Below are 204,546 nucleotides of genomic sequence, written 5' to 3'. Positions count from 1 at the left end.
TGCAGGAAAAGGATGTATCGGGTATTAGCTACCGTTTCCGGTAGTTATCCCTGTCTTGTGGGCAGGTTGCCTACGTGTTACTCACCCGTCCGCCGCTAGGTTATTTAGAAGCAAGCTTCTAAATAACCCCGCTCGACTTGCATGTATTAGGCACGCCGCCAGCGTTCGTCCTGAGCCAGGATCAAACTCTCCATTAAAGACCAACCGAAGCTGGTTTATAGAAAGAGCGATAAGCTCATGTTGAAACTGACGAGATAAAAATATCTCTTGTTTGATTTTGCAAGCAAAATCGTTTTACTCACTCGTTGTTCAGTTTTCAAAGATCAAACCTACATAACGTCTTACTTTGTTTCACCACCGCGTCTCAGCGGCGACTTAAATAATGTAACACATAACCTCATTTTTCGTCAAGCTTTTTTTTGAAAACTTATTTTTTCCGCTTGATGCAACACGTTTATCCTGCTTTAAACAGTTCAAAACTATTCATGCTGCTTAATGGGGCGAGTTATAACTTATCACATATTTTATATACTCGTCAACCTAAATTAATAATTTATATTTTTTAACTATTTATAAATACTAGATCATGTGCAAAAAAAGGAAGAAAAGTCGGTTTAACAACCTTTCTTCCTGACAAATCAACCCCTGTACATCAAATAAGAGAGTAACGCAGTTCACGATTTTGCCCGCGATCCCTAAAATCCCCGGCAGCTGTTTCTCTAATAAGTGATCGATATACCAGTTTACGGAGCACGACGGTAAGATCCAATTGGAGATTCTTTAGCTCAGGATGGTTAATAAGTTCATTTATAGACCAAGGTTCCCGTCTGCTGCCTAATATACGGAATAGCGGAGAGGAGCACTCCTCCATTTTTGACATAACTGAAAATTCACAAGCAAGCAGTACTAGTTCAACCCGTTGTTCCAAGGTTTCCGTACTTAATGTGAGTTCGTTATACAGTTTGTCAATTGTTCGATCCAGAGGCTGTACCTGAACCCATAAGTGAACCTTTGGATAAATCCCCCGTTCAATGAGTTCAATAGATGCCCAATGATCCAATGCTTTCAGAACACTTTGATAAGCGTCAATGATCCGCCCTTCTCGCACCGCTCTTTTACCATGAACGTAATTGACCAGAAAGCGGGAGAACTCATGAAATCGCTTCTGCTCCCGCAGTGGATCGTTAAACTCAACAATTTCCTGTCTTAAAAAACGAACCCTGTCATCCCTTTCCCAGACAATACGCCCTTCTAGCACATAATCTATAATGTTGGCTTGTTCACCAGCGATAATCCATTCCTTCAGACAACTGAGCGTTGCGTACAACACTTGGCATCTTAAACCATTCATAAATAAGTGTTGAATAGAACGGACTGGCTTGGTGCCTTCTCCAATAATTAGAATAAGTTCATCAAAGTCATACAACATTGAACCGTGAAAATACTCTCCCGGTTTTCTGTACGAAATAATACCTATCGAATCCTCCTGCAACAATTCATCATATATCAGGTTTAATTTGGTTAGCTGCACTTCTCCCTCCATACCTGCAAGGCGGCTATGACCGCAAATTGGATATTTGGATACATGTGATCATTTCTACATAAATAAGAAACTTCCTTCTTCAATTGTAATTTTTTTATCTTATTCACTTATTTTTTTCAGTGTTATCCAAGCGTCTTTATCTGCAAAGCTTCGATTCCACACACCAATTCCTCCGAGCTTCAGCGATTTGGCAAGTTCTACTCTTGCCTTCAGAGATACCTGATCCTCCAGCCAAATCTTTTTGACTACGCCGTCTTCTGTATACTCGACATAATTCTGGCCTTCGGAAGCTCTAAACTTGGGCTTCAACTTAAATTGGGCTATGATATTGGCTGCTGACTCCATACCAAGTGATTTGGAGGTGACCTTAATCTTCCCTTCTTTGGGAGTCTCGGACCACACGCGAGTATATAATGGAATACCTAAAACCACTTTTTGAGACGGCACTTCATCTTCCCGAATAATTCGCTTAATTGACGCTTCCGTCCATGGTAACGAGGCGACGGAACCAGCTTTTGGACTAGCCGCCCAATGCTCATCATACGCCATTACCATGAGATAATCTGTTATAGTCCCCAATGCTTTTCGATCCAAAAAAACAGACCACATCTCACTTTGAGATTTAGGCGTAACATCAATGGACAGTATCAAATCATGTTCCCGAGCCATCGGTTTAAGTTCACGCAAAAATTGGGTGACATTGGGGCCATCCTTTGTATGAACATTTTCAAAGTCGATATTAATACCGTCCAGATCATTTTGTTGAGCAAGTGAAATCATCTGATCTACAATCGACTTTCGACGTTCAAAGGTAGACAAAGCTTCTGTTGTTAGTTCGGGATTAAAACTGTTGCTCAACAACCCCCAAACCTCCATACCCTTGCGATGTGCCCAGCTGACATAAGAAGGATCCGCTTTGCTTTCTACAGTGCCCTCATGATCGACGACACTGAACCACGTAGGGCTCACCACATTTACTCCAGGCATAGGATCAAACTTGGAAGGATCGGGCTTGCGATTATAGACGGCTTCCCAAGCGAGATTCACTGGTCTACCCTCCCAATGCTTCTCCGATATGGACAAATCGTCCTTAACCGAAGGAATCACAAGCTCTTCTCCTTCAGCGATATGGTCTGATTTAATGTATCCTGCATAGCCATTGTCTAACTGCACAAAATACCAATCACCCTGTTGGGACCAGATACGTACTTTCGTCCGCTGAGGTACATCTGTCAAAATAAAAGATAGGCTAGAGGCTTCTTTACGTAAGGCAATTCTAGCATCCTGTTGCCCATCCTTCTTTTCTACATTACCCAGCCTGACCTTCTCGCCGGCCTTCATCAAGATAACGGCACCCGTTACAGAGTCTTCGTGTATAGAAACGCCGTATACTTCACGTACAGCCTCTATCGGGATATATACCTCTCCACTGATCACCTGGGGGGCTGCGCTCAGCGCATATGTTTTACCATTCAATTCCCCTTGTGCCTTCGAAACCTTCATATAGAGCAAGCTTTGTCTCGTCGCCATAATGACGGTTTGGCTGTCATCCTCATAGCGAACCGAAGGATCAATTTGACTTTGCACCAATTTAAGCGGCATCAGCATGTTCTTGCCGGAGCTTTGAGCTTCATACCCAGTCAACTTGCCCTGCATAAAAATAGGACGGACACTGCCCTGCCAATCGGGTTTCTCATGAAGGGGATTACCAAACCATACGACAGTAATTGCGCATATAATCGCTGCAAATAATAGCAGGCTTGCCGCTCCTTTGAATCGTGAACGTTTACGGCGGCGTCTGGAATGATTTCTGGCCAATATTGAACCTCCATTGTATGAACTTTGAATTCCGTATTTTGTAACCTCAACAGATTACTTGAAACAAAAGTAAAGTGATTTAAACAAAAAAACGCGGTAAATCCCCGCTTACGGAGAATTGCTCACGTTTCCAATCCATTACAATATATACATACCGCACAAAAAAACTCTATTCCTTGTTTCGTTACGTTTGTTTGTTACTACAAGTTTTGCATACTCCGTGTAACTCCATACGATGTCCATGCACTTCGAAGCCTGTTTCCAACGCAGCATGACGTTCCACATCAGCCAAATAGGGATAACTGAAATCTTCAATTTTTCCGCATTTTTCGCAAATGATGTGATAGTGCTCCGAAATATTGGCATCATAACGACTGGCGTTATCTCCATAGGTCAACTCATGTACCATACCCGCTTCTATAAACATCTTTAAGTTATTATAAACCGTAGCCACACTCATACTTGGAAACTTGGACTCAAGCGCTCGATATATTTCATCTGCAGTCGGATGCCCCATGGTTTCCATCAAATAGTTTAATATGGCATGACGCTGGGGTGTTATGCGTACACCTGTCTTCTTTAGAAGTTCCAAAGCATGCTGGACGCGTGCTGCCATATATGTCCACCGCCTTATCCCTTACTTACGATCCTATCAATTACCACGCATCTATTTACAACTTACTTCTAAACCTACTCACATTGTACGGTCTACTCAAGTTTCTTGTCAACGCGCCGTATTGTCGCCGGATGTTCCTATAGAGGTATCTGTCTCGGGAGCTCTAGGTTCAGCCGGAGAGATTTCAGATGTATCGGGCGCAGTCGTACCCCCGGAATCTTCCAAGTCGGGTAACGACGGCATCAGTAACTTTTTAATGGTTAAATTACTGTTGCCCTCCACGTTGATCGCATACTTGCCTGTCCCGTTTTGGCCTGAAATACTTTTACTGTCTATTTTAAATGGAAAATCGGATTGAAGATTACCATAACTGCTTGAACCCTCTAACTGAAAATCTCCATTCGACGGAAGATCCAATACGATATCACCGACAGCACTGTATATTTTCCAATCTCCGCCCACCTGTTCGCTATGCACTTTGATAGAGCCATTAAGCGAATTAGCATTCAGCTTGGCTGTAGAATTCAACACATTCATGTCCCCATTCTGAGTATCAACAGTGATATCTCCTTCCGAACGAGCAAGCTGAATGTCACCTACCATGGTATGTAGTGTGACAGCTCCCTCAATATCGCCTGCCTGCATGTCGCCTCGGTTCGTGCGCACATCCACATCTCCAGAAATCCGATGCAATTTAACCTGACCGTTCAGCGTGCCTCCCTTGACATTGCCGATAGCGTCATTAACGATGAGATTTCCATTACCGCTCTCGAGTCTAATGCTGTCAATAGCATCAACTCCATTCAAGGTAATATTCCCGTTGGAGGTTCTAATCTGCATATTGAACCGTCGGTCCTCAGGCACGGTGATCAGCATGTTCACACGGGGCTGACGTTTGCTTGATGCTCCGTATGACTGTGCCTCCGGACGAATCTGGATAGTCTTGCCGTCGGTAGAAGTCAGTGAAGAAGCTTGAGCAATCTTGTCCGCTTCGGCAGCAGGCGCTTGATCCACCCATAGAGTCCCTCGTACCTCTATATTGGACACAGGTCGTCTGATCAGTGTTACATCACCATTAACTGAATCAACTATTAAATCGGACGTCTGCATAGTTACAGGTACCAGCACACCACCCATATCATACCGATTCTCTTTAGCCTGGCTAAAATCCATAGAGGCTGACGTCAGATTGAGACTGACCCGATTCCACAGATACATATAATGATTTTGCTGGGTCACGATAAAAACCGAGGCTGCCACTACCAAAGCGGACAGAATCCCCTTTAGGTCAGGTCTGAATCGCCTTCCATTGTCAGACTTGCCTTCTTTCCGAAAGTACACAGCAAAAAAAATTAGATACTCCAGTCCCCAAAGCACGAAGATTACGGGCCACCAAACGAGGAGTTGAAGCATATATTCAGTATTTTGAAACACATCTACAATAAGCAAAATGCCTACAGCCATCAACAGAAGCGAAGAGGTGTAGCGCCCGACTCTTATTTTACGGTGCACGCCAGCTTCACCCTCTTTCTTTCAACTTTTTACGCTTAAAGGTCAGAAAGGCTTCCCTTAGAAAAAGGAATAAACCGATCATCATTAATAAAATAGCCAGCGTAAGGAATCCATAATCCTCAAAGAAATTGCTCAACCAGCGAGGTTTCATGCGAAACAAAATCATAAGCCCACCGCCTGCCACCATCAGCACAGCAAAAGCAAAGCCTCTCTCCCACGCATAAAAAGGACTACTTTGCTGGCCTCTAGCATCCATTCGTACATAACGATCAGGCTTACGTCGATAGCGAACCATATAATCTGCAGACTGTAAGACATCATATACATTATAAAAATATAAAACAGGTATGAACAATCCAAGCAAAATAAGTAATGGAATGTTGATCCTTAAGCCGTCAGAGGAAACATACAGCATCGCAAAAATATCTAGCAGGAGCAATACAATAAAACTAAGCCCCCTGATAAACAGTCCTAAAAAAAGATGTCCCAGTCCGGGTAACAATGCCGCCATGATAATGGCAATCACTTTGCGAAATTTAGCGTATTTTAGACGCTTCCCCTGTCTGGGTTGTTCCAGCTGTTCCGATGCTTGTAGCTGTCCAGCCTCTCCAGACGGTAACGGTTGTTCCGAGTTCATGCCATCCTCCCCTTTGAATCCCATGCGTGGTTCCGCTGAAAAACATTTCAATGCTTACATAGTACCCCAATCAGATTTAAGAGTAACTGTTAAAAAAAGGTACCCTATTACTCAACAGAGACTGCAGCTATATCTTCCCATTGTCGTAAATCTGCTGCAATACGTACAGGATTAAAATCATGACGGGCCAGCACCTCTAGGGAAACCTCCATACTCTGCCGATCTGGATGTAATTCGTGAAATGGGACATTTTCATGTTCTTTAATCATTATTTTACGTATTTCCACTTTTTCTTGCTCTAAATAAGTCGAAATCTGATCCAGCAATCCGTGAGAGGCCAATCCGTACAATGTAATAAGATGGCGCTTGCGTCCACGCATATACCGAAGTTCAACTTTGTTAAACACCCATAAATTTAAAAATACGAGCACTGTCGCCGCTATAGATGGGAAATAAAACCCTGCTCCAACCCCAAGGCCAATAGCAGCCACGACCCAAATGGAAGCCGCAGTCGTTAGTCCGGTAATGGATTTACCTGTGAACATAATCGTTCCTGCACCCAAAAAGCCTACGCCAGTGATCACAGCGGTAGCCAAACGAGCGGGATCTATGCGTACATTAGCTTCTTTAATAAAATCGGCAAAGCCGTAAATGGAGAGTAGCATAATCAGCGTCGAACCAAGGCTGACCATAATATGAGTCCTCAAACCAGCTGCGTGATTGGAACGCTCGCGTTCAAACCCAATGAATCCACCGAGAAGCATGGACAGTAAAAGCCGTAAAATGATATGTGAATCGTCTATAATCCACGGATTATTCATTCGAGTCTCTCCTCCCGGTTATGTCGTGCTTCCCACTCCGGGTGCGCGGTTTGTGGGCTTATGTGCATTTTTAATGTCAATTTGATACCTCAATGCTATTCCACCTTATGCAGATGGTAGGTAGTTAATTCCACGCCTGGAGCGACCTCAGCCGCAGATACGGGACGAAAGCCATGTTTTCGATATAACGCCACCGCAGGAGTATTTAGAGTTCCTGTAGAGACGATAAACAACGGGATATTTTGATATTCATTCAAAACATGCTTCATTAAAGAATCTGCAATGCCTTTACGAAAATGATCTGGGTGAACCATCATACGTGTAAGGGTAAGCGAATCGGGCGATTCGGACTGCACAGCCAGTGCTCCTAGCAATTCACCGTCCTCCAGCCACCCATAAAAAGACTCTCCACAGCTTCTCAGCGTATCCAATGTATCCATCAGTGGAGGAATTTCATCAAACCCAATCAGCTCAGCTTCCAGCCTATAGGCAACATGCTGTAGACGCCATATCTGACTGACGATATCATCATCTTCCAATGAACATAGGGTAACCATGCTGTTTTCCCTCCTAAGGAAACTCATAAAATGCCATCAGGTTCTAAAGCTTGTTCGCGCCAACCATTCTTAGCGGCTATGCAAAAGGGGCCTGTCCCTAAAAGACAAGCCCCTGTCAAATCTATGCCATTAGCGGTTCAGCACTTCCGTCAGCAACTTATTAGCAAGGCCAGGGTTTGCCTTCCCCTTGCTCTCCTTCATCACTTGACCGACTAGGAAGCCGATGGCCTTTTGCTTGCCAGCTTTGTAATCCTCGACCGATTGCGGGTTAGCTGCTACAACTTGTTCGACAATTGTAAGAATCGCACCCTCATCACTGATTTGTACAAGCCCTTTTTCTTCGACAATTTGCTGTGGCAGTTTATCACTTTCCAGCATTTCCTTGAAGACCGTTTTAGCGATTTTGCTATTGATCGTTCCCTTCTCCAGCAGTCCGATCATTTCACCCAAGCCCCGACCGGTCAATTTAACCTGCGACAGTTCAACACCGGCACTGTTCAAATAACCGAGTAGATCCCCCATAATCCAGTTGGATACTGCTTTGGCATCCTTGGTGAATTGAAGGCTATCCTCGAACAAATCGGCCAATGGCTTGGAGGACGTAATCACCTGGGCATCATACTCAGGTAATCCATATTCGGAAGTGTAGCGTGCTTTACGCTGGTCAGGCAATTCAGGAATCGAAGCACGGATGCGCTCTTTCCATTCCTCGTCTATATGAAGAGTAACGAGATCCGGGTCTGGGAAATAACGATAGTCATGGGCCTGTTCTTTACCACGCATGGATAAAGTTTTACCTTGTGCTTCATCCCAACGACGTGTCTCCTGTACAATTGTTCCGCCTTCGTCCAGCGTCTGCTCCTGCCTGAACTGCTCATATTCCAGTCCGCGCTGTACGCCACGGAAGGAGTTCATGTTTTTCAGTTCCGCTTTAGTTCCTAGCTCTTTTTGTCCATGCGGACGAAGACTGATATTCGCGTCGCAGCGAAGTGATCCTTCCTCCATCTTCACATCGGATACGTCACAATACTGCATAATGGCACGTATTTTTTCCAGATAGGCCTTGGCTTCTTCCGGCGAAGATATCTCCGGTTCCGAAACGATCTCGACCAATGGTGTGCCGACCCGATTAAAATCGACCAAAGATGCGTAGCCACCATCAACATGTGTTAATTTCCCTGCGTCCTCTTCCAGATGCAGTCGAGTAATACCGATACGCTTTGTCTCACCATTCACTTCAATATCAATCCAGCCATTTTCGCCAATGGGTTGATCGTATTGTGAGATTTGGTAGGCCTTAGGTGAATCGGGGTAAAAATAGTTCTTGCGGTCAAACTTGCTCACATCAGCAATGGTGCAATTCAGCGCCATTGCTGCTTTCATCGCATAATCAACGGCCTGACGGTTCAATACCGGCAATACCCCTGGATGACCGAGACAGACCGGACATGTATGAGAGTTGGGTGGTGCTCCGAAGGATGTCGAGCATCCACAGAATATTTTAGACTTCGTATGCAATTCCACGTGCACTTCAAGTCCGATGACCGTCTCATACTTGGATGTAGTTGTAGACATGAATAGGTTCCCTCCTTTTTGGCAAATTACAGCTGCGGACGCTGCTTGTGAAATTCGGTATTTTGTTCAAAAGCATGAGCTACGCGTAGCACGGAAGACTCGTCAAAGGCTTTTCCGATGATTTGTAGTCCGACTGGCATTCCATCCGCTAGACCACACGGAATGCTAATGGCTGGCACACCAGCCAAGCTCACCGGAATCGTCAAAATATCGTTCAAATACATTGTTAATGGATCGTCCACTTGCGAGCCGATTTTGAAAGCAGTTGTCGGTGCAGTAGGTCCGATAATCACATCATATTGTTCAAATACACGATCAAAATCCTGTTTAATCAGTGTGCGCACTTTTTGAGCTTTCAAATAATAAGCATCGTAGTACCCAGAGCTGAGCGCATAGGTACCTAGCATAATCCGACGCTTCACCTCAGGACCAAAACCCTGCGTACGGGACTGATGGTATAGATCAAGCAGGTTGTCTGGATTGTCAGAACGTACACCATAGCGCACGCCGTCAAAACGTGCCAGATTGGATGACGCTTCGGATGAAGCCAGCAGGTAGTATGTCGCAACCGCATATTCCGTGTGTGGAAGAGATACCTCTTCCCATACAGCGCCCAATCCTTCCAGCGTTTTCAGTGCATCCAGCACCTTCTCCTTGACCTGAGGATCGACGCCCTCACCAAGATACTCTTTAGGCACAGCGATACGTAGTCCTTTTACATCCCCGGTTAAAGCGTTCAAATAATCAGGAATGTCTACCTTTGCAGAAGTGGAGTCCTTCTGGTCATAACCTGCAATGGCTTGTAGGACATAGGCCGAATCCTGAACATTTTTAGTAATGGGTCCAATTTGGTCTAAAGAGGAGGCAAAAGCCACCAGTCCAAAGCGGGATACTAGACCATAGGTTGGTTTCAGGCCAACTACTCCGCAGTAAGAAGCGGGCTGGCGAATGGAACCCCCTGTATCCGAGCCGAGCGTGAAATAAGCCTCACCCGCTGCAACAGCCGCAGCCGAGCCGCCACTGGAACCACCGGGAACACGTTCTAAATCCCAAGGGTTACGTGCAGGGAAAAAGCTGGAGTTCTCGTTAGAGCCGCCCATGGCGAATTCGTCCATGTTCATTTTACCGAGTGTCACGGTTTGCGCTGCGCGTAACTTGCTAACAACTGTGGCATCGTAAACGGGATCAAAATTTTTCAAAAACTGACTGCCACATGTTGTACGCAGCCCTTCTGTCACAATATTATCCTTAATGCCAACTGGCAGGCCAAACAACAACCCTCTTTCCTCTCCGGAAATCAGTTGATCATCCAGCTGACGTGCGGATGCACGGGCCTGTTCCTCGTCAACGGTAATATAAGCTCTGATCTTGTCTTCCCGCGCACCAATTGTCTCCAGAGCGTGTCCTACCAGATCACTCACGGAAATTTCCTTTTGATGCAGCTTGTTATGTATCTCGGGCAATGTGTTATTGAACAAGCTCAATTTGCATCCTCCTTTCAAATATGAGATCTATTCCAGAACAGCAGGAACCTTAAACTGTCCGTCTTCTTCTTCAGGTGCATTGCGCATCACTTGCTCATGTGTCAAACTTTCGCGAACTTCGTCGTCTCGCATGACATTGCTGACGTGCAGCACATGAGTGGTCGGCTTTACCTGCTCCGTATCCAGCTCATTCAGCTTCTCCGCATAATGGAGAATGGCGTTTAATTGTCCTGTCATCGTTTCTTCCTCAGCCGCGGTCAGATTCAACCTGGACAGCTTGGCTACGTGACGGACATCTTCCGTGGAAATGTTCATACAAAACCCTCCTCATGTATATGAGGATTTTGCAAAAAATCCAATAAGCGACTGAAATCGAATTTTGCAAAATCCTGATATTAAAAAATGCTGCACCGAACTTTGAAATAACGTTTTTAATTATAGGATAGAACCCTTTACAATTCAATCTTTGACGCGGTACAGAAGCAAACTGCACTTCGATGAGGTAAATGTTGCTAAAAGAATATAAAAAAAGCACCTTTCGGTGCTCTTTCGTGAAAACTATAGGAGCTGAGATTGTGCCCTTTATATATTCTTAAAAAGAATCGACCGTAGCCGACTTCTATATCCAAGCACGCAAATTGACTTGTCTGATAAAATCAGCCTGTGACAACAACTCCGCCGCGGTTTCTTCTTCCTCAGTCTCTACCGAATCAATACCACCGTTCATCACATGCATGAACAGTTGCTCATTATGGGTAGCAAGGGCGTAATCTATCAGCGCTTCACGCTCAATCCGCTCGGCTTCCAGCTTGAGAATACTCTCTTCCAGCTCGATGTCTCCGGATGGTACAAAAAAATTGCGGTTCACCTTCGGTACGCGAATGACATAGTCAAAAGCATTGTCCGCATTACGGTCGTAAGCAATGATATAACCATGTTCGCCCACAGGAAGATTCTGCTCAAAAGCATCCGCGACGATCATAATTCTAGCTCCTAAATGATGCATCGTTAGCCCCCCCCGTTTGTCTGAACTTATCTGCTAAGTCTACTAAAAAAAAAAGTAGCTTGTCTATATCATCTATGTATCTTCATAATCGACCGTCTCCACGTCCCAACCTGTGTTCATTCAGCCTCACATGCCAGTTTTGTGTAGGGATTCCGCCCCGTCGTTTCACCTTTTTCCAAGTTATGATCTTCGGCTCGGAATCTGCCACAGAATCTTCAATATCTATTATATTGGGAACCCGGAAACTACCTCCAATCTCACGTTGTACCCCATATATATGTTTTCTTTTCATTCTTGCTCCCCCTTGTGATCTGACGGCCTCATGCCTCTTTATCCTCTTAATGGGCAAAAAAAAAGAACGCAAACCGGGATTCATCCACAGCTTGCGTGCTTCGCGAGTTTAGTATGTAACTTCAATAAATTTATGTTAACAAAAATAAAAACCTTTGTCTATACATAATTTATAATTTGTTGTCGAAATGGGGCAAAACCTGTCACACCTTTGATTTTGCCCCTACTGAACATTCATCACATTTACCGGATATACGGATTGTTAGCTTTCTCATAACCGATGGACGTTTTGGGACCGTGACCGGAATAGACTGTAACGTCATCTCCGAGTGGAAACAATTTGTTCTGAATAGAATCGTATAGATCCCGTTCGCGGCCGCCCGCCAGATCCGTGCGTCCAACGCCCTGACGAAATAGCACATCCCCGGAAAAAAGATCTTTGCCGCATAAAAAGCTGACACTTCCGGGTGAATGGCCCGGTGTATGGAAAACCCGGAACGTGTGACCGATCAGGTTCAATTGTTGACCTTCTGCCAAGTCATATTCGGCTGGTTCCGTCGAGATCGGAGGGGATGCCTCTGGCCACATCAAGGAGCCATTCAGCTTAGGAGATGTAAGCCAGTCTTGCTCCAAGGCGTGCAGATAAACCGGGCAGTCTTTGGCATTGCGAATCTCCTCTACTCCTCCGATATGGTCAAAATGGGCATGCGTCAGCAGGATAGCTTCAATCGTCAGTGGCTCAATGGCTCTCAGCAAAGGACCCGGATTCATCCCTGGATCAATAATAACAGCGCGCTTCGGATCATCTCCTTGAAGCAAATAAGCATTCGTCTGGAGCGGGCCGAGATTAAAACTGCGAATAGATAATGTCATAAGTTAAAATCCCGAGATCAGCTCGCGTAATTCCTGAACAATTACAGGATGGACCTCGGTTCCCTCCCCATATTTTCCAGCCATTTCTTTACGAGCAACTGCGATTTTTTCTTGATAATCATCGGCTTCCCGATCTGGATTTTCACGTTTGAATGCGATCATAATTTGTTGAACATGTGCAGGGCGTGGTCCCCAGTGGCCAAGTACATGACCTCCCGTATCCGCAAAAATCACAATCGGCACAGCACGTCCGCCCATTGTCAGGAAGTCGTCCATCAGCGCCTGATGATTTTCCAGAATCAATACTTCGGTTGGAATCCCGCTATTCTCCAACGCGCGGAACACAACTGGCACATTGCGTACTACATCCCCACACCAGTCGGCAGCCAATATAAGCACACGCAGATCATCACGATGGTTCAGGCTTTCAAAAAACTCCCGATCCTCTTCGCTGCTCCACACAAACTGATCGTATCCAGAGCGGAAGGCTTCTTTGTTCTTTTCCATGCCCTCCATAAATTGTTCAGGACTCAAGCCCTTTCCGAAATATTGCGATACGTTAGTACGGCTCATGTTATACACTTCCTTTTTTGTTTTTGGCTACAATCCATTTGATAACAAAATAAATGATCAAGAGCGCAAGAGCAACCAGCAAAATCGGTTTGATGTAAGGTGCTGCCACTTCGTCAATTTGTTCCCACTTGTCTCCCAACAGCATACCTAAATATATAAACAAAACAGACCAAGGTATAATCGCCAGCGTTGTCAAAATAATAAAGCGCCATACGTTCATTCGAGCCAACCCGGCAGGGATTGAGATCGCGTGACGAACAACAGGGATAAAGCGAGCTGTAAAAATGACCCCTGTGCCATATTTATTGAACCAGGCTTCAGCGTGGTCAACATGACTTTTTTTGATGAGTATGTATTTCCCATACTTATCTAAAACGGGTCTGCCGCCATAGCGTCCAATCCAGTAAATGAACAACTGGGCCAGCACCCCGCCAATCGTTCCAAACACGACTGCGCCAAAAAAATTAATATGACCCGAGGACACTAAAAAACCGCCATAAGCGAGGACTATTTCACTTGGAATGACCTCCACCATCAAGCCTAGCATAATACCAAAATACCCAAGACTACGAATGATCTCAAACAAATAATTAATGATACTAGATATTTGGTCCATCTCTCTTCCCACTCCCTGCCTGTTTCTCTATTTTCATTTAGTGTATCACAGCGGCAGAACAAGTCGCCACTTCGTCCAAAAAGGGAAGTCAGTGACCCCGGATCCTCTGCCCGCATAAGTTGTGAGAGAGAGGAGGGGGTACAATATGCCTCCCGGCAAATTCCCCAAACATGACAATTCACAATCCCGATTACCCACGGCTCGTGGTATCCGCCGCGCATGTACCAAAGAGTTGTATCGAACCTGCAAACGTCTGCCTGTTCACATTGCTCCTGATCTGGTCAAGCAGGGCGAAGAACTATACTGCCGCAAGGTCGTCGGACACCTTATCTGGATTGCGGAAAACCATAGTAATCGCAAACTACTGTGCGACTGGTGGGATGAAGATGTCAGCGAGGAGCTCGCGGCATTGTGGAAGGTGGATCGCGATGTCTTGTGCACCGCTTTTAGAAATGCCTATGGCGGATAGATGTTTGTGTACTGCAATCATGAACTGTGAACTACAAAAAAGTGGAGCCACCCCGCAGTGGCTCCACTTTTACTATATTCCTAGCTATGTGTCTGCTTTTTCCCCGCTCCTTCGGGAAGCAAGTCCGCACAAGCGCGTTCCAAATAAGGATCAGCATGAATAAAATCCCGAAATGCTGTGTATTCACGCCACAGAACGGATTGTTCTCCCGCTTGCCCTTTGACGGCACGAATCAGAATATTTTTAGGTGTATGCTCCATGTCGATAAATTCCAATAGCTGTGTCCGATATCCCATCATATCCAGCAGTTTGGCCCGGATTCCATCCGTTGCCAGTGCAGAAAAACGCTCCTTTAAAATGCCGTGGGAAAGCAACGGCTCCAATACCGGATTTTCCAGTTGGTTAAACAGCTCATGCTGGCAACACGGAACCGACAAAATGACGGAAGCACCCCAGCGAACAGCCTTTTCCAGCGCCGCATCTGTTGCAGTATCACAAGCGTGCAAGGTAACAACCATATCCACCTGTTCCAGTTCGTTATAGTCTGCGATATCACCGACCAGAAACTCCAACTGTCGATATTGCAGCTTTTGAGCCAGAACATTACAGGCTTCAATGACATCTGCCTTCAAGTCCAAACCAACGATCTGCAATGGTCGCTTTTGCTGTACAGCCAAATAGTGATACAACGCAAAGGTCAAATACGATTTGCCACAGCCAAAATCCACAATCGTCAATGGGCGGCCTACCGGAAGGCTAGGTAATACATCCTGCACCATTTCGAGAAACCGGTTAATTTGACGAAACTTATCATACTTGCGGGCCAGTACCTTACCATCCTCATTCATAATCCCCAGCTCAATCAGGAAAGGAATTCGTTCCCCTTCTTCGAGCACATATTGCTTTTTGCGATTATGAGACAGGTCGGCTTTACTTTTGCTCGGTGACTTTGTCAGAATGGATACTTTATATTTTTTACTGATCAGCACTTGGTAGTCTGCATCCTTGGCGCATAAAAGTCCTTGGCGGAACGTGTCCTCAAACAAGGCAGTCATACGCTCGTTAGCTTCGTCAGGGGTCAGATTTTCATGAATGACTTTGTTGCTGTAATGAAAAGCAAACTGGTAATGCAGTTTGTTTTTCAATTCTACAGGTTTAATTTGTACTTTAGTAAAAGAAGCATCCTCCCGTTTGCGAAGCTGACTCAGCGTCGCTGTTATGAGGGATCCTCCCGTGGTCAATTGGTATATAAGTTCGCGCAGTGAATCCAAAAGGTACATCTCACTTTCTTTCATGTAATTGGGTGATCTCGGTCAAACCCTCGGTGACTTCCTGGCGTGAAATTCCACCCAGCTCCAGCTCTGCATTGGTCTTATCCAGTAATTGACTATAAAACGTCTCCGCTTCCGCTAGCAGCTCTGGCTGCTCCCATGCCAATCCAAACCAGACATCGGCGGCTTCGTCCAACCTGTTTTCTCGCTCGTAATGAACAGCCAGCAGCTTGCTGGTTTCAGGGGGGGAGCTCATATTCGCGCACCAGCTTCACGATACACGCTATTCGTTCAGGCAGGACCTGCAGATCACGAGTCGCGCCATTCGTATCGCTGTACAAATATAAATGAAGAGATTTCATCAAGATTCGTATACCTTCGTCTGTTCTGCTGGTTTCCAGGTAAATCGCGGCTTCTTCCTCCAAAATGCGAGCCACCTGCTGAAGCTTATCCGCTTCAATTCCAGGGCCCAATCGGAAAAGCTCAATAATTTGTTCCGGCGGCAATCGTCTGAGCAGATCTGAACGAAGACGAAACTGCTTGTTGAGCAGGTCATCTAGCTGTTTCAGCGCTTCGATGTGTTTATTTTCGCGCCTAAGACCGAGCACCGATGCTACTGCGGATGTCAATTCTTCCATCATACTGAGCAAATAGTCTTTTCTAAGCAAGCCGTTCCCTTCCTTTCATCCCGATGCCTAGACAACCAGAAACTTCTGTCTTCTGATTGTATGACATCCTTGTCTAAAAGCCAAATGCCACCGCCATGCCGCAATTTCATTTAACACAATTACAAATACTTTATAGCATCAAAGATTCGACACTCAGAAATCACGTATGGCACGTAACATTCCGTTAGTACAGTGTTTTGTAGCCGATCATGGACTAACGAAATAGAGTATTTGAAAATTTGATATTGATTCTCCGTTAGTCTCGTGTTATTTTTGTTTCATTCGAAACAAAAATAATCTTTATTATTTATTGATTCATATAATAAAATAAAATATTTATTTTCATTCGAAACAAAATTATGCATTGATATTTTACAGGGGAGGACGTTTAAGTATGGGAAAAAAATTCAGTGCGATACTACCGGAATATAAAGAGTTCATACAGCGACAGCATATTTTCTTTGTAGGATCAGCACCGATATCCGAGACGGGGCATGTGAATATTTCCCCCAAGGGATATGATTCCTTTCGTATTTTGTCAGATCAGGAGGTAGCCTATCTCGACTTGTCGGGAAGTGGCAACGAAACAAGTGCGCACATTATAGAGAACGGACGGGTAACCATCATGTTCTGTGCATTTGAAGGCGAGCCCAGTGTATTAAGACTCTATGGTACTGGCACAGTCGTGTTGCCCAATACAAAGCGTTGGAATGAGCTGTATCCTCTCTTTAATCCACTTCCTGGAGCAAGACAAATCATAGTAGTTGATGTTCATATGGTGCAGGATTCATGTGGTTTTGCAGTTCCCTTCATGACTTACACGAGCGAACGGGAAAAGCTGAAGGACGTGGCGATTCAGATGGGCGAAGAAGTACTTAAAAAGTATGCATACGAGAAAAGTTTAGAGAGTATTGATGGTTTGCCGACGGCGTTTGCCTTGAACAAAAATAATATGACTTAGGTATTCTGCACATTAACCGATATGATACAACAAGTCAGCAAAATTCAAATAAACTGAATGTATAGTGACCACATCTAAAAACAATTTGCATACAAGAAACCGGAACCTTCTGACGATCACATCAAAGGGTTCCGGTTTTTGGGCTTACCTTAGTCTACTTTTTCAAGTTTTGCTCCAAAAACGCCAAGATAGCATTAGCTAATAGCTCCGGTGCCTCAAACAGGCTCATGTGACCTGCTTCCGGCAGGGTAACCTGAGTTACTCCGGCCCGATCTGTTGTAAACGTCCGCGCTGGAGGAACCGCCTGATCCTGCTCCCCCGCTACTAAAAGAGCTGGCAAGGCAGAAGCCGACAACACATCCCGTCGGTCAGGACGCTCGCGCATAGCCAATGATGCTCCTACAGCTCCTTGCGGAGGTGTTTTGTAGCCAATTTCTTTGACTTTAAGTAATTGGCTGGACATCGACTCCACATGATCAGGAGCAAACAGTCCCGGTACGAGTCCATCTACAAAGTTGGTAATCCCCTCCGTTTGGATGGTAGATACAGCCTTGTTACGCTTTTCTTTACCTTCGTCCGTATCTGCATAAGCTGTGGAATGAATCAGTCCAAAGGCTGTAAGGCGCTCTGCATGTCTTTGCACTGCCGAAAGGGCTAAATAGCCTCCTAGGGAGTGACCAAACCAGGCAGCCTGAGGGATGTCCAATTGTTCTTGAAGTTTAAGCACATCATCTGCCATTTGATCAATCGTATAGGCTCCTAGTGGAGCATCGCTGCGTCCGTGTCCACGCAAGTCTGGAACAATACAACGATAGCTTGGGGACAGCAAGGGAACAACCTCATCCCAATAGGAGGAGCTTCCGCAAAATCCGTGCAATAGAATGATCGGATCTCCTTTTCCCTGTTCGGCATAGCAGATCGTCGTTCCTTCGCATAATACCTTTTCCATGTGGAACCCTTCCTTCTCTGTATATAATCTATTGGATCTGAATATATTAGTGAGTAGAACATGCTGATGTATATTATTAAGCAGACGATCAATATCTGAAACGGTAACCCTCTGGAAAATCTTGCGAAGCTGTTTTTAAGCCAAATTCACAAGCCGCCGCATTAGCAATATGCGCAGCCATTGTCATGACCAAGTGAAGCGAAGTCATTTGGAGTGTCCAATAGGGTTTGGGACTGCGCTCATTCACAATCGCTGCAACACTATAATGACCCACAGACGGCAGAGACAGCCCTACCGATCGCGCAGGAGTTAGCGGTTCACACGCAATAAGAAACATTCCCGTTGAGCCGTGCTGTCCAAGACAAGCATCTATGGCGATCACATGATGATCTTGGGGAATGCACTCCAAGTATGGAACCAGATGATCCGCATCACAGGGCTCCGACATTGTCCCAATCACGTGCGGAAAACCTTGCTCCTTGAGCATGGTGCCTACCAGTGGCCCCAGTGAATCACCCGACGAGCGATCTGTACCGATACAAACAAAAGTCAACTTATCTATAGCATGCTGATGATGAATTTCTCGGAAAAACGGCGCGAGTCCATCTCGATCTGTTTTCTTTACATTATGTTCTAAGGACGAGCGTCCGGGTGCGGAAGCTCGATTATACAAAGACAACTTTGCCCATCCTCCTTGATTCGGTTGTATATTGGTAATCTGGCTTTCAGTACATTCTACAACAAAAACATGATACAATACAGGCAACTTCCCCTGTTATGAAAGGATGGAAAATTAACGATGGATTTGTCTGTACCGTCTCATGCCAACATTGAGTATATGATTGAGGGCATTAAAACCAAGCTCCGTATGGCGAGTGGTGCTGCTATGCAAGCTTCCGCTTTCTCGCTGGAGCAATACGAGGACATCCATGATGTCTATGATATGGTGATAAACAAGCCTAACCTGAGCATTTCCGAGGTTGAAGCTATTGTTTCTGAACTGGGTAGATTGCGTAAGTCCTCCTGAATCAGCCTATAGGAATACAGCTTAGCTGTATTACAACCTATCATCATGAGCAACAGCCTTCATGCCAGTGGCCCTGTCACCGTAAATAAAGCTCGTACCTCCGCTCGCTTCAACAGACGCGCAACGGGGATACGAGCTTTATTTTTCGATTGCATATACGCATTTTCATACACTTCTTCACTCAAGGATGCTTCAAGGTAAATCTGCTAACACCAGTTCAGATATATCCTCATTACCTGTAGCTAGTATCTTTAATGCACAACTTTTTTGAATTCGTGCAGCATCACCAGGCCCTAACTGAAAATCTCCATCCTGGCACGTAACTTCCACATGACCGCTAACTACATAAATGTGGGTGCGGCGCTCCTCTTGCTGCGGATATTCAAGCTGCTGGCCTTTTTCCAATCTGCTCAGATACAGATTTATATCCTGCGCGATGGATAACGTTCCCTCCACTTCTGAACCAGACACAACAGGCTGAAGCCGATTTAGGCGTTCACTGTGCTTGAATCTTTGCACCTGATAAGAAGGCTGAATGCCAGGGCTCTCGGGTAAAAACCACATTTGCAAAAAGCGAACCGATCTTTCATCCCCAGTATTTCGCTCTTCATGTTCAATCCCGATGCCTGCACTCAGAACCTGAATCGAGCCGCTTTTTAAATCCTGCTCATGTCCCAAGCTGTCGCTATGATGCAATTGGCCTTCAATTACATAAGTGACGATTTCCAAATCGTGATGCGGATGTCTTTTGAAGCCTTGCTGCGGTTCAAGTTTGTTATCATTATGGGCTAGCATACAACCAAAATGGGCATTGCTCGGATCTTCATAATCGGCAAATGAAAAGCTAAACTCACTATGAATCCATCCTTTATTTGAGGTATGTCTTTCTGCCGATGTCACTATTTTAATCATCCTTAACACCTCCATGGATTACAGTTCCGTAAAGCAGCCTTGCTTCGTGATGATTATTCCACTTTCGGCCCTGGCATTACAAACACTGTGATACGATCCCTTTACCCCGGGCTTAAATGCCTCAATCAGCCTGTCGTCTCCGTCGAGTTTTGCTCTTAAGTTCATTATTAGTTAAGTTAATAGTACGAAAAATTAAATCTATTACAGCCATAAGGAGGAGATTTATTACATATGCTATCCCATAAACCCCAACCATCCCGGTTCCTACCAAGCTATTTGCGTCGTAGTCTGTATGCATCTATTATCATGATCGCTGTGATGCTTCTCATCGCCTACTCTGTGCAATGGATTGGCACGGCTCCTTTTCTATATTGGGATGAGCGTATACAGGATGCTATTTTTCCAGACACAGCAGCTACTCATGACCAATTGCTAACCATCGCTATATTCATTACGTCTTTCGGTTCATTCAGCATGTCGTTAATTATCGCCCTCGGTGCTGCTACCTTATGCTGGGTCTTTCTTCGTTCAAAAGCTTATTCCTTTGCGATCCTAAGCAGCTTTACGGCGATGTGGGTGCTGAATACGCTCATTAAAGAAATTCTGCAACGGGAACGCCCGTCACTTCAACATTTGGTTGAAGCCGGGGGCTACAGTTTTCCCAGCGGTCATGCGATGATTTCCATGGGATTTTACGGCATGATATTTGCCATCTGGGCTATAGAACGAAAGATTCGTGAGCGTTCGCTCTTCCTCCCATGCGTTCTTGGTGCACTGCTCATTATATTGATTGGACTAAGCCGTATATATTTAGGAGTTCACTTTCCTACAGATATTGTGGGTGGTTATATTGCAGGCATCATTTGGCTGGCGTTTACCGTTCCTATGATCTATTGGCGAGCGAAAATGCAACTTTCTTCTCCCCCCCGCCCATAACGTCCGATTCGGCTTTTTGTTTCACTCCGGGTCATGACGTTTATATACGAAGTAAGCAAGGCACAGCAATATCGAAGCTCAGCATTTATCAAAAACGTTATCGTTTGTGAACTTAGGATAAGGGAGGCGATCCTTGTGTGGGGAATTGTACTAAGTATTGTAATGGCCATTATTATCGGATTGATTGGCGATGCACTAGCTGGACATGAAATGCCTGGCGGCATTGCAGGCTCTATGATTGCTGGATTTGTAGGAGCTTGGCTAGGTGTCATGCTGTTGGGAGACTGGGGCCCGGTCATCGGAGATTTTGCAGTCATTCCAGCCATACTTGGAACCGCATTGTTCGTATTCTTGCTCGGACTTGTGTCCAGGCTATTGAGAAGGGCTACCTAACATTTATATATATTTTTATTCTATAAAAGGAGTGATATATCATGAGTAACATTGACAATCAAAATATGGCAAGCACTTCAGGTTTTGCAAAGGGTTTATTCATTGGAGGTTTGATTGGTGCTGCGGCAGCCCTGCTGTTCGCTCCAAAGCCGGGTCGCGATTTACGTAGTGATCTGTCCGAAAAAATGACTGTTGTCTCCGATAAAACGAAGGATGTCGCATCTGTAGTTAGCAGCAAAGCGACAGATTTGGCCAAAACCGTTTCCACTAAAACAGCAGATGTAGCCAAAACGGTATCCGAGAGTAAAGACAACATCATATCCAGCGTAACCAAAGCTTCTGCCGATGTCGCTAATGAAGCGGCCAAAGCGGATAAAGAAGTTATGGATGCAACCGCTCAAGCAGCCAAGGACACTCAAAAACAATTAAATGCAAATTCCTAATAGGAACACATTCCGATTACAACCAAAATAATATCCAAACACTGAACAGCCAGCATGCAAGAAGCTGGCTGTTTTTAAATGATAGAAAGGCTGGGATGACAATGAACAAACTAAACTCCTATGGAGATGATCTTGCTCGGAACAACAAGAGAACCTTTCACCCCCTCCAGGCTCAAGATCAGCCAGATGAGATTTCATCCAAGCAGACCTCTTCTACTCATCATGTTAAAACACATGATCCGGAGAGAGACTTTGATGTAAATGAGCATCCTTTTGAACTTCGCCATGAGGTCAAGCGGCTTAACAAACGCCTAGATCAAATCGCAGATACATTGGAAAAAGCAGAATTCAAAGATATTATAGAGAACTACTCCAGCACGAAAAGAAGAATTATGAGCAATCTGACTGCAGGGATTGCACGTGGTCTCGGCCTTACGCTGGGTACAGTGGTCATACTCGCCTTGCTCGCTTGGTTGCTCAGTTTCCTGGTACAGTTAAATCTTCCGGTCATCGGAGATTTCATCGCCGAATTATTAGGATATATCAAAATGAGCCAAGGTACTAAGTAATTGTCCCTATCTCAATTAAAAACGATCCATCGTAACCGATATAGACTCCCCAAAGAGCTTCCTGTTACGATGGATCGTTTTTTATTTGTAAATTATAACAGCTGTAAGCAGCCGCTACAATTTGTTGCGCTTGTTAGTTTTCAATAAGTCTCCTGTCCACCCCTTCATCATCAGCCAGCCGTACATTCCCGCCATACTTAGCAATGTGGCAATAATCACGGCGGTAAAACCCCAGCCTGTTTTAATCCAAGGCAGATTTTCAAAGTTCATGCCCCAAATGGCCCCCACTACAGTGGCAGGTGTAAAAACGGCGGTCACAATGGTGAGCGTCTTCGTAATCTCATTGCCCCTAAAAGCGGAAATGGCCTCGTCAATAGAGATCAGGGTGTCGATTTCCTTTTCATAATACAGGAAAAGTCCTTCCATCCGAGTCACACGGTAAAGTAACTGCTTAAAAAAGCGATTCTCCTCCAGTTTATCCAAATATGCCTCCCGAGAAGCCGTTACCAGCTCTGAAAAAGGAATGAACATATTGCTCCAATACAACAGCTCGAAACGTGCATTCAATATAGAATCCATCAGTGTACGGGCATTTCTTTTCTCCATGTCCTCTTCCAGTCTTCTCAGGTTGATCTCGAACTTATCCATACCTGTATGAAAATAATGAAGCACGGCTCTCGCCAATACAAACATGCCGTCAGCTGCATCCTCACACTGTTCCAGCATTTTTTGGCGTTCCGCGGTGTGCATAATTTCACGGGTGTTTTGATCCAAATTTAACGTCACCAGCTTCTGGTTTAGAACCAGAAAATAAAACTTGTTGCAATTGCGTTGACTATCGATTTCCTCTTGAACGGAGTAGATCAGCGACCCGTACATTAAGGGCTGATTGCCATCTGGAAAGCGTACAGATATAAAGCTGGATGGAATGTCCTCTACCTTGTCCAGCCATTCTGCGGCTTCTGGGAGCTTCTCCTTCAAGTGCTGTATGACCGAATCTTGCCAATTCCCAGCACTGATGTCCCACCATTCCCATCCTCCACGAAAGGAAGAAATCTGTTCAAATGCTGTCATGGATTCCAACCTTCCTCCCAACCTTTTTCGCTTTATAAAAAGGACACGTTTCCCATATCGGAATAACGTGTCCTTACGATGTGACATCAAATATGTTAAACCAAGAATTCCGCGTTTTTCTCATGAAATAGAGGAATTAGACATAATCTGCTTCAGCTTTTCCGTAGCCCGCTTCTGAATACGGGAAACGCTCATCTGTGATACGCCCAACGTCTGGGCAATCGCACGTTGAGATTGACCGTCCTGAAATGCCAGAAGAAGCACCTTCTGTTCCTGCTCCTTCAGTTGGCTTAAAGCCTGCTGCAAATCCATTCGTTTTTCCACAGTGTCATAATCGTTAGCATCCGAGCTAATGAGCTCGCCTAACGTAGCTGCACTCTCTTCCTGGGATAAAGGCGAGTCCAGTGAAACATAGTGATAGCACTCACGACCAGCAAGCACCTCGATCGTTTCTTCCACGGTTAGATCCAAATAGGTCGCAATCTCGTCCACATTGGGTGAGCGTTCCAACTTAACGGTCAGTTCATCAATAGCATGTTGAACAAGCGCACCCTTTTCCTTAATGCGGCGAGGAACCTGGATGTACCAGGATTTGTCGCGCAAATAATTTTTCATATGTCCCAGCATACTTTTCATAGCGTACGGTTCAAATGGGATACCCAAGCTGATATCGTATTGCTGAAGCAGACGTATCAAAGCCATCTGACCGGTCTGATATAAATCCTCGTATAAGTCCGGACGGTTACGGGAGATTTTCCCGGCAGCCATCTTGACCATCGGCTCATACTTGCGGATCAGCACGGTAGCAATCTCGTTATCCTTGGTTTGCTGGTACTCCCAGATTAGACCAACGGCTTCATCCATCGACTCCGGGGGAGTTACCTTTTCATTCATACTCTTTCCTCACTTCTGGTCAAGCGCTTTACCAGCACCACTTCGGTGCCTTTTCCTGTCTCATTCAAGATATGGACATCGTCCATAAGCGCCTGCATGAGATAAAAGCCTAATCCGCCTATCTGTGCATCATTCAACTCCTTGTCATGCAAGGATGCGATACGGGACGGGTCCTCCACGCGTTCAAAGCTCTCCCCTTCATCTTTGACACGAATGGACAGCGAAACTTCATCAAATTCGAATGTCACTTCCACGACTCCCCCCTCATGACCATATGCATAAAGGACAGAGTTATTACAGGCTTCCGATACAGCCACTTTCATGTCTTCAATATCCTCATAAGAGAATCCCATTTTCGCGGCAATACCGTATAAATTTAATCTTACAATATCAACAAAGTCAGCAGTTGCCGGCAAATTAAGAACTACTTTTTGAATTTGAGCGTTCATTTCTTTTTCTTTCCTTTCCTATTGGGAATTCTCCTGGGGGACAAAGAATTTGGCAATACCAGTCATATCAAATAGCTTTTGAATTTGAGGCGGTACCTCTTGAACAGCAAAGCGAGACTCCATCCCATGCCTTGCTTTTAAAATGGATAACAAGATTCCAATACCTGTGCTGTCAATGTATTTAAGGTCTCTCAAGTTAATAATCAAATCTTGGCTGGATTCCCCCACCAAAGGCTCCATCACCAGACGAAAATCAGGTGCTACCGAAAGATCCAACTCTCCACTCAGATAAACGGTATTTACGCCATCGGTTGTTTCCGTAATTGCATTAAACTTCTCATTTTTATTTGTATTCATAGGCCTACTCTCCCAAAAAAAGATTTCCCTACATACTAACCCATTATACGAGCGTTTGAATCACGGTATAACTTTTTAAACACTACCAAATGCCACCATCTAAGCTTCATTGATCTGATCTTTACCCGGTTGCATTGGAAAATGGTCCGGAGAATGCCGTAGCAATGCCTGTTTTACACTGCTGATTTTAACGGGCTTACTAATATAATCGTTCATCCCCGCTTCAATACATCGAGACTGAATACCCTCCATCACATTAGCCGTCATGGCGATAATGGCAGGTTGCGATCTTCCCGCCAATTGTTCACGCACTCTCCCTGTGCACTCCAGACCGTCCATCACAGGCATCTGCAAGTCCATAAAGATATAGTCATAGTCCTGATTAGCCGTGACCATATCAAGCGCCTGCTGTCCATCTGCTGCCACATCTGAAGCCAGTCCGAGCTTATCCAGTATATTAACCATCAGCTTCTGGTTAATCGGATGATCATCAACGACCAGTACAGGTCTACGACTTGGAGATTCCTGATGTGGAATTTCCCAATCGTGGCTGGACTCTCCCTCCAGTTCATTTTCCTGAGCAAAGCCAAGCTTCATTGTGAAATGAAACGTCACGCCCTGTTCTCCGCTCGTATCTACACGGATATCTCCGCCCATCATATTCACTAAGGTTTTACAAATGGCGAGTCCTAACCCGGTTCCACCATATTTACGTGTCATTGAAGAATCCAGTTGGGAAAAGGGCTGAAACAACCTTCCAACCTTAGCCGGATCAATACCAATGCCTGTATCCTTCACAGAAAACTCAACGGTAAGTCCATTATCGCTTTGCTCTTTGACAGATGCGAAAACATACACCCCGCCCCGGTCTGTAAATTTGACAGCATTGGATATCAGGTTAATCAGTACTTGACGCAATCTTCCCATATCTCCATATAACACAGGAGGCATCTGTTCATCGAGAAAATAAACCAGTTCCAAGTTCTTTCGGTTCACTTCTACCGTAAATAGGCTGAAAACTTCCTTGATACAGGAAACCAGATCAAAAGGATATTCCTCTACCTCCATTTTGCCTGACTCCAGCTTAGTGAAGTCCAGAATATCATTAATGACTGCTACCAGTGCGTCTGCACTACGACGGATGATATCGGCATATTCCTGTTGGTCGCTTTGCAGCTCCGTCTCCATCAGCAAATCAATCATTCCAATGACGCCGTTCATAGGTGTGCGGATCTCATGGCTCATCATCGCCAGAAATTCCGTTTTGGCATTGGCAGCAATCTCCGCTGCCTCCTTGGCGGCAATCAGTTCGCTGTTCATCTTCTCCAGCTGCTGGGTCTTCTGATGAAGCAGATGGGACTGTGTCTTCAAACGCTTATTTGTCAGATACATTTGCACGAAACCTTCAATTTTGGACTTGAGAATTTGAGGGATGAACGGCTTAACCATATAATCAATACCGCCTGCTGAATATCCCGCAAATAAATGCTCCGCTTCCTTGCTGTTAGCTGAAATGAAGATAATCGGAATATCCTTCGTTTTCTCTCTGGCCTTGATTAGCTTTGCGGTCTCAATACCATCCATACCCGGCATCTGCACATCCAGGACTACGAGTGCAAATTCATCTTTTAATAGACATCGCAGCGCTTCTTCCCCGGATGTGGCCTTTACCAGATTATATTGTTCACTCTCCAGCACCGCCTCAAGAGCGAGCAGGTTCTCAGGTCTGTCATCTACCAGCAATATATGAATCGGTTCATGAAGCCCCATGGAATCCTCCTAAGCATCTCTATTTAATCTTCCGGTATATTTTTTCTATCCGGTCCAGCGGCTCGTAGGAATCACTATAATCGGTAAAATGTATGGATTCCTTGGCCCCAAGCACCAACACGCCAAAATGACTCAAGCTATCATAAAACAACCCATGTACATGGTTGCGAAGTTCGTCGTTAAAATAGATCATGACATTCCGGCAAAAAATAACATTGAACTCGTTAAAGGACCGGTCTGTCGCTAAGTTGTGCTCCGCAAAAATAATATTTTTCCGTAAAAAAGGATGAAACATCACTGAATCATACTTGGCTGTATAATATTCAGAGAACGATTGTGTGCCCCCGGACTCCAAATAATTTTTGGTATACAGCTTCATTCGGTCGATCCCGTATACGCCTTCCTTCGCCTGCTGTAAAGACAGGTTATTCATATCCGTCGCATAAATGCGGGCCTTATCATATAAGCCTTCCTCATGCAGCAAGATCGCCATAGAATATACTTCCTCACCCGTGGAGCAACCTGCATGCCATATTCGAATATACGGATACGTTCGCAAAATAGGAATGATTTTCTGTCTGAAATTCAGAAACAGCTCCGGGTCACGGAACATCTCGGTCACCGGAATGGAAAGGCTCTGTACCAGCCTATCGAAGGCGCTGCGATCATGCAGCACCTTCTCCTGAAGTCCTGATATCGTGCTTACATTCTCGGACTGCGCATGATAATAAACACGCCGCTTAATCGAAGGCAGAGCGTAGTTACGGAAATCGTAGCCGTACAGCCGATGTATACCTTCCAGCAACAGCTCAATCTCAATCAATTCCCGCTCGGCATCATTCGATTTCACTTCATTAGCAGCATTATCCGCCATATCCTTAGATGTCATAATCTCTCTCCAATTCCTAAATAGGTTTTGCCTGTGCCGCTCCCATCATGTGTCGATTTATATTACCCATTTTTTTGGGTTACGAATACAACCACACCCGCATTAATGATAAAAGTTGTTCGGTTTGAATCGGTTTTTTTACATAATCGGAAGCGCCTGCCTCAATACACTTGGAACGATCATCCTTCATGGCCTTGGCTGTCAGGGCAATAATAGGCATCTTCTCGAATTGTGGCATTAGCCGGATACGTCGCATCGCTTCATATCCATCCATTTCCGGCATCATCATATCCATCAGCACCAGATCAAAATCAGGTGTCTGTTCCAGCAGTTCCAGTGCTTCTCTTCCATTTTCGGCAAAGGTAACATCCATACGATAGCTTTCCAGCACACTGGACAGAGCAAATACATTGCGAATATCATCGTCTACCAACAATATTTTTTTACCTTCAAACAGCTCTTCCTTGTTGTATAGCTTTTGCAAAATTTTTCGTTTGTCCTCAGGAAGATTCGCCTCTACACGATGCAAGAACAGCGTTGTTTCGTCCAAAAGCCGTTCCGGCGATTTAACATCTTTAATAATAATAGACTCTGCATATTTGCGAAGTTGCGTTTCTTCTTTGTTATCCAGATCTTTGCCTGTATAAATAATGATCGGCAGATCAGCTAGCTGCTCGTTCTCTCGAATACGATCCAGCAGCTCAAAACCAGTCATGTCGCTCAGCATCAGATCCAGTACCATGCAGTCATACCGCTGAGTGGCCAGCTCATTCAGTGCTTCCTGACCTGTCGATACCGCCGTAATGGCAACATCATCATGATCGATCAGCTCAATAATGGATTTACGCTGATTATCGTCATCTTCAACCACAAGAAGACGTTTGACCATTTGGTCTGTATACGATTTTATATGTGAAAATGCCTTATCCAGACTTTCCTTCGAGGAAGGCTTTTTGAGATAGGCAATCGCGCCCATCATTAGGCCCTGCTTCACATCATCTATGACTGAAATAACATGCACTGGAATATGACGTGTCGATGAATTTCCTTTTAGCTCGCCTAAAATGGACCAGCCATCCATCACAGGTAATTGAATATCTAATATAATAGCGTCCGGCAAATAAGACTGAGCCATGTTGAGCCCATCGTCTCCTTGGAGAGCGATCAGTGCCTTAAAGCCCCGGCTACGGGCCATATCGTACAAAATATTAGCAAAGTTAATATCATCCTCAATAATCAGCAGCACTTTATCCTGCGAGGTAATCTCGTTTCGGTCGTCCCCTGGATGTATAATGTCCTCCGCTTTGTTTTTCGAAGGTATCTGATATAATGGCAACTGTTTAGCAGGCATAATCATGGGAAGGTCCGTTTCTGCCGAGGCTGCAACATTCTCAAAATTCGAATTCACATCCGTACCGTTAAATTCCTCTCTCGAATGAGAATCCATATCCTCAGCCGTAGGCGTTTGTTCCGGCAAATACAGTGTGAAGCAACTGCCCTGTCCCTGCTCGGATTCCACCGTAATCACACCGCCCAACAATCTGGAAAGCTCGCGGCTGATTGACAGACCTAGTCCTGTCCCCCCATATTTCCGGCTGGTTGTACCGTCTACCTGCTGGAAGGCTTCGAAGATCAGATCCGTTTTATCGGAAGCAATCCCAATGCCCGTATCATGCACAGATAGAGCCAGATAGGATCTTCGTGGATTTAGCAGACCCGGAAGCTGTTCTCCATTTGCCCGAGATACACTGAAACGAATAGATCCTTCCGTGGTGAACTTGAATGCATTGGACAACAAATTACGTAAAATTTGTTTGAGACGATAACCGTCACTGATAATGGCATCTGGCAAGTTCTCTTCGATCTCGGTATGCAGTTGAAGCCCACGTTGGGCTGCGACCGGAGCAAAATTCTGCTCCACAAACAGTTCCAGTTCCTTCAAGTGGACCGCTTCATGGTTAATATCCATTTTTCCAGCGTCCACTTTGGATAAATCCAGAATTTCATCAATCATTTTCAGCAAATCCGCGCCTGACATATAAATGGTTTGTGCATATTCCACCTGCTTCGGCTTGAGATTGCCTTCCTTGTTCTCAGACAAGAGCTGAGAAAGAATGAGCAAGCTATTTAGCGGAGTACGCAGCTCATGAGACATATTGGCCAAAAACTCAGATTTGTATTTGCTTGTGATTCCTAGCTGCATGGCCTGTTGTTCCAACTGAGCTCGTGCATGTTCAATCTCGTCGTTCTTTTCTTCCACTTCTCGTACCTGTTCTTCTAGCGCTCTGGTTTTGGCAATTAGTTCAGTATTAAAATGCTCCAATTCTTCTTGTTGACGCTGTAACAATTCCTCTGAACGCTTGAGTTCCTCTGTTTGCTCCTCCAAATTTTCGTTGGAGCGCTTGAGTTCCTCTTGCTGAGTTTGTAGCTCCTCGGACTGGCATTGCAATTCCTCAGTAAGTGCCTGGGACTCGCGCAGCAATTGCTCTACACGCATCCGTCCCTTGATATTGTTCAGAATGATCCCCATGCTCTCTACTAATTGAGCAAACAGCTTCGTTTCCAGATCACTGAAGCGATCCAGTGACGCTATTTCTATAGCACCGATGCACTCATCTTCGAACAAAATAGGGAAAATCATAATTCCCACTGGCTTACTTTCTCCTAAGGCAGAGCCTATGGACAAATATCCGTCAGGAGCCTCTGTAATCAAGATCGGCTTACGATCCAAAACACATTGTCCGAGCAACCCTTCGCCTACCTGGATAACGTCTCTAATCGAATTTTCGCCAGTCACCTTTGCATAGGAGCCGTATAACTTAAATCGGTTGTCTTCTACATCTTTTCCTTGCAAATAGATGGCTCCATAACTGCCTCCCAAGATGGGCGTAAACTCACTAATGAACATCTGAGCAACCTGCTCCAGTGAATTTACGCCACGGAACAACTCAGTCACTCGAGCAGTATTGGCATTAAGCCAAGTTTGGTCCTTCTGCGTTTGAAGGACGGAATGTTCAAATTTCCGCTTTTCTTCCAAGTCTCCGGCCATTTGTTGAAATACACGAGCGACCTCACCGATTTCATCTTTGGAGGCAACACTCATTCGGCTGATGGCCCTGTACTTTCCCTTGCCAAAACCATTAATCATGAGATTCACGACATTTAGACCTTTGGCAATACTTGGGAGCACCCACAAAATAACCAGTAAGCCCATGATCAGGCCGGCGGCCATCAGAATTGTGGTAATCTGCACAGATTCTTCATACGCCAAATTGGCTTGCTTCATGTCGCTATCAATTTCCCGATCCTGAAAAACGGCAAGGGCATTAATACTATCCATCGCCTCCTCTTGGGCAGGCAAACCAGTACTATTGCGGAAAGCGTTAGCCTCATCAATACGATCTTGCCCCAACAAAGAGACCAGTCTTTGTTCGTAACTTAAAAATTCATTCCACGCGACGGCTACCCGATCAACCTGCTGTTGCTCTTCACTGGTGCCGGAATTCGTTTGCAGACTAGCCAGCACTTTCGTTCCAGTAGCCGAAATATCGTCCAGCTCGCGTTTGGCCTCACTAACGGAGGAACCTGGATTCAAGATCAGATTGGCCATCACTTTGGCCATATCGTTCACCTGCCCGCGAATAGCTGTTGTTTTCCGGACTTTCATATATCGATCCTGATAAACCTGATTCAACTGCTCATTCAGGCTCCCCATCCGGTCATAGCTGATTAGTGTCAGCACAAGGAGGATCGCCATAAGCGATCCAAAGCCAATCAGCAGTTTATTTCTGATTTTCATGCAAGCTCTCTCCCTCTTTCAACGAAATCCAGATCAGGCATTTATCATCATCACGATCTTGTGGCGCCTCTTTACGAAAAAAAGCATCCAGCATCGCTTCTTCATTCCATTGCTCATATTTACGCAGACACTCAGTCAGATACTCCAACTGCTCCTCATATTCACCTTCCACCGCCTCCAGCAAGCCATCCGTATACAAAGCGATATGCCCTGTTCCTTCATAATGAATCGTGTGCATTTCTGCATCAATCTTATCAAATAAACCAACCGGGCTGCATGCACGGTCAAATTTGGTAATGCTACCATCCTGGTTGAACAGCAAACCGGGAGGATGTCCCGCATTTACATAGTCAATTCGCCGTGCACGGGTATCAATCACCATATAAATCGCCGTAAAATAATACTGTACCAGCTGTTTGCCCAGATCCAGTTGATTAAAACGACGATTCAGCTCTTGTATGACCTTCTCAGGCTCCACATACGTGGTCACCGTGTCCTTAAGTACAGATGCAATGAACATGCAGAACAGCGAAGAAGAAATGCCATGTCCCATCATATCCAGCAAAATGATGGCATATCGCCCCTCCCCTAACGGATACCAAGAATATAAATCCCCTGCCAGTTCAAAGGAAGGCTGATAGAGCGCATTTACTTGCAGCACCGGGTCCTGAATGGCAGGACTAAGTACCGCTTGCTGCACCATCGCGGCCAGCTTCAACTCATCCTGAATTCGCTGATCCCGATCCTTATGCCAGTCCTTCTCCAATTTGAGACGCAAGGCAGATCGGATTCGCGCCATTAGCTCTACCTTGTTGATCGGTTTCGTGACGTAATCGACGGCTCCCACATCCAGAGCTTCAGCCAATTTTTTAGAATCACCTACAGCCGTTACCATAATAATCGGGATATCTTTTAAATGCTCATATTCCTGCACAATACTGCAAGCTTCAATGCCGTCCATTTCAGGCATCATCATATCCAGCAGCACCAGATCAATATCTGAAGGACGGGGCCTGAGACTAATGGTACGATCGCCTATTCCCAGATGCTCTAACATTTCTGCGGCCGAGTTAGCAGAGATCACATCCCGATAATTTTCTTTTTTTAGTATCTCACGAATAATAATGATATTCGTCGGGTTATCGTCAACAATTAGAATTCTCATTGGCTTCTCCTTATCTGTAACTCATGTATTATACTATACCTACTTAAACGGCAACACCCTTGTTGATTAGTAGTAGTGTTTCCGTAAGAAGGCATTCCAAAAACATAGATAAGGAATGAGGCTGAACCCCATTCCTTATCTATGTTTTTGGAGGACCCGCGAAACACTTGTGCTGCGGTCAACTTCCTCTTTTTCGAATCTAATGTCACGCTGCTCTTATAGTGAACAGCGATATCACGCTTTTTTAGCAATGACCAGCACTTTCCCCTGATCCAGTTCTTTTTCATAAAAGTCAGCTTCCGTATCTGTAAATCCCAAGGAAGTAATTTTAGCGCGAAGCTCATCGCCGCGGGAACGGAACAAGTTGGCTAATGAATCGAAAACGCCCTCTTCCTTAATCCCGATTTCCTTGGCATCCACCGTATCGGCAATACGATCTGTCCGATCCTGATCATGAGCGAGCACGAACACATCCTCATAACGATAGCCTGTGTTACGCAACTCATTTACTGCTTCAACGGCTTGTACACCGTTATCTACCACTTTGGCATAAGATTTATGATTGGTCTGATTCATGTTTCTCACGCTCCTTTAAGGATTGACTTCTCTGACTATTACACTTCACATATCCATTTGAAACTTCCATGTTATGTCATGCCTTAAAAAAATCAATTACCATTCCGTTTCATCAAAAAACTCAACATACTTAGGTTTATCAGACGTCTCATCCATAAACACTTTGATTGCACGTTGTCCGCGTACATATACCTCTCCGTCTTCCGCCGTGAATTGCGAGCCACCCAGCGCCTGATCGAGCGTTTTCCGTTGCAGCGGCAGCCACTTATCATTCACCTTGATTCGACCGGCAGCAGGATCTACATGCACATAAGAAACGACGTCCTCACGCATACCTACCACAACATCTGGATATTGGTATTCTGTAGAAAGCAGCAACTTATCCTTTTTGACTCGCTGTGGCTTGCCCAGCTTTTTCAATACATCAGCACGTGTATCATCCAAAGATATGCCATTTAAGGTATGAAAATCTGCTGGTACAGCATGTGGAGCGGGTATCGTCTGCACAGTCCTAACCACATGTCCCGCTATTTGCGGGGAAACGGTTTGCTGAACCGTATCCTGTCCGGAAAAGGGAGTGAGCAAACCAGCAGCTAGTAATAACGTCTTCATCATAAATCTCACCCTTTCAATGAATTTCCTGTAGTTTACGGTTCAGCCACTATGCTACTGACGCATTTTCTGCCACACCCCAGCAGCGATGTCTACATAACCCAACCAGTTTTTACCTGGCTTGGCCGCAGGCTCCTCATAAGTCGCATTGTAGCTCTGAACCGTCCGCTCCGTTGCGGTCAAAGGTCTATTCGATGTCGTTGCCTTGATCGCGTTATCCGTTCTGGAAGTATTACTCGCAGCGCTATGCGATTTCTGAAACCGTGTCATTAACGCTGTTGAAGCCTGCTTGGCAGCCAACGTCACTTCGCTGAGTACCTCCCCCAAATTTCTAACCGATTCCATCACTGGCTCCACTTGCTTCAATTTATGATCAACATCTGCGGTGATGTCATTCGCATGTCGAACCGTTTGTTTTACTTCATAACTCAGTTCATCAATCGTTTTTTGTACATCCTGCAAGGTTTGAGTCACCTTATCCAAAGAGCCTTGTGCTGCTTTCAACGTTTTAATGAGGAAAATAACGAGAACTGCAAATGCGATAGCAATAATAAAAATGCTGACCTGTGTTAACATAGCGTAACCTCTCTTTCGTCTTTCACGATGATGTTTATGATTACTGCATAGTTACCCTTTAGATTCAGACACGAAACAACGTCCAGGCTGGCTTCTTCTCCGCTCCAAACGTTATGATTCACGGACTCTCACACCGTTTAAAACAACGTATAACGATGGCACAGACACGAATATTCTATAGAAGTCTCCATCATCTGCAACCATGCTCTATCGGGGCGTGAGTATGCCACATTATATACAATTAAAGGAGGATACAGAACATGCTAAAATGGTCCGCTTTATTCTTAATTTTTGCTGTGATCGCCGGTATCTTAGGTTTTTTTGGTATCGTCGTGTCCGTAGCTGCTACAATCGCTAAAATATTATTTGTGATATTTCTGGTGTTGTTCGTCATTTCACTCTTCACCAGAAGAAAACGGGTTTCATAGTTATCGGATGCTAGCTGCACAAAAGCAATATTCTAAATGTCTATAAAAAAAGGATGTTCCCACCCTGGTCAACAGGGCTGTGGAACATCCTTTTTTGATGCAGCTTTTTAACAGTTAGCGGCGCTTTTATTGAATCACGCTGCCCCCAAACAGGAAACGGTCCTGCCAAGGCTTGCTGAAATCCGTAACTTTTACACCGCCACCCGCTACAGAAAACGTATGGAGAAGCTTGTTGTCTCCCAAATATACAGCTACGTGTGTAATCGTTTGGGAGGAGTTATCCAAGGACGTGTACGCCCCGGAAGATGCATTATAATTTGTAAAGAAGAGCAAATCGCCACGCTTCAGCGTAGTCATGTCCGTATTCGGCTGACTGTTTTGCTTGATCCACTCACCCTGTGAACGAGAATCTGCCGGAAGCTGGATACCTACAGCCTGACGGAAAATTTGACGGGTAAATGCCGAGCAATCAAAAGTAGCCGTACTGCTACGATCCGAACCATATTCATATGGAGTTCCGAGATAAGTCATCCCCGTGTTAATAACCTGCTCTATTGCAGCCGCTGCATCACCGGAAAATATGTTCATAGTTGACGCAGGAGATGCTGTCACAGGTATTGCAGTAGTATCAGGAGTGGTTGTCACCGGAGCAGACACAGGCTGCTGCACAACAACGCCCTCACCAATACGAATATACTGTGGAGACGAGCTGACGTAACCCACCGTACCACCAGCATTGGTAACCTTGAACCAATAGGCATTACTTGGATCGGTAATCGTAACGACATCCCCTGCATTCAAATAACCCAAAACCTCGGAAGAAGTGGATGCCTCCGCCCGCAAACGAACGGACGTTTGAATCGTAGCTTTCGTTTGACCGGCAGAACTATTCACTGAGGCCACAGCCTCTTTAGCTGAAACATTTTTAACTGACTCTGTGGCTTCCGATTTACGAGTGGTAGACGGGGTGACAGCAGCAGCGACGCTGGTAGCGCCAACTTTTATGTACTTGTCGGAGCTGCTAGTGTATCCGGTTACTCCATCAGAAGTCTTGATCTTATACCAATAGCTGTTGGTTTTCTCCAATACCGTTACGGCCTCTCCCTGCTTCATAAAGCTGACTACATCCCCTGTAGTCGAAGGACCGGATCTAAGCTTTACAGCCGCCTGAATAACCGCCTTCTGTCCCGTGGATGCTGTTGATGCCGCTGCGTCAACCTGACCCGGCGCCACATGAATTGCTGTCAACAGCGCGGCTGACGTCATGAGCATTCCCATCACGCGTCTTCTCAATGTTGCACCTCCTGGCTGTTTTTACGAATTTGAAGAGCATATCCAATTCCGACGAATATAGCCGGACATGCCTTCATTATAGTAAAAGCAGCAGGAAGAGAGATATAATCCAAACGTCACAAAAGGAAGCGTATACGCCTTTTACATATAGGTCTAAAGTCACTTTTAATACTAACTATTTAATAATTAATCTATAATTTGGGTTCTACATGGACATGGACATGCATCGTATTATGAACCTCTTGTAGGCGCTCCTCAATCCGGTCGCTGATCCGATGCCCTTCAATCAGGCTGAGTTGCGGATTCACCTCAATGACCACATCCACTAGTGCATGATTGCCGTGTACACGTGCCTTAACGTCCCGAATCCCCTCTACTCCAGGTATACGGGCAATCGTACTTCGTAAGTCAGACAGTTCTTGCTCATCAAATCCATCGGTCAAGCTGTGTGTGGAATCCTTAAAAATATCCCACGCTGTTTTGCAAATGATACATCCTACCGCGATCGCAGCTACAGTATCCAGCCAGGGTAGCCCGAACTGTGCGCCGATAATGCCAACTGCTGCCCCAACACTGACAAGTGCATCCGATAGATTATCCTTGGCCGCTGCCAGCAAAGCCTTATTGTTAATTTGCCGTGCCAGCCTGTTATTGTACAAGTACACTCCCAGCATAATCACGGCACAAATCACAGCTACACCCGCGGAGGTGATATCCGGTATTTGCTTTCCGCCCTTGAAAATGCTGCCGATCCCATCAATAAGCACCTGCAAACCGACGACAGCCATAATAAAGGACGCCAGCAGCGCCGCGATCGTTTCTGCCCGAAAATGTCCATAGGCATGGTCAGAGTCCGGTGGCTTTTGGGAAATTCTCAGTCCAACCAGTACAGCAACCGACACTACAATATCGGTAACATTATTGAAGCCATCCGCCCGCAATGCGCTAGAAGCAAATATATACCCGCTAATCAGCTTAAAGGCGGACAGCAAGAGATAAGCAGCAATGCTTACCCACGCCCCACGCTCACCTTTTCGGATTTCATCATAGACATTTACCACAACGTAGGACACTCCTTCAAATATATAGTTCCCAGCAGAACGACCTCACCGGGCCCAAAAATAAAAATAGCAGCATCGCTGCCTTGAACCCTCAACATTAACTTTTCAAACAAGCAGCGTAGCTATCCTGAAAATAACAATTCACCTTTGGGTAACTGTTATTTTTAGGATAGCAGACGAACTTTGTGTGGGTCTAGAGAAACAGTCTTTCCGCTCTGCATCGCTGTAGGAACAACGAAAAAGTATTGCCAGGCCCCATTCCTGTAGGTTACACAAAACATTTTTTCCTTCACACAAAAAACAGACGTTTTCTCTCCCGCCCCACCCCAGATGGGTGTTATCATTGTTGCCCTTGTCCCTTCTTTTAAAAACGTATAAAATGAGGACACAGCCGCGTTTTTCTTCAATCCAACATGATTGACATGAATCTGGCGGCAACAGGAGGAATTTATTCATGAGCGATGCCAATGAACCACGTAAAGTTAATCTCGCAGATGCCATTCGGGAAAAGCTGGCACAAAAAAAACAGCAGTCCGGCGCTTCACAGCAGGGCGGCTTTCAAGGCGGTTCCACCAAAACACTTAAAAGCCAAAATACGAAGAAGCCGAACAACCAACGCCGTCGTACAGGCGGATCATAAGCCACCTCATAGCCTTTATAGGGTACCAAAGGTCTGGCGAGGTCTATCTTACCTCACGGCCAGAGCCAAGTAAGCTATGGGCATGGCACAAAAACGAAAAAGAGGAGTCTCCCTGCCATCTCAATGGCCTAAAGGAGCTCCTCTTTCGTTTATCTAGTTGTTGAAGATAGCCGGTTGGAATTTTAGCCGATTTCTACCGGATACATACGTTCACGCAATTTCGCGATTTCTTCATTTTCCAAGTATTCATCATAGCTCATCGTACGGTCGATTACGCCGTTTGGTGTAATTTCCACAATGCGGTTCGCAATCGTTTGAATAAACTGATGGTCATGAGATGTGAACAATATAGTACCGTCAAAATCAATCAGACCATTGTTCAGCGCTGTAATGGACTCCAAATCCAAGTGGTTGGTCGGTTCTTCCAGCAACAGCACATTGGCACCGTTCAGCATCATTTTCGCCAGCATACAGCGAACCTTTTCGCCCCCGGACAGTACACTTGCTTTCTTAAGTGCTTCTTCACCAGAGAAAAGCATACGTCCCAAGAAGCCACGCAGGAACGTTTCGTCCTGATCCTTGGAATATTGACGGAGCCATTCCACAAGATTCATGTCCACACCTTCAAAATAGGTGGAATTATCTTTCGGGAAATAAGCTTGGCTAGTTGTAATCCCCCAAGAAAATTCTCCGCTGTCTGCTTCGATCTCGTTCATCAATACTTGGAAGAGCGTCGATTTAGGCAAACCGTTCGGCCCAACAAACGCGATTTTATCGCCTTTGTTCACAACCAGACTGAACTCATTCAGCACTTGCTCGCCTTCAACGGTTTTACTGAGGCGGTCTACTGTCAAGAGTTGTTTGCCTGCTTCGCGTTCAGGTTTGAAGTTCAGGAAAGGATATTTACGGTTCGATGGACGGATGTCGTCCAGCGTAATTTTATCCAGTTGTTTTTTACGTGAAGTAGCTTGTTTGGACTTGGAAGCATTCGCGGAAAAGCGCTGAATAAAGGCTTGCAGTTCCTTGATCTTCTCTTCCTTTTTCTTGTTGGCATCACGCGTCAAGGCAAGCGCAAGCTGGCTGGACTCATACCAGAAGTCGTAGTTGCCGACGTACATCTGGATTTTGCCAAAATCGATATCCGCAATATGCGTACATACCTTGTTCAGGAAGTGACGATCATGGGATACGACGATGACGGTGCCTTCATAGTCCATCAAGAAATTTTCCAGCCATTGAATGGATTCGAGGTCCAAATGGTTGGTAGGCTCATCAAGCAGCAAATTGTTCGGACGACCAAACAACGCTTGAGCCAGGAGAACACGTACCTTGTCATTACCACTCAGCTCAGACATGTTCTTGTCATGCAGGTCGCGAGGAATACCAAGACCGATCAGCAAGGAAGCTGCATCCGGCTCAGCATCCCAACCGTTCAGCTCCGCAAATTCGCCTTCCAGTTCACCGGCACGCAGGCCGTCTGCTTCAGTAAATTCTGTTTTGGCATACAGCGCATCTTTTTCCTTCATGATTTCATACAGACGCGTATGACCCATAATAACGGTTTCCAGAACCGGGAATTCATCGTATTCATAATGGTTCTGCTTGAGCACTGCCATCCGTTCGCCCGGTGTCATGTGAACCTCGCCTGAATTGGCTTCGATTTCACCGGAAAGAATTTTCAAAAAAGTGGATTTGCCCGCGCCATTCGCCCCAATCAGGCCGTAGCAGTTCCCAGGAGTAAATTTGATATTTACGTCTTCAAAAAGTGGGCGTTTCCCATAACGAAGCGTTACGCCGCTTGTACTGATCATATAAGCATACCATCCTTATCATTAGTTAAGTGCTAAACACAAAATTACCGACGGCAATAGTATAACACACAAAAGATCGGATTCGAACCGTAGTATAAGCATAACCGTCCCTGAATCTCATCCAATATCTTATAAATAAAATAAAAAATGCTTCTGTCTCCACGGTTGTCACCTGACAAAACACATGGACCAGAGCCATTTTCATGTTTTAAATTCGTTGAAATGCCGTGAGGACAAACGCGTTATTCAGTCGCAGCAATAATGTTCCGTATGCTTGTAAATGTCAGGAAGCCCCGACTCCTATCGGAATGAGATACATGCCCGCTTCATCATCCTGTTTGATTACGACCTCCACATCATAAACTGCCTGGATCAGTTCAGATGTAACGACCTCTGTAGGTGGGCCGTTCGCTATAATACGCCCTTCCTTCATGGCAATCATTACATCGCTATACCGAATAGCCTGATTGATATCATGCAGCACCATCACGATTGTCAGTCCATGTTCCTGGTTTAACTGCCGAATGAGCTCTAAAATTTCAAGCTGGTAGTACATATCCAAATAGGTGGTCGGCTCATCCAAAAATAAAATGGGAGTCCGCTGTGCCAAGGCCATTGCAATCCATACACGCTGCCGTTCTCCTCCTGAGAGTTGATCCAACGTGCGAGTTCTACGTTCGTTCAGGTTAGTACAGGCTATCGCCCACTCAATCGCCTCCTCATCCTCGTCACGCCTCGCTGTGAACATGTTCTTATGCGGCAACCTGCCGAAGCTTACGAGCTTTTCTACAGTCAGGTCGGAAGGTGCCTCGTTCTGCTGATGGACTACCGCCAATTGACGGGCCAGCTCCTTGGGCTTGTAGTGGGCTATCTCCTTGCCGTCCAGAATCACCTGTCCCAAGCGAGGAACAGCATTGTTGGACATCACGCTGAGCAGCGTCGATTTGCCGCATCCGTTGGGACCAATAATGGTCGTAATCCGTCCTGACTCAATAACAGCATGAATAGCATGTAGACGATCTGTTTTCCGATCATAAGAGAAGGTTATATCCCTAATGTCCATAGGTGCGATCCGCCTTTCTGATCAGGAATATCAGGAACGGCCCGCCAATGACGGCCATAATAATAGAAGCCGGGATTTCATTGGGAGCAAGCACCGTCCGCCCCAGAGTATCCGCGAGCAGCAGCAACAAGCCACCGCATAAGGCTGAAAATGGAATCAACCACTTATGATCCGAGCCAACTAGGTAGCGGGCACAATGCGGAACGAGCAGGCCGATAAAGGCAATCACTCCTGCGATGGCTGTAGCCGTTGCTGCAAGCAGCACTGCAATCACAGAAATCAAAAGTCGTGCGCGTGTTACATTGAATCCCAGATTTTTAGCTGTTTTATCTTGAAGGGACAAGAAATTGCACCAAGAGAACACGAGCATGGCCAAAATTAGTCCAATCCCGCCATAGGTCACAATAACCTCGACATCTACCCATTTTTTCATAGACAAGGTTGAAGTAGTAACCTGGTTAATGCTGGTGACCGCATAACTGCCTCGATAATTAAATGACTGACCTAAACCAGAAAAAATGGCATTCACAGCTACCCCGATCAGAATGAGACGAATCGGATGCAAGCCGGATCTCCATGAAAATCCATAAACCATTAAACAAGCTATCGCACCGCCAATAAATGAAAAGAACGGCATCCAGAAATAAAGCATTGGAAAGACCGTCACCGCAATCAGCGAGATCAATGCTGCTCCCGAAGAAATGCCGATAACTCCGGCATCTGCCAGCGGGTTTTTCATAACAGCTTGCAGCAAGACACCCGCCACTGCAAGTGCTGCACCTGCCATCACGGCTACGATAATTCTCGGTAGTCTCAGGTCCTTGACCACATTCACCTGATCATCTGTACCTGTCCACAATCCGGTGACCAACTGACTCAAATCCACCTTGAGACTACCTGTCATCGCTGAATATAACATGACGCCGACGAGCAAGACCATTACAACAATAAGACTCCAACCTTTTTTGGACATGTCATCAGCTTCCTTTAATTCGAAGGATACAGCATTTTCATCAGCTCATCTAGCGCCGAGTTTGCCGCTAGATTCCCTGTTGTGCCAAACAACGGTTCAGGCAGATCATAGACATGCCCATTTTTCACAGCGTTGAAATGCTTCCAGATATCGTTGGTTTTGAACTCTTCATCGAACATTTTCACTACTTCATCCGGCATCCCGTGTGCAGCGCGCAAAATGATATCAGGGTTGGATTGCTGCAAGGCTTCGGTATTGTGGGCAATGAACTCCACCTTCTCGCCCTGAACCACATTTGTTCCGCCTGCAATTTTAACCAGATCCCCAATATAAGAATGCTCGGTAGCCACCAGATAGCTTCCCGGTACTCCCAGCAAAATCAATACTTTAGGAGATTTCTTCCCTTTGATCTTTTGTTGAATCTCAGTTACTTTGGCATCCAACACTCCATTAATCTCTTTGGCCTTATCGGCTTTGCCAAACGTGTCTCCCAGCTTTTGAATTTCTTTTTGCATATTCGCGAGACTTTCAAAATTTAAAAATTTGGCATTGATTTTCAAATCTTTAAATTTAGGCTCCAGATCATATTTCAGTGTCGTCACCGACAGTACATCCGTCGGCTTCAATGACATCACTTTTTCCATATCAGGGCTCATCGGATTACCCACATCAGGCACATCCTTGTAACGGTCAGGCAGCACTTTCGTGCTTGTCGGCTTACCTGCCAAATCCAGGCCCAGCGCATCCGTGATTTCCGCAATGGCTACCGTAGTCGCCACAATACGAGGAGCTTGAGCTTTACCGTCAGACGACTTTCCGGTTGCATCAGATGTTGCCGCTGATTTCGAACCATCGCTCTGATTCTGTCCAGCCTGTCCTCCTCCCGAACATCCGGCCAGCAACAAGATCACGATGCCGATTAACATATACAAACAAAACGATCTTCCTTGAGCCCATGCTATATATCGTTTCATGAAAATCCAGTCACCTCAATTCAAAATATAGAACTGCATTAGGAACCCTAACTTTTCGGGTATCAGGATTTAGCAAAATTCGACTCCAGTCGCTCCAAAGTGCAATATATAGACGAACTAGACTGTTTGATCTACATATTGTTCACTAGAAGTCGCTTATTGGATTTTTGCAAATTCCTCGGGTATGTAAATGCTGACAAGTCTTGACGCCGAGGCACCAAGACTTGCTTGCATACAAACTTTGCTGTTATTCGGGCTTCATTGAGGTCACAACCTGAGGCTACTTCGCTTTCAGGCTTGCTTCATCAAATTGGAACTGAACTGTATACCAGTGATCATACGGCACTCCGCCAAGAACCAAGCCAGGCACAATAACGTGTGTGTAAGCACTGATTTTCTGGGACAAGTCCCCTACCTCGAATTGAACGACACGTGTATCGCCGGATGTCGAGATCACTTCTACATCTTTCAGGGTACCGTTTTGCTCCACTTGTAAAGTTGGCATCCAAGAACTATTTTTCAATGTCACTTGGATATAGCGCTTGTCTCCCTTTTCAATCAGTGTGGCTGGCTTGTCGAGATAACCGTCCATAACGGAAGCTTCACTCGTTTTGTCTTTAAATACGTTGTAATTAATCGTGTATTGCTTCTCGGAAGCCATTTGAACCGGTTGCTCAACTACTGGTTTGGTTTCAGCTACAGATGCAGTTGTTTCTGCTGCCTTGTCCGTAGAAGCTACTATCGGTTCAGTAGGGGTTACGGTTGTAGCTGTATTGACCCCCTCACCTTTAAGCGATGCACGGTCAAATTGAATCTGTCCGCCGAATTTCTCATTTAGAATGTATTTCTCAGGCAGATATACCTGTGTGTACACACTTAACTTCTTATCCAGATCAGGTACTTCGAACGCAATCGTGTGCGTGTCACCTTTAGTGTCCGAACCCATAATCATCGGATTGGCATAACGGCCTTCAAAATCCGTTTGGAATAGCTTCAAAGCCTGGTTGTCCGTAACGGTTACATGAGCCTGAACCTTGCCATTTTTCACAATCAACTTCGCTAGACTCTGCACAAAAGGAGCCACTAGAGAATCCTTGTCTGTTCCGTTCGCCAGTACACGGAAGTTCGCAGTGTACTCTCCATCGGCCAAGTTATTTTTCCCCTGTTCTACTTCGTCTGCTTTGGTTTCGTTGTGATAAGATACATTGCTGGTATCGAATTTAAATTCAAAATCATATACCTTTTCTACTCGATCCTCCGCCTTGAAAACCATCTGAGCGCTACTTGCCACTTTAGGAGCTTCGTAGACAACCAGTTGGCCTTTTACATTGCTCTTAAAGTCACTTACGCTAAAACGAACATGCTTCGTATTGCTTGCTGCATCTTCCTGGGTCACTTCTGCATCTCGGTAGTCCCCGCTTGCGTTGTCCCAAATACGCAGCGCCTTCACTTCATTGCTGTTTTGCAGCTTCAGACCTACAAACCGTTTGTCGCCTTCCACGACCAATTGCGCCGGTTCGTCAGTGATGAAGCGTTGAGCCTGTGAATCTGCTGCTGTTGAGCCATCTGACAAAACAATACTGAATTTCAAAGCATATTTACCATTGGCAAGCTTGTCAAAATCCAGTTTAATCATGGGATCAGCCGCCCCTGAAGAGGTAGGCTCAACAAAGCTTCGAATGGTAGCAGGCTCGAATTGGAACTGCACATCATACACGTGATCATATGGGATACCACTCAAATCCAATCCAGGTACGATGACATGCGTATTCACTGTCACTTTATCCGACAGATTTGGCACTTCAAATTGTACTGTTCTTGTATTTGCGGAGCTTGATTGATCGACAACCTGAGCCTCTGCACCATTTACTTTGAACGTTTTGATCCAGCTGCTCTTGTCCATTTTGATCTGAATGATATTTTTACCAGACTGTTTTAACAGTGTGGCTGGCTTTTGCATATATCCATCCATCACAGATATTTCATTGCTTCCGTTTTTGAGTACGGAGAAATCAATGCTGTATCTGCCATTTTCAACTGGGGTTGTGGTTCCGTTATCCGGTCCTTTAGCTGTAATGCTGCTGCGGTCAAATTGCAGACGAAGCTTATGATCCATCTCATAAACCCCACCTGGATAGGTCGTGCTCACATGTACCTGTGCATTCAGAATAGCGTCCAAATCCGCCACTTTGAATTTCACAACACGTGTATTAGCATTCCTGTCCTCACTAACGATATCTGCATCCGTAAGTGTCCCGCTTTGTTCTGTTTTAAACTCTGTCACGGTGGTGCTGTCTTTGATGGTAAAGGAGGCTTCATACTTGCCTTTTGATACCGTCAGTGTGGCCGGAGACAATAAATATTGCGCCATGGCCGATTTTTGATCTTTGATTGCGTGCAGCGCATCGAAGTTGATTGAATACGTTCCATCAGCTAAATTCTTTCCGGGCGTGCCTGGTGTGCCTGGCGTCCCAGGATCAACCGGGGTTGTTGCCGCTCCTAATTGAAGATCGACATCATAGGTTTCTACATAGTTCAGCTCAGGCCAGTTGATGCTTACCCATGCATTCAGTTTGGCAGGCACTTCCTTAACCTCAAATTCGATAACACGTGTATTCGCCGTTTGATCTTCACTTACTACGGTCGTGTTGGTCAATACTCCATTTTGTTCTACTTTAAAGCCGTCAATTTGTTTGCTGTTTTTCAAAGTGAACTGTACATATTTCTTGCCTTTACGTTCAACCAGAGTACCCGGTTTTTCTGTATATCCATCCATCATAGACTTTTCACTTGAACCGTCTTTTAACAGCGTGAAGTCCAGATTTGACGTTACTGGAGTTGAACCGTTGTCCGTTCCCGAGATACTGTTTTTATCGAACTGAAGCCGAAGTTTATGGTCCATCTCATAAACCCCACCTGGATAGGTCGTGCTCACATGTACCTGCGCATTCAAAATCGCGTCCAAATCCGCTACTTTGAATTTCACAATACGTGTATTGGCGGTCTTGTCCACACTTACAATATCTGCATCCGTCAACGTTCCATTTTGTTCAGTTTTGAATTCCGTCACTGTAGTGCTGTCTTTAATGGTGAAGGAAACTTCTTTTTGTCCCTTCGCTACCGTCAAAGTTGCCGGAGACAACAGATACTGTGCCATGGCTGATGGCTGATCTTTTGTGGCGTGCAGGGTATTAAAATTAATAGAATACGTTCCATCCGCCAAATCTGATGGGGCGGGTGCAGAAGACATCTGAAGATCTACATTATAAGTATGCACGTAGCCCAGCTCAGGCCAGTTGATGCTCACCCATGCGTTGAGCTTGGCAGGCAGTTCTTTCACTTCAAACTCGATCACTCGTGTATTCGCAGTTTGATCTTCACTTACAACAGAAGTGTCGGTTAACACCCCATTTTGCTCTACCTTAAAACCATCAATCTGTTTGCTGTTCTTTAATGTGAACTGGGCATATTGTTTACCTCCACGCTCAATTAGTGAGCCTGGTTTCTCCGTATACCCATCCATCATAGACTTTTCATTGGTTCCATCTTTCAAAAGGGTAAAGTCCAAATCAGAAAGTTTTTCTCCTGCATTAGGAGGCGTCACCGGTGGTGTTACAGGTGGAACCGTTGGATTCTCCGTTGAGTTTTTAAGTCTCAAGCTGGAAGGATCAAACTCAATCCATTCCTTCACTGAACGATCTGGATCGGTATCTACATACCACGGAGAACTGCTATTAAATCCAAACTCCGTATTTACATTTTGATGAAAATCATAAACATCGAAGCTTACAGTCCCGGAAGCTTTCCCAGAATCCACCTCTATTTTTGCGGGAACTGTTTCCCCGTTTTGTTCTACTAAAAATTTCGATAGTCCTTGAGTTTCCGCAAACTTAAATGAAAAATGGTATTTTCCATCCTTAATGATCAAATCTCCAGGATAGGTATAGTTTGTTTTGAAACTCGAATCTCTGGTGCTACCGCTGACTGTCTTTCTTAAAGGTTTGTAATCAATCAGGTATTCTCCATCTGCATAGGTCGCATCTGTGGTAGTTACAGCATTGGTAGGCTCAGCATATGTGCTGGGTACTTCTACCGGCATCTCATAAGTAGCATAAGTAGCACTAGTGACTGTAGTGCTTGAATCAGTCAAATTTTGGGAAGTGGAATCAACTTCAGGGGTTGCTCCTACGTATGGTGAAAATAAAGAAAACAACATTAGAATAGCAGCGAATGTCGTAATGTATTTGTTAAATCGGCTTTTCAAGGTGATGTATCCCCCTACTTAAAATATACTCATTTGGAGCATTGAAAGTAAGCTCCAATGAGTATTCAATTCAAAATTATATTTTCAAAAAGAAGCCTTAGATATCGCTGTCGTCGAATTGGAATTGAACAACATAGTCGTGATCGTATGGAATACCACCAGTGTATTCTGCAGGCACACTTACATGCAGTTTAACGTTCAATTTTTGAGACGAGCTAGTTACAGGGAATTCGACTATTCTTGTATCCCCTGATGTGCTTACCACAGTCGCATTCACATACTGACCGTTTTGCTGAGTTTTGAATTCAGTAACCCATGCACTCTTGGTAATAGCTACTCGCACTTTATATTGACCATTCGTAACAATCAGTGTGGCTGGTTTTTTCACATAACCATTTGTATCCATGTAAGATGGCTGAGTGGTTCCATCTTTATAAACGGTATAAGGCAATTGATACGCCCCATTAGGCAAAGCCGCATTCGCCTTATTGGCAGAAAATGGAGCTAGTACCACAAAAACAAGCGCTGCCATCAGTACAGTAAGCATTACTTTTTTCAAAGACAATTTTTCCATACGATTCATAATCATGTTCATGTTCTTAATCTCCTTTACGTTATTTTGGATTAGATTTCGTCGAATTGCAGTTGTACATCATACTTGCCTGTGTAGCCGATTACTGGGATTGTGATTTCAGCGTAAGCATTCACTTTTGCATTCAGATCAGCAACCTCGAATTCCACTATACGAGTGTTGCTAGCAGTATCTGTGCTCACTACAGTCGCATCTTGCAGTACGCCATTTTGCTCTACTTTGAACGTTGTAATCAGATTGCTGCTTTTCACAGTCAGACGAACGACATTTTTGCCGTTAGCTACCGTAACCTGAGCAGGCTTCGTCAGGTAGCTATCCAATCGAGAAGTCTCATTGGTTTGATCCTTCAGAACGGTGTAGTCTACGTTGTACGTGCCGTCGGCTGCTGCCGCTTTAGCTGAGAATGGAGCAACGATTGCAAAAACAAGCGCTGTCATGATCAATGCTACGAATACCTTCTTAAAAGAAAATTGCTCAAAGCGACATTACCATATTCATATCTACACACACTCCTCCATTTTCTATGCTTGAATTTGTGTTGATTTTATGAACGATAGAGATGGCTTGAATTTACTTCTTGGAAGATTTAGTTGATTTTGCTGACTGGACGGCTGCTACTTTTTTGGCACTTTTGGAATCAAAAGCGAAGCGGATCGTATAGTCATGATCGTAGTTATACGCAGGGACAGTAACATGGATTTTAGAGATTAGCGGGCTGTTCACACTCGTAATTGGAAATTGTACGGTGCGGGTATCGGTTTTGGCATCCTTATGGATGACCTTGGTATCGATGATTTTGCCTTTGTAATCTACTTTAAACCCGGTTGTCCATTCGCTATGATTCAGCTTAATTTGCATGGTCATATGACCTTTTTTCACATACAACTTAGCTGGTTTCTCAAAATAATCATTAGCCATGGACACCGAGTCATTTTCTGCCTTGAGGATATTGTATTTGAGCGTGTATGTACCATCCGCCAATTTTGGAGAAGCCGTAGCGGCTCCTACAGATGACGAAGTTGGCCAAAAGCTCAGCACACTCACCAGCAGAAACACAGCAATAATTGCAGAATACCCCTTCTTCATTTTGACAGCAGTCCCTCCCCACGAGAATAAACTAATTGATTATCATTCTCAATTGGTAATTTAAAAAAAATAGCTCTTTTCGAGCTTGTCTCCCCACCTCTCTATTCCATAATTTCGCAAAATAAAGTAAACCCATCACCAATATATCTTACACTTTTCGAAAATGTCAATATGTATTTGCGTGTACGAAATCCCTTGATATATGCTATTTTTTAAGAAAAATTTGTAGTTCCTTCTTCTTTAATTCGAATATATCCCTTTTATTTTTAGTTCAAAATTTATTTAAAAATTTTGTTTTTTTAATTGACATTGCCCAGTGATATTCATTATCATTCTCTTATATATAATTGAAAATGATTATCATTATTGTTTAACTCGAAAATTGCAGGAGGAATAACATGAAATCTTATATGTTGTGGTCGTCCGCAGTGCTTTTATTGGCAGTTACCGGATGTAGTAATGGTGCCCCGACCACAGATCATAAACCAACCAGTGCCTCCGTATCTGCCACTTCTGGCACGACAAGCAGTGCAGCCATCCAAGTTACTGATTTTTCAAAACGGACGTTGGCGTTTCAAAAGGTTCCTCAACATATCGTTGCGCTCAGCAATGGCGATCTGGATATTATATACGCATTGGGCGGGACAGCCGTAGGAAGACCCAACTCCAATGGACCTGTCGTCGTACCTGCTGCTGAGAACGTTCAGCAAATAGGCTCCACTCATGAAGTAGATTTGGAGAAAATTACGATGCTCAAACCGGATGTCGTGCTAGGCAATTATCCTATGAATGAAAAAGACATTCCAGCCATTGAAGGAGTAGGTTCACAGCTGCTGCTGACTAGTGCCAATTCAGTTCAGGATATCCAGACACAAATTACACTGTTCGGACAATTACTACAAAAGCAAGCCGGGGCCGTAAAGCTGAACCAGCAAATTGACCAACAAGTAACCAAGCTACAAAAGGAAACCGCTTCTGCCTCCAAACCGAAGGTATTGCTCGTCTACGGAGCCCCGGCTACGTACATGGCGGCACTACCGAATTCACTGAGTGGAAACATTCTGGAAGCTGCGGGTGGCTCTAACATCGCCGCTGATTTTCCGGGCCTGCAAAATTTCCCACAATATGCGCAGCTGAACACAGAACGCATCATACAGGCTGACCCTGACTACATCTTCATCATGACTCATGGCAATACAGAAGATGTTAAAGCTGCATTTATAAAGGAAATGCAGGAAAATGCAGCTTGGAACGGAATCCGAGCAGTCAAAAACAATCAGGTCGAGGTTTTACCTTCAGATCTGTTCGGTACGAATCCGGGCACACGGGTCACTAAAGCGCTGGATTTGATGCATCAAAAGCTGTATCCGGCGAAATAGGCGATGGCAATGAACAAACTACAGCGCGCCAGAAGACGCACCATCGCCTGGATTACCCTTCCGATTCTACTGCTGGCCGTCTCTGTGTACGGTCTGGCCTACGGTTCGGTGTCGATTCCACTTCAAGAAATCAATCATGTTTTGCTACATAATGATGAATCTACATATCGCACGATCCTGATGGATCTCCGGCTACCCAGAGTATTAGTAGGTTTACTGGTAGGAGCTTGTCTTGCAGCTTCCGGAGCACTTCTTCAAGGTGTCATGAAAAATCCATTGGCTGACCCTGGCATTATTGGTGTATCGGCTGGAGGTGGACTTGCCGCCGTCATTACGATGGTGATGCTTCCCCAGCTCAGTTACCTTCTTCCGATAACCGCCTTTTTGGGAGCCTTTCTGAGCGCAATCGTCATTTATCTGCTGGCTTGGGACCGAGGGGCGTCGCCTGTCAAAATTGTGCTGGCTGGCGTTGCGATCAATGCGCTGCTGGGCGCACTCACCAACGGCGTAATGGTCATGTTCAGCGACCGCGTACAGGCCGTTCTTCCTTGGCTATCCGGCGGATTAAACGGAAGAAGCTGGCATCATCTGGAGTTCATGGCGCCTTACGCCATCATTGGATTAATCGCCTCTTTCTTTGCGATTAAACCTGCTAATTTACTGCTACTGGGCGACGATTCAGCACAGCTGCTGGGCCAGCGAGTAGAGCTTCAACGTATGCTCATTATCCTGCTTTCTGCCCTGCTGGCCGGTACAGCAGTCAGTGTAGCCGGGTTGATCGGCTTTGTAGGACTGGTCGTTCCCCATGTCATACGGCTGCTAATCGGGGAAGATTATCGTTTCCTCCTTCCCCTTTCCATTGTGGGCGGCGGAACGCTGGTTGTTCTCGCAGATACGGTGGCGCGATCCTGGTTTGACCCGATTGAACTGCCTGTAGGTATTTTGCTGGCCGTCATTGGGGCACCGTTCTTCTTAATCTTACTCAAGAAACGGGGGAATTTCGGATGACAGCCATTCAGGGTGAGCATATCTCCTTACAACGTGGGTATTTTAAGCTGGTCGATGTGAATATCACCTTGCCTGCTGGTCAGCTCACCGCGATCGTCGGGCCGAACGGTTCAGGCAAATCCACGCTTTTGCGGATTATGACCCGGTTGCTCAAGCAGGATCAGGGTCAGGTTTCCGTATTGGGCAAGCCCGTGCAGGAATACAAGCGGCGTGATTTTGCCCAGACGATTACAATGCTACCGCAAATGAAGGATATGCTGCCGTTATTGACGGTCCGCGAGCTGGTCGCTTACGGAAGATCTCCTCATGCCAAGGGCTTGAAGGTACGCTATACCGGACAGGACCAGCAAATCGTGGACCATGTCATGAAGATCACGGGTATCCAGCCCTATGCGGATCGGATGTTCCATACTCTATCGGGAGGTGAACAACAAAAAGCGCGAATTGCAATGGCCTTGGCCCAACAAACGGGTATTCTTTTGCTCGATGAACCGACCACTTTTCTGGATATCGCCCACCAATTTGAAGTTATGGATATGCTGCGGCGTATCAATCACGAGTCCGGCTTGACGATTGTTATGGTACTACATGATTTGCAGCAAGCTGCGGCCTATTGTCATCATATGATTGCGCTTAAAAAGGGACGAATCGCCGTTGTCGGCGAACCCCATGAGATTTTGACGTCTGCTTTTCTTCGCGACATTTATGAAATGAACGCTACCATCAAATTTGAGGATGGCTATCCGGTTATTATACCGACCATACCACATCATTCAGGAGGAATTTAATATGGTTATCGTAACAAATACATCTAAAATCACACCGGGCAATGCACATCTACTCATCGAAAGATTTAACAAAGAAGGAAAAGTTGAAAAAATGGAAGGCTTTCTCGGTCTGGAAGTGCTGCTGACTGAAAACACGGAGGATTATGAGGAAGTAACGATCAGTACACGATGGAAAGAAAAAGAGAACTTCCAAGGCTGGACGAAAAGCGAAGCTTTCCGCGAATCCCATAGCCATCGTCAAATTCCGGACTATATTATTGAAAATAAAATCACGTTCTATGAAGTTAAAATCGTTCGTCATCCCATCGCCAACAGCGATTCCTCTTTGGCAAGTGATTCCGAAGCCGTTTAACCCTGCATTATAGCTAAAAACCAAAAAAGGCGGCTCGGCAGGCAAAGTTAATTGTCCGCCGAGCCGCTTGGTTTATCAGGATTTTGCAAAATCCTCTTATATAAGGATGATGTCGAATCTCTCAGATTGTAGTTGAGCAGCGACGTCCAATTTTCAGCGTCTCTCCGTGCCCTAGAACATGAATGCGTTCCTTTGCAATACCCATACGCTCACGCTCCGCTTCGAGACGATCCAGCGCCTCTCTTGGCGTATCATCCGCTAGTTTGAAGGCTCCGTAGTGCATCGGAATCATCTGATCTGCGCCGCAATCTACAAACCCTTGCAATGCCTCCTCCGGTGTCACGTGCTGCGAGGTCATGAACCATTCCGGTTCATACGCGCCAATCGGCATAAAGGTCAGGTCAATGGCAAAGCGCTCGCCAATCTCCTTAAACCCACGAAAATATCCAGTGTCTCCCACAAAATACAACGTCGGTGTATGCTCTGAATCTGTATTCGAATGAGGATGAGATTCCGTGACGGACGTGGCAGAGCCAATCACCTGCTGTTCACTTTGCAGAACGTATCCACCCCAATGCGAAGTGTTCGTATCAAACGGCGTGCGTCGTGTCCAATGCTGGGCTGGAACAAATGTGAAGCGTATCCCTCCTACCGTAAAATGCTCCCACCATTGCAGCTCATGACAGTTACGAAAACCTTTGCGGATCATTTTTGCCTTTAACCCTGTGGGTACAAGCATCAGCGTATTTGCACGATATAATTTCCGTAAGGATTCTAAATGTAAATGATCATAGTGTGAATGAGACAGCAGAATGATGTCTAGTGGTGGTACATCCTGGATGCGAATGCCGGGCGGGGCCAACCTTTTATCAAAAGCCATACGCTCTGCCCACACCGGATCGGTGATGATATTCAGCCCAAGATACTGGATGAAAAAGGTGGAATGTCCCACCCAGGTGGCTGTCGCCATCTCCCGATTGCTATGCAGAAACTCCAGCTCCGGGGGATGGTTTGGCACAACGAACGTATAATCCTTTATTTTGCTGCGTCGCTCTTGCCGCCATTGTCTGAATTGCTTGATGGTTTTATCGGTATTTACATGATCCATATTGTTAAAGCGAACTTTGGGCATGATGCAGCTCCCTCCCTGATGAACCCGTTCTCCAAAAAACGCAGCGGTTCAATTTAACTATATATTGTCATTCGAGTGTGAACATAAAATGATGCAACATCCTGATCTATGTAAAGTATAATTCAATCACGTCTGTAAAGGAAATTCTGCGATAATACAGCAAAAACAGACCTCCCGGATCAATCAGGAAGGCCTGTTCCACCTGTTGTTGTCAATCTTGTGGATTTTTAAAGCGTGCCGAATAAATAAACAAAAACACAATCGCCACGACGATAATGATAGGTGACTCATACATAATCGTAAAATGCTCGAAAGCAGCCACTCTAACTCACCCTTTCTTCCCTTCATGTCCGCGCACATATTTTGCATCGAACAGAAACAATCTTAATATCAGGATCAGCGAAGGGATCAGCACCAGCAGACCCGCAACAAACGCCGTAATCAACGCATACGCCATCGTAGAATTTGTAAAGCTGTCGTAGACATTAATGTAGGGATACAGAACATACGGGAGATGCGAGCGGCCGTAGCCATACCAGGCAAATGCAAATTGCAGCATCACCAATATGAACGAAACCCCTAGATGCCGCCGCTGCCATACCAGATAAACTGCTCCCGCAAAGCATATGAAGGATGCGACAAACATCCAGGCTATGTTCAGCATATTGGTAAAATGATCTGGATTTTGTTTGTTAATCTGAAAAAATGCGAGCAGACTCGCAACAATCGTTGGACCGCTCCAAAGCAGTGCATATCCTCGTACGATTTCAAAAGCGACCTTGTCTCCTGCCCTTTTGGCATAATAGGCCAAAAACATCGCCGAGATATACAGTACGCTTACCAACGCCAGAAAAATAACCGCCCACGTGTAGGGATTGCTTAATAGCTGCCCCCATTGCAGGTGCACACCTGTACTGTTCTCCACAATAATGCCGCCTTCCGATATAGCGAGGACCGTCGACAGTGCCGCCGGAATCAGTAACCCTGTCGCACCGTACAACGCCATGTAGACGATATTATTGGTGCCGGAATGCCCATACGTATTGTATGCATAATACACTCCCCGGATGGCGAGAAGTACAATCGCAATACTGCCGGGAACGAGTAACGCCGTACCATAGTAATATGCCGCATCCGGGAAGAACCCGTTTAATCCCACCACAAAAAAGATGAGAAATACGTTTGTTACCTCCCACACCGGGGATAGATACCGTTGAATAATATTGTGGATTTTGTTCTGGTGGCCTGTTAACACACTGTAAAAGCTGAAAAACCCTGCACCAAAATCAATAGATGCTATAAGCAAATATCCGAACAAGAACGTCCACAAAATGGCGATGCCTACAATTTCATAGCTCACTTACCATCAGCCCCTTCCAGGCCGAGCTGTCTTATCTCTTCCACCGCATCCTTATTGCGAAATAGCTTGCTGAGTACCTTAATGGCCGAGAAGCACAACACCAGATACAAAATAACAAACAACACCAGCATCCACCCAACACTCGTAGAAGTGGTTGCTGCTTCGGACACCTTCATATATCCGCGTAAAATCCACGGCTGTCTACCGACCTCCGCGAACATCCATCCGAGCTCAATAGCTACCATCGCCATCGGCCCCACCAGAATGAGCGCCAACAGCAGCCATCTGGGGTATGGTTTGCGACCTGGCAAACGCTTGCGGATCAGATACAACAGCGGAATGACGAGAATCAGCACCCCTGTGGTGATTTTGAGGTCAAACATATAATGGATAGACAGGGGCGGACGCTCATCTACGGGATAATCATTTAATCCCTTGACCTCCGTACTGGGCAGGTTCCCGGCCAACACACTAAGTGCATAAGGCACTTTCAGGGCATATTTGATTTCACCGTTCTTATCCATGTATCCGCCATATACGAAGGGCGCGTGCGTCATCGTATCAAAATGCCATTCGGCGGCGGCCAGCTTCTCCGGCTGATATTTGGCCAGAAATTTACCGGATGCATCTCCAATCATCACTGTACTGATGGCAAACACAATGGTACAGGTGGCAGTGAGCTTCAGCGCCTTTTTAAAATAAGCGTGATTACGTCCCCGCAGCATACTGTAAGCAGCCAGTCCCATCAGCACCCCAGCGCTCAATGTATACGAGGAAGCCAGTACATGAGAAACTTTGGTCGGCGTAGCCGGATTTAGCATGGCCTCGATGGGATGAATATTTGTCATGACTCCATTTTTGAGTGTAAAGCCTTGAGGTTGGTTCATGAACGAGTTCACAGTCGTAATAAAAACCGCTGATGCAGATGAGGCAATCGCTACCGGGATGAGCAGCATCAGGTGAAAATATTTGCTTTTAAACCGATCCCAAGTATACAAATAGATGCCCAGGAATATAGCTTCGATGAAAAAAGCAAACGTCTCCAAAAACAGAGGCAGTGCAATCGCTTGTCCAGCCACCCGCATAAAGGTGGGCCAAAGCAAGCTGAGCTGCAAACCAATGGCGGTACCTGTAACGACACCCACGGCAACGGTAATGACAAACCCTCGCGCCCACCGTCGGGCCAGCAGGGTATAATGCGGATCACCAGTTCGCAGCCCGCGCCATTCTGCTAGTGCAATCATTAAGGGTACGCCGACGCCGATAGATGCAAATACGATATGAACAAACAGGGTAATTCCGGTCAGCATCCGGCTTAGTAATACAGGGTCCAGTGAAGACAAATGGGTTTCACTCCTTCATTTCACATTTTAAACATCGCGGATCACTCTGGATTACCAACTAAGGAGTCAAGCGAGCTATGCTTTTAATTACGGCATATAGCATAATGGCCGCAATTACTATACATACAATAATGAGCGTTCTTTCCTGCTTGCGGAACATAGGAACGCCTCCTTCACTTATCTATTGGCGCATTTTGGTAACCTATTCACAGTTTGGTTCATTCTGTCGAGTTTTAACCCTGCTTCTGCATTGAATGTAGCAGTATTTCTTTTTAGATATTGTTTTATGCATTTCAATACGCTATATTGATATATAGTTAGATAACCTAATTATATGAAAAGAGTGAATGTATGCCACCAAAACAAAGTATGCGGGACACCGTCCAGCAACCTCTTCCCCGTCTGGGTCCAGAACCTTATCTGGAGCTAATGGATCAAACTGCTCTTGCAGAAACGAATCGACAACTCGCCCGTATTGGTCTCTTCTTGCTATGGACGGGTGATAATACGCTCGACGCAATAGATTTGGATCTAGCTGCTTATGGCCTGACAGAGAGTAAGCTAGATTTATTGTTGCTGTTGACACTACACCAATCCCAGGCTCAGATGAGCCCTTCAATGATTGCCGACCGTCTGGGAATTCGTCGTGCATCTGTTACATCTCTCCTAGACTGGACAGAGCAACGAGGCTGGATTATCAGAGAACATAATTCCTCAGATCGACGCAAAATTCATGTGCGCATTACAGAAGGGGGATCTCATCTTGTACAGCAAGTGCTTCCTGTATTTTGGTCTTCCTGTGCTTCTCTAGCGAGTATTTTGGAGCCTGAGGAGCAGGTCGTTTTTTCGCGGATTATAGAAAAAATCCATCATCATATGGAAAACAGATTGGGGGTGGGCAGATAAATTTTTTTTAAACATATAATTAGGTTACCTAATATATTTAATTTCGTGTATTACCAAGCCACTTATTTTATGATCAAGGAGTGTTCAATTGATGAGTAAATTACGAACCAATCATACCGTTATACAGAAAGAAAATGTGGCTCTCCCTTATGCATGGATGACTGTAATCCTATGCTGGTCAGCGGTTGCCGTTATGTCCAGCCTGTATGTGACGATCCCTTTGGTCCCTCTTTTTGCTAAAGTGTTTGGAAAAACGCTTGCCGAAGCAGCCCTACCGGGCAGTATCTTTTCCTTAGGCTTTGCGGCGGGATGTCTTGTTTATGGTGGATTGTCTAACCGCTTTGGACGAAAGCAGGTTATCGTCATCGGACTGCTCGCATTAACGATTATTTCGTTATCCATCAGCTTAACCAGTCAATATTCTGTATTAGTTACACTGCGCTTGCTTCAAGGTTTGGCTGCAGCCACCTTTTCCCCCGTTGCTCTCGCATACGCCGTCGATATGTTTCCGGCCGAAAAACGGGTAACAGCTATCGGCTTTATCAGCACCGGTTTTCTAGTAGCGGGTATTGCTGGTCAGGTATTTAGTATTGTCATTAGCGAACAAATGGGGTGGAATACGGTATTTCGGATGCTAGGCATTTTGTATGCAATTACCTTCCTAATCGTCCTTTTTTTCCTACCTAAAACCCCCTCCCCTCAACGAGATGTTCGCATTTGGGCAGCTTTCGGTCAGTTGGAGACCGTTCTGCGCTCGTATCCTTTATGGTTAAGCTACACGGTTGCTTTTGTTCTCCTGATGTCCTTTGTGAGCATGTATACGGTTTTGGGTAACTATCTTGGCGGCCCTGAATTTGGCCTGAATAGCCGACAGATGCTTTATGTCAGATCCGCTGGTATCATCGGCATGCTCCTTTCACCATTCGCAGGAAAGCTAGCCCAGAAATACGGTGTGCACCTTATATTACGTACAGCTCTTATTCTTTCCATTCTGAGTTTGGCGCTGATGGGAATGACACACTCTCTTATGACTATCGTGGTGTTGAGTGTATGCTTTGTCAGCGGCATTGCCCTGAGTGTTCCTTCACTCATAGCAATCGTCGGCCAGCTCGGCGGTGCAGCGAGAGCTATAGCTGTCTCACTATATACCTTCATCCTGTTTGCCGGTACAAGTCTAGCTCCTATGCTCTCCATTCGTTTGATGGGGAATGGCGGCAATCAGATGACTACATTTATGCTGCTGGCGGCAGTTCTGTCTGTGGGATTTATCGCCTCCCTGCTCATTCGGATGGTGCTTCCCATCGCCCCCAGATTTCTAGAATAAAGCCTATGATTAGGGTAGAAATCCGGGGACAAAAGCGACCGCTACGCTTGTACAGCACCATTCCGCCTACTCCGTTTCATGTTAATTTTTCGAGTTCGGCTTATATAGCATCCTGTTTTTATTAAAAAAACCTCCATATTCATCAGCCATGTTTATATGAATCATCGTGATATATGTCATTGCATTTTCCTGTGAAACGCGAACTTCTCTTTGGAGACATTCGCAGAATGAGTTACAATACAGATAAGCTATATATGGAGAACTTTTGAACAGGAGGCTGTACTGAGCTATGAAAATAACATCTATCGAGCCAACTCCCAGTCCGAACACCATGATGCTGCATCTGGATGAGCGACTGGAAGCGGGTATCCGCAGAACATATACACGAGACAATGAGCGTTCCGCTCCCCCATTTATCCGGCGCATGCTGGGCATTGAAGGGGTCAAAAGCGTGTTTCACACGACCGATTTTGTAGCCCTTGACCGCAAAGGGAATGCAGATTGGTCTACCATTCTGGGTCAAGTCCGAGATCAGCTAGGCGAGGAAGGCGCTGACGCCAATTGGGATTTGCCAGAGGAAACCTCTGGAGAAGCGTTTGGCGAGGCACAGGTTTTTGTGCAATTTTTTCGCGGCCTTCCTATGCAAATTCGAGTCAAGGCAGGGCAGCAGGAGGAACGAATCTCCTTGTCCGACCGCTTTGTGCAAGCCGTTACCCGTGTAGCGAGCGCAACGCTAATTAAGGAACGCAAGCTGAGTGATTACGGCGTCCGCTATGGTGAACTGCCGGACATTGCACGTGAGGTTGAGCAGGAACTGGAGGCAGCCTTTCCACAAGAGCGGCTGGAGCAGATTATCCAACAAGCGATTGCCCACGGCGCAAACAACAGCGAATTCGTGGAGGAACGCCGCGAGTGGAGCGATGCCGAGCTGGAGCAGGCCCTGCAACACGAAGATTGGCGTACACGCTACGCTGCGCTGGATCGGCTGGACCCGACGCCCGAGCATTTGCCGCTTATTCGGCAAGCGCTGCATGACGACAAAATGCAGCTGCGGCGACTGGGCGTCGTCTATCTGGGCGATATTCGCTCACCGGAGGCGATGGAACTGCTAGCCGAGGCGCTGCGCGATCCTTCAGCGGCAGTACGCCGCACCGCAGGCGACACGTTGTCGGACATCGGCGATCCGGTCGCTACCAGTGCAATGATCGGAGCCCTGTCGGATAGCAGCAAGTTGGTGCGCTGGCGGGCGGCACGTTTTTTATACGAGGTGGGAACCGAGGATGCGCGTGATGCGTTGGAGAAGGCGGTCGATGATCCCGAATTCGAGGTCAGTCTACAGGCTAAAATGGCGCTGGAACGCATCGAATCAGGCGAACAAGCCGCGGGCACAGTTTGGCAGCAGATGGCCAAGCGGAACTCTTAATTTAAGATTCTACGAGTGATTTTCAAAAAATTGTCGATTGTCAGAAGATGTACAGGTACGATATACTGTAATTCGCTATACAATAAAATATCATGTCATACACCTCATCAACCCTGTTTTATGATGAGGTAGAGGTCGCGGATGTAATCGGTACACCGGAGGAGACGATAAGAGCCGTCTGAGATTCCAGTGGAAAGGTACACCCGCCGAAGTATGCGGAGCTGACTCTTTGTAAATACTCCGAATGCTGGGGCTGCTAACCGAAAGGAGCAGAACTGTCACACGCTGTCCTAACACAGACACGTGTGTTGAGCTATCTTGTTATAGAAGAAGGTATGGTGCGGAATGCATAGACAAAACCGCAGGCGTATTCCCTGCGGTTTTTTGATTTATATACTCCCCCTCCTTCTAGCTCTTGCCCTGACATGAAATACAATTTCATGAAGGAGTGTTTGAACGTGCAACACAGAGCAACATCTGACGGAACCTTGCGTAAAAGTCTCAAAGCCCGCCATATGACGATGATCGCCCTCGGCGGTTCTATCGGAACAGGTCTGTTCCTCGCCAGTGGAGGCGCAGTTGCCGAAGCTGGACCCGGTGGTGCCCTGCTGGCTTATGCAGCAGTTGGCCTCATGGTCTACTTCCTTATGACCAGCCTCGGTGAGTTGGCTACATTTATGCCTGAATCCGGCTCTTTTAACACCTATGCAGGTCGCTTCGTCGATCCGGCTTTTGGTTTCGCCATGGGCTGGAACTTCTGGTACAACTGGGCGGTGACGATTGCTGCCGAATTGGCAGCAGCGACCGTGCTGATCAAATACTGGTTCCCGGAAAGTCACTCTGCCTGGTGGAGTCTGTTATTCCTGGCCGTAATCTTCGCACTGAACGCGTTGACCGTCAAAGGCTACGGTGAGTCTGAATACTGGTTCGCCATGATTAAAATTGTGACTGTGGTCATCTTTTTGACTGTAGGTGTGCTGATGATCTTCGGCATTATGGGTGGTCCTGCGGTCGGCTTTGCCAACTTCACGGTAGGAGACGCCCCGTTCCATGGTGGATTCTTTGCTGTACTGGGCGTATTCATGGCAGCGGGCTTTTCCTTTCAGGGAACGGAGCTGATTGGGGTAGCCGCTGGAGAGAGCGAAAATCCGCGTGAAAATGTGCCGCGCGCCATCCGTCAAATCTTTTGGCGCATCTTGTTCTTTTATATTCTCGCAATTCTCGTGATTGGATTGATCATTCCGTACACCAATCCGAATCTGCTGCGGGGAGATATCAGTGATATCGGGGTCAGCCCGTTCACGCTCGTATTTGAAAAAGCAGGGCTTGCGATTGCTGCCTCTGTTATGAACGCCGTTATTTTGACTTCCGTATTGTCGGCAGGTAACTCGGGTATGTACGCGGCCACTCGGGTACTGTACGCTTTGGCACGAGAAGGTAAAGCCCCGCGTTTCCTCGGACGTATCAATAGACGCGGCATTCCTATGAACGCGCTGCTGATCACGACCGCTGTCGGTATGCTAGCCTTTCTCGCCTCCCTGTATGGAGACGGTGTAGTCTATAACTGGCTGCTGAATGCTTCTGGAATGTGCGGATTTATTACGTGGGTCGGAATTGCAGTCAGCCATTATCGTTTCCGCCGTGCCTTTAATGCACAGGGTCACAGTCTGAGTGAGCTTCCATACAAAGCCCGTTGGTTCCCATTTGGCCCGTTGTTCGCCTTCGCTCTGTGTATCATTGTCATTATCGGGCAAGGGGCGGATGCCTTCACCGGACAGGAGATTGACTGGAAAACGATGATCGCTACGTACATGAGTGTGCCGCTATTCCTTCTGCTGTGGCTCGGCTACAAATGGACCAAACGTACTAAAATCGTGCCATTAAAAGAATGTGATTTGAGCCCGGATGCTTCTTCGGATAAATAATAGAAGACATTAAAAAAAGCCCGTCTCCACATATCAGGGAGAACACGCTGGTAAACCTGGTCCAAGACTGTTTATCCGCATGTTCACCTGTATATGCCCGGAGACGGGCCTTTTCTTTTTCTTTTTCTGTTTATTTGGAAGAAGCAGCTACTTCAGCTGATAAAGACATAGATAAGGCACGACGACTAAAAATACCGTATATGACAGCAATCAGCGTCAACCCTGCTGAAAACAAGTACAAATTAACGATACCCAAATGATCTGCAATCCAGCCCATTAAAAGCAGCGAAATACAAAACGTTAGGCTTGTCAGCGTAGCCTGGGCGGACAGCACCTTAGGCAAATCATGTACAGACACACTCATTTGCATCATCGTACGGCGGGATACGACGGACATTTCCGCAGGTAGTCCCATCAACAGCACGATAAGCAGCGTTAGTGGCGGTAATGTGTTCAGTGCATACCAAGCTGTCAGCAGCCCATAACCTGCCATCCCCGCCAACATGGCGGGCAGCAGTCTGCGCTGCAAATACTTGACGCAGGCGAGGACCACGATACCGCCGCCAATCGCTCCTGCAAAATACGCTGCATTGATGTATCCCCACCATGCCTCACTTTTGTGCAAGACCTGCTGAGCGAAAGCAAGCGTGAACGCGCCTACCCAAACCGAACCCCCTAGAAGGTCAATCATATCCATAAAAATAAGAGCTTTCAGTCTGCGACTGGCTCCGATGAGGCTCCAGCCTTCACGAAGTATTTCCTTTTTACGCTTGGGAGGTAGTGTGGGGCTCTCAGATTCCGGGCCATATAGTGTATCTTCCAACTGTGCAGGAGGCAAGTCATGATGCCCTTGCCCGGGTTCAGTTAGAGCTTCGAAAACTGAGACATCTCCACCTCGCACCCTTGTTCCAGGTTGCAGCAAATAATGAGCTTTGCCCTCTAGTGGATCTCGAATCAGGCTGGTGAAGATCATGGCTATCATATATAATCCGCCAGCAACCAGTAGTGTTTTTTCCGAACCTAGCATGGCTACGAGCACACCACTAAGCCCCCACCCCGCTAATTGCACCGTCTGATCGCTGACCGATACCAGACTGTTTGCCCGCATAAGTCCTTCCCCGGACGCAAGGCGAGGAATCAGCGCATTACGCGCAGGCGTAGTCCATCCGTCCAGAAAGGACATGGCTGCCACCAACGTAAACACAATCACCCATATCGGCTCCGTGCCTGCTGACCACAAGTGGCCCAGCAGAACAGCAAAGAAAGCCAGTTGCCCGAACTGAGAAACGAATAAAATAAAAGGAAGCTGGAATCGGGCCAAAATGAGCGGTGCTAAAAAGCCGCTGATCATCTGTGCCCCCATTCGCAGCAACGGAACGAGCACCGAAGAGAAGATGGAGTCTGTTTCATGAAAAACCAAAGACACAAGTGCCATAATATAAAGAATGTCGGCCGCATTGGACATGGTCTGCGTGCCAAGCAAATAGGTAAAGGAACGCCTGTGCATATAAATAAAATACTCCTTTGTTAATGTAGCTTTTTACAGCAGATGATTAGGTCCATTTCAGGGTTACCCGAAGATTGCCGGTACTTCCAAGGTCCGTAATCTGATAAGAAATGGATTTTAAGCCGAGTTGATATAAGGACTGTAAATCCTCCTTGAGACTTCGCTCCGTTCCCTGATAGGCGAAGGTAAGTGTCGTCCCTCCCTTATTTGCAATCTTACGTACCTGTTCCTTAATGTCAGCGGATGATTTAACCAGACCCTTACCATCTTGCAGCGGATATTCGAGGGTATTGTACAGTTTTTGATACACAGCAGCCTTTGATCCTCCGGCAGCTACCAGTGCTGATAAGGTTTCCCGATACGATGTATTCGCCTGAGGATACGGTTTCACCCATGAGTGATCCCGCCGCATTTCGGTATCCGTCAGCAGATAATATGAAGTGCTTACTTCGTTCGCGCGATCTGGGGTTGGATCATCCCATGTCGTATCCATGTGATACCATCGACCATCTAATAAAACAAGATTCCATGCATGCAGCTGTCCCCCTGCTCTACCTTCCACAATCCGATTCGTAATGCCTGCACGTTCCAGCATTTTATAGGCCAGCAGTGAATAACCCTGACAGACCGTGCTTCCCGTTTTCAGGCCATCGTAGGCTGTGTACTTTTGCTGTGCTTCATCATACTTCAGGCGCACGACGATCCAATCATGGATGGCCTTCACCTTCTCATGATCCGTCATTCCCTTCATAATAATATCCCCCAGCACCGCTTTAACTGTGCTATCCACATAAGCTGTCTGTTCCTTCGTCTCCCGGTAGCTTAAACGAATCGTAACCTGAGCGGAGGTCGTTGTGCCTGTATAGCTGAATGCGTAGCTTTTGATCGTATAATTCACATACGGATCGCTCTCCATGGCCTGTTGGATGGCCGTCTGTAATTGCTGCTTGAGACCGTTCACTCGCCCTTGATATGTAAAGGTCAGCGTTTCACTCCGCGTAGCCATTGCCTGTAAAAGCTTGTTCTGAAGCTGCTGCGATGATACCGATGGAGCCGGCTTGATCGACGCCGCATACACATTGCTGCCCCACTCCACAGCCTGCGGCAGCAACACAGCCAGCGCTGCACCCGCAACCAGACATTTTACAAGCCTAACCCCGATTTTTCTGTTCATACAGAGCGTTCCTGCCCTTCTTAGCATAGTTATAAACAGCTCTATCTTACCATAAAAACAGTTGCCCCAAACGCTCTAGTTTTGTCGGTTGCAGACGAGTAATGGGACAGTTAAAAAGACAGGTTGCGACACACATACTCGGCGATATAACAGATGGGAGCAAGGGGCAAACATGTCGTTCGCAGCGAATTTTATCACAGCAATCTAAGTATCCTCATGATATGGTACTGGCATCGGAAGTAAATGATATTGATTCTCATTCTAGATCAGAAAGGCTGAACACCATGCCAGAATGTATTTCACTTCTTCGTACGCCACTAGGTCAGACTGTGCGTTTGCAATCCCTTGACCCTCTTCATCCCTCATTGCGCCGCCGCTTGACAGACATGGGCATCAACGAAGGTTCCATCATACGCTTAAAAAAAATCAGTTTATTGGGCGGCCCGATCGTCATTGAATGCAACGGCCAACTGGTCGGCCTCCGTCAAAATCAAGTGAAACAACTGGAGGTCGTTCCGACATGGACATGATCGCTCTATTTGGCAATCCCAATACAGGAAAAACCTCATTATTCAACAAGCTGACTCGTACGTATGCAGAAGTAGGGAACTGGTCCGGCGTCACCGTGGAAAAGAAAACAGGGCTCCTGCGTGACAAGTCTGCCGTATTGGTGGATTTGCCAGGTGCCTACTCTTTACTCCCTCTTTCGCTGGATGAAGGTGTCGCAACCCGATATTTGCTGGAAGAGCCGCCTGCGGCCCTGATCAATATCGTGGATGCCTCCCAGCTCCAGCGTAATCTCTATCTGACCGTACAACTACTGGAATATGGCCGTCCCCTTGTACTTGGCTTAAACATGACTGACGTAGCTGATGCCACGGGTCTTCGCGTAAACAAGGAATTGTTGGCTGAACAATTGAACGTTCCCATCATTCCTATGGTGGCGCGCACAGGTAGTGGAAGTAAGCAAATGCTCGCATCTCTTCGAGAAGTAAGACATGCATCCAATACTTTTCAACTGGATTACGGCCCTGCCGTCGAAGCGGCTATTCATGATATTTGCAACTTACTGCCGGATGCATCTGTACCGCAACTCCGGTGGGCCGCACTGCAATGTCTGGAAAACAATCCTGTCGTCATGGAATGGATGACAGATGAGGTGCAGCGTGAACAAGTAACTGCGCGTATTCGCCATTGCGAAGAAGACCTGCTCAGTGAAGGCTGTGCCATCACGCCTGCTCAGCATATTCGTTCTGTACGAACAGCATGGATTGCTGATCTGTGTACCAAGGCACTCGACACCTCCAAGCTCAAGCCGCACAGCCTAACGGATAGGCTAGATGCACTATTAACTCACCGGTATCTGGGGATTCCGATCTTTTTGCTGCTGATGTACGCTACCTTCAAGTTCACCTTCGATTGGGCGGGTACGATCCTTTCAGATATGCTGGATGGATTTTTTTCAGGTGCACTCAGCAGTTGGATTTCTGAATTACTCGTTCACTTGAACGCGTCTGCCTTTACGCAAAGTCTAGTCGTGGACGGCATCGTGGCTGGAGTCGGGGGTGTGCTTGTTTTTCTGCCTCAAATTGCTATTTTATTTCTGATTATCTCGGTGATCGAAGACTCCGGGTATATGGCACGGGTCACGATACTAATGGATCGTCTGATGCAAGCCGTGGGCTTGAACGGGAAAAGCTTCATTCCCTTCATCATCGGATTTGGCTGCAATGTCCCTGCGATTATGGCAGCACGCACCATTGAACAGCCCAGAGAGCGTCTCATTACCACGTTGCTGGTGCCCTTTATGTCGTGTTCGGCCCGCCTGCCGGTATATGCGTTGTTTGCGGGTGTGTTTTTCCCAACACATGCGGCAAGCATCATCATGCTGATGTATGTGTTAGGAATCGTCGTTTCACTTATACTTGCCAAAATTTTTTCCAAAGTATCCATTTTGTCGGGTGAGCCCTCCCTCTTCATCGTGGAACTTCCTCCCTATCGAGTGCCGCAGGCTCTTACACTATTCCGCAGCACATGGGAGAAGGTTAAAGGCTTCGTCCGTAAAGCCGGAACCATTATTCTTGCAGGTTCCGTTGGCATCTGGCTCTTGTCCAATTTCGGTCCGCAGGGCTTCGGGGTAGAAATGGATGACAGCCTGCTTGCCACCGTTGGAGGTTGGTTCGCTCCATTACTAGCCCCTCTCGGTTTTGGCACCTGGCAAGCAGGGGCTTCCCTGCTCACAGGCTTTATGGCCAAGGAAGTTGTCGTATCAACGATGAATATTATTTACCACGTTCCTGATATGCAGGGACTTGAACTACAAGTCAGACATGCCTTTACACCGCTTGCCTCTTTTAGCTTTATGGTGTTCATTCTGTTGTATGTTCCGTGTCTGGCTACGGTAGCGGTCATTCGTAAAGAAACCCTTTCGTGGCGTTGGACCGCATTTTCTGTGATCTATCCTTTGGCCGTTGCATATATCATTGCCGTCTTGATCTATCAGTGTGGCAGATTATTAGGTTGGGGCTAAGTCAGGCCCTATAGTAAATAAAAGGAAGTGAATTCCATGATCAATATCATCATTTTATTGGCGATTCTCGGTTATAGTGCGTGGGTGCTGGTACGATTTTTGCGAAAAAGCCGTCAAGGCGCCTGTGCGGGGTGTTCGTCGAGCAAGTCATGTCCGGGTTGTACAGCCAGCTCTATGCATGAAGATTATGCGAAAATCAAGAAAAGTATTTAATTCCAACTCATCATCACATGAAAAGCGGCTTCGGGGGTTTCTTACACCCGAAGCCGCTTCTTATTTACGCTTAAAGCTCACCGTATTCAGCGATACACTGCCAAATGCTCATTTAGCTCTCGCGTGTGCAAGTAAACTTCACGATACAGCTCGTATAGACCTTCATACTGTGCCACACGGTCCGGGTTCGGCGAATATCTCGCTGCTTCACGCAGAAATGCTTCAGCACACGCTTGCAGAGATTCAAACCAGCCACTACCATAAGCAGCCAGCATGGCCGCCCCCAAGGCAGGTCCCTGCTCGCTTTCCAGCTTGATGATATCCGCGTTAAAAATATCTGCCTGCATTTGCAGCCATGCCTCATTACGCGCACCGCCGCCGATGGAAATCACTTCATTCACCGTTTTGCCCGTCCCTCTAAGAATATCTATAGATTCCTTGAGCGAAAACGTTATTCCTTCCAGTACCGCTCGTGTAAAATGCGCAAGCTTATGTCCCGCATCCATCCCGATAAAGCTGCCTCGAATGGTTGCATCCGGATGAGGTGTACGTTCGCCAACGATATAAGGCGTGAACAGCAGCCCTTGGCTGCCCGGCTCAATAGAATTCACATCTGCCAATAGTGCATCAAAAGAATGCTCTGGTGCAAAGGTATCCTTAAACCAAGTCAAGCTGTATCCGGCCGCGAGCGTAACCCCCATAATATAATAAGCATCCTGCTCACTATGATTAAAAAAATGCGCCCGCCCCTGCACATCAATATCCTTGCGTTCCTCATAGGAAAGTACAACCCCTGAGGTGCCGATGCTGCACAGGGTGCGGCCTTCGCTCAAAATGCCGGCGCCAATCGCGCCACATGCGTTGTCCGCACCACCTGCAAAGACCTTCGTTTCAGGTGAAAGCCCGCTCTGCTCCGCAATCTCCGGCAAGAGCGTACCCGTCTGATCAAAGGATTCCACCAGCGGCGGGAACAGCGACAACGGTAGATCAAACGCGGCAGCGATCTCTTCGCTCCACTGCTTGTTCGCAATATCCAGCAGCAGCGTGCCCGCCGCATCCGAATACTCCGTCGCCAGCTCTCCTGTCAGACAGTAGCGCACATAATCCTTGGGTAGCATAAAATGTGCCGCACGGGCCAGCACGTCTGGCTCATGCTCCTGCACCCACAGCAGCTTGGGCAGCGTGAAGCCTTCCAGCGCGCGATTACGTGCGATATTCAGCAGGTCCGACCCGAGCTGTTCTTCAATACGACGGCATTGTGCTGTCGTACGCGTGTCATTCCACAGAATAGCCGGACGAAGCACTTGGCCTTCCTTGTCAGTCAGCACAAGCCCGTGCATCTGTCCCGAAAAGCTAATACCATCTACGGCATCTGTGCCGCCGATTCCGGCCTTCTCCACAAGCTGTTTCAGTGATGCTAACGTGCCACTGACCCAGTCCTCAGGATGCTGTTCGCTATATCCTGCCTTCGGCTGATGGAGTGGATAAGACTGGGAGGTTTCATAAGCCACCTGACCCTTGAGGTTAACCAGCACCGTTTTGACCGCGCTGGTACCCAAATCTACGCCGATGACATAGCGTTCCTGCTCCTGATTTAGCTTCTCCTGCATCGGAGTTCCTCCTTCCCTGTTATCGTGTATTCCTTATTTTATATATGCTTAGTCAGCCAAAATGTATTGATTTAATGTTGCTTTCAGATATTCCTGGCGACCGGATACGTTTTTACGTGGTGTTTCGTTCGCCAGAGCATATTCAGCCAGAGAAGCAAGCGTTGCTTTTCCGGATACGATGTCTGCTCCAATACCTTCTTTAAAGCTGCTGTAGCGCTTCTCAATAAAGTCCTCAAACACACGATCCTCGATCAGTTTGGCAGCTACCTTCAGCCCCTTCGCATACGTATCCATACCTGCGATGTGCGCGAGGAACAAGTCTTCTGGCTCAAACGATGCTCTGCGTACCTTGGCATCAAAGTTGATACCACCACGGCCCAAGCCTTCATTTTGCAGCACTTCATACATCGTCAGGGTCGCATCATACAGATCAACCGGGAATTCGTCCGTATCCCAGCCCAGCAGCAAATCTCCCTGATTTGCATCCAGTGATCCCAGCATGCCGTTAATCCGTGCTACACGCACTTCATGATCAAAAGTATGACCCGCCAAGGTGGCATGATTAGCTTCCAGATTAAGCTTGAAATGTTGATCCAGATCATATTTTTGCAGGAAAGCAATCGTCGTCGCAGCATCAAAATCATACTGATGCTTCGTTGGCTCCTTCGGTTTTGGCTCAATCAGGAACTGAGCGTCAAAGCCAATTTCACGCGCATAGTCTACGGCCATATGGAACATACGTCCCAAATTGTCCTGCTCCAGCTTCAAATCCGTGTTCAGCAGTGTTTCGTAGCCTTCACGGCCTCCCCAGAAAACATAGTTATCTGCGCCCAGACGTTTGCCCACTTCCAGTCCTTTTTTAATCTGAGCAGCTGCGTGTGCGTATACATCTGCATTGCAAGTCGAGGCAGCACCATGCAAATAACGTGGATGGCTAAACATGTTCGCCGTGTTCCACAGCAGTTTTTTCCCCGTAGCTTTCATATGGTCCTCAATCAGATCCACGATGGTATCCAGATTGCTGTAAAATTCCTTCAATGACGCGCCTTCCGGTGCAATATCCACATCGTGGAAAGCGAAATAAGGTAAATTCAGCTTATCCAGCAGTTCAAAGGCAGCTTCCACACGTGCCTTCGCCAAATCCAGCCCGGTAAACTTGGACCATGGACGTTCCGCTGTTTCTACACCAAAAGGATCGGAGCCGCCTGCAACCAGTGTATGCCAGTAGGCCATGCTAAAACGTAAATGCTCCTCCATCGTTTTTCCCGCTACAATTTCCTGTGGATTATAAAATTTGAACGCAAAAGGATTGTCGGATTGCTTGCCCTCAAAGTTAATTTTAGATACCTGTTCGAAATAAGCCATTATAAGTTCCTCCTTTATAGTAAACGTTTACAAAAACGATTCTAGCACAGCCAAAAGACTTTGTCTATTGCTTAAACTAAGTTTGTTTTTATGATATAATATCAGGAATTACACCAACAGGAAGTGAATGAACCATGAATGTCACTGGCGATCAGGCGCTTGTCAAAAAGCTGAATAAATCCATTGTGCTGGAGCGTATTCGCCTTCATGCTCCGCTATCCCGGGCACAGTTATCCAGTCAAACTGGATTAAACAAGGCAACCGTTTCCAATCTGGTGGCAGAGCTCATTACCGATGGATTGGTGTATGAGACAGGATTAGGAGAATCCAGCGGTGGGCGTAAGCCTTTAATGCTGCTGTTCAATAGCCGTGCAGGCTTTGTACTCGGTATTGAGGTCAGCGTACAGTACATCAAGGGCGCTCTGACCGATCTGGCAGGTACCATTGAAACGGAGCTTACCTTTTCTCTAACCCAGCATGATCCCGCCTTTGTTATGGAACAGATTCGAAAGCTCGTTCAGGAGCTTATGCAGGTCACTCCTCCCTCCCCTCATGGTATTGTCGGCATTGGACTGGGGGTACCGGGTATGGTGGATGAGACCGGAACCGTGCTGTTCGCACCCAATCTGGGCTGGGAAGGGGTTCCGCTGCGGCAGCAGCTTGAGGCCGAGCTAGGTCTGCCCGTCGTAGTGGATAACGAAGCTAACGTCGGCGCACAGGGCGAGTTGTACTATGGTATGGACGGCGATCACCGACAGCAGGTGCGGGATCTGGTCTACATCAGTGCAGGGTCCGGGATCGGGGCCGGGATTATCATTGATGGCAAACCGTATCAAGGAGCTTGGGGGTACGCCGGAGAGACGGGTCATATGACTATTGATTGGAACGGACGACTCTGCTCCTGCGGTAGTCGCGGTTGCTGGGAGCTCTATGCTTCAGAGAAGGCGTATGTAGCATCCACATTGAAACTACCTGCACATAATACAGCGGAATTACTGCCGTTTGCTCAGCAAGGTGAAGTAAGTACATTAAGCGTCCTTGATGATATTGGGCGATATTTGGGTGTGGGTATTACCAACATTGTGAACAGCCTCAACCCCGGAATGCTTATCATCGGCGGTCCACTGGCGGAAGCCAGACCTTGGTTGGAGCAAAGTATGCGTGATGTGATTGACGAACGTGCCCTGCCCTATCATCGTCGGCAACTACAGATTCGTTTCTCCACGCTTGGCAGCCGTTCGACGATGCTAGGTGCCGCCTATGCGGCAACCGCTCCTTTTCTCGGGCGAGTACGTGTGTCCTTATAAGTAAAAAGGCACCCATTGCAGTATTAGCTGCGATGGGTGCCTTTTCTTAACCATATAACGATCATAGGACCGTCGTCTGCTGTTAGATTGGATTAAGCGTTCAACACTTTTTCAAACTTGGTTTTGTTCATACCGGAAATACGTTCTTCCCCGATCAAAGTCAATGGAACGGCACGAATACCCATATCCCAAACCTCTTGCGCATAAGCTTCATTCGTTTCGATGTTGCGTTCTTCGTACTCTACGCCTTTTTCACTCAAGTAGCTCTTTACTTGACGGCAATGCGGGCAGTTTGTAGATGTGTATACGATTGCTTTTTCCATGAATATCACCTCATCATTTATTTTGTTACATCATATTTATTCATATTTCCAAGAATCATTACAGAGCCAGTGCGCTGTGCTCCAAGCTTTCGATGTACTTCTCGCTGTCCATAGCAGCCATGCAGCCACTTCCTGCTGCGGTAATTGCTTGTCTGTAGCGAGTATCCTGTACGTCACCACAAGCGAATACGCCAGGCACGTTTGTTTCGGAAGTCCCCGGATTTACGACGATATAACCGTTCGCATCCGTTTTAATTTGCCCCTCGAGGAAGCCTGTATTCGGATGATGACCAATCGCCACGAATACGCCGCTAACCGTAATAACTTCCTCTTCACCTGTTGCATTATTCAGCACTTTCAAGCCAGTGACTCCGTTCTCGTCCGCAATCACTTCTACAGGAGTACGATTAAGTGCCCATTCAATTTTGTTGTTCGCACGAGCACGATCCTGCATAATTTTGGAGGCGCGCATTTCTTCACGACGATGCACCAACGTTACTTTAGAGGCAAAACGAGTCAGGAAATTGGCTTCTTCCAATGCAGAGTCTCCGCCGCCGATGACAACAATTTCTTTGCCACGGAAAAAGAAGCCGTCGCATGTTGCGCAAGTGCTTACGCCACGTCCGATATTATCCTGTTCACCGGGAATACCCAGGTACTTGGCAGTCGCTCCTGTGGAAATAATCAGCGTATCGGTAACCAGTTCACCCAAACCCTCTACATCCAAAGTAAATGGACGAGCAGTTGTGTCTACTTTGTTTACCCAGCCTGTGCGGAATTCAGCGCCAAAACGCTCCGCTTGCTTACGCATATTATCCATCAAATCGGGTCCCATGATTCCTTCAGGAAAACCTGGGAAATTTTCAACTTCCGTAGTCGTAGTTAATTGTCCGCCTGGCTGTGGTCCTTCGATCACCAGTGGGCTCATGTTAGCGCGTGCCAGATAAATTGCAGCGGTCAAACCGGCAGGGCCGGTACCTATAATAATGGACTTGTACATATCTTGGTTCCTCCTAAAATATCATAAGTATTATATAACGAGTTTTCGGAACCGGGCGCTGGGCAACTGCATATACTGTAAAAGTAATTCCGCCAGAAGCTTATCCCAAAATGTGGACACCCGGATATTACAAAAACGAATCACTTGTTTTGTAGCTTTTTATGACTTAGACTGATTCTAAATCCTAATTTCATTATGCGGAAATAGCTGTAAACAGTCAAATGAAGTTTTCATGAAGCGAAGCTTAAAGATAAATCAGGTATGGAGGGATTATCCCGATTATGAATGACGTTTTTGTAGGTAGCTTTATTTCTGCCCTGTCCACTGGACTCGGCGCCGTGCCCATACTGTTTATGCGTAATATCACGCATCGGCTTCGCGATGTTCTGTTGGCTTATGCCGCAGGAATTATGACCTCTGCCTCCGTGTATAACCTCATTCCCGAAGCGATCCAGCATTCCAATTGGTTCGTGCTGACTGCGGGAATTCTGCTCGGCTGCCTCGTATTACTGGTGATGGAGATGTACATTCCCCATGCGGATTTGGAGGACCCAGATTCCAAGACCTTTCAACTGGAGTCCAAATCTTTTCTCATTATCGCAGCTATTACATTGCACAATTTACCGGAAGGACTCTCTGTTGGGGTCAGCTATGCGAGTGAGACTCACAATCTCGGCAATCTGATCGCCTTCTCTATCGGCCTGCAAAATGCCCCGGAAGGCTTTATCGTAGCACTATTCCTTGTGAATCAAAACATCGGCCGTTTTAAGGCCTTGGGCATTGCTACCCTCACCGGAGCTGTGGAAATCATTACGAGTCTGATCGGCTTTTATTTGAGTAGCTGGGTGAACGGACTGGTACCTTACGGCCTTGCTTTTGCCGCCGGAGCCATGATGTTTATCGTCTACAAGGAACTGATTCCCGAGAGTCACGGGGATGGCAACCAGCGGATCGCCACATTCTCTTTTATTCTCGGCTTAATTACGATGATTGGGCTAACCGAATGGCTATAGCCGAGCAACACAAAAAGGCTGCCTTCTGCCTGTAATCCAGACAGATAAGCAGCCTTTTTGGCGTGTTCACATGGAGATACCTCATTTTTTTTTGGTTCATGGAGCGCAATGCTTCACGATACTGTTCGTCCTCACTTTTGTGAGTCTCCTTCTCTCCATTGGATATTGGGGAACGTCTATCCTTTCCTTCGTCCTTTATGGCAAAACCACGTAAAGCCGCACGATAATCCTGATCTCCGTAAGCATCTTTGATATTCTCGCGATCCTTTTCTACCTTCTTATCCGTCTGGATATCAGGCGCCTTATGTTGTTCCTCCGCATGATGTTCTTCGACGTCGATATCCTTAGGAGGCATGTCTTGCGTAGGATCTATCCATTCACGCGCCTCGGGTTCCACCTGTTCAGGATAAGGACGTTTGCTTCTTTGCCGTGAGTCCTCTTCGGTAGAGCGAGTCTTGGAAGAGGACTTGCGCGTCATCTTCGTATTAAATACCAGCAAAAAAATAAAGGCAACCGCAGCTACTACGATAAAAGCAATGGTCATCGGTAGCCTCCTATTCTCTTTCAGCGCTACGGTACCGTCCCGCTATTTCAGCAACCCGTTTGCCCAAAGAGCGGCCTAGTGCAAGATCATTACCCGTTGGAAGATTAGGTGGTCCATTGGGGTCAGTCTCCACCGGACATGTTATCCCTACGCCGTAATAGGAGCCGTATAATGCATTTTCCGTAATATTGGCGGGCAGTCCTACAATAATCATGCCTTGATGAAGCATTGGAGTAATCAAATTCAGAAGTGTGGATTCCAATCCACCATGAACGGTAGCGGTTGTGCAAAACACAGCGCCGATTTTGTCCACCAGCTTGCCCTGCGCCCACAGATACCCCAGCTTATCAATCCAGCTTTTCAGACCGCTGCTGATCGTACCAAAATGCCCCGGACAACCCCATAGGATCGCATCCACACTCACTAGCTCATTCACATCGGCCTCATTTACATGCTTTAACAACACTTCCGTGTGCTCAAGGTGTGCTCCTTCTGCAATTGAGCGTGCGAGACGTTCGGTATGCCCATTTTCACTGTCATATACAATCATGATTCTGGTCGTCGTCATTATGCGCATCATCCTTTGTCAGCAAAATCATCCTTTTCGCATGCGCTCTTAACCTTGCCCAAAATCCATCTGAATATTATGAATCGTTTGACGCATACTTTGAAAATCCAAGAACTAGGGAGGCATATTACACATGAATTCACGCGCCATATTAGTCAACCTGTTAGTTATTATTATTATTCTGGCAGGAGGTGGAGCCGCCGCCTATTACTACAATCAATCCGCCAACTACATAAAAACCGATAATGCCCAAGTGAGTGGACAAGCGGTTACCGTTGCCTCTCCAGGCGCTGGCAAGCTCACAGGCTGGAATGCTGAAGTTGGTAAAACCTACACCGCTGGAAGCACACTGGGTAATGTAGAAGGAGGCGGAAGCCGAATTAGCGTTACGATTCCAACCGATGGTACCATCGTGCAGCAATCTGCGGTCAACAACTCAATTGTTGGGGCAGGCACGCCTTTAGCGAAGGCTTTTGATCTAAACAATTTATGGATTACCGCCAATATAGACGAAACGGCTGTACAGGATCTTCAGGTAGGACAGACGGTTGATGTATATATTGATGCTTACCCGGATACGTCCCTGAGCGGTAAACTCGAAAAAATCGGCCTGGCAACCGCATCGACTTTTTCATTACTGCCCACTTCCAATACCACTGCCAACTATACCAAGGTGACGCAGGTCGTGCCTGTCAATATTTCCATTCAAGGTTACAAGGGGCTGGGTATTATCCCGGGAATGAGTGCGACTATCAGAGTTCACAAGTAGGAGGCTGTCATGGATCAAAAAATGTCCGTCGGACGTATTCTGTCCGTGCTGCTGCTAGGCGCCTTCATTTCGATTTTGAATCAAACGTTACTTAACGTGGCCATTCCACACTTGATGAATGATTTCAATGTGTCTGCCACAACCGTTCAATGGCTTTCCACCGGATATATGCTAACCAACGGGATTTTGATTCCTATCACTGCTTTTCTGATTGAGTCCTTCGGAACACGTGCGCTGTTCATCTCCGCGATGGGGTTATTTACTGCCGGGTCTGTCGTCTGTGCTGCCAGTACCGGCTTTGCGCCTATGCTGGTTGGACGTGTTATCCAGGCCAGCGGAGCAGGCATCATCATGCCTGTGGTGATGAACGTGTTCCTGACTGTGTTTCCTCCAGAAAAACGGGGCGCTGCCATGGGTACTATGGGAATCGCCATGATGTTTGCCCCGGCGATTGGACCGACTTTATCCGGCTATATTGTAGAGCATTACAGCTGGCGGCTGCTATTTTTACTCGTTATTCCGCTGGCAATCATTGATATTCTGTTTGCCATACGCTGGCTCAAAAATGTATCCAAGCTAACGAAACCAAACTTTGACCTGCTGGGAACCGTCTTTTCCACCCTTGGGTTTGGCTTCCTGCTGTATGGCTTTAGTTCAGCTGGGGACAAAGGCTGGGGTAGCAATACAGTAATACTCACACTCGCTGCCGGGATTGTGTTTATTGTATTGTTTATCGTGCGCGAGCTGAACATGCTACAGCCGATGCTGGAGTTCCGTGTGTTTAAATATGATATTTTTACTGTATCAACCTTAGTCGGGGCTACCGTCAACATGACGATGTTTGGCGGTATGCTGCTGCTGCCAATCTATTTGCAAAATATACGCGGCTTTACACCGTTGCAATCCGGTCTGCTGCTGTTGCCGGGTGCACTGCTGATGGGTGTGATGTCACCCATATCAGGGGCAGTATTTGACCGTATAGGCGCAAGGCCGTTGGCGATCATTGGGCTGATCATTACGGCAGTCACGACATGGGAGTTCAGTCTGCTAACCGACGCCACCACCTACGGACATATTATGATCATCTATACGATTCGCAGCTTCGGAATGTCACTGCTGATGATGTCCGTCCAGACGGAAGGGCTAAACCAGTTGCCTCCCCATCTCGGTAGCCATGGTACAGCCATGTCCAATACAGTACGGCAAATTGCCGGGTCTATCGGTACCGCTTGGCTCATTACTGTAATGAGCAGCCGGACCACGATTCATGTAGCGGATTATGCGAATGTCGCTACCACCGCCAATGTTCCTTTAACCGAAGGGGTAGCACAGTTGGGACAAACCCTCGCGCAAACGGCGGGTATTTCAACAGAAAGTGGTTCATCGTTGGCGCTACAACAGGTGTACCGAAATGCTGTTACGGAATCGACGATCCATGGCATTAATGATGCCTTTATCATTGCTACAGGGATTGCGCTGGCAGGGCTATTGTTTTCCTTGTTCTTACGACGGTCTACGCCACGCCGAAGATAGACGTACAGCGTTGCGAGGCTGCAAAAGAAGGAGCATTCACCCCTTGGATTTTAAGAGGTTTGAATGCTCCTTCCTGTTTATAAACTTCTGATTATTAGCCCTATGACCGTAATAAGCGCAGGCCATTCAAAATAACCAGTAATGTGCTACCTTCATGCCCAATAACCCCAAATGGCAGGGCTATATCTTGCACAAAGTTGCTGATCACAAGCAGCAAAATGACACTTACCGCAAAGATCATATTTTGTTTAACCACCCGCTGCGCCTTGCGGGCCAGTGCTACCGTCGGAGCAATCTCCTCGATTCCATCGTTCATCAGCACAACGTCTGCGACCTCCAGTGCGGCTCCGCTGCCGTGCATCCCCATGCCTAGTCCTACGGTTGCCGCTGTCAATGCAGGGGCGTCGTTCACACCGTCGCCGACCATGACGACATGCCCGTATTGCTCCCGCAGCATGCGAATATGGCTGACTTTGTCCTCCGGCATTAAGCCAGCATACACGGCGTCAACTCCGGCCTGCGCCGCGATCACAGCGGCCGTTTCTGGACGGTCCCCGGTTAGCATGACAACCCGGATACCCTGCGCTTGCAGTCGTTTCACGGACTCTTGGGCCTGCGGACGCAGCTCGTCGCGTAGTGCCAGCATTCCGGCAATCCGATCATTCGCGAGGATGATGGATACGGTTTTGCCCTCAGCTTCCAGCCGGGCCCGACTCTCCATCCACTTTGGCTCTGCCAGAGAACCAGGTTCATCCAGTACATTTGTACGCCCAATTTTCCACTTCACCCCACCTATGATGCCTTCCATTCCCCATCCGGTGAGTGCCTGCACTTCTTCGGTTGGAAGAAGATCTCTCTGTCCCAAATCAGCTTCGGCTTTGGCTACAATCGCTCGCGCCAGTGGATGCAAAGAATAGCTTTCAATTGTGGCGACCATATGCAATAACTCATCGGCATCGTATTCTGCGGCGGTAATCCAATCCGTGACGACAGGTGACCCCATCGTTAACGTGCCTGTTTTGTCAAAAGCAACAACAGAAGTCAATGCCATATTCTCCACATGTGCACCACCTTTGAACAGGATGCCCCGTCGGGCACGGTTGGAAATGGCCGATAGCATTACTGGCATAATGGATGATACGAGCGCACAGGGGGAGGCCACGACGAGGAACACCATAGCCTTGTAAAACGCTGCTGCCCACGTCCAGCCTAATGCTATGGGTGCACCGGCAATGACGATCAGCGTGACAGCAACAACAATTCGAGCGTACACCGATTCGAACGTTTTAATAAAACGCTGGGAATCAGGAACTTCGGTCTGAGCCTCTTCCACCATACGAATGATTTTCGAAAATAAAGTGTTCTCTGAGGACTGACTAACCTCCACATATAGCACCCCTTCTCCATTAATGGTGCCCGCATATACCTCGTCACCTTCCACCTTATTTACCGGAATAGATTCACCGGTAATCGATGCCTGATTCACTGCCGAAACGCCCTTAGAGATTCGGCCGTCCGCCGGAATCAGTTCGCCCGGCTTCACCAGCAGCAGGTCGCCTGGCAACAGCTGCTCAATGCCGACCGTTTCGGTCCCCTCGCGAGACAAGCGCAAAGCCGTTTCCGGCTTCAACGCCATAAGCTCAGAAATATCCTTACTACTACGCTCGGTGGTATAGCTCTCCAGCGCACCGCTGAGTGCAAAAATAAAGATCAGCATGGCTCCTTCATTCCAATAGCCAATGGCCGCAGCTCCTAGGGAGGCAGCAATCATGAGCAGGTTAACATCCAGATCATGTTCTCGGATCAGTGTTTCGACTCCTTCCCTGGCTTTGGACCAGCCCCCAAGGGCATAGGACACCACATACAGAATGACCGATAGCCATTGCCACCAATGTGAGACTCCCCATGCCATCAACATCAGCAATCCACTACCTAGAGCAGCTTGCATCTCCTTGTTTTTCAGCATACTTTTAAGCTGAAATTGCGGCTTACGATTCGGACCGGGTCGTCCGCTGCCACTGTTTTTTGAAAGGGTTCGGTTAGAGGGAGACAATGTATCTTGTAATCGTTGAACAGCTTGCATCATGTCACGTTCCTTTCCATATTTTGTTCCTTGTACTAGCATCTCATTGAGAATGATATCCATTGTTAAGTGCCCTAAAATAGCACATGCTGCTTCGGGAAGCCCGAAGCAGCATGTTTAGCAAATGAGAATGATAATCATTTTTGCGTCTATACAATTATTTTGGTTTAGAGAAACTTTTGTTTTATTATATACCTTTTCTTTTCCACTTGTAAACCAGCAATGGTCTAAATAAAAAAAGATACCCGCGCAAACACCGCAGGTATCCTCCATATTTAGAGCATCCGATTCAGGATTTACAAAAATCGATTCCAGTCGCTCCAAAGTGTAATATATAGACGAACTAGGCCATTTCGATCTATATTTTGTTCTTTGAAAATCGCTTATTGGATTTTTGCAAAATCCTCTATTACATGAATTCAGGTTATCTTCAGGCTAAAGGAAACTTCCACGCATGGTTGTGTGCAGCCCCAGAAGTGCGCTGACGATCTGCGGGCTGTTGCAGTCCCAAACGCGCAGCTGCAAGGCGTGCGGCGGGAACTGCTGTGTCCGGGCAAATGACCCCCGTCAGCTCATTCTCCCAGATCGAAATCCCATCCAGAGACTGGTTAATTTCATCTATTGCTACCCATAAAGGAAGCTCGGGCTTTACACGTCGAACAGCTTCCATTATGCATTTTATCGTATCACTAGTATTCTCATGACCATCGACACCGGGTGGAATCAACTGATCCTCAGTCCTAATATCATCGGATGGAGTTGGTATGACTTCTAAAATGACCGTATCGGCAAAACGTGTCAGATCTGCAGCTTGAGCCACCTGCTTGATATGTCGTGCACCCACTTTGGATATGTTATTGGGGTTGGCTGACTCCTCCGACCGTGCGGCTTCCTTGTTCCATGTTGGGCTTATGTTAGGCACCAAAGACGGGGCAACTGTCAAAAGCACGCCTACCCGATATGGAATGCACCGAAGACGTCCGCATAAGGTCTGCTCCGCAACGCCGTCAATCCAGTCTCGGGTTGCCCGGAATTCGTCCACGTCAGCCGGATTGCGTACCATAATCTCCAGCTTGGGTTCTCCCCCCTGCCGCACGCTCCGCAACGCCGCACGCAGTAATGCCTCCAGCTGCATATCTTGCAAGCTGCCAATACCCACTGCATTGTTCTGCTCCATTAGGGCAACAGTGAGTGGCGATCCGTTCAGAGACTCGAATAAGCCTTCATACTCTGTTTCCAGCAAGCTGATAATCCGGCGGGACAAATGCTCACACAATCCAGGCAGGCCAGATGCCTGGTTAAAGGTTTTGTACGTGTCAGATGCACGAGAGCCGGGAATAAGGATGGGGTCGGGCTCCCCGTCAGGGGCATGAATCGTCTGTCCAGACTCAGCTACGTCCAGATAGGCATAGCATAATTCCCCAACGCGGCCAGAGGCCTGTGACAAGGGGCCATGCAGAAGACTATAACCGTCGAAACTGCCTATTTCTGATGCTGTCTCTGTACTTATACGACTCATACTTGTAGGAGCATCGGCATAAATCCGTATGAAGGTACGTCTGTATTCATCGCTCCATTTTAGGAGTGTACCCATTGCTTGCCCAATATCGTTGCCGCTATTCAGCATCGTTTCCCCAAGTAATTCGGGATTCGCAGCCATCAAAGCCTCCGCTCGGCTGATTACGCCCTGCTCAGCTAAACCAACCAGCCAGCCCAACGGATCTTCCCCCTGCGTAGCAGATACTTCATGGCTGCCTGCCCTTAGCGTCTCCATAGCCAACCTCTGTGCAGCAGTCTCCATAACCGACTCTGGATCTTTGAGATCCCGGCTGTTTTTGCCGCCCAACAGCTCTGCGAATACATGCATCAGTTTAGCCTCCATGCTATTAATCCATCCTTTCTTCCGTCAGCAAGTTGGCACACACGAATTTGAGTACCCCTCCAAATAAGGAAAACGCTTACTCATAATGGAGCAACCGAATCTTACATGGGCCTTACTTGTAAAGCCCCTACCTTAACGTATTAGGCACGCCACGCATTTATACATCTGGGCACAGCTCCCCTACAACCCACAAGTAATCTCTATACTGCTGGTACAAGACCACTCGAAAAAGGAACCTATAAAATAAACACCCCCGGTTTTCACAGGATGCCTACATCCGATGTTAACCCGGGGGTGTTTATTTTTTACTCGTAAGAACGAACCTTCAATACACGCATCACATTCAATACGGCTAGCAATGTTACACCTACATCGGAAAATACAGCCTCCCACATCGTAGCAATACCGAATGCTCCCAGCGTAAGAAACACAGCTTTGACACCTAATGCAAAAATGATGTTTTGCCATACGATACGACGTGTGCGCTTGGCGATATGGATGGCCGTAACCAGCCTTGAAGGCTCGTCGTTCATGATTACGATATCTGCCGCCTCAATCGCAGCGTCCGAACCCAAGCCACCCATCGCTACACCGACATCGGCCAGCGCCAGTACGGGTGTATCATTGATTCCATCGCCCACGAACAAAATTTTGTCGCTCGTTTTTTTACTTGCAGACAACTGCTCGATGGCTTCGGCTTTGTGCTGAGGTAACAGCTCTGCCCTTACTTCATCCAAACCCAGCTGTCGTCCTACAGCCTCGGCAACTGTCCGATTGTCACCCGTCAGCATGATGGTTTTCACCACACCCAACTTTTTCAGTGAAGTAACCGTTTGGGCTGCGTCTTCCTTAACCTCATCTGAAATCAGAATGCACCCGGCATACGTTCCGTCTACCGCCACATGTACGACCGTTCCTTCATCCAGCGTCCCTGCTTGCTGCGCCACGTTAAAAGCAACATGTTCCCGCTCCATCAGCTTGGCGTTCCCGGCCGATACCAGACGACCATCTATTTGTGCCTGAATCCCGTGACCGGATATTTCACTATACTGCTGAACCCGTTCTGCTCTGAGTTCTTTACCGTAGGATTCACGCAAAGATGCAGCAATAGGATGTGTCGAATGCAGCTCCGCCAAAGCGGCGGTTTCGAGCAGGGTTTCGTTTGTAAAATCCCCGGCAGGATAAATCCCTGTTACACGGAAAACACCTTTGGTGAGTGTGCCTGTTTTATCAAAAACAGCGTATTTCACATGATTCAGAGCTTCAAGATAATTCCCGCCCTTGATCAGAATACCTGAACGGGAGGCTGCCCCGATTCCCCCAAAGAAGCCCAATGGAATAGATACTACCAGCGCACATGGACAAGAAATAACGAGGAAAACAAGCGCACGGTACACCCAATCTGCAAATTGTGCACCTGGCACAACAAGCGGTGGAACAACCGCCAACAACAGCGCTACAATAACCACTACGGGAGTATAGTATCTGGAAAATTTCGTGATAAACTTTTCAGTCGGCGCTTTTTTGGCACTCGCATTTTGCACTAATTCCAAAATTTTAGAGACCGCGGATTCACTAAACTCTTTGCTAACCTCTACCGTTAGAAGTCCGTTCGTATTGATAAATCCACTCAACACGCTACTTCCTGGCTCCACAGTACGAGGCACCGATTCACCAGTCAACGCAGAGGTATCCACATGCGATTTACCATCTACAACTTTACCGTCCAGTGGGATCTTCTCGCCTGGCTTAATCACAATCAAATCCCCAATGCGAACGTCTTCTGGAGACACTCTCCGTACGGACTCAGCCGTCTTCAGGTTCGCATAGTCCGGTCTAATATCCATCAGATCACTGATGGACTTACGTGAACGGTTAACTGCGATGCCTTGAAACAGCTCTCCGATTTGATAAAAGAACATGACAGCTACGCCTTCCGGGTATTCCCCAATCGCAAATGCACCAACAGTAGCCAGCGTCATCAGGAAGTATTCGTCAAAGGCCATTCCACGTACCAAACTGCGTGCAGCCTGCAAGACAACATCACCGCCAACGATGATATATGCCAGTAAAAATAAGGCCAGCTTGCCTACACCTTCAACAGGTAACCACCAGGCAACAGCCGCAACGACCGCACCAATAGCCAAACGCGCAATCATGCGGCGCATACCGTCCGTACCATGATCATGCGTATGCCCAGCGTGGCTATCATCTCCAAGCGAATGTGAATGAGCATGGGTGGATTCACCATGTTTGTGCTCTGCATGGTGGTTGTGATGCTCGTGTGTATGCCCTTCACCTTCATCATTATGCTCATGACCGCATGCACAATCCTCTACGCTATCTGATTGTACTGCACCAGCATGGCTTCGACTGTCTTCATGTAGGTGGCCCCGGGCACTTTTTACCACCATCCGAACATGTGGCTCAAGTCTATGAACCTTCCGTTCCGTCTGGCGAAAAACCTCTTCTTTTTGATCCGAACTTGTGGTCATCGTCAACGTTTTCGTAACAAAATTGACCGAGCAATCCATGACCCCTTCTATTTTACTGACTCCATTTTCAATCTTGAGCGCACAGTTGGCGCAATCCAAACCTTCCAAAATCCATTCATGCCGTTCCGTTCTTTTTAGAGCATCCATAATCATTGGCCTCCAATTAACTATATATGAGCAACTGTTCATATATTATTTATTAAGGTCATTATATTCAGGATCAGGGTCAAAAGTCAATGACATCTAGCCCTTTTTAACAAAAAAATCGACTTCAACGGACAAACGCCAAAAGAGCGCCAATCGCTTGGCGCCCTCTGTTGTTTTATCCCAAAAGATTATTGATGTGATATGTGTTGATGGGTTTGCAAAAAGATCTGCTCCACATGATTATCATCCAGTGAATAAAACACCGTTTTGCCTTCTTTGCGTCGTTTGACAATACGCAGGTTGCGCAAATAACGAAGCTGGTGGGATACCGCAGATTGTCCCATATTGAGCACCTGGGTCAGATCATGAACACACAGTTCTTTTTGTGCCAGGGCATAAATCAGCTTGATTCGTGTCGGGTCACCCAAAGCTTTAAACAGCTCCGACATTTTGTATGCGATGGAATCCTCAACAAGGGAAGATTTTATGCGCTCGATTTCCTGATCTGAACCGTGACAAGCCGGCTCGCAATCCAAAGCTTCCGTTTCAGAATTCATCCTTTTCACCCCGTGTATTTCGACTTGATGCTCCTATTATAGCAAATTCGTAGAGTTTACGAATAGCTTATATTACAGCTTGCCCTGTAACAGAAGACTTCCAAGTCTCAAATGCTTGCCTAACGCTATAGCTTTACAGTACATAAAGCTTAATTCAGCGTCTTTAATACTTCATCACTGTAAGGAATAATTTCTTCTATTTGTTGATCACGTAACTTCACCGCAAACGCTGGATCAACCAGCAAAGCACGTCCAACCGCAACCAGATCAGCTTCCTCTCGTTCTACTTGCCCCACGAGTTGTTCTAATCTTGCCTCTACACTACTGGATTGTTCGGTTTGACGATTATTATTTTTTTCAAAATCACTCAAAAACGCCTTCTCCAAGCCAATGGAGCCTACAGTAATAACTGGCTTACCTGTTATCTTTTTCGTCCAAGCTGCCAGGTTTAGATCGGACCCTTCAAATTCCGGTTCCCAAAAACGGCGGCTTGAGCAATGGAATACATCCACTCCTGCCTTCACTAATGGAGCGAGAAACTGTTCAAGTTCCTGAGGTGTCTGTGCCAGCTTTTCTTCATAGTGGTACATCTTCCACTGGGAGAATCGCAGTATAATTGGGAAATCCGGCCCTACTGCACGACGACAAGCCTCAATGACCTCCACCGCAAACCGAGTACGCTGGACCAGATTGCCTCCATATTGATCGGTACGCTTATTCGTTTTGTCCCAGAAAAACTGATCAATTAAATAGCCATGTGCTCCATGGAGCTCAATACCGTCAAAACCCACTCGCTGGGCATCGGCAGCGGCCTGAGCATAGGCTGCGATAATATCAGCAATCTCGGTCTCGGTCAACGGCTCAACTACCTTTTCACCGGCAGGAGAAATACCGGACGGACCGACAGGCAATGCCTCGGGATTCGGTTGGTTATCCGCACCTATTTGGCGAGCTGTACCCACATGCCAGAGCTGCGGTATAATCTTGCCACCTACCGCATGAACCTCCTCGACTACCTTGGCCCACCCCTTTAATCCCTCACCATAAAAATTAGGAATGCTGGTGTGCTCTACAGCTGCGGGATGATTAATAGCAGTTCCCTCCGTAATAATCAAACCAACCGCATTTTCTGCACGCCGACGATAATACATCACCACGTCAGGCCCTGGGATACCTTGAGGAGAAAAATTTCGTGTCATTGGCGCCATAACAATCCGATTGGGAAGAGTTAAATTACCTGCCTTAAAAGGTTTAAACAGTAATTCTGTGTTCATTACTTTTCCCTCCGCTCTCCACTAGTATTATCGTTTTCACTCTACTGTTATACAATTCCATTTTACACATATGTAAACTTGAGTTCAAGAAGCCACAGTTTTAATTTTAATAAGCAACACAAAAAAAGAAGAAGCGGTTCTAAGTCCGCTCCTTCTTTCCTAATTAGTTTGTACTTGTGTGATTTTTAGTGTGCTACCATGTTGTATTCCATAATCCATACTGAACCACCAACGACGGTCAACAGGATCACTACACCAAGAATCAAGGTCATAACATTCCAACGTGGTCCATTGCTTTCACGGATGTGCATGAAGAAGAAAAGCTGAACCAGAAATTGCAGCACTGCCGCGGCTAAAATAACAACCATGGTCGAAGTGCGGCTCAACATATGATTCATCACCACGAAGAGAGGAATGATGGTCAGTACGATGGACAGAATAAACCCGATAACATAGGATTTCACTGAACCGTGAGAATCATCATGACCATGCGAACCCGCTCCTGATTGATGCTGTGCCATCTACATCACCCCCATCAAATAGACGACTGTCAGCAAGAAGATCCAGACAGCGTCCAAAAAGTGCCAGTACAAGCTCAATGCCGAAACTTTCCCCTTCGTCTCTGGTGTAAGCCCGCGTTTTTTCAACTGGAACATGAGTCCAATCATCCAAACCAGACCTAACGAAACGTGAAGTCCGTGCGTTCCGACTAGAGTGAAGAATGCCGACAAGAACGCACTGGTTCCAAAATTGGCTCCTTCGTGTACCATTTCAACAAACTCGTAAACTTCAAAACCGATAAAACCAAGACCCAGGATCGCTGTTACGATTAACCAGCTGATTAATCCCTTCATGCTTCCTTTGTTCATAGCCAACACAGCCAGACCACTTGTGAAGCTGCTCGTGAGCAAGAGGAACGTTTCAATAATAACGCCCGTCATGTTAAACAGCTCTGCGCCACCTGGTCCTCCGGCCGTGTTATTCCGAAGGACAACGAAGGTTGCGAACAAGGTACTGAACAGGATTACGTCCGTTACGAGGAAGATCCAAAAACCAAGCATCTTCAGCTCTTGCGGATCGTGATGCCCGTGGTCATGATCATGGCTGTGATGTGCTGCAGCTTGTGCCATTATACAGACCCCCTTATTGCCGCTTCCGTGCGTTTTACTTCATCCGCAGGGATATAGTAGTCGCCATCGTAGGAGAAGAACGAACGGCAAATCATACAAATTGCCACACCGATCAGCCCTGGAATATAGAAGAACGACCATCCGAATACGAACCCGAAACCTGCAATGAAAAAGAATACCGACATAATGAATGGAATCGCCGAGTTTTTCGGCATATGAATCGCTTCAATTGGCGGTTGCTTTCTGAAAATACCTTTTGCACGTTTATCTTTTTCTGCCCACCAGTCATCACGTTCTTCTACTTGTGGAATGGTAGCAAAATTGTATTCCGGTGCAGGTGAAGGTATCGACCATTCCAACGTATGGCCACCCCAAGGGTCGCCTGTTGTATCCTTCAGCTTGCGGTAATTCTTGATGCCCAGAAGAATTTGAAGAACCTGGAACAAGAACCCAATCCCCATCAGGAATGCCCCAACGGTCGAAACGAGGTTAAGCGGCTGCCAGCCGGTATCCCAGCCATAAGTGCTCAGACGACGCGTCATACCCATCAGACCGAGAGAATATTGTGGAATAAAACATACATAGAAACCGATGTTCCAGAACCAGAAAGCCCATTTACCAGGCGTTTCAGGCAATGTGAAACCGAACATTTTAGGCCACCAATAGTACAGACCTGCCAAGTAACCAAACACTACACCACCAATCAGAGCGGAGTGAAAGTGAGCGATCAAGAAGTAACTGTTATGGAACTGGAAGTCAGCAGGCGCTACAGACAACATGACGCCCGTCAAACCAGCAATCAAGAAGTTCGGAATAAAAGCAATTGACCACATCATAGGGGTCTTGAATGTAATCTTACCCCGATACATCGTGAACAGCCAGTTAAATACTTTAACCCCTGTCGGTATAGCGATAACCATCGTCGAAATCGCAAAGAATGCATTAACATCTGCGCCTGATCCCATCGTGAAGAAGTGATGCGCCCAGGTGAAGAAGGACAGGATCGCAATCATGAACATAGCGTAAACCATGGATTTGTAGCCAAACAATTTCTTTTTGGAGAATACACTGATGACCTCGGAATAAATACCGAAGGCAGGCAAAACTACAATGTATACCTCAGGGTGACCCCACATCCAGATCAAGTTGATATACATCATCGGGTTACCGCCGAAATCAAGCGTAAAGAAGTGTCCTCCTCCAAAGCGGTCAAGGAACAGCAATGCCAAAGTAACCGTCAGAATCGGGAATGCGAAAATGATAATAACACATGACGAAAATACGGACCACGTAAAGACAGGCATTTTCATCCAAGTCATACCAGGTGCACGCATTTTAATAATGGTCACAATAAAGTTGATCCCCGTAGCCAATGAACCTATACCAGAAATCTGAATACCCCAGATATAGAAGTTCTGACCGACGCCAGGACTAAATTGCAGTTCTGAAAGCGGTGGATAACTCAACCACCCTGCATCTGGCGAACCGCCGATAACAAAGGACAAGTTGAACAACATCGCTCCCATAAAGAAAAGCCAAAAGCTCAATGCGTTCAGGAAAGGAAACGCAACGTCGCGCGCACCAATTTGAAGGGGTACGGCGATATTAAACAAACCAAACATCAACGGCATCGCCATAAACAGGATCATGATCGTGCCGTGAGTTGTGAAAATCTGATTGTAATGCTCAGGATGCAGAAGTGTCACATCCGGTGTAGCCAGTTGAACACGCATCAATAATGCATCCACGCCTCCGCGGAATAACATCAAGATGGCCGCAAGAATATACATAATACCGACTTTTTTATGGTCAACAGTAGTCAACCAGTTTTTCCAAAGCCAGCCCCATTTTTTGAAATAAGTGAGCACAAACACGATCCCGATCGTCGCTAATGCGATGGAGACGTCCGCTCCATAGATCATTGGGTCTCCAGTAACGAAGAAAGTGGATGCAAACTCTTTTATTTTGTCAAGCATTGGGGGCCTCCTTCCTTATAATCATTTAATTGTGTCCGCTCATATTCATATGACTCATGTCCATTCCAGCATGATCTTCTGTGCCGGACTTGGTTGAATCTTCTGTGGATGTAGCTCCGCCATGTCCAGCATGGGGGTTAGGAGCCCCTTCCACTACATACTTGTTGACAATCTCTTTGAACAAGCCATCTGGAATCGAAGAATACTCATCAGGCTGGGACAAACCTGGTTTTGCAAGCGCCAAATAGCCGTCTTTCGTCAGCGGCTTAGACTGCTTCTTGATGTCAGCGACCCAGTTTTTATACTCTTCATCCGACTGGACCTCTACATCAAAACGCATTTGTCCAAAATGCTCACCGCTAAAGTTTGCACCCGAACCAAAGTAAGTTCCTTCGTGATCGGCCTGCAAATGCAGTTTCATAGCCATGCCTGACATGGTGTAGATTTGTCCGCCCAATTGCGGAATCCAGAACGAGTTCATCGGTGCGTCAGCAGTCAGTTCAAAACGGACTGGAACACCTTTAGGAATGTGAACTTGGTTAACTGTAGCTATACCTTCCTCTGGGTACATAAAGAGCCATTTCCAGTCCAGTGAAGTCACTTGAATGGTTACTGGCTTTTGCGTACTTGCCAACGGCTTGGAAGGCTCCAGCAAGTAGGTATATCTTGCAGTAATAACCGCAATAATACAGATAACGATAATTGGAATAGCCCACCATGTGGTCTCCAGCTTTTTGCTGTCATCCCAGTGGGGTTGGTACTTCACCTTGTTTGTCGGTGTATCACGATACCGCCAAATGATGAAGAAAGTCAAAATCATGACCGGTACAATTATTAGCGCAGACAATGCCGTTGTAAGAATGATCAGCTCTTTTTGTGCTTGCCCAATGGGTCCTTTCGGATCGAAAACAACGTATTTTCCGCCAGCATAAAAACACGTCCAAATGAGCAATGCTACCGTGAGCACGGTCAAAACCAACGCAATAATCGCTTTTGGTTTTTTGTTCATGTTGTTCCCCTCTCCTTAAATAATAAATTACTCAAAACTTAACGAACTCCTGTAATGTTGCCCCTATATAAGATAGCAGAAAAGCGGCCACTTTTTTTATTGTTAACAGAATTGTCGATTATTTGTCCGATTTTTGTGAAAAATATCTCTAAAAATAAAATTTCTCTTGCAAATTCAAAATATATTATAATTCAAAGATGACATATTAAAAACGTTATTTGTGTATCTTAAAGAAGTTATATTAAAGAAAAAAGCGGGACTCCCTACAGTTATCATCCTACACTGCTCGAAGCCCCACGTTGTTGTTTTCAGTATATATTTGCTTTAAATCATTTTTAATTTTATTAACTGCGACCGTTTTCCTGGTCTTCCTTCTTGCGTGCAATGACAAATGATTTCCCAACGAGAAAAATAAAAATCCCGGCAACAACGCAGCCAATGCCTGTCATTAAATATATATTTCGATCAGTCAAATTTCCTATATCAAGCAAAATAAGGATAATACCTGCAATACAAGCGATCAAAGCGATAACAGATACCGTACGGCTCATCTGCCCGTCAGTTGATCCTGATTTTCTAAAATTTGCAGCCATCCCCTCCACTCCCTTCGGTCCAAAATAATTTTAACGCCCTCGTTCGGTATTTTTGTCAGTATGCACACATCTTGCTTCTTTATTCCCTTTGGTCTCTACATACCTGAAACAACCCTCTGCATATCCTGACTATTATTACCCCGGAAGACCCAGTATTCAAACAAAAGGGAATGAAGACAGATCCGTCTTTGCTATAATTTTTAAAAAAATTGCTCTTCGTTTAACGTCTGGTCTCCAACCAGTTATTACTTACTATATTTCGATACCAATAGTAACTTTCCTTCGGGGTGCGGACCTGTGTGCGAAAATCGACATGAATCATGCCAAATCTCATATTATATCCCTCTGCCCACTCAAAATTGTCCATAAGTGACCATGCCATATATCCTTTGACATGAAGGCCGTCATGAATCGCCCGGTGTACCTGCACCAAATGCTGCTGCATATACGAAATGCGGCGGTCATCCTGAACCTTGCCATTCACGACATCATCGTTGATACAAGCCCCATTCTCTGTGATATAAATATCGAGGTTACCGTATTTTTGCAAATAATGCAGTACCTCGTACAGCCCACGCGACTCCACTGGCCAGCCGATATCTGTTACAGGTAGCCCCATATTGATTTCTTCAGATTGAAGAAACCCGGCTTCAGGATTAAAGCGATTAACCGACATACTATAGTAATTAATACCGATCATATCAATAGGCTCGCCAATAATATCCATATCACCATCCTGAATAGGCACGGTAGCTCCCTGCTCCGCGAACCAGTCTACCAAAAACTGAGGATACGAGCCTTGATAAATAGGTTGAAGAAACCAGTCACTGTGCAGGGAAATGGTGCGCGCACAAGCAGCTTTATCTTCCTCAGATGTACTGTAAGGGACAGCCCATGAGACATTGGGAGCGATACCGATCTGGCCACTGGTGCCCAGCTCACGGAAGCGGCGCACAGAAAGACCATGTGCAACTAGCAGATGATGTCCTACATCAATGGCTGTCTGAAGATTTGTCAGACCTGGGGCATGAACACCCAGCATATTGGATAAAAAGGCGATACACCACGGTTCATTGAATGTTAGCCAATGGTGTATTTTACCGTGGAACTCGCGGAACATCGTTTCTGCATACTGGACAAATGCTTGAATCGTGTGACGATTCTCCCATCCTCCAGCATCCTGAAGCGCTTGAGGCAGATCCCAATGGTACAGTGTACAAAACGGTTCAATTCCGTTTTCGTTCAACAAATCGACTATGCGATGATAATAGTCCAATCCTTCTTGATTGACTTCACCGTCACCATTGGGAAATATACGCGGCCAGGACACGGAAAAACGGTATGTACGAATGCCCAGCTCCTTCATTAGGCGGATATCTTCCTCGTAGCGATGATAGCTGTCACAAGCTACATTGCCGTTATCACCGTTGAATACTTTGCCAGGCGTATGGGCAAAGGTATCCCAGATCGACAAGCCTCTCCCATCCTCCTCATAAGCTCCTTCGATTTGATAGGCTGCCGTCGCGGTGCCCCACATAAAGTCCTGCGGAAATTGAAAAATGGTCATATTGTCTATTCCTCTCCTTCAATTATAATCGTATGTCCGTTCGTTATTTCCTGTTCTTTGGTAAAAATCCATGACAAAATAAATCCTCCGTGCTCAGGATCAGGCAGAGCCTGACGAGCATCTGCGCTAAATGGATGTGCACTGCGAATCGTGCAGCTTCCTGCTGAGATGGATGTGGCCAGTTCTGCACGGACAAGCCGGGAACCGGACCATTCCATGCCGACCGTCATCCCGCCATGTCCCTTCAATCCACTGACCCGTCCCTCCGGCCATGCCGTTGGCAGGGCAGGCAGTAACGTCAGCTCTCCCGGACGGCTTTGTAGCAGCATTTCTGCGATCCCCGCCGTCGCACCAAAATTACCGTCGATCTGAAAAGGCGGGTGAGCGTCAAATAAATTAGGATAGGTCGATCGCGACAGCAACGTGCGAACATACCGATGTGCGGCGTCGCCATCTTCCAGTCGAGCGTACAGATTAATCAACCAGGCACAGCTCCATCCGGTATGCCCACCACCGTGATCAAGCCGTCGACGCAACGATATGCGAGCCGCCTCAGCTAGCTCCGGGGTATCACGGATGTGAATTTGTCGACCAGGATATAACCCATATAGATGCGAAACATGTCGATGCCCAGGCTCCGCTTCCTCAAAATCGACAAACCATTCCTGTAGCTGACCGTGGCGACCAATTTGATAGGACATTAATCTGTCTCGTGTCTCCTCGCAGCGGTTGCGGAACTCATCGTCTAGTTCCAGCAGATCCGCAGCTTGAATGCAGTTCCCCAACAGCTCTCGAATCAGCGTCATATCCATGGTAGAGCCCATAGATATACTGCAATCCTCGCCATCCGTCGTTTTGAATTTATTTTCAGGTGATGTGGATGGGGACGTCACAAGCTGACCCTCCGGGCCTTCTACGAGCCAGTCCATGCAAAAGGCTGCCGCCCCCTTCATGAGCGGATAAGCTTGTTCTGCCAAATAGGCTGTATCCAAGGTAAACAGATAGCGCTCCCATAGGTGAGCAGTTAGCCATACACCTCCAAGCGGCCAAAATGCCCAGCTGGCATGGCCCCCTGAAGGTCCGGCGTATCTCCACACATCTACATTGTGATGAGCAGTCCACCCTTGAGCACCAAAATGGATGGAGGCTACCCTCCGTCCCGTACGAGCCACTTCTCCAATCATGTGCAGCAAGGGTTCATGGCACTCGGCAAGATTGCATACTTCTGCGGGCCAATAGTTCATCTGAGTATTAATATTGGTTGTATAATTACTGTTCCACGGCGGCTGCACCCGGTCATTCCAGATGCCCTGAAGATTGGCAGGCTGACTCCCCGGACGCGAGCTACCCATGAGCAAATAGCGGCCATACTGAAATAACAGCACTTCCAGCCCCGGGTCGGCCTGACCTTTCTGATAACGTTCTAATCGCAGATCGGTCGGTAGAACGAATTCGTCGGTTAGAGTATCACCTCCCAGTTCTAATGCAACGCGGTCAAACAGCTTTCGATGATCCTGTTCATGGCGTTGCCGCACCTGCTCAGTTCCCAGCGAAATTGCTCCGTCTAAAATGACTTGACATGCTTCTGCTGACTCCGTTGCATCACTATTCGGCATAGCGTGAAATCCCCTAAATCCAGTAGCTGCTGCCAAATACACCGTGATTTTATCCGCGCCTGAGATGATCAGCGCACCATCAGTGTCCTTCGTCAAGGTTCCTCCCTCGGGAATAACCCTCGCCTGAACTGCAAAAGCCATCCCCAAATCATTTTCATAAACGACAGACTGTGGATGATCACCGTGATAATTAGATTCCACATGACTGGGCGCTCGTCCAGTCAATGTCATAAAGTCCCCGGATGGCTCCTCGGATGGATCATCCTCTTTATCGCTATCCCATTTGGATGAATCACCAAAATGTACATCCTCTCCAACCTCGTCTTCACAAGGATGGGGGGAAGTGATGCGCACGGATGCTTGGATCTTCCCAAGCTTATTCGCAGTCAGTGACACCATGATGATTCCATCTGGCGCACTGGCGATAACTTCACGGGTATAGCGGACTCCATCACTCTGAAAAGTGACGGCTGCGGTTCCGGTCAGCAAATCCAGTTTCCGTTCATAATGTGCAATTTCCCCTAGGCCCTCCTGCGTAATCCACAAATCTCCCAAAGGCTGATAGGCTTCCGTATCGCGACCTAGCATATTCGTATTAATCAGTTGTTCCGCTTCCTTGTATTTTCCATCTGCAATCAACTTTCTGGCAGGCTGCAAATATCGCAATACATCATACTGAACGCCATCTCTGGGAAACCCGGACCAGAGCGTATCCTCGTTTAATTGCAAATGCTCCTCTCTGATTCCGCCAAATACCATAGCTCCCAGCCTTCCATTGCCGACTGGCAATGCTTCCTCCCATACCTCAGCAGGCTGGCGATACCATAAACGCAGGGACTGTGGCCTTTCGCCTTTCGTCATATCAAACCCTCCCCCATCAAGATCAAACAGAGCGCTAATCCCGTATGGACCTTAAGGACAAGCGCTCTGTCATTCCGGCATTCAAAATTTCGTTAAAAGCAGTCAGCTATTTAGAAGCCTTACCGCTCCATAACTCCACTCTGTCCTTCACCAGTTGCGTGTATTGCTGTTCCATTTGGACAGCTCCGGCGGCATCCAGTTCTTTAATCATGTTGTCGTATACCGTATCAAAATTGGAAGCTGGTGCTAAAATAGCTTCGGGTATACGTTTGCGGATAATGTCGGTCGTTTTTTTGAATGTAACGTTATAGTTGGATTCATTGTCTGTTGTCAGGTTATAGGCTGCGCCCCAAGGCTTTACATCAAATTCTTTCTTGTCTGGGAACAGATCTTTCCACGTTTTTACGCCATATGCTTTAAGGGATTCTTTCTCCGGCTTCGAATAAGCCGCGATAATTTGCTCCGGGAATTTGGCAGTATAGTAGTTACCCGTAGGGTCCTTCACGCCGTCACCATAGTGTCCGCTGATGAGCGTGTACAAATCTATACCCGTGGATTTGCTGAAGTTGGTTGCATTGTTCGTTTTTTGCTCCAGCACATCAGCCGGAATGATGCGTTTGCCATCTTTGATCTCATAATGCTTGCCCTCGATCCCCCAGTTCACTAGCACCTGTCCTTCATCGGAAGCTAAATAATCAAGGAATTTTATAGCCCGCACCGGGTCCTTGCAATTTTCCGTAATACCTACACCATAACCGGACACGAAGCCCATATCCTGAAAGGAACGATCCTTGTATTCCTCCGAAAGTGTAACTGGAAAATGCGCGTAGCTGGCATCAGCCTTACCTGACGCTTTTAATGCATTTTCAGCATCCTGATACCCCCACTCCTGGTCAATCAGACCGAGGACACGGCCGCTGGCAATTTTGGATTTGTATTGATCACTTTTTTGCACAAACGAATCTTTATCGAGCAGCCCTTCATTGTACATGTGGTTCAACCAACGAAAATATTCCTTTTCTTCTGGACGTTTGTAATGAAGTTTGGCTTCAAATGTTTTGGGATCAATAAAATATTCACCATCATCCGGCGCTCCAGTCGTCTGGAAGGCAGGATTCGTTACGGTAATCATAATTCTCCAGTCATCTGCATCCAGCGTGAGTGGGATTGTTTTTTTGCCATTGATCGTCGGATGCTTGGCAGTATAGGTTTTGAGTACGTTTTCATAATCCTGTAGCGTTCTTACCTTTGGATAACCTAACTCCTTGAGCACCTTATGCTGAATTTCAAATCCCCCTGTTGCGTCAAAACTTTCCTGTCCCACACCTGCATACGTAGGAAGGACATAGATGGATTGATCCTTATTACTGTATTTCAAACGATCCATATAGGGTCCATATAGCTTTTTGAGATTAGGTGCGTGATCGTTGATCAGATCTGTCAGATCAATCATGGCCCCCGCATCCACAAGCTTATTAATATTCGCTTTAGGAGAAACCAAGTCCGGGTATTCTCCACTTGCTGCCATCAAAGCAATTCGGTCATCTCCACCTCCACCGCTGACATCAAATTCCGCATTCAAGGTTACACCTGTTTTCTTGGTGATTTCCTTGCCTATTTCATCCTTCATTCCGTTCCATTGTGGGCTTGTATCTGCTCCGAAGAAGCTAAACGTAATCGGGTCTGTACCGCTGGATGTGCTCTCCTTCGCTGCTTTATCGCTTCCCCCACAACCTGCGAGTGCGGTAAGTGACACCGCGAGCAAGGGAATCAGTGCAAATCTGGACCAGTGTTTTTTCATGTATAAATCCTCCTATATTCTTATGATGACTTCTCCTGCAAATAACTACTATTTACTGCCAGAATCCTGGCTTTTATGATTTCACTGCCCCCAGCGTCATACCGCCTACAAAATACTTTTGCAAGAACGGATACACCATCAGGATGGGGAGCGTAACCGTAATCGTGATTGCCATTTTGATCGACTCTGGTGAAATTTGAGCCATTTGTTTAGCCATGTCATTGCTATTCGTCATACTGGAGCCGCCTTGCTGCGTACTTTGCAGTATTTTCATCAGCTCATACTGTAACGTAGTCCATTGCGACGCCCCACCGTTGTATAAATACGTATCAAACCAAGCATTCCACTGACCTACTGCCAGAAAAAGAGCAATCGTTGCCAATACTGGTTTGCACAGCGGCAAAATAATTCTCCAGTAAATCGTAAAATCATTCGCTCCATCGAGTTTGGCAGACTCCTGCAACGCATACGGCAAACCATCCATAAAGGAACGAATGACAAACACGTTAAATGCACTGATTAAGCCTGGAAAAATGTACACCCAAAACGAGCCCAGAAGATGCAAATCCCGCATTAAAATAAACACGGGCACCATCCCGCCGGAAAAATACATCGTCAACGCCAAAAACGTAGAAATAAACTTACGAGCACGAAACTCGACCCGACTCAATGTAAAAGCAAGCATAGATGCGCAGATCAATCCGAGTACCGTCCCGACCAAAGTACGAAGAATAGATATTTGCAGTCCCTGAAGAAGGCCATCGTACTGGAAAATCGTTTTGTAATTTTCGAGCGTAAATTGGCGGGGCCATATATAAATACCACCACGAACCGTGTCCGTTGAATTGTTCAGGGAAATCGCAAGTACGTTCAGAAACGGGTACAGCGTCAACACCACGATCAGAGCCATGAGGATATAGTTGAACAGGTCAAACAGCTTCTCAGACCGGGTAGCATTAAATGCCTTATTCGTCATTTCGCTTCTCCCTCCCTACATGATGCTTTCTTTGGTCAGTTTTTTGAATATACCGTTCGCCGTAAACAACAGCAGAATGCTAACCAGCGAGTTGAAAATACCAATTGCCGTCCCGTAAGAGAAGCGCCCCAAATTAATCCCGTAATTGAGCGCGTACAGATCCAGCACCTCGGAATAATCCGTCACAAGACTATTGCCAAGCAAGAACTGCTTTTCAAAACCATTGCTCACCAGATGTCCAATCGCCATAATGAACAGAATGGCAATCGTCGAGCGGATACCCGGCAGTGTAATATGCCACATCTGTCTCCAACGACTCGCTCCATCCACGCGCGATGCTTCATACTGTTCTTGATCAATTCCGGTGATTGCAGCTAAATAAATAATCGTATTCCAACCTGTCTCTTTCCATATGTCGGAAGCGGTTACAATGTACCAGAACCAGCTCCCCTTTGCCATGAACTGAATCGGTTCATCCACAATATGAAGCGCTACCAATACATCGTTGACAATGCCTCCGTCAATGGACAGCATCTTGGTGACCAAGCCGGCCACAACTACCCAGGATACAAAATGCGGGAGGTAGGATATTGTCTGCACAAACCGTTTGAACAGCATACCACGCAGCTCATTTAACAGAATTGCAAAGAAGATCGGTACGACAAAACCAAATACAATCCCCATCAGGCTCATCGCTAGCGTATTGCGTAATACCAGATAAAATCGTTCATCCTGAAATAGCTCAATAAAGTTATCCAGCCCTACCCATTTCTGGTCCGTAAAAGATTTGGCTGGCTTATAATTTTGAAACGCCATCGTCCAGCCCCAAAGCGGAAGATAGCTGAAAACAAACACCCATATGACGAAAGGAATGGACATAAAATAAAGATACTTTTGCTGCTTCACACTGTCCCACAAGCCTTTTTTACCACGGTCAGGCTTCGGGCCGCGAGCCTTGCGTGGTCTTCCCCTATTGGATTCAGGAATCAAAGCACTATTGTTGGAAGCGGTTTCAGTTGAAGATCCCATAACAAGCTCCTCCTCATCTCTAGATATTATTATCATACTTTGCTGGCTTGGAAGCGGATACCCGACGAATTAGGAGAAAAATCAGTTCAAAATTAGATATATGGGATGAAAAAAATTACATTCGTGCCACTACGCATGCGGATGGTGCTTCCCATCGCTGTTGTCCCCGGATTTCTTGAATAAGCACACAAAGGTAGAAAGCCGGGGACAGTTTATGCTTGCGATGCGAGCTTTCCTGCAGAAAGCTTTAAGGCGACCGCTTCGCTTGTCCAGCACATTCCGCCTGTTCCGTTCTAATGTAAATTCCCTGAAAGAAGTCTTGTAAAAAACAAAAGATCAGCAATGTAAGCTGATCAGAGGTAAAGGGTAAAGGATAAAGCATAATGCAAAAAGGATAATGCATACTGCACCACAGGTGGTGGATGGTATATACACACTGTCGCAATTAACCTAATGATTGATTGAAGGAAAAAAAGCTTTCTGGCATCAATGTGCCAGAAAGCTTTTTTGATTTATTTTACTGTGATGGTCCCGTAGTACATGTACATACCGCAATTGTACTCATATACGCCTGGTTTCAAGTCCTGGACGGTAAAATAATTATTTTCGTGATCCAGGTAAACGTCCATTCCGATCTTCAACGACTGCACTTCATCAATGCAAGTGAAGGATGTCATTTTCTTGAAATTGATTTTGGTTGGAACGCCGGCTTTCACTTCAATATTTTTAGGATAGAAACCGTCCCCTTTTACACCCACTGTAACAATCTCATATTTAGTTTTGTCTGGCTCTTCCTGAGCTTGTTTAGGTTGAATGGCCGGAAACGACGACACGCTCCCCTGAAAATAAAACAAGACAAACCCGCCCATGCTCAGGGCTACAAAACCAATCAGCATCAAATGCCAATGCTTAGAGATTAGTGTTTTCATTCATATCAGCCTCTCCAGTTGAATGTCTGCATGTGACGCATCAACTCTAACCAGTATATAAAAGTTAATCAAAATTTTAAATACCTCATTTCACAGGCTCGGATGATCCAGCTCATACAGATTACGGTAACGAGACTGCTCCTGCCACAGCTGCTCATGACTGCCGCGCATGGAAATGGTGCCCTGCTCCATAAAGATCACCTCGTCCATATGCTCCATTCCTGTGAGATGATGCGTGATCCAGATCAATGTTTTGCCCTTCAGCACACGAAACATCGTCTGCATGAGCTCATGCTCTGTCAGCGGGTCAAGCCCCACTGTCGGCTCATCCAGCAAAACAATCGGGTGATTTTGCAGCAAAATCCGCGCCAGTGCAATTCGCTGTTTTTCTCCACCGGAAAAACGAAGGCCCGTCTCATGCATTCGGGTATCGTAGCCCTCCGGCAAAGAATCAATTAGAGTTCCAAGCCCTACCTGCTTCGTCACTGCACGCACCTCATCCAGCGTAGCATCGGGTCGTCCCAGCCGAATATTGTTCGCTACCGTTGTATCGAATAAATACGGCTGCTGGTTCAGCACCGCAAATAGATTGGAGTATGCTCCACCTGTGTATACGGGAATCCCTGCGACAGTGACGCTCCCTTCATCAGGCTGCAATGCTCCCTGAATCAGATTCAGTAGCGTGGACTTGCCCGCACCACTGCGACCAAGCAATGCAACCTTGCCCCCCTGCGGTACGTGCAAGGAGATACCACGCACGCTCCATTCCTGCGTTGCCGCATAGCGGTAGCTTACGTTGTTCAGCAGCAGGTCTCCTCCGTGGCCCAATCCCAGAGCGGCAGCCTGCTCATCTATAGTGTCAGCTGTGCCGCCTGCTGCTGGGTGTCCTGCATCCACAGTAACCGGAAGCGATGATGACACAGGTGTAGGTGTGTCTTTCTCCGAATCCTTCAACCGTCGAAGGGAATCCTGATACTCCGGTGCATGCACCACTGCTTCTCCAGCGCGAACGAAGGCATCCAGCAACGGAAAAGCCACAAGGGCAAAGGATGCCAGGCATGTGGCTTCTATACGATTCTGTGCTACTAGGCCTCCGGCCCACACAGTCATAATCACAATCCCACCGCCTACAACGCATTGTGCCATCCAATGAGAACGCCACTCGCCCCGGCGAAGTGAATTTTCCATCACGGCAGCCCTATTGTGCCGTTGTGTAAAGGTACTCAGGAAATGCCCAGTCCGTCCGCTCAGCACCAGATCACTCATGCCGAACAGAGCATCCGTCAGGTCCTGATAGGCTTTACTCCGTTCCTGCTTGAACATTCGCCGTTTGGCGAGTGAGGTCCATAGTGAGATAGCTGGGGCAATAAAAAGCAAAAATCCTCCATATAGCGCCATAAGCAAGGCAAAGGTTCCGTCCATCCGTCCGAGCGCCGAGATGCCTGCTGCATAAATCAGCAAAGCCGATAGCGCAGGCAGAACTAGCTTCAGATAGATGTTTTGAAGCTGCTCAATATCCTCTGCCAGCAACCCCAATAAATCCCCTGTACGGAATTTGCTGCGGATCATCAGCGCCTGCGGTTCTACTGCCCGATATAAGCGTACCCGCATACGGGACACCAGACGCAGTGCGGCATCATGTCCTACCAAGCGTTCCAGGTACTGAATAACCGCTTTACTAAAACCAAATGTTCGCACAAGCACAATTGGAACGTACACCATTAATATATTTTCCGGTTTTAAGGCCGAACGGGTAATCAGATGACCGGACGTAAAAAGCAACGCGCCCGCACATCCAATGGCCAGCGCGCCCAAAAGAGCAGCTAGCAGAAAGGCCCAAAAATATTGTCTCAGATACGTCACAAACCAGCCTTGTCTGCTATTATCCGTTACTCTCATATCGTCCGTTCCCTCCTTCCGACATCCCCGTCAGCAATCGGTAATATGCCCCCTTACGGGCAATCAATTGCTGATGGGAACCTACTTCTTCCAGACGACCTTGATTCATCATCCAGACACAGTCCATATCTGGCATCCAATGTAGCCGGTGGGTGGCAAGAAACACTCTTTTGTGTTTCAAAACCGATAAAATCGTCTGTTTTAGCTCCCACTCTGTCTCAATATCCAGATGCGCCGTAGGCTCATCCAATAAAATGACCGGACGGTTACTGAGCAACGCCCGCGCCAATGCAATCCGCTGCGCCTGTCCTCCGCTCAACGTCCTACCCGCTTCACCAATGGACTCATTCATTCCACCCGGAAGACCGTCTACCAGTTCACGCAGTCCAACCGCGTCAACCGCCCACTCCACCTGCTGGTTGGATGCCTCCGGTTCATAAAAACGAATATTATCTGCCAGAGAAGCGCTAAACAGGTATGAATGCTGTGGAATATACGCAATATGCCGTTGCCATTCAGCTTTTGCATCCCCAGCCAATCTGCATCCATTCAGGAGCAGTTCGCCCGAAGTGGGATCAGCAAAACCGCCAAGCAGGCTAAGCAGCGTCGTTTTACCTGCACCGCTAGCTCCAACGATGCCGATCATGTTCATGTGCGGTTCAACATTGGCAGACACATGTTCAAGCCGAGCCGAACCGTCTTCATTAAGGAGGCACACATCGGACAGCTCAAGAATGTCCTGTCCCGTGATGTCCAATCCTTTATCGTTAGCTGCCTGTTTATTCGGCTCGGTCGCGTCATCTTCTTTACTGAGAATGGAGCGGATTGCTCCCCAAGCCTCCTTACCATCCAGTGAAGCATGATAGTCTGATCCCAACTGGCGTATGGGCATAAAATATTCTGGGGCCAGAATAAGCACCGCAAGCGCTGCCTCCAAACCCACCGAGCCACTAATCAGGCGCAAACCCAAGCCTACCGCAACAAAAGCGACCGATAGCATACTAAAAAAATCGAGGGCAAATGAGGAAAGAAACGCTACCCGCAGCGTGCGCATTGTTGCCGTGCGGTATTGGTCGCTGACCTTCCCAACCGTTTCCCCATGCTCTTGGCTACGACCCAAAAACCTTAGTGTCTGAAGTCCACGCAGCGAATCCGTGAAATGATGAGATAACAGACGATAGGAACGCCACTGCTTGTCTGCCTGCTTCCGCGCTGCCAAGCCGAGCAAAATAAAGAAGCCTACCAGGATCGGCATCGTAGTCGTCAAAATCACACCTGAAATGACATCCAATGTGAAAACATACACAAGTACAAGTATAGTGACAGCCATCATGTCAATCATTCGAGGAATGGACAGTTCCAAATACGTGCGAAAACGATCCATGCCGTCCAGCGCCAGCGTCACCAACTTGCCGCTACCTTCCTGCGCTGCAAAACCCGGCCCCCGTTCGAACAAACGTGCAAGCAGACGCTCCCGTAAGGAAGCGCCTGAAGCTTCAGCAAAACGGCCTGCTGTCCGGCGTTGCAGCCAGATCGCCGTATGCCTCGTTGCAAAAGCAGCGAAAAACAACGCCAGCGACGGCCAAGCCATCACCAGCGGATTTTGTTCAAACAAAATCGTAACAGCCTTTGCCAAGAAGACTGCTTGTGCAATCACCGCGGCCCCCTGGAGCAGGGAAAGGGCAGCCAGTAGCAGCATCACTGGCCGAATGCCCTTTAATTCAAACCATGCCTTATCCATTAGTATTCCAAATGATCCTTCTCACTGAGACGCTTATGGAAAACAAAATAGCTCCACGCCTGATAAGCCAGCACAAAGGGTAAAAGCGTTGCTGCAACAATCGTCATGGCTTTCAGGGTGTAATGACTGGAGCTTGCATTATAAATCGTCAAATCAAAAGCACTGTTAATCGAGCTCACCATAAATCTTGGGAACAAACCGACGAATAACGAAACGAAGGTCAGCAAAATCACTGCACCTGTCATCCCGAAGGCCCATCCTTCACGGCGCTGCTTCAGGAAGTACCACGTCAGCACATAGGCGACAATTCCGACTGCTACCGCAGCATACATAAAGGGACCGCGACGCGCAAATAAATCCGTTGCAAAATAAGTCCATACCACCATGCCCGCAAGTAAAATGCCCAATACCGGAAGAAATTTGGATGCCATCACGCGAGCACGATCCCGTACTTCTCCAATCGTCCGCAGAGAAATAAACGTCAGTCCGTGCATTAGGCACATTCCGACCACTGTCAGTCCAATCCATACGGTATATCCATTGAATACATCGGAAAATCCAGCTTTCAAATCCATGTTTTGCTGAATAGGTACACCTTTCACCAAAGCCGCAAAAGCCATACCGAACAGCATCGGCGGTAGAAAGCTGCCAATCAGAATGCAGGCATCCCACGTTCCTGTCCACCATTTTCCTTCAGCCTTTCCGCGGAACTCAAAAGAAACTCCACGCAAGATCAAACCTAGCAAAATAAACACAAATACGAGATAATATCCGCTGAACATAGTCGCATAAAAATGCGGAAAAGCGGCAAACATTGCACCTGCTGCTGTAATCAGCCACACTTCGTTGGCATCCCAGAATGGACCAATCGTATTGATCATCAAACGTTTTTGTTGGTCGTTACGCGGCACCAATCCTGTGGCCATTCCTACGCCAAAATCAAAGCCCTCCAGAAAAAAGAAGCCGGTAAACAGCACAGCGATCAATAAGAACCATAAATCATTTAGCGACAATGGTGTCACCCCCTTGAGCAAAAGGATCATGAATTACCGTTTGCTGATGTGGCTCAATATCTGGACCTTTACGAGCCGTACGGTAAAACAGAAACGCCAGCACACCTGTTAAAATTAAATACAATGTAGTAAATGAGATGAACGAGAATAGCACTTCTCCTGCCACAACGGTAGGCGAAACAGAATCTTTCGTTTGAAGCAAACCAAATACCGTCCACGGTTGGCGACCTATTTCAGTCATGATCCAACCTGAAGTATTCCCAATGAATGGAAGGGATATCCCCCATATCATCAGACGGAAGAACCAGCGATGTGAACCTTCCAGCTTTTTACGGAACGTCAGGTAAGCCCCGTATAAGGCGAGTGCAATCATGCCACATCCAGCCGCAATCATAATGCGGAAGCTCCAAAACGTGGTACGTACTGGCGGGATATAATCGCCCGGACCATACGTTTTTTCATATTGGGCTTGCAGCTCATTCATACCAGGCACAGAGCCGGTAAATTTACTATAGGATAGAAAACTCAAAGCAAAAGGAACTTTAATCTCAAAGGTATTTCCCTTGTTTCCAGGATCAATCCATGCGATAACGGTCCAAGGAGCGGGGTCACCACTGTTCTCCCATAATCCCTCACTGGCAGCCATCTTCATCGGTTGTGTTTTCACCAAATATTGAGCCTGTCCATGACCAAACAAAGGAATAGCAATGGCACTGATTAAGGCAACAATAATACTCAATTTAAAAGAAGGTTTAAAAAAGTCCATATTCTTTTTGTGCATCAGCTTCCATGCACTGATACCCGCGATCAGAAATGCTCCTGTCGCAAAAGCAGCAAACAATGTATGTGGGAATTCCCATAACAGTTGTTCATTCGTTAGCAGAGCAGCAAAATCTTTCATTTCTGCACGTCCATTTTGAATCTCATATCCTACTGGACGCTGCATGAATGAATTAGCAGCTAGAATCCACAATGCCGATAACATCGTACCGATAGATACCAACCACATACAGATTAAATGGACCGTTTTGGACAATCTTTCCCAACCGAATACCCATAATCCGATAAAGGTCGATTCCAGGAAAAATGCAAGCAGCGCTTCAATCGCCAGCGGCGTACCAAATACATCACCCACAAAACGGGAAAAGTCCGACCAGTTCATCCCGAACTGAAATTCTTGCAAAATCCCGGTGACTACGCCCAGTGCAAAGTTAATCAGCAGAAACGTTCCCCAGAATTGAGCCATTTTCTTGTACAAGTCATTTTTCTTAATAACATACATAGTCTCCATAATTGCCACCAATAACGACAATCCAATGGAGATCGGCACATAAACAAAGTGAAGAATCGTTGTGGTTGCAAACTGCAACCGTGCCAAATCCAATACGTCCATGATGTTGCTCCTCCCCCTGTACTTCTCTTAACATTGATTTATAGTGTCTGTAATCTGAAGTCTTCTACATTTGTGACAGTATTCACATTCTTACATATGCAGCGGTCACCTTTTAGAAAATGACTCACTCAACTACCTTCACCATGGTGTCATGATCCGGCTTCAGATTATCCCCATTATATAGAATAAATTTAAATGAAATAGAATCGAAAATGTGAACATCGTGTCAAAGCTGTGTCATAACGATGGCGATTTGATGAAAACAGCCTAAATCCCATAATAAATGTGACATTTCCTATTGATCTATCTTTTTTCATCATGCAAAAAAAGCCTCTCTTCGTTCGGAGGTTGTACCTCCGACATCTGCAAGAGAGACTTCATAGCGTTATACCTAGGATTCTATCAACAGCCATCTGTTCCTCCGTTCTTTTGAACCCGATTTCGATAGGAGGAAGGTGACATTCCAGCATACTTTTTAAATTTACTATGAAAATAATCTGCGTTCGCATACCCTACGCGTTCCGCCACCTGGTGTACCTTAATTCCTTGTGCAAGCAACTCCCTTGCTCGCTCAATCCTCACCTTATCCAGGTAGGCATTAAAGGCCTCGCCAGTATGACTTTTGAACAATTTGCCCAAATAGCCACTATTGTAATTAAACATATCTGCCAGTAACTCCAATCGCAAATTTTCATCATAATGACTATGAATAAAGTCAATCATTTGTTTCATGATGATGTCCTTGCCACCGGGATCAGTCTGTCCAATCCATTGCAACACATGCTCCAGCGAGTGATCCACCAGCTCGCCCAATGTGGAATAAGCATATACATCGGTTATAAAGCTGGAGTGCTCCTCCAGCACGGTTCGGCTGTGATCCTGTCCGGCTGCATACTTGTTCAACGCCAGTGTGAATGTTTGGGCGAACGCCGCCTTGATTGCGGATTCTGTACGATAAATCCGTGGAAATTGGCCTTCCATTTCCTTAATGACACGGGTTGCAGCTTCACTATTAGCCATATCTAGCGCATAGTACAGCTTTTCTGCATAACGTAGGGGATCATCTGTGGCACTATCAGACGTTCCACTCATTTCAGTCTCGACTGTCTCCAATTTGTGTAGGTCTCCGGAAAGCATGACTCTTTCTGCCCGGAACAAAAACGTACGCTCTAACAATCGTAGTGCCTGCTCAAAAGATCTGGGAATGTCGCTAAGACTGGCTACAGGATCACCGGCAGCCACATAAATTTCCGTAGCCCACGCCTTTAGCTCCTGTCGCCAAGCAGCTAGTAACTGAACAGCATCTCTCTCCGTTTTTAACGTGGCGGGAAGCAAAAGACCCATATATATTCCAGCCTCAAACACGATACCTCTGCCTTGCTCATGGCACATTTCTGTTAGTCGCTGCTTTGCTGCCGACTGCCGGGCTTGCCGATCCCAGTCAGGTATACGTAAATCCAGCAGAATAACCTGATAGCTACTCCAGTCCAAGTCTGGTAACGCTGGCTGTTGTCCATATTTTCCGTTACCGCTTTGATGTTCAGCCTGCTTGGATGCTCTGTGCAGAGAATCGCTGCTTTCTACAGCATTACGAGTATACTCTCGATGAACCGGAAACAATAGAGCTTCGATCCAATTACGCTCATGAGAAGGCGGACTTCCCCATTTGCCGACTTCTTTCTCATCCTCAATGTTTTGCCGTACCCGCTTCAACTCTGTCGTCATTTCTTCCTCATCAACTGGCTTCAGTAGATAGCCATCTACTCCGAAGCCCATGGCTTGCCGTGCATAATCAAAGTCTGCATATCCGCTTAATATGAGAAAATGATACGGCTCCCCGTTCTTTTCACGTATACTACGTATAACCTCCAGTCCACTCATCCCGGGCATACGAATATCTACAATGACTAGCTCCGGCCGATGCTCTCCGAACTTATCCAGAGCCTCGCGTCCATTCCCTGCCGTATCGACAATACGGAAGCCACAATCCCCCCAGTCAATAATGGAGGACAATCCTTCACGAATCGCTGGCTCGTCATCTACAATCATCGCTTTATACATTCGACTCTTCCTCCCTTGGTATGGAAAAGTATACGGTTGTTCCTACTTGTAATGCGCTTTCAATATGCAATCCATAACGTTCACCATACATCAATGTCAGACGTTGATGTACATTACGCAGGCCAATACTGCTCCCTTCTGGCTCATCCGTCCCCCTGATCCGAGCTAGCAGACGGGTCAGTTGCCCAGCTTCCATGCCGATCCCGTCATCTTCTACTTTAATTTTCAACTTTCTTTGTTCTATTGCAATATTTACCTTCACGGTAACCGGCTCTTCCTTATTTTCCAGTCCATGAATGACCGCATTTTCCACCAGCGGTTGTATGATTAAGGGAGGAATCGACATGTCCGTCGCATCTTCTTCCAAATTCACTTCATAGATCAAGCGATTTCCAAATCTGAACTGCTGAATTTGCAAATAGGATCGCACCATATCCAGCTCCTGTAGTACCGTCGTTTTACCACTGCCAATCTCCAGATTCCGGCGCATCAGCCTGCCAAGCAAACGCACCGTCGTTGCAATTTCCGCTTCCCCATTCAGATGTGCTTTCATTCGAATAGATTCTAATGCATTAAACAGAAAGTGTGGATTAATTTGGCTGGCCATCATTTTTAACTTGATATCCTTTTGTGACAATTCCAGCCTGTTGTTGTGCTCACTCGTCTCATAGACCTGCGCCATGAGTTGGCGAATACTACTCACCATATAGTTGAAACGGCGGGATAAATCCCCGATCTCGTCCCTTCCCTCCACACTCGATACCACATGAAAATCGCCCGCGGCTACCTTACCCAGCTCATAGCTCAACCGCTGAAGGCGTTTGGTAATCAGCCAGGAAATGATGGTGATCAGAATCAGTGCCATAATCAGCACTGCAAGGACACATAAAGCACCAATCAGACTGATTCGATTGGCTCCCTGTACAATATGCTCCGTTGAAAACACTGAAATAATCGTAAATCCGCTCACACTGGAGGCGGGCAGCAGCTCATCCACAATGATGTTGGAGGGTATTCCGTTGATTTTCGCTTCATATATCCCCTTACCCGCACGCTGGACATCAAAGCCCAAATGTAAATCGCCCAACGTCTGCCCCACCGACTGCGGGCGAGTAGCTGCGACCACAATCCCGTTACGATCCGTAATCAATGTTTCAAAAGGCTCCTTGCTCAGCATATGATTCAACTCGGTCTGACTCAGCGATATCATCAGAATTCCCTTGGTATTGTATTCAGGAAATGGAATTTGCCGTATCAGGCTCAGGCGATTAACCGGATTATCTTCCTTATCCTGAATGTAAAACCAGTTAATCGCCGTCCCCTTCAATGCCGTCTGGAACCACTGTTGCCGCTCAATGTTAGAGTCCACTGGAATAAACTCCAGATTATTGACAAGCGTCGGATTGTACGAATAGAACCGAATGGTAGCAACCTCTCTATATTGCTGAGTGTACTCATTAAAATCCTTGTATTGATGATACGCATTCATCAGCTCTACCATACCCGGATACCGTCGGTTTGCCATTTCCCTCAGCCTTTTATCGAACATCAACCCATTTGAAATATCCGTTGGCACACGTAGTAAATTTGCCGTCTGGCTTTTGATCTTTTCCACATTGTTTACCGTCTGGGCAATTGCACTATTCAATGCCTGCTCTCGCAAATAAAAAGTTACGCAGCCGCCAACCACCAGCACCGGAATCATGACAATTAGTACGTAGGAGAACAGCAGCTTATTCCGCATACGCATATTACTCATCAGAAGCCATACTCCACGATTCATGCCATCCCTCCCACAAGATAAGCGCTTACATTTTTTGCGTGTTTTCACATCCTCCATCTCGACCTATATGTATGTATCCAGTTTAATGCTTCGTAACCTCTATATCTATGTTTTTTGCAAAATTTAAAAAATGTGGCGAACAGAGTCACCACACTTTACGATTCCTAAACTATTTACGTACAAAAGGTTCGATATGCACTCCCTGCGGTAGCTTGTGCGGATCTTCCGGGTTGATACGGTCATAGAACATAATACCATCCAAATGGTCCATTTCATGCTGTACAACAATCGCTGCATAACCTTTGAACGTCAATAGCTCCTGTGTTCCGTCTGGTAAAGTGGCCTTAATACGAATTTTTTCGTAACGCGGTACATATCCGGCTACGTACCGATCTACCGACAAGCACCCCTCACCCTGCTCCAAATAAATCATGGACGTGGAGTGGCTGACTAACTTCGGATTAAACAACGCATACTCTACCGTTTTGTCTCCATCTTCATAATAAATAGCGCACATTCTTTTGTTCAAACCTACCTGGTTTGCAGATAACCCCACACCCGGGCGCAGTTCATAGCGGGTAGCCAGCTCTTCATTTTGGCTATTTTTCAGATAATCCAGCATCCATTGCATCTGTTGAAGATCCTCTTCAGATAGTGGCAAGCATACCGGATCAACCTTCGTACGCAAAATAGACTCCCCTTCACGCACGATATCCTTCGTGAGAAGCATGTCCATCGATTGATTACTCATTCGTCAGCCTCGATTCATTAAAATAAATATATTTTCATGTGATGTACTGCCATGTAATATGTGATGCGGTGCAAAAACTGTGGGATTTCCCGGTTTTCTGCAAGTTTTATCCCATAAATTATATCTATTCATGAAATGAATTGTCAAAATAAAGCGACGTTTTTTGGGGGGGAAATTGGCGCAATAAAGACCTCTACGGGGGCGTCCTACTCTTTTAGATTAAGTCATTAAATATACACTGCCTTTATTATTTATCACATTAAATGATTTTGTCTCTATATAAAAGCCTCCTAAATCATTTCAATGATCAGGAGGCTTTTGAAAATAATTTTTCTTACTATTAAGATGGCTGCTCCAACGCACTTGGAGCTTCACTAAACAGCTTCGCCTTTGGATTCGGGTGTGTCCAGGTATTATAATATTGCGAGTTCTTGCCGTAGGAATTGTCAATGACAACGTGCGGCATATCAAGCAGGCAGGCCAGAATGTGACCGTGTAGCCGTGAAGTGCGAACCTCGCGATAAGAACTGAACAGCGTAACCGCCTTGTTCATGAGATGGTCGGTGTACTTGTACCAGAATGTACGGGTAGGCAACGGGCCGCCGATTTTCTTATTCAGTCGGTAAAACTTTTGGAAATAGACGATCCCCTTCACTTCCAGCGGAGTGAATAAAGTATCCCAGTCCAGACGGTGTGAGGCATCAGCCTCGTCATCGAATTTTTTTTTGGCCCCCCACCGTTTCAATATCCGTACGCAGGAAGTACAGTACGTCCTTCACGGTTTCCGTAGTCGGCTTCAATGGCCAGAGCTGGTGAGCCATATCAGGACATAGTGTGATACTGCACTGGTTCAGCTTGTCCTTAGCCCACTGATAAGAGCGAGTATCCCGCACAAACATATGTAGATCCGGGTGAGCATTAAACAGGGCAGCGACCTCATTAGCCTTCTGTTCAGATTGAAAGTGGATCGTTTGCGGCATAATCACAATTCGGTGGTTAGGGAAATCGCGAACGATGCGTTCCCGCAAATTTTGGTGATTTGAATAGAGATCGCCGAAGTTGCCGCCGCCGTGGCACACGATAATCCAGTCACCCGGAATTTGAAGCTGATCGGGAATATCCATGGCGCTATAACGAGCACGGACACGGATGCCATTATCCTTGAAGAACGCCTCGGTGCCTTTCATGATGAGTACATCCCCACCGTTATTATAGACGGGATAGTCGACATAAATGATATTCGAACCTTGGGGGACTACGTCGAGAATGACGCTCAGCTTATTTTTCAGTTTAGCCATGGGATGCAAATTCGGCATCTTTCAGTTCTCCCTTCCTGCGCTTCTTTTGTATAGTTTGAATGACAAATGTAATATCACTTTTATCAAAAATGATCCGTGATAGCGGAACATTGAAAAACATGGGGAACGAGAACAGTGAGAACGCCAACCGAACACAAGCGCCTACAAGCAAAGCAATCGCAATGCCATCCAGACCGAAGATCGGTGTACAAATAAAAAACAGACCGACGGTGATCGCATAGGCTACAATTTGCCGGAACAATACCAGTCCCGGACGCCCCAGCGCGTTAAAGGCCGAAGCCAGAATCCATGAGCCGCCACCAATGATACATTCCAGTGACAGCAGGTAGAACGTTAGCGATGCTTCCAGAAAAGCGGGGCCGTACAGCAAACCCAGCATGTATCGTCCAATGAAGAGAGCAGGCACAATGACGATTAGCATCGCAGCCATAGAGATGCGAAAAGCACGTCCTACCGTTTCGACAATCTTGCTGTGCTCCATTCCCGTAACCTTTGGAAAGGTAACGTTAGTGACGGCATTTTGCACTACATTGAACACACGAGACAAGGCGTAGACGACAGAGTACAGGCCGAACGCTTTGGGTGATAGCAGTGCCACAATAACGATTTTGTCCGTTTGTGTGGACAGCGTCCCCATCAACTCCATCCCGTAAACCCTCGCTCCATAGCTATAATAAGGACGAAGCACTTGGCGGCTGGTAAATGGGCGGAAAGTACGCAAATTCATATACTTGCGCAAACGGAGGAACGCCCACACTAGTGCAAGGAAACTCGCGGCAAAATTCACTGCTCCAGCCAGTTGCACATTGAGCAAGCCCATCAGCCACAGTGTCACCAGACCGATGAAATTCAGTAGTGGGTAGTAAAACAACAGGCCGTTATATACGCTAAATCGATCCAGCCCTTGCGACAATGCTGTCGTCAGCGCTGTAAGCACTGCCAGCGGTATGGCTGCCGCACAATAAAGCTGGGACAGTTGGATGATGTCCGCACCATAACCATTCAGCCACAGCGGCATGCATATCCAGGCCACAGCTCCCGCCAACAAGCTGGCAGGCAACTGAATCCAGAGCGACAACGCCAGCAATTCTTCCGTCGTGCCTGTTTTCTTCTTGATGTTATAAATTAACGACGTTGGTAACCCGAAGCTCAACACACTGCCGATCAGCGTAGGCCAGAACAGAACTGCCGCCAGTTCTCCTTTCCCCTCTACTCCGAGCATACGTGCGGTCAGGATGGAAGTCAGGGTCGTAACGATTAGCACAAAAAAATTGTTAAAGCTCGTGCGCATGATCGTTTTGGCGAGACTGTCACCCGTGAATACTTTCCTTGCTGCTGTCCATGTGCTCATGTTACGTCCAACTCCTGTTCCTTATTAAGCCTCTCGTCTCTATGCTCGCATCGCGTCTTTTGACGCACCTCCATCAGCCTACCGTTTTTTTGGAATTGCGTTCAGGCAACTGCCCCCCGCCAACAAGCTCCTTTGGACTTGAAAAGATCGCTTTCAACGCTCTTCTATAGCCTTGAATGGCAGTATGATTTTTCTTGGGCTTTTCTCTCAAAATCTGATACAACGTCGTCCAGTATAGCGCTGCATAACCAATCGGCCCAGATCCCTCATCACGCAGTAAATGAATATGATTCATCACCCGCATATAAGTAACCTGCTCCATATTGTCGCGTGAGGACGGCGATTCGTGATGAAGCAGCGTAAGCGCCGGGTTAATGTACAATGGGCCGCTTTTCATTGCGATGCGCGAAAGTAACAGATCCTCGCCTACGCTATAGCTTTGCAACCAAGGTACCGGCTCTAGACTGCGAATCGCCTCACGGCGAAATGACATATTACAGCCATGAAAAAACTGGGTTCTAAACGTCTTCTTGGCCTTATGCCAGTTATACATCGAGCCGGACTGACCGCTGAGGGACAACCTCCCTTTGGACAAAGACTGCTGGAATGACAGCAAGCATCGAATCGTTCCCATGAAGCTGTTACTCATTCCCTGTGCAATACCGCCGACACCAGCAGCCTGCGGGTAAACCTCATAGGTACGCATCAACTCATTTAAATAGTTGCTCGGCAACTCAACATCATCGTCAAGGAACAAAATAATGTCACCCTGCGCAAGTTCAGCTGTCTTTACACGAGATAACCATAATCCCGGCTGCTCCTTACGATGATATCGGTAGGTAATTCCCGCTCCGCCCAACTGACGCTCATAGCGTTCCAGCACATGCTTCGGCAGTTCTCCGTCGTCAATAATCCATAGCTCGGTTTCACATGCCTCCGGTGCTCCCCCAATGGCAATTGAATTGATGCATCGGGTCAGATCGTCAACCCGATTTCGGGTGCACAGAGCAATGGACAAGCTTAACATCATACTCCCCCTTTATCCTGTCAATGTGTAAAAAAACAGATTACTGAACCGCCGGGCCTAAATATTCGTTATATTTTTGCTTGCGCGGGTTCAGAATGAACAACACCCCCTGCTTGTATCCATCTGCGGCATTAAAATTGCGACGCAGCGTTTCTTTGAGCATCAAGTAGGATAAGGTCCATAAAAGGGCTCCATACTGAATCACTCCAGCCTTTTTCAAAGCAAGAAAATAATAGTGGTTAATCGCTGTAGCCTTGGCTACTTTGCCCGCCTTATCGCGCGAGCTTGGAGATTCATGATGAATAATGGTTAAGTCAGGATTGATAACCAATTTGCCGTAACGGCTCGCTAACTGGCACATGTACAAATCATCAGCCACGGCATAACTGGTCATCCACGGATACGGCTTCATGTCCCGAAGCGCATCCCTCCGAAATGACATATTGCAGCCATGGAAAAATTCTGTATCGAAAACCTCTGTTGCTTCGCCCCATCGCAGCAAAGAACCTGCCAGACTACTAGGCGAGAGCTTGCCGAGGGATGAAGACATCTGAAATGTCAAAACGCCCAGCAGCTTTCCTGCCCGGCTCGAATGTAATCCCTTTGCAATCCCTCCAACACCCACAATCGTTTTATCCTGATCATAGGTATCGAGCAAGCGCCGGATATAGAGTTTATCGTCCAGTTCTGCATCGTCGTCAAAATACAGCACAATATCATACCGCACAAGGGACAAGGCCTCATAGCGAGATAACCAAACGCCGGGACGACTTTTTTTATAATATTTCAAAACGCTTTGAGGCAATCCGGATACCATGTGACGGTACTGCTCGATCTGTTGGTCGGAAATATCGCCGTCATCAACAATCAGCAGTTCTACAGCCGTATGCTCCAATTGCTGCTGTACTGCAATAGATTGTATACAGCGTGTCAGGTCTTCGATCCGGTTGCGGGTACAAATGATGATGGAGACATCGGACATGCCATTACCTCCTGTGTGTGTATCCAGATGCTTTGGAAGAGATATTCAAAGTTTTTCCAATTGCTGGATTATATATGTTTATTGTATCTTTGACAGCGTTTTAGTGTATATACCTCTTTTGTATACTTTTTCAGTCTCCAAAAGGGTAGACAATCCTCTAAAAAGAGTAAAAAAATAGGATTGGCTTCTAGTGCCAATCCTTATTTACCCTTGGAAGTCCAGAAACAACGTCGCATTCACATACCGACGTGCCATGGACAAAAAATAACTATTTTGCACCGCTACTGCTGCCACCAGCAAAGTATTACGCACTGCTTCACACTGGTTAGGGGTCAAATGCTGTAAACGACTGGTGTATTGATCAGCCGCCTGAACCAGCAACTCCTCTGTCGCACCTTCCTGACGCTGCTGTACTGTAACGGAATCTCCGTTATCCTTTACATAGCCTGCACCAGCAACATCGAGCAGTTGGTCTCCGTTCGCATCCAGCTCCTCAAACAAAGTTGAGTAGGCAGCGTACAAATCGACCGGCTGAATCAGATCGTCCGTATCATCTTCGGGCTGTTGGAACAGGATATGAAATAGCTGACGAATGGATTCAAAATCAAGACATGATTTTAAATCTTCTACAATGAGCAATATAGCTGCCTGGTTGACCGAGTATTTTTTGCCGATCTTCGGAGCGCCGAGAAATTCCTTGAAGTCGCGTTTGACCCAATTTTGCATAGATGCTAGTGACACATGGCTGTACTCGACTAGTTGTCCCAGGGAAACAATCTCTTGCAGCGAAAAGGCTGCGCTGTGCTTACCCTTGATGATTTTATCTAGCACAGGTGTCACATCGGTGTATAAAAATGTCGGCATCGCGCTCCCGGAGCGGGCGAGATGGCTATGAGTGCGCCTCCAGGCGTCCTGCAGAACGGCCAAAGGCTGCAATTCGCGGCGACCTTCCATGGCCAGCAGCAAATGGGCCATATCACGACGAGTAAGGGTAAAAGACTCCATCTGCTTTCCTCCCTTTATTACATTTCAAGTTCATTTGAACTCATCATACGCCCTCAAACTAGGCTTGTAAAGTGAAGCAATGAGACGTGCGGGTTCTATTATGCCTTATTTTCTGTGTAAATTGGAGGTAGGCGACCTGCTACGATTCCATATGAACCTTGTATATTTTCTTTTAAGTTCTTAAAATAAGTTCAAGTGAACTTAAAATGGAGTTCCTTAAAAAAATTGAACGAAAAAGGGATGAGTGAAAATTATATGGGTATAGGTGTCAGTCTATTTTTGTTTGCGGTGTTGATTTTATTTAGTGCTTTCTTCGTGGCTACCGAGTTTGCGATTATTAAAATCCGTTCCAGCCGGGTCGATCAGCTGGTTGTGGAGAACCGTAAAAACGCACTGGCGCTACAAAAGGTCGTCAATAATCTGGACGGCTACCTGTCCGCCTGTCAGCTTGGTATTACGATTACAGCGTTGGGACTCGGCTGGCTCGGTGAACCGACCGTAGTCAAATTGCTGGAGCCTCTCTTTCAACAGCTCAACATCAATGGGGATTTTTCACATATCCTGGCCTTTATTATTTCATTCGTCATTGTAACTTACCTGCACGTGGTGATCGGCGAACTGGCTCCCAAAACATTGGCGATCCGCAAAGCGGAAGCTGTCAGTTTGTTAACCTCTCCAGTCATCGTGTGGTTTAACCGGATTATGTATCCGTTTATTTGGCTCCTTAACGGCTCGGCCAATCGTCTGGTTCGTCTGTTTGGTCTTCAACCGGCTAGTGAGCATGAAGAAGCGCACTCTCAGGAAGAAATTCAGATCATTTTGTCCGAAAGCGTGGAAAGTGGTAAGATCAATAACACCGAATATGGCTACGTAAATCGTATCTTTGCTTTTGACGAGACCGTTGCCAAAGAAATTATGGTGCCACGTACAGATATGGTATGCTTGTTTACGAATCGCTCGCTAAAAGAAAACATGCTGACTATTCACGAAGAGCAGTATACCCGTTTTCCGGTGGCGACAGATAGCAAGGATCAGATCATTGGTATGATTAATACCAAACAGCTATTCCTTGAGTATGATCGCAATCCCGAGCTTGTTTTCGACAGCCTGATTCAACCGATCTTGACCGTTCCGGAAGTTATCCCCGTCAACACACTGCTGAAACGTATGCAGAAGGAGCAGGTTCATATCGCTCTCCTGGTCGATGAATACGGTGGAACCTCCGGTCTCATTACCATCGAGGACATTTTGGAGGAGATTGTTGGCGAAATTCGGGACGAATTTGATAAGGATGAACGGAAGGAAATCGAGAAACTGACGGAGAACAGTTATTTGATGGATGGTAAAGTGATGCTTTCCGATCTGAGTGATCTGACTGGCTTGACATTGGACGATGAAGACGTGGATACTGTCGGAGGGTGGGTGTATAGCCGGGTTCCGGAACCTAGACAGGGCAAGGAATTCATAGAAGAAGATGTGAAATTTATCATTCGTGAAATGGGTAAAAATCGTATTCGTCGGGTGGAGATTATTTTACACTACACATCCCCCGCATCTGAATTGGAAGCAGAATCGGACACTTCTTCCCGGGAATGAACCGTGTGACCTGAGCGTTTATCTTTGCACTTGACACTTGTGTTCACTCCTACTGAAATGACATATCTCCAGGGCAAACGGCTTAGGTCGTTTGCCCTGCACGCGTGTAAGGAGGAGCTAGTAAAGTGGATATTTTATCTTCTATTATTATGGGAATTATTGAAGGGCTGACAGAGTTTTTGCCGGTCTCTTCGACGGGTCACATGATCCTCACGGCTGATCTTCTAGGATTAAACACAGAGAATGATACGGTCAAAACGTTTGAGGTTATCGTGCAATTAGGTGCTGTGCTGGCAGTCGTCGTATTATACTGGCGCAGATTCCTGAGCCTGTTTGATTTCAGACGCAAAATCTCGAGTCAGCCACGTCTAAACCTGTTACATATTATTTTAGCCATGATCCCAGCTGGGCTAATTGGCGTACTGTTCCGTGATGTAATTAAGCAATACCTGTTTGGTCCTGAAACGGTTCTCTATAGTTTGGTCATCGGAGGCCTGTTGATGATTGCGGCCGAGAAATTTCATCCGCCCATTAGATCACATACGTTGGATGAGATCACGTACAAACAGGCTTTTACCATCGGTCTGTTCCAAGTCCTAGCTCTATGGCCAGGCTTCTCCCGTTCAGGCTCAACCATGTCTGGGGGCCTATTCGCACGTGTAAGTCATACGGCAGCCGCGGAATTTACATTCCTCGTATCGGTTCCGGTCATGCTGGGTGCATCGGGTATTGATATGATTAAAAGTATGGATCATCTGTCTATGAGTGATTTTCCGGTGTTCGCAGCAGGCTTTATTACTTCCTTTATCGTCGGGATGCTGGCGATCAAAACATTCCTCGGTCTGCTCAAACGCTTGAGTCTGACTACGTTCGCCATTTACCGCTTCGTGCTGGCGGCTGTGTTCTTTTTCATTATTTTATAAGCCATTGTTTGGTACCAATAACCAATAACTAAAAAGGGATATCCATAGGGTCTGAATGATCAGCCTTGGATATCCCTTTTACTATTTTGCAGAAAGGATAGATCGTACTGAACGATCCCCCTATCATGCGTTCTGATTATTGTTTGGATTCCAGTGTAGTCAAATATTCCGAGATTTGAGCTGGCGTTTTAGCGTATTTGCTGTGCAAATGAGCAATTTTTTCGCCATTTCGGAACACGAGCAGACTCGGAATGCCGCGCACTTGATTTTCGTCGGCAATCGGCTGGAATTTCTCCGCATCAAGCGCAAAGAAACGCTTATCCGCGTTTTCTTCAATAATGCCGTCCATAAATTTATCCAGTGTCTTGCAATCCGGACACCAGGTTGTATCAAATTTCACGACGGTCAGACCGTCACCGTTAATTAAATCCTGATATTGCTGCTGAGATTCGATGCGTTCCATTCGTTAGTCCCTCCTAGGTTGTATTTACAAAACATCTCCATATTCACATATGGAATTATATAAACGGAAGCTTATTCTTATATTGTAATGGTTCTTTTATAAATTGCAACTGGGACGGGTACATGTTTGACACTTGTCCCATCATTGCCGGGATCAGCGGTATTGCGCATCATAACGATTGGCTCGGCTAATTTGCTGTAGCGCCTGCCGCTCTTGTTGAGTTAGCGGTGCAATATCTGCAGCAGAAATATTATGCTCCAATTGTCCCAAAGAGCTTGCACCCGGGATCACAGCAGCGACAGTCGGATGTGAAAGGCTATAACGGATAGCTGTCTGCCCCATACTACGGTCCGCCCCTGCAAAAGCCTTTAATTGCTTACGCACGTCCAGCAGCTCTGCTTCTTCGTAGTCTAGGTATCCCTTCGCTGCCTTTTCTTCCCCCTTATCAGCCAATACACCGCTCGCTACGGGTCCACGTGCAATCACGCTGATTCCCCGCTCCTGAAGCAAAGACAGTACCTCTTCCTCTGCACGTCGGTCCAGTAAACTATACTGATTCATAACACTAACGATATTCGAGCGTTTGACATATTCACGGATGACGTGCGGGCGAATGGAGGAAATACCATAATAACGGATGACGCCCTCCCGCTGTAGCTGCTCAAAAGCCTCAATGGTTTCGTCTATCGGATCGTTAATTGTCCCTCCATGCAGCTGATACAGGTCGATATAGTCCGTTCCCAGGCGACGCAGACTTTCTTTAACAGCTGACAGGATATATTTCTTGGACGGGTCCCATTCCCAGCCCTCCTGCCCTGGTATGCGCCGATTCCCAACCTTGGTCGCCAGGATAACATCCTGCCGCCGTCCACGGATCGCTGCCCCCACAATTTCTTCATTGCGTCCATGCTGGTACAAATCAGCCGTATCCAACAGATTTACGCCTTTATCCAACGCTTCATGAATCAAGTAAACAGCTTGCTGCTCCTCCGTACCGACCGACATACATCCCAGGCCAATCTCACCTACCAGCAAATCTGATGATCCTAGGCGGTTTCTTTTCATTTATGCTCCCCTCACTTCCAATAACGTATAACTTTAAATTTTCAATATTTCTCTATTATACGAAAAAAACAACCCCAAAGGCATAGAGACTCCACACTCTCCAATCTTTGAGGTTGTTGTATACGATTCGTAATTAATTCGTAATTAATTCGTACTATCCGAATAGCCATTGAACGGCCTTAGGAAATTGACGCTGAAAACAATCTACTCGATGCACTGCATCCTGATCCAGCTCAAGAAGCACATCTTTTGCATCCAGTCCCTGTGTCCGCAGCAACTCGTGTGCCTGGAGGGTGAGCGGAACCATATCTTTTTGTACATTCGTCTTCCCTTCACCTTCACGGGTCCCGACAGATATATAAAAGCGTTGTGTCCCATCCCTCACAGTTGCACATGATGCAGATTGCATATAATCAATCATACCCGGATACCAATACGAGCCTGAGATGGAACCGACGCGTCCGAATACGTCCTTATACTGGAAGGCGGCATACATGGAAATTAATCCGCCCAATGAGGCGCCGATAATGCCCGTATGCTCCGTTCCAGTATGCACTGGATATTTTGCCTCGACGTATGGCATTACTTTTGTAACCACAAACGCCAGATAGGCATCTCCACCACCACCAAAAGCAGGTCTTCCTTCTACTAAAGCAGCTGCCTTCCAAGGCGTATAATCATCCAGCCGATTTACGGGCTGAATACCCACCAGCACCACACGGGGCAGCTCCCCCGTAGAAAAACCTCTTTCCAGCTCATCTAATCCGCTTAGAAATAAAGAGCTACCATCCTGCACATACAGCACCGGATACAGCTCATTATGATTCACGGAGACGGGAGGTGTATAGACGTGCACAAGATACCCATCTAATGAAATTTCATCTACATGACCTTTCATCCTACACAGTCCCCCATGATGTAAATGTATGCATTACAATGCGGCATCTATTTCCTTGATCATTTCAGATACAGATTCCAGACCGTTACCTGACAGGTACCAGTAGTTAGGATCAAGGTATACAATATGACCGTTTTTAAATGCATTGGTTTTCTTCACCAGTTCATTCTCCATGGTTTGTTTACCTGTAACCTGCTCCTTGCCTTCTTCGACCACCACTGCTCCACGGTCAACGACAAAAATATAATCCGGATTTTTTTGCTGTACATATTCAAAAGAAACTTTTTGTCCATGCGTGGATACTTTAATGCCAGGATCTACAGGGGTTACGCCAAAAGCATCATGAATGATACCGAAACGGGATTGTGAGCCATATGCGCTCAGGCTTCCTTCATTTGTCAGCACGATCAGTCCTTTAGCTTTGCTCGCTACAGCCTTGTCATGTACGCCCTTGATGGAGCTATCAATCGCAGCCAGTTCCTGCTTGGCAGCATCCTCTTTGTTGAAGATTTGCCCCAACGTTTCCACGTTCTTTTTAAAGGAATTGATGTAATCCTTGGTGTCTACAGCCATCGAAATAGTAGGTGCAATTTTGCTCAACTCTTTATAGGCATCCGCTTGTCTGCCACCGATGATGATCAGTTCAGGAGAGAGATCACTGATTTTCTCATAATCCGGTTCAAACAGCGTACCTGCACTTGCATATTTGGAATCTTTATATTTGCTCAAATACGTAGGAAGATCCTGCTGCGCTACCGCCGCAACGTCTACGCCCAGCTTGTCCAACGTATCCAGTGAACCAAAATCAAATACAACAACATTTTTGGGGTTAACTTTGACTTGAACCGGGTTTTCATCGAGTGCATGTTTGACCGAGATGGTTTTGGATTCAGTGGTTGCAGTCGAGGAGCCCTCACCTGTCGCTTCCGGTGTTACCGGAGCCGCTTTACCACAAGCCGACACGATCAGTACCAATGCAAGCATCAGCGTTAAAAACATCATATTTTTCTTCATTTAACATTCCCCCTAAGTGAAATAAACGCAAATTTTATGGTCACCAATCTGTTGAATCGGAATATCCATATCGTACAAGTCCTTTAATACCTGACTATCAATCATCTCGTCAGCCGTTCCTTGTTTTAGCAACCTGCCATCCTTCATCCCTACAATATAGTCTGAATAGCAGGAGGCAAAGTTAATGTCGTGCAACACGACTAGAATCGTTTTGCCGAGATCATCCACCAAACCACGCAACGTCTTCATAATCTGAACCGAATGCTTCATATCCAGATTGTTCAGCGGCTCATCCAGCAGGATGTATTCTGTGTCCTGAGCCAAAATCATGGCAATAAAAGCCCGTTGTCGCTGTCCCCCACTAAGCAAATCAATATGCTTATCTTTCATATCCTCCAGTCCCATGTAAGCCATAGACTGCTCCACCATTTTGCGATCCTCGCTGTTCAATCTGCCCTTGGAATACGGAAAACGACCGAAACTGACTAGTTCCTTCACGGTTAAGCGAATATTGACATCATTCGTCTGTTTTAAAATCGATATCTTCCGGGCTAGCTCCTCACTTTTCGTCAGGCTCACGGCTTGCCCGTCAATGAGGATTTCTCCCTCATCACTGTCAGTCAGGCGACTGATCATCGACAACAAGGTGCTTTTTCCAGCGCCGTTAGGTCCAATAAAGGAGGTAATCGTTCCTTTAGGTACAGTGACGGATACCTGATCCACCACATTTTTATTCCCGTAGCGTTTGGATACGTTTTTGACTTCTACCATGACTTATTCTCCCGCAGCAAAAGGTACAGGAAGTACACCCCCCCCGATAAAGTTAATAATGACGCTGACTGTTGTCGATAAGTCGAATACTCTTTCTGCCAGCAGTTGGCATCCTGCCAACGCAATAACACTGACACAGATAGAGGCCGGAATAATATAACGATGCTGATAGGTTTTCATCACCTGATAAGCCACATTGGCCACAATTAATCCGAGAAACGTAATCGGCCCGACAAGCGCTGTAGAAATGGAAATGAGAATCGCTACGATAATTAGCAGCCTTTTGATAATAAAACCATAAGGGAGACCTAAATTAATCGCATGCTCTCGTCCGAGCGACAGCACGTCCAGATACTTAATGAATCTCCACGCATAAGCAAATACGAGCACAAGCACGAATACAGAAAGCCATAACAGTTCGGTGTTTACATTACTAAAGCTGGCAAAGCTCTTGTCCTGGATTTTCGCAAATTCGTTTGGATCAATCAGTACCTCCATAAAGGTAGACAGACTGTTGAATAGTGTGCCGAACACCAGACCAATCAGCAAAAGCACATAAATCCCACGTCCATCTTTGCGGAAAATTAATTTGTATAGCAGTCCTGCGAACAGCACCATCAGCCCCACCGACAGCAAGAAGTTTAATTCTTTGCTGGTCGAAATCAACGGGACGGAGCCAAATGCAAAAATAATCGTCGTCTGAATCAGCATGTACAGTGAATCCAGGCCGATAATACCCGGAGTCAAAATCTTATTATTCGTAACCGTCTGGAAAATAACGGTTGCAAAAGCAATGGAGCCACCTGTCAGAATGAAGGCTGCGATCTTTTTCAATCGTCGTGGCAGCGCGTAATGCCAGGTATGCGGAAGATCTATAAACACGAAAGCAGCAATCAACACAAGCGCGGCAGCGGCTAATATGCCGATTTTTAATTTAGGATTCATAAGCCCTTCTCCTCAGCAGCAAATACAAGAACAACGCGCTCCCGATCACACCCACCGTAAGTCCTACAGAAATTTCATACGGATAAATGATGACCCGTCCCAAAATGTCGCAAAACAGCACAAAAACGGCGCCCAGGATCGCTGTATGGGCCAGACTTTTTTTCAAATTATCCCCCATATACATGCTGACGAGATTGGGTACAACTAGCCCCAAAAAGGGAATCGTCCCGACCGTTAAGATGACAACAGAGGAAACCAAAGCCACGATCACTAACCCGACATTGACGGTACGCTTGTAATGAACTCCCAAATTGGCTGCAAAATCCTCACCCATGCCTGCAATTGTAAAACGATTCGCATATATGTACGCCAACGCGACCAAAGGAACACTAAGATACAGCATCTCATAGCGACCACTCATAATGAGAGAAAAATCTCCCTGCATCCACGAGGAAATGCCCTGAATCAGATTATATTTGTAGGCAAAAAAAGTCGTCACCGAATTTAAAATGCCTCCAAACATCAGACCGACCAGCGGGATAAATACCGGGTCCTTGAACCGGATTTTATCCAGTATCTTCATGAAAATCAGCGTTCCCCCTAAAGCAAATCCAAAAGCCGTCAGCATCTTCGTCCAAAATCCTGCCGCTCCAAACACCATAATGGCCATCAGCACACCCAATCGTGCCGCATCCATCGTCCCTGCAGTGGTGGGAGAAACAAATCGGTTCCGGGTAAGCTGCTGCATGATCAATCCACAGATACTCATACTCGCCCCTGCGATAATGATACTGATCAAACGTGGGAATCTGCTAATCAGGAGTACCTGCGCCTGATCGTTGGTTAAGTGGAACACATCAAGTGGAGTTACATCATGAACACCAATAAAAACCGAGGCGAAGGCCAGTACTAGAAAAGCCAGTATTAAATAACGCAATTTCATCTCTAACTAAGGGAGCCTGTCCAATAACCTGCACCAAGCTTCGGCCCTGTCCTCCCCTCCAATAATGATAATGATTATCAAAATCAACTAGCATAAATTATATCAGTGATATTGTATCTGTCAAATTTTTTTGCAATGAATAAACCATATCAAGAAAGGTGTTAGCAAAACCTGAATAGTCTAAAGAGCGAATGAGCAAATAAGAGCAATATCCTGTAAAATAGAGGTGGAAGATTTTGGGGCCCTCTTTTCCATTTTTACTGTAAGCAGTTCTTGGAATTCGGGTTTCATTAATTTGATAGACCAAAAAAACAGGAGGAGAATGATGAATCACATATTAATCGTCGAGGATGATACCGCCTTGAGTAATGGTATTGTTCTTGCTCTCAAAGAACCTAACAACGTATTTACGCAAACATATGACATTACTGCTGCAAAAGAACAATTGAACATCACTGCTTTTGACCTAGTGATACTTGATGTAAACTTGCCGGATGGGAATGGACTCGACCTCTTAACCCATATACGTAAAACAAAAGCTTTACCAGTCATTGTTCTGACTGCGAATGATATGGAAACAGATATTGTCACTGGTCTTGAGCTGGGTGCTGATGACTACATCACCAAACCCTTCAGTCTGATGATACTGAGAGCAAGAGTTGGTGTTCAGCTTAAGAAATCCAAATACTCGCTTGCAGACTCCATTCAGCTAGGTGATTTTTCCTTCTCATTTGAGAGGATGGAATTTAATAAGAATGATATACCGATTGAACTAAGTAAAACGGAGCAAAAATTGTTGCGCATTCTAATCAACAATCGAGGAAATACCGTTTCGCGTGATCATTTAATAGACAGCATCTGGACTGACGGGGCTGAATATGTAGGTGAAAATGCCTTGTCGGTTACGATAAAAAGGCTACGTGACAAGCTCGAGGATCATCCTTCTTCCCCACAATATATTAAAACGGTTTATGGGCTGGGCTACACATGGGCGTTGAAATGACAACACTCCTATATATATGTATTGGAATTGCCGTTGTTGCTGTATGCACCGCTGTGGGTGCTATTATGCTGTATCGCAGGAGCATCCATAAAACAATGAAAACCATTGAGAACATGCTGGATGCCGCGATAAATGGCAGCTTCTCAGAGGATGTCTTTGATGAATCCGTTCTTTCTTCAATAGAAGCTAAATTCGTGAGATTTCTTTCCATTTGTTCCGTGTCCTCCAAAAATCTGCTTGCTGAAAAGAATAAAATAAATGAGCTGATTTCCGATATTTCACACCAAACGAAAACACCATTGGCCAACATCCTGCTTTATTCCCAACTACTTAGCGAATACGAACTATCACAGGATACCTCCACTTGTGTGAAAGCTCTATCAACACAGGCCGAAAAGCTTAATTTCCTAATCCAGGCATTGTTGAAAACATCGCGGCTTGAAACGGGGATTATCACGGTAGCGCCAAGGCAAGAATCTGTTCATAAGCTCCTTGATGCTGCACTGGAGCAAATAACGCCAAAAGCAGATGCCAAAGGGATTTCAGTTATTAGGGAGGACACCGTTATTCATGCTTATTTTGACCTAAAGTGGACCAGTGAAGCTGTCTATAACATTATGGATAACGCTATAAAATATACAGAGACAGGCGGAAGCATGGATATAAAAGTGATGGCATACGAATTGTTTTGTCGAATTGATATTACTGATAGCGGCATAGGCATTGCAGAAGAAGAACAAGGGAAGATCTTTACCCGCTTCTATCGCTCCCCTACTGTTAACTCGCAGGAGGGTGTCGGGATTGGACTGTTTTTAGCTAGAGAAATCATCGCTGCGGAGGGTGGGTACATCAAAGTACGGTCACACTACGACCGTGGTTCTACCTTCTCTATTTTTCTTCCTATGGATACTTAATTCTTTCAATACCGTTAGATTTCGGAAAGATTGTAGAAAGATTAGTGTGCTAATGTCTGTACTGTAGATGACTACGATACAGACATTTTTTTTGTGGAGGAGAACGTACATGGCTCTATTGAAAACTCAGGCATTAAGGAAGCATTACGGTAACGGAGATACTGCTGTTCATGCCTTAGACGGCGTGAATCTGGAAGTGGAAAGCGGTGAATTTGTCGCTATTGTCGGTACGTCCGGGAGCGGCAAATCTACCCTTCTCCATATGCTGGGTGGACTTGATCGTCCGACAAGTGGAAACGTTACGATTGACGGCAAAGATATTTCTACATTAAAAGACGAAGAATTGACTATTTTTCGCAGACGAAAGATTGGCTTTGTTTTTCAAAATTACAACCTGGTGCCTGTCTTGAATGTCTACGAAAATATTGTGCTTCCTATTGAACTGGACGGTAAAGAACCAGACAAAGCCTATCTGACCCAAATTACAAATACACTGGGGCTTAAGAACAAATTAAACAATCTACCAAGTAATCTTTCGGGAGGTCAGCAGCAGCGAGTCGCTATTGCGAGAGCACTGGCGACGAAACCAGCCATTATTTTGGCTGACGAGCCTACTGGCAACCTGGACAGTAAAACCAGTCTGGATGTGATGGGATTGATCAAAGTATCCAGCCAGCAGTTCCGCCAAACAATAGTGATGATTACCCACAACGAGGAAATTGCGCAAATGGCAGACCGGATCATCCGTATTGAGGACGGTAAAATAGTAGGTGGTGCGACTAGATGATCAAGGTAAAAAACAGTAAGGCGGTTCGTAATTTATCAGATAAAAGTTTAAAAGCCAATAAAATCCGCAATATTATTGCGGTTATCGCTATTGCCTTAACCACTTTGTTATTTACATCTCTGTTTACTATGGGGATTGGCGCGATGGAAAGTTTCCAGCAGGCAACGATGCGACAGGCTGGTGGGTTAGGGCAGGGTTATCTCAAATATATCAACGATGAGGAATTTAATCACATCAAAGACCACCCTCTTATTAAAGAGATAGCATATAGCCGCCTGTTAAGTGGAAAGGTGACAAACGAGCAATTTTTAAAGCGTCGTGCGGAGTTCTGGTATCATGACGATGTAGGGCTAAAGCTAGGATTGATTGAGCTAGAAAAAGGCCACAAACCAGTGGCGGAAAATGAGGTTATCGCAGACTCCAAGACCCTACAGTTACTGGGTACTCCCCTGAAAGAAGGCGCCCCATTGTCCTTGAAGCTTGAGGTTCACGGCAAAATGGTACAGCGTGAATTTATCCTCTCCGGCTGGTGGAAGAGTGACCCCGCCGCCGGGATAGCCAGAGGTCAAATTTATGCTTCTAAAGCTTATGTGGATGCACATGCCGAAGAATTACGCTACACATATAAGCAGGATCAAGATATGACCGGAGCCATCAATGCAACTATCATGTTCGATAACAGCTCGAACATGCGGGAAAATCTTAATAAAGTGATTACAGAAAGCGGTTATTCCCTGGACAAAAATGCACCGAACTACATTGCAAGTTCTGTGAACTGGGCGTATCTTTCCAACACTTTCAGTTCGAACCCTGAAGCCGTCTTTCCCCTAGCCACTGGTCTGTTACTGATCATGCTTACTGGCTACTTGATCATCTATAATATTTTCCAAATCTCGGTGATGCGTGATATTCGTTTCTTCGGTCTTCTAAAAACCGTCGGCACAACCAGCAGACAAATCAGCAGAATCATCCGAAGACAGGCATTATTTCTTTCCTTGATCGGGATTCCCATCGGCTTGCTCGGGGGTTTTTGGGTCGGAAAATCGCTTATCCCTCTGCTGCTTATGAACCATTATAGGCACGCTGAGGTAACCCTATCCCCCAGCCCATGGATTTTTATCGGCTCCGCTCTGTTTGCAGTCATAACAGTTATGATCAGTGCATATAAGCCTATTAGGATTGCAGCGACTGTGTCTCCAATCGAGGCTGTAAGATACGTAGACGGAGCTACCCAAAAGGGGAAGAAAAAACTAAGAAAATCAACTAACGGTGCTAAGATTCCCCTGATGGCTCGATCCAACTTAGGGCGCAATAAGAAGCGGACTACTTTGGTGCTGCTTAGCCTTTCTCTAAGTCTAGTGCTACTGAATACTACTTTTACATTATCCCAAAGTCTGGATATGAATAAGTATGTGTCTAAAAGCCATGATACTGACTTTCTGATTGCACATGCTGATTATTTTCAAGAACATTTCACAGGCCCTGACAATGCAACGACAGAAAGCTATATTCAGGCCGTCCAGGCACAACCCGGTTTTGAAGAAGGTGGACGATTGTACAGTGGCAGCAATTTATTCACTGTCGAGCATAAAGAGAACAAAGAGGAAAATTGGGAAATCGCCACTCCTGACGCTCGCGGCAACTTATCTACAGTAGTGTATGGGCTTGAAGATCTCCCCCTTCACCGACTAAAATTAATTGATGGCGAACTTGATTATGGCAAGCTAGCTTCGGGAAAGTATATTTTGGAAGGAGTCATTTTAGGCGATTACGATAATCCTCACATGGAACTATCCGTATACAAAGTAGGTGAAAAGGTTACTCTTCATAACTATATGGGCACAGCAAATGCCCAAGAGTATACTAGCCATGAATTCACAGTGCTTGGTCATGTTGGCGTAAAACCAACCAATTCTGGTGTAGACGTTCCTACTTATACTAACTTCTATCTCCCGGCGGATATCTACAAAACGCTTGTGAAGAAGCCTGTGGTGATGAGTTATGCCTTTAATGTATCCGACAGTAAAGAAAAAACGATGGAGAACTTTATAAAGAATTATACCGAAATAAAGGAGCCAGTGATGGACTATAAATCCAAATCCACCGTGATTGCCGAGTTTTCAGGTATACAAAAAACAATTCTGATGATTGGCGGTACGCTCAGTATTATTATTGGTGTAATTGGCATTGTTAATTTTGCAAACGCGCTTCTAACTAGTATTCTGACCCGCTATCAAGAGTTTGCTATACTACAAAGCATCGGCATGACCAACAAACAATTAAAAACAATGCTTATATATGAGGGGATGTACTATGTACTCGGCACCAGCATATGCTCCATCTTATTAGGAAGCTTATTTTCCGTCCTGATTGCGAGACCCTTGAGTACTCAAATATGGTTTATGGGTTATAAATTTATTATCTGGCCGCTGATCCTCGTGCTGCCTGTTCTGCTCGCTCTTGGGATATGTCTTCCTCTCGCTATTTATTCTCTGAGCGACAGGAAAACTATCGTGGAACGACTGCGAACAGCAGAATAAATCCCCCTTAGTCGAAATGACCTAGCAAAAACTTATAGCTAGGTCATTATCGTATGCTTTAAAACCATCTATCGCTGGCTATATAAGGCCTTTTGGTGAAAGACCTACTTACCGTAGCTGCTTCCCCATACCCTACTCTGCATTCCATAGGCATTGTGGAAGAGGAATATGGTAAAATCTTCGCGGCTCCACCTCTTCCATTTTTCTTTCCATAGGCAGGTTATCTTTCAACATTGTTAGATTTCAGAAAGATTGTTGAAAGATTATTATGATACGGTCTGTATAGTATAGCAAGGAGATACAGACTATTTCTTGGAGGGAAACAAAAGTGACTTTATTGAAAACTCAGGCATTAAGGAAGCATTACGGGAACGGAGATACTGCTGTTCATGCCTTAGACGGCGTGAATCTGGAGGTGGAAAGCGGTGAATTTGTCGCTATTGTTGGTACGTCCGGGAGCGGCAAATCCACCCTTCTCCATATGCTGGGTGGACTGGATCGTCCGACAAGCGGAAGTGTTACGATTGACGGCAAAGATATTTTCACATTGAAAAACGAAGAATTAACTATTTTCCGCAGACGAAAGATTGGCTTCGTGTTTCAAAATTATAACCTGGTGCCCGTCTTAAATGTCTATGAAAATATTGTGCTCCCCATTGAACTGGATGGTAAAGAACCCGACAAAACCCACATAGATAAAATAGTACATACCTTGGGCCTTGACCACAAAATGAATAATCTTCCAAACAATCTTTCCGGTGGACAACAGCAGCGTGTAGCCATTGCCAGAGCACTGGCAGCCAAGCCCGCCATTATCTTGGCAGATGAACCCACCGGAAATCTGGACAGTAAAACCAGTCTGGATGTAATGGGATTGATTAAGGTATCCAGCCAACAGTTCGCCCAAACAATGGTGATGATTACCCACAACGAGGAAATTGCGCAAATGGCCGATCGGATCATTCGTATTGAGGACGGTAAAATAGTTGGTGGTAAAGGCAAATGATCAAGGTAAAGAACAAAAGAGTAATCCGTAATTTATCAGACAAGAGCTTGAAAACGAACAAAACTCGCAATATTATTGCGATTATCGCTATTGCCTTAACCACTTTGTTATTTACATCTCTGTTTACTATGGGGATTGGCGCAATGGAAAGTTTCCAGCAGGCAACGATGCGACAGGTTGGTGGGGAAGCGCATGCTTCTCTCAAATTTATCAACGATGAGGATTTTAATCACATCAAAGACCACCCTCTTATTAAGGAGATAGCATATTGCCGCTCGTTAAGTCAAAAGGTAACAAACGAGCAATTTTTAAAGCGCAAAACGGAGTTCTGGTATCGTGACGATCTAGGGCTAAAGCTAGGATTGGTTGAGCTAGAAAAAGGCCACAAACCGGTGGCAGAAAATGAGGTTATCGCGGACTCTAGCACCTTACAGCTACTGGGTATTCCCCTGAAAGAGGGCGTCCCATTGACCTTGAAGCTTGAGGTTCACGGCAAAACGGTGCAGCGTGAATTTATCCTCGCCGGCTGGTGGAAGAGTGACCTCGCCGCCGGGATGGACGTAGGCACAATCTATGCTTCTAAAGCTTATGTGGATGCCCATGCTGAAGAATTAATTAACACATATTATAATCGGACCGGAGCCATCAGGGCAGATATCATGTTCGATAACAGCTCGAACATCCAGGGAAAACTTGATCAAGTGATTACAGAAAGCGGTTATTCCCTAGACCAAAATGCACCGAACTACATTGCAAGTTCTGTGAACTGGACGTATTTTTCCAACACTTTCAGTTCGAACCCTGAAGTCGTCTTTGTCTTAGCTGGTGGTCTGTTACTGATCATGCTTACTGGCTATTTGATCATCTATAATATTTTCCAAATCTCGGTGATGCGTGATATTCGTTTCTACGGTCTTCTAAAAACCATCGGCACAAGCAGTAGCCAACTCCGTAGGCTCATTCATAGACAGGCATTATTTCTTTCCTTGGTCGGAGTTCCCATCGGCTTACTTGTGGGTTTTGGGGTCGGAAAATCGCTTCTCCCTCTGCTTATGAACACTTTTGGGCACGCTGAGGTAACCCTATCCCCCAACCTATGGATTTTTATCAGCTCCGCTTTGTTTGCAGCCATTACAGTTATCATCAGTATTTATAAGCCTATTAGGATTGCAGCGACTGTATCTCCAATCGAGGCAGTAAGATACGTAGACGGAGCTATCAAAAAGGGTAAGAAAAAACTGAAAAAATCAACTAACGGTGCTAAAATGCCGCTGATGGCTCAAGCCAACTTAGGGCGCAATAAGAAACGGACTACTTTAGTGCTGATTGGCCTTTCTCTAAGTCTGGCGCTACTGAATATTACTTTTACATTATCCCAAAGTCTGGATATGGATAAATATGTGTCTAGAAGCATTGACGCTGACTTTGTGATTGCACATGCAGGTTATTTTCAAGAACATTTCACAGGTCCTGACAATGCAACGACGGAAAGTTATATCCAGGCCGTACAAGCACAACCTGGCTTTGAAGAAGGTGGACGATTGTACAGTGGCAGCAATTTACTCACTGCTGATTGTAAAGAGACCTTAAAGGGAGACGGCACCGACGCTCGTGTCAACTTATCTGCAACCCCAGGCATTAATGCTTGTGGCTCTTTACCATACGACACCGACGCTCGTGGCAACATATCAGCAGCAGCATATGGTCTCGAAGAGTTTCCTCTTCACCGACTACAACTAATTGACGGTGAGCTTGATTATGGCAAGCTGGCTTCGGGTAAATATATCCTGGAAAATGTCATACTGGATAACGATGGTAATCCCAAAATGAAATATTCGGCATATAAGATAGGTGAAAAGGTTGTCCTTCATAACTATATGGACACAGCAAAAGTCCAGGAGTATACTAGCCATGAATTCACAGTCCTCGGTCATGTCGCCCGAAAAGGAATTAATAATGGTGTAATAGGTGCTAATGTTGAATTCTTTCTTCCGGCGGATATCTACAAAACACTTGTGAAGAAGCCTACGGTGATGAGTTATGATTTTAATGTATCCAACAGTAAAGAAAAAACGATGGAGAGCTTCTTAAAGAACTATACCGGAGTAAAGGAGCGAACGATGCACTATCGATCCAAATCTACCGTAATTACCGCGTTATTAGGTATGCGAAATACTATTTTGATGATTGGCGGTATGCTCAGCGTTATTATCGGTTTGATTGGTACTCTTAATTTTGCAAACGCGCTTCTAACTAGCATTCTGACCCGCCATCAAGAATTTGCTATACTACAAAGTATCGGTATGACTAATAAACAATTAAAGACAATGCTCATTTATGAGGGTCTGTACTATGTGCTCGGTACTAGCATATGCTCCATCTTATTAGGAAGCTTATTTTCCGTCTTGATTGCAAAACCCCTGAGTAACGTAATGTGGTTTATGAGTTATAAATTTATTATCTGGCCCCTGATCCTCGTGCTGCCTGTTCTGCTCGTTCTTGGGATCTGTCTTCCTCTCGCTATTTATTCTCTGAGCAACAAGAAAACTATCGTAGAACGACTGCGAACGGCAGAATAAATCCCCCTATAAAGAAAATGACCTGGTCAAACCTTTTGGCTGGGTCATTTCTTGGTTATTCAACAGTGGTTTAATCCCTACTCCCTGAACCATGAGCAAATAAGAGCATATCCTGTAAAATAGAAATAGAGAATGGGCGGCTCTCATTTACACTTTTATTGTGAGCGGTTGTTAGAGCTCGGAATTGTTTAACCAAAATACAAGAGGAGAATAATGAACTATATAATAATTGTCGAGGATGATATCGCCTTGAGTAACGGGATTGTTTTTGCTCTTAAAGAACCTAACAACGTATTTGTACAAGCTTTTGTGTGAAAGCTCTATCTGCACAGGCCGAAAAGCTTAACTTTCTTATCCAGGCATTGTTGAAAACATCGCGGCTTGAAACGGGGATTATCACGGTAGCGCCAAGGCGGGAATCTGTTCAAAAGCTCCTTGATGCTGCATTGGAGCAAATGATGCCAAAAGCAGATGCCAAAGGGATTTCAGTTGTTATGAAGGACACATTTACCCATGCTTATTTTGACCTAAAGTGGACGATTGAAGCTGTCTATAACGTTATGGATAACGCTATAAAATATACAGAGACAGGCGGAAACATGGATATAAAAGTAATGGCATACGATTTATTTTGCCGAATTGATATTAACGACAGTGGTATAGGGATTGCAGAAGAAGAACAAGGGAAGATCTTTACCCGCTTCTATCGCTCCCCTACTGTTAACTCGCAGGAGGGCGTCGGGATTGGACTGTTTTTAGCTAGAGAAATCATCGCTGCAGCGGGTGGCTACATCAAAGTACGGTCACACTACGGCCGTGGTTCTACCTTCTCTATTTTTCTTCCTATGGATACTTAATTCTTTCAATACCGTTAGATTTCAGAAAGATTGTAGAAAGATCAGTGTGTTAATGTCTGTACTGTAGATGACTACGATCCAGACATTTTTTTGTGGAGGAGAACGTATATGGCTCTATTGAAAACTCAGGCATTAAGGAAGCATTACGGGAACGGAGATACTACTGTTCATGCCTTAGACGGCGTGAATCTGGAGGTGGAAAGCGGTGAATTTGTCGCTATTGTCGGTACGTCCGGGAGTGGCAAATCCACCCTTCTCCATATGCTGGGTGGACTTGATCGTCCAACCAGTGGAAACGTTACGATTGACGGCAAGGATATTTTTACATTAAAAGACGAAGAATTGACTATTTTTCGCAGACGAAAGATTGGCTTCGTGTTTCAAAATTACAACCTGGTACCTGTCTTGAATGTCTACGAAAATATTGTGCTTCCTATTGAACTGGACGGTAAAGAACCAGACAAAGCCCACATAGATAAAATAGTACATACCTTGGGCCTTGACCACAAAATGAATAATCTGCCAAACAATCTTTCCGGTGGACAACAGCAACGTGTAGCTATTGCCAGAGCATTGGCAGCGAAACCTGCAATTGTTTTAGCAGATGAACCCACCGGGAACCTGGACAGTAAAACCAGTCTAGATGTGATGGGATTGATCAAGGTATCCAGCCAACAGTTCGCCCAAAGATGGTAATGATTACTCATAATGAAGAAATCGCGCAGATGGCAGACCGCATCATCCGTATTGAAGACGGTAAAATTGTCGGCGGTGATACAAAATGATCAAGGTAAAGAACAAAAAAGTAATTCGTAATTTATCAGAGAAGAGCTTCAAAGTAAACAAAGCCCGTAACCTCTTTGCTATTGTTGCCATAGCACTAACCTCATTGCTATTTACAACACTGTTCACTATGGGGATTGGCGCTGGGGAAACTTACAACGGGCGACCATGCGACAGGTCGGTGGAGATGGACATGCCGTACTTAAATATATAACGGATGACGAATTTAATCATGTCAAGGATCATCCATTGATCAAAGAAATAGCTTATGCCAAACTATTAAGCAATAAAGTTACAAACGAGGAATTTATAAAGCATCGTGCAGAGCTTTGGTATTATGACGATGTGGGGTTGAAGCTTGGACTTATCAAGCTACAAAAAGGTAGCAGAAAAAGAAGCTATCACGAACTCCAAAACTCTACAATTGTTGGGAGTTCCCTTGAAGGTGGGTGCACCACTGACGCTGCGGCTTGAAATTCACGGCAAAGAAGTGAAGCGTGATTTGATTCTATCTGGCTGGTGGGAAAGCAATCCCACAGCTAACACAGGACAAATCTTCACTTCCAGCCCCTATGTAGATGCGCATGCAGATGAACTGCAAAGCACTTACAGCGTGGAAGACAAAACTATGATCAAACAGGAATTGTAAATGCATACCTCATGTGATAATAGCTTGAATATGGAAGAGAAACTCAACAAAGTGATTACGGATAGTGGTTATTCCCTTGAGAAAGATTCGCCTATATATGACTCATAATGTCAACTGGTCCTATCTTTCGACCAACTTCAGTATGGATACAGGAAAGAATCATAGCGCTAACGCCATTCTAACTAGCATACTGACCCGTCACAAGGAATTGCTATGCTGGAAAGCATTGGCATGACCAAAAAACAGTTGCGGGCCATTTTCATCTAGGAAGGAATATATTATATGCTCGGCACCAGCGTATTCTCTATGCTATTTGCAACCGTATTTTCTATTTCGATTGTGAAACCCATGGGCAGTATCATATGGTTTTTAAACTATCACTTTATAATTAGCCACTATTAGTCTTACTGCCTTTACTGTTTGTGATTGGGATACTCATTCCAGTAGCAGTCTATTCTATGAATGACAAACAGAGTATCGTGGAGCGGCTTCGAGAGTCCGAGTAGATTTGCGATTAGATTTCGCCCGGTCGGGCATTGTAGCATAATAGGCCAGCCAGGAACTTTTGGTTGTCTTATTTCTTGAACACCTAGTATGAGTGTTAACTAACTATACAGTGAAAGTCCGGAATAGCGACCAGAAAGTATTGGTCATTAAGGACAATGGTATTAAATCTGTTTATAGATAAAATTAGGAAACGTATTTTTAAAAAAAACGTACGAGCAAGGTACAAAAATCAAAAGTTTCCAAAAACCTGCATCTGTAAACTTGAGTAGGATCGGTATTAGAACAAAAGTCAAACACGACGTTTATATTTGAATTTGAAAATATATAAGAAAAAGAAGAAGTATTGCTACTTCTCCTTTTCGTCAGTTAAACAGTAATTTTAGTTAGACAAAATCATTCTTTCACCAATCAATACCATTGGGTGGTATTAGAACTACAATTTCCAGGGGATTCGATACAATCTGCTCTACAATTATCAGGATCACATTTCTGTTGTACTTCCATATCAAAATCCATAGTTTCCAAAAAATCAATTTTTTCCATGATATTTTCACCTCCTTTCACTATTAAATTATCATTAAACATACCTCTTTTTTTTCTATTGTAAAAAACAGCACTTTATTTGGCATAATTGGGTTTGAAAAAAGTGGTTTATACCATAAATAAAATACTGTTGAATAACCAAAAAATATTGAAAAAAAAAGACCCTATTTTCTGTAGAATCGTTTGTACCACCAAGCGACTCAGAAAGAGAACGATCTCATGAAGAATTCTATCCATGTTTACATCTATCCTGTTATGAAAACAAGGCGCGTAAATTCACGTTAACCCATTTACTTCATTAGTGTAGCTGCCTTAGAACAATGGGACAGTTATCAATCCGGTGTAGATCTGCTTATTCATTATTCGCGTTTTTCCACCAAAGCCGCCAAAGTCTCACCTTTCCCAAAGAATTGCTACTCATCGATTTGACCACCAGAACGTTTGGAAAACACGGTTACCTTGGTCCCCCTATCACGGAGAGCGTGCAGGCATTAAACTTCATGTTGCTTTACGAGCCGAAATGTCAACCCCTTCAAGTTATTGAAACACAGGGTTCCCGACATGACGCCCTGTAAGTGAAGCGTTGACTCAACCTAACTATATATTGGTGATGCTACAGCGCCTGAATGCCCTTTTTCGCTGGCATAAAAAATGCACCCCCTAAGATTTAATGGATAAACTAGAGTTTTATTCCAGTTTTTATTCTAAGGGGTGCACTTCATTTTCTGGCTGGGTCATTTCTTAGTTATTGAACAGTATTTTATTATATTTGCTCTCCACTTCGCTATCATGAGTAATCAATATAATGGTGTGACTTTGTTTAAGTTCATCCAGAATCGTAATGAAAAGTTTTTTTACAACACTGTCCAAGTTTGAAGTTGGTTCATCAAAAATTAATACCTCTTTATTGACATAGATATTCCGCAATATAGAAATGAGTTGCTGTTGTCCCCCTGATAAGGAGAAATTCTTTCCAATGACTTGATTCTCACCATGCCCTTGGATAAAGTTTTCGGTATCCAATAATTCAATATAAACATTCAACTGCTCAATTGGGATCCCTTGCTTTCCCAACGTTATGTTATTCATGATTGTATCCATATACATCACAGGTTCCTGAAAACAAATTCCTATTTTATCGCTAACCTCCTCCCGTTTCCAGTTTCTCAGCTCTTTGCCATCCAACAAAATATCACCAGTATAATTACAATTGATTTTTGTTAATAACTTTAATAGCGTGCTTTTTCCAGCCCCATTACGTCCGGAAAGACAAAATATATCGTTTCTATACACAGAGAAGGAAATATGTGATAAGGCTTTTTCCAATCCGTTATAACTATAACTGACGTCCTTGAATTCTATATTCAATGTTAATCCACCTCTTCGGCCTTCATAATTAACTCAACTCTCTCGATAGACACTTTAGCTTGTTTCCAACCGGCTACATAGTTAGTTACGCCTTTAATGGGCCCTATAATTTGATTGGAATAATAAACAAACACCGTTAATATACCAATGCTTGTTTGACCGTTTATAACCATCATCGCACCGATCCCTAAAAGAAGAACATTCCCAACAGAAATAATAACAGAAGGAACAGTAGCAGCTATTTTAAAGGTATTTCCCCTTTTTCTATTTGCCTCAAGTGACTTCTCCTCCAAGGGCATATATTTGCCAAGAACATAGTCCTTCAACCCCATTCCAATGGAATAAAGAATGGAATGGAGCGTACCCCTAATGTAAAAAACAGAATCGTCATAGGCTTCCATAACCAATTTACTTCTTTGGGTAATTTTTTTATTAAAGTATATTTGACTCAATAAGATTAGTAGCATGACCATAAGGATAACAATAAATAATATATAGTTATAAAAAAGTAGCACGGTACTAATTACAATTAGAAAAAGCAGGTTAGATATAAACATCGGTATGCCGTTCGACACCAATCTTTCTATAATTCCTATGTCGTTCATAAACAAAGATAACAATTTATCATTGTGTGTATTAACTGTTTCGCCTGGTAAAATAAAAATTTTTGTCAATAACTTTTGCTTCAGATTGTAAGATATTCGCTTCGCTAATTCTGTAAAGATAAATTCAGAGAACAGAGCAAATAAATGTGATAAAACATATAAGCCGATGGATATCAACATAAATTCCATGATTAAAGAAACATCTTGCGAATCCAAACCCGCGTCAATAATCCTACTTATAAATTGAGGAAGTAACATGCTAACTACTGTATCTAAAGTTTGAAAAACTAATATCACAATAACAAAGATATTAAAATGATTGACACCGGTAACAATCCAATTATATTTTTTTAACATATTTTAACCCCCCAGTGTAACTATAAAAAAATATAGTTAGCGTCATTTGTCGCATTTTCTATATACACCGCTATTCATTTTACAGCTTAACGCCCCATTTCCCCTGTTCATGACATTAAGCGCCTTTTTCCTGTCATAATATACCGTTCGCTTGTTTTTGATTTAACTGATTTTCTGTTCATTTTGTCAGTAAAACATCGGATTATGACATATAAACTATTTCTCGAAAAAATAATGATGTATTTATTGTAGGGAAATAGATTGCATGAGAGGGGAATCGATCATGAAGTACGTTTTTAATCCTTACTTGCGTGAGTTGCTTCATAACAATCAAGCCATTATTGCTAATACAAAAACAGGTAATTTTCTGAAAACATCTACATCTTATTATCATGCACTGAAGGAAATGGTAGATGCAGGAGAAACCGAGTTGTTCCTCACCCCCACGGAAAGTTCACCGCACGCTGAAGTCATTAAAAATTTAAAGAACCTTTTTCATGGATTAATGAATATCGAATGTATTCTAACTGAGAACCAGTTAACCAATATCTATAAAGAATCCTTAGATGTCGTGTATCTGGCATTGACGAATAAATGCAACCTGAAATGTAAACATTGCAGCGCTTCCGCTGATATCAAGTTCACCGACGCTTTAACAACAAAAAAAATAAAAGAACTTATTGATCAGCTCGTCTTGCTTCAGCCCAAGGCTATTAATGTGACCGGCGGAGAACCTATGATGCGTATGGATATCATGGACATTTTGGCCCACCTAAGACGCAAGTTTGAAGGTGTTATTTTGCTATCAACGAATGGTCTTTTTATTTCTGAAAAGAACGGTGAACAGCTGCTTAAGTATGTTGATAAGGTTTCCTTTAGTGTAGATGGGTATGATGAAGAAACTTGCGCAAAAATTAGAGGCAGAGGCGTTTTTAATAGAGTAATAAAAAGTATCAAATTGCTTCAGAGTAAGGGATTACAGAAAATCGCTTTATCGATGACGATTACCAACTATACCCTTGATGGAGGAAGGGAACGGTTCCTTAAACTGTGTGAGCAATTAAAGGTGGAGCCCATCGTTCGTATCTTAACACCAGCAGGCAGAGCAGGAGTACACAGCGAAGAAATTTTTCCTGAAAAATCCTTTATAGATGACACTGCCTCCCAAGATCTTCATTGTCGATTATGTTCGCCAGGAAAAAGGGAACTGTTTATCGGAGGGGATGGTAATATTTACCCATGTGGAGGATTAATGGAGTCGGAAGATTTTGTGTTAGGAAATGTATTTGATGAAAATTTAGTAGAACTCATAACTAACGGAAACTTAAAAACAGACTATTCTCCCATTGATCGTGTAAGACCCTGGAATGTTGAATCCTGTAAGGACTGTGACGTTAATTTATTTTGTCACCATTGCATCAGCAATATCCATTTTCTACATCAAAACAAAAAGCTGTTTGATACGGTATGTCAAAAACAAAAAGCAGAACTTCAACAGCTTGTGTGGAAAGACTAGATCACGATAAGGAGAGTACGAAATGAATTTTACCTATTGGGTAACCGAAGATTGCAATTTGAGATGCAAATATTGCTACGTCAATAAAGCTCCAAAAACAATGGATCAGGAAACCGCTACCAAAGCTATTGAATTTACTGAAAAAACACTTGCTGCAAATCCTGCAAAACATAAAGACAAAATTCATATAGGCTTACATGGCGGAGAACCGCTGCTTAATTATTCGATCATTTATTTTCTTATTGAAGAATTAAAATCCAAATTCCCTGGAAACATTGCTTTTACAATGACAACAAACGGTACGACTTACAATAAAGAGATGCTTGATTACGTCGCAAGTCAGGTTGAATTAACCATAAGCGTGGATGGAAAGCAGGAAAGCCACGATATCAATAGAGTGTACAAAAATGGACAGGGCAGTTATGAGCGCGTCATTAAAACGATTGACTATTTAAACAGCCAAGCCCAATTTTACCGGGTGAGAATGACAGTCACGCCCAACAACGTTTCACATCTGGCTGACAACTATATTTATCTTCATGAGAAAGGTTGTCCGGTTGTGGCATTCGCTCTGGATGAAGATGATATGAATTGGGACAAAGAGCTTATGGAGATCTATCGGCAGAATCTCAACGAAATCTTTTCCCACATGGTTAAAAAGGATTTTACCAAAGCGCAGTACTTTTTATACAATTTCAAGAATGAATATTTCCGACCAAGAGGTATCTGTGATGGTTGTCATACAAGCTTTCATATCTCCAGTGATGGAAAACTATACCCTTGTATTCTTGCAGTAGGACACGACGAATTCGCAATGGGCAGTGTATTTACTGGTTTAAATGATACCCGTTTATCAAATTTAGATAAAATCAATCAGAGAGATGAAGGAGTCTGTTCAAAGTGTGCTATGTATAACAACTGCCGAAGTAAAATGTGTAAAATTATTAACAAAATTCAAACTGAAAATTTCTACAAATCCTCCCCCGTATTCTGTACAGCTCAAAAAATACACTATTCTACCGTAAAGAGTTATGACTATATATTGGAAAAATTCTCACTAAAATCAAATAACTGATGATAAGTATACCTGCATGTAATTGGTATGATCACTTCAGCATAAATAAACACTGGTCAAACTCCTCCTCTCTTGCTTTGTAATAACTCTTGTTCCATAGCTTGAAGTATGGCCAATTGCTTTTCTTGGCTACGCTTCAAGCCATTTTTTGTAAAATAAGGATTGTTATATGAAGTGCGACACCTGCTAAGGAAATAAAAAAGGCTCGTGGCCTGATTCGTGTAAAATGAAGCTGCCTACACCACTTACACAAGGATAATCACACCATGAGCTACTCACATCTTAGCATAATCGAACGTAGCAAGCCAAAAATCCTCCATCAACAAGGATGGAGCGCGAGAGCCATCGCTCGTAAAATCGGACGGCATCACGCTACAGTAAGCCCAGAGATCCATCGTCATTCGGAGGAGGGGTGCATAAGAGCGAGTACCTCAGAACAGGCCTATCAACAACGACGTAAGGCCGCTGCGTCCGTGGGGAAATGAACGGAAGAATAAGCTAGACCATAATTGAAGCCAACATCAGTAAGTCCCGAAACGTGCAGGCTAATTAATCAAAGCAGTCGCCAGGCGATGGAGTTATTCACTTTATTTAAGAATTATTCAACCAAGTACTGTTCTTTGTAGATTCTTTACCCCCTTCACTCCGCCCAAATAAATCTTTCAACACTGTTAGATTTCAGAAAGATTGTGGAAAGATTATTATGATAATGTCTGTACTGTAGGTAACTACGATACAGACATTTTTGTTAGAAGGAGAGCAAAATGAAGATATTAGAAACCAGAGAGCTAAGAAAAACTTACGGCAGCGGAGATATGGCGGTTCATGCGTTGGACGGAGTAAACATGGAGGTAGACAATGGAGAATTTGTGGCCATCATTGGTACATCCGGCAGCGGCAAGTCCACCCTACTGCATATGCTCGGTGGGCTGGATCGGCCGACAAGCGGAAACGTCACCGTTGACGGCAAGGATATCTATTCCCTGAAAGATGAAGAATTGACCATTTTCCGCAGACGAAAGATTGGCTTTGTTTTTCAGAATTACAATCTAGTTCCAGTCTTAAATGCCTACGAGAATATTGTGCTCCCCATTGAACTGGATGGGAAACAACCGGACAAAGCCTATCTGGCCAAAATTGCAAATACGCTGGGTCTTGAGAACAAATTAAACAATCTACCGAGCAATCTTTCGGGGGGACAGCAGCAGCGGGTAGCCATTGCAAGAGCGCTGGCGGCGAAACCAGCCATTATTTTGGCCGACGAGCCTACCGGCAACCTGGACAGCAAAACCAGTCTGGATGTCATGGGGTTGATTAAAGTATCCAGCCAGCAGTTCGGCCAAACGATGGTGATGATTACCCACAATGAAGAAATCGCGCAGATGGCGGACCGCATCATCCGCATTGAGGACGGTAAAATGGTTGGCGGTGCGATCAGATGATCAAAGTAAAAAACAATAAGGCGGTTCGTAATTTATCAGATAAAAGTTTTAAAGTGAATAAAACCCGCAATATTATTGCGATCATCGCTATTGCCTTAACCGCCTTGTTATTTACAACCCTGTTTACTATGGGGCTTGGCACTATGGAAAGCTTGCAGCAGGCAACGATGCGGCAGGCCGGTGGGGGGGGGCATGCTCTACTCAAATATCTCACGGATGAGGAATTTAATCGTGTCAAAGACCACCCTCTTATTAAGGAGATAGCGTATGGCCGTTTGTTAAGTAAAAAGGTGACAAACGAGCAATTTTTAAAGCGCCATACGGAGTTCTGGTATTATGACGATGTAGGGCTGAAGCAGGGATTTATTGTGCTGGAAAAAGGCCACAAACCGGTGGCGGAAAATGAAGTTATCGCGGACTCCACTACCCTGCAGTTACTGGGTATTCCCCTGAAAGAGGGCGCCCCATTGACCCTGAAGCTTAAGATCCACGGCAAAAAGGTGCAGCGTGACTTTATCCTCTCCGGCTGGTGGAAGAGTGACCCCGTGTTTAACGCAGGTCAAATCTTTGCTTCTAAAGCTTATGTGGATGCTCATGCCGAAGAATTACGCAGCACATATAAGCAAGACAATGATCAGACCGGAGTCATCAATGCGAACATCATGTTTGATAACAGCTTGAACCTGCAGGAAAAGCTTAATAAAGTGATTATAGAAAGCGGTTATTCCCTTGACAAAAATGCGCCGAACTATATTAACAATAATGTTAACTGGTCGTATCTTTCCACCAATTTCAGTTCGGATCCGGGAACCGTCCTTGTCCTGGCTTCCGGTCTGCTGCTGATCATATTTACCGGCTACTTGATCATCTATAATATTTTCCAAATCTCGGTGATGCGCGATATCCGTTTCTACGGTCTTCTAAAAACCATCGGCACAAGCAGAAAGCAAATCCGCCGGATCATTCGCAGACAGGCATTATTTCTTTCTTTGATCGGGGTTCCCATCGGCCTGCTAGCAGGATTTTTTGTCGGCAAATCGCTTGTTCCACTGCTTATGAACACTTCTATGCACTCAAATACCGAGGTAACCGTGTCCCCCAGCCCATGGATTTTTATCGGATCCGCTCTGTTCGCTGTGATTACCGTAATCATTAGCACCTTTAAACCAGGCAGGATTGCTGCGGCTGTGTCTCCGGTCGAGGCGGTAAGGTACGTAGACGGAGGCGCCAAGACAAAGGGCAGGAACAAACTGAAAAAATCGACCAACGGTGCTAAAATGCCACTGATGGCTCGCGCCAACTTGGGGCGCAATAAGAAGCGGACCACTTTGGTGGTGATCAGTCTTTCTCTAAGTCTGGTGCTACTAAACACTGCATTCACATTATCCCAGAATATGGATATGGATAAGTATTTGTCAAAATTTCATGATACTGACTTTCTGATTGCGCATGCTGATTATTTTCAAGAACATTTCACCGGCCCTGACAACGCGACGACGGAAAGCTATATTCAGGCCGTACAGGCACAACCCGGTTTTGAAGAAGGCGGCCGATTGTACAGTGGCAGTAATGTACTCACTGTCGAGTATAAAGAGAACAAAGAGGGGTACGAAACCGACGCTCACGGTAACTTGCCTATAATAGCATATGGGCTGGAAGAGTTACCCCTTCATCGACTACAATTAATTGACGGTGAGCTTGATTATGGTAAGCTGGCATCGGGGAAGTACATTCTGGAGAACGTTGACCTGGATGACAATAACAAGCCGCATTTGGAAAATGCAAAATATAAGGTGGGTGAAAAGATTACTCTTCATAACTATATGGGTACAGCAAAAGCTTCGCTGAATCAAGAGTATACTAGCCATGAATTCACAGTGCTTGGTCATGTTAGCGTGAGAACCAATTTGAATATAGCCGGTGCTAGTTATGCTAACTTCTACCTCCCGGCAGATATCTACAAAACGCTTGTGAAGAAGCCTGTGGTGATGAGCTATGCCTTTAATGTATCCAACAGTAAAGAAAAAACGATGGAGAGCTTTTTGAAGAGCTATACCGAAACAAAGGAGCCAGTGATGGACTATCGATCCAAATCTACCGTAATGAGAGAGTTTTCAGGTATGCAAAATACCATTGTGATGATCGGCGGTACGCTCAGCGTAATTATTGGTTTGATTGGCATCCTTAATTTTGCAAACGCGCTTCTAACCAGCATTTTGACCCGCCGCCAAGAATTTGCTATACTGCAAAGCATCGGCATGACCAACAAACAATTAAAGACAATGCTCATTTATGAGGGGCTGTACTTTGTACTCGGCACCAGCATATGTTCCATCTTATTAGGAAGCCTATTTTCCGTCTTGGTTGCGAAACCCTTGAGTAACGTAATGTGGTTTATGAGTTATCACTTTATAGTCTGGCCGTTGATCGCCGTGTTGCCTGTTCTGTTGGCATTTGGGATATGTCTTCCTCTCGCAATTTATTCTCTGAGCGGTGGGAAAAGTATCGTGGAACGACTTCGAACAGCAGAATAAATATCCCATTTCTTTTGCCTGGTCAGCAAAAGAAATGGCCCTGCCAAAACTTCTGGCTGGGCCATTTCTTAGTTGTTCAACAGTATTTTGGGCTCTGACGACGATCTATATCACACGCAAATGGACAGCCGCGAGCTAGGATGCAAATACTTCTCCGGCTTTCTGTCTTCTTTCCGGTCAGCGTAGGCGACCACTTGCGTTAGAAACGCGAGTCCCCTCGGGGGGGATTCATTGAAATAGTTACACGAAATTATAGGCAAACCCATAGAACGCAAAAAGAAGAAGTATCTCTACCTCTCCTTTTTGTCGTTAATCATTTAAATAAGTCCTTGAGTAGCTCTTATTACCAGAACCTTACCACAACTGCATCACAATGACCGTCTGGTGTTTCACAATCATACAAACACGAACCATCATCACAAATACCTTGCACTTCCATATCAAAATCTACTGCTGCTAAAATTTCGAGTTTTTCCATGATCATCTCACCACCTTTCCTCTTTCTATTTTACATCGAAAATGCTTCCTAATATCTCAGCTGTACAAATCGACGTATTTTTTGACATAAAAGACCATTTTTCTCGATACAAAGTTTTGCTTTTGATGATACTTTATTTTTATATCAATTGTTTTTTCACCCTCGAATATCTTGTCACATGTTTCTATTGCATTGTCCAACAAGTTGCCAAATATTTTGGAATTTCCGTCTGGGGATATAATCGCTTGAGAGAAGCCCGTTAGTGGCCCGCACAAGTAATGGGAATATCCTGAACGCTCCGGTTTTTCAGCTCTTGTAGGCTAAGCCAGAACTCGTGCATCTTGAGCCGTCACTAGCTTGTTCTCTTTGATGAATTTTCTCAATTGCTGTTTCGTTCAAAATCCCATGTGCGCTCCCCAACCTTTCTTTGATTTTCATTGTAATGGTTTTGGGAGTTTACACAATCTATTTTACAGACATCATCATATAAGTCCCATAATATAATATTGACATAAAACCTATCTCCTACAGTCCTTATATCCAGGATTCCCGAGTTTTCTTTTACGATCTGCTTGACACTTTTCAATCCAAAACCATGGTTTCTTCTATTCTTTTTATTACTTATAAAATCACTATTTATGAACCCCGGATTGAAAGTATTGGAAATTTCTATATAAAGCTGCCTTTCGTGATATTTTATTTTTATGTCCATTGTTTTCTCACCTTCGGTTATCTTGTCACAACCCTCTACTGCATTGTCCAGCAAATTACCAAATACAACGGCTATAATATTATTATTTAGAGAAAATTTTCCTGGAAGAAAACTATCAACATTCACTAAAATGTTTTTTTCAGTAGCCAAATTTATTTTCTCCGTGAGTACGTAATTAAGTACATTGTTCGGTGAATATTTCTGAGTTTCAGTACATTTAATATCTGAGAGAATTTCTTCTATAAACCCCTCTGCTGCCTCAACATTATTTTCTTTCAGCAATCCTTTTAAGGTCAACAGTTCATTTCTCATATCATGCCTGATTCTCCGAATTTCTTTTTGCGATTTCTCCAGATTATCATAGTGTTTATTTTCTGCTTTAAGATTGAAGTTTAATAATTCCTGCTCTATCATTTCGCCGTACATTCGGCTTAATTGTTCATAAATAATTAACATGATGATATTGATTGATAAAACACCAATCATAGAAATTACACTTAACCACTCATTTGGGTTCTTACCTGATCTTAAAATCAAATCAAAATGACTGCACAACATGCAAAGAGTTATGATAGGAACTGCAAACAAACACATGTATAAATAATGCAGAGTAGTTTCTCTTTTATAAACATCTATTTTAAAAAGTAAAGGGACCCATAAAAAAAAGAAAAATTTACTGATTTCTGAGAGGAGAGCACCCGCTTCGTAATAATAAGATACATTATCTGATGTAAGGAGTACATTTGGAAAACAAGCATTCATGATGGCGCAACATACTCCTACAGATAAGATTTCAATTGCAATTACAACTGTACCCCAACACAGTTTTGTTGTTATATGATTTTTTGGGTAAAAACAAAGTATAGTGAACACTGGAACAACATTTAGCATAACATCAAATGTTGTTTTCAAAAAGTACATACCGACTACTGTCAGACCTATTAATGCAATCGTAAACAGCCAGATTTTCTCCGTCGAAAGTCCCTTTTTAGTAAATAAAACTTTATTCAGAAATCTACTTATAATGAAAATATCAAAAGAATTTAGTATAAAATCAAACATGACTCTTTCCAATTAGAATCTCTTCCTCATATAATTCATCATTTTTTGTTTAAAATCTTTTTTATACTTTCTACTGATCGGTAGTTCCAAATAAGTTTCCTGAATTTCGCCATTTACGATCCGTTTCATCATAATATTTTCACATTTTATTCCCACAACGTATTTCAGGTTAATGATATACGAAGCATGAATCTGAGTGAAAGCCATCGGATCAAGTTGAGCAAGTATTTGTGAAGTTGTCTGATTACACTTATATTCTTTTGTCTCTGTATAAATATGAGCAGCCCTCCCACTTTTCTCAAAGTACATAATTTCATCTTCGTTTATAATGAGCTTATTTCGTTCATAGCTAAACTCAAAATAACTATGTGAACTATGTAAATAGTGATCAGCTCTTTGAAGAACCTCAAAAAGGGTTTCTTTATTCACAGGTTTCAGTATGTAATCAAAGGTTTGTACTTTAAATACGTCTGGCATGTATTCGTCATAATTGGTTACAAAGATAATTACAGCTTTATTGTCAAATTCTCTTATTTTTTTGGCTAAACTAATACCATCCATATCCGCCATCTCAATATCAAGCAGATAAATATTGTATTCAGCTTTATTCCTAGCTACATATTGCAGCAATTTTTCCCCGCTTCCAAAAGTATCAACTTCTACTTTGGTAAAAGGATATTCTAATGTAAACTTCTCCACCCGGGCCAGCTCCACATTTGTATCATCACACAAAGCGATGTTTAACATCGGATCCACATCCCTACATACATTAATCATTCTTAATTGTAAAGTATCGTGTATAAGTTAACCTATGATCTTCACATCAATGAATTAATTCTTAGTTGCAAGGAACAGTATGATTTCCGGTCATGCCCAGCACAATTCTAATCCCCTCTTTGCTGGGTTTATTATGTAGTTTCAAAGTTAATCTTATTTATTATATAGCGCTTACTAATTACATATATAGTATACCATTTAAAGTTTTCTATAATCAAATATTTTTTCTAAATAAATACATTTTCTATATTTTTATTTAAATACTAAAAATATAGATTTCAAACATCTTAATTCGATTAAATACCTAGCTCCTCCAAGTACTTCAACAATGCAACAAGAGAACATACATTTAATATATGTATATTGTGATAATCTTTTAAGGTATAATTCAACTCTTTTTCTAAGCTACTCCAAAAATCACCAAAATTATTAAAAGTTATTCCAGTTAACTCAGAAATAAAAGGACCTTTATATAAAGAATGGATATCAATTTCAAGATTAGTGGTTTCATAAATCGCTTTTTCTATATACCTGCCAAATTTTTCTACTAAATTACTATCCACATCAGCATCAAGGATAGGTTTAAATTCAGGTACTGTCACCTCATATTCCAAAGCACTGCGTTCAAGAATATCATTAACCTCTGAAAACGTAATATCTTCATTATAAAAGACAGAGTTTGTCACCTCAGAAGAGATCAGTTGCATACTTCTCCCCACACAAAGAGCATTCGCTTTAGAAGTACCTTTAAAAAAGGTAAACCGTTCGGCAAGTGTATAGACAAAAATTGGTGCCTCATCAAATACGGCTTGGATCTTTTTATTTTTTGAAAATAAAAATGACTCAATTGAACAAAACATTTGCCCATTTACACCAATGACAGTAGGCAGACTAGCTGGATAACTACTCTGACTACCATTTTTTACAGATACAAAAATAAGTTTATTTTGATCTACTAACTGCTGTGTAATTTGGCTAAGTTGCTGATAGTATCCTTCTGAAGTAACGGAAATGCTTATGCATATATATTTAATATTCAGATTAAGGCATTTCTTCAACGCCACATGCAAGAGTCTGGTACTCGTTTTCCCTTCTTCATTTGCTATTTTTATGATGTAAAATTGAGCCTCATTAAAAATTTGCACAATCGTATCTGCCACAGAAGTTCCATGCCCATGGTCATCCTGAAAATCATTATCCTCGATAATTTCGTCTCCTGAATATTGAAATCTCACTCCGTCTATAACATGTTTACTTAAGCTACGATTCGTCATGTCTATTCCAGTATCAATTATGACTACTTGTTTGTTGTTAAACATAGTCTTCACCTATCCTATCAAATTTATAGAATGCTATATATAAATTAGCACTTTAGTTTGATATAGAATGTGTAAGTGATAAAATAACCAATTTAATGCTATAAAAAGCAAATTTCCGATAAAAATGTATTAAAATTTCAATGCTGACCATTTATAATTACGAGTTACTAGAGTATTCAGCAAGACGAAAAATGACACAATATGCGCTGATTATTACAGTAATATTTCTACATAGATCAACCGTAGTAACCTTATTCATAGATTAACTACAACTTAAGAATACAGGCTATCTGGAAGCAATTAATCTCAATAGTCTGTTAAGGCTCCGTATAAATATTTTAAGAAGGTGATAATCAAAATAATTATATGTCCGGAAAATTAGTTAATCACGCAAAAAAAAATAATTTGGAGGTTCCTTATGATAAAAAAACAAAAATTTCTACCGTTCAAAATAGCTTTTATATTTTGTATGTGTTTGACAAGCTTTTTCATTGCTAATGATACTAACTATGCTGCAGAACATAAGAATTTTACGGCGATAGAGCAAAATGACAATAAATATAACGCAGAATATAAGAATTCTACGGCGATAGAGCAAAATGACAATAATCCGACTGTTGAAGAATACGAGAATAATGTAAAAGATCTGCCTAGACTGAATGCGAATGAAACCATGGACAAATTCAACTCGGGAGAAGGTTTTTACTTTTATATAGGCAGACCCAGCTGCTACTATTGTCGTGAATTCTCTCCCATTTTAAAAGAATTTTCTTCTCAGATATCACAACCTATCTATTATTACAACATGGATGGTGGGGACTGGGGACCAATCATTGGGCAATTTCTTAGAGATCATATCAATTTACAAGGTACCCCAACATTAGCCTATATTAAAGAAGGAAAAGTTGTTGTTCAACAAGTGGGCACAGGACCAAATGCGGATGAATTGCTAACTATTTTTGCCAATTGTCCTCAGTAACCTTTCGCATTTCAAAATGATCGATCCAAATCATTGAAACTTTGACTCGCAAGATGGAATTCTTTGAAAAAAGCGTCCTTCTTGCGAGTCTTCTATACTTTAAAATTTAATCACAATTCCCACTCTTCCCGTAAAAGCCCCATTCGGATCGAATCATAATACTCTCCATCATAATATCTGCACTTGCGAAGCCTGGCTTCGAGGGTCATGCCCAGTTTCTCCCCCACCTTCATCATCCGATGGTTTCCTGACCAGGTTGTAAAGCCCACTCTTACTAGAGGTAATGTATTAAACAAATGCGTGATCCACAGTCGAAGCACCCTCGTACCGTACCCACCGCTCCAATACCGCGAATCAAAGATACCTATCCCCATTTCAAGCCATTGGGAAGGCTGATGCTCCCAATAGTAGCTAACCGATCCAATGACCTTACCCTCCACTTCAATGATCCAAAAGTCATCTTGCCCGATTCGCTTTTCCTTCTCTTTTAAATACTCCTCAAAAGAAAGTGGCTTATGTTCATAATAAGGTGCATCCCACTGCTTCCATTCCGGTGCTTCTTCCTTAAAAGTTAACGTCCAAAGAGCCGGCAGGTCTTCTTCTGTAACAGGCCTAATCGTTAAATCCTTATCCGTATACATTGAGTACACTCCTTTTATAATAAAATTCGTTCTATCTATATTGGGCCTTATTGGGCTTTATTGTATCTGCTTTTGCATTATTTCGAAATTCTAGTTTTGTCCGTCTTCCAAGCAAAGTCATAATTTAAGTTGACAAACAATCAAAAATAATATATCTTAATATCAAGATAATAAATATAAAGAAAAGTTTTTCGACTGTTTATTTTGTTTAGAAAAACCTAATCATATAAAAACCAAGGAGGATAATGACATGAAACTATTAGGATTGCATCACGTTTCGGCGATTACAGCGGCAGCGGCTAAAAATGTTGATTTTTATACTCAGGTAATGGGACTTCGGTTGATCAAGAAAACGGTGAACCAAGATGATGTTAGTGTGTATCACCTTTTTTACGGAGATGAGCGTGGAACTGCGGGTACAGAAGTCACTTTCTTTGAAATTCCACATGCGGGACAAACTCGTACAGGAAATAACAGCATTTCAGCTCTCTCCCTACGGGTACCAAATGACAAGGCACTGGATTACTGGAAAAACCGCTTCGAGCAGCTGGATGTAAAACATGGCGAAATTACGGATCAAGCAGGACGCCTGGCACTTTCGTTTGAGGATTTTGAAGGACAACGCTTCTTCCTCGTTTCAGATGAGCATGATCACGGAATGCGTGGCGGCACGCCTTGGGAGAAAAGCCCTGTCCCTGCCGAATACGGCATTGTAGGACTTGGGCCCGTTCATCTGACCATTCCCAAAGCGGAGAATACTATTCTCATTCTTGAACAGGTTATGGGCTTCCGCAAAAAGGGCTCCTATCCTTCCCCTGTTGCTGGACAACCGGATGTGGTCATCTATGAAACGGGTGAAGGCGGTACAGGAACTGAGGTGCATCTGGAAGAGCGCAACGATCTGCCACAAGAGCGACCAGGACGCGGCAGTGTGCACCATGTAGCTTTCCGTGTTGAAACCGAGGAAGAGCTCAAACAATGGGTAGAGCGTATTGGTCAGCTGCAAATTTCCAACTCTGGTTTTGTAGATCGCTTTTATTTCCGTTCCTTGTACTTCCGTGAGCCGAACGGCATTCTGTTTGAATTGGCTACCGATGGACCAGGGTTTGACACCGATGAGGAATTGGAGTTTCTGGGCGAATCCCTATCACTGCCTCCATTTTTGGAGTCGCGCCGTGCTTCGATTGAGGCTAATCTCAAACCACTCAACACCAAACATGAATAAGGTATATTTGCTCTAAAAACACACAAAGCCGGGACTCCTACATCATGTAGAGGTTCCCGGCTTTTTTTTCGTGCAACCGTCCTGCTTTCACCTAAAAAAACATGTCATCTGCATGCTTTTCAGCTTTAACTGGTAAGCGAAGTGCCCTTATTAGTTATGCTTACAGCTTTTTATCATCCACACTGTTCAGCCATGCTTCGATTTCTCCGATTACTGAGGCAATGCAACCATCTTGGAATGGCGAGATGAGTCCAGCCAGCTCAACCAATCCGGTAAAGGATCGACTTCCCCCAGCACGACACAGCTTCAAATAATCTTCCCACGCTGCTGTCCGGTCGATACTCATGCGTTTCCAGAATTGGAACGCGCACAGTTGCGCGAGTGTATAGTCAATGTAGTAGAACGGAGATTGGAAAATATGCCCCTGTTTGTGCCAGAATCCGCCCTGCTCCAGATACTCGTTGCCTTCATAATCCAGATGCGGTTTATACTTACGTTCAATGGAGCGCCATGCGCTTTTACGTTCGGCTGGGGTCCAATCCGGATGTTCGTATACGGCATGTTGGAATTCATCCACGGCTACGCCGTAAGGAACGAACAGCAACGATGAAGATAGATGTTCAAAGTGATATTTGTCCGTATCTTCCTCGAAGAACAGATTCATCCAGGGCCATGCAAAAAACTCCATGCTCATAGAGTGAATCTCAGCCGCCTCCATCGTTGGCCAATGGTACTCGGGAATTTCAAAATGTCGGCTTTCATAGACCTGGAAGGCATGACCTGCTTCATGCGTCAATACGTCGATATCACCGGACGTACCATTGAAATTGGAGAAAATAAACGGCGTGCCATATTCGCTCAAAAATGTACAATAGCCTCCACTTTGTTTTCCCTTTTTGCTGATCAAATCCATTAATCCACGTTCGATCATAAAGCTGAAAAATTCATGTGTTTCCGCTGAAAGCTCCTCATACATGCGTGCTCCATTACGAAGGATCCACTCCGGGTCACCTTTAGGCGTAGGATTGCCTGACAGGAAGTTGAAGCCTTCATCGTAATAGCGAAGCTGATCTACTCCAATCCGTTCGCGCTGGCGCTCCTTCAGCTTGGTTGCCAAAGGAACGATGTGCTTCAGCACCTGCTCGCGGAAATTGGCTACCATCTCGGCATTGTAATCTGTACGTCCTAAGCGGGCATAGCCCAATTCTACGAAGTTGTCATAGCCCAGCTTGTGTGCCATGCGCGTACGTACCTTGACCAATTCATCATAAATTCGATCCAGCTCGTCCTCATGCTCACTCATAAATTGATATTTAGCCTCGGAGGCCTGTTTGCGTGTCTCCCGGTTGGTAGCCATTTCAAATGGCAGGAGCTGTGACAATGTGCGTTCTTCCCCCTCGAACGGGATCTTCGCTGAAGCAATCAATTGAGCATATTCCGAAGTCAGCTTATTCTCCTGCTGCAAATCCTCAATAATATCCGGATGGAACGACTTGAGGGCTACCTCGGCAATACTGAAAAGCTGGCTGCCCCATAGACTCTCCAACTCGTTGCGGAATGGAGAATCCACCAATGCCCGGTAGTAATCGGTTACATACTCCTGAATAACCGGCATGAAATCATCAGCGTACTCTTGCTCCGCTTTGTAAAAGGCGTCCTCCGTATTAATGGAGTGCCGAACTTCCACCAATTGCAATTGCGTTTCCACATTACTGCGCAGCTTATTAATCGCATGAATCACTTCATTTTGACGTTCTACGCTGTCCGCTTCACGAAACTGCTGCAACAGTGTTTTAAACCGCTGTTCAATTTCAGGTTGCTCTGGTCGGCTGTAAGCCATTTGGCTGAATAATGTCATTGCTTCGGTTCCTCCTTAAATGTAATAAATCTGATGCCTATTATACAGTACGATTAGACCAAACTGGAAGCTGAAATTCCAATAAAATACAACCTCAAAAGCCGCAATACTATGTATTGCGGCTTTTGAGCCTAATCTAACTTATATATCATAGATGTCGCTGCCTAAAGCAACCTAAATATATATACAGCCTGGTGGGGATTTATAAGTCTCCCTAATGTCGCAGACCTTCATGCTTTATTGGTTTTGCAAACGATGTGCCGCATGCAGGGTTGGACCGACGAATTCATTCAGCTTGAAGCTACCTTCAATGGCCTGTGTAATGAATTTCTTGGCCTGATCCACTGCTTCACGTACAGTCAGCCCTTGTGCCAAACCAGCCGTTACCGCTGCCGAAGTGGTGCAGCCTGCACCGTGGGTAAAGTTTGTTTTTACAACATCGGCTTCAAACCAGTCAAAAGTGATTCCGTCATATAGCAGATCCATCGCTTTACCTGCACGAATTTTGCCACGGTCCTTGATCAGTACATGCTTAGCTCCACGCTCATGGATAATCGCAGCCGCTTCCTGCATCTGCTCCAGTGTCGTGATCGGTCCATTCTTCGCCAGTTGCGAAGCCTCGAACAAGTTCGGTGTTACCAGGTCAGCGCCAGGGATCAACAATTCCAGCATCGCTTCTGTATTTTCCGGCTGAAGCACTTCATCCGTGCCTTTGCAGACCATGACCGGGTCAATTACGATCCGCTTCAGATCATGCTTTTTCAAATGGCTGGCTACCAGCTCGATAATTTCAACGGAACCAAGCATGCCGGTTTTCATCGCATCAAAGCCGATACCTTCCAATACAGTACGCAGCTGCGCTTCTACCACATCCAACGCAACAGGATATACAAGATGGTCCCAGGTTTTAGGCCCCATCGCTACTACGGTTGTCAATACGGTCATACCATATACGCCAAGCTCCTGAAAGGTTTTCAGGTCTGCCTGAATACCCGCTCCACCGCTTGTGTCGGAGCCGGCTATCGTTAATGTTTTGGGAATCGTCATTTGTTCATGCTCTCCTTCACTTTCTGTGCTGCATTTATCCTAATCCCGCTTGCGAAACTTGTCAACGCGCAAAACGATCCTCTCTATGCTAAAAGTCACAAGCGACGGCAGCAGCTAAAAAACGAGAACATCCCCTTTTGAAACGGGAATATCCTCGCAATAACGTGTTATATGAAGAATTTGAAGGAAATTTAGAATTATAAATATCCGCCGGTACTGTGATCATAGGCATGATTCTTTTCATTTGCACGTACGCCCAGGCATAGGCTCTGATACAATTGCTGCTGTTCCGGTGTAGCAAAATTCCGATGCTGCTCAAATAAAGCCATACAACCAATGATATGTTCGGTATAGCTATTATCAACGGACAGTTGCAAGCAGTGCAGTGTTTGTCCCACTCCCTCGGGGTAATCGCCTTTTCGGAAATAATATTCTGCAAACACCTTACAAAAGGATGCAAAACGAAATGCATTAAAGTGCTTGCGATAATGAGTATCCCATCGTTCCGGTGCAAGCTCCCAGAAGTTCTTGAGTTGCTGACTAAACAGTCCCAGTTCGGCATCCACGAAATAACCGAACCGGTTCGCCGATTCGAGCAAGGTGTTCAAGCCTTCCAATGTCTCATCCGGATGCTCGCGCAGGTAAGTAATATATTCATAGATTGCAGAAGTGTTGCCCATTTTAATTTCAATACAAAGTCGGTTGCCCTGTGCATATACACGATGCAGGTTGACCACTTTCCATCCTTCTTCGTCTAAACCCTCAAACCAGCTCAAATCTGCATAACCTTCAATCCATTGCTTGGATTCCTCATATCTACCCTGAAACTCATAGCAACTGGCCTTGAGTAGATGCCCCTGAGCATAGTAATAAACGAGCGGCTTAAGCAGCTCCAGGTGCTCATCTCCGAAACGGTTCCGATTGCGATACAATGCCTGCGCCAGCTCTCTTAGCTCGTCCGCATACATCTCCATCTCGGACCATTGCATTTTTAAAGCAAACACTTGAGATAGCATATGTAAGCCTTCCAATGCGTAAATTTCCGGTAGACGACTACGGTACAAATGGAATTGTACAGCAGCCTTCAAGTTCCGTTGGCTATCCTTAATCTGAATCTGGAATATACGGAAATAGCTGATCGCCAATCGTTCAGAGTGGGTATACTTCTCACTTTCGATGACACAATCATACAGAAGCATGGAAGCTTCATATCTGCCATCCTCAAACATCGCTTCTGCGGTCTCAAAAATGGCAGGAACGTTCGATAAATCGTCCATCAAATAGGCAAGTACACTGCGTATACACTCCAGCTTGTTCAACTCTGAACAACGCAGGAGAAACGGACGCAACCTCCTCCAGTGCGGCAAGGAATGAATAAAACATTCATCAACATACATCTCGAACAAAGATCCTTCTTCCAATCCCATGGCCTCGGTAATCAGATCAAGCTGATTGACTGAGATCGGCCGTGGTGGGTTCCGATTAAGTATACCGCTAAGTGTACCCGGATTTACCTTGGAAGCATCTGCAAAACATTGCATTGAAATGCCTTCATTTTGAATATACTTTTCTATTTCTGCGCGGATCGTGGTGTTTTTTTCCAAAGGGACACCCCCTCAAACGAATGATGGTGACTTTTTCATTACCTTTTAAACCAAAATTTGTTTAATCAAAGTATATGTCTATTTATACGAGAGGTCAATAACTTTAAACACGACTCAGGACATATAAAATCACGAGTTTTGTACGATTTTAAATCTGTTTTATGAAAAAAGACCGTCCTCTGCGGGACAGTCTATTTCTATTATTTTGATGCTGTGGACTTATAGGACAAAAACTAGTTAGCAGTTCTACCGTGAACGTCCGAAATCGACGGCAAACTTAGCGTACCCTTCTACCGTTAACCCTTCATAAAGCAACTCCGAATAGGCATTAGCGGCATCCGTTGCTTGCGGCGAGGTCAGGAACGTCACATGCGGACGCCCTGACCATGGGGCGAGGGACCAATGGCCGTCAGCTTTTGGCGTCAACGTCTCCATATGCCGCACGTATTCGGTCAGCACATGACGATTCTCATCCGGTGAAGCAAGTATAATTCGCTCTCCACCCGGATTGACCAGCGCAGAGGAAAACGCGCGATAGTTATTCGTAACAACCAGATAATTTCGCTGCATATCCATCGGTTCGCCATCAAAAGACATCTGAATGATTCTGTGTGCATCTGGGTCCTTTAGGCCCCCGTCAGCATCATATCTGGCTGGCTGTGTTACATCAATCTGATACCTGATGCCGTCGATGATATCGAAATTAAAGCTTGGAAAATCAGAATTAATCAGCTCTTGCTCTTGTTCTGCTGAAGGATCAATTTGCCGGAATTGACCAGCAGACCACTCCAGCCATTCCCGAATTTCCGTTCCGGTCAGTCGAACGACATGCAGCGTATTCGGAAAATTGTACAGATCGGCGATATGCTTGATCGCCAACGTCCCCGCCGGAATATCGGTATAGTACGTTGGGCCATATCTGCCGCCTGTTTTAAAAGGAGCTGCTGCCGACAGAACGGGCAATCCTTCGTACTCGCTCCCTTGCATCTGCTGCTTCGCATACCACATTTGCGCATCATTCACGAGCTGAACCGAAGCATCATCCATCACCTGAGCAAAAAAGCTGTTCACCGCCACCGTCGTCTGACCTACAGGTGCACGAATATACTCCAGTGTTCCGGCGTGCTCTTCTGCTACCGACTGCTGAATGGCAGTATCCGGTTGTACTAGCGCCTCCTTGCGTATCGGATCATACACCGTTCGGACCTCGGCAGCAGATGCAACCACCTGCCACTTTCCTCCACTAAAGGTCAGCTCCAGATCAATGATACCCAGATGATCCCCCCAAAAGCCCGGCTCCACGGCTGGAATATCATGGATGGCACCTCGCTCTAGATCAACACCTGTTTTCCCCATAAACGAAGGTCCAGGGAATACTTTATGGGCATGACCAAACACAATGGCGTCGATCCCTTCCACCCTGCTCAGATGCAGCACCGCATTCTCCATATAAGGTGTTTCGGGAATATCTTCGAAGCCAGCATGGGGCATGGCAATGATCAGATCGGCTCCCGCCGCCTTCATTTGCGGAATAAACCGTCTTGCCGTTTCCAGCATATCTTTGACAATGATTTTCCCCTCCAGCCACGCCTTGTCCCATTGCATAATTTGCGGAGGGACAAAGCCGATGACCCCCACCTTCAATAGATGCTTACTGCCTGCTTCATCCTCTACCGTCTTATCCAGCAATAGATAAGGTGTAAAATAATTTCGTTCTTGTTCTCCTGCTATATAAATGTTGGCATTCACATAAGGAAATTTCGCTCCTTGAAGGCAAGTCTGCAAATATTCCAGTCCATAGTTAAATTCATGATTCCCGATATTGCCCACCTCGTACCCAAGCAGATTCATGGCTTTATAGGCGGGATGCACCGCGCTCGGGTCCAGTTGGAGTCGCTGTACAGCATAATCTCCCATTGGATTCCCCTGAATCACATCTCCGTTATCCAGCAGCAGGTGATTGGGTGCCTCCGCCCGGGCTATTTGAATCAAGCTGGCTGTTTGCGCCAGACCGTAATGCAGCGTTTCCTGATCTGTATAATAGTCATAATTCCACAAGCTGACATGCAAATCGGTTGTAACCATAATACGGAATTTCACTCTCACAGGACCTACATTTTCATGGCCTGCCTTTTCGTTAATATCCAAAATATCCAATCTTGTTCTCTCCCTCAGCTTCGGTCATAGAGCTTGAACAAGTCTAACAGAGCACTGTTAAGAGAATGTTAATATGATAAATTTTACATCATTTTTACCAAAGTCAGGAGTGGTTTTTACCCTAGCAGCGGGACTAGCTGTTAAGATTTGGTTTGTCACAGCATTTACAGGTTTTTAATTTTATCTTCGTTATTACGATGTTTAGGGGGAAATTATTTTGTTCAAAAAAGCACTGACCTTGTGCATGACCTTCACACTGGCAGCGGGTCTAGCCGCTTGTGGCTCCAATGCAAGCAATAACAACAGCGCGTCCACTCCGGGTACAGATGGCTCTAAAAACGAAAGCACAGCCTATGTTCCTAAGGAGTTAAAGGTACAGTTCGTTCCTTCTCAAAATGCAGATACGCTCGAAGCCAAAGCCAAACCGCTCGAAAATCTACTGGGTGACAAACTTGGAATCCCGGTGAAAGTAACGGTATCTCCTGACTACAATACGATTGTGGAAGCCATGTCTTCCAAACAGGTAGATGTAGGATTCCTTCCGCCGAATGCTTATGTACTGGCCCACGATAACCGTAAAGCAGCCGACTTGCTGTTGCAAGCTCAACGCTACGGAATTGAAGATGCCACAGGCAAGGACACGACTGAAAAAGTGAACTTTTATAAAGCCATGATCGTAGTGAAAAAGGATTCTCCGATTCAAAGTCTAGCTGATCTGAAAGGCAAGAAGGTTGGCTGGCAAAATGTAACCTCCTCCGCAGGCTACGTGTACCCTGCAGCAGAGCTGAAAAAAGCTGGCGTGGACCCGGACACGGATGTGCAGGGTGTAACAATCAAAGGCCACGATGCTGCTATTCTGGCGTTGCTGAACGGTCAGGTTGATGCGGTAGCTGTTTTCCAAGATGCACGTAACACGGTGAAGAAGGAAATCCCGGATGTATTTGAAAAAACTCGCGTCATTCATTACACAGCTAAAATTCCAAATGACACCGTCAGCGTACGTTCTGATATGGATCAAGCGTGGAGAGACAAGATCAGCCAAGCCTTTATTGACATTGCCAAAGACCCAGCAGGCGGCGAAATCATTAAAGAGATTTACACCCATGTAGGTTATGAAAAGGGCGACGATAAAAACTTCGACTCCGTGCGTGAATACGCCGAAGCTGTTGGTCAAGCGGTTAAGTAATCGGAGCAAGCAAGGTACTGTAATGAAGTAACAGCTACGAAACAGGCTTTACGAATGACAGGGCAGCACCGTCCATGTATTCATGGCGGTGTTGTTTTCATTCCACCCCATCGGGGGAGAAAGTTGGGAGCATATGATCGAATTTCGAAACGTATCGAAAACATACCCGAACGGCACCAAAGGGTTGAACCATATTAATTTGACGATTCAGGAGGGAGAAATGGTCGTCATCGTCGGCTTATCCGGTGCAGGTAAGTCTACCCTGCTGCGTTCCATTAACCGACTGCATGACATTACGTCCGGCGACATTATCGTGGGTGGCAGGTCCGTCACGTCTGCTGGAAGCAGCGAGCTGCGGCGCATTCGCCGTGATATCGGTATGATCTTTCAAAGCTTCAATCTGGTTAAGCGTTCGACGGTGCTCCGCAATGTACTTTCCGGCCGTGTCGGCTATCATTCGACGCTGCGAACCATTCTCGGCCTCTTCCCGAAGGAGGATGTCGAGCTGGCACTAACAGCGCTGGAGCGCGTGAACATCCGCGAAAAAGCCTACAGCCGGGCAGATGAACTGTCCGGTGGCCAACAGCAGCGCGTATCCATCGCCCGCACTCTGGCGCAGGAGGCTAAAATCATTCTGGCGGACGAGCCTGTCGCGTCGCTGGATCCGCTGACCACCCGCCAGGTGATGGATGACCTCCAGCGGATCAACCGTGAAATGCAGATTACGACCATCGTCAATCTGCATTTCATTGATCTCGCGCGCGAATATGCAACGCGGATCATCGGATTGCGCGCCGGAGAAGTGGTCTTTGACGGCACACCGAAGGAGGCTACGGATGAGGCCTTTGCGGAAATATACGGCCGGGCCATCAAGCATGATGAGCTGCTGGGAGTGGGATCATGAAGCCCGACTCTACTGCCCAGCCGCTCTCTTCGACGCAACCGTCACCGCATGCTGGACCGCCGCAGCCAAGTAAGCCGCCCGCAGGGCCACCTTTGCCAGGACGCTATAAACGTTACGCCACCTGGATGATCTTTATCGTAGTGCTGGTAGCCTGCTCCATTCATACGGATGCCACGCCTTACCAATTGATCGTTGGCTTACCGGAGATGGGCAAATTGCTGGAGGAAATGTTTCCTCCTGATTGGAGTTACTTGCCTACCATCTGGAAACCGATGCTGGAAACGATCCAGATCGCTATTGTCGGCACGACACTGGGAGCCATATTGGCAATCCCTGTCGCGTTGCTGTGCGCCTATAATGTGATGCCGCGCAAGCTGATCTCGCTGCCGATGCGCACGATCCTGAATCTAGTACGGACGATTCCCGATTTGCTGTTCGCCTCGATCTTTGTGGCGGTGTTCGGCATCGGGCCGTTTGCAGGGATGCTCGCCCTGCTCTTCTTCTCCTTTGGCATTATAGCCAAGCTGACCTTTGAGGCGATTGAAGCCATTGATCCCGGACCACTGGAGGCCATGACTGCTGTTGGCGCGAGCCGCATCCAAGTCATCGCCTTTGGTGTCGTTCCGCAGGCTCTGCCTTATTTTGTGTCGTACTTGCTGTATACCTTTGAGGTTAATGTGCGCGCGGCTTCCGTTCTGGGCCTGGTTGGCGCTGGCGGTATCGGTCTGTTGCTTGACCGTTCTCTGGGGCTGTTCCGATATGATCGGGCAAGCATCATTATTCTACTGACCCTCGTCATCGTCCTTGCGATTGATTACGGCAGTAACCTGCTACGGAGGAAATTATTATGAATGATCCTACGCTTCGCAGACCTATTGGCTCCCGCCTGCGCCTATGGGCGATAGCTATTCTGCTAATCATCATTTACATTTGGGCTTTTCGCGGGATGCAGTTTGAAGGATTACAGGGAACGGCCAAAAGTGTCTCTGTCGCTATATTGGACGGCTTCCTTCATCCCGACTGGTCGTTCGTCTACATCCCTGAGGGAGAGGATTTGCTGCGCGGATTGCTGGATACGCTGGTCATTTCAGTGCTTGGAACCTTCGTGTCCGCATTTGTCTGCCTTCCGTTCGCCTTTTGGGCGTCCAGTAATATGACCCGTCTGCGTCCCTTATCGGGTAGCGGGAAATTTGTGCTTAGTGTCATCCGGGTATTTCCCGAAATGATCGTCGCCATCTTGTTTATCAAAGCCGTTGGACCCGGTTCATTTGCGGGTGTGCTTGCCCTCGGCATTCACTCCATCGGCATGCTGGCGAAGCTTTTCTCGGAAACGATCGAAAGTGTCGATCACGGGCCCCAGGAAGCTTTGATCGCGTGCGGTGCCAACCGTTGGCAGGTGGTTTTCTTCGCCGTGCTACCGCAGGTGATTCCACAGTTTCTTTCGTATTCGCTTTATCGTTTTGAAATTAACATCCGTTCCGCTACCACGCTCGGTCTGGTCGGTGCAGGCGGTATCGGTACTCCACTACTATTTGCACTCCAAATGCGCAACTGGAACCGTGTAGGCGTTATCTTGCTCGGCATTGTAGTCCTGATCATTTTGACGGATCTGATTTCCGGCTGGCTGCGCAAACGGATCGTATAATTAGAATTCTAAACACCCAAAAAGCCTCTTCTGTGTAAAAAGGGACACGTTATGCTCCCATTCATTCGGAAGAGGCTTTTGCCGTTCAGCATCTCTCTGCCAATTCATCTATGACCCGTCGGACTTCCTCAGCCGTATTGTAAAAATGCGGAGCCACACGGATAACATCCTTTCGTGCTGAAACGATCATATTTTGGCTTCTCAATCGCCTCTCTACAGCCGACACGTCGGCTACTTCAACAGCGAGCAGGCTTGGTAATGTCTCTCCTCTGTAAGGTGTACGTATGTGCAGCCCTTTGCGCCGTCCATGTTCAACGGAAAAATCCAACAACTCACTCATATAGGCCTGAATACTCGTGACTCCAATCTCCAGCAGCAGCTTTAAGGCCGCATTGGCGGCAAAAATGCTAATGAAAGAAGGCAATCCCGTCTCAAAGCGTCGGGCTCCCGCCGCCGGAACCGGGTGAGCAATATCAAACCGGGAAGCGGGCTCCTGCCCAAGCCAGCCCGTAAGACGGGGCTTGAAGCGGTCTATTCGATCCTTGCTTACATAAAGAAAAGCCACGCCCGGAATTCCAAGCATATATTTGCGTGCTCCCGCGACCAAAATATCTACGCCCATTGCCTTTACATCCACTGGAATGATCCCTGCAGACTGATAGGCATCCACAAACAGCAACGCCTGATTTCGGTGAGCTATATCTGCAATGGATTTTAAATCCTGCTGAAATCCGTTGGTATAGTTCACTTGTGACACCATAACAAGCGCAGTTTTCTCCGTAACATGCTCCTCATACTGTTCTATTATCACTTCTCCCTCGATGGAGGGGATACAACAGATGTGATCACGGAACATCTCCTGTGCCTGCCAGATGTGTCCCACTGTCGGGAAGTCGGTGTCCGCATACACAATGCCTTCTTTTCCCGATACATAAGGAAGGGCTGTGGCCACCCCGGCAATCGCCTCAGAGGCTGAGGAGAGGACCGCAATTTCGTCAGTCTCCGCCCCGATAAGCTTGGCAAAATGCCCTCTGGCCTCCTCCAAACGTGCCATAGACAGCTCGCCGTTATGACCGTGTTGCAGCAAACTTCGATGATATTCCTCAATGGCAGCAGAAACCGGCCTCGACACAGCCCCCTGCGAACAACTCCCTACATGGATATGTGAGGACAGCACTGGAAACAGCTGACGGTAGGACTGAAACGGATGTTTCATTTTTCCCTTCGCTCCTCCTGGGCACACCAACGTGCCTTGATATGATCATTTTATTATCCATATCAGCCACCTTAGAACAAGGGCCTCTCTTCCCATCTTCTCGCCGTTAACAGACGATAGACGCAAAGAGAGGCCCTAAGGGATCATATACAAAATCATAAGTTAATGCACGCGTTTGCGTCCAAACCAGCTTTTAAGCACCAAGGTTGCCAGAGCAAGTAATAATAATAACGAGGCCACCGCAAAAGATGCCGAGAACTGATATTCGTTATACAAAATTTCCACATGCAGCGGCAGTGTGTTCGTCTCTCCCCGGATATGTCCAGAGACGACGGACACTGCACCAAACTCACCCATGGCTCGCGCATTACACAAAATGATGCCATACAGCAGACCCCACTTGATGTTCGGCAGCGTCACTTTCCAGAAAATGCGCCAACCGCGCGCGCCCAGCGTGACCGCCGCTTCTTCCTCTTGCTGTCCCTGATCTTCCATCATTGGAATGAGTTCTCGCGCCACAAATGGAAAGGTGATGAACAGCGTCGCTAAAATAATACCAGGCAAAGCAAATATAATTTTAATATCATGCTCGTCCAGCCACGGTCCAAGCCAGCCCTGTGCACCAAACACTAATACATACATCAGCCCTCCAACGACAGGAGAGATGGCAAAGGGTAAATCAATCAAGGTGACCAGTAAGCCTTTGCCGCGAAATTGAAATTTCGTGATCAGCCAAGCGGCAGCTACACCAAATACCGTATTCAGCGGTACCGTTATCGCTGCCACCAGCAGCGTCAACCGCAATGCAGACATGGCATCTGGGTCCCGTAACGCTTCGACGTAGACGCCCCATCCTTGCTTGAGCGCTTCGGTAAGCACGACGATTAGCGGCAATACCAGTACCCAGAGCAAAGCTAAAAAAGCAGCACCAATCAGCGTCCACTTCACCCAAGGGGCTTCGGTTGTGACCCTGTTGGGCGGTGCAGATGAACGCACTGGTGCAGAAGCAAGCTCCTGCCCAGTTATTGCTTGTGACATGGTGTATCCCTCCTTAGAACGCGGGTATTATGCGCAGCCCTGGATGTTAACGTTAGATAATTACATTAGACAGTTACGTTTAGACAGTACGGCGCCGTGACCAGCGCTGAATGCTGTTAATCACGAATAACAGCACGAATGAAATCACCAACAGCATCAATGCTACCGCCGTAGCTCCTGCATAGTCATTTTGCTCCAGCTTGGACATTATGAGCAGTGGAGCAATTTCCGTCTTCATCGGCATATTGCCAGAAATGAAGACGACAGAGCCGTACTCGCCAATGCCACGGGCAAAGGCGAGCGCAAAACCCGTCAGCAGCGGTGGTACCAGCTCCGGCACAATAACGCTGCAGAAGATACGCCATCTGCCAGCTCCCAGCGTAGCAGCGACCTCCTCCTCGTCCTTGTCCAGTTCCTCCAGCACCGGCTGAACTGTCCGTACGACAAACGGAATGCCAATAAACATCAATGCTAGCGTAATCCCCGTCTGTGAGTACGCCATCCTCCATCCAAGCGGTTCGAACAACGAACCGATCCAGCCGTTCTGCGCATATAGGGCAGTTAGAGCAACCCCCGCTACCGCAGTAGGCAAAGCAAAGGGCAGATCAATCACCGCATCAAAAATTCGTTTCCCCGGAAATTCATAACGCACCAGCACCCAGGCTATCAATAAACCGAGAAACAGGTCGATCAGCGCCGCAGCCGCGGCACACAAAAAGCTAACCTTGTAGGAAGCCAGCACCCTGACATCAGTCGCCACGTCCCAAAATTTCTCCCACGTCAGTCCAGTTGAATTCAGAAGCAGTGCCGATAAAGGCACCAGCACCACCAGACTGAGATACAGCACACTATAACCCATTGTTAACCCGAACCCGGGAAGTACGCGTTTTCGAGTGGCTTGCACTTGACTCATGTTCTGTCCATCCCTCTCTGAATTCATTCACTATGACACTCGCGGCTACCAATCCAATCGTCTACACAGTCCACCTATTTTATGAACTGCCGGGTACATAAATCTGGTCAAAAATGCCTTTGTCGCTGAAATGCTTCTGCTGCGTCTCCTTCCATGTCCCGAATACATCCTTCAAGGTTACGAGCTCCAATTTAGGAAATTGATCCTTGAACTTTGCCGTCACACTCTCCAATGTTGGGCGATAATAATTTTCAGCAGCAATGGTCTGCCCTTCTTCACTGTACAAATATTTCAGGTACGCGTCCGCTACCTCGCGTGTACCTTTTTTATCTACCACCTTATCGACTATTGCTACCGGAGGTTCAGCTAATATACTGATCGATGGATATACGATATCGAATTTATCCGCACCCAGCTCCTTCACCGAGAGCAGTGCTTCATTTTCCCATGCAATCAGCACATCGCCAATTCCACGCTCTACGAAAGTCGTTGTCGCTCCACGTGCTCCGCTATCCAATACCGGCACATGCTTATACAGCTCCTGTACAAACTGCTGGGCCTTGGCTTCATCATTATTGTTCTTCTTGAGCGCATAAGCCCAGGCTGCAAGATAGTTCCAACGTGCTCCACCCGAAGTTTTAGGATTCGGTGTAATGACTTGCACATCGCCACGGATTAAATCGTCCCAGTCCTTAATCCCTTTCGGGTTCCCTTTGCGTACCAATAACACGATGGTTGAAGTGTACGGGGCGCTGTTATGCTCATATTTACTTTGCCATCCCTCTTGAACGAGTCCTTTTTCCTGTAGCGCATCAATATCATAGCCCAGAGCCAGAGTGACCACGTCCGCATCCAGCCCGTCCTGCACAGAACGACTTTGCTTGCCAGATCCTCCGTGAGATTGCTTAATCGTAACCTTCTGTCCTTTCTCCTTCTCCCAATGGGCGGCAAATGCTTTATTATATGCCTCATACAGCTCACGGGTCGGATCATAAGAAACATTGAGCAACTCCACGGCAGCAGAGCTACCATCTACCTCCGTCCCTCCCTTGCTTGCCCCGCAAGCGCTTAGCATCATCGTTAAAACCAAAGATAGTCCGAGAATAAGTCCACTTTTCCATTGCCTCTTCATCAAGACACCCCGAATTCTATGTAATTTGTATTCATTTACGCCTGTTATTTACAGACATAATTAAAAAAAGAGCGGAGAATTCCCTGATGCAGCCCTGTTAGGTCAAACCTGTCGTGTGGACAGTGTCTGCCTGCTGTTCCTAGAGGTTCTCCGCCAAAATGGCGAGATCAAACTTTAATTCTTTAATTCCTACCTGTTTAATGAGTTATACGGATATAATACGAGAGTTTAGGAGTGATGTCAAACCTTTTTTTGGTATGCATTATCTGTACTTTTCTTTCTTTAAGGGGGGCAGTCAGAAACATTGTATATGTTTCCGACCGTTTAGAGGTCATTTACACACGGGGTACGACTTAGTTGGCAACCGTTTCAAGATTAATCGAAAAGACTCCAAAAAGCTTCGGATTGTCCGTAGCCCTTCTCAACCACAGTTCACCTGATCCCACCATGACTCCCTGATAATTAACAAACAAATCATCTGTCTTTTGATTCACAAGCGCCTCGCGAATCGCGTCCGTAAAAATCTGATCATACTTGGCAATAAAATCTTTCTTATTCGGAATCGTTAACGACTTTTCACTATCATTAACACGCAGAGGGTACAAAATATAATCGGCCACTTTCTCCTTGTCATTGTCGGCAACTGCCTTCTGCAGCGCTTTGAACGTGTTCAAAAACGCTTTAGGATCTTGAATACCTGCTACCTCAAATGGATTTTGCGATGGATTGGAGGCTGCCGGAGAAGAAGAAGTATCCGATGAAGCAGCTGGAGCCGAAGGAGCTAACTTTTGTGCATCAGTATCGCTGTTTTCTGCACTCTCGCTCTCTTTCGCTGCTTTGTCATTTTGGGCTGAACCGCTACGATTACCGCCGGCTCCATTCTCGATCACGCTTGTACTGCTTCCAGTATCAATGGTTTCAGCATTCTTATCCTGACCACAGCCAGTAAGTGCTACAAAAGTAAGTGTAAGTAAAATAGCTGTGAGTGACAGCCTCCGTGACATCTTTTGATTACCGAATTCATGGTTTATGGGCACAACGGGTCATCCTTTCTGCTTTCTGCTCTGACCTATTCTGTTCATTAAGTCTTCAACCGTTCTATTGTAACATAAGTAGACTAATGACCGCATGTCGTGCCCTTTCTGGAAGGAGCTTACAGTGTGATATAGGCGAAGGTTTTAACGCTTCCTTGCGATCCATCGTCCGTACTTACTTTCAAAATCAGCTCTTTTAAGGAGTCATTTGCTGCTTCATCCTGCCCTTCTGGCTTTACAAACAGCAGATCATGGCGTTCTCCTGGCTGCAACGTTCGACTGGAAAATCCGCTCGTTGTACCTTGCAAGTCCGATCCATTCGAACTGTTGAGCTTGTATTGTATGGGCTGCTTTCCAACATTCTTGATACTGATGTACAGCTTGCGCCCCTCTTCAAATTTAAAGTTCGTTCCGCCTTGTCCTTCAAAATGCATTCTTTGATCATGTATGATACGCTTCGCTGCGCTCCCATTCTCACTCTGTGCACTTAACGGAGCAGCCGAGTGCGCCTGACTCACCGATGATGTACTATGCATGGTAGTCGATATATTGGCAAGAGTGACATAACCCACGATTGCTCCGGCAACCCCAACCCAAACCCACTTCTCCACCATTTGATTTCCTCCTTCGTAAAAAAAGCCGAACTCATATCTATTATGAGTCCGGCTGTCATTTTTTTCAAACTTGATCAAAGGCACCCAAACGCAAGCGCTCCATCATATATTTCGTATTCCGTAATCATAGCTTATACGTTCAACGTGTTATGGGACTTTTTCTTATCCAATACAATATACGTCACAAATATAATTAGATAAGCCGCAATCAGCAAAGTGGAGAACAAATACATTGTTTTATAAGAGGTTAATCCAGCAACCATCCCCAGAACCAAAGAGCCTCCTCCAATGCCCAAATCGAAGAAATTATAAAAGGAGCCTACAGCGTCCTCTCGCTCATCTTCTCCGACCACACTGATTGCCCAAGCCTGCAAAGCTGGGAAAATAGCTCCAAAGCTCAAACCATACATCACAGCAGCAACCAAAAATTGTAACTCGGTCCGCGATGAGGCCACCATAACGATGGCGGCGATAAGCACAATCCCTGCAGGAATCAGGATATAAGCTGGGCCTTTGGTATCGAAAATTCTACCTGACACCAGTCGGACGAGGAAGCTTGCCATAGCCACAGTAAAGAAGAACCATGCTGCATTGGTAAAGCCCTGCTCCTTGGCAAATAAAGCCACGAAAGACATCACTCCACCTGCCACCACGCCAACCAGCAACGCAAGACAGGATTGCAGCAGCACTCTTTTTTCAAATAATTTAAAAGGAACCTTCTTTTTGCCCTGCACTGTATCCGCCGACATAGGTTTCGGAGCACGGCGACGAACCAATACGCTCATCACGAGCGACAACAGTAGAATTATAGCTCCCGTGGAAAACAGTCCGTTAAAACCTGATGCGTGAAGCATCCATATACCAATCAGTGGCCCCACTGAAATCGCTACGGTTTCACCTACGCCAAAGTAGCCCATTCCTTCCCCCATACGATGAGGCGGCAAATCATCTGAGGCTGAGGTAGCATACAACGTGCTCGCAATGCCGAATCCAAAGCCATGTACCAGCCGAAATACTAACAGCAGTACCAAACTACTGGAAAGCATGTAGCTTCCCGTTGCCAGCATACAAATCACAACTCCGATAATCAGAACATACTTCTTGTCCAAGAGCTGGATCAGCGTACCTGAAAATGGACGAATCAATATAGCAGAACACATAAACACGCCAGTCACCAATCCAATCTGGGATGGGCTGCCGCCAAGACTTTCCACAAACAGCGGCAGCGTAGGCATAAGCATTTCGAATGCCATGAACAATAAAGCGTTGGATATCATCAAAAAAATAAAGTTTCTGGACCAAAAGCTTTCTTTCACAGACACTGTTCTCTTCCCCCAATACAATCATGTTTACTTCGACTGCTCAGTTGTTCAGGCCCGAATCAAGCCATGCCAGTAAATATCCCAAGAGCTTTCCAGACGCAAATCAAAACCGTCGGTGCCGTTGTACACCAGTTCTACCAGCATGCCTTCAATCAAATTCATATAGGCTGTCGCGGCAGATTGAGCTGGAACACGAAGTTTAACCGATGTTTCAGTTGCCAGTCGCCCGTGTACCAAGCTGGTTTTATGCTGTACGTAGCGTGTGACCAAAGCCTGAACCTGGCTTTCCAGTGCAGATGGAATCAGAAAGCCGATATACAGAATCAGACGCAAATTCATAGCACTCTCATAGCGTTCCTTAAATTCAACGATTAGTCCGCGCAGGACAACTTCAAGTGATTGTTCGGATTGATCTTGAAAATAACGATCCAGTTCCAAAATCTCTTGATCCACCGCATCCTTAAATATGTCTAAAAACAAATCATCTTTGCTTTTAAAATGAGCATAAATGGACTGCTTTTTAATCCCTACCTCATCAGCTATCAGTTGCAGAGAGGACGCATCGTATCCCTTTTTCGCAAATTGCTGCAAGCTAACTGTTTTAATTTTCTGTAGTGTCATGCTTTTCCTCCAATACCTTACGAACGGTCGTCAGTTTATGGGTTCAGTATATTACCCTCACTTGAAATTGACAACCCCATTTTTAAATTCTGCCGTTCAATTGTCTGAGAACGAGGACAACAGAAAAGCCGGAAGCACCCTAAACTTAGGGCCTCCGGCTTCATATGCATGCTACTAATACGACTTTATGAGTAGGGCTTATCGCTTACTCTGTCACTGTTCCGTAGATTAGCACTGGCGCTTCCGCGTGATCTGCAATACGGATGTTCGCGTAGATTTTCTCCAGCACTTGGGCTACATCTTCACGGTTCGCATGGATAGTAACTAGCGAATCGCCTTTTTGAACAGCATCCCCGACCTTTTTGTTCAGCATCAAGCCGACGGCCAGATCAATCTCGGATTCTTTGGTCGCACGTCCTGCTCCAAGCAACATCGCTGCGGTACCGATTTCGTCAGCCACGATTTCAGCTACCACACCGTCCTGCTTCGCAGGCACCTCAATAAGATACTGTGCTTGCGGCAAGCGTTCAGGATGATCCACTACAGAAGCGTCACCGCCCTGATTCGCAATAAACTCTTTGAATTTTTCCAGTGCTTTGCCATTACGAATGACTTCTTTGAGCTTCTCTTCGGCGTTATCGAGGGAATCTGCCTTCCCTGCCAAAAATACCATCTGACTGCCCAAAGCCATGCACAGTTCTTCCAGATCTTTGGGTCCTTCGCCGCGCAGCGTATCAATTGCTTCTTTTACTTCCAGTGAGTTCCCGATAGCCAGACCCAGCGGCTGACTCATATCGGAAATGACTGCCATCGTTTTGCGACCCACATTGTTACCGATGCTCACCATGGCATGTGCCAGTGCTTTGGCATCATCTACAGTTTTCATAAATGCGCCTGCACCTGTTTTTACATCGAGCACGATAGCATCGGAGCCAGCAGCGATTTTCTTACTCATAATCGAGCTGGCAATCAGCGGGATCGAGTTGACCGTCGCCGTAACGTCACGCAAGGCATACAATTTTTTATCCGCAGGTGTCAGGTTACCGCTTTGTCCGATGACCGCAATTTTGCTGCGATTCACCAAATCCACAAATTCGTCCTTGCTGATTTCGACGTGGAAGCCTGCAATAGCTTCCAGTTTGTCGATCGTTCCTCCGGTATGTCCGAGGCCGCGTCCTGACATTTTGGCTACCGGAATGTCCAAGGCCGCTACGAGCGGAGCCAGTACCAGCGTTGTTGTATCACCCACGCCGCCAGTAGAATGCTTATCGACCTTTACACCTTCAATCGCGGACAGATCAATGGTATCACCCGAATGAACCATCGCCATCGTCAGATCAGCGCGTTCGCGTTCAGTCATATCTTTGAAGAAAATGGACATCGCCAATGCACTGACTTGATAATCGGGAATTTCACCCTGAGTGTAGCCTTGGATAATAAAATTAATTTCCTCCGTACTCAGTTCTTTTCCGTCACGTTTTTTCTCAATCAAGTCTACCATTCTCATATGTCATTTCTCCTCACTGTGCGTATGATCGTTTACAGAGATACTGCTGTATCCAGTGCAACTTCCATCATTTCTTTAAAGGTCGTTTGCCGTTCTTCTGCGGTCGTTTCTTCCCCCGTCAACAAATGATCGCTTACCGTCAGAATCGTCAGTGCGTTTACGCCAAACTTGGCTGCGAGCGTGTATAAAGCTGAAGTTTCCATCTCTACACCCAGCACGCCGTATTCCATCAGCTTTTGTACCACTGATTTATCATCACGGTAGAAGCTGTCTGAGCTGAATACATTGCCGACATGCATGTTCAAGCCTTTGGCAACACCACGATCATAAGCGCCCTTCAATAGATTGAAGCTGGCAATCGGCGAGTAGTCGTAGCCACCAAAAATATGGCGATTCATACCGGAATCCGTACAGGATGCTTGTGCCAAAATGACGTCACGAACGTGTACATGCTCCTTCATTCCGCCGCATGTACCCACGCGGAACAGGTTTTTCACACCGTATTCGCTAATCAGTTCGTTGACATAAATACTGATAGACGGCAGCCCCATCCCAGTTCCCTGTACAGATAGGCGTTTGCCTTGGTACGTACCCGTAAATCCGAGCATTCCGCGCACCTCGTTGTAGCAGGTCACGTCCTCCAGATATGTTTCAGCAATAAATTTTGCCCGTAGCGGGTCTCCTGGCAGCAAAATCGTTTCTGCAATCTCTCCAGGTTTGGCTCCAATGTGTACACTCATGTTTTTATTCCTCCGTCCCATTTGTCCGTGCTTGTATCGTTATTTATACCGTTACATTAATCTTTGTAATCTTGCTTGTACTCTTGCGGGCCCTGGATTACTGAAGCTCTGCCAAAAAGCTCGTTCCGTGTTCAGGCAGTTTTACACCAAAGTTATCTGCTACGGTCGCTCCAATATCAGCAAAGGTTTTACGAACCGCAAGTTCCTTGCCCCCCGCTGTAAAACGCGGGGAATATACCAGCAAAGGTACATATTCGCGGGTGTGATCCGTTCCCCGATATGTCGGATCATTCCCATGGTCTGCAGTAATGATCAGCAGATCGTCATCGGTCATTTTAGCAAAAACCTCTGGCAAACGCGCATCGTAATCGTCCAAAGCTTGACCATATCCCTGTGGATCACGACGGTGACCGTACACAGCGTCAAAGTCCACCAAATTCAGAAAGCTTAATCCGGTGAAATCCTCGTCGAGCGTGGCCACCAGCTTATCCATGCCGTCCATATTGGACACCGTACGCACCGCCTTCGTTACACCCTCGCCGTCATAAATGTCAGAGATTTTACCCAAGGCGATCACATCCAGGCCTGCATCCTTCAGCTCGTTCATTGTAGTGCGACCAAATGGTTTGAGCGCGTAATCATGTCGATTAGAGGTACGAGAGAAATTCCCTGCCTCACCTACGAACGGACGGGCAATAATGCGACCCAGCATGTACGGATCTTCCAGCGTGATTTTACGGCAGAACTCGCAAATCTCATAGAGCTCCTTCAAAGGTACAACTTCCTCATGCGCCGCAATTTGCAGCACAGAATCCGCCGAGGTATAGATGATGAGCGCTCCAGTTTTCACGTGTTCTTCGCCCAGCTCATCAATGATTTCCGTGCCGCTAGCAGGCTTATTGCCAATCACTTTGCGGCCTGTGTGCTCCTCAATGCGTTGAATCAGCTCATCCGGGAACCCATCAGGAAATACACGGAAAGGAACTGCAATATTCAAGCCCATAATTTCCCAATGACCCGTCATCGTATCCTTGCCATTGGACGCTTCCTGCATCTTAGTGTAATACGCGAGCGGCTTGTCGGCTGCTGCCACTCCTTCTATGGAACGAATATTGGACAGACCGAGCTTGCCCATATTCGGCATCTTCAGACCGCTGCGTTCGCGCGCAATATGACCGAGTGTATCTACATCATAATCATCAAACTGGGCAGCATCCGGCGCTTCGCCGATACCAACCGAGTCCATAACGACCAAGTGAATCCGTTTAAATTTAGACATTATAAAAATCCTTTCCTGACTCGCTGTTTTTTTTACAAAAACAACCCTGCAATCGTTGCCGACAGCACGCTAACCAGCGTTGCCCCGTACAACAGCTTCAGACCAAAGCGGGCCACCACATTTCCCTGTTTTTCATGCAGACCCTTCACAGCCCCGGAAATGATACCGATGGATGAGAAGTTAGCAAAGGATACGAGGAATACCGATACGATCCCGATTGTACGCTCCGACAAGCCTGTTTGCTTGGTCAGATCCAGCATGGCCACAAATTCGTTGGATACGAGTTTGGTAGCCATAATGCTGCCCGCCTGAACGGCTTCGTTCCACGGAATACCCATGACAAAAGCGAAAGGCGCAAACACATATCCAAGCAGCGCCTGAAAGCTGATTCCAAACAACCAGGAGAAGATCCCGTTAACCATGGCAATCAGCGCCACAAAACCGATCAGCATCGCAGCTACCGTAATCGCAACCTTAAAGCCGTCCATAATATACTCCCCGAGCATTTCGAAGAAGGACTGCTTCTCTTCCTCCTGAACCTCCAGTAAATCGTCTTCCTTCTCAATCTTGTACGGATTAATAATAGAAGCGATAATGAAGCCGCCGAATAGGTTTAATACCAAAGCGGTAACCACATATTTGGGGTTTAACATTTGCATGTAAGCTCCCACAATCGACATGGACACCGTAGACATCGCAGACGCACACAGCGTATACAACCGATGTTTTGGCAGCAGACCAATTTGCTTCTTAACGGAAATAAACACCTCGGATTGACCCAAGATAGCCGAAGCTACAGCGTTGTAGGATTCCAGTTTACCCATTCCGTTTACTTTGCTCAAGACAAGCCCGATATATTTAATAATAAAAGGCAACACTTTTACATATTGCAAAATACCAATCAGCGCGGATATGAACACGATTGGCAGCAGTACACCGATAAAGAACGGTGCTGCTCCTTCATTCGCAATTCCGCCAAAAACAAAGTTAATCCCTTCAGTTGCATATGCCAAAAGACTATTAAACCCTTTTGCAAAACCTTTGACCAAAAATTCACCAATCCCTGTATGCAGTAATACAAAAGCTAGCGCTGCTTGCAGAACAACCATAACCACCAGCGGACGATACCTGATTTTGCGCTTGTCACTGCTGGCAACGTAAGTAAGTGCAAATACAACAAGCAGTCCTACCAGAGCGATTACATATTTCATTTAATTTCCCCCTTATTACATTAAGCGCTTACATTCCCCATAAAAAGAACGCGCCCCAAAGAGGCATTCTTTTTTTTATTTCCCCAGATCCGCAGGTCGAAAGGCACCCGGCAGTAATTGATCCACCGTCCACTCTTCCGTGTTGCCATGAAGGTTTGTCAGATAAATTTTGGTATCTTGATGAGCAAATTCGGAAATGACCTGACGACAGGCCCCACATGGAGACACAGGCCCTTCCGTATCAGCTACAACCGCAATCGAATCAATTTTCCGGCAGCCTTCGGATACCATTTTAAAAATCGCTGTCCGCTCTGCACAATTGCATAAGCCGTAGGAGGCATTTTCCACATTACATCCGTGATAAATCGTGCCATCGCTTCCGAGAACCGCAGCACCCACCTGAAAATTCGAATACGGAACATACGCCTGTTTACGCGCCTCAAGCGCTTTCTGAATCAATTGATCCTTCATTGCGAATCCCTCCATGACTTTAAAATAAACTTAGTAGGAAGATGTAGACTGCTCGCCCTCGATGATTTTCACACCGGAACTTGCACCGATCCGGCTTGCGCCAGCTTCTACTAATTTTTGCACGTCTTCCAGACTGCGTACACCGCCTGAAGCCTTGACACCAATCTCAGGTCCTACCGTTTTGCGCATCAAAGCCACATCTTCCGCAGTAGCTCCACCTGTTGAGAAGCCTGTCGAGGTTTTCACAAAATTCGCCCCCGCTTTGACGGACAGCTCACATGCCAGTACCTTCTCTTCGTCAGTCAGCAGGCAGGTCTCGATAATCACTTTTACCAGTGTACCAGCAGCTGCTTCCACGACCGCACGGATGTCCTGCTCGACGAGCTGTACATCACGTTCCTTCAAAGCGCCTATGTTAATAACCATATCAATTTCAGTCGCTCCGTTAGCAATAGCATCTTTCGTTTCAAATGCTTTCGTTGCGGACGTGCTCGCTCCCAGCGGGAAACCGATAACTGTACAGATGGCTACGCCTGTGCCTGCGAGCTGTTCTGCTGCATAAGCTACCCACGCCGGGTTCACACATACAGAAGCAAACTGATATTTTTTTGCCTCGGCAGTCAATTTCGTAATTTCATCCTTCGTCGCATCTGCACGCAACAATGTATGGTCGATTAATGCTGCAATGTTCATATCTAAAAGCTCCTTCATTAGATAAATAGTTGAAGACAAAAGTCCTTTATTTCTCTGTGATGAGATCATCATAGCACGGCTTTGAACATATGTAAAACACATTTTGAAATTATGTTCACGCTTGTACATAAGGCGTTCACCTACCATTCATATTACCCTGTAGGCACACGCCATAACCGTGTATTTTGCTGGATGGAGACGACTTGCTCTATTGTAAAAGTGCTTGTGCCGTAAACTGATCCGTCACCAAAATATTCGCATACTTGCCACGCAGCGATGCCCGAATGGCCTCCACTTTACGCTGGCCTCCAGCGACGAGAATGGACTTCTCCTTCTTTCGCAAATCAGGCAAATCAATCCCGACGGTACGACTATTGATTTCCTGACTGCATATATTGCCCTCAGCGTCAAAAAAGCGTGAGCAAATATCGCCCTTGCCAATTCTTTGCAGTAGCTTCTGCTCTTCCCCGTTAAAATAACCCAATCGGAACAGCAACGCATCCTCCTTGACCGTCCCCACCGTAAACACCGCGATGTTCGCCTGCTTGCCAAGTTCGATGATACGCTGGATATGCCGATCCTCCTCGACCATTTTCTTAACGGCGTGACTGTCGAAAATTACAGGCAGCGGCAAATACCTTGCTATGGTATGAAAGGCTTCTGCGAACAAATTCACGGTTTCCACAGCATATGTGTTGACATGTGAATGGCTCACGCCTCCCTTGAGCTGAACCACCTCAACTCCCTTGACCTGCTTTTGTTGGAGATGAAGCGCCACGGCATGCATGGTTGTTCCCCATGTCACTCCAATAATATCAGCATCCTGTACCGTTTCATGCAAATAATCGGCTGCTTTTTTGCTAATATGCTTCTTGATCTCCTGATATTCATTTAACGGCGAATAACAGACTAACACAGTATCCAGTCCGTATTTCTTCTTCACCTGCTCTCCGAGCGCGTCCATATCCTCCATCGGGTCCACAATACTAATCCGCACGTATCCTTGTTCCTTAGCAGCCTGAAGTAACCGCGATACCGTAGGACGCGAAACCCCGAGTCTGACCGCGATATCTTGCTGGCTGTAGTCGTTTAGATAGTATAATCTGGCTGCTTCGATACTTAATCGCTGCTTTTCATGATCCACTCTACCTCAACCCGCTTATCTTAAAATGTAGTGCCATCGGACACAGCTTTAGTCCCAAACATTATATATGAAGGGAAACTTGAAGCCACGCCTTGGCCGTATGGTTGTTATTTTGGAAGATTTAACTGCTCGTTTGTGATATTCTGTGAGTAACTACAACCATTTTACCGCATCCTCAACTTTATCGTTCCATCTGTCAAAACGCAATAGTTAACCCATTTTACCGCTCAATCACAACCTGTGATGGCTCATCTGAATAGATAAGGAGAATTGTTATGTCTGAATTTATTGTGTGCAGTCTAGCGGACAAAAAGTTCGCTTTAAACTTTGTGGAAGTAGAAGAAGTCATGAATGCTAAGAAGGGAACTCCGCTTCCCTTTTCCGAAGCATGGCATGAAGGAATGGTGACTATTCGCGGCAATGTATTTACGATCCTTAATTTACGCAAAAAACTGCTTCTTCCTGCATCCAGCGATTCCTCCGAGGACAAAATGATTTTGCTCAGCCGTGCGAAGATTGCTCTGCTTGTCGATCAGGTGGAGGACACGGCTTCTGCCGAGGACAGTCAGCTACAAAGCAATGAGGAAGAGTGGCAGCGCGAGTTGTTCCCTACTGTGATGGAGCATCAGGGTACCCTCATTCCGGTGATCGATATGGACGCTTTTCTCGCATCCACCAAGACGAACTAAAACGCAAAATACTCCCGAACCTTGAGGCGGCTTGCACTCATCGTTCGGGAGTATTTTCAGTTATTGGAGTCCCTGCCCCTCTTTCATGTGAACCAGCGTGTTCAGCTGCTCCAGCAACGTATTCCCGCCAGTTAGCGAAATCGTGCCAATCTTCTCGCAGATTTTTTCCATGAATTCTAGCTCTTTGAGACGATAGAGAGTGGCGTTCTCGTCCATCAGCTTGGCCGTATTGAGCAGACTACGAGTGGATGCCGTCTCTTCACGTCGTGTGATGAGGTTGGCCTGTGCCTTCTTCTCTGCCAACAGCACCGTATTCAGAATATCCTTGATATCCCCCGGCAAAATAATATCCTTCACCCCTGCTGACGTAAAAGTCACTCCATATTCGTCGCTCTGCTCATTCAGTCGAGTCAAAACATATACCGCAATCTCCTGCTTCATTTTCAGCAAATCATCCAGCTTCATCGTGCCAACGTATTCGCGTAACAACAGTTGAAGCATAATGTACATTTGCTCCTCGTATGCCCGGAATTCTAATGCCCGCAATGGGTCGATGATACGGTACTGACAGACGAAGTTGAGGCGCAGCGTAATTTTGTCCTCTGTCATGATTTCCTGTCCCATCAAGTCCATTTGCTGTTGTCGCATATCTATCGTTTTGATCTCTGTATTCACCGTGGACATCCAGAAATAATATTTACCCGGTTTCAGCTCACCCTGCAACACATTATCGTAATACAAAAATCCTAATTCATAGCTGCCCACCTGAAGCGCCTTCCAGAAGCCCGGTGTCTTGGACAAGAATGCTTGCCCCAATGCCTTATCAATTGCAGGCTGCCGAGTATCTGCACGAACAAAACGATGTTCCTTGAGCACGTTCCAATAAGCATATTTCCCAGCCGTCAGCAGCTCCACAAACCGATTATCCTCATAATGCAGCACATATTCATGGTCCTCTACATCAATGACATTCAATTGCTCAAGCAATAGGGGATCTGTCAAAAACAAACGAATATCATGGTCCGGTACAAAAAATGGTTCGGCTACATTCAAAATTTCAACCGCTTCCTGCTGAAATGTCTTCAATAGGTAAGTTCCTGGTTGCAACAATTTGTGGTAGCTTCCTTTTTTGAACAGCAATCCGCGCTCATCGGATTTAATTGTTATCTTCTTAAACATCGTATCACTCCTAGTATTTAGAATCCTCAACTTAAAAGAGTGTTTTTTTCTACGTGTGGCGCTCCGCGATCCATTTGATCTTCCAATCGCTGTTGCCCCTGAATTTTTGGATTTGATGAACCCCTTATAGGGTTAAACTTCAGGGGCAAAAGGCGAACGCTTCGCTTCTTCAGATTCAAATGGACCGCTCCGTAGCTGCCCGCCTTAAAATTAACACACTTTTAAAATGAGGATTTTTTATTTTTATTTGTTGTAGTAGGGTTAGGACCCTTGCAGAGCATCCCTCCGGTGTGAACGGCGGGGTCAAGCTTGAGGAAAAAGAAAGATACCGCCTGTTTTCGTGTTCTAGGGATGGGATTCATCAGCCCAACATCGACTGTGAATCCGTATCTCCGAAGCCTCGGGCCCTGTCGGCGCTTGCTCTCTCCGGTATCCGCTGGCCGCATAGCCATCGCCCCGGTATCTGTCATCAAGACCAGACATGGGATGCTCTTATCCGGGTCTTTTCATTGTTTTTATTCGATCATTCGAATACTCTACCAGAAGTCGCGTGGAAGGCGATTGGGAATCGAACCCTAATTGTTGGTGGATACGCAAGTTTACAGGATACCTGACCCCATCAGGGCAGGCACTGCGGGACCTTTGGAAATCCGCGCCTCGGTAATATCTTCCTGTATCAGCCTTTATCATTATCGCGTAATCTAGAACTCGCGAACATGGCGAAAGTATTACGACCCTATAAAAAACGAAAAAGACACAGGAGAAGCATATGTGCTTCCCTCGTGTCTTTCTCTCTATAGTTAACTAGTCGCGTTCGTATCTTAGGCCTGATCCACTAGGATGTTTTTTCGAAAACGGGATCAGCGCCTGGTGTTGGAAGTTCTGGAACGTCTGTCGTTGTTGAGGCAATCTGCTGGTGTGTATAGCTGAATGGAGGGGTCTCGTATTGCAATCCCGCCTTTTCATAGGTAAACCAATAGCTGACACCCTTCCCGATATCGAGGTCTGTTACCCGCTGCTCCCAGACACCGCCGTTGTTGGTCATCCGGTAATTGAGCTGTTGTCCACCCGTTAAAGTATAATGCACGTCAACATAGGCTGAGGCTGTTTTGGGTGTAAATTGAAGCAATGCTTCACGATCGCTGACAAAGCGAGCTCCTACTTTATAATCCTCCGTTTCTCCGCCGCCCTCATTACCGCCAGATGCTGCCTCCGTAGTTACCGATACAGCATGGCTTGCTGCAGATAGGTTACCAGCTGCATCGCGAGCCTTAACGGTAAAGCTGTAAGTGGAAGCTGCATTCAGCCCTGTAATTGATGCGGAAATACCGCTTATCTCTGCCGCCTGAGCCCCGTCCTTATAAACGATATACCCCGTAACGCCAACATTGTCTGTAGCTGCATCCCACTCCAGAGTGACTGTCGAAGCCGTTTTGGTCGTAACTCGTACATTCGTCGGGATGGACGGAGCCTCCGTATCAGGCTGCGGATTGCCACCGCCGCTTCCATTTCCGGCATTAAAGCTATTCGGCTGCACGGTAATACTGTGCCCATCTGAGAAGGTTACTGTTTTGACCTGGTCTGTAAAGTTGTAGGCCACATAGGTTTTTACACCGTTCTTATGAAATACGGCATAAATAGGTGAATTAGCGGTGATGCTGCGGTCGATGTTGCCTACAGCATCCAAATTATAGATCCAGTGGTAGGCATTCGCGTAATTATGTTTTCAAACTCACCCCATAAGACATTCACCCTATAAGTTATTCATCCCATTAACCATTCACCCTAATAAACGTTTAGTATATAAAAAAAGAATCCTCCAGGCCTTTTAGCCCTTCAGATCCTCTGTTTTGAATTTATAAGTTTTTGAGCCTTTGAGTTTTTGAGTATTTAGTTTCTTATGCCCTTCCCATGCTCCACAACATTTCGGAAAAAGAGTGACTTTGCGGTGGGCAGCAGCGGAGCGAAGGGGTTGAATCTGGAGAAGCGGAAGCGTTCGCCTTTGCAGTGGGATTCTTACCTTTAAATCTCTCATACAATCCGAAGAATCCCACTGCAACAGCGATCGGAAGATCAACCTCTCCGCGAAGCGCCTCCTCCACCCGAAAACAACTCACTCATTTTCCCCGCTCAAAATACCCTTCTATTTTCCAATCTACACCAACCTGTGTCACGCTCAAATCATGCAATGCCACCGCATCGCTCATCGCAGACACGCCTTCTCCCCCGAGAAATCCCGGGGCTGCACGTCCTCCAACCAGCTTCGGCGCCATATACAGCACCAGCTTGTCTGCCAGCCCTTGCTGCACGAACGAAGCGTTCACTTCGGCTCCGCCTTCCACGAACACCGATGACACCTCCGCTGCCCCCAGAATATCCAACATTTGCGGCAGGTTAACCCGATCGCTGTTTTCATCCTGTGTCGGATATACTTTTACACCCAGCTGTTCCAGCTGGCTTCGCTTGCCTTCATCGTAGGCCCGTCCTGTGAATATCCAGGTCGGAGCCTCCCCATCTGTAATGACACGAGCATCCAATGGAATTCGAAGCTTACTATCCAGAATGATACGAATCGGATTCCGTCCTTCTGGTAGACGAGTCGTAAGCTGAGGATTATCATGAATCACGGTCTGTACACCGACCAGGATTCCTACATGCTCGTGACGAAGACGATGCACATCCTCCCGTGCAGCCTCAGATGTGATCCACTTGCTTTCAGAGGTTCGAGTTGCAATTTTACCGTCCAGCGTTACTGCTGATTTGATCGTAATAAAAGGACGCTTGCTCACGATATATTGATTGAACACTTCATTCATGCGGATGGATTCCTGCTCACATACGCCGACAATGACCTCAATGCCTGCATCTTTCAAAATCTGCACCCCTCTGCCGGAAACCAGCGGGTTCGGGTCCAGCGCTGCAATCACCACTCGACGAATACCAGCCTTCACAATCGCTTCCGCGCACGGGCCTGTCCGGCCGTGATGGGAACACGGCTCCAGCGTTACGTAAATCGTCGCTCCCTGAGCGTGTTCACCCGCCATACGCAACGCATGAATCTCGGCATGTGGCTCGCCGGGCTTCAGATGAGCGCCGATCCCAACGATACGGCCGTTATTGACAATGACTGATCCGACGAGCGGATTCGGTTCTGTTTGCCCTTTAGCACTTCTGGCATTTTCCAGTGCCAGGCGCATATATTTTTCGTGAGTGGTCATAGAACCTCCCTGAGATCGGAATCCCGCAAATGGCCGGATCGTTCCACTTTTGTATTCAAATACCGTTCATTATATTGCGACACATCGCCCCAGAGCGGCATACGACCCGCCACATTCATACCCGATTTTTTCAAGGCATCCAGTTTTTTAGGATTATTTGTAATCAGGGTTACCGGCTTTTGTCTCAGGTGACGGAGCACACTAATGGCATCCGCATAGTTGCGTGTATCATCTTCAAAACCCAATTGATGATTGGCTTCCACGGTATCCATGCCTTCTTCCTGCAGAATATAAGCCATTGCTTTACTAAACAAACCAATTCCGCGGCCTTCATGGTTAGCCAGATAGAACAATGCACCCGTTCCATGTTCCACGATCATTTTCATGGACTGGTGGAGTTGAAATCCGCAATCACAACGCTTGCTACCAAAAATATCTCCAGTATGGCAAATACTATGCATGCGAACTAATGCATTTTCCGACTGCTCGAGATCGCCGTACACCAAAACGCTTGACTGTTGTCCCTCTGCCAAATCCAGTGTGGACAATCGCTTCACAATCGTCTCAGCGGTGGCATTCAGTAAGTCCTGACGATCTTCCTCATCCCGGACAGGCAACCAGCAATACCACTGAAAAACAACCGTTTCTCCTTCCAAATTAACTGGCAGCTTGATCGGTCCTACCAAAATCGTCGAAGATTGCTCTCCGCGAACGGTTTGAATTTTATCGTTAAGTAGCGTAGCTACATCTTTTTGGTTCATCTCTCTGCACCATCCTTTATATAAGCTCTATATAGAAAATGCCTAATTCTTTAAAGGCTAATCGTTATTGTTAGGGTCATAAATCATTGAACTCTGTGTAAGAAATGTTCATGAAACGTGGATTCCATCGTCAGTTGCCGTTCCTGAAGCTCGGTGACAGCCTGCCGTCGTCCGTCTTCGAACGCCTTTAGGTCTTCTGCGGTATAGCTCTTCTGTCGTAAACGAAGAAGCTCACTGGCTAGCACATCGGCATCCTTCAAAGCTGCATTCAAGCCAAAAGCTCCGGTAGGTGTCATGGTATGCGCCGCATCTCCAATAAGGACCAGTCCGTTCTGCGTCCAGGTGTCACTACGACTGCTGAAAATATCCAACGGTACGAAGTCCTTCCATGAACGAATATGATCATGCACACTATGCTTCAAATCTGGAAAAGCCTCTGTAAACCGTTGTATAAATGGTTCAAAGGATTGTTTAAACAGGGTTGGAAAGCTACTCTCCTCCACATTCCAGCCAATTTGAATATATCCCTCAGCCTGAGAGAATAAAGCCAACTGACCTCCATTGACCAGTGCCAGACGAGTGACGGGCTCCCACCCAGCAGGTGCCGTAATTTTCGCCCATAGCAGATCATAGCCGTGTCGAATGTTCGTCACAGGCATCTGCGCCAGCTTGCGCACAGTCGAATAGCGACCGTCTGCCCCTACAATCAACGAACTGTCAATCGTGATCTCATGACCGTTCTTATCGCGGGCGATCAAGCCCGTGTAGCCCTGCTCGCTGTTACCTTCCAACGCAGTCACAGTTGTACCCGCCAGGTAACGGAAGGACTCGTAGGTTGACGCCTGTTTGAGCAAAGCCTCCAAAAATCGAGGCTGTGGAATATGAACCCCCACATTACCATCAACTGATACTGGCTTGACCGTCTTCACTTGCCGCTGATGCCCCCAATATTCGATCCTTGTGGAGGCGAGAACATAGTTCTCATGAATTTGTTCGAGCAGCTTATGCCTTTGGATCACTTCCTGACCCTCATCATTCAAGATTTCACCGCGAAAGGCCTTTCCCGCTATGCTCTGTCGCTCAATCAATATCGTGGATACACCCTGCGCCGCCAGTAGACAGGACAACAAAGTCCCTGCGGGTCCCCCTCCAACTACGCACACTTCACATTCCAGCTTCATCCGACTTCCCCCTACACCCAAACCATAACCTCAACGATTAGTTCGTACCTGTTCATTTAATTACATCATTAATAATATCAAAAATAACATCAAATTAAGTTTAAATTTTAAGTATTCATATCTTAAGCTCCGTCTCAAAGCTAACAAGTTACTTTATGTAACAAAGTATATTTATATCATATCATTTCGTCAAGTAATAAATTTATGTAAAGTAAAATCATTTACTTTTAACAGTGAATCGTTAATAATAAGCATGAGGTGATCACATGAACATTCCGCAGATGTGTCCACGGTTTGAAAAGGCTATGGAACTACTGAGTAAGCGTTGGACGGTATTGATCGTATTTCAACTAACGAATGGTCCGCAACGTTTCGTCGCTATTGAGAATTCAATTCCTAATTTAAGTGGAAAGGTCCTTTCGGACCGTTTGAAAGAGCTGGAGGAAGAAGGAATCATACAACGTATGGTTTATCCTGAGAAGCCCGTACGGATTGAATACTCTCTTACGGATAAAGGACGCGATTTAGCTCCTTTGTTTGACCATATCGGTACTTGGGCTACACGCTGGATTGAGGTTCTACCAGCACTTGAACAGCAATGATTCTTATTGAAGCAGCTTCACGTCTACCGCTATTGTTCCTAGACTAATATGATAAAAACACAGACTGCTAACATGCCAAAGAACGCCTTTGCTCTAAGTACAATTGTACTCATAGTGCAAGGCGTTCTATTTTTCATATGAAGGAACTTTAAACGTTTCCCTCACCGCTGCGTTGCATTTCCTCACGTATGGATTGCACCCGTTTTTTCCCCCAGTCATACATCATCTCCACAATGGGTAAAATCGTCATCCCCAGCTCGGTCATCGAATACTCCACCTTTGGAGGTACCTCGGGATACACTTCCCGGTGCACAATACCGTCCTCCATCAACTCCCGCAACTGATTGGTCAGCACTTTATGCGACAGCTTCGGAAACAGCCTTTGCAGGTCACTGAAACGATGCGCTCCTTCCACACCCAGATGCCATAAAATGACGACCTTCCATTTTCCGCTTAACACTGACAAGGTTAGTTCCTTTTCGCAGTTATAGTCTCCGTTAACGATCTTCTCCCGTATTTCTTCTCTTAGCGTATCAGACATATATAATTAACTCCTTCTAAATCATCATGGTCTTGCACTCTAATAGTAACCTGCAGGTAACCTCCGTACTTGAAAGTGCATTCTTCACAGCCTGACGAAGCCATCCTACAATAGTAGATAACGTTACACATTCAAGGAGGAATAAAGTATGAGTAAAAAAGCTCTTTTTATTATACCCCCAGAGCGCTTTAATGAGGATGAATTGTTTAAACCGAAGGAAGCGCTGGAGCAAGCAGGCGTTACCGTGACCCTAGCTAGTACAAAAACAGGCGAAATCACGGGTGACTACAACGGTAAAGCGACAGCTGATCTTGTTTTTACAAACGCTGTGCTGGCTGATTATGATGTGGTGTCTGTGATCGGTGGCTCAGGAACGAATGATCATCTGTGGAATAACGCGGATCTCCAAGCTTTGCTGAAACAAACCCATGAGCAAAAAACTTTATTGGCTGGCATCTGCGCAGGCTCTGTAGCCGTGGCTCAAACCGGACTACTCTCTGGTAGAACGGCTACATGCTATCCAGTGGATGTACAAAAGGATCAGCTTCAAGTGCATCAAGCCGAATATCTCGCTCAGCATGTCGTTGCGCATAGTGACATTATTACAGCCGATGGCCCAGATGGTGCACAGGAATTCGGCGCAGCCCTCGTTCAAGCTCTGCAATAAGCACATTCTCGAAGTTCCAGATGGCACTTTAAACAGCACTTCAACAAGCCGCATCACGTCCTTTCTATTGTATGGGACCTGATGTGGCTTCTTTGTGTCATTTTCATGCTTAAGTGATTAATTTAATTGTATGGTCCTGGATTTTCGTGTTAGCTTTAAACAATCGACGTTTAGCATAGGAGGCTTATATGCCGTGTTTATGAAAGGCAAAATACATTTACATCAGGTAACGTCCGAATCGTTGCGACTGGGCGCCTTACTATCATTAGTAGGGGGCTTTTTGGACACATATACCTTTGTTGGAAGAGGCGGTGTTTTCGCCAACGCACAGACAGGCAATATCGTGCTGCTGGCTGTCAAAGTCATTCAGGGGCACTGGATTCAGGCGTTATCCTATATCCCGCCCCTGATCGCCTTTTCACTGGGGGTTTTTGTTGCTGAAGGGATTAAACGAAAATCAACCCACCGTTTAACTCCGGACTGGACCCGCGCAATTCTTTTACTGGAAATTGCGATTTTTTTCATCGTGGGATTGATTCCGCAAGGAGTTCCCAATACGGTAGTGGTGGTGATCGTCTCGTTCGTCGCTTCCGTGCAAATGACTTCCTTCCGCAAGCTCATTGATGTGCCGTACACCTCCACGGTCAGCACCGGTAACCTCCGATCAGCTATCGAGGCTGTGTATGTCGCCGTAACGACCAAGGACACGAACGCTGCCATTCGAGCGATGCGTTATGGTGTCATCCTGGCAGCCTTCTTGGTAGGAGCCTTGCTGGGGGGATTTCTAACTTTGACAATTGGGGATAAAGCCGTTTGGGGCGCTGTTGTTGCACTTATTTTTTCTTTTATTTTATTTACAGAAAAGGAAAAGTGGAAGCTTCCCCTACGCCACTAATCCTCCATTACATCAGCCCTGAACGAACTGGCGCTGGGCCGTTTCAAAGAAATTCAAAAGGTCTTCACGGGACGGGAATGCAGCCTGAGCTGATTGGTTGCTACCGCCCCCCTTACCGTGAAATGCCCCCAGATTCTCTTTCAAAAATGCTCCGCAGCTAACAGACTGGGTGCCGTTATGTGCCAGAAGGATTTTGTTTTCTGCTGTTGTGGCAAATAGAACAAGCAAATCATGCTCAGCTGTCAGCTTGGTAGCCAATTGCTGCATGTCCTGCAGGGATTTTTGTTCGAATACATGAGCAAGAACATGCCCCCGCACAGCAGATAGCAACTCTTTCGCCTGGTACGAAGCATTTTCCTCTTGTAGGAGCTCCACTTGCGCCTTAAGCTGTTTATGCTCCTGCTCCCACTTTTCGAATCGGGTCAAAATATCTTTTCGCCCGGTATTGAACTTCATAGATAACACGTCCAATATCTGAACACTATCGTTAAAATCCTGGAGTGCGCGAGCGCCACATTTGAAATGGATTCTTGCCATCCCCTTCTGCTTCTCCCATTTTAAGCATTTAATGATTCCAATTTCCCCGGTCTGAGCTACATGTGTGCCACCGCAAGCATTATATTCAATGCCCTCGATCTCGACAATCCGAATATTTTCTGTCACTTTGGGCGTTTTCACAAGCGGAATGTCCTTCAATTGCTCACGGGTTACAAAATAACTTTTTATGCTGCGATTACTATAGATTTGCTGATTTACTTCCTGCTCGATTGCCGATAGCTGCGCAGGCGTTATATCCGAACAGTTCACATCAATCGTGTCATATTCTTGTCCCAGATGAAAGCTTTCCGTACGGGCACCCAACAACTCTAGACAAACCGCTGACAGCAAGTGCTGCCCGCTATGCTGCTGCATATGATCAAATCTGCGTTCCCAATCCAATCGGCAGGCTACTTTCCGATCCTCCGGCAAACGCTCTACCTGATGCCAAATATCCCCTTCTTCGAGAACAACATCTAATACACGGACGCCCTGAATTGTTCCTGTATCACAAGGCTGGCCTCCACCATGCGGATAAAAGGCCGTTTCCTCCAGCGTAACCAAATATTTTCCGTCTCTTTCCATGCTCTGTGTAATATGAGTGTCCCACTCCGTAAGATTTGGAGCAGTGTAGTATAATTTTGTCGTCATTCCAGGTTCCTCACTTTTGGGTTTTTGGTCTCGTGCGATATCCACTTATTATCAAGCACTTCATTGTAAATATCAATGTAGGGAAAAGCTTGAACCATGGCACGAACAACCTCCATATGGTGAACAATCGCATGACGATTAACAAAGTTTAGCTTGAAATTCATTTTTGAATAGATTAAGATTAGTCGGCTAACTAATTTATTGATTGGAACATACTGTAAGAAGAAAGGAGAACCTTATGGATTTTGATTTACGGGACTTGCCCACTCGTGAGGCGCTACAAGAATTTTCTATGCGTATCCCCGAGATTGATGTAAGAGCAACAGAAGCTATGCTATTTTTTATGCGGGTATCTTCCAGCGTCTTTAAAGTCAGCTTTGAGGGCTTTGAGAAGTTCGGTATATCTCATGGGAAATTTTCAATATTAATTCTTCTATACCGCAACATCCATACAGGATTGCTGGCTACAGAGCTTGCGGAGAAAGTAGGGGTTAGCAAGCCTACTGTTACCGGTCTGCTTGACCGCCTGGAACGCGATGGGCTTATTATTCGATCTGTTCATCCTTCCGACCGCCGTATGAGCATTGTTAAACTGACCGAACAAGGAACAGAAATGATGGAAAGACTGCTGCCTATACATTTTACAAGCACTTCCACACTGATGAGCCACCTGTCCACCGATGAAAAGGAATTGCTCCTGACGTTACTGCAAAAAATAGAAAGTGGCATCCCTCAAGCAAAAGAGATATATAAAGCAGCAAAACCAGAATAAGTTTTAATTTTGTGTTTTAGTTAGCCGACTAACTTTTAAATTATTAAATAAAAGAATAAATAAAATGTACATATCAGGATATTTATTCGAGTCTATGTTTAACCCATTTTATGAATCTAAGGAGCGTATTACCCATGAATCGCACACAAGCCACCAGCCTCATCATCCCTCTCATTTCTATCGCCTGTCTGATCGGCGGGGGTTTCCTGCTCCAGACCAACGGACAAGATCAAGTCAATGCTTCGCGATCCGTTAAAGGCACAACACTAAATGCGGATAGCATTCATGTATCTTTTGAACAAGTAGGAGGCAAAGTCCTGAACATCCCGGTAACAGAAGAAACGAAGGTGAAAAAAGGAACTGTCCTTATGACTTTGGATTCCACAGATGTGGATCTGCAAATTGAGCAGCTGCGGACACAAATTGCCCAGTTCAATACGCAAATCAGCCAACAACAACAATCCATCAATTTAGGCTATACACGGGCAGCAACTCAGGAAAAACAGGCACAGCTAGATATCGCGCAAGCTCAAGTGACTGAGAGTAAAAGTCAGGCAGCATTGCAGCGGGCACAAGCGGCTGAGCGTCAAGCCACTGCTGCGGAACAACAGGTCAATAACGGGGTTCGGGATGAAGATGTTCAGCAGCAACGAATTGCTGTAGCCTCAGCAACCAAAAACGTTCAGACTGCGCAGACCAACTATAAGCGTAATAAAGCACTCTATGATGCAGGAAGTGCATCCAAAGCAGCGTTGGATGATGCCGAATCCTCTTTGACTTTAGCGACAAATCAGTTGAGTCAGCAAAAAGAGGCTCTACAAAAGCTACTTCATGGTGCCACTTCTGAAGAACGTATGCAGGCCAGTGAACAGACGACACAAGCAGCCGTTTCGGTAAAACAAGCCGAGGAAGAAATTCGCGGTGCCCAATTGTCCGTCGATCGTTCCAAGACCCAGCTGGAAACCATTCAGCAGAGTCGTCAACAGTTGGCAGATCAGAAGCTGGCTATTGACCTTTTAAAGCAACAAAAAGACACACAGGAAGTTCAGCTTAAAACGTTGCTGCTCAAAAAAGAACGCCTGGTGTTAAAAGCACCACAGGATGGCAAGGTGACTTCGATTAGTACCAAAGTCGGCGAAAATGTGGCGCAAGGTGCTCCTGTGATTACCCTGGAAACCAACGATTTATATTACGATCTCTATGTGAATGAAGAACAAGCGGGGAAATTCAAGGCCAATCAAGAAATTAAAACTCATATCTCTGGTCTCAATAAGGACTTGAAAGGTACGGTACGCTATGTAACTGCTGCACCACAATTCGCTAATGTGAAGATGTCCCGTGAAAAAGGAGAAGCAGATACCGCTACATTCCAGGTACGTGTATATGTAACAAGAGAAGCAGCTTTGCTACCAGGCATGACAGTTGAGGTGAATACAAATGAAATCTCTTCGTGATGAATGGTCGTATCTGGTTCACTCCAAGTATCCGATTATAGCTATTATCTTCCCATTGATTGCCGTACTGGGGTATTCACTGTTGCTCCCAAGCAGCCAAATTAACGACGCTAACGTGGTAGTGGTGGATCAAGATAACACAGCTTACAGCCGTGAGTTCATTCAGAAAATAGATGCTTCCCCGTATATGAACGTAGCTGAGATTGTTTCGTATACGGACAACCCTGAACAGTATTTTTATCATGAGCAATATTTGGCTGTTATTTCATTGCCGCATGGTTTAGAGGACAATCACAATCGTTCCCTCTCCAGCCGCGTGGGTCTCATTCTCGATAATACCAATGTACAATCTATTACTTCGATTCGTACAGCTATGCAGGAAATTAGCGTTTCCGAGAATATGGAACTGTCTGTTCCAGCTATGTTGAAAACCGGGATGAACGCAGAACAGGCTCAAGGGGCCCTCAATGGTATCGCCTTGGAAGTGCGTTCCATGTTTAATCCAACGAATGACTATCAGAATACGACGATACTTGCATTCACTTGTATGTTCTCTTTTATGATACTGAATATAAATAGCTTACCTCTGGTCGCCAGACTCCGGGTTTCCAAGAGGCTGGCTGCTGAGCTGCAAAATCCGTTCAACATCCTGCTGCGTATGCTTCCTTATACGCTGTTTTCGACGGCTGGCTTAATCTTCTCTCTAGGGATGCTTAAAGTGTTTGGGGGAGGCCGTTTCGAGGCCAATCCAATTCTCTTTATAATTCCAGTTGTCCTGTATGTATTCGGTACCGTTTGTATCAATGTCCTGGTTGCATGGGGCGCTGCACATCCGGGAATAGCCATTGGCAGAATGGTGATGATACTCATGCCTGCTTTTGTTCTATCAGGGGCTGTTCTTTCCAGATCACTGTTTCCACCTTTAGCGATTCAAATCGGTGATTTCTTCCCCTTTGTATGGATGTATAAATTCCTGCGCACTATGGGTCTGCGTGGTGCACCTTTGCAGGAGATGCTTCCCGAACTCGGTTCTCTGTTACTATATGTGGGTGTACTCTCCTTGCTGGTGATCGCCAGAGCCCTATGGGAGAAACAGAAGCTGGCCAAGCAGACTGCGGGCACTGCTTCTGAAAAGGGATTACCACATCCCGTTGTTCCAGCAAGCACAACTGGCGGCGGGTTATCTATGCAAGGGGCACCATCAGCACCTATGCACGAGCCTATAAAAGGATAGAGTCTCGTCTACAAAATAAAAAAGGGTTAAGTGCCGTCTAACGATCCTTAACCCTTTTTCAATAATCAGGATTTTGTAAAATCCTCAATAATATTAAATTATCATTGTTATCAGAATAAAATTCACTTATATGCCCGACCTAATTGATAAGCGTGCTCCAGTAAACCTTCAATGTATTCTTTCGATTCGGATAAAGTATCATAGAAGAACTCCACCTTGGACTCTCTTACTCTTGCGTAACCAGCAATGGCTTTATTCAAATAATTAGTAACCAAATCGTGATATTCATACTTGATCAGATGTTCTTTCGTCCCCCCCGCCAAGCACATCCACAGAACCTGCTTTGACGTGAACTCCTGAAGTAAACCTATGTTCCACACTTTATCCAGGTACCCTTTTAGCATGGACGGGACACTATACCACCATAATGGAAACACAAAGACCAGAGCATCCGCAGCCACTATTCTATCCATCTCTTTCCGTGTTTCAGGAGCATATTGTTTATGGGTCGTATTCCAATCCAACTCATCTGCAGCGCTGTACACCGGATTGTATCCATCCCGATCCAAGTCCAAAATATCTACCTCGTGCTTATTCTCTTTCAATCCCTCTACAAAACGATTCATGACCGCAAGGGTTAGTGAATCTTCTCTAGGATGCGTGACGACCAATAAAACTTTCATGTATCCGTAACCTTCTTTCTCCTCATAATTGGTGAACCCTGTCTACAGATGCTATTATGGATGTTATACATTAAAGTGTGAAGTACGCACTTCAATGTACTGTAGGTACTTTAAGGTTCCTTAGTGCTTTTTGTACTACAGATCGGAGAGGGGGAAAAGTCTATGGAAGACAAAGCCAAAACCTATATGCTCGGGATCGAGGCAACTTTGGAGGTCATCAGTGGAAAGTGGAAAGGCATTATCCTACACCATTTAACCAGCGGCAGAAAACGTACATACGAACTTCGTCAACTCATTCCGAAAATCACCCAAAAAGTGCTCACCCAACAGCTTAGAGAGCTTGAAAAGGATGGAATCATCCACCGCATCATTTATAACCAAGTTCCCCCCAAAGTGGAATATGAGCTTAGTGAATATGGATGGGATTTTAAAGATCTGCTTGATCGTTTTTGCTTATGGGGAGAAGATCATTTGGATAGGATCTATGGAGATAAAACAAAGGTGTTGGAAGAGTATTCTGTGAAGGAGAAAAACGCCAAACAAGCACCACCCCTTTAAGGAGGCGTGCTTGCTGTAATACTATACCTAAGCTGTGTACCTTGTTTATTCACCAGTCTCCGAAAATTTCCGAATACGAGCCCCTACTTCATCCCGTACACGCTGGAATACGCTCCATTTCTCTTCTTCTGTTCCTTGTGCTTTAGCCGGATCATCAAATCCCCAATGTTCACGACGAACGTGCGGAGGTGTGATAGGACATTTATCAGCAGCATCTCCGCACAAGGTCACAACCAAATCCGCGCTGTTCAGCAAAGCAGGATCTATAATATCTGAAGTTTGACCGGAAATATCCAACCCTACTTCATTCATCGCTTGCACCGCTTTAGGGTTAAGGCCGTGTGCTTCAATACCCGCACTGTATACATTCCAACGGTCTCCCAAGTATTTTTTGGCCCAGCCTTCTGCCATTTGACTGCGGCAAGAGTTACCAGTGCATAAAAAGTAAATTGTCTTTTTTTCCATCATTACCGTCTCCTTCAATGTTCCATTATGAAATGATTAACCATAGATATAAGCCCAGTAGGGTCATAAAAAGTGTAGGAATGGTTAAGACAATGCCTGTCTTAAAATAAGTCCCCCAAGAAATTTTTACGTTTTTCGAACGGAGCACATGCAGCCACAACAACGTGGCTAATGAACCGATCGGAGTTATTTTCGGTCCCAGATCAGAACCAATGACGTTAGCATAAATCAACGCCTCTTTGACCATACCGGTTGCATGGGTAGCATCAATGGCAAGCGCATTAATCATGACCGTAGGCATGTTATTCATGACCGACGAGATAATCGCCGCAATAAAACCCATGCCCATGGTGGCCACAAACATACCTTGATCGGCAGCCGCTTGAATCACATGGGCCAGCAGATCCGTCAAACCGGCATTACGTAGACCATACACCACAACATACATTCCGATGGAGAAAAATACGATAGCCCATGGAGCACCCTTGATGACTTCTTTCATCGGCACTGCAGGGCTTCTACGCGCCATCAATAAGAAAAAGATAGCAATAATACCAGCCACCACCGAAACGGGAATATTAAAAAATTCGCATGCAAAGTAGCCAACGAACAAAACCGCGAGAACGATCCAGGACATACGGAACATCTTTGGATCTTTAATCGCTTCCGCAGGCCTGATTAATTGTGTCGCATCAAACGTTTTCGGAATTCTTTTACGGAAAAAAAGATACAGTATTCCTATACTGGCTGCTAAAGAAAATAAATTAGGTACAATCATGCGACTCGCATATTCCATAAAGGTGATCCCAAAGAAATCGGCTGACACAATGTTGACCAAGTTGCTGACCACAAGCGGAAGCGACGTCGTGTCTGAAATAAAACCGCTCGCTATAATAAAAGGAAAAATCATTTTCTCATCCAATTTAAGTGCCCGAACCATCGCCAGTACAATCGGTGTCAGTATTAAGGCCGCACCGTCATTCGCAAAAAAAGCAGCAACAACGGCGCCAAGAATGGTCACATAAACAAACATCCGGGTTCCGCTTCCTCGCGCAGCTCGTGCCATGTGAAGCGCCGCCCATTCGAAGAAGCCGATTTTATCAAGCACCAACGAAATCAGAATAATGGCTACAAAAGCCAGTGTCGCATTCCAGACAATATGAGTAACTTCCCAAACATCATGCAAATCGACGACACCCACCAGCAAGGCGAGTATGGCACCGCCACAGGCAGACCATCCGATGGACAGATTTTTAGGCTGCCAGATCACCAATACTAAAGTGGCTAAAAATATAATGCATGCCAACAAAATCAATGTTCTAAACCTCCAATATATTACCTTATAAACATATACTTATATAATAGCACCGTTATCCCTCAAGGAGATACACGGAACAGTCTTTAGGATGAACAAGCTGAGGAATCCGGTTCACAAAATGTGATCGGCTCCTCTTTATTCAGCCATTTTAAAATTTGCTTGGAGTCTGGCATACGCTCAAGAACAGCTTGAATATGCGGCTTGTCGTCTACGTTTAAGGAATAGTATACCCACTGACTTCGTCTCTTTTCTTTTACAATTCCTTGCGACTTTAATTTTCTCAAATGTTGGCTAATTGCTGGCTGCGTCATATCAAAGATATCTACAAATTCACAAACACACCACTCTCTTTCTCTTAGCAGGGAAAGCATAGCCAGTCGAGTTTTATCGCCCAATAGCTTTAAATGATCGGCTACGTAGCCAAGTTGATCCAATGTGTGACCTCCTTTCGTTTATATTACTATATGCTTATATGCTAATATATATCGATTTTAATATCAAGAACGAATAATACTTGCAATTTGCAAATTAATAACGTATAAATAAGGCATGAGGTGAAACATAAATGGAAAATACACGAGAATTATTCCAAAACATGACCCGTCGGTTAGGTTTACTGAACAAAAACTGTTGTACCGTGGGTGGGCATGATATTTCTCCGGTTCAAAGTCATATTCTTTATGAAATTGACCGTCAGCATAAACCTTCCATGCAGCAAATTGCTGAAACCCTTGGAACAGATATCACTACGTTTAGCAGACAGGTTCTGAGCTTGACCAAGATGAATCTGGTTGAGAAAACGCCGGACCCTAGCGATCGTAGAGTCTATACCCTGTCTCTTACCGTGGAAGGTAAATATGTAGCGACTACTATTGACGCACAAATGAACGAGTACTTGAACGAGGTCTTTTCGTTTTTATCTGATTTTGAAAAAGAAACCGTGATACGATCTGTGAAACTCTTTAACGCTGCCATGGCCCAATCCAGTAAATGTTGTTTTCCGGTAAGAGGATAATACTCCCCTTGAATATTTGCAAATTACAATTTTATTAATCTACTAAACCTCTATCTGCTGTACGCCTTCCTGCTGACTAAAACGTAGAGAGTCGTTCAAGTTTCGTTCTACCTATCCGACCTAAAGGAGTAGTGAATATGAATAAACTTACTAATGATGAAATCCGCCAAAATGTACGGAACCATTACCAACAGATTGCTGTTAAGGAAGTCAATCCCCCCGCAGTAGGCAACTGCTGTGGATCTCCGTCAGATGCGGATAGCCTCTCATCCCAAATGGGTTATTCCACCCAGGAAATAACAGCTGTGCCTCAAGGAGCAAATCTCGGACTTGGCTGTGGTAACCCGCAGGCCATTGCAGAATTGAAAGCCGGAGAAGTCGTCCTAGATCTGGGCAGCGGCGGCGGATTTGACTGTTTTTTGGCTTCCCGCCAAGTAGGGGACACTGGCAAAGTGATCGGAGTTGATATGACGCCAGATATGGTCAGCCGCGCCCGGAGTAATGCCCTCAAAGGAAAATTTACAAACACTGATTTTCGTCTAGGAGAAATCGAACACCTTCCGGTAGCGGATCGCACAGTGGATGTGATCATCTCCAACTGCGTGATTAACCTTTCACCAGATAAACAGCAGGTCTTTCACGAAGCCTTTCGTGTTCTGCAATCCGGCGGCAGATTGGCGATCTCTGATATCATTACGACTACAGAACTCCCTCCTGAAATAAAAAACGATCTGGATGAGCTGTATTCCGGCTGTATATCCGGGGCCTCTTCGTTGGAAGAAGTAGAATCTATGCTGCAGCAAAGTGGATTTACGAGCATTAGTATCGAACCTAAAGATGAATCCAAATCATTTATCAAGGATTGGATGCCTGGTGCAAACGTGGATGATTACATTGTTTCCGCCGTTATAAAAGCCACCAAAGCTTAAAAATCAATGTGCTAAGGGGAACATTGCTATATTGGCGATCCCCCTCAGCCGTTCACCAATTGCAGAATCCAGTCTTTTATATCAACGATTCGCAGTGTTTTGGGGCGTGTATTCGTTCCGGAAATAATTAATGGGACAAGGGAATCCTTTTCATGCAGCGATCCATGAGCACCTCCACCGATGTGGGTGGGAGAACTTTCACCGACGAGTTCATATCCGGGTTGGACCGTGACGACAACATATCTTCCTTCATGTGAATTCATTGCCCCGTGTAACCTCGCCAAAACGTCTGGATATTTTCCATACTTGATCCGGTTGTTATTCACCTTAATATCCACAAGGTCCTCTTCGCCCGACAAGGTCCACGATTGTCCATATTCATCAATGAATTTTCCACCGGGATGATAAGAAAACAGCTTACCCGTTTTCCCCTTTGTAACATGAATATTGTTTTTACCATCTTTCATAGCGATAATGTCGAGCTTGTCCTCATTTTGTAAAAACTTCACCACGTCAGACAACTCCACGTTATCGTTAATCGCATAGATATACGCCATTCGTTCATTAGCGGCAATCACGATTTGGTCTTCAGTTCTTACGGGTTGATTTAATTTTGCAATGCGGTAATGATTCAAAAGAGGCCTTATATCAACCGTTGCTGCCTGTCGATCATCATAAACCGCACTTTGTCCACTGTCACCCATGACAATCCATATCGCATTGTTTACAGCCTGTTCCCAAGAACCATATGCGTTCAACACAGTTTGCAGTGCTTGATCTGCTTTTTCGATTCCCTTCAGTTGAGTCGGGCCCTTTCTATGCGCCAAATTATCATTCTCAGGAAAGTATGTGATGGTTACGTCTGGAAGTTTCTTCTGGCTGATTAGAAAAGCGGCATCTTTTGCGGAAAATTCATCGTTCATCCCAAATTTTTTCCACAAAGGAGTATTCCAGTTATTTTTCGGATTCAATTGTGCCAGAGCTGCATAAGATAACCATTTAGGCCCTGTTACTATCATTTTTTCTGGCACCCTGTTGCTATTCGCTATGAAGTCAGGCACTTTTAAGGCATGTTTCGTTTTCCCTCTAAAGACAATAGCATTGATGGACGCGGATTCTTTTCCTTTGTCAGCCAATTCCTCATGTATGGTTTTCGTTTTTTTGTTCAAATGGACTTGGTTTAATTGGTAAATTGCGTCTAAGAATACTTGTAGTTGGTCTATCTTTAAGGCTTCTTTGGCACCATTGCCGTAGAGAATCATGCGTTTCTTTTGGTTGCTGTACCAAACGAGTCCGGGCACATGATGTTGGTCTGCATACGTTCCCGTTAATAATGTGCTGTCGATTGTCACAGACATCGTGGGAAATGAACTCACTACATGCGGAAAATATTGCCCTTGATTTAAGAGATATTGCATTGCGGGTGCACGGCCTTCTTGAATTGCTTCTTGCAAAGGCTTATCCATTAAAGAATCAATCAAGATCACAATGACAGGTTTTTTGCCCATTTGATTTACTGTGATAGGTGGCTTCACACTTTGTTGTTTTAGCTGTTGACTGGAGTCCGCTCTACACCCCAAGACCAACAACAATAAACCTAGCACTAGTGCTATGGTAACTTTATTCTTCATGCCCATGTATGTGTCCCTTTCTTAGAAAAACTTGATCCACTTATTTTTTTCTTGTACTAAAAAAATTATTCCTGCATTGGATCATCGGGACAAAGGTATCTCATACTAGCAATTAAAGATACACCTCCATGAATTTTTTGGATCTAATAGGCCAAATTTAAGATCAAACCATTCAGGGAGGGAACATAACCATGACGACTACAAACATAAACGAATACTCCATGCATTATATGGATTCCTGTGAAGGAATGGCCATCCTATTCATTCACCCTCCGGTACTCACTAGCTTAAATTTCACATACCAAATCCAAGGGCTATCGCCCCATTTTCGAACCATAGCTTTTGACATCAGAGGACACGGTAAAAGTCAGCCTTCCGAACAAACGGTTACTTATCCTCTCATCGCCCAGGATATTAAACATTTGATGGACCGGTTGAGCCTGGATAAAGTGTTTTTATGTGGATATTCTACCGGAGGTTCGATAGTACTTGAATTTCTCTTGACTTATCCGGATCGGGCATGGGGAGGCATTGTTATTAGTGGAATGTCGGAAGTCAACGAATGGCGGCTAAAAAACAAAATTTCTTTGGGCATTGCTCTTTCCAAGATCGGCGCAGTCGGTACGATTGCGCTCTCTAATGCTTGGTCACAAACGAAACAGCTATCTTTGTTCCGTAAGTTATTCAACGATGCGAAACAGGGAAATCCTAGGAATGTCGAACAATATTACCGTTACAGCTTGAAGTACAATTGTACCTCACGGCTCGGAGAAATCCACCTTCCTGTCCTGCTCGTTTATGGTGAAGCGGATAAGCACTTTCATCCCTATGCCAAAATATTGCATCAACAATTACCGAAGAGTGAGCTTGTTTTCATTGAAAAAGTCGATCACCGCCTTCCAACGAAGGCCGCCGGATCATTGAATGAACTGATTAAGCAGTTCGTAGATCGCTTCAGTCTTTAAGGCAAATTCTACAGGAGAATTCCGCATACACATCTACACCCCACTCCTGATACTGTATCTTTGCCTGTATATGACCTTGCATATGACCTGCTCAAATAAGTGAAAAATAATATATAATATTTTACACTATGTAAATATACAAATTATGCTAAAGTCATATGTAGTTTAGATGGGATAGGTATGTATTATTCTGCTTCTAAATCTGAAGGGGTGTAAAAATGAAATGCTAAAGCGTATTCAAAATCTTTTCGTTATCCCTAACTACCCGCTATTCATGATCTGTATGTTATTACAAGGTATGGCTATATCCATCAGCGCGCCTTTTTTGGCTGTATATTTTACAAGTACACTTGGCGTATCTGTGGGAACCTTTGGTGTATTTACAGCTGTGACTTTGATTTGTGGCATATGGATAAGCTCTCTGATTGCTAAACGTTCTGATACCGGCTTAGATCGCAAACAAATTTTGGTGATTTGTACGTTATTTAATGCCGTAGCCTTTGCAGGATATCTTGTAATCCAAAATTTTTATGTGCTTTTTGTTTATATGACGATCTTTACGGCCATTGGTGCTCCTGGGATGCCGCAGTTATTTGCCAGTGCACGTGAAGCAGTAAATCGCAGTAAATCTGCGGATCACGCCTTTGCTAATTCAACGCTTCGGTCTATGTTTTCTCTTGGCTTTATTACCGGGCCGCTTTTTGGTTCCTTTTTGATTGCACATACGGGCTTTAAGGGTATCTTTATGGGAACGACCTCTATTTTTGTTCTCATTGCTGTGCTTCTATTCCTTTTTATCAAGCAGCCTCCCGCTCAACTTAAACATAACAATCAACTTTCACTTCATCACATTACATTACATAAAAATATTGAGATTCTGATTCCCTTTTCCGTTCTTACTCTGCTCTATACGTCTCACTGGATGAATAATTTGAATATTTCCTTGTTCATCATTCACAATTTACAAGGCGACACGAGTGACGTTGCTCTAGTATCCAGTATTTGCGCAATTGTAGAAATCCCCTTGATGCTCATGTTAGGCGTACTAGCAGCTAAATACTCCAACCGTTTGCTTATATTTTTAGGAGCATTAACTGGAGTTGTCTATTATCTCCTTGTCCTTATGTCTACGGAGATGTGGCAGCTATTCGTGGGGCAGCTTCTTCTAGCCTTCTTTGTTGCAGTGATTTCTGCCATTGGCATTAGTTACATGCAGGATTTGTTGCCCTCTCTTCCAGGGTACGCATCGACGCTATATTCCAATGCGACAACCATCGGAAGACTGGTGGGGAGCTTGATGGGCGGATTAACCGCTCAATGGATTGGTTACCGAAACAGCTATTGGGTATGTTTGGCCCTGATCATCTGCTCCCTTGGTCTTCTGGCGATTTCAAAGAAACTAGAGTTTGAAAAATCTGCTACTTTAAAAGAAAGGAATCACAGTATATAGACTGCCGCTTATTTTTCTATGGTAGAGAAATGGCTCATGATTGTATCTGCCGCATGACTGTACCCACCAGCCTGGCGTAATGATTCGCCGATCACATGAGCCTGTTCTTTATAGGTTGGATGACTCAATACCTCTAATAAGGCAGCTCTCAAACTAGCGGGTGTAAGCTCATTTTTATCCACAACAACACCCGCTCCCAGTTCCCGCACCCGACTCGCTACAATGGGCTGATCCGATGTTAAAGGAATCATGACCTGCGGCACATTGTAATACAGAGCTTCACTTGTACTGTTCATCCCCGCATGTGTAACAAAAGCGTCCACATGCTGAAGCATTTCCAATTGCGGAATATAAGGCTTGATTATAAAATTGTCAGGGATACACGAGGCCAATGGCTCCATGTCTGTATAATTGCCTGAAGACAGCACAAACTGCACAGGCAAATCGCGAAATGCTGCAAAACAAAGCTTATAAAATTCCAAGTCTTTATTCAAAATAGTACCCATTGAAATGTACACCGCCTGTGGATGCAGAACACGAAGTTGTTCGAACGGGAAGGAAGGAGCATCTTTACGCGGTACAATAGAAGGACCTGTAAAAATAAAACTGTGATCCAGTTTTTCGGCTTGCGGTTGAAAATAGCGGCTTGTATAAACGATTCTTAAGTGTCCGCCATGAGGAGCAATCTCTTCTATAGCCGGAGCGTCAACCTGAAGCTCATTAGCTAGTTGATGCGTTATTTGCATCGTAGCCGTGTATAACTTTTTTACCTCCGGATCATTGTCATTCATGCCTTGCCCCGATCCCAATGGCTCTACGAAAGCAAAAGAAGCGATAGAGCATACAGCAGGAATTCCTAGCTTCTCAGCAATAATCGTGCCTCCCCAGCCCATCAAAGAATCATAGATTAAATAATCATAGGTTCTGTTTTCAATAACTCTCAAAACCTCTGGAATAATCGGAAGAATCATACCTTTTACCATCATGTATACAAATTGATAATGATGTTTGTATTCTGCTGGCTTTAAATCAGAGTCTTTGGAAAAAGCATCATCCACAAAAGGGTAGGTGATCATCTGCGCTCCTGTCTGTTGAATTCTCGTACGATATTCTTCCGTACACACATAGTCAACATCCTCCCCACTGTCTACCAACCTTTTCACTAATCCTAGTGTCGGATTAACATGGCCTTCAGCAGGCGTGATCACTACTAACACACGTGCCATACGTTACACCTCCAAAATCAAAAATAAATTACAATTTGAAATAAATACACTTTAAACATAGCAAACATTTACCATATAAACAAGTATTTTCAATACCTAAAAATTAAATATGTATCCTCCACTCAAACGATAGAAATAAGCGAGGCTGAACGCTAGAAGCGCTTGCCCCGCTTAACCACTGAACATCAAATTTAAAGACGCCAATCCCAATGATCTGGTCCACTCAGAACAGCTTCAACGGTGTACTGGCTTGCTTCATCGGCAGTAAGCTGTTTGGCCCAAGGTACACGTTCGTTACTTCCTGCACCTGGTCCAAAGTTATCAAACTCTCCAAATCTTGCGGTCTGCTCATTGGATTCCTTGCCCCAATTATTCCAGCCGCCCGGCTTGATATGGTCATCCATATAGGTCTTCAAAAAAGTAACATGAGCGTGAGGGCGCCATGGCCGTCCGAGATCCACCTTGCCTGTTAAGCCATTTTCTGTTGTCAGACGACATTGAATAAATACAAAGCCCGGCTTGTTCTCTTCTGTTGAAGCTGCTGTCACATATCCGGCACGCAGGCTGTGTATGATCGAATTATCAAACACAGCGGGTGCATTGCCAAATATAAAATCTACACTGCCACTGATGTAGCTGTCCTTGAAATACTGTCTGCCACGGTTCACAAGCAACGTATCCTGTAGGCCGGTAATTTTGACATTGTGATACTTACCACGATCGCCTTCAGCATATAACGCTACAGCCTGCACCTGTCCGGTTCCTTCTGTATTGGCAACCGTGACATTCTCCAACACAAAATCAGGACTTTGCACACGCATGGTATAGCTGTTGCTTGTTCCTAATTCTTTTCCATCCACCACGGTTTTGGCCGTATCATCAAAAGCAATGATCGTTTTATCCCGATCTTCTCCGATAATACTCAGGTTTTTCTTAGAGGAATTCACCTTTATTTTCTCACGATACGTACCGTTTTTGAGATGGATAACTGTCCTTGTATTGCTGTCGTCAGGGACTGCGTCAATAGCTGCCTGGAGAGATGTAAAGTCAGCAGGACCATAGGTCGCTACCACCACACTAGTAGGACGAGTTCCTCCTGAGTCTGTCAGGTTGCGGATGGTGACATGGCTGAATTCCGACGTATTGTAATTCCATACATCGTTTTGTGGTTTGGATGCATCAGTAGCCAACCCGAACAATAGCGGTTGATGATCCGGCACATCTATAACCGTTTCACCAACCTTCTCCCAGTTCGTCACACCATCTGCGGACACCCAGCCGGTAACCTTTGGTCCTTGTCGTACCAGACGAACCGAATATGGCGTTGTAATAAACGTCTCCATTGACGCACGTTTCGTCTTGCCCTCCGTTTGATCACGACTGATAAGAATACCCTGTTTGCCATATTTAACAAATGCTAAAGACATAAAAGCCATTTTGGATCCAGGCTTCAGCGATTCACGAATCATTACACCCGCTTCGGCATTATCATCCACTGGGGTAATATATTCCACACGGGCTGTAATTTCAGTGTCACCTTCCCATTTTTGATAAGCATAATGGAAAATATCTGCCTTACCGTCAACGTCTCCCGCTGACTTCAGTCTTATACTGCTGCCGCTTGCATCTTCTTTTAAGACCTGAGTATGCCCTTTTATATAACCATCATTGCCCTCAGAGCCAATCTCTTCGCTGAGCCAACTTCCCGACGGCGCAGTCGTATTGACGTGAATGGTAACAGGATTGGAAAATGCAGCATTCCCCTTGCGGTCGGTCACCCGTACAATAATATAATGGGTACCGTCTGTTACATGATTCCAATCGAGATGATAAGGTGCGGTCTCTACTTTTCCAGCGAGTTTGCCGTCAATGATAAATTCAACATGAGCAATACCATCTTTGTCCTTGGCTGTTGCTGTTATGGTCGCATCCCGGCCTGCTTCCAAAATATCGTTATGCTTTAGTGAACGTCCGTTTGCATCCGACACCTGAACGACAGCCTCTGGATTATTCACCTCATTTCCATTCGACAGCTTCTCAATAAGATCATTTAAATAGACCTCCAGATTCGTATAACCCTTGGCAAAATGAGCATACGCCCCTGTGCCGGCAAGCCCCTGACCGTTACGATCATCTGCATTATTGGGGTCCAGCCCATGGGCACGTTCCCATTCATCCGGCATTCCATCATGGTCACTGTC

Annotated in this window: 186 protein-coding genes, 1 rRNA gene, 5 pseudogenes and 1 riboswitch (1 of these 193 cut by a window edge); of the genes and pseudogenes, 60 read left to right on the top strand and 132 right to left on the bottom strand. The window is 45.5% G+C overall.

Going from position 1 to position 204,546, the window contains the following annotated elements; genetic code table 11:
* The 16 genes from ACWA2B_RS17545 to ACWA2B_RS17470 all read right to left on the bottom strand — a co-directional run.
* A 16S ribosomal RNA gene (locus ACWA2B_RS17545) occupies positions 1–197 on the bottom strand; the annotation flags it as partial.
* 455 nt (positions 198–652) lie between these two features.
* Positions 653–1,531, bottom strand: coding sequence for a nucleotidyltransferase-like protein (locus ACWA2B_RS17540; protein WP_081317598.1), 879 nt, complete (start codon positions 1,529–1,531; stop codon positions 653–655).
* Positions 1,532–1,642: 111 nt separating this feature from the next.
* Positions 1,643–3,361 carry a glycosyl hydrolase family 18 protein gene (locus tag ACWA2B_RS17535; protein WP_069012010.1) on the bottom strand — a complete coding sequence of 573 codons (1,719 nt, stop codon included), beginning with the start codon at positions 3,359–3,361 and terminating at the stop codon, positions 1,643–1,645.
* 184 nt (positions 3,362–3,545) lie between these two features.
* Positions 3,546–3,977 (bottom strand): Fur family transcriptional regulator, encoded by a 432-nt coding sequence (locus ACWA2B_RS17530; RefSeq protein ID WP_029517193.1) that lies wholly within the window; start codon positions 3,975–3,977, stop codon positions 3,546–3,548.
* Positions 3,978–4,085: 108 nt separating this feature from the next.
* Positions 4,086–5,489: a DUF4097 family beta strand repeat-containing protein gene (locus ACWA2B_RS17525; protein WP_449292465.1), complete on the bottom strand. Its 1,404-nt coding sequence runs from the start codon at positions 5,487–5,489 to the stop codon at positions 4,086–4,088.
* A gap of 7 nt (positions 5,490–5,496) precedes the next feature.
* On the bottom strand, positions 5,497–6,150 hold the full coding sequence (locus tag ACWA2B_RS17520; RefSeq protein ID WP_029517191.1) for a hypothetical protein: 654 nt from the start codon (positions 6,148–6,150) through the stop codon (positions 5,497–5,499).
* Between the two features lie 83 nt (positions 6,151–6,233).
* Entirely contained in the window at positions 6,234–6,947 is a 714-nt protein-coding gene (locus ACWA2B_RS17515) for an MgtC/SapB family protein (RefSeq protein ID WP_029517190.1), read from the bottom strand.
* A 95-nt stretch (positions 6,948–7,042) separates the two neighbouring features.
* Positions 7,043–7,504 carry a GNAT family N-acetyltransferase gene (locus ACWA2B_RS17510; protein ID WP_029517189.1) on the bottom strand — a complete coding sequence of 154 codons (462 nt, stop codon included), beginning with the start codon at positions 7,502–7,504 and terminating at the stop codon, positions 7,043–7,045.
* A 129-nt stretch (positions 7,505–7,633) separates the two neighbouring features.
* Complete coding sequence (gene gatB, locus ACWA2B_RS17505; RefSeq protein WP_013311908.1) at positions 7,634–9,079, bottom strand: Asp-tRNA(Asn)/Glu-tRNA(Gln) amidotransferase subunit GatB; 1,446 nt, start codon at positions 9,077–9,079, stop codon at positions 7,634–7,636.
* Between the two features lie 26 nt (positions 9,080–9,105).
* Entirely contained in the window at positions 9,106–10,563 is a 1,458-nt protein-coding gene (gene gatA, locus ACWA2B_RS17500; protein ID WP_023990257.1) for an Asp-tRNA(Asn)/Glu-tRNA(Gln) amidotransferase subunit GatA, read from the bottom strand.
* Positions 10,564–10,590: 27 nt separating this feature from the next.
* Complete coding sequence (gene gatC / locus ACWA2B_RS17495) at positions 10,591–10,878, bottom strand: Asp-tRNA(Asn)/Glu-tRNA(Gln) amidotransferase subunit GatC (protein WP_013311910.1); 288 nt, start codon at positions 10,876–10,878, stop codon at positions 10,591–10,593.
* Between the two features lie 304 nt (positions 10,879–11,182).
* Entirely contained in the window at positions 11,183–11,569 is a 387-nt protein-coding gene (locus ACWA2B_RS17490) for a hypothetical protein (protein ID WP_025675434.1), read from the bottom strand.
* An 82-nt stretch (positions 11,570–11,651) separates the two neighbouring features.
* Complete coding sequence (locus ACWA2B_RS17485; RefSeq protein ID WP_069012007.1) at positions 11,652–11,861, bottom strand: hypothetical protein; 210 nt, start codon at positions 11,859–11,861, stop codon at positions 11,652–11,654.
* Between the two features lie 242 nt (positions 11,862–12,103).
* Positions 12,104–12,733, bottom strand: a complete 630-nt coding sequence (locus tag ACWA2B_RS17480) for an MBL fold metallo-hydrolase (protein ID WP_069012005.1) — start codon at positions 12,731–12,733, stop codon at positions 12,104–12,106.
* Positions 12,734–12,736: 3 nt separating this feature from the next.
* Positions 12,737–13,306, bottom strand: a complete 570-nt coding sequence (locus ACWA2B_RS17475) for a thioredoxin family protein (RefSeq protein WP_029517186.1) — start codon at positions 13,304–13,306, stop codon at positions 12,737–12,739.
* Position 13,307: 1 nt separating this feature from the next.
* Positions 13,308–13,922 (bottom strand): DedA family protein, encoded by a 615-nt coding sequence (locus tag ACWA2B_RS17470; protein WP_029517185.1) that lies wholly within the window; start codon positions 13,920–13,922, stop codon positions 13,308–13,310.
* Between the two features lie 145 nt (positions 13,923–14,067).
* Between ACWA2B_RS17470 and ACWA2B_RS17465 the strand changes: the two genes are divergently transcribed.
* Positions 14,068–14,391: a hypothetical protein gene (locus ACWA2B_RS17465; protein WP_029517184.1), complete on the top strand. Its 324-nt coding sequence runs from the start codon at positions 14,068–14,070 to the stop codon at positions 14,389–14,391.
* Positions 14,392–14,471: 80 nt separating this feature from the next.
* Here the strand turns inward: ACWA2B_RS17465 and ACWA2B_RS17460 are convergent, their stop codons facing one another.
* From ACWA2B_RS17460 to ACWA2B_RS17450, 3 genes are read right to left on the bottom strand one after another with little or no spacing between them, the layout of a single operon-like run.
* A complete protein-coding gene (locus tag ACWA2B_RS17460; protein ID WP_029517183.1) occupies positions 14,472–15,686 on the bottom strand; it encodes a class I SAM-dependent methyltransferase in 1,215 nt (404 codons plus the stop codon).
* Positions 15,673–15,918 carry a DUF6483 family protein gene (locus tag ACWA2B_RS17455; protein WP_449292464.1) on the bottom strand — a complete coding sequence of 82 codons (246 nt, stop codon included), beginning with the start codon at positions 15,916–15,918 and terminating at the stop codon, positions 15,673–15,675. The genes ACWA2B_RS17460 and ACWA2B_RS17455 overlap by 14 nt, the downstream gene beginning before the upstream one ends.
* A complete protein-coding gene (locus tag ACWA2B_RS17450; RefSeq protein WP_449292463.1) occupies positions 15,902–16,330 on the bottom strand; it encodes a hypothetical protein in 429 nt (142 codons plus the stop codon). Before ACWA2B_RS17450 ends, ACWA2B_RS17455 begins: the two co-directional genes overlap by 17 nt.
* Positions 16,331–16,724: 394 nt before the next feature.
* Between ACWA2B_RS17450 and ACWA2B_RS17445 the strand changes: the two genes are divergently transcribed.
* On the top strand, positions 16,725–17,291 hold the full coding sequence (locus ACWA2B_RS17445) for a pyridoxamine 5'-phosphate oxidase family protein (RefSeq protein WP_069011999.1): 567 nt from the start codon (positions 16,725–16,727) through the stop codon (positions 17,289–17,291).
* Between the two features lie 154 nt (positions 17,292–17,445).
* Here the strand turns inward: ACWA2B_RS17445 and ACWA2B_RS17440 are convergent, their stop codons facing one another.
* On the bottom strand, positions 17,446–18,240 hold the full coding sequence (locus ACWA2B_RS17440) for an alpha/beta fold hydrolase (RefSeq protein ID WP_029517180.1): 795 nt from the start codon (positions 18,238–18,240) through the stop codon (positions 17,446–17,448).
* A gap of 88 nt (positions 18,241–18,328) precedes the next feature.
* A complete protein-coding gene (gene yyaC, locus ACWA2B_RS17435; RefSeq protein ID WP_039273804.1) occupies positions 18,329–18,919 on the bottom strand; it encodes a spore protease YyaC in 591 nt (196 codons plus the stop codon).
* A gap of 120 nt (positions 18,920–19,039) precedes the next feature.
* On the opposite strand from yyaC, the gene ACWA2B_RS17430 reads away from it, so the two are divergent.
* Positions 19,040–19,267: a DUF1128 domain-containing protein gene (locus tag ACWA2B_RS17430; RefSeq protein ID WP_029517178.1), complete on the top strand. Its 228-nt coding sequence runs from the start codon at positions 19,040–19,042 to the stop codon at positions 19,265–19,267.
* A gap of 192 nt (positions 19,268–19,459) precedes the next feature.
* On the opposite strand, the gene ACWA2B_RS17425 is transcribed toward ACWA2B_RS17430, so the two are convergent.
* Complete coding sequence (locus tag ACWA2B_RS17425) at positions 19,460–20,179, bottom strand: pirin family protein (protein ID WP_069011995.1); 720 nt, start codon at positions 20,177–20,179, stop codon at positions 19,460–19,462.
* A 231-nt stretch (positions 20,180–20,410) separates the two neighbouring features.
* Between ACWA2B_RS17425 and ACWA2B_RS17420 the strand changes: the two genes are divergently transcribed.
* The 4 genes from ACWA2B_RS17420 (at position 20,411) to ACWA2B_RS17405 (ending at position 22,520) form a co-directional block, all read left to right on the top strand.
* Positions 20,411–21,115, top strand: coding sequence for a phosphatase PAP2 family protein (locus ACWA2B_RS17420; protein WP_069011993.1), 705 nt, complete (start codon positions 20,411–20,413; stop codon positions 21,113–21,115).
* A 135-nt stretch (positions 21,116–21,250) separates the two neighbouring features.
* Positions 21,251–21,508 carry a GlsB/YeaQ/YmgE family stress response membrane protein gene (locus ACWA2B_RS17415; protein ID WP_013311925.1) on the top strand — a complete coding sequence of 86 codons (258 nt, stop codon included), beginning with the start codon at positions 21,251–21,253 and terminating at the stop codon, positions 21,506–21,508.
* Positions 21,509–21,549: 41 nt separating this feature from the next.
* A complete protein-coding gene (locus tag ACWA2B_RS17410; RefSeq protein WP_039273640.1) occupies positions 21,550–21,951 on the top strand; it encodes a YtxH domain-containing protein in 402 nt (133 codons plus the stop codon).
* A gap of 95 nt (positions 21,952–22,046) precedes the next feature.
* Positions 22,047–22,520 carry a DUF5665 domain-containing protein gene (locus ACWA2B_RS17405; RefSeq protein ID WP_449292462.1) on the top strand — a complete coding sequence of 158 codons (474 nt, stop codon included), beginning with the start codon at positions 22,047–22,049 and terminating at the stop codon, positions 22,518–22,520.
* Positions 22,521–22,634: 114 nt separating this feature from the next.
* Here ACWA2B_RS17405 and ACWA2B_RS17400 read toward each other — a convergent pair whose 3' ends face one another.
* The 11 genes from ACWA2B_RS17400 to ACWA2B_RS17350 all read right to left on the bottom strand — a co-directional run bounded on the left by ACWA2B_RS17400 (position 22,635) and on the right by ACWA2B_RS17350 (position 34,681).
* Positions 22,635–23,594, bottom strand: a complete 960-nt coding sequence (locus tag ACWA2B_RS17400) for a magnesium transporter CorA family protein (protein ID WP_449292461.1) — start codon at positions 23,592–23,594, stop codon at positions 22,635–22,637.
* Positions 23,595–23,714: 120 nt separating this feature from the next.
* Positions 23,715–24,488, bottom strand: coding sequence for a sigma-70 family RNA polymerase sigma factor (locus tag ACWA2B_RS17395; protein WP_013311929.1), 774 nt, complete (start codon positions 24,486–24,488; stop codon positions 23,715–23,717).
* Positions 24,485–24,937, bottom strand: coding sequence for an anti-sigma B factor RsbW (rsbW, locus tag ACWA2B_RS17390; protein ID WP_013311930.1), 453 nt, complete (start codon positions 24,935–24,937; stop codon positions 24,485–24,487). Before rsbW ends, ACWA2B_RS17395 begins: the two co-directional genes overlap by 4 nt.
* Positions 24,938–24,955: 18 nt before the next feature.
* Positions 24,956–25,294, bottom strand: coding sequence for an STAS domain-containing protein (locus ACWA2B_RS17385; protein ID WP_023990272.1), 339 nt, complete (start codon positions 25,292–25,294; stop codon positions 24,956–24,958).
* A gap of 99 nt (positions 25,295–25,393) precedes the next feature.
* Positions 25,394–27,064: a response regulator gene (locus ACWA2B_RS17380; RefSeq protein ID WP_449292460.1), complete on the bottom strand. Its 1,671-nt coding sequence runs from the start codon at positions 27,062–27,064 to the stop codon at positions 25,394–25,396.
* Between the two features lie 19 nt (positions 27,065–27,083).
* The gene (locus ACWA2B_RS17375) at positions 27,084–27,953 is read right to left on the bottom strand and encodes a CheR family methyltransferase (protein ID WP_029517171.1); all 870 of its coding nucleotides are present in this window, start codon (positions 27,951–27,953) and stop codon (positions 27,084–27,086) included.
* Between the two features lie 79 nt (positions 27,954–28,032).
* On the bottom strand, positions 28,033–31,752 hold the full coding sequence (locus ACWA2B_RS17370; RefSeq protein ID WP_029517170.1) for a response regulator: 3,720 nt from the start codon (positions 31,750–31,752) through the stop codon (positions 28,033–28,035).
* Positions 31,736–32,917, bottom strand: coding sequence for a PP2C family protein-serine/threonine phosphatase (locus tag ACWA2B_RS17365; RefSeq protein WP_029517169.1), 1,182 nt, complete (start codon positions 32,915–32,917; stop codon positions 31,736–31,738). The genes ACWA2B_RS17370 and ACWA2B_RS17365 overlap by 17 nt, the downstream gene beginning before the upstream one ends.
* A 234-nt stretch (positions 32,918–33,151) precedes the next feature.
* Positions 33,152–33,493 carry a general stress protein gene (locus tag ACWA2B_RS17360; RefSeq protein ID WP_023990277.1) on the bottom strand — a complete coding sequence of 114 codons (342 nt, stop codon included), beginning with the start codon at positions 33,491–33,493 and terminating at the stop codon, positions 33,152–33,154.
* Between the two features lie 96 nt (positions 33,494–33,589).
* Entirely contained in the window at positions 33,590–34,108 is a 519-nt protein-coding gene (locus tag ACWA2B_RS17355; RefSeq protein WP_029517168.1) for a hypothetical protein, read from the bottom strand.
* 51 nt (positions 34,109–34,159) lie between these two features.
* The gene (locus ACWA2B_RS17350; protein ID WP_029517167.1) at positions 34,160–34,681 is read right to left on the bottom strand and encodes a DUF948 domain-containing protein; all 522 of its coding nucleotides are present in this window, start codon (positions 34,679–34,681) and stop codon (positions 34,160–34,162) included.
* Between the two features lie 260 nt (positions 34,682–34,941).
* On the opposite strand from ACWA2B_RS17350, the gene ACWA2B_RS17345 reads away from it, so the two are divergent.
* Positions 34,942–35,109, top strand: coding sequence for a DUF1328 domain-containing protein (locus ACWA2B_RS17345; protein WP_029517166.1), 168 nt, complete (start codon positions 34,942–34,944; stop codon positions 35,107–35,109).
* A gap of 126 nt (positions 35,110–35,235) precedes the next feature.
* Here ACWA2B_RS17345 and ACWA2B_RS17340 read toward each other — a convergent pair whose 3' ends face one another.
* The gene (locus tag ACWA2B_RS17340) at positions 35,236–36,402 is read right to left on the bottom strand and encodes a C40 family peptidase (RefSeq protein WP_029517165.1); all 1,167 of its coding nucleotides are present in this window, start codon (positions 36,400–36,402) and stop codon (positions 35,236–35,238) included.
* Positions 36,403–36,593: 191 nt separating this feature from the next.
* Positions 36,594–37,463 carry a cation diffusion facilitator family transporter gene (locus ACWA2B_RS17335; RefSeq protein WP_029517164.1) on the bottom strand — a complete coding sequence of 290 codons (870 nt, stop codon included), beginning with the start codon at positions 37,461–37,463 and terminating at the stop codon, positions 36,594–36,596.
* 454 nt (positions 37,464–37,917) lie between these two features.
* Between ACWA2B_RS17335 and ACWA2B_RS17330 the strand changes: the two genes are divergently transcribed.
* Positions 37,918–38,103 carry a hypothetical protein gene (locus ACWA2B_RS17330; protein ID WP_029517162.1) on the top strand — a complete coding sequence of 62 codons (186 nt, stop codon included), beginning with the start codon at positions 37,918–37,920 and terminating at the stop codon, positions 38,101–38,103.
* Between the two features lie 182 nt (positions 38,104–38,285).
* On the opposite strand, the gene ACWA2B_RS17325 is transcribed toward ACWA2B_RS17330, so the two are convergent.
* The 8 genes from ACWA2B_RS17325 to isdC all read right to left on the bottom strand — a co-directional run bounded on the left by ACWA2B_RS17325 (position 38,286) and on the right by isdC (position 48,866).
* Positions 38,286–39,914, bottom strand: a complete 1,629-nt coding sequence (locus ACWA2B_RS17325) for an ABC-F family ATP-binding cassette domain-containing protein (protein WP_013311942.1) — start codon at positions 39,912–39,914, stop codon at positions 38,286–38,288.
* A 283-nt stretch (positions 39,915–40,197) separates the two neighbouring features.
* Positions 40,198–40,977: an ABC transporter ATP-binding protein gene (locus tag ACWA2B_RS17320; RefSeq protein ID WP_449292459.1), complete on the bottom strand. Its 780-nt coding sequence runs from the start codon at positions 40,975–40,977 to the stop codon at positions 40,198–40,200.
* A complete protein-coding gene (locus ACWA2B_RS17315) occupies positions 40,967–41,950 on the bottom strand; it encodes a FecCD family ABC transporter permease (RefSeq protein WP_039273670.1) in 984 nt (327 codons plus the stop codon). Before ACWA2B_RS17315 ends, ACWA2B_RS17320 begins: the two co-directional genes overlap by 11 nt.
* A gap of 14 nt (positions 41,951–41,964) precedes the next feature.
* A complete protein-coding gene (isdE, locus tag ACWA2B_RS17310; protein WP_449292458.1) occupies positions 41,965–42,924 on the bottom strand; it encodes a heme ABC transporter substrate-binding protein IsdE in 960 nt (319 codons plus the stop codon).
* A 280-nt stretch (positions 42,925–43,204) separates the two neighbouring features.
* Complete coding sequence (locus ACWA2B_RS17305; protein WP_449292457.1) at positions 43,205–47,188, bottom strand: NEAT domain-containing protein; 3,984 nt, start codon at positions 47,186–47,188, stop codon at positions 43,205–43,207.
* A 97-nt stretch (positions 47,189–47,285) separates the two neighbouring features.
* On the bottom strand, positions 47,286–47,783 hold the full coding sequence (locus ACWA2B_RS17300) for an NEAT domain-containing protein (protein WP_449292456.1): 498 nt from the start codon (positions 47,781–47,783) through the stop codon (positions 47,286–47,288).
* Between the two features lie 29 nt (positions 47,784–47,812).
* Positions 47,813–48,217 carry an NEAT domain-containing protein gene (locus tag ACWA2B_RS17295; protein ID WP_449292455.1) on the bottom strand — a complete coding sequence of 135 codons (405 nt, stop codon included), beginning with the start codon at positions 48,215–48,217 and terminating at the stop codon, positions 47,813–47,815.
* A gap of 133 nt (positions 48,218–48,350) precedes the next feature.
* Positions 48,351–48,866, bottom strand: a complete 516-nt coding sequence (gene isdC, locus ACWA2B_RS17290; RefSeq protein ID WP_029519188.1) for a heme uptake protein IsdC — start codon at positions 48,864–48,866, stop codon at positions 48,351–48,353.
* A 398-nt stretch (positions 48,867–49,264) separates the two neighbouring features.
* Between isdC and ACWA2B_RS17285 the strand changes: the two genes are divergently transcribed.
* The 4 genes from ACWA2B_RS17285 to isdG are packed head-to-tail and all read left to right on the top strand — an operon-like array spanning position 49,265 to position 52,393.
* On the top strand, positions 49,265–50,245 hold the full coding sequence (locus ACWA2B_RS17285; protein WP_069012155.1) for an ABC transporter substrate-binding protein: 981 nt from the start codon (positions 49,265–49,267) through the stop codon (positions 50,243–50,245).
* 9 nt (positions 50,246–50,254) lie between these two features.
* Positions 50,255–51,253, top strand: coding sequence for a FecCD family ABC transporter permease (locus tag ACWA2B_RS17280; protein ID WP_176715747.1), 999 nt, complete (start codon positions 50,255–50,257; stop codon positions 51,251–51,253).
* Positions 51,250–52,041 (top strand): ABC transporter ATP-binding protein, encoded by a 792-nt coding sequence (locus ACWA2B_RS17275; protein WP_069012157.1) that lies wholly within the window; start codon positions 51,250–51,252, stop codon positions 52,039–52,041. Before ACWA2B_RS17280 ends, ACWA2B_RS17275 begins: the two co-directional genes overlap by 4 nt.
* A 1-nt stretch (position 52,042) precedes the next feature.
* The gene (gene isdG / locus ACWA2B_RS17270) at positions 52,043–52,393 is read left to right on the top strand and encodes a heme oxygenase (RefSeq protein ID WP_029519194.1); all 351 of its coding nucleotides are present in this window, start codon (positions 52,043–52,045) and stop codon (positions 52,391–52,393) included.
* A gap of 121 nt (positions 52,394–52,514) precedes the next feature.
* Here isdG and ACWA2B_RS17265 read toward each other — a convergent pair whose 3' ends face one another.
* The 4 genes from ACWA2B_RS17265 to ACWA2B_RS17250 form a co-directional block, all read right to left on the bottom strand.
* The gene (locus ACWA2B_RS17265; protein WP_449292454.1) at positions 52,515–53,525 is read right to left on the bottom strand and encodes an MBL fold metallo-hydrolase; all 1,011 of its coding nucleotides are present in this window, start codon (positions 53,523–53,525) and stop codon (positions 52,515–52,517) included.
* 211 nt (positions 53,526–53,736) lie between these two features.
* Positions 53,737–53,847 carry a cytochrome bd oxidase small subunit CydS gene (gene cydS / locus ACWA2B_RS17260; protein WP_007432143.1) on the bottom strand — a complete coding sequence of 37 codons (111 nt, stop codon included), beginning with the start codon at positions 53,845–53,847 and terminating at the stop codon, positions 53,737–53,739.
* A gap of 6 nt (positions 53,848–53,853) precedes the next feature.
* Positions 53,854–54,885, bottom strand: a complete 1,032-nt coding sequence (locus ACWA2B_RS17255) for a cytochrome d ubiquinol oxidase subunit II (RefSeq protein WP_029519198.1) — start codon at positions 54,883–54,885, stop codon at positions 53,854–53,856.
* Positions 54,882–56,228, bottom strand: a complete 1,347-nt coding sequence (locus tag ACWA2B_RS17250) for a cytochrome ubiquinol oxidase subunit I (protein WP_069012158.1) — start codon at positions 56,226–56,228, stop codon at positions 54,882–54,884. The genes ACWA2B_RS17255 and ACWA2B_RS17250 overlap by 4 nt, the downstream gene beginning before the upstream one ends.
* A 351-nt stretch (positions 56,229–56,579) precedes the next feature.
* Here ACWA2B_RS17250 and ACWA2B_RS17245 point away from each other — a divergent pair, with 351 nt between their 5' ends.
* From ACWA2B_RS17245 to ACWA2B_RS17230, 4 genes are all read left to right on the top strand, one after another.
* Positions 56,580–57,134 (top strand): MarR family winged helix-turn-helix transcriptional regulator, encoded by a 555-nt coding sequence (locus ACWA2B_RS17245; protein ID WP_029519201.1) that lies wholly within the window; start codon positions 56,580–56,582, stop codon positions 57,132–57,134.
* Positions 57,135–57,225: 91 nt separating this feature from the next.
* Positions 57,226–58,458, top strand: a complete 1,233-nt coding sequence (locus tag ACWA2B_RS17240) for an MFS transporter (protein WP_449292453.1) — start codon at positions 57,226–57,228, stop codon at positions 58,456–58,458.
* Between the two features lie 289 nt (positions 58,459–58,747).
* On the top strand, positions 58,748–59,881 hold the full coding sequence (locus ACWA2B_RS17235) for a virulence factor (protein ID WP_039273707.1): 1,134 nt from the start codon (positions 58,748–58,750) through the stop codon (positions 59,879–59,881).
* 121 nt (positions 59,882–60,002) lie between these two features.
* Positions 60,003–60,205: riboswitch (Lysine riboswitch) on the top strand.
* A gap of 134 nt (positions 60,206–60,339) precedes the next feature.
* Positions 60,340–61,806: an amino acid permease gene (locus ACWA2B_RS17230; RefSeq protein WP_029519205.1), complete on the top strand. Its 1,467-nt coding sequence runs from the start codon at positions 60,340–60,342 to the stop codon at positions 61,804–61,806.
* 130 nt (positions 61,807–61,936) lie between these two features.
* On the opposite strand, the gene ACWA2B_RS17225 is transcribed toward ACWA2B_RS17230, so the two are convergent.
* Both ACWA2B_RS17225 and ACWA2B_RS17220 read right to left on the bottom strand, forming a co-directional pair.
* Complete coding sequence (locus ACWA2B_RS17225; RefSeq protein ID WP_029519207.1) at positions 61,937–63,313, bottom strand: MFS transporter; 1,377 nt, start codon at positions 63,311–63,313, stop codon at positions 61,937–61,939.
* 46 nt (positions 63,314–63,359) lie between these two features.
* Positions 63,360–64,487 (bottom strand): transglutaminase domain-containing protein, encoded by a 1,128-nt coding sequence (locus ACWA2B_RS17220; RefSeq protein ID WP_340956849.1) that lies wholly within the window; start codon positions 64,485–64,487, stop codon positions 63,360–63,362.
* A 101-nt stretch (positions 64,488–64,588) separates the two neighbouring features.
* Here ACWA2B_RS17220 and ACWA2B_RS17215 point away from each other — a divergent pair, with 101 nt between their 5' ends.
* Genes ACWA2B_RS17215 through ACWA2B_RS17205 form a run of 3 tightly spaced genes read left to right on the top strand, consistent with a single transcriptional unit; the run spans position 64,589 to position 67,230 of the window.
* Positions 64,589–65,017 carry a FeoA family protein gene (locus tag ACWA2B_RS17215; protein WP_239645267.1) on the top strand — a complete coding sequence of 143 codons (429 nt, stop codon included), beginning with the start codon at positions 64,589–64,591 and terminating at the stop codon, positions 65,015–65,017.
* Entirely contained in the window at positions 65,008–67,017 is a 2,010-nt protein-coding gene (gene feoB, locus ACWA2B_RS17210; protein WP_449292452.1) for a ferrous iron transport protein B, read from the top strand. The genes ACWA2B_RS17215 and feoB overlap by 10 nt, the downstream gene beginning before the upstream one ends.
* Before the next feature lie 36 nt (positions 67,018–67,053).
* The gene (locus ACWA2B_RS17205) at positions 67,054–67,230 is read left to right on the top strand and encodes a FeoB-associated Cys-rich membrane protein (RefSeq protein WP_318628079.1); all 177 of its coding nucleotides are present in this window, start codon (positions 67,054–67,056) and stop codon (positions 67,228–67,230) included.
* A gap of 86 nt (positions 67,231–67,316) precedes the next feature.
* Here the strand turns inward: ACWA2B_RS17205 and xylB are convergent, their stop codons facing one another.
* Complete coding sequence (gene xylB / locus ACWA2B_RS17200; protein ID WP_449292451.1) at positions 67,317–68,840, bottom strand: xylulokinase; 1,524 nt, start codon at positions 68,838–68,840, stop codon at positions 67,317–67,319.
* Positions 68,841–68,888: 48 nt separating this feature from the next.
* The gene (gene xylA, locus ACWA2B_RS17195) at positions 68,889–70,205 is read right to left on the bottom strand and encodes a xylose isomerase (RefSeq protein WP_039273722.1); all 1,317 of its coding nucleotides are present in this window, start codon (positions 70,203–70,205) and stop codon (positions 68,889–68,891) included.
* Between the two features lie 134 nt (positions 70,206–70,339).
* Between xylA and ACWA2B_RS17190 the strand changes: the two genes are divergently transcribed.
* Positions 70,340–71,512 (top strand): ROK family transcriptional regulator, encoded by a 1,173-nt coding sequence (locus tag ACWA2B_RS17190; RefSeq protein ID WP_340886384.1) that lies wholly within the window; start codon positions 70,340–70,342, stop codon positions 71,510–71,512.
* A gap of 92 nt (positions 71,513–71,604) precedes the next feature.
* Here the strand turns inward: ACWA2B_RS17190 and ACWA2B_RS17185 are convergent, their stop codons facing one another.
* Together ACWA2B_RS17185 and trxB are read right to left on the bottom strand one after the other, a co-directional pair.
* The gene (locus ACWA2B_RS17185) at positions 71,605–71,835 is read right to left on the bottom strand and encodes a glutaredoxin family protein (protein WP_069012164.1); all 231 of its coding nucleotides are present in this window, start codon (positions 71,833–71,835) and stop codon (positions 71,605–71,607) included.
* 58 nt (positions 71,836–71,893) lie between these two features.
* A complete protein-coding gene (trxB, locus tag ACWA2B_RS17180) occupies positions 71,894–72,835 on the bottom strand; it encodes a thioredoxin-disulfide reductase (protein WP_340886386.1) in 942 nt (313 codons plus the stop codon).
* Positions 72,836–73,116: 281 nt separating this feature from the next.
* Here trxB and ACWA2B_RS17175 point away from each other — a divergent pair, with 281 nt between their 5' ends.
* A complete protein-coding gene (locus tag ACWA2B_RS17175) occupies positions 73,117–73,848 on the top strand; it encodes a ZIP family metal transporter (protein WP_013311970.1) in 732 nt (243 codons plus the stop codon).
* Here the strand turns inward: ACWA2B_RS17175 and ACWA2B_RS17170 are convergent.
* Positions 73,817–74,392 (bottom strand): hypothetical protein, encoded by a 576-nt coding sequence (locus ACWA2B_RS17170; protein WP_449292450.1) that lies wholly within the window; start codon positions 74,390–74,392, stop codon positions 73,817–73,819. The genes ACWA2B_RS17175 and ACWA2B_RS17170 overlap by 32 nt on opposite strands.
* Before the next feature lie 10 nt (positions 74,393–74,402).
* Positions 74,403–74,960, bottom strand: a complete 558-nt coding sequence (locus ACWA2B_RS17165; protein WP_029519219.1) for an NAD(P)H-dependent oxidoreductase — start codon at positions 74,958–74,960, stop codon at positions 74,403–74,405.
* 133 nt (positions 74,961–75,093) lie between these two features.
* Between ACWA2B_RS17165 and ACWA2B_RS17160 the strand changes: the two genes are divergently transcribed.
* Both ACWA2B_RS17160 and ACWA2B_RS17155 read left to right on the top strand, forming a co-directional pair.
* Complete coding sequence (locus ACWA2B_RS17160; protein WP_025724158.1) at positions 75,094–75,729, top strand: HlyD family secretion protein; 636 nt, start codon at positions 75,094–75,096, stop codon at positions 75,727–75,729.
* 9 nt (positions 75,730–75,738) lie between these two features.
* The gene (locus ACWA2B_RS17155; RefSeq protein WP_449292449.1) at positions 75,739–77,262 is read left to right on the top strand and encodes a DHA2 family efflux MFS transporter permease subunit; all 1,524 of its coding nucleotides are present in this window, start codon (positions 75,739–75,741) and stop codon (positions 77,260–77,262) included.
* Between the two features lie 100 nt (positions 77,263–77,362).
* Here the strand turns inward: ACWA2B_RS17155 and ACWA2B_RS17150 are convergent, their stop codons facing one another.
* The 28 genes and pseudogenes from ACWA2B_RS17150 to ACWA2B_RS17015 form a co-directional block, all read right to left on the bottom strand.
* Positions 77,363–79,345 (bottom strand): heavy metal translocating P-type ATPase, encoded by a 1,983-nt coding sequence (locus tag ACWA2B_RS17150; RefSeq protein WP_049817084.1) that lies wholly within the window; start codon positions 79,343–79,345, stop codon positions 77,363–77,365.
* Between the two features lie 430 nt (positions 79,346–79,775).
* Positions 79,776–81,227 carry an aldolase/citrate lyase/malate synthase family protein gene (locus ACWA2B_RS17145; protein WP_029519225.1) on the bottom strand — a complete coding sequence of 484 codons (1,452 nt, stop codon included), beginning with the start codon at positions 81,225–81,227 and terminating at the stop codon, positions 79,776–79,778.
* Positions 81,228–81,532: 305 nt separating this feature from the next.
* On the bottom strand, positions 81,533–83,869 hold the full coding sequence (locus tag ACWA2B_RS17140) for a heavy metal translocating P-type ATPase (RefSeq protein ID WP_342434481.1): 2,337 nt from the start codon (positions 83,867–83,869) through the stop codon (positions 81,533–81,535).
* Between the two features lie 188 nt (positions 83,870–84,057).
* Entirely contained in the window at positions 84,058–84,426 is a 369-nt protein-coding gene (locus tag ACWA2B_RS17135; protein WP_007432172.1) for an ArsR/SmtB family transcription factor, read from the bottom strand.
* A 149-nt stretch (positions 84,427–84,575) separates the two neighbouring features.
* Positions 84,576–85,700, bottom strand: a complete 1,125-nt coding sequence (locus tag ACWA2B_RS17130) for an NADH:flavin oxidoreductase (RefSeq protein ID WP_069011661.1) — start codon at positions 85,698–85,700, stop codon at positions 84,576–84,578.
* A gap of 185 nt (positions 85,701–85,885) precedes the next feature.
* Complete coding sequence (gene cyoD, locus ACWA2B_RS17125) at positions 85,886–86,221, bottom strand: cytochrome o ubiquinol oxidase subunit IV (RefSeq protein ID WP_029519230.1); 336 nt, start codon at positions 86,219–86,221, stop codon at positions 85,886–85,888.
* Positions 86,222–86,830, bottom strand: a complete 609-nt coding sequence (gene cyoC, locus ACWA2B_RS17120; RefSeq protein WP_013373104.1) for a cytochrome o ubiquinol oxidase subunit III — start codon at positions 86,828–86,830, stop codon at positions 86,222–86,224.
* A complete protein-coding gene (locus tag ACWA2B_RS17115; protein WP_025723659.1) occupies positions 86,830–88,806 on the bottom strand; it encodes a cbb3-type cytochrome c oxidase subunit I in 1,977 nt (658 codons plus the stop codon). Before ACWA2B_RS17115 ends, cyoC begins: the two co-directional genes overlap by 1 nt.
* A gap of 25 nt (positions 88,807–88,831) precedes the next feature.
* Complete coding sequence (cyoA, locus tag ACWA2B_RS17110; RefSeq protein WP_029519232.1) at positions 88,832–89,815, bottom strand: ubiquinol oxidase subunit II; 984 nt, start codon at positions 89,813–89,815, stop codon at positions 88,832–88,834.
* 344 nt (positions 89,816–90,159) lie between these two features.
* The gene (locus ACWA2B_RS17105) at positions 90,160–90,408 is read right to left on the bottom strand and encodes a hypothetical protein (protein WP_029519233.1); all 249 of its coding nucleotides are present in this window, start codon (positions 90,406–90,408) and stop codon (positions 90,160–90,162) included.
* Between the two features lie 220 nt (positions 90,409–90,628).
* A complete protein-coding gene (locus ACWA2B_RS17100; RefSeq protein WP_449292448.1) occupies positions 90,629–91,975 on the bottom strand; it encodes a GH1 family beta-glucosidase in 1,347 nt (448 codons plus the stop codon).
* Between the two features lie 5 nt (positions 91,976–91,980).
* Positions 91,981–94,452, bottom strand: coding sequence for a glycoside hydrolase family 95 protein (locus ACWA2B_RS17095; protein WP_341071242.1), 2,472 nt, complete (start codon positions 94,450–94,452; stop codon positions 91,981–91,983).
* Positions 94,453–94,558: 106 nt separating this feature from the next.
* The gene (locus tag ACWA2B_RS17090; RefSeq protein WP_039273751.1) at positions 94,559–96,253 is read right to left on the bottom strand and encodes an ABC transporter substrate-binding protein; all 1,695 of its coding nucleotides are present in this window, start codon (positions 96,251–96,253) and stop codon (positions 94,559–94,561) included.
* Positions 96,254–96,326: 73 nt separating this feature from the next.
* Positions 96,327–97,229, bottom strand: a complete 903-nt coding sequence (locus tag ACWA2B_RS17085; RefSeq protein ID WP_029519239.1) for a carbohydrate ABC transporter permease — start codon at positions 97,227–97,229, stop codon at positions 96,327–96,329.
* 15 nt (positions 97,230–97,244) lie between these two features.
* Entirely contained in the window at positions 97,245–98,258 is a 1,014-nt protein-coding gene (locus ACWA2B_RS17080; RefSeq protein WP_029519240.1) for an ABC transporter permease, read from the bottom strand.
* A 512-nt stretch (positions 98,259–98,770) separates the two neighbouring features.
* A complete protein-coding gene (locus tag ACWA2B_RS17075) occupies positions 98,771–99,187 on the bottom strand; it encodes a cupredoxin domain-containing protein (protein WP_209949899.1) in 417 nt (138 codons plus the stop codon).
* 90 nt (positions 99,188–99,277) lie between these two features.
* Positions 99,278–101,086, bottom strand: a complete 1,809-nt coding sequence (gene cydC / locus ACWA2B_RS17070; protein WP_069011657.1) for a thiol reductant ABC exporter subunit CydC — start codon at positions 101,084–101,086, stop codon at positions 99,278–99,280.
* On the bottom strand, positions 101,070–102,827 hold the full coding sequence (cydD, locus tag ACWA2B_RS17065) for a thiol reductant ABC exporter subunit CydD (protein WP_069011656.1): 1,758 nt from the start codon (positions 102,825–102,827) through the stop codon (positions 101,070–101,072). Before cydD ends, cydC begins: the two co-directional genes overlap by 17 nt.
* Complete coding sequence (gene cydB, locus ACWA2B_RS17060) at positions 102,827–103,840, bottom strand: cytochrome d ubiquinol oxidase subunit II (protein WP_080710733.1); 1,014 nt, start codon at positions 103,838–103,840, stop codon at positions 102,827–102,829. Before cydB ends, cydD begins: the two co-directional genes overlap by 1 nt.
* A complete protein-coding gene (locus ACWA2B_RS17055) occupies positions 103,827–105,233 on the bottom strand; it encodes a cytochrome ubiquinol oxidase subunit I (protein WP_069011655.1) in 1,407 nt (468 codons plus the stop codon). Before ACWA2B_RS17055 ends, cydB begins: the two co-directional genes overlap by 14 nt.
* A 402-nt stretch (positions 105,234–105,635) precedes the next feature.
* A complete protein-coding gene (locus tag ACWA2B_RS17050) occupies positions 105,636–107,294 on the bottom strand; it encodes a response regulator transcription factor (RefSeq protein WP_069011654.1) in 1,659 nt (552 codons plus the stop codon).
* Positions 107,287–109,077, bottom strand: coding sequence for a cache domain-containing sensor histidine kinase (locus ACWA2B_RS17045; RefSeq protein WP_449292447.1), 1,791 nt, complete (start codon positions 109,075–109,077; stop codon positions 107,287–107,289). Before ACWA2B_RS17045 ends, ACWA2B_RS17050 begins: the two co-directional genes overlap by 8 nt.
* A 169-nt stretch (positions 109,078–109,246) precedes the next feature.
* Entirely contained in the window at positions 109,247–109,828 is a 582-nt protein-coding gene (gene def, locus ACWA2B_RS17040; RefSeq protein WP_023990342.1) for a peptide deformylase, read from the bottom strand.
* Between the two features lie 340 nt (positions 109,829–110,168).
* A pseudogene (locus tag ACWA2B_RS17035) lies at positions 110,169–111,144 on the bottom strand (polysaccharide pyruvyl transferase family protein).
* A complete protein-coding gene (locus ACWA2B_RS17030) occupies positions 111,119–112,498 on the bottom strand; it encodes a lipopolysaccharide biosynthesis protein (RefSeq protein WP_029519252.1) in 1,380 nt (459 codons plus the stop codon). The pseudogene ACWA2B_RS17035 and the gene ACWA2B_RS17030 overlap by 26 nt, the downstream one beginning before the upstream one ends.
* Before the next feature lie 73 nt (positions 112,499–112,571).
* A complete protein-coding gene (locus tag ACWA2B_RS17025) occupies positions 112,572–113,525 on the bottom strand; it encodes a glycosyltransferase family 2 protein (RefSeq protein WP_069011652.1) in 954 nt (317 codons plus the stop codon).
* 40 nt (positions 113,526–113,565) lie between these two features.
* Entirely contained in the window at positions 113,566–114,507 is a 942-nt protein-coding gene (locus ACWA2B_RS17020; RefSeq protein ID WP_029519255.1) for a glycosyltransferase family 2 protein, read from the bottom strand.
* A gap of 204 nt (positions 114,508–114,711) precedes the next feature.
* On the bottom strand, positions 114,712–115,512 hold the full coding sequence (locus tag ACWA2B_RS17015) for a DUF1836 domain-containing protein (protein ID WP_039273781.1): 801 nt from the start codon (positions 115,510–115,512) through the stop codon (positions 114,712–114,714).
* Positions 115,513–115,767: 255 nt separating this feature from the next.
* Between ACWA2B_RS17015 and ACWA2B_RS17010 the strand changes: the two genes are divergently transcribed.
* Together ACWA2B_RS17010 and bacA are read left to right on the top strand one after the other, a co-directional pair.
* Positions 115,768–117,108: a hemolysin family protein gene (locus ACWA2B_RS17010; protein WP_176715730.1), complete on the top strand. Its 1,341-nt coding sequence runs from the start codon at positions 115,768–115,770 to the stop codon at positions 117,106–117,108.
* A gap of 125 nt (positions 117,109–117,233) precedes the next feature.
* Complete coding sequence (bacA, locus tag ACWA2B_RS17005; RefSeq protein WP_029519259.1) at positions 117,234–118,031, top strand: undecaprenyl-diphosphate phosphatase; 798 nt, start codon at positions 117,234–117,236, stop codon at positions 118,029–118,031.
* Between the two features lie 136 nt (positions 118,032–118,167).
* On the opposite strand, the gene ACWA2B_RS17000 is transcribed toward bacA, so the two are convergent.
* The 7 genes and pseudogenes from ACWA2B_RS17000 to ACWA2B_RS16970 all read right to left on the bottom strand — a co-directional run bounded on the left by ACWA2B_RS17000 (position 118,168) and on the right by ACWA2B_RS16970 (position 124,130).
* A complete protein-coding gene (locus ACWA2B_RS17000) occupies positions 118,168–118,494 on the bottom strand; it encodes a thioredoxin family protein (RefSeq protein ID WP_025721930.1) in 327 nt (108 codons plus the stop codon).
* Positions 118,495–118,647: 153 nt separating this feature from the next.
* Complete coding sequence (locus ACWA2B_RS16995) at positions 118,648–119,559, bottom strand: aldo/keto reductase (protein ID WP_318628090.1); 912 nt, start codon at positions 119,557–119,559, stop codon at positions 118,648–118,650.
* 154 nt (positions 119,560–119,713) lie between these two features.
* Positions 119,714–120,457, bottom strand: a complete 744-nt coding sequence (locus ACWA2B_RS16990; protein ID WP_165149478.1) for an alpha/beta hydrolase — start codon at positions 120,455–120,457, stop codon at positions 119,714–119,716.
* A gap of 33 nt (positions 120,458–120,490) precedes the next feature.
* On the bottom strand, positions 120,491–121,471 hold the full coding sequence (locus ACWA2B_RS16985) for a siderophore ABC transporter substrate-binding protein (RefSeq protein WP_209949893.1): 981 nt from the start codon (positions 121,469–121,471) through the stop codon (positions 120,491–120,493).
* Positions 121,472–121,483: 12 nt separating this feature from the next.
* The gene (locus tag ACWA2B_RS16980; protein ID WP_039273792.1) at positions 121,484–122,242 is read right to left on the bottom strand and encodes an iron ABC transporter ATP-binding protein; all 759 of its coding nucleotides are present in this window, start codon (positions 122,240–122,242) and stop codon (positions 121,484–121,486) included.
* A pseudogene (locus ACWA2B_RS16975) lies at positions 122,236–123,187 on the bottom strand (iron chelate uptake ABC transporter family permease subunit). The gene ACWA2B_RS16980 and the pseudogene ACWA2B_RS16975 overlap by 7 nt, the downstream one beginning before the upstream one ends.
* Positions 123,177–124,130, bottom strand: coding sequence for an ABC transporter permease (locus tag ACWA2B_RS16970; protein ID WP_025721924.1), 954 nt, complete (start codon positions 124,128–124,130; stop codon positions 123,177–123,179). Before ACWA2B_RS16970 ends, ACWA2B_RS16975 begins: the two are co-directional and overlap by 11 nt.
* Before the next feature lie 325 nt (positions 124,131–124,455).
* Between ACWA2B_RS16970 and ACWA2B_RS16965 the strand changes: the two genes are divergently transcribed.
* The 10 genes and pseudogenes from ACWA2B_RS16965 to ACWA2B_RS16920 all read left to right on the top strand — a co-directional run bounded on the left by ACWA2B_RS16965 (position 124,456) and on the right by ACWA2B_RS16920 (position 135,248).
* On the top strand, positions 124,456–125,133 hold the full coding sequence (locus ACWA2B_RS16965; RefSeq protein ID WP_340933969.1) for a response regulator transcription factor: 678 nt from the start codon (positions 124,456–124,458) through the stop codon (positions 125,131–125,133).
* The gene (locus ACWA2B_RS16960; RefSeq protein ID WP_342434485.1) at positions 125,130–126,047 is read left to right on the top strand and encodes a sensor histidine kinase; all 918 of its coding nucleotides are present in this window, start codon (positions 125,130–125,132) and stop codon (positions 126,045–126,047) included. The genes ACWA2B_RS16965 and ACWA2B_RS16960 overlap by 4 nt, the downstream gene beginning before the upstream one ends.
* Before the next feature lie 109 nt (positions 126,048–126,156).
* Positions 126,157–126,834 carry an ABC transporter ATP-binding protein gene (locus tag ACWA2B_RS16955; protein ID WP_342434486.1) on the top strand — a complete coding sequence of 226 codons (678 nt, stop codon included), beginning with the start codon at positions 126,157–126,159 and terminating at the stop codon, positions 126,832–126,834.
* Positions 126,831–129,374 carry an ABC transporter permease gene (locus ACWA2B_RS16950; protein ID WP_342434487.1) on the top strand — a complete coding sequence of 848 codons (2,544 nt, stop codon included), beginning with the start codon at positions 126,831–126,833 and terminating at the stop codon, positions 129,372–129,374. The genes ACWA2B_RS16955 and ACWA2B_RS16950 overlap by 4 nt, the downstream gene beginning before the upstream one ends.
* Before the next feature lie 328 nt (positions 129,375–129,702).
* The gene (locus ACWA2B_RS16945) at positions 129,703–130,380 is read left to right on the top strand and encodes an ABC transporter ATP-binding protein (RefSeq protein ID WP_322252841.1); all 678 of its coding nucleotides are present in this window, start codon (positions 129,703–129,705) and stop codon (positions 130,378–130,380) included.
* Positions 130,377–132,959: an ABC transporter permease gene (locus ACWA2B_RS16940; RefSeq protein WP_342434488.1), complete on the top strand. Its 2,583-nt coding sequence runs from the start codon at positions 130,377–130,379 to the stop codon at positions 132,957–132,959. Before ACWA2B_RS16945 ends, ACWA2B_RS16940 begins: the two co-directional genes overlap by 4 nt.
* Before the next feature lie 299 nt (positions 132,960–133,258).
* Positions 133,259–133,816 (top strand): annotated as a pseudogene (locus ACWA2B_RS16935) (sensor histidine kinase); the annotation flags it as partial.
* Positions 133,817–133,924: 108 nt separating this feature from the next.
* A pseudogene (locus ACWA2B_RS16930) lies at positions 133,925–134,601 on the top strand (ABC transporter ATP-binding protein).
* A 166-nt stretch (positions 134,602–134,767) separates the two neighbouring features.
* Positions 134,768–135,073, top strand: coding sequence for a hypothetical protein (locus ACWA2B_RS16925; RefSeq protein WP_449292446.1), 306 nt, complete (start codon positions 134,768–134,770; stop codon positions 135,071–135,073).
* Positions 135,045–135,248 (top strand): hypothetical protein, encoded by a 204-nt coding sequence (locus ACWA2B_RS16920; RefSeq protein WP_449292445.1) that lies wholly within the window; start codon positions 135,045–135,047, stop codon positions 135,246–135,248. The genes ACWA2B_RS16925 and ACWA2B_RS16920 overlap by 29 nt, the downstream gene beginning before the upstream one ends.
* A 915-nt stretch (positions 135,249–136,163) precedes the next feature.
* On the opposite strand, the gene ACWA2B_RS16915 is transcribed toward ACWA2B_RS16920, so the two are convergent.
* Entirely contained in the window at positions 136,164–136,298 is a 135-nt protein-coding gene (locus tag ACWA2B_RS16915) for a hypothetical protein (RefSeq protein ID WP_342434490.1), read from the bottom strand.
* Between the two features lie 377 nt (positions 136,299–136,675).
* On the opposite strand from ACWA2B_RS16915, the pseudogene ACWA2B_RS16910 reads away from it, so the two are divergent.
* A pseudogene (locus ACWA2B_RS16910) lies at positions 136,676–136,888 on the top strand (IS4 family transposase); the annotation flags it as partial.
* A gap of 151 nt (positions 136,889–137,039) precedes the next feature.
* On the opposite strand, the gene ACWA2B_RS16905 reads toward ACWA2B_RS16910, so the two are convergent.
* On the bottom strand, positions 137,040–137,666 hold the full coding sequence (locus ACWA2B_RS16905) for an ABC transporter ATP-binding protein (RefSeq protein WP_342434491.1): 627 nt from the start codon (positions 137,664–137,666) through the stop codon (positions 137,040–137,042).
* 2 nt (positions 137,667–137,668) lie between these two features.
* Positions 137,669–138,628 (bottom strand): ABC transporter ATP-binding protein, encoded by a 960-nt coding sequence (locus ACWA2B_RS16900; RefSeq protein ID WP_342434492.1) that lies wholly within the window; start codon positions 138,626–138,628, stop codon positions 137,669–137,671.
* 283 nt (positions 138,629–138,911) lie between these two features.
* On the opposite strand from ACWA2B_RS16900, the gene ACWA2B_RS16895 reads away from it, so the two are divergent.
* The 5 genes from ACWA2B_RS16895 to ACWA2B_RS16875 all read left to right on the top strand — a co-directional run bounded on the left by ACWA2B_RS16895 (position 138,912) and on the right by ACWA2B_RS16875 (position 145,195).
* Entirely contained in the window at positions 138,912–140,144 is a 1,233-nt protein-coding gene (locus tag ACWA2B_RS16895; protein WP_342434493.1) for a radical SAM/SPASM domain-containing protein, read from the top strand.
* A 22-nt stretch (positions 140,145–140,166) separates the two neighbouring features.
* Positions 140,167–141,219, top strand: coding sequence for a radical SAM/SPASM domain-containing protein (locus ACWA2B_RS16890; protein WP_342434494.1), 1,053 nt, complete (start codon positions 140,167–140,169; stop codon positions 141,217–141,219).
* Between the two features lie 266 nt (positions 141,220–141,485).
* Entirely contained in the window at positions 141,486–141,704 is a 219-nt protein-coding gene (locus ACWA2B_RS16885) for a helix-turn-helix domain-containing protein (RefSeq protein WP_446723107.1), read from the top strand.
* A 279-nt stretch (positions 141,705–141,983) separates the two neighbouring features.
* Positions 141,984–142,661 carry an ABC transporter ATP-binding protein gene (locus ACWA2B_RS16880; protein ID WP_342434495.1) on the top strand — a complete coding sequence of 226 codons (678 nt, stop codon included), beginning with the start codon at positions 141,984–141,986 and terminating at the stop codon, positions 142,659–142,661.
* Positions 142,658–145,195, top strand: a complete 2,538-nt coding sequence (locus tag ACWA2B_RS16875; RefSeq protein WP_342434496.1) for an ABC transporter permease — start codon at positions 142,658–142,660, stop codon at positions 145,193–145,195. The genes ACWA2B_RS16880 and ACWA2B_RS16875 overlap by 4 nt, the downstream gene beginning before the upstream one ends.
* A gap of 343 nt (positions 145,196–145,538) precedes the next feature.
* On the opposite strand, the gene ACWA2B_RS16870 is transcribed toward ACWA2B_RS16875, so the two are convergent.
* The 5 genes from ACWA2B_RS16870 to ACWA2B_RS16850 all read right to left on the bottom strand — a co-directional run bounded on the left by ACWA2B_RS16870 (position 145,539) and on the right by ACWA2B_RS16850 (position 149,543).
* Entirely contained in the window at positions 145,539–145,673 is a 135-nt protein-coding gene (locus ACWA2B_RS16870) for a hypothetical protein (RefSeq protein ID WP_342434497.1), read from the bottom strand.
* Positions 145,674–145,729: 56 nt separating this feature from the next.
* Positions 145,730–145,873, bottom strand: a complete 144-nt coding sequence (locus ACWA2B_RS16865; protein WP_449292467.1) for a hypothetical protein — start codon at positions 145,871–145,873, stop codon at positions 145,730–145,732.
* Between the two features lie 179 nt (positions 145,874–146,052).
* Positions 146,053–147,459 carry a sensor histidine kinase gene (locus tag ACWA2B_RS16860; protein WP_342434498.1) on the bottom strand — a complete coding sequence of 469 codons (1,407 nt, stop codon included), beginning with the start codon at positions 147,457–147,459 and terminating at the stop codon, positions 146,053–146,055.
* The gene (locus tag ACWA2B_RS16855; RefSeq protein WP_342434499.1) at positions 147,460–148,194 is read right to left on the bottom strand and encodes a LytR/AlgR family response regulator transcription factor; all 735 of its coding nucleotides are present in this window, start codon (positions 148,192–148,194) and stop codon (positions 147,460–147,462) included. It abuts the gene before it with no gap.
* Positions 148,195–148,520: 326 nt separating this feature from the next.
* Positions 148,521–149,543, bottom strand: a complete 1,023-nt coding sequence (locus ACWA2B_RS16850) for a S8 family serine peptidase (RefSeq protein ID WP_342434500.1) — start codon at positions 149,541–149,543, stop codon at positions 148,521–148,523.
* Positions 149,544–149,961: 418 nt separating this feature from the next.
* Here ACWA2B_RS16850 and traF point away from each other — a divergent pair, with 418 nt between their 5' ends.
* The gene (gene traF / locus ACWA2B_RS16845) at positions 149,962–150,522 is read left to right on the top strand and encodes a conjugal transfer protein TraF (protein ID WP_342434501.1); all 561 of its coding nucleotides are present in this window, start codon (positions 149,962–149,964) and stop codon (positions 150,520–150,522) included.
* A gap of 110 nt (positions 150,523–150,632) precedes the next feature.
* On the opposite strand, the gene ACWA2B_RS16840 is transcribed toward traF, so the two are convergent.
* Positions 150,633–151,163 (bottom strand): GNAT family N-acetyltransferase, encoded by a 531-nt coding sequence (locus ACWA2B_RS16840; protein ID WP_342434502.1) that lies wholly within the window; start codon positions 151,161–151,163, stop codon positions 150,633–150,635.
* 250 nt (positions 151,164–151,413) lie between these two features.
* Here ACWA2B_RS16840 and ACWA2B_RS16835 point away from each other — a divergent pair, with 250 nt between their 5' ends.
* On the top strand, positions 151,414–152,388 hold the full coding sequence (locus tag ACWA2B_RS16835; protein ID WP_029519287.1) for a ring-cleaving dioxygenase: 975 nt from the start codon (positions 151,414–151,416) through the stop codon (positions 152,386–152,388).
* 160 nt (positions 152,389–152,548) lie between these two features.
* Here the strand turns inward: ACWA2B_RS16835 and ACWA2B_RS16830 are convergent, their stop codons facing one another.
* The 4 genes from ACWA2B_RS16830 to ACWA2B_RS16815 all read right to left on the bottom strand — a co-directional run bounded on the left by ACWA2B_RS16830 (position 152,549) and on the right by ACWA2B_RS16815 (position 159,054).
* On the bottom strand, positions 152,549–154,246 hold the full coding sequence (locus tag ACWA2B_RS16830) for a M3 family oligoendopeptidase (protein ID WP_340933219.1): 1,698 nt from the start codon (positions 154,244–154,246) through the stop codon (positions 152,549–152,551).
* A gap of 237 nt (positions 154,247–154,483) precedes the next feature.
* Complete coding sequence (gene thiD, locus ACWA2B_RS16825) at positions 154,484–155,293, bottom strand: bifunctional hydroxymethylpyrimidine kinase/phosphomethylpyrimidine kinase (RefSeq protein WP_029519291.1); 810 nt, start codon at positions 155,291–155,293, stop codon at positions 154,484–154,486.
* Positions 155,294–155,490: 197 nt separating this feature from the next.
* Positions 155,491–156,897 (bottom strand): DNA-binding protein, encoded by a 1,407-nt coding sequence (locus tag ACWA2B_RS16820; RefSeq protein WP_341071249.1) that lies wholly within the window; start codon positions 156,895–156,897, stop codon positions 155,491–155,493.
* A gap of 246 nt (positions 156,898–157,143) precedes the next feature.
* Positions 157,144–159,054 (bottom strand): bifunctional 2',3'-cyclic-nucleotide 2'-phosphodiesterase/3'-nucleotidase, encoded by a 1,911-nt coding sequence (locus tag ACWA2B_RS16815; RefSeq protein ID WP_449292444.1) that lies wholly within the window; start codon positions 159,052–159,054, stop codon positions 157,144–157,146.
* Between the two features lie 217 nt (positions 159,055–159,271).
* Here ACWA2B_RS16815 and ACWA2B_RS16810 point away from each other — a divergent pair, with 217 nt between their 5' ends.
* The 4 genes from ACWA2B_RS16810 (at position 159,272) to phnE (ACWA2B_RS16795) (ending at position 162,789) form a co-directional block, all read left to right on the top strand.
* A complete protein-coding gene (locus ACWA2B_RS16810; protein WP_025722520.1) occupies positions 159,272–160,240 on the top strand; it encodes a phosphate/phosphite/phosphonate ABC transporter substrate-binding protein in 969 nt (322 codons plus the stop codon).
* 133 nt (positions 160,241–160,373) lie between these two features.
* Positions 160,374–161,144, top strand: coding sequence for a phosphonate ABC transporter ATP-binding protein (phnC, locus tag ACWA2B_RS16805; RefSeq protein WP_449292443.1), 771 nt, complete (start codon positions 160,374–160,376; stop codon positions 161,142–161,144).
* Positions 161,141–161,995 (top strand): phosphonate ABC transporter, permease protein PhnE, encoded by an 855-nt coding sequence (gene phnE / locus ACWA2B_RS16800; protein ID WP_029519297.1) that lies wholly within the window; start codon positions 161,141–161,143, stop codon positions 161,993–161,995. The genes phnC and phnE (ACWA2B_RS16800) overlap by 4 nt, the downstream gene beginning before the upstream one ends.
* Complete coding sequence (gene phnE / locus ACWA2B_RS16795; protein ID WP_449292442.1) at positions 161,992–162,789, top strand: phosphonate ABC transporter, permease protein PhnE; 798 nt, start codon at positions 161,992–161,994, stop codon at positions 162,787–162,789. The genes phnE (ACWA2B_RS16800) and phnE (ACWA2B_RS16795) overlap by 4 nt, the downstream gene beginning before the upstream one ends.
* Positions 162,790–162,874: 85 nt before the next feature.
* On the opposite strand, the gene ACWA2B_RS16790 is transcribed toward phnE (ACWA2B_RS16795), so the two are convergent.
* The 15 genes from ACWA2B_RS16790 to ACWA2B_RS16720 all read right to left on the bottom strand — a co-directional run bounded on the left by ACWA2B_RS16790 (position 162,875) and on the right by ACWA2B_RS16720 (position 177,724).
* Positions 162,875–164,005, bottom strand: a complete 1,131-nt coding sequence (locus ACWA2B_RS16790; protein ID WP_449292441.1) for an aminotransferase class V-fold PLP-dependent enzyme — start codon at positions 164,003–164,005, stop codon at positions 162,875–162,877.
* Positions 164,006–164,167: 162 nt separating this feature from the next.
* Positions 164,168–165,043 (bottom strand): sulfate ABC transporter permease subunit CysW, encoded by an 876-nt coding sequence (gene cysW / locus ACWA2B_RS16785; RefSeq protein WP_449292440.1) that lies wholly within the window; start codon positions 165,041–165,043, stop codon positions 164,168–164,170.
* A 79-nt stretch (positions 165,044–165,122) separates the two neighbouring features.
* Entirely contained in the window at positions 165,123–165,956 is an 834-nt protein-coding gene (gene cysT / locus ACWA2B_RS16780; RefSeq protein WP_029519305.1) for a sulfate ABC transporter permease subunit CysT, read from the bottom strand.
* A 79-nt stretch (positions 165,957–166,035) separates the two neighbouring features.
* The gene (locus tag ACWA2B_RS16775) at positions 166,036–167,088 is read right to left on the bottom strand and encodes a sulfate ABC transporter substrate-binding protein (RefSeq protein WP_069011943.1); all 1,053 of its coding nucleotides are present in this window, start codon (positions 167,086–167,088) and stop codon (positions 166,036–166,038) included.
* Positions 167,089–167,441: 353 nt separating this feature from the next.
* Positions 167,442–168,125, bottom strand: coding sequence for a hypothetical protein (locus ACWA2B_RS16770; protein ID WP_029519308.1), 684 nt, complete (start codon positions 168,123–168,125; stop codon positions 167,442–167,444).
* Positions 168,126–168,241: 116 nt separating this feature from the next.
* On the bottom strand, positions 168,242–168,736 hold the full coding sequence (locus ACWA2B_RS16765; RefSeq protein WP_449292439.1) for a hypothetical protein: 495 nt from the start codon (positions 168,734–168,736) through the stop codon (positions 168,242–168,244).
* 131 nt (positions 168,737–168,867) lie between these two features.
* On the bottom strand, positions 168,868–170,058 hold the full coding sequence (locus ACWA2B_RS16760) for an MFS transporter (RefSeq protein ID WP_340933227.1): 1,191 nt from the start codon (positions 170,056–170,058) through the stop codon (positions 168,868–168,870).
* A gap of 48 nt (positions 170,059–170,106) precedes the next feature.
* Positions 170,107–170,679, bottom strand: a complete 573-nt coding sequence (locus tag ACWA2B_RS16755) for a TetR/AcrR family transcriptional regulator (RefSeq protein WP_029519317.1) — start codon at positions 170,677–170,679, stop codon at positions 170,107–170,109.
* A 205-nt stretch (positions 170,680–170,884) separates the two neighbouring features.
* Positions 170,885–172,186 carry a pyrimidine-nucleoside phosphorylase gene (locus tag ACWA2B_RS16750; RefSeq protein WP_029519318.1) on the bottom strand — a complete coding sequence of 434 codons (1,302 nt, stop codon included), beginning with the start codon at positions 172,184–172,186 and terminating at the stop codon, positions 170,885–170,887.
* A 32-nt stretch (positions 172,187–172,218) separates the two neighbouring features.
* On the bottom strand, positions 172,219–172,926 hold the full coding sequence (deoD, locus tag ACWA2B_RS16745; RefSeq protein WP_023990381.1) for a purine-nucleoside phosphorylase: 708 nt from the start codon (positions 172,924–172,926) through the stop codon (positions 172,219–172,221).
* Between the two features lie 97 nt (positions 172,927–173,023).
* Positions 173,024–174,205, bottom strand: coding sequence for a phosphopentomutase (deoB, locus tag ACWA2B_RS16740; RefSeq protein WP_318628103.1), 1,182 nt, complete (start codon positions 174,203–174,205; stop codon positions 173,024–173,026).
* Between the two features lie 32 nt (positions 174,206–174,237).
* Positions 174,238–175,416: a NupC/NupG family nucleoside CNT transporter gene (locus ACWA2B_RS16735; protein WP_449292438.1), complete on the bottom strand. Its 1,179-nt coding sequence runs from the start codon at positions 175,414–175,416 to the stop codon at positions 174,238–174,240.
* 75 nt (positions 175,417–175,491) lie between these two features.
* Positions 175,492–175,887 (bottom strand): cytidine deaminase, encoded by a 396-nt coding sequence (locus ACWA2B_RS16730; RefSeq protein ID WP_029519322.1) that lies wholly within the window; start codon positions 175,885–175,887, stop codon positions 175,492–175,494.
* 30 nt (positions 175,888–175,917) lie between these two features.
* Positions 175,918–176,580, bottom strand: coding sequence for a deoxyribose-phosphate aldolase (gene deoC / locus ACWA2B_RS16725; RefSeq protein WP_029519323.1), 663 nt, complete (start codon positions 176,578–176,580; stop codon positions 175,918–175,920).
* 208 nt (positions 176,581–176,788) lie between these two features.
* Positions 176,789–177,724, bottom strand: coding sequence for a sugar-binding transcriptional regulator (locus ACWA2B_RS16720; protein ID WP_023990386.1), 936 nt, complete (start codon positions 177,722–177,724; stop codon positions 176,789–176,791).
* Between the two features lie 275 nt (positions 177,725–177,999).
* Here ACWA2B_RS16720 and ACWA2B_RS16715 point away from each other — a divergent pair, with 275 nt between their 5' ends.
* Entirely contained in the window at positions 178,000–178,413 is a 414-nt protein-coding gene (locus tag ACWA2B_RS16715; RefSeq protein WP_029519325.1) for a chemotaxis protein CheW, read from the top strand.
* Positions 178,414–178,473: 60 nt separating this feature from the next.
* Here the strand turns inward: ACWA2B_RS16715 and ACWA2B_RS16710 are convergent, their stop codons facing one another.
* From ACWA2B_RS16710 to ACWA2B_RS16690, 5 genes are all read right to left on the bottom strand, one after another.
* Complete coding sequence (locus ACWA2B_RS16710; protein WP_029519326.1) at positions 178,474–179,592, bottom strand: slipin family protein; 1,119 nt, start codon at positions 179,590–179,592, stop codon at positions 178,474–178,476.
* A gap of 835 nt (positions 179,593–180,427) precedes the next feature.
* Positions 180,428–181,279 carry a fibronectin type III domain-containing protein gene (locus ACWA2B_RS16705; RefSeq protein WP_430025439.1) on the bottom strand — a complete coding sequence of 284 codons (852 nt, stop codon included), beginning with the start codon at positions 181,277–181,279 and terminating at the stop codon, positions 180,428–180,430.
* Positions 181,280–181,709: 430 nt separating this feature from the next.
* Positions 181,710–182,810 (bottom strand): bifunctional diaminohydroxyphosphoribosylaminopyrimidine deaminase/5-amino-6-(5-phosphoribosylamino)uracil reductase RibD, encoded by a 1,101-nt coding sequence (gene ribD / locus ACWA2B_RS16700; protein WP_029519328.1) that lies wholly within the window; start codon positions 182,808–182,810, stop codon positions 181,710–181,712.
* A complete protein-coding gene (locus ACWA2B_RS16695; RefSeq protein ID WP_029519329.1) occupies positions 182,807–183,571 on the bottom strand; it encodes a GTP cyclohydrolase II in 765 nt (254 codons plus the stop codon). The genes ribD and ACWA2B_RS16695 overlap by 4 nt, the downstream gene beginning before the upstream one ends.
* A gap of 83 nt (positions 183,572–183,654) precedes the next feature.
* A complete protein-coding gene (locus ACWA2B_RS16690; protein WP_340886471.1) occupies positions 183,655–184,752 on the bottom strand; it encodes an FAD-dependent monooxygenase in 1,098 nt (365 codons plus the stop codon).
* 266 nt (positions 184,753–185,018) lie between these two features.
* On the opposite strand from ACWA2B_RS16690, the gene ACWA2B_RS16685 reads away from it, so the two are divergent.
* On the top strand, positions 185,019–185,354 hold the full coding sequence (locus tag ACWA2B_RS16685) for a winged helix-turn-helix transcriptional regulator (RefSeq protein ID WP_013312049.1): 336 nt from the start codon (positions 185,019–185,021) through the stop codon (positions 185,352–185,354).
* A 148-nt stretch (positions 185,355–185,502) separates the two neighbouring features.
* Here the strand turns inward: ACWA2B_RS16685 and ACWA2B_RS16680 are convergent, their stop codons facing one another.
* The gene (locus ACWA2B_RS16680) at positions 185,503–185,895 is read right to left on the bottom strand and encodes a winged helix-turn-helix transcriptional regulator (RefSeq protein WP_013312050.1); all 393 of its coding nucleotides are present in this window, start codon (positions 185,893–185,895) and stop codon (positions 185,503–185,505) included.
* A gap of 148 nt (positions 185,896–186,043) precedes the next feature.
* Between ACWA2B_RS16680 and ACWA2B_RS16675 the strand changes: the two genes are divergently transcribed.
* On the top strand, positions 186,044–186,562 hold the full coding sequence (locus tag ACWA2B_RS16675) for a DJ-1/PfpI family protein (protein ID WP_029519332.1): 519 nt from the start codon (positions 186,044–186,046) through the stop codon (positions 186,560–186,562).
* 193 nt (positions 186,563–186,755) lie between these two features.
* A complete protein-coding gene (locus ACWA2B_RS16670) occupies positions 186,756–187,457 on the top strand; it encodes a YoaK family protein (protein WP_029519333.1) in 702 nt (233 codons plus the stop codon).
* A 12-nt stretch (positions 187,458–187,469) separates the two neighbouring features.
* Here the strand turns inward: ACWA2B_RS16670 and ACWA2B_RS16665 are convergent, their stop codons facing one another.
* Positions 187,470–188,645, bottom strand: coding sequence for an alanyl-tRNA editing protein (locus ACWA2B_RS16665; protein ID WP_069011590.1), 1,176 nt, complete (start codon positions 188,643–188,645; stop codon positions 187,470–187,472).
* Positions 188,646–188,883: 238 nt separating this feature from the next.
* Between ACWA2B_RS16665 and ACWA2B_RS16660 the strand changes: the two genes are divergently transcribed.
* The 3 genes from ACWA2B_RS16660 to ACWA2B_RS16650 all read left to right on the top strand — a co-directional run bounded on the left by ACWA2B_RS16660 (position 188,884) and on the right by ACWA2B_RS16650 (position 192,105).
* On the top strand, positions 188,884–189,417 hold the full coding sequence (locus ACWA2B_RS16660; protein WP_029519335.1) for a MarR family winged helix-turn-helix transcriptional regulator: 534 nt from the start codon (positions 188,884–188,886) through the stop codon (positions 189,415–189,417).
* A gap of 134 nt (positions 189,418–189,551) precedes the next feature.
* On the top strand, positions 189,552–190,871 hold the full coding sequence (locus tag ACWA2B_RS16655; RefSeq protein ID WP_209949883.1) for an HlyD family secretion protein: 1,320 nt from the start codon (positions 189,552–189,554) through the stop codon (positions 190,869–190,871).
* Positions 190,855–192,105 carry an ABC transporter permease gene (locus tag ACWA2B_RS16650; RefSeq protein WP_069011593.1) on the top strand — a complete coding sequence of 417 codons (1,251 nt, stop codon included), beginning with the start codon at positions 190,855–190,857 and terminating at the stop codon, positions 192,103–192,105. Before ACWA2B_RS16655 ends, ACWA2B_RS16650 begins: the two co-directional genes overlap by 17 nt.
* A gap of 122 nt (positions 192,106–192,227) precedes the next feature.
* Here ACWA2B_RS16650 and ACWA2B_RS16645 read toward each other — a convergent pair whose 3' ends face one another.
* Positions 192,228–192,788, bottom strand: coding sequence for an NAD(P)H oxidoreductase (locus ACWA2B_RS16645; protein ID WP_029519338.1), 561 nt, complete (start codon positions 192,786–192,788; stop codon positions 192,228–192,230).
* Positions 192,789–192,950: 162 nt separating this feature from the next.
* Here ACWA2B_RS16645 and ACWA2B_RS16640 point away from each other — a divergent pair, with 162 nt between their 5' ends.
* The gene (locus ACWA2B_RS16640; protein ID WP_013373192.1) at positions 192,951–193,346 is read left to right on the top strand and encodes a winged helix-turn-helix transcriptional regulator; all 396 of its coding nucleotides are present in this window, start codon (positions 192,951–192,953) and stop codon (positions 193,344–193,346) included.
* Positions 193,347–193,391: 45 nt separating this feature from the next.
* Here ACWA2B_RS16640 and arsC read toward each other — a convergent pair whose 3' ends face one another.
* The 3 genes from arsC to ACWA2B_RS16625 form a co-directional block, all read right to left on the bottom strand.
* The gene (arsC, locus tag ACWA2B_RS16635; protein WP_029519339.1) at positions 193,392–193,811 is read right to left on the bottom strand and encodes an arsenate reductase (thioredoxin); all 420 of its coding nucleotides are present in this window, start codon (positions 193,809–193,811) and stop codon (positions 193,392–193,394) included.
* A 25-nt stretch (positions 193,812–193,836) separates the two neighbouring features.
* Complete coding sequence (locus ACWA2B_RS16630) at positions 193,837–195,126, bottom strand: arsenic transporter (protein WP_449292437.1); 1,290 nt, start codon at positions 195,124–195,126, stop codon at positions 193,837–193,839.
* Between the two features lie 86 nt (positions 195,127–195,212).
* Complete coding sequence (locus ACWA2B_RS16625; RefSeq protein ID WP_449292436.1) at positions 195,213–195,563, bottom strand: ArsR/SmtB family transcription factor; 351 nt, start codon at positions 195,561–195,563, stop codon at positions 195,213–195,215.
* Between the two features lie 131 nt (positions 195,564–195,694).
* Here ACWA2B_RS16625 and ACWA2B_RS16620 point away from each other — a divergent pair, with 131 nt between their 5' ends.
* Positions 195,695–196,144: a MarR family winged helix-turn-helix transcriptional regulator gene (locus ACWA2B_RS16620; protein ID WP_340933236.1), complete on the top strand. Its 450-nt coding sequence runs from the start codon at positions 195,695–195,697 to the stop codon at positions 196,142–196,144.
* A 137-nt stretch (positions 196,145–196,281) separates the two neighbouring features.
* Positions 196,282–197,073: an arsenite methyltransferase gene (locus ACWA2B_RS16615; protein WP_340933238.1), complete on the top strand. Its 792-nt coding sequence runs from the start codon at positions 196,282–196,284 to the stop codon at positions 197,071–197,073.
* Between the two features lie 44 nt (positions 197,074–197,117).
* Here the strand turns inward: ACWA2B_RS16615 and ACWA2B_RS16610 are convergent, their stop codons facing one another.
* Positions 197,118–198,710, bottom strand: coding sequence for an alkaline phosphatase family protein (locus tag ACWA2B_RS16610; RefSeq protein ID WP_449292435.1), 1,593 nt, complete (start codon positions 198,708–198,710; stop codon positions 197,118–197,120).
* A 185-nt stretch (positions 198,711–198,895) separates the two neighbouring features.
* On the opposite strand from ACWA2B_RS16610, the gene ACWA2B_RS16605 reads away from it, so the two are divergent.
* Both ACWA2B_RS16605 and ACWA2B_RS16600 read left to right on the top strand, forming a co-directional pair.
* Entirely contained in the window at positions 198,896–199,669 is a 774-nt protein-coding gene (locus ACWA2B_RS16605) for an alpha/beta fold hydrolase (protein WP_449292434.1), read from the top strand.
* Between the two features lie 223 nt (positions 199,670–199,892).
* On the top strand, positions 199,893–201,119 hold the full coding sequence (locus ACWA2B_RS16600) for a sugar efflux transporter (protein WP_449292433.1): 1,227 nt from the start codon (positions 199,893–199,895) through the stop codon (positions 201,117–201,119).
* A gap of 8 nt (positions 201,120–201,127) precedes the next feature.
* Here ACWA2B_RS16600 and ACWA2B_RS16595 read toward each other — a convergent pair whose 3' ends face one another.
* Together ACWA2B_RS16595 and ACWA2B_RS16590 are read right to left on the bottom strand one after the other, a co-directional pair.
* A complete protein-coding gene (locus tag ACWA2B_RS16595) occupies positions 201,128–202,345 on the bottom strand; it encodes a macrolide family glycosyltransferase (protein ID WP_318628115.1) in 1,218 nt (405 codons plus the stop codon).
* A 191-nt stretch (positions 202,346–202,536) separates the two neighbouring features.
* A protein-coding gene (locus tag ACWA2B_RS16590) for a pectinesterase family protein (protein WP_449292432.1) crosses the window boundary here: on the bottom strand, positions 202,537–204,546 show its 3' portion. Its footprint extends 1,299 nt past the window's final position; the window shows 2,010 of its 3,309 coding nt (coding positions 1,300–3,309); the start codon falls outside the window, past its right edge; it ends in the stop codon at positions 202,537–202,539.

Source organism: Paenibacillus sp. CMM36 (genome assembly GCF_053570945.1).
This window is presented reverse-complemented; position numbering and strand designations above follow the sequence as displayed.

What these genes read in the sequence shown, in the direction of transcription:
- ACWA2B_RS17530 (WP_029517193.1), bottom strand. Translation starts at nt 3,977, where the DNA reads ATGGCAGCACGCGTCCAGCATGCTTTGGAACTTCTAAAGAAGACAGGT.
- ACWA2B_RS17520 (WP_029517191.1), bottom strand. Translation starts at nt 6,150, where the DNA reads ATGGGATTCAAAGGGGAGGATGGCATGAACTCGGAACAACCGTTACCG.
- ACWA2B_RS17515 (WP_029517190.1), bottom strand. Translation starts at nt 6,947, where the DNA reads ATGAATAATCCGTGGATTATAGACGATTCACATATCATTTTACGGCTT.
- ACWA2B_RS17510 (WP_029517189.1), bottom strand. Translation starts at nt 7,504, where the DNA reads ATGGTTACCCTATGTTCATTGGAAGATGATGATATCGTCAGTCAGATA.
- gatB (WP_013311908.1), bottom strand. Translation starts at nt 9,079, where the DNA reads ATGTCTACAACTACATCCAAGTATGAGACGGTCATCGGACTTGAAGTG.
- gatC (WP_013311910.1), bottom strand. Translation starts at nt 10,878, where the DNA reads ATGAACATTTCCACGGAAGATGTCCGTCACGTAGCCAAGCTGTCCAGG.
- ACWA2B_RS17490 (WP_025675434.1), bottom strand. Translation starts at nt 11,569, where the DNA reads ATGCATCATTTAGGAGCTAGAATTATGATCGTCGCGGATGCTTTTGAG.
- ACWA2B_RS17485 (WP_069012007.1), bottom strand. Translation starts at nt 11,861, where the DNA reads ATGAAAAGAAAACATATATATGGGGTACAACGTGAGATTGGAGGTAGT.
- ACWA2B_RS17480 (WP_069012005.1), bottom strand. Translation starts at nt 12,733, where the DNA reads ATGACATTATCTATTCGCAGTTTTAATCTCGGCCCGCTCCAGACGAAT.
- ACWA2B_RS17475 (WP_029517186.1), bottom strand. Translation starts at nt 13,306, where the DNA reads ATGAGCCGTACTAACGTATCGCAATATTTCGGAAAGGGCTTGAGTCCT.
- ACWA2B_RS17470 (WP_029517185.1), bottom strand. Translation starts at nt 13,922, where the DNA reads ATGGACCAAATATCTAGTATCATTAATTATTTGTTTGAGATCATTCGT.
- ACWA2B_RS17465 (WP_029517184.1), top strand. Translation starts at nt 14,068, where the DNA reads ATGCCTCCCGGCAAATTCCCCAAACATGACAATTCACAATCCCGATTA.
- ACWA2B_RS17460 (WP_029517183.1), bottom strand. Translation starts at nt 15,686, where the DNA reads ATGAAAGAAAGTGAGATGTACCTTTTGGATTCACTGCGCGAACTTATA.
- ACWA2B_RS17455 (WP_449292464.1), bottom strand. Translation starts at nt 15,918, where the DNA reads ATGAGCTCCCCCCCTGAAACCAGCAAGCTGCTGGCTGTTCATTACGAG.
- ACWA2B_RS17445 (WP_069011999.1), top strand. Translation starts at nt 16,725, where the DNA reads ATGGGAAAAAAATTCAGTGCGATACTACCGGAATATAAAGAGTTCATA.
- ACWA2B_RS17440 (WP_029517180.1), bottom strand. Translation starts at nt 18,240, where the DNA reads ATGGAAAAGGTATTATGCGAAGGAACGACGATCTGCTATGCCGAACAG.
- ACWA2B_RS17430 (WP_029517178.1), top strand. Translation starts at nt 19,040, where the DNA reads ATGGATTTGTCTGTACCGTCTCATGCCAACATTGAGTATATGATTGAG.
- ACWA2B_RS17425 (WP_069011995.1), bottom strand. Translation starts at nt 20,179, where the DNA reads ATGATTAAAATAGTGACATCGGCAGAAAGACATACCTCAAATAAAGGA.
- ACWA2B_RS17420 (WP_069011993.1), top strand. Translation starts at nt 20,411, where the DNA reads ATGCTATCCCATAAACCCCAACCATCCCGGTTCCTACCAAGCTATTTG.
- ACWA2B_RS17410 (WP_039273640.1), top strand. Translation starts at nt 21,550, where the DNA reads ATGAGTAACATTGACAATCAAAATATGGCAAGCACTTCAGGTTTTGCA.
- ACWA2B_RS17405 (WP_449292462.1), top strand. Translation starts at nt 22,047, where the DNA reads ATGACAATGAACAAACTAAACTCCTATGGAGATGATCTTGCTCGGAAC.
- ACWA2B_RS17400 (WP_449292461.1), bottom strand. Translation starts at nt 23,594, where the DNA reads ATGACAGCATTTGAACAGATTTCTTCCTTTCGTGGAGGATGGGAATGG.
- ACWA2B_RS17395 (WP_013311929.1), bottom strand. Translation starts at nt 24,488, where the DNA reads ATGAATGAAAAGGTAACTCCCCCGGAGTCGATGGATGAAGCCGTTGGT.
- rsbW (WP_013311930.1), bottom strand. Translation starts at nt 24,937, where the DNA reads ATGAACGCTCAAATTCAAAAAGTAGTTCTTAATTTGCCGGCAACTGCT.
- ACWA2B_RS17385 (WP_023990272.1), bottom strand. Translation starts at nt 25,294, where the DNA reads ATGAATACAAATAAAAATGAGAAGTTTAATGCAATTACGGAAACAACC.
- ACWA2B_RS17380 (WP_449292460.1), bottom strand. Translation starts at nt 27,064, where the DNA reads ATGGGGCTTCATGAACCGATTCATATATTGCTGGTAGATGACAGACCT.
- ACWA2B_RS17375 (WP_029517171.1), bottom strand. Translation starts at nt 27,953, where the DNA reads ATGACATCTAAGGATATGGCGGATAATGCTGCTAATGAAGTGAAATCG.
- ACWA2B_RS17370 (WP_029517170.1), bottom strand. Translation starts at nt 31,752, where the DNA reads ATGAAAATCAGAAATAAACTGCTGATTGGCTTTGGATCGCTTATGGCG.
- ACWA2B_RS17365 (WP_029517169.1), bottom strand. Translation starts at nt 32,917, where the DNA reads ATGAGAATTCTAATTGTTGACGATAACCCGACGAATATCATTATTATT.
- ACWA2B_RS17360 (WP_023990277.1), bottom strand. Translation starts at nt 33,493, where the DNA reads ATGAATCAGACCAATCATAAATCTTATGCCAAAGTGGTAGATAACGGT.
- ACWA2B_RS17355 (WP_029517168.1), bottom strand. Translation starts at nt 34,108, where the DNA reads ATGATGAAGACGTTATTACTAGCTGCTGGTTTGCTCACTCCCTTTTCC.
- ACWA2B_RS17350 (WP_029517167.1), bottom strand. Translation starts at nt 34,681, where the DNA reads ATGTTAACACAGGTCAGCATTTTTATTATTGCTATCGCATTTGCAGTT.
- ACWA2B_RS17345 (WP_029517166.1), top strand. Translation starts at nt 34,942, where the DNA reads ATGCTAAAATGGTCCGCTTTATTCTTAATTTTTGCTGTGATCGCCGGT.
- ACWA2B_RS17330 (WP_029517162.1), top strand. Translation starts at nt 37,918, where the DNA reads ATGAGCGATGCCAATGAACCACGTAAAGTTAATCTCGCAGATGCCATT.
- ACWA2B_RS17325 (WP_013311942.1), bottom strand. Translation starts at nt 39,914, where the DNA reads ATGATCAGTACAAGCGGCGTAACGCTTCGTTATGGGAAACGCCCACTT.
- ACWA2B_RS17320 (WP_449292459.1), bottom strand. Translation starts at nt 40,977, where the DNA reads ATGGACATTAGGGATATAACCTTCTCTTATGATCGGAAAACAGATCGT.
- ACWA2B_RS17315 (WP_039273670.1), bottom strand. Translation starts at nt 41,950, where the DNA reads ATGTCCAAAAAAGGTTGGAGTCTTATTGTTGTAATGGTCTTGCTCGTC.
- isdE (WP_449292458.1), bottom strand. Translation starts at nt 42,924, where the DNA reads ATGAAACGATATATAGCATGGGCTCAAGGAAGATCGTTTTGTTTGTAT.
- ACWA2B_RS17300 (WP_449292456.1), bottom strand. Translation starts at nt 47,783, where the DNA reads ATGAACATGATTATGAATCGTATGGAAAAATTGTCTTTGAAAAAAGTA.
- ACWA2B_RS17295 (WP_449292455.1), bottom strand. Translation starts at nt 48,217, where the DNA reads ATGACAGCGCTTGTTTTTGCAATCGTTGCTCCATTCTCAGCTAAAGCG.
- isdC (WP_029519188.1), bottom strand. Translation starts at nt 48,866, where the DNA reads ATGAAGAAGGGGTATTCTGCAATTATTGCTGTGTTTCTGCTGGTGAGT.
- ACWA2B_RS17285 (WP_069012155.1), top strand. Translation starts at nt 49,265, where the DNA reads ATGAAATCTTATATGTTGTGGTCGTCCGCAGTGCTTTTATTGGCAGTT.
- ACWA2B_RS17280 (WP_176715747.1), top strand. Translation starts at nt 50,255, where the DNA reads ATGAACAAACTACAGCGCGCCAGAAGACGCACCATCGCCTGGATTACC.
- ACWA2B_RS17275 (WP_069012157.1), top strand. Translation starts at nt 51,250, where the DNA reads ATGACAGCCATTCAGGGTGAGCATATCTCCTTACAACGTGGGTATTTT.
- isdG (WP_029519194.1), top strand. Translation starts at nt 52,043, where the DNA reads ATGGTTATCGTAACAAATACATCTAAAATCACACCGGGCAATGCACAT.
- ACWA2B_RS17265 (WP_449292454.1), bottom strand. Translation starts at nt 53,525, where the DNA reads ATGCCCAAAGTTCGCTTTAACAATATGGATCATGTAAATACCGATAAA.
- ACWA2B_RS17245 (WP_029519201.1), top strand. Translation starts at nt 56,580, where the DNA reads ATGCCACCAAAACAAAGTATGCGGGACACCGTCCAGCAACCTCTTCCC.
- ACWA2B_RS17240 (WP_449292453.1), top strand. Translation starts at nt 57,226, where the DNA reads ATGAGTAAATTACGAACCAATCATACCGTTATACAGAAAGAAAATGTG.
- ACWA2B_RS17235 (WP_039273707.1), top strand. Translation starts at nt 58,748, where the DNA reads ATGAAAATAACATCTATCGAGCCAACTCCCAGTCCGAACACCATGATG.
- ACWA2B_RS17225 (WP_029519207.1), bottom strand. Translation starts at nt 63,313, where the DNA reads ATGCACAGGCGTTCCTTTACCTATTTGCTTGGCACGCAGACCATGTCC.
- ACWA2B_RS17220 (WP_340956849.1), bottom strand. Translation starts at nt 64,487, where the DNA reads ATGAACAGAAAAATCGGGGTTAGGCTTGTAAAATGTCTGGTTGCGGGT.
- ACWA2B_RS17215 (WP_239645267.1), top strand. Translation starts at nt 64,589, where the DNA reads ATGGGACAGTTAAAAAGACAGGTTGCGACACACATACTCGGCGATATA.
- feoB (WP_449292452.1), top strand. Translation starts at nt 65,008, where the DNA reads ATGGACATGATCGCTCTATTTGGCAATCCCAATACAGGAAAAACCTCA.
- ACWA2B_RS17205 (WP_318628079.1), top strand. Translation starts at nt 67,054, where the DNA reads ATGATCAATATCATCATTTTATTGGCGATTCTCGGTTATAGTGCGTGG.
- xylB (WP_449292451.1), bottom strand. Translation starts at nt 68,840, where the DNA reads ATGCAGGAGAAGCTAAATCAGGAGCAGGAACGCTATGTCATCGGCGTA.
- xylA (WP_039273722.1), bottom strand. Translation starts at nt 70,205, where the DNA reads ATGGCTTATTTCGAACAGGTATCTAAAATTAACTTTGAGGGCAAGCAA.
- ACWA2B_RS17190 (WP_340886384.1), top strand. Translation starts at nt 70,340, where the DNA reads ATGAATGTCACTGGCGATCAGGCGCTTGTCAAAAAGCTGAATAAATCC.
- ACWA2B_RS17185 (WP_069012164.1), bottom strand. Translation starts at nt 71,835, where the DNA reads ATGGAAAAAGCAATCGTATACACATCTACAAACTGCCCGCATTGCCGT.
- trxB (WP_340886386.1), bottom strand. Translation starts at nt 72,835, where the DNA reads ATGTACAAGTCCATTATTATAGGTACCGGCCCTGCCGGTTTGACCGCT.
- ACWA2B_RS17175 (WP_013311970.1), top strand. Translation starts at nt 73,117, where the DNA reads ATGAATGACGTTTTTGTAGGTAGCTTTATTTCTGCCCTGTCCACTGGA.
- ACWA2B_RS17170 (WP_449292450.1), bottom strand. Translation starts at nt 74,392, where the DNA reads ATGACCATTGCTTTTATCGTAGTAGCTGCGGTTGCCTTTATTTTTTTG.
- ACWA2B_RS17165 (WP_029519219.1), bottom strand. Translation starts at nt 74,960, where the DNA reads ATGACGACGACCAGAATCATGATTGTATATGACAGTGAAAATGGGCAT.
- ACWA2B_RS17160 (WP_025724158.1), top strand. Translation starts at nt 75,094, where the DNA reads ATGAATTCACGCGCCATATTAGTCAACCTGTTAGTTATTATTATTATT.
- ACWA2B_RS17155 (WP_449292449.1), top strand. Translation starts at nt 75,739, where the DNA reads ATGGATCAAAAAATGTCCGTCGGACGTATTCTGTCCGTGCTGCTGCTA.
- ACWA2B_RS17150 (WP_049817084.1), bottom strand. Translation starts at nt 79,345, where the DNA reads ATGCAAGCTGTTCAACGATTACAAGATACATTGTCTCCCTCTAACCGA.
- ACWA2B_RS17145 (WP_029519225.1), bottom strand. Translation starts at nt 81,227, where the DNA reads ATGGAGGCTAAACTGATGCATGTATTCGCAGAGCTGTTGGGCGGCAAA.
- ACWA2B_RS17140 (WP_342434481.1), bottom strand. Translation starts at nt 83,869, where the DNA reads ATGGATGCTCTAAAAAGAACGGAACGGCATGAATGGATTTTGGAAGGT.
- ACWA2B_RS17135 (WP_007432172.1), bottom strand. Translation starts at nt 84,426, where the DNA reads ATGAATTCTGAAACGGAAGCTTTGGATTGCGAGCCGGCTTGTCACGGT.
- ACWA2B_RS17130 (WP_069011661.1), bottom strand. Translation starts at nt 85,700, where the DNA reads ATGAACACAGAATTACTGTTTAAACCTTTTAAGGCAGGTAATTTAACT.
- cyoD (WP_029519230.1), bottom strand. Translation starts at nt 86,221, where the DNA reads ATGGCACAGCATCAATCAGGAGCGGGTTCGCATGGTCATGATGATTCT.
- cyoC (WP_013373104.1), bottom strand. Translation starts at nt 86,830, where the DNA reads ATGGCACAAGCTGCAGCACATCACAGCCATGATCATGACCACGGGCAT.
- ACWA2B_RS17115 (WP_025723659.1), bottom strand. Translation starts at nt 88,806, where the DNA reads ATGCTTGACAAAATAAAAGAGTTTGCATCCACTTTCTTCGTTACTGGA.
- cyoA (WP_029519232.1), bottom strand. Translation starts at nt 89,815, where the DNA reads ATGAACAAAAAACCAAAAGCGATTATTGCGTTGGTTTTGACCGTGCTC.
- ACWA2B_RS17105 (WP_029519233.1), bottom strand. Translation starts at nt 90,408, where the DNA reads ATGGCTGCAAATTTTAGAAAATCAGGATCAACTGACGGGCAGATGAGC.
- ACWA2B_RS17100 (WP_449292448.1), bottom strand. Translation starts at nt 91,975, where the DNA reads ATGACCATTTTTCAATTTCCGCAGGACTTTATGTGGGGCACCGCGACG.
- ACWA2B_RS17095 (WP_341071242.1), bottom strand. Translation starts at nt 94,452, where the DNA reads ATGACGAAAGGCGAAAGGCCACAGTCCCTGCGTTTATGGTATCGCCAG.
- ACWA2B_RS17090 (WP_039273751.1), bottom strand. Translation starts at nt 96,253, where the DNA reads ATGAAAAAACACTGGTCCAGATTTGCACTGATTCCCTTGCTCGCGGTG.
- ACWA2B_RS17085 (WP_029519239.1), bottom strand. Translation starts at nt 97,229, where the DNA reads ATGACGAATAAGGCATTTAATGCTACCCGGTCTGAGAAGCTGTTTGAC.
- ACWA2B_RS17080 (WP_029519240.1), bottom strand. Translation starts at nt 98,258, where the DNA reads ATGGGATCTTCAACTGAAACCGCTTCCAACAATAGTGCTTTGATTCCT.
- ACWA2B_RS17075 (WP_209949899.1), bottom strand. Translation starts at nt 99,187, where the DNA reads ATGAAAACACTAATCTCTAAGCATTGGCATTTGATGCTGATTGGTTTT.
- cydC (WP_069011657.1), bottom strand. Translation starts at nt 101,086, where the DNA reads ATGAGAGTAACGGATAATAGCAGACAAGGCTGGTTTGTGACGTATCTG.
- cydD (WP_069011656.1), bottom strand. Translation starts at nt 102,827, where the DNA reads ATGGATAAGGCATGGTTTGAATTAAAGGGCATTCGGCCAGTGATGCTG.
- ACWA2B_RS17055 (WP_069011655.1), bottom strand. Translation starts at nt 105,233, where the DNA reads ATGGACGTATTGGATTTGGCACGGTTGCAGTTTGCAACCACAACGATT.
- ACWA2B_RS17050 (WP_069011654.1), bottom strand. Translation starts at nt 107,294, where the DNA reads ATGTATAAAGCGATGATTGTAGATGACGAGCCAGCGATTCGTGAAGGA.
- ACWA2B_RS17045 (WP_449292447.1), bottom strand. Translation starts at nt 109,077, where the DNA reads ATGAATCGTGGAGTATGGCTTCTGATGAGTAATATGCGTATGCGGAAT.
- def (WP_023990342.1), bottom strand. Translation starts at nt 109,828, where the DNA reads ATGAGTAATCAATCGATGGACATGCTTCTCACGAAGGATATCGTGCGT.
- ACWA2B_RS17030 (WP_029519252.1), bottom strand. Translation starts at nt 112,498, where the DNA reads ATGAGCACATGGACAGCAGCAAGGAAAGTATTCACGGGTGACAGTCTC.
- ACWA2B_RS17025 (WP_069011652.1), bottom strand. Translation starts at nt 113,525, where the DNA reads ATGTTAAGCTTGTCCATTGCTCTGTGCACCCGAAATCGGGTTGACGAT.
- ACWA2B_RS17020 (WP_029519255.1), bottom strand. Translation starts at nt 114,507, where the DNA reads ATGTCCGATGTCTCCATCATCATTTGTACCCGCAACCGGATCGAAGAC.
- ACWA2B_RS17015 (WP_039273781.1), bottom strand. Translation starts at nt 115,512, where the DNA reads ATGGAGTCTTTTACCCTTACTCGTCGTGATATGGCCCATTTGCTGCTG.
- ACWA2B_RS17010 (WP_176715730.1), top strand. Translation starts at nt 115,768, where the DNA reads ATGGGTATAGGTGTCAGTCTATTTTTGTTTGCGGTGTTGATTTTATTT.
- ACWA2B_RS17000 (WP_025721930.1), bottom strand. Translation starts at nt 118,494, where the DNA reads ATGGAACGCATCGAATCTCAGCAGCAATATCAGGATTTAATTAACGGT.
- ACWA2B_RS16995 (WP_318628090.1), bottom strand. Translation starts at nt 119,559, where the DNA reads ATGAAAAGAAACCGCCTAGGATCATCAGATTTGCTGGTAGGTGAGATT.
- ACWA2B_RS16990 (WP_165149478.1), bottom strand. Translation starts at nt 120,457, where the DNA reads ATGAAAGGTCATGTAGATGAAATTTCATTAGATGGGTATCTTGTGCAC.
- ACWA2B_RS16985 (WP_209949893.1), bottom strand. Translation starts at nt 121,471, where the DNA reads ATGAAGAAAAATATGATGTTTTTAACGCTGATGCTTGCATTGGTACTG.
- ACWA2B_RS16980 (WP_039273792.1), bottom strand. Translation starts at nt 122,242, where the DNA reads ATGGTAGAAGTCAAAAACGTATCCAAACGCTACGGGAATAAAAATGTG.
- ACWA2B_RS16970 (WP_025721924.1), bottom strand. Translation starts at nt 124,130, where the DNA reads ATGAAATTGCGTTATTTAATACTGGCTTTTCTAGTACTGGCCTTCGCC.
- ACWA2B_RS16965 (WP_340933969.1), top strand. Translation starts at nt 124,456, where the DNA reads ATGAATCACATATTAATCGTCGAGGATGATACCGCCTTGAGTAATGGT.
- ACWA2B_RS16960 (WP_342434485.1), top strand. Translation starts at nt 125,130, where the DNA reads ATGACAACACTCCTATATATATGTATTGGAATTGCCGTTGTTGCTGTA.
- ACWA2B_RS16955 (WP_342434486.1), top strand. Translation starts at nt 126,157, where the DNA reads ATGGCTCTATTGAAAACTCAGGCATTAAGGAAGCATTACGGTAACGGA.
- ACWA2B_RS16950 (WP_342434487.1), top strand. Translation starts at nt 126,831, where the DNA reads ATGATCAAGGTAAAAAACAGTAAGGCGGTTCGTAATTTATCAGATAAA.
- ACWA2B_RS16940 (WP_342434488.1), top strand. Translation starts at nt 130,377, where the DNA reads ATGATCAAGGTAAAGAACAAAAGAGTAATCCGTAATTTATCAGACAAG.
- ACWA2B_RS16925 (WP_449292446.1), top strand. Translation starts at nt 134,768, where the DNA reads ATGCGACAGGTCGGTGGAGATGGACATGCCGTACTTAAATATATAACG.
- ACWA2B_RS16915 (WP_342434490.1), bottom strand. Translation starts at nt 136,298, where the DNA reads ATGGAAAAAATTGATTTTTTGGAAACTATGGATTTTGATATGGAAGTA.
- ACWA2B_RS16900 (WP_342434492.1), bottom strand. Translation starts at nt 138,628, where the DNA reads ATGTTAAAAAAATATAATTGGATTGTTACCGGTGTCAATCATTTTAAT.
- ACWA2B_RS16895 (WP_342434493.1), top strand. Translation starts at nt 138,912, where the DNA reads ATGAAGTACGTTTTTAATCCTTACTTGCGTGAGTTGCTTCATAACAAT.
- ACWA2B_RS16890 (WP_342434494.1), top strand. Translation starts at nt 140,167, where the DNA reads ATGAATTTTACCTATTGGGTAACCGAAGATTGCAATTTGAGATGCAAA.
- ACWA2B_RS16885 (WP_446723107.1), top strand. Translation starts at nt 141,486, where the DNA reads ATGAGCTACTCACATCTTAGCATAATCGAACGTAGCAAGCCAAAAATC.
- ACWA2B_RS16880 (WP_342434495.1), top strand. Translation starts at nt 141,984, where the DNA reads ATGAAGATATTAGAAACCAGAGAGCTAAGAAAAACTTACGGCAGCGGA.
- ACWA2B_RS16875 (WP_342434496.1), top strand. Translation starts at nt 142,658, where the DNA reads ATGATCAAAGTAAAAAACAATAAGGCGGTTCGTAATTTATCAGATAAA.
- ACWA2B_RS16870 (WP_342434497.1), bottom strand. Translation starts at nt 145,673, where the DNA reads ATGGAAAAACTCGAAATTTTAGCAGCAGTAGATTTTGATATGGAAGTG.
- ACWA2B_RS16855 (WP_342434499.1), bottom strand. Translation starts at nt 148,194, where the DNA reads ATGTTAAACATCGCTTTGTGTGATGATACAAATGTGGAGCTGGCCCGG.
- ACWA2B_RS16850 (WP_342434500.1), bottom strand. Translation starts at nt 149,543, where the DNA reads ATGTTTAACAACAAACAAGTAGTCATAATTGATACTGGAATAGACATG.
- traF (WP_342434501.1), top strand. Translation starts at nt 149,962, where the DNA reads ATGATAAAAAAACAAAAATTTCTACCGTTCAAAATAGCTTTTATATTT.
- ACWA2B_RS16840 (WP_342434502.1), bottom strand. Translation starts at nt 151,163, where the DNA reads ATGTATACGGATAAGGATTTAACGATTAGGCCTGTTACAGAAGAAGAC.
- ACWA2B_RS16835 (WP_029519287.1), top strand. Translation starts at nt 151,414, where the DNA reads ATGAAACTATTAGGATTGCATCACGTTTCGGCGATTACAGCGGCAGCG.
- ACWA2B_RS16830 (WP_340933219.1), bottom strand. Translation starts at nt 154,246, where the DNA reads ATGACATTATTCAGCCAAATGGCTTACAGCCGACCAGAGCAACCTGAA.
- thiD (WP_029519291.1), bottom strand. Translation starts at nt 155,293, where the DNA reads ATGACGATTCCCAAAACATTAACGATAGCCGGCTCCGACACAAGCGGT.
- phnC (WP_449292443.1), top strand. Translation starts at nt 160,374, where the DNA reads ATGATCGAATTTCGAAACGTATCGAAAACATACCCGAACGGCACCAAA.
- phnE (WP_029519297.1), top strand. Translation starts at nt 161,141, where the DNA reads ATGAAGCCCGACTCTACTGCCCAGCCGCTCTCTTCGACGCAACCGTCA.
- phnE (WP_449292442.1), top strand. Translation starts at nt 161,992, where the DNA reads ATGAATGATCCTACGCTTCGCAGACCTATTGGCTCCCGCCTGCGCCTA.
- ACWA2B_RS16790 (WP_449292441.1), bottom strand. Translation starts at nt 164,005, where the DNA reads ATGAAACATCCGTTTCAGTCCTACCGTCAGCTGTTTCCAGTGCTGTCC.
- cysW (WP_449292440.1), bottom strand. Translation starts at nt 165,043, where the DNA reads ATGTCACAAGCAATAACTGGGCAGGAGCTTGCTTCTGCACCAGTGCGT.
- cysT (WP_029519305.1), bottom strand. Translation starts at nt 165,956, where the DNA reads ATGAGTCAAGTGCAAGCCACTCGAAAACGCGTACTTCCCGGGTTCGGG.
- ACWA2B_RS16775 (WP_069011943.1), bottom strand. Translation starts at nt 167,088, where the DNA reads ATGAAGAGGCAATGGAAAAGTGGACTTATTCTCGGACTATCTTTGGTT.
- ACWA2B_RS16765 (WP_449292439.1), bottom strand. Translation starts at nt 168,736, where the DNA reads ATGGTGGAGAAGTGGGTTTGGGTTGGGGTTGCCGGAGCAATCGTGGGT.
- ACWA2B_RS16755 (WP_029519317.1), bottom strand. Translation starts at nt 170,679, where the DNA reads ATGACACTACAGAAAATTAAAACAGTTAGCTTGCAGCAATTTGCGAAA.
- ACWA2B_RS16750 (WP_029519318.1), bottom strand. Translation starts at nt 172,186, where the DNA reads ATGAGAATGGTAGACTTGATTGAGAAAAAACGTGACGGAAAAGAACTG.
- deoD (WP_023990381.1), bottom strand. Translation starts at nt 172,926, where the DNA reads ATGAGTGTACACATTGGAGCCAAACCTGGAGAGATTGCAGAAACGATT.
- deoB (WP_318628103.1), bottom strand. Translation starts at nt 174,205, where the DNA reads ATGTCTAAATTTAAACGGATTCACTTGGTCGTTATGGACTCGGTTGGT.
- ACWA2B_RS16735 (WP_449292438.1), bottom strand. Translation starts at nt 175,416, where the DNA reads ATGAAATATGTAATCGCTCTGGTAGGACTGCTTGTTGTATTTGCACTT.
- ACWA2B_RS16730 (WP_029519322.1), bottom strand. Translation starts at nt 175,887, where the DNA reads ATGAAGGATCAATTGATTCAGAAAGCGCTTGAGGCGCGTAAACAGGCG.
- deoC (WP_029519323.1), bottom strand. Translation starts at nt 176,580, where the DNA reads ATGAACATTGCAGCATTAATCGACCATACATTGTTGCGTGCAGATGCG.
- ACWA2B_RS16715 (WP_029519325.1), top strand. Translation starts at nt 178,000, where the DNA reads ATGTCTGAATTTATTGTGTGCAGTCTAGCGGACAAAAAGTTCGCTTTA.
- ACWA2B_RS16710 (WP_029519326.1), bottom strand. Translation starts at nt 179,592, where the DNA reads ATGTTTAAGAAGATAACAATTAAATCCGATGAGCGCGGATTGCTGTTC.
- ribD (WP_029519328.1), bottom strand. Translation starts at nt 182,810, where the DNA reads ATGACCACTCACGAAAAATATATGCGCCTGGCACTGGAAAATGCCAGA.
- ACWA2B_RS16695 (WP_029519329.1), bottom strand. Translation starts at nt 183,571, where the DNA reads ATGAACCAAAAAGATGTAGCTACGCTACTTAACGATAAAATTCAAACC.
- ACWA2B_RS16690 (WP_340886471.1), bottom strand. Translation starts at nt 184,752, where the DNA reads ATGAAGCTGGAATGTGAAGTGTGCGTAGTTGGAGGGGGACCCGCAGGG.
- ACWA2B_RS16685 (WP_013312049.1), top strand. Translation starts at nt 185,019, where the DNA reads ATGAACATTCCGCAGATGTGTCCACGGTTTGAAAAGGCTATGGAACTA.
- ACWA2B_RS16680 (WP_013312050.1), bottom strand. Translation starts at nt 185,895, where the DNA reads ATGTCTGATACGCTAAGAGAAGAAATACGGGAGAAGATCGTTAACGGA.
- ACWA2B_RS16675 (WP_029519332.1), top strand. Translation starts at nt 186,044, where the DNA reads ATGAGTAAAAAAGCTCTTTTTATTATACCCCCAGAGCGCTTTAATGAG.
- ACWA2B_RS16665 (WP_069011590.1), bottom strand. Translation starts at nt 188,645, where the DNA reads ATGACGACAAAATTATACTACACTGCTCCAAATCTTACGGAGTGGGAC.
- ACWA2B_RS16660 (WP_029519335.1), top strand. Translation starts at nt 188,884, where the DNA reads ATGGATTTTGATTTACGGGACTTGCCCACTCGTGAGGCGCTACAAGAA.
- ACWA2B_RS16655 (WP_209949883.1), top strand. Translation starts at nt 189,552, where the DNA reads ATGAATCGCACACAAGCCACCAGCCTCATCATCCCTCTCATTTCTATC.
- ACWA2B_RS16650 (WP_069011593.1), top strand. Translation starts at nt 190,855, where the DNA reads ATGAAATCTCTTCGTGATGAATGGTCGTATCTGGTTCACTCCAAGTAT.
- ACWA2B_RS16645 (WP_029519338.1), bottom strand. Translation starts at nt 192,788, where the DNA reads ATGAAAGTTTTATTGGTCGTCACGCATCCTAGAGAAGATTCACTAACC.
- ACWA2B_RS16640 (WP_013373192.1), top strand. Translation starts at nt 192,951, where the DNA reads ATGGAAGACAAAGCCAAAACCTATATGCTCGGGATCGAGGCAACTTTG.
- arsC (WP_029519339.1), bottom strand. Translation starts at nt 193,811, where the DNA reads ATGGAAAAAAAGACAATTTACTTTTTATGCACTGGTAACTCTTGCCGC.
- ACWA2B_RS16620 (WP_340933236.1), top strand. Translation starts at nt 195,695, where the DNA reads ATGGAAAATACACGAGAATTATTCCAAAACATGACCCGTCGGTTAGGT.
- ACWA2B_RS16615 (WP_340933238.1), top strand. Translation starts at nt 196,282, where the DNA reads ATGAATAAACTTACTAATGATGAAATCCGCCAAAATGTACGGAACCAT.
- ACWA2B_RS16610 (WP_449292435.1), bottom strand. Translation starts at nt 198,710, where the DNA reads ATGGGCATGAAGAATAAAGTTACCATAGCACTAGTGCTAGGTTTATTG.
- ACWA2B_RS16605 (WP_449292434.1), top strand. Translation starts at nt 198,896, where the DNA reads ATGACGACTACAAACATAAACGAATACTCCATGCATTATATGGATTCC.
- ACWA2B_RS16600 (WP_449292433.1), top strand. Translation starts at nt 199,893, where the DNA reads ATGCTAAAGCGTATTCAAAATCTTTTCGTTATCCCTAACTACCCGCTA.
- ACWA2B_RS16595 (WP_318628115.1), bottom strand. Translation starts at nt 202,345, where the DNA reads ATGGCACGTGTGTTAGTAGTGATCACGCCTGCTGAAGGCCATGTTAAT.